The sequence below is a fragment of the Bradyrhizobium icense genome (assembly GCF_001693385.1).
GTDB classification, from domain to species: domain Bacteria; phylum Pseudomonadota; class Alphaproteobacteria; order Rhizobiales; family Xanthobacteraceae; genus Bradyrhizobium; species Bradyrhizobium icense.
Window position 1 is genome coordinate 3,729,645 of record NZ_CP016428.1, and the last position, 224,654, is coordinate 3,954,298.

A 224,654-nucleotide genomic window follows, 5' to 3' on the forward strand; every position below is an offset into this window, starting at 1 on the left:
GGGGCCACATCCCCGGCGGCTGTGGCCCCACCGCTTCTCGCAGTTTCCTCGCGCAGCCACGGCGCATGGATTGATCGAATAGAGCTAACCAAAACTCCTGGAGACCATCATGTTTATCACACCCACCGGCGAGGAAGTTTTCGTTATCGACGGTCACACCCATTTCTGGGACGGCAGTCCGGCGAACCAGCTTAATATCCACGGCAAACAGTTCATTGATTGCTTCTACGCCTACCACACCTCGCTCAGCCCGAAAGACAAGCTCTGGCCCAAGGATCAGTTCGAGAAATACAGTGCCGAGCAGATGTATCAGGACCTCTTCGTCGATGGTCCCGACGACATGGCCGTTGTGCAGTCGACCTATCTGACGGAGTTCTACAAGAATGGCTTCAATACCATCGACCGCAATGCCGAAATGGCGAAGCAGTACAAGGATCGCTTCATTGTCAACGGCGCCTTCGACCCCCGCGATGGAGAACGGGCGCTTGAGTACATTCACTATATGAAGGAGACGTTCGGCATCAAGGGCGTCAAGCTCTATACCGCCGAGTGGAAGGGAGAATCGCGCGGCTGGAAGCTGACTGATCCCAACGCCTATCGTTGCTTCGAGCTCTGCCAAAAGCTCGGTATCACGAACATCCATGTCCACAAGGGGCCGACGATCATCCCGCTGGATAAGGACGCATTCGATGTTCACGATGTCGATCATGCAGCCACCGACTTCCAGGGCCTGAACTTCATCATCGAGCATTGCGGCCTGCCGCGGCTGGACGATTTCTGCTGGATCGCCGTGCAAGAGACCAACGTCTATGGTGGTCTCGCTGTAGCGTTGCCGTTCATCCACGGACGTCCGCGCTATTTCGCCGAAGTGATCAGCGAATTGCTGTTCTGGGTCGGCGAAGACAAGATCCTGTTCGGCAGCGACTACGCCATATGGACGCCCCGCTGGCTGGTCGAGAAGTTTTGGAACTTCGAGCTTCCGGAGGATCTGAAGCAGGAGCACGGCGTCGATCTCACGCCACAGGCAAAGAAGAAGATTTTGGGCCTCAACGCCGCACGTCTGTACGGCGTGGATGTCGAGGCGCAGAAACGGAAACTCGCGGGACAAGTGCGCGCGACCGCGGCGGAGTAACGATCATGGACGCGGTTCTCGTGCATCAGGACCGAAAGACCAGCGAGGTGTGGAAGCGCCTCGCGTTGGTCACGGATCCCGAGCTGGATGAGTCGGTAACCGATCTCGGATTTATCGAGTTTGTCTCCGTCGACAGCGATGACGGAGTCGACATCATCTTCAGGCTGCCGACCTATTGGTGCTCTGCGAATTTTGCGTTCCTTATGGCGGATGGCATGCGTCGTGCGGTGTTGTCCTTGCCCTGGGTCCGTCAGGTGCGTCCGCGGCTTCGGGATCACATGGTCGCCGAAGAGATCAATCGTGGAGTCTCCGAGGGCAAGTCGTTTGGCGACGCGCTCAAGGACTTCGCGTCCGGCGGGTCGCTGGACGAAGTGCGGGAGAAGTTTCGCCGCAAGGCATTCGAGCGACGCCAGGAGGTCATGATACTGGCGTTGCGCGGGGTGGGTTACGAGGATGGAGCGATCTGCCGGATGGACCTGGGCACCTACGATCTGATCGACTTCGGCTCGAAGGAAGTTGCGCGCCAAAAACCGCGATATCGCGAGCTTCTGGTTGAACGACGCCTTGCCGTGCGGCCCGGCGACCGCGCCTTCGTCACTTACGAGGGCCATCCCATCAAGCGCCATGAATTCGCGTCGTATATGCAGCGGTTACGGGGAGTACGCATCAATATGGAGTTCAATAGCTCACTGTGTAGAGGCCTTCTTGCTGCCCGGTATGGCGAACTCGATGGAGGCGTTGCGGAACGGTTGCCTGTTAACGCAGCGCCGTGCGGAGGCTGCGCCAGTGGCTGCGCCGTGCGATCCGGTGGGTCGCCTGCGACCACTGAGAAGCATTCCGCTGCGCTCGCATGAGGTCGCATTGACCGGCTCATTGCCTGCCAGTGCCAACAACCGGAGCGATCAGCAAGTCCGCCCGACCAGACAACCAAGAGACCACCGCGTGGGGAGTGAAACGCAATGCCGAAAGTTCTGTTGCATAACATTGAAGCCCGCCGCGCTCTTGCGCGCGGGGTCCAGAAGCTTGCCGCTGCGGTTGAATCGACGCTCGGCCCCAAGGGCATGAACGCGATGGTCGACAGGCCGATCGGCACGCCCATCGTGTCACGCGATGGCGTCACCATCGCTTCCGAAATCGAATTGCCTGACCGTTTCGAGAACATGGGCGCTCAGGTAGTGCGCGAAGTCTCTATGCAGACCAACGAAGTCGCCGGCGACGGTACAACAACCGCGATGGTGCTCGCAAACGGCCTCATTCAAGGCGGCGTTGCGGCCCTCGAGCGCGGCGCCAAGGCCGTTGATCTCTGCAAGGGCATTGACCGGGCCGTCGAGGTCGTTGTCGAGACTCTGAAGAGTTCGGCAATTGCCGTATCGGACCGCAAGACGCTCCAGGCAGTGGCGACGATTGCGTCGACCGACTCCCATCTTGGCGGTCTGATCGCCGAGGCGGTGGAGCGTGTCGGCAAGGACGGAATCATCAGTTCTGAATACGGGCTGACGACCAGCACGACGCTCGAGGTCGTCGAAGGCATGTCGTTCGACCGCGGTTACATTTCTCACCACATGGTGACGGATGTCGAAAAGATGGAAGTGGTGCTGGATCAGCCCTACATTCTTCTGACCGATCTAAAGATCAGGGCGCCGAGCGAGCTGGCGGCGGTGCGCACGGCGGTCGCGGCCACCGGGCGACCGCTCGTGATTGTCGCTGAAGAGATCGCACCCGAAGTCGTCGTCACGCTGCTTGGCGATGGTAACCGCGGCAAGGTCCTCGTGGTCAATCCGCCCGACTATGGCCACTGGCGCAAGGCGATGATGGACGATCTCGCCATCATCACCGGCGGGCGGGTGATCGCCCGCGAGCTTGGTGGCAAGCTGGAGGAGGTTGGCCTTGCCGATCTCGGCACCGCGCGGCAGGTTCGGGCCAGTGCGCGCGAAACGGTGATCATTCGCGGCGGCGGCGACGACGCGGCGATCGCAGCGCGGCGCCAACAGGTGGCCAAGCAACACGATCTGGCACCGCCGAATATCGAACAGGACAAGCTCAAGGAGCGGTTGGCGAAGCTGTCAGGCGGGACTGCCGTGATCTTTGCGGGCGGCGTCACGCCGGTCGAGCAGAAACGGACGATTCAGCTGATCGACGATGCGCTCAGCGCGGCGCGTGCCGCAGCCGAGGAAGGCATTGTGCCGGGTGGCGGCACGGCATTGGCGCAGTGCGCGCCGGTGGTGGCTCGCGCGCTCGGTAACATCAATGGCGACCTGGGCGAGGGCATCAAGTTAGTGCGCGAAACCCTGTCCCGTCCCGCTGCTTTCATTGCCCGGAATGCGGGTCATGATGCCGAGAAGGTCGTGGCCGACCTGCAGCGCGCGCCGGCGGGAGTCGGATTCGACGCTGCTAATGGTAAGTTCATCGACATGGTTTCGGCCGGCATCATCGACCCAGTTCGGGTGACATATACCGCGCTTCGAAACGCGGCTTCCGTCGCCACGCTGGTGCTGACGACCAACACGCTGGTTGCCGATGTGCCGGAGTACATCGACCCGACACAGGGACCGGCACTGGGCGGCGGGGCAGAGAAGCTTGGGCGCGCGTGAGGCATACGCTGTCCGTGTTCCGCGGCGCCGTCTAAGGATCCGGCGATCGGGATATCGTGGCAAAATAGGCGGATCGGTCGCAAGTCTGACCGCGAAGCAACCGGCGAACGGGACGGTCCGTTATCGAAGTCATCACCAGAGAGGGGACGTCATGCATAAGTATGTTGCGGAATTCATCGGCACGTTCGCGCTTGTGTTCTTTGGCTGCGCGACCGTGATCTTCATGCGGGCCGAAGTCGGGTTATTGGGTGTGGCGTTCGCATTCGGCCTGTCAGTGATCGCGATGGCCTATTCGATCGGAAACATCTCCGGCGCGCATCTCAATCCGGCCGTCAGCCTCGGCATGCTCATCGCCGGTCGGATGTCGCCACGGGATTTTTCCGGCTACATCGTTGCGCAGTTCATCGGCGGAATCGCGGCTGCAGCCGTGCTGTACCTTATCGCGGAAGGCAAGGTCGGAGGTTACGACGTCGCGGCGAACGGTTTTGCCCAGAATGGCTGGGGTCAGTATAACGTGCTCTCCGCATTCGTGTTCGAGGCGGCGGCAACCTTTCTGTTTCTGACGGTAATCCTTGGCGCCACGCAAAACGGCGCTGCCTCCGCCTACGCCGGCTTGGTGATCGGCCTTACGCTGGTAGCCATCCATCTCGCCGGCATTGCCGTGTCGGGAGCATCGGTCAACCCGGCGCGCTCGTTGGGTCCTGCACTGTTCGCAGGTCCTGATGCGCTGTCGCAGGTGTGGCTCTATTTTGTAGCGCCGTGCTTCGGAGCCGCATTGTCCGGTTACGTCTTCAAGGCCGGCGTCACGCGCCAGGTCGCGGCGACGGCTTGATCGGTGGTCGCTGATTGGGCTGTGACAACGACTTAGAACGGGCTACAGTATTAGAACTCCGGTGTGAGCCGAAAGGGGGCGAGCAACAAGCCTCCACGGCCATCCGACCAACCGGAGCAGGAGGGAACGGAACATGGTCTACATCATCTCCAAGCGAGACGGTCCACACCGGGAAGAGGTTGCAGCGAAGGACTTTCTTAAGAAGAACCGCACGAAGATCAACGCGGTCGCCAATCATCTGACGGGTGGACGCTGGCAGGAATTGCGCAATCCCACGCCTCCTCTGCAGCCTCAGCCATCAGGCAAGCTGTGGCTGACGCCGCCAGGTCGTCCCAGAGAGGCGGAGCCCTATGTGCGGATCAGCCTTAACGGCCGTGTCGTGATCGCAGATCTCGCGTCGGGGCGACAGCTCCATTTTGTCGGCGAACTGCGCGGCAAGGGCCAGTCGCGATACTTCGCCCTGGCGACACGCGAGAACGGAATCTTCGAGCCCCTGGATGATGGGATATGCGAAGTCCTCGCCGACCTTGAGAGGATGAGTGTGCCGGACGAAGCGTCGGAAGGGCGTCTGGAACAGATCATCTCAGGCCGCCTCGGGTTAGACGCAATCACCAAAAGCGTCGAATGATCTGCTGAACCCGACCTGCCATCCCCGGTTTGGTCGAGTTCAAGTCGTTCTTGCCGTTCGGGTTGCCGTTTGCCGCGCAAATATGGTGTTCCAATGCTGACGGAAGCGCTCATGGCTAAGCCGCCGTTTTCCCTGGAAGGCTACGAAGTGCCGGACGGCGCTTCGGATACGGATCAGGGACGGCCATACGACGAGCGCGAAACCAACAAGGCTTGGGAAAATTTCCTGACGTTCGGAGACACCAAGCGCGAGAACGCGCTGGTGCGAGGCGTCATCGAGGAATCATGGCAGCGCAGTATCAAATCCGGGGTCAATGCACATTGCAAGGGCAGCAATCTCGTCGCCTCGCCGGATGATCTTTATGAACTGCGCCTGAAGAACGATGACCTGCTTGGCTCGAGCGCGCACACCTTCCGCCGCGTCGCGGAGGTGCTCGGTGACGCGGCCACGATGCTGGTCATCACCGACAGGAACGGTGTCGTGCTGGATGTCGGGGGCGATCAGCGGACGATTGATGCAGGGCACGATATTCGCCTGGAAGTCGGCGCCGCCTGGGGCGAGATGGTGACCGGTACCAACGGCATCGGCACGGCTCTCGTGACGGGAAAACCGGTTCATGTCCACGCGGCCGAACATTTTTCCGAAGGCATCAAGGCATGGACCTGTGTCGGCAGTCCCATTCGCAGCCCAATCGACGGCAGCATCATCGGCATTATCGATTTCTCCGGACCCCAGGCGATCTTCCACCGGCACAATGTGGCGCTGGCGGTAATCGCGGCCAATCACATCGAGCTTGCGCTCTCGGAAAAGATCCGCCTCGAAAGATTGCGGCTACTCGAAGCGAGTATTTCTCGGATGCCGGGGATGAACAGTGCCGACGGCGTCGTAATTCTCGATCGGTACGGCCGAGTGGTGCATCACAACGACATGGCGTCGACTCGTTGGCGGCGGATCTCGCAGTCTCGTGAATTGAGCATCGGGACCCAGCTTCTCCCAAGCCGCGAGGGCTTCTTGGTCAAAGACCTCGTCGGTGGGCTACCCGAGGAACTGCGCGAGCAGCGGATCGAGCCACTAGTGATTGATGGTGCCGTGAAGGGCGCGATGCTTGTCCTTGCATCGAGGCCGCGCACAAATTCTGCCGCATCCCAGATGTCCCCGACGGCCCACGCGGCACTCATGTCGGCCAAGGAAGCATTTGTCGGATGCAGTGACGCATTGTTGCAGACGGTCGATAAGGTTGCCCGGGCGGCGCTCGGTCGGACGGCAATCCTGCTTGAGGGCGAGACGGGTGTCGGCAAGGAGCTGTTTGCCCGTCTCGTTCACGCTGCCAGCCTGAAGACGGGTAAGGAGCCTTTCGTCGCCTTCAATTGCGGTGCGGTCTCGAAGGACCTTCTCGGCGGCGAACTATTCGGGCATGCGCCCGGCGCCTTCACCGGGGCTACGCGCGAGGGGCGGCCTGGACGGTTTGAGTTTGCCAATGGCGGCGTGCTCAGCCTGGACGAAATTGGCGAGATGCCGCTGGATCTGCAGCCTTACCTGCTCCGCGTGCTTGAGGAGCGCGCGGTGTACCGGCTCGGTGAAAGCAAGGCGCGTCCGGTGGATGTCCGACTCGTGGCCTCGACTAACCGGAATCTGAAGCAGGAAGTTGCCGAGGGACGGTTCCGGAAGGACCTGTATTTCCGCATCGGTGTCGTCAAGATCACCATCCCGCCCCTCCGCGAGCGCCTTGGCGATGTCGAGATCCTGATCGATCACTTCAATCGACAATTCGCAACCACCTATAACACCCAACCGCTGCATTTCGAGCCGGCCACGATGGAATTGCTGCTGCGCTATTCATGGCCGGGAAACGTTCGCGAACTGCGCAATCTGATTGAGAACCTCGTGCTGATGACGCTCACCGGCATAGTTACTGCTAGAGACTTGCCGGAGGACTTTCTGGAAGCGACGACGACCCAGCCGGCCCCGACGCCCACGCACACAGGTCAAGTGGCAACGGTGTCTGAGAGCGACGAGATCGCGCGCTTCGACGAAATGGAGCGCCGTGCCATCGAGAGGGCCGTCGCAAACGCTGGCGGCAACATCGCGGCCGCCGCCGACAAGCTCGGCCTTTCGCGTGCCACGCTATATCGCAAATTGCACCAATATCGTTCGCGGACCTGAGGACAGGACCGGCATGGCGACTGTCTGGGACGGACAGAAAGACGGAGAAGAGCCGGTCGCCGCGGCGACGTTGGCTTCGCAGATCCTTGAGCACGCAGACCGCGACGTAACGTTTGTGGTGCACCTGGTCGGCGAAAGCCAAAACCTGCTGGTTCGGCATTTCGTCGTATTCATCGAGATCGAATTAGCAAAGCGCGACATCGGCTATGACGCACATCCGTTTTTGCGCCCCTTCATCGAAACGCACGCTCGCGAGCTGACAGACTTCGTCTTGCAGGGCGTCGGCTTACGGCATCAGTTCGGCCTCCAAGCCCTCGAGACGATGGCCGGAGATCCGGCGCGCTTGCTGAGGGTCGATCTGTGGGACTCTCTGCGATCACACATCAATGATGCACAGCTCCGCTTCGCATCAGGTGTAGGTGGCCTGCAGCGCCTCCTCATTCAGATCAGGGCTGACGCATGAGCATTAGTCACCTCAGCCTTGTCGAGGCGTTGAACCAGCGGTTACAGATTGTTCAGGAAGTATCATCCGCTCAAGCGCGCAGTCTTCTCAACCGTCAGCTTGGCGGCGGCGCGGAGTTCGAGATTCAGCAGATCGAACAGGAGATTGCGGCGTCAGGTCCGTCACATGCGCTTACCAAGGCGCTCGAGGACGCGTACGAGCGACGCCAAAGGGCGCATGTCGAAATGGCCGCGTGCGACGCTCAGTGCGTCGCGCTTGAGCGACGCCTTGAAGAACTGGACGGATGGATTGCCGACGGCAGTTGAGCCGTTCCGAACGAGAGACGATCAATGGACACGATGGAAGAAGAGACCACAACGCTTTATGACCTGCTTGGGCGGCACTGGACGGTGGGCGCGCCTGTTAGGAGCACGGCGTTCGACTCTGCAGGACAGGCGGTTGCGTTCGCACTCGCCGATGGTGCGTTGGCGATTGCTCCCCTGACAGACATCGAGCCGCCGCAGGATCGCTGTCGTGTGGCGCTCGACGACGGCCGGACAACGATTGCACCGCGACGGAAACCGATACCTCCGTTGACGAAAGTCGTAATCAGCGATGCCCCGCTTCATCTCGCCTCGTTCGGAACCTCGGGCTTTATCGCGAGTGATCGCGATCGGCTGCTTCGCGTGTCTGCGTCGGGCGTTACGCGAGTAACCGCGAACCATGGTTCTCCAATCGATCTCCTCGCCCCGGAACACACTGGGGGCGTTCTGGCCGCCTCGGGCGGGTCGACTATTTTTTATGATTGCAATGGCGACGTTAGCTGGCTCCAGGAGCGTGCGGGAGCGAATGCATCGGCAATGGCCGTATCGCGAGATGGTCGGCGCTTTGCGATGGGCGCCGACGGTTGTCTGCTTGTTCGTGCCTTTGGCCCGCGACCCGAGCCGGCGGCTTCATTCGAGCTAGGTTCAATCTCAAGCATGTCATGGAGCCCCGACGGTAGTTGGTTGGCGCTGTCCGTCGTGGAAACGGGCATCGTCTTGGTGCGCCTTGCCGATGCGAAGATCGTCCGGATTCCCAGCTATCCCGCAAACGTTGCGTCTCTCTCGTGGAGTGCGGACTCCTGCGTGCTTGTCACGAGCGGAGCCTATCGGATGATCGCGTGGGATGTTTCCAGCCTCGCTGGCGAAAGCGAGCAGCCGATAAACCTCACCACCGGGCGCTCCAGATTCGTCCTCGTCAAGACGGTGGATATGCACCCAGAGCGTCGGCTGGTCGCAGCGGGTTACGGCGATGGGATGGTCGTTGTGGCCAGGATCGGAGAACCCGACGAACTGGTCGTCAAATCGCCCGGTGGAGGCGCTGTCCAAGCCCTGCAATGGTCACGCGATGGCCAGCATCTTGCACTCGGAACAAGCGACGGGGAGACGGCGCTCGTGACGTTTCCCCCGCACATTTTCAAATAGCTTGCCCCCGCGGCGGGGCGACGAGCCTTGCCGCAATCATCAGGAGAGAACCATGACAGCTACTCGATCGCCAGATGAAGCCGAAAGCAAAGATCATTTCTTCAAGGAGCTGGCGGAACTCTCCGAGCGAATGATTGTCGCGCATGGAAAGGAGTTTTCGATGGGCGCTCTGGTGCTGGCTGCAAGGTTCATCGCCGAAAACAAGCCCTTCGAGCGAAGCGCAGCAACGCAGTGACGTGCCCGCTTTGCTAATGGCGCAATCCGTGGTGAGGAGAATTCAAGGGGGAAATATTTGAAGGGACTTTTTCAGGACGGCGAACTTCTTCACAAAGCTGAGTGGCTCGAGACGCTGTCGCTCCATTGCGGCATCGGACTTTGGGATGCGATCCTCTACGAAGGGGACGCGATGCACCCGAAGGCGCGTTGGACGTGGTCGAGCGAATTCCGCCGCTTGTGCGGGTACAAGACGGAGACCGAATTCCCAAACGTCGTGCAATCCTGGTCCGACCGCCTGCATCCGGACGATGCGGCGGCGACGTTCGCGGCGTTCGGTTCGACCTGTCAGACCGGCGTCGGCTATGACGTGAAGTACCGCCTGAACGTCAAAGACGGGAGCTATCGCTGGTTCCGCGCGACGGGCGGAGTTGTGCTCGACGAGAAAGGCAGGCCGCGGCGCGCCTGTGGATCGCTGGTTGACATTGACGAGCTGATGAGGGCGGAGGGAGAGAAGAAAGCGCTGATTCACAGGCTGGCTACCGATTTTGAGAGCGCGATAGGAGGAGGCGGTCTTTCAAGACCGTCGAACCAGGATGAAAGCGGTCGAGAACAGGTTCCATGAGCTCATCGATGCAATTCAAACGCCAGTGATGCGGATGCGTCTAATCGGGTCGGCGCGCGGCTAGCGCAACAGCTTGGGTTTCAGCAGTTTGCCTGTCTGGAGCTGGCTCAAGGTGGCCCATGATGGATTGGACTGACCGACGCTTCCTCACGTTGATTGCCATTGGACGAAAATTGAAAGACGGCGCGACCCCGACCGCGCTTTTGCGGGGGAACGCCGCGCTGAGCTTCGATGCATTGCCGACTAGGTGGCGGCGACCTTCCGTCCGGCCTGATCAATCCGAACTTGCGGCGAACTTCATGGAAGAACGCCTTCGCGTGTTCGCCCGCTTCTAGGATGGAAAGGGGATGACGGATGTGTGCCGGGAGTTCGGCATATCCGGCAAAACCGGGTACAAGATTTTCGACCGCTACAAGACTGGCCGCTTTGAGCGATCACAACTATACGAGATTGAATTTCTGAGAGTGGCGCCTCTCTCTCGTCCCGTTGCGCACCTGTTTACTGACGGTTTGCTTGTGCAGGTATAGGGCCTTCCTCGTGCGCCATTTGAAATTCAATAGAAACTCAAATAATCGCGGTGCTTCGCCAGCGCCTTTGGACGATAGGGTTGGTCGCCGGTCACGCAACGTGCCTTGGCTAAGCCAAAGCGATTGCGAACAAAGTCTTCATGCAGGATGTCCGGCCCATTGCCGTCTCGTACGCCTTCCCTGGTGCCCTCGGTCCAGGCGCGACCCCATCCGGTCCGCTCGTCGTGCTGGATGCCTTCGTATGACGGCTTCAATTTCAACTTGGTCATATCCACGATGAGCGGATGCTCGACTGCCATTGCCTCGTTGATCATCCACTCCAGCGCCAAATCGGATAGGCCAGTCTCGCGATAGCCACCGCCCACGTCGGAATGCACGCCGGGAAACCAAACCTGCTTGATACGACCACGCGCTTCGGCTTCCGGCGATTCTTCCGACTCGTCCCAAATCTCCGGCGCGAAGATTTCGCGGTTTTCGTCGATCGAGAGCGCTTGGCGTCCGTAGGGAACGTAGGGATTTAGCGAGGCATTGTGGAAGGCGTGACGCCACAAGACCAATCCGCTCGAGCCTGGAATGCCTAGCGCGCGCACGGTGTCCCAGACTCCAATGAAATAGGGAAAGGGAGGGTTGCCGGAATCGATGGAAAGGCACTGGTAGCGGTTGCGATACTCCAGGCCAAGGGCAATGCGCTCTTCTTGCTTCTTATCGCCTCCGTAGTGCTTATAGATCGTCTCAACAGCCTCCTCGACAAGCGCCAATCGACCCTTCTTATTCTGAGGGTCGCGGGGACTGTTTCCCGCGGCGTCGCGTTGTGGAATACCACACAGCGACAGCACGCCGCCGAGACTACGTACGGTAAAGGCGCCACGGCTGAATCCGAACAGAAAAACGCGGTCACCCGGTTCATAGTATTCGATAAGTGCTGTATAGCAGTCCTTGATATTTTGCGAGATTCCGAGGCCGGTCGCCCGGCTGGCGAGATCGTACGCCCAACGCCACCACTCGCGCTTGTGCTCCGCGCCCAGCCCTTCGTCATAGAACGTTACCTGTTGAGCAGGGGCAGCCTTTTCCGTTGCGTCCCATAGCTTCCAGACGTTGGTGCGCACCGCCTTTGGCATGCTTGCACCTTGGCCAGTTCCATCGGAAAGTATCACAACGTTCTTCGCCATATTCTAGCTCCGCTTTCTACTTGAACGGGACGCATCAGTCGGCGCTTTGGGACATGTACGGCCAGCCCTAAGCGAAGTGAAGCCGTCGCGGCTGTATCAGACCAAGCAGCAGAGCTCCTGCTTCTCGGTAGCGATCCTCCCCTAGCCGCAGGCGGCCGCAAGCATCTCTTGCGGCGAAATCCCTGCCCAGCTCATCTATGTGTTCTATTCCATCGAAAGTGGTTGTGCGGTGCCCTCTGTTGTCAAATTCTTAGCGCTGCGCCTTTTTTGCCTTTGGCACCGCTTCGATCAACAGCGCGAGCGCCTTGTCGAAGCCTGAAGCGGCGTAAAATGCGCCCCGATAGTGCCCGAGACGCACGACGACGAGATCGTGCGAGGGAATGATCAACGTGGTCTGCCCGCCAGCGCCGGCCATGTAATAGGCATCGCGCGGGACTGGATATTGCCCGTCGCCGTTGAGCCAGAAAAAAGCTCCATAAATTGGCCGATTGTCCGCTGCCCAAGCGGGCGCAAGCGTGCTGACGAATGTGGTGTAGCCATCTGGGAGAATGCGCTCACCGTTCCAAACGCCCCCCTGAAGATAGAGATTGCCAAGCCGCGCCCAATCGCGCCCGGAGGCCACTTCATAACCTTGCCCTAGAAAATTTCCGAACGGATCAGTTTCGATCACCATCGTATGCATACCGAGCTTGTCGAACAGCGCCCGCTGAGGAAATGAGAGATATTCGTCGCCGCGTTTTTCGACACCGAGCCGGATCAGATAGTTGATCAGGACCGGATCGGTGTTGCGATAGCGTCCGACCGTGTTGGGAGGCCATTGCAATGGCCGTGTCGCCGCGTAGTGAAAAGAATTGATGCCGCCGGTATAAAGATAAACGTGATCCGGGTAAGGCCCGGATGGGTCGTAGTCCGGGTCTTGGGGCGCCCTGATCCGAAGCCCGCTCGACATGTGAAGGAGATCCGCGATGCGTATTTTGGCGCGCGGGTCGCCGGGCGTTTGCCATTCAGGGATCGGTGCCGGCTGGCCCAATTCATAGACGCCGTCTTTGACCAGAATGCCAAAGAGCGCTGCCGTAACACTCTTGCCCATGGACCAGCTTTCGAGCGGCGTCTGCGCCGTAACACCTTCCGCGTAGCGCTCGGCAATGAGACGGCCTTTCCACGTCACAACGAACGCCGCGGTCAATCCTTCGACCGGCTGGAACGCTGCATTCACGGCAGCTTTGAGTTTCTCGGCATCGATCTCTGTCGGCAGCGGCTCCTGCGGCAGCGTGTCGCCCATCGGCCACATTTGGGTCGCGGGATCGGGCAATCGGCTCTCGACGGTGACCGGCTTGAAATTCATGGCGCTCTTGCCGGTCGGGAACGTGACGCACCCCTGGCTCCCGAGATATTTGGCGGTACGGGTCACGCCGTTAGGAAGCGTGACATGGACCGCCTTGTTGGCGCGATCGATGACGGGCTTGCCGAGCTTCGCACGCTGTCCGTAGGGCGCCGTGAAAAACCCAACATTTTCGGCCGCGAAATCGGGCGCCAGGCCGGTCATGAACACAGCGGAGCACATGACCTTGGCATATCCGGCGGCATGATGCGTCAAGGGATCGCCTGGCGGCGGCACATAGGGCGTATCTAGTTCGAATGATTTCGCGCGGGCGATGAGCGCGTCTTTGGTGGGAGCCTGCGCAGCCGCCGTCGCGCCGGTGAGAGCCACAAGAATCGTCACCAGAAGACACTTATTCACGATCGCTCCCGCGAAAACGAACGATATCGTTTGGTTCAACTGTTGCGGCGCAACAATCAATATGCTCTCGTGAGCATCTGAGTGAGAGTATGGACCAGCTCGCGGGCGCAGGACATCAAATCGGCGGCACAACCGCTCGGTAAAAGCGCCAGACCAGTGACTGAGGCGATGCTGGCGCGTATCCGCCGGTCGCGATATTATCTTTGTCGAGGCCTACAACTATCAGATCGCTGGGCCGGGCACATTGGAGGTCACGGCTGGCCGCAATATCTATCTGGCCGACCAGGCTCCATCGGTCCGTTCCTCAGCATCGGCCCGCTGGTCGCAGGGGATCTTCGTCACGGCGCCGACATCGTCGTGCAGGCCGGCGTCGGAGCAATTGGGCCCAACTATGCCGCGTTCGCGGCGCGCTATCTTGATCCGGCCAATCTTGCACAGCCCGGTATTCCCTTGGCAGATCAGGCCGGCAAGGTTGCGAAGGCTTATGACGAGGAATTATTTGCTTGGCTGCAGAACCGCTTTGGGCCGGGTCAGAGACCCTTCGTCCACAACGGTCGCACATTCGTATTCTCGGGCGGCAAAGGCGACGCGCTTGCCTTCTTCCTAACCCTCCCGACCGGGCAGCAAGGCGTGTTTCTGCGTGACGTGTATTACGAGGAATTGCGGCTCTCCGGCCGTGAATATAACGATTCCGCGAGCACGCGCTTCGGCTCTTACTTGCGTGGTCGCGAGGCGATCGAAGCGCTGTTCCGTGAAACAGACGCCAATGGCGCTCCGATCCAACGCAAGGGCGATATCACCATTTTCGGAGGGGCGCACATCCGGACCGACTTTGGCGGCAATATCCAGATGCTGGCGCCGAATGGTCAGATCATCGTCGGGGTCGAAGGCGAAGTCCCGCCGTCAACGGCGGGTATCGTCACGCTACAGTGCGGCTGCGGAACAACATTACGCCTGACAAAGTCGCGGAACGAAAGGGCTGATCAGTCTTTCTAGAAAAAATCGGGAGGTGCCCATGACTTCTCTGGCCATTGAGGGCGCGTGTGCATTCGCTTGGCGAGACTACTTGCTGCGCCACAGCAGTGTCAGCGAGGACGATAACAGGCGTTCCGCGCTCCATCGCTACGTCACCGATCTTCGTGATACCGGCGAATATGATTTCGCTCTCTTGCAAATAGCTGCAGTCGCTTACTTGAGAAACCTGGACAAGTTGCATGACGACCGGGCTGCGAGAGCCGCAGCAGATCAAGCCTTGCGTCAATGCTTGAAATCACGCAGTGCACAACCCGACGCTCAGGTTTCGGCCATAACACCAGTGCGAAGGAGCGAACAGCATGGCAGACAAGACCTCTGACGCAGGCCATTTCGCGCGCGACCCGCGCACCACCGCCGCGACCGAAAACAGCATGAATGCCTTGAAGCCAATCATGCTTTTTCAGGTCTCAATGCTGGGGATGTGGGCTCACAGCATTGAGAGGTTCGCGGACAACTATAAGAAGGCGCTGGATGAAACCCGTTGGGAAACGGTCAGACAGGAAACGCACGGCGTAAATTGAGTACGAGACCGTTTGAGTGCGTGACGTTGTCCCTCCAAGGGACAACTTTCAAAATCGGCATCCCGGTGGGAGCCAAGCCCCCTCGGGCAGCCTCGCGGCGATCGTGGGGACTCCGCTGCCAACACTTTTAGGTGAGCAGTTCGTGGGGCGAATGTGCTGTGGAATGGTGTCGACCGTTATTGTCGTGACTGGCCGCGTGTTCCTCCATAGCAGCTGAGCCCATGTCAAGGATTGCCGCAAGCTCGGCGCCGTGAAGGAGGAGAACGGGCGAATCGTTAAGCTCTTCTAGCTCAAGTGCCGCGGTGGGGGTGGAAGAGGGAGCCTGATTTTCGAAGTGGAATGCCGGTTCGTGGCCGGCGCCGCCGGTCCCCCACGCGGATTCAGCCGGCTGGGTGGTGGCCGCTGACGCGTTCGCAGAGGCGGAGTGCGCCGCGTGCGGCGAGTTGCCATGGCCGCCACCTTTACCCGGTGCGACGCCAGGTTCGACCGGCCCGGCCGCTTCCATAGTGCTTGCGTATGCGGAGTGTGAAGAGTGCGAATTGTTGTGGCCGACGCCGTTGCCGGACGTGACGCCCAGTTCGGTTAGTTCGTCGGCCTCCAATGACTTTGCAGAGGCCGAGTGTGAAGGGTGCTCCGAGTTGCTGTGGCCGGGTATGAAGCCCGGTTCTGTCGCTACGGACGCCGCTGATGCCTTCGCAGCCGCCGAGTTCGAGGCGTGCTGCTCGTTGCCGTGGCCGACACCGTTACCCGGTTCGGCCAGTTTGGCGGCTTCCGGTGCCTTTGCCGAGGCTGACTGCGAAGCGTGCTGCGGATTACCGTGGCTACCGTTATTGGCCGTTACGACGCTGGGTTCGGCGGCCACTGACGCCTTCGCAGCCGTCGAGTTCGAGGCGTGCTGCTCGTGGCCGTGGCCGACACCGTTACCCAGCTCGGCCAGCTCGGTGGTTTCCGATGCCTTTGCGGAGGCTGACTGCGAAGCGTGCTGCGGATTACTGTGGCCACCGATATTGGCCGTTACGACGCTGGGTTCGGCGGCCACTGACGCCTTCGCAACCGTCGAGTTCGAGGCGTGCTGCTCGTTGCCGTGGCCGACACCGTTACCCGGCTCGGCTAGCTCGGCGGCTTCCGATGCCTTTGCTGAGGCTGACTGCGAAGCGTGCTGCGGATTACCGTGGCTACCGCTGTTTCCCGTTACGACGCTGGGTTCGGCGGGCTCGGCGGCTGCGACCGGGGCCACGATTGCGGCGCTTGGCATGCCGAGCTCGAAAAGTTCAGTTCCGGCGGCAATGTGCGCATTGCCATGCCCGGTCGTCACAGCACCGGTGTTCGCGTGGTCCGGCTCCTTCTTGAATGTGCGATTTTCCTCGATCAGAACAGATGTGTGGCTATGAGCAAGCTCGATCGATGATACGTGCGCCGACACAGTAGCCGCACCAGCGTCGCTCTCTTCGGTTGCATAAGCCGAATCGTCGCCGAAAGTGGTGAGCTTGGTCGAAACGATTGAACTGATCCGGTCCCGCCCGAAATGGAACCTCAAGCCGTCGTCGGCTGGCATGGTCCAGATCCCAGCCGTTACCAGCGTGCTCTCGTTCGCCCCCCCATCGCTGGAAGCGTCGGCGCTCCCCGTCGTGAGGACGGTCCCATCACTTGCGGTCGCCACCAGCAGCGTAGGATCGATTCCCTCCAAAGCCGCCCCGACAGTCGCCGCTTCGGGCTCGTAGACGAAATCCGACTCTGCAACGGACACAACTCCCTGCAAATGGATTTCCAGCAGGCCCGGATCGCCGATATCAAGGCTGCGATCCGTTGGATTCACATAGATGATCGTTTCATTGCTTATGGGGTTGTAGATCCAGGCGAGGGTATGCGGCGGCACGGACTTGCTTGCTGACGTCATGTGCAGGAACGCCAGCGCGCCTAAAGCCGCCAGGTTGATCTTGTCCGCCCCCGATGTGAAATCGACGATTGTGTCGAACTGGGTAGAGTTGGAATCGATCGCTGAAAGATAGACAAAGATGTCATCCTTGCTGCCCGTCAGCTGGTCACCGCCATATCCGCCGATGATGGTATCGCTGCCGTTGTTGCCAGTGATGGTGTCGCTGCCGGATCCTCCGCAGATCGTGTCGTCTCCACCGCTAGCTTTGATCGTGTCGTTCCCTGAGCGTCCGTAGATAGCATCCACTAAGCCGGTGCCGTTGAGGGTGTCTTCACCGGCGACGCCATGGATTATGCGGGCCGCGTTACCTTCTCCTGCGACGCCGTCGTGTCCAAACGCGAGCGGCAGGCGGAAGTCGTGGACAACTGGCCCCGAAGCCAGGTTGTCGACATCGCTGGGGTCTACATGGCTGGCGTCATGAATGGTGATCGTCGCCGCTTGTGCGGCGCCATCCAGGGTGGCGACCGTGGATGTGTCGATCAGCGTATCGCCCGGGTCGAGCACCTGCACTGCGGCATGGGAGTTGTCGAGTGTGTAGATGATCCCCACGCCGGCTGCCGTTATGCTGAAGGCGCCATAGCCGCCATGACTCTTTATCGGATTCGAGGCAAACTCCAGCGGCGGGAACTGCCGCTGCGCCGTGGGGCTGCCGGTCTGGTTAATCGCTTGCAGCCGCGGGGAAACGAAAAGAAAGGGCGTGCCGGATCCAATCGGGCCGTAGCCTCTCGGGAAGTTAGAGAGGACGGCCTGCTCAGCCGCGTGCAGCTCTTCCATTCTCGCCGCCGAGTGCGTGACTTGGTCCACCTTAATTGGGGAGCCTCGCTGGGTGAGCGCGACCGTCTCGCCAGAATCGGCAACGATGACGTGCCGAAGGATCGCTTTCTTGCAGAGCTCAAATACGGAGTGCTCAAGATCCTTGTAGGCGGTGCTGTCCTCATCCAGGAAAGTGTTGTTCGCGTCCGACGTCCTGATGTCGCTCAACATTGCGAACGCCAGAGCGGCGAGCGAGAGCGTCCCGAAGCCGGTGGATCGTTGTAACAACGCGATCGTGGCGAGCACGGTCCTATTACTGATTTCAAGCTTCTGAAATATGTTGTAGAGGTGTACTTTGACTGTGCCTGGGGATACGTTCAGCTGGCGCGCAATCTCCTTGTTAGACAAACCTTCGGCCACCAGTAGTACGATTTCGCGCTCGCGGCACGTGAGCACCCTCAGCATTTTTTCGATTTTGGCGCCGTCTACTTCCTTTCCGTTTGGCGAGAGGTCTTGGGACGGTTTCGGTCGCGTACTGGTGCGCTCCGTCATCAGCCTCAGGGAGCGCAGAATGGTGTCGGGGCTTGCGTAAATCGAAATTGCACTGCAAGCGCCGGCCGCGATTGCCGCTGTGAGATCGTCGTCTCCTTCGGGTTCGGCAAAGAACACCAGCCGAGTGGGAAGATGCTCGGCTTTCGCAATGGCGAGGATCTCGGATACCGTCAGGTCAGGCAACGTGTTAGCAACGAGCGCGACTTCGGGTGCCAAATTCCGAATCGCATCGAGGCAGCTTGTTCCGCGGCTGCACGATGCAACAATCTCGAAGTCGTGCTGTGTTGCGAATACCGACCTCAACCCCTGCAGAACGATCGGTTGTCGATCTGCGATCACCAGCCGGATGCAGCGCGTGAATGTTCCTTCGTCCGCGGACACATCTAACATGGGCTCGACCTCGCCTGCCCAGCGCGGTGCCTTAGTCCTCTTGCTACCCCAACGCCAAGTCTAAATTGTCTGACGCCGGCAGCCCGGGTTGCCGGCCGCAATCTCTGAACCGGATAACTCATTCCCCGAGGGGAAGGCGAGAAAGCTGCCATCAGTTTGCGTCTTGGTGCGCTGCGATATGCGTCTAACCCACTTAGAACTCTTAAATATCATGCCTTCAGAATGAACCTTTTTTGTATCCTACTGCAAGCTTTGATTGGACCGGACGCGAAAATGGCTGATTTGCATACCGCAGTTGTACTCGGCTGGTCATAGTGTACTGGTGTTGAACATTTCTCACTTGCCGTATCTTACGTTTATGGATCGCGAGCGAAAAGAATTGGCAATCCATGAAAAGTTGGCACGCTGTAGACAGCTTGCCAAAGAGTACGTTAGTGAACCAACGGCAGCTCACCTTCGTGAATTAGAGGCAGAGTTACTGGCTCAGCTTCGCAGATTAGATGACCAGTAAGGCCGCCCTGTTTCAGCCTCGTCTTCACGGCGCCGGCGCGATGGCGACCATTCGTATAGTAGGCTGCAGCTCATCGCGAAGCCCGCTCACGCTGGCCAGCCAAGCCGCGGCCGCCTGGTGGTGCTCCAACGCAGGGGATGGCAGACCTGCCTCCGGGACTGGGGCGGCTGGCAAGACGGACCGTGAGGCGGCCGTAGTACGCCGGCGCGAGAGTTCGTTCCTAAATTGTCCGCGTAGTTCTACGAAGACCGCAGGTCTCGGCAGATGTTCTCACCGATTGACGTTGGCGAGCCGAGGTTCTGGTCCCTGACAATCCGGCCGCACGTCCGCGCCGTGATGGCCGCAAACCGAGCAGACGAATAGGGCCTCCAGATCGGACACTCGCAGGCTCTCGGGCCAGCAGTCAGCGTCTATCACAACCGAATGCGAGCAACCGTAGTCTCCGCAGAACACATGCAGCCGGCGAGCGCCGGACTGCCGCATTTGCCCAAGGGTGATCGTCTGCTCGACTAGCATGCACGAATTTTTGCCAAGAGCCACAACCAGTCTGAATATGGCATCCGCCATAGATTGACTGAGTGGACGGTCCGGCGGGGGCTTGCATTGCCGAGGCGGTGGCAAGTCGAACATGCCCACATCCGGCTCGTGATGCGAGGATGGGGGAGCGTCGCGACGGCGGGCCGCAATCGCCCAAGTTTCGAGAAGGGCTTGGATCGAGGGGCATGAATCCGACACGAGCGCGCGATCGTGCCGCTTGGACGTGGGAACGAAGAAGGACGGCCCAATGAGCCGCTTCCGTCTGGCGGATCGGTGGCGACGCGCGGGAGGGCTGGCTCGAAAAACACATCGGCGCGAAATGCACTTCGCCATTAATCCATCCACGCAAGTTATTGAAGTTGCTAACATCTTCTGCGTCATCCGAGCGCGCCAGTATTAAAATCAACTTTTCCTTTGGTTTCGGCTCTGCGGTCCACCGGAGAAACTTCGGGCCGAAGAGGCCTCTTTGAACCAGATGTCATCCCCAGCTCTGCGCTACATGATGGCAGCTCTGCCCTGCCGTGCGCGGAATCGTTCTTCTAACGTCCATGGGTGCATTTGGCGCAGCAGGAATAGGAACGAAGGCGTCGCCTGAAGACTTCCGGTGCTTGCACAAGTGCAACGGAGGACAACCATGAAGGTATCAGCGATCGCGTTAGCATTGTTCTTTGCGCTCGGCTCGACGTTGGCTGTCGCACAAGGTGGTGGCGCTGGAGGGGGCGGAGCGGGTGGTGCTGGCGCAGGTGCAGGCGCTGGTGGCACGGGTAGTGGGGGCGCCGCTGCTGGCGGGGGTACCGGCGATGGTTCTGGCGCGGGTGGAGCCTCCGCAGGCGGAACGGGTACAGGCGGAGCGGCAGGCACATCCGGTAGCGCCGCTGGCGGAGGCGGACCAAACGCGCCAGACGACGAAATGAAGCGAAAGATGAGAAGGTAGGCTCTGCCGCCAATAGGCGGGCGTGGTGGCTGCCTCGGACGGGCCAGCTACGTGAGGATCTCACTAGGCGTGCTCCGGGCTTTTGCGGCGTCAGCGATTCGCCCCTGCGCCATTTCTCGCTTTGAGCGGCAACATCAGGTTGGGTTTTTGGCTCGGCGGCCCGCACCCGTCACAGGGTAGCGGAGTCTCCGAGGGGCAAACCCGTCACGGCTTGTCAGGGCTTGGTCGAGGTTTGAGCGGAATTTGGAAGGTCCGATATCGCGCTATCTCAGGAAAGCTATCCGCGGCGCTGGCAGAGACCAATCCGACGACCGCGGCCGAAACTTCTTTGCTGACCAGCCGATTGATCGCCGTGGTTTGACCTTTGCTCAGTTGAACTTCGCGCGCGCCCGCTGCCATCATCGCCGTCCTGACGCGGCCGATCGACGACTCGGAATACCTGTCGTCGATCGCAATTGCCTTACCGGCCAGGTCGGAGACGGACTCGACGTCGGGACTCGCCACAAGGACGGCCACGAGAGCGTCCAGCGACGAATCCAGCGTCGGAACCGACATTCGCTCCGCGGCGGCGGAGGCGTGCGCCACCTGCCGTTCTGTCACGTCGGTCGTTGACTGCGGATCGGTGAAGTTTGCTCGTGTCGTCTGGGAAGCAACGGCATTGCCCGTTGTCTGCTGGTTCGCTCGCGGAGAAGGAACCGGAACGGGAATGGCAGCTTTCGTCGCCACCTTGATTGGCTTGGGGGTTCGACGGACGGCGTGGTCCGCCTGAGATCGGGGTGGCTTGTCGTCGCGCCAGGCGATGGTGGACACCGGTTTCGTGACGGCAGAATCGCTGTCACGCGATTCAGGTTCAATCGGCACATGAACCGCGGTCAGGCAGGCCAACGGGTTCAGGCCAACACACGATGGCTGCGTTGATTGTTGGCTACTACAACCGACCAGGGTGGTAACCAGCACGCAAATAAGAAGCGTCCTCAATCGATCCTCCTGAAGAGGCTGAGTGCGGCCCCGCAATTCTTGCGGCTTGAAAGGGGTGTTGCGCTGGAGCCTCAAGCAATGACGCAAAACTGTTAAATGCGCATTAAGCTTAGGCCACGCGCAGCGTGATGCGCCGGCATGGTTAATGCGTGAGCCGTGCCGCTTCGGATGAACAGAAGCGACCAGGCGCCATCCCACGGCGGTCATACGTCCGCCTTTTCGTTGCTTTCTTCCATGCAGGATTCCGCCACGAATCGGTCGCCATGCTCACGCGCTGGGGTTTTTCATCGAGTGATGGAGAATGACCGATGGCGAGTATCGAACGACTTCACAGAGCTGCGCCGCTGGATTTGGCCAAGCTTGAAGAAGATGTCGTGGGGAGCCTTCCTGCGATAAAGGTGGCCCCATCGGGGCCGATGCCGGACTACGTCGAGCATCAAGAGGGCGTCACGCGCGTCGGTGCGCTCACGGCCGAGGCCGTGGTGCGTGACTATGAGGCCGCCGCGAAGGAAATCGAAGCCATGGGAGCAGAACTGATCAATGCGGCGAAGAAATGCGAGGCAATGACCGCCGAAGTGCACAATGCCATTGCCTTCATGCGCGATACCGCAGCGTCGTATCGTGAGGAAGCCAAAAAGATCTTCAAGCGCATCGAGGAATGCTCGATCTTTACCGAGCACGTTCGCAAGACCTGCGAGACCGTCAAACTCAAGATGATCGAAGGCAAATTGTAGCCGCCGTGAGAAATCGGGAACATCAATCGGGTTTGCCGTCCCGGCGGGAGGCCAGGTTTTTCTAATAGCGTGTGTGAATTGCGGTACACGCTGGTGCCGCGAATCAGCTTATTTTGTAGTTACTCCCTAGACTCGTACCCGTCGCAAATGGCGGGTCCTCTTTGCTATATCCGGCAGTCGGGATCGCGCGACATCGGTGCTGCGGGCCGCACGCCTGATCAGGCAGATCAGTGCTCGCACCCAAGTTGCAGACTTGGCCTGGCACAATCGATCCAGGTGAGGCAGGTGCGTGTCCGCAATGACACGCTGCCGCAATTCCTGCAGGACGAAGCGCGGGTTGATGCCCCTGCCGTCGCACCGTTCGCCTAAACTGAATGAGCTGGCCGGCTGCTGATTCCCGCGGGCTTCGCCGCGGTTCGGCGCTTCCAAAACGTTCGACACTACCAAGACCACCCGGAGCATCTTCATGCTGTTTCTGAGCTACGCCTATCGAGTCCTCTCGAACTTCGTGTTCCTGGCGCTGGTCTATTTTGCTCTGAATTTCCTCGAAAAGTACCAGCATCGCGTGGTCGTCGCGGTTCTCGTGCTGGTCTATGCCGGCATGCACGCGGCATCCGCGCTGCGGTCGTTTCACTTCTTCCAGCGCATCGAACGGCTGGAACTGGAGGCGCGGCGTTTGGTGGCGGCGCTGGGCGAGGGGCCGAATTCGACGTCTACGCGCAAGCAGGTCATCACCGAGGTCAGCGGGCTCCGCCAAGCCGGCGAGATCAAGGCCTATATCGATCTGCTGTTTCTCGCCATCGTCATCCTGCTCTGCATTGCCAAGATCGTGGCCAGTTGAGCCTTCGTCGCGACGGCGGGCGTGCCCATCGTCAGATCAGCGCTTTTTCAAGCCCGCAACGCGAACGGACCGCGCATTCCGTTTGGCTTGTGCCGCCGGCTTCGGCGCGGCTCCGCTGGCGCCCTCCGGCGCCTGAGCGGCCTGCTCGGCAGGTACCGGCGCTTGAGCGGTCGTTGCGCGGTCGTGGCGACGAGATTTCCCGGCGAGCCCTGCCGAGGAGACTTCCGTTGACCGAACTTGCGCAATCGACGTCGTCCGCCGCGCGGACAAGGCCAGCATGGCTACGCGAGTCGATTCCGGGATATTGAAAACACTCGCCGCCGGAATCGGCAGCGCGGCCAGCGTGCCGACCGGCGGCAAACTCGTTTGGCGCGGCCAAGGCGTTGCCGGTGGCAGGGATACACCGCGCCCCCGCCGCGAAACGCGCGCGCCGAGATCGGCCGTGTGCCAGTCGAGATCGGACAACGCAGGGACGGGCAGCACGGCGGGGCCGGCAACAGCGAATTTCGAGACCTTCGGCCAGCGCGAACCCGCCACCATTTCCGACGGCGGACGCAACTGCCATTGCTGCGGCTCGGTCGGCGTCGCCGGACGCTCCGGCGTCGCCGGCATCACATGGACGATGCGATAGCCGCGCGCCTTCAGTTCGCTCAGGATCTTCGGCAGCGCCGTGACCGTGCGCGGCTGAATGTCGTGCAGCAGCAGGATGCCTTTTCCCTTGGCCTCCAGCCGCTTGAGCGCCAGCTCATAAACGCGTGCGGCGGACACATCGCGCCAGTCATCGGCCGGGAAATCGGCGCTCCAGAGCTGAAGTCCCTTGGAAGCGGCGAATTTCTCGATCTCGTCGGTGCGGCGTAGGCCGGGAATGCGCAGAAACGGCGCGGGCGCGGTACCATCGCCGAGCGCCGCGGTCACCGATGCGATGCCTTGTTCGATCTCCTGTTTGGAGCGGTCGAACGGCAGGCGATCCATGCCGGCGGGATGATTCTGGCTGTGGGTGGCGACCGTGTGTCCGGCATCGCGAACCTTGCGCACGCCTTCCGGACTGGCGTTGGCTTGGCTGCCGACCAGGAAGAAGGTCGCCTTCGCGCAGTGGGCGGCGAGAATATCGAGAATCTGGTTGCTGTATTTCGGCAGCGGTCCGTCGTCGAAGGTCAGCACCACCTCATGGTCTTCGAGCGGCAGCGTCTTGCCATACTGCATGGTGCCGATGATGGGATAGGCGCGCGGATCGACGACGATGGTGCGTGACGTGCCGATGGCGTCGGGATGACCGGGGCACTCGGCGGCGGAAGCTGCTTGTACGGTGAGGCAGGCCAGCGCTCCCATGCACAAGGCGGCCCATCGCCGCTCTCGGCGAACTTCGAATACGCTAGCAATCATTGAACACCGGCTTCATTCCAACCCTTGGTCCTGATGACCAGCACCAAGGTTCAATCTTTCTTCGCGCGGACCATGCTTACACGAGACGCGATGAATGGTGCTTTAATCGACTGAACTTCATGCCGATTTTGGCCTTAATGTGCCTTGCCGGACACGGTTTTGGCATCTGCCGGGACGACGTGGACCACGCGATAGCTGTTATCGCGGAGGTAGCGCAGGAAGGCCGGCAGCATCACAGCGGTCTGCGCCTTCGGATCGTGCAGCAGGATGATGCCCTTGCGGGCAATTTGCAGCCGGTCGGTGAGCAGTTCGGTCCGTCGTCGAAGGTCAGCACCACCCTCCCGGTCTTCCAGCGGAAGCGTCCGTGCAAAGCTCTTGAGACCCACGCGCGGGTAGGTAGCGGCGTCCACCCGCGAGGACGCGTGAGGTGCCGAGCGCGTCCTTGCGGGGACATTCGGCGGCCGTCGCCGCCGCAGCCAGGGTCATGAATGTCGCAACCGCCGAGCACAGCGCCGCGCCGAATTTCCGGGTCATTTGCCGCTGGTGATATTTGGCATTGCGCTTAGCGCAGCCGATTGGGTAATGCGTGCAGCGTAGCTCAGACGAGTTCGCTCATTCTGTCAAACCGGCGAGGGCGTGGCATGGCCGAGAATATCGACGTTGCCCAAGCCGCCGAAGCGGGACCGGGTCAGGGATCGGTGCTCGACCATCTCCTGATGCGGGACGAGGAGGGGCAGCTCCGCCGCGAGTTCGTCGAGGAGATTGCGCGCGCGATCCACGCCGCCGACCGGCCGCTGTTGTGCGAGGTGGTGGCGGAACTGCACGAGGCTGATCTCGGCGATTTGATCGCGGCCCTCGAGCCCGAGGACCGTGTCACCCTCGTCGAGATCACGGGCACCGATTTCGACTTCTCGGCGCTCAACGAGGTCGACGACGCCGTCCGCGAGGAGATCCTCGAGGAACTCGAACCGGAGACGGTTGCCGAGGGCGTCCGCGAACTGGAGTCAGATGACGCCGTCCAGTTGCTCCAGGGCCTCGACGAGGAAGACCAGGAAGAGATCCTCGAGAAACTGCCGCCGCCTGAGCGCGTCGCAATCGAGCGCGTGCTGCTCTATCCGGAAAATTCCGCCGGCCGCCGGATGCAGACCGAGTTTATCGCGGTGCCGCCGGATTGGACCGTCGGGCAGGCGATCGACTACATGCGCGACACGCCCGATCTGCCCGACCGCTTCTACGAGATCTACGCGGTCGATTCCGAACAGCACTGGCAGGGCGCGGTTTCGCTCGACACCCTGTTGCGGGCGCGCCGGCCGGTGCCGCTCGTCGACCTGATCGAGGAAGACCGCCGCCGGGTCTCGGTGCTGGACGACCAGGAAGAGGTCGCTCGGATGTTCGGCAAGTATAACCTGGTCGCGGCACCCGTCGTCGATACCACCAACCGGCTGGTCGGCGTCATCACCATCGACGATGTCGTCGACGTCATCGAGGAAGAGGCCGATGAAGACCTGAAGGCGCTCGGCGGCGTCACCAGCGACGAAGAATTGTCCGACAATGTCTGGACCATCGCGCGTGGCCGATTCAACTGGCTCCTGGTCAATCTGGCGACCGCATTTCTGGCGTCCTCCGTGCTCGGCCTGTTCGAGGGCCAGCTCGAGAAGATGGTGGCGCTCGCCGTGCTGGCTCCGATCGTGGCCAGCCAGGGCGGTAATGCTGCGACCCAGACCATGACGGTGGCGGTGCGTGCGCTGGCGACCCGCGAGCTCGGTTCCAACAACGCCTTCCGGGTCGTCATGCGCGAGGCAATGGTCGGCCTGGTCAACGGCCTCGCCTTTGCCGTCATCACCGGCGTTGCCGCGGTGGCATGGTTCAAGATCCCGGGCCTGGGTGTCGTGATCGGGCTGGCCATCATCTGCAACCTGGTTGCCGGTGCGCTCGGCGGCATCTTGATCCCGATGGTGCTGGAACGCGTGCGTGCCGATCCGGCAGTGGCCTCGGGAACCTTCGTCACAACCATCACCGACGTGGTCGGCTTCTTCTCGTTCCTCGGTATTGCCACGCTGTGGTTCGGGCTGAAGTAACATAGCGTTTCAAGCGAAGCATGCCCTCGGACTTGATCCGTGGGTGGATTCCGGTTCGCGTGAAGAAAACGCGTCAAACACGGCCTCATTTATCGTTAATCGGACCTTAAGGCGCTTCGCCGATGATGTTGGCCCACGAGGTCAACATGCAGCGCTTGCGGCTGAAAGCGGACGGACGGATCGTCGAACTGCGAGATGGGCAGGAGTTTCCGCTTGCGCCGACGATGCCTTTAACTGCGACCGTCATGCCTGACGCAACGCCAGGCGAAGCCGCGCTGCCCGCCGTGCGTGACCTTCGTCGTCGTGCCTGCCTGACCCAGATCGAATTCGCGGCGCGGCTAGGCGTGCCCGTCGAAACCATTCGGAATTGGGAGCAGGGCAAGCGCGTACCGCGCGGGCCGGCGCGAGCGCTGCTCGCTGTGATCGCTCATTCGCCGGAAACCGTTTTCGCGGCGCTGGCCACGGAACCGTCGCCCGCCTAGCACTTGGTTTGGCGCGTTTTCTACACGCGAGCCGGAATTCGCTCCGGCCAAGGCGCAATCTGTTGGCACGGCTGTTTCCGCAGCCCATAATGGGGGCGGTCCGCGGATACAACCCATGCTGTTTGTCGAAGCCAATGGCGCAAGAATTCCGGCGATCGGGCTGGGTACCTGGGAATTGCGTGGACGCGCCTGCGCGCGGATCGTCGAGCAGGCATTGCGGCTCGGCTATCGCCACATCGACACCGCACAGGTGTATGACAACGAACGCGAGGTCGGCGAGGGGCTGCGGGCTGCGGGTGTGAAGCGCGATCAGGTTTTTCTCACCACCAAGGTCTGGCCCTCGCATTTCGCGCCCCACGATCTGGAGCGTTCTGCCAAGGAAAGCCTGGTGCGGCTACGCCTGACCGAGGTCGATCTGTTGCTGCTGCACTGGCCGAACCCGCAGGTGCCGCTGGTGGAGACGCTGGGTGCGCTGGCACGGATCAGGCAGCAAGGGCTCGCGCGGCATATCGGCGTGTCCAATTTCACCGTGGCCTTGATCGAGGAGGCGGTGGCGGCATGCCCGGAACCGCTGGTCTGCGACCAGGTCGAGTACCATCCCTATCTCGACCAGACCAAGGTGAAGGAAGCTTGCGCGGGTCATGGCATGGCGCTGGTAGCCTATAGTCCGGTCGTCAGGGGGCGCATCAAAAGCGATCGCGCGATGCAGCGGATCGGCGAACGCTATCGCAAGACGGCGGCGCAAATTTGCCTGCGCTGGCTGGTGCAGCAGGGCGTGGCGGCAATTCCGCGCACCTCGAAGCTCGAGCGGCTCTCGGAGAACATCGAGATCTTCGATTTCGAGCTGTCGGAAGAAGACATGCAGGAGATTTCCGCCATGGGCAGCGCGGGCGGCCGGCTCACGGATTTCGGCTTTGCGCCGAAATGGGATTGAGGAGCCGGGCCGCCGAACGCTATGCTGGCAGGCTACGGAATATCGAACATCGTTGCGAATGCGATGGAGCTGCGGCGGATCATACCATCTGACATCACAGCGTCGGCGATCGCGCATGTGTCGCTGCTGACGCTGGTGCTGCTGTTTTCGGAGGTGCATCCGTTCGGCACGGTGACCGCCGAGCAGGTTCCGGTCGAGATCGTGACGCCACACGAAGTTCCCGAACAGCCAAGGCAAGCTGAACAGCAAGTCGCCGAGAGCAGGCCGGAACCGGCGCAGTCGCCGCAGCCTGATTTCTCGCTGCTGGAAAAGCCCGCTGCCAATCCACCTCCAGCGCCGGAGCAGCAACAGCCGCGATCACAGCAGCAGGCTGCACTTGCCACGCCACGCGCGGCCGAGCCGCAGCCGGTTGCGTCGCTGCCGCCACCAACGACGGCGCCGGCCTACAGGCCGCCCGAGCCGGATGTTTCGATCAAGTATCAGGTGCTGCTTGGCCTGCCGCCCGACCTCTCGCTGCAGCCACAGGCTCCGGCGCAAGCCCGCAACAAGGGCGACGACAATTTCGATGGGCCGGCGACCGAAGCCGCCGACATCTCGAGCGCCGTGATCGCGGAATTCCGGCGACACCTCAAGACCTGCTCGAAACTGCCGGCCGCGCTATCGGGCGCCGACGACGTCAGGGTCAAGCTGCGGGTCTTGATGACGCCGGACGGCCGGCTCGCCGCCGAGCCGATCCTGATCGAGGCCAGCGCCTCCATGAAGGGACCATTGCTGATGCAGGGCGCCATCCGGGCGCTTTCGGCCTGCCAGCCCTATGCCATGCTGCCGGTGGACCGCTACGGCGAATGGAAGGTGCTCGACCTCAGCTTTACGCCGCAGGATTTTTCTGCGTCCTAGCGCGTGAACTCACTTGCCGCTCGATCATTCGATCATGCGGCGCAAAAGAGGAGAGGTAAAGGTCGCTCTCATAAGGCCAAATGGAACTGCGGCCGTCGAAACGGGATGATACGAAATGATATCGCCCGAGAGCATCGGCCGGACGTTGAAAGACAATCGAAGGGGGAAGGCGGGCCTCGACGCTAGCCGGTCTTGCGGGCCATTCACTGGCGGGAGACGAGCATGACACTCATATGGCTTGGTGTGCTTCTTGTTTTCGTCGGGGTGTTGCAGATGGCGTTTCAGCCAATCTGGCGTGACCGGCTAAGCGGCAGAAGGCGACTTCGCTCCAGCGACACCCTGGAACCTGAAAGACCGGCTGGCGGCTTTGGGCTCAAATTGAACTGGCCCGGTCTCGTGCTGGTCGCGCTTGGCGCTGCTTTCTTGCTTGCCGGGGCCACCATCTGAATTTGAAACCGCTCCTGCTCGCCGCCGAGCCGATCCTGATCGAGGCCAGCGCTCCATGAGGGGACCGCTGCTGATGCCGGCGCGGCCTGCCAGCCCTATGCCATGCTGCCCGCGGACCGCTACGGCGAATGGAAGGTGCTCGATCTCAGCTCTACGCCCGCAGGATTTTACAAGCGGCTAATGAGTGAGCGCCGTCCGGTTCGAAACCGCCGACCCGGACGGCATCAACTCGCTTCTTAGTCCGGATGCAACGCGCGCCGGATCGCCATTTCAACCGGCGAATATTCGCCGTCCTCCCGTTCCAGCCGGACAGCTTCGGCCGGGTGCAGGGGCGGCTGCGCCATGAAGCGCGGCCTCGAACCGCGGTGCGGTTGCGCGGCATGGATCAGGAAGGGATGGCATAAATAGACCGTGCCGGGCTCTCCGACGGCCAGCGCTTCCGGATGATCGGCCGCCACGTCGGCGAGCATCAGGTGCGACATGCCGGCCTCGCCCGCAGGTTGGAGCAATCGCGCCATATCGAGGTGCGAGCCCACCCGGATGCGGGTCGGCGCATCCGGTTCGCCAACATCGGAAAACAGGAAGAGCATCAGCAGCGCGCGGCCGCGCGATGTCACGTTGACCCGCCACGAGGAGAAATCATTCCGCTCGTCTCGGTCATCCGACGGGCTGGGGAAGCTGAGATCGACGTGCCAGCCGGTGTCGCCGGGATCGTCGGCGTGCGGGAAGCGCACCGGAAAACTGCCGAGGTCCGCGCGTGGCCGCCAGCGACCGCTTCCAACGAGCTGGTCGAAGGCTGCGTGGAGCACCGGCGTGTTCACCGCTTCCCGAAACGGCTCCTGTCCGTAATAGCCGAGCCGGATCACCGGCCGCGTCCAGGTCTTCTTGTCAACGGGATCGCATCCGGTGTCGCGCCAGAGAATGGCGCGGCCTTCCTCGGCAAGACGCCGAGGGAAAGCGTTGTCCAGCCGGACAAACCCGTCTTGGACAAACTGATCCAGTTGTGCGTCGCTGAGCGCGCGCACGTGTCGAATTGTATTGGAAGGCATGAAAATCCTCATGTCGCTTGGCCAGCCAACATCATCTCGTGCAGCGAGGATGGGTCGGCTCATTCGGTCCTTGAGTCGCGCCGGCGCCGAAAACGGCACGGACACGCTCGTTTCCGCCCGCTGGCGCGGGCAAGCCGTCAGCGGCTGAGGGAGAAGGCCGAAGCGATATTGAAGATGCGGGTCATCATCATGGTGGCCGGGGAAATAACACACACGGGTTGAGGTATCAACAAAGCCACCGGCTCGTCAGTTTCCCATCGCGCGCCAGGCGTTCGAGGCGAACTGCCGCCGCCAGGTCACAATGACGACGAGCGCGGTCGTCAGCAGCAACACCCAGGGGCTGACGAACCAGCCGAGATAACCGAGCGCGAAGAAGAACGCGCGCTGGCCACGGTTGAAATGCCTCCCCGCCGCCTCGAACAGGCGTGTCGTGCGCATCACATGGGCTTCGGCCTCCGCCGTGTCGCGCTGCGAGGAGGGCGGCATCGCGCCGAGCAGGATCGCGACATAGTTGAACAGGCGATACGACCAGGCGAATTTGAAGAAGGCGTAGATGAAGATCAGGATCAGCCCGACGCATTTGATCTCCCACAGCGCGGGCGAGGGGGTGAGATCGACCGGCAACTCGCGAAGCACGGCCAAGGCGTCGTTGGTGGCGCGCAACAGCGCCAGCCCACCGCCAATCGCGATCAGGCTGGTGGAGGCGAAGAAGGCCGTGCCGTTCTGCAGCGAGGCCATGATCTGCATGTCGACCATCCGCGCCTCGCGGTCGAGCATGTTGCGCACCCAGACCTCGCGATAGGCGTTCATGCGCGCCGACAGGCTGCTGCGGCCGTAAGCCGTGTGCTCGAGCGTGAAGCCATAGGCCAGCCATTCGACGATGAAGAACGCGACGGCGGCGATATCGACCCAATAGGCGCCCATGTGGCGGCATCCCCAGTGATGGCTTGTGCGATCGTGATGTACAGGTTGGACGTGTGCGGTGCACTATGGCAATATGCCGGTCGCAACAGGATTTCCCCGCAAATGTTGAAATTGGTCATCGGCAACAAGAACTATTCATCATGGTCGATGCGGCCATGGCTGGCGCTGCGCGCCAATGACATCCCCTTTGAGGAGGTGTTCATCCCGCTCTACACCAACGACAAGGCCGACAAGGACCGGATCGTGAACTTTTCGGATTCGGGCAAAGTGCCGGCGCTGATCGACGGCGACGTGACGGTGTGGGATTCGCTCGCGATCATCGAGTATCTCGCCGAGAAATATCCGCAGGCGAAGCTGTGGCCGGAAGAGCGCGCCCGCCGGGCGCATGCGCGTTCGATTTCGGCGGAAATGCATTCGGGCTTCATGCCGCTGCGCAACGAATGCGGCATGAACCTGCACCGTCCAGTCGGCGCGGTCGATCTGTCGGACGATGCACGCGCCAACGTGGCGCGCATTCAGGAGATCTGGTCCGATTGTCATCGCCGTTACGGCAAGGACGGACCGTTCCTGTTCGGTGCGCTCTGCGGGGCAGACGCGATGTTTGCGCCGGTGGTGCATCGCTTTCGCACCTATGCGATTGAGGTGAGGGGCGAGGCGAAACACTATTTCGATGCAATGATGTCGTTGCCGGCATTCCAGGAATGGACCCGCGCCGGCCTTGCCGAAACGCTCGTGATCGAACGGTTCGAGACGGTGTGACCAGGGACCGGGCCGGCGGCGCTGCGGCTCCCCGGCCTGCGACACTCCATTCAACCTGCCGCCGGACTGTCCGATTTTGGGAAAGACGGCTTCGACGCTGGGCCTGCGGATTCCTGGGAACTCCGAGGATTAACGCTTATCGCCCTGAAAAACATGCGGAATTTGCGCATTTGCCATGCCTCAATGCCGCTGGCCTTTGGGCGATGGCCTGTGCTAGGTTGCCGCAGGGTTCTCAAGTCGGCCGAAAGCTAGCGGGACCGTGAGCGCGGCCGGCGTTCTTGCGTGATGGAGAGGGCGTTGAAGCATAAGTACTCCGTTGGAGAGACTGTCTATTTTACTGCCAGCAATGTTGCCCGTCCGGCCGCCAGCGGCACCTATGAGGTGATCCGGCTGTTGCCGACCGATGGCGACGACTGCCAGTATCGCATCAAAAGCTCGACCGAAGCTTTCGAACGGGTCGCCAAGGAAAGCCAGCTCGCGATTTCCTGAAACAGTTGTGTGCAAGCAGCCGGCTGACGGAGTTCCCTTCGAAGCGCCGTCAAAAGGCCCCGTTCGCAGAACCATTCTGCCGAAATGCGAATGCGACAAAGGCGCATTCGTGTTTCGATCGCGTTTGATGCTGCGTTAAGGGACACCGCGCATGAACTGGGCCTGGGCTGCTTCGCTGGATCAGATCTGGCGCTCGCCGAATCTTCCGTTGTACCTGACACTAGCCACCGCCGGCTTTGTCGGGATGATCGTTCTGATCACGCTGCTGCGCTCGGAGAGATCCGTAGCCAACGGCGTGCTGGCGCTCATCACGCTGCTTGCGATCGGCGTCGCGGGAGCCGTGACCTTCCGTGGCTTCGGCACGGCAAATGCGGTTCAGTCAGCGGATGCTCCTCGCCCGGTTTTGACGGCCACCGCTGCATTGCCGCAGCTTTCCTGTATCGACGAGCTTGCCGGTGATGCCGTGCTGGCCGCATGCGAGAAGGTACTGTTCGGTTCGGCCGAGTCGGTGGCGGCGGCGGTCGCCTACGCCGCCTCGCAGATCACGCTGTTGACTTCGCTCGGCGATGTCGCCACCGCGAACAAGGGCGCCGGTTCCGACCTGCTGGCGCTGCGCCGCGCCGTCGAGCGCGACCGTTACGGGTTGATGGCCTATGTGCTGATGGCGCGCGACCGTTGTACGCCAGCGGCCTGCCCCGCGTTCCGGTCGCTGAGCGAGACGCGCCAGATCGCGGCCAACATGGAAGATCGGGTCTACGAAAGCCTCGTCATGCGCCACTCGTCGTCGTGGAACGCGCCGGCGCAGGCCGCGGCGGGTCTGGTCGCGGCGTTGCCGCCTTCCATGCCCACAGGGAAGCCGACCAACGCCGAATTCCCAACCTCAGCCTCCACTCCGCCCGTCAGTATCATGACGCCCGAGCCGCCGGCGAAGCCGTCGCCACCGGCCATTGCTGCGCCGGCATCGCCAGCCGCGTCTCGCCCGGCCGCGGCGCCGCCGCCGGCACCATCAGCGTCACCCTCACCGGCATTGGCCGCCTCCAAGAAGCCGCCAGCGCCACCGAAACGGCCAGCCACCGCGGCACCAGTCCAGCTTGCGCCGTCGGCTTCGGGGACTGCCGACAACGAGCAGTGATCTCCACGAGGAGCGATCTTTTCAAAGCGCGCCTGGGCCGCTACATCGGCGGGATCATGCCGCTTCACCTCATCAAGCTCGCCGTTGGCTGCGAGTCGGTCAAAGAACTCAAAGGGTGGGTTGCCGAACGCATGGCAACCGCCAAGAAAAAGGGTCTGCCGCTTCGTCACGTCCACATCACGCGGATGACGCCGAAGCGCGACGGCGAAATCCTCGCCGGCGGCTCGCTCTACTGGGTAATCAAGGGTGAAATCGCCGCGCGCGAAAAGATCATCGCGATCGAGCCGTTCCGCGACAAGGACGGTATCGGGCGGTGCCGCCTGGTGATGCAGCCCAAGGTGTTTGCAGTCTCGCCACGGCCGATGCGCCCGTTCCAGGGCTGGCGCTATTTGACCGAGGACGCAGCACCCCCGGACCTCACCAAATCCTCCGCCGCCAGCGTCGCCGCGATGCCGGAACCGATGCGGCGCGAATTGCGCGATCTGGGGCTGCTCTGATTGGGCCTCCGGCTACGTCCTAGACGCCGATGTTGTCGATCAGGCGGGTCGTGCCGAGCTTGGCGGCGACGAGGATCCGCACCGGTCCGTCCTTGATCGATGCGATCGGCGCCAGCGTCGCGGCGTGACGGGCCTCGAAATAGTCCAGCGCGAAGCCGGCGGCCGTGATCAGCCCGCGGCCGGCCTCCATCGCGGCCTCTAACTCCTCGCCGGCCTTCAGCCGCTTGGCGCTTTCCTTCATGGCGCGATAGAGCGTCGGTGCCGTCTGGCGTTCCTCGGCCGAGAGGTAGACGTTGCGCGAGGACATCGCGAGCCCGTCGCGTTCCCGCACGGTGCGCGAGCCGATCACCTTGACGCCGAGGTCGAGATCGGCGGCCATCTGCGTCACCACCCGCAGTTGCTGGAAGTCCTTCTCGCCGAAGATCGCGACGTCCGGCCGGACCTGCGTGAACAGCTTGCCAACCACGGTGGCGACGCCGCCAAAGAAATGCGGGCGGAAACGATCCTCGAGCCCGGCGGTAGCCGGACCTTCGGGCACGATCCTTGTGGCGAAGCCGTCCGGGTACATCGCCTTGACGTCCGGATTCCAGACCAGGTCGACCTTCTCGGCGGTGAGTTTGGCGAGGTCGGCCTTCCAGGTGCGCGGGTATGAGCCGAAATCCTCCGTCGGCGCGAACTGCGTCGGGTTAACGAAGATCGAGACGACGACTTTCTGTGCGCGGCGCCTGGCGAGGCGGACCAGCGACAAGTGTCCGTCATGAAGCGCACCCATGGTCGGTACCAGCGCGACGGCTGCCTTGCGGGCGCGCAAGGCCTCGACGGCGCGGCGCAATGCGGGAACGTTACGGACGACCATGGGACTTCGCGACATCTTGCCTCGATCTCTTGCAGCTTGTGACGGGGTGAGGGGGCCGGTGGCCCCGATACTTTCGGCGGGCGCGCCGACCTTATAAGGCCAGAGCTTTGCCGCCAAGTTCACTCGGGAATGGCAAGCCTGCGGCAGCTCAACGCAAAGCTGGATGTGTGCGCCTCGTTCGTTGAAAAGGCTGCGAGCCGATCGCTGCAACGGAACGAAATCAGCACCATCGGATTCATGATTAAGACACACCGCAAGCGAATTGAATGCGTCGTCACGCATTTCACTTGACCGCAGCCGCGCTGTGATTTGAAGATATCGTGCGGGGGTTGAATCAATGTTGCTTCAGGCGAGTCAGGGTCAATTCGGTTCGGCGCATGTCGTCGTGCTCGGCAACGAGAAGGGCGGTTCCGGAAAATCCACCACCGCCCTGCACATTGCTGTTGCCCTGATGAAGGCCGGGCAGCGCGTCGCCACCATCGACCTTGACTGCCGCCAACAGAGTTTCACCCGCTACATCGCCAACCGAAGCGCGTGGGCACGCCGCACCGGTCTCGATCTCGAAATCCCCGTGCACTATTGCATCAAGCTCGGCGAGACGATGCAGATCGCCGACAATGAAAACTCCGAGTTCCAGCAGTTCGCGGCGGCGGTCGGCACGGTCGAACGCGCCTTCGATTTCATCGTCATCGACACGCCCGGTTCGGACTCCTATCTGATGCGGCTGGCGCATTCGATGGCCGATACGCTGGTGACCCCGATCAACGACAGCTTCCTCGATTTCGACGTCCTCGGCACCGTCGATCCCGCGACTTATTCCGTGACCGGCGAGAGCCACTACGCGGAGATGGTCCGCGATGTCAGGCGCAAGCGCCGCCAGCTCGACGGCGCCACCACCGATTGGATCGTGGTGCGCAACCGCCTGTCGATGATCGGATCGCGAAACAAGCAGCTCGTCGCCGACAGCCTGAAGGACCTTTCGCTGCGGCTCGGCTTCCGTTCCATCGACGGGTTTGCCGAGCGGGTGGTCTACCGCGAATTCTTCCCGCGCGGCCTGACGGCGCTCGACGACATCGACGAAGCCACGCTCGGTACGCGGCCCAGCATGGGCCATGTTACGGCGCGTGAGGAGGTGACCAGCCTGTTGCGCCAGCTCAAGCTGCCGCTCGACGAGCGCGGCCGCCGCCGGGCCGCCAACCGCGCCGAATGGTTCACCCAGGTCGACAAGCCGCTCGAAGTCCACGACATCATTGGCGACATCCTCAGTGCCTGACCGCCAATCGGCCGCTTTGCCGGCCTATCGCGGCTGGATAACCGTCATTTTGAACGGACCGCTGTGAGCGGCGGCATGCGCGACCGCCTCGTTGGCGCGGTCGAGACCGAACGCGGTAATCTCAAAATGATCGAGATTGACCAGGCCGGCGCGGATCAGGCCGGTCATCAGCACGGTCGCATGCGGCGGGTACATCCATTGCCCCTGCACGGTGATGCAGTTTCGCATCATCCAGGGGTAGGGGAGGTCGAGGCCGGCGCCGCCGAGCATGCCGACGCCGCCCATGAGCGCCACCCGCCCGTAAGGCCGCACCGCCATGATGGCGGTTCGCGCCTGCACCGCGTTGGCCGCCGGCGGGAGGATGTCGAGTACGCAGTCGATCGGGCCAGGCGCCGCCTGCAGGATGTTGGCGCGATCCTCGGCCTCGTGGCCGCGCATCGGCACGGTCCGGACGCGGGCACCGAACCGCCCTGTCAGCTCAGCCAGCGCCTGCTCGTTCCGCCCAGTCGCGACCACGCACTGCGCGCCCATCCCCAACGCCACGGCGACGGCGGCGCTGCCGAAGCTGCCGGTGGCGCCGTTGACCAGCGCGATCTCTCCGGCTTGCAGTTGTGCGGCGAGGAAGCCGCCGAAAGGTACGAGCAGGGTGCCGAGCGCACACCAGCGGATTGCATCCTTCTCGTCGATGGCGCCGATCGGAACCGCGTTTTCCGTCGGCACGCGCATCTGCTCGGCCCAGGCGCCGTTGTGGAAATACCGTTGCAGGTGCAGCCCGCCCTCGCTGCCGGCGGTGAGGCCCTGCAGGGCAATGTCGGGCGATAGCGCATTGTCGCGCGAACGCACGGTCGGATCGCAATAGACCCAATCGCCGGGCCGAAGGCGGGTCGCGTCAGGACCGGTGGCACGGACACGGCCGATTGCGCCGGGGCCGGGCACCACGGGGAGTTCCAGCATGTATTTTCGCTGACCGCCGAGGACCTCGTTGGCGTAGGCCAGGACGCGGCTCGCCATGACGTCGACAATAACCTCGCCGGTGCCGAGCAGCGGATCGGGGAGGGTCTCGATCGCAAGCGGCGATCCGAACGCGTTCAGAACGGCAGCCTTCATGGGGCCTCCTCATTTCGAGAAGCCGCATTCTCGCAGGCTTCATTGCCTCAGCAAGACCTGGTATTATCCTAGGATTAGCGGGCCCTTCCCTGCGGACGCGAAGCGCATGGCGGAACCAGGAACGAATTCGAGACAAAGCGAACTCGGCGACTTCCTGCGGTCGCGGCGGCAGAAGCTGACGCCGAAGGCGGTCGGTCTGTCCGGCGGCCGGCGGCGCCGCACGCCCGGCCTGCGGCGGGAGGAAGTGGCCGAGCTCGCCGGTATCGGCGTCGACTGGTACATCCGCCTCGAGCAGGGACGGTCCGTCAGCCCTTCGGCAGCAACGATCGATGCACTGGCGCGCGCGCTGCGGCTAACCAGGGCCGAACACCGGCATCTGAGGGAGCTGACTCAAAATGCCGATCGGCGTGCCTTTGTCCGCGAGGCCGTTCCACCCGCGGTCCGCCGCACAGTCGAGCAGATCAACCTGCCGGCCTATGTTACCGGCCGGCGCTGGGACATCCTCGACTGGAATGCGGCGGCCGACGAAATCTTTGCGTTCAGCCGGCTCGCCGAAGCCGACCGCAACAGCCTGCTCTCGGTATTGACCAATCCCGCAACCAGGCGGCTGTTCGGCGCATCATGGGCAGATGAGGCCCAGCGCATGGTCGCCCAGTTCAGGGCGACGCATGATCTGTGGGCCGGCGATCCGGCCTTTCGCGACCTGCTGACGCGCCTTCGCGAAGGCTGTCCGGAATTCACTGGCTGGTGGGAGGCACACGACGTCAGCGGTGTCGCGGCAGGACGAAAATCCTTGACCCATCCCAAAAAGGGCCGGCTCAAACTGGAGTATGCGAGTTTCCAGGCCAACGACGACCCGGCCTTGAAGCTCGTCATTTACACGACGGCTTAAAACTCTTGTCGCCGGTATTTTTATACTCTCCCGCAAGTTCCCGGGAACCTGTGGTGCAGTATCCCGTTTTCATTAGGGTTTTATCGGATGCTCGAACCGAAGCTTGAAAGGAGGCGTCATAGTAAAAAGGCCGAATTTGTGGGAACCGAGCGGCTGCACAATGGATAAGTGCGTCGCACAATGATCAGGCGGTCAATACACAACATTTGGCCTTTATGTCACGCCATCGTGACATATATCATCGACAAGGGACCGAAAGAGTCTCAGACAGGGATGGCCCCTAGCGGGGCGCGAGGACGAATATGAGACGTGGAATTCTCGTTCTGCTTTCACTCTCCGTGCTGGCCGCAGTCGCGTATTTCACCGCGAGCAAGTGGGCGATCCGGCACGAGACAATCGCGTTTCATGATCCCGACCGTGACAATCGTCTGGTAGCGGTCAGCATTGCCGTTCGCCGCGACAAGGAAACGCAGGCCAATACCGGCTTGAGCACGCTGCCGGTTGCGATCCTCAATCACGGCAACACCGTCAAGAACACTGAGTACTCGTTCCTGTCGAACGTGTTCGCTTGGCGTGGTTATCTCGCGATCAGCCCGCAGCACGATCTGCCGACCGATCCGCCGATGGTGACCAAGATCGGTGAACCCTATGTCGGTCGACTGCCGCAGATTCAGCGCGGCGTCGCCAACATCCAGTTCGCCATCCACGAAATGAAGAAGCTCCAGCCCAACGCTGACTATGACAAGGTGACCATGGTTGGCCATTCGATGGGCGGTGACATCTCGATGTATTTCGCCAAGCAGTATCCCGACGAGATCAAGAAGGTCGTGACGCTGGATAATCTGCGGGTGCCGTTCCTGACCGACGGTAAGTTCAAGATCCTGTCGTTCCGCTCCAAGGACACGCAGTTCAAGCCGGACCCCGGCGTCGTGCCCGACGACGAGCAGTGCGAGCAGGCCGGCATCACCGTCGTAAACACCGGCTTCCAGCATAACGACATGCGCGACACCGGGCCTGATGCAGCCAAATCCTCGATCCAGTCGATGCTCGACAGGTTCCTCGAGGAATCCGACAAGAGCGGCGCGCTCAAGCCCGTGCCGACCAAGGTGCCCGACGTTCTCTCCAGCAGCCCCGGACCGGTGCCGCTTTCGACCCCGTTGGCCAGCAATCCGACGCCGAAGAACAAGCCGGTCACGAACTAGGCGACCGCCCGTCATCGTACATTGCGGCTGCGTCATGTCCGGCGCATTGACCGGTGCCGGATGTCGTCCCACATAGAGCCTGCTGCTTACCAGCGAGCGCTCATGGCCAGCGAACCCATCAAACCGAAATCGGCAGGCGATGTTGCATCGGCAAAGGCCGAGGCGCACAAGCGCGGCCCGTTGCCGGAGACCAGGCCATCGGCGTCGGAAGACATTGCAGCCTTCGTGGCGAAAGCGCGTGCGATGTCGCCGCACAGTCCGGGCGCCAGGGGAAGGCTGGTGTTTGCGCTCGACGCCACGATGAGTCGGCAGCCGACCTGGGACATGGCCTGTTCGTTGCAGGCTGACATGTTTCGCGAGGCGGCCGCTCTCGGCAGCCTCGATATCAGGCTGGTCTACTATCGCGGATTCAACGAATGCCGCGCCACGGGCTGGATCTCCGATTCAGCGCAGCTCGCGCGGCTGATGGGCAAGATCGATTGCCAGGGCGGCAACACCCAGATCGGCAAGGTGCTATCGGAGGCGCGCCGCGAGGCGGTGGCGTCCGGCGTACGCGCTTTGGTCTTCGTCGGCGACGCGATGGAGGAGTCGGTCGACGATCTCTGCGCCAAGGCCGGCGAACTCGGCCTGCTCAAGGTGCCCGTGTTCATGTTCCAGGAAGGCCACGATCCGACCGCCGAGCACGCGTTCCGGGAGATTGCGCGGCTCACCGGCGGCGCATGGTGCAGGTTCGACCCCGGCGCCGCGGCGCAGTTGCGCGAGCTCCTGCGCGCCGCCGCGGCCTACGCCGCCGGCGGGCGCGAAGCGCTGCTGCGACTGTCGAAAACCACAAGCGGCGCGGCCGCACTGATCGGCCAGATGAAATGATTACGACTTTGGTTGCCACTGGGCCGAGCGCCATGCTTTTCGGCGCCAGTGCCGCTATATTAGAGCCATGGCAACCCTGATTGCCGGCGTCGTCGCCGTTGTCGTCCTGTACTTGCTGCTGCAGATGTTTCGTGCAGCCAACCCGGTCGCGCTCGCGCGCGCGATCAAGATCGTGGGCGGCGTGGTGGCGCTGGCGGTCGCAGCTTTCACCGGGCTGCGCGGCGAGCTTGCGGTGGCAATTCCGCTCGGCATCTTCGGCGCCGGCCTGCTCGGCTGGTCGCCGTTCGGGCCGGGCGGCTTCAGCAATATCGGCGGGATCTTCGGCGGCGGCGCGCAGCGTTCGTCGGGGCAGGCCTCGCGCGTCCGCTCGCAATTTCTCGATATGAGTCTCGATCACGACAGCGGAGAATTGTCGGGGCGGATCGTGGACGGGCCGAATGCCGGGCGTTCGCTCGGCGAGTTCGACCTGCCGCAATTGATCGCGATGATACCGGCCTTCGACGCCGAGAGCGTCGCCTTACTTGAAAGCTATCTTGACCGCCGGTTTCCCGCTTGGCGTCAGAACGCGCAAGGCGACGCGGCAGGGGGGCAGCGCCGCACGGCGGCGAGCGGAAAAATGACGGACGAGGAAGCCTATCAGATCCTTGGCTTGCAGCCGGGGGCGGGGCGTGACGACATCAGCCGGGCGCACCGCGCCCTGATGAAGAAACTGCATCCCGACCAGGGGGGCTCGACGTACCTCGCTGCCCGCGTAAACGAGGCCAAGGATACTCTTCTTCGCACGCATCTCTAGCTAACTCCGGCTCACGCCACCGACGCTACAAACCGCGAGTTGCTTGCCTGCCATTCTCTGACTGGCGCCCCATATCGCCCGCCGTTGTCCGGCGTGGTCGATCCTTCGTTCCAGGGAAACCTAGCCGTAAATTCTTGACGAGAAGTTTTCGCTGGCCGCCTTCGGCGTCATCTCGCGCGAGTCGTCGCGACTGTGTTTGGAAAACAACAAAGCCGGCGCTTGCGGCGCCGGCCTTTGCGAACGTCAACGAAACGTCCGGATCAGTTGCGAACGGTCATGCAGGAAATGTCGGCGCGCTTGAGGGTCTTGCATACCGCTTCGGCCTGATCGCGATCGAGACCGGCGAAGCGGGCCCGGTAGAGCGTGCGGTTGTCCTTGGCGACGACCGTCTCGGTGAAGGGATCGGCCTTGTTGAGCAGGGCGCTGGCCTTGGTGCGGGCGAGATCGATCCGCTGCTTGGCTTCGCTTTCGCTTTCGAGCGCGCCGACCTGGACGATCCAGCCGGTGCGAACCACCGCCGGTGCGGCCGGCTTGACGGCGCTGTTCTGCTGCGCGGCCGGCGGCTGGCCGTGGGGCGCCGGATCGGCGTAGGCCAGCGCCTGCGAGTGCGGGGCTTGCGAAGGGGCCTGTGTCAGGCTGGAAGCGGGCAATACGCCGAGCACGCCTTGTCCGGTACCGTGATTGGCCGGCTGCGGCGGCATCGCGACCCTGGCGGCTTCGGCCTTGGTCTCCGCAGCCTTTGCGACGACGGCGCTGGAGGTCTCGGCGACCTCAGGGCGGGCCGGAATAGCGTTGGTGATCGGCGGCGCCGCGGGCTGCGAGGGGCTGGCTGAAGCGAGCTTCATCGGCCCGGCCTTGACCTGAACCGTCTTGACCTTGACTGGCTTCATCGGCTCGGCCGAGCCGGGGATCGCCGAGATCGGCTGGGTCTGGATGACGCCGTTGGTCAATGGTGCAGGTTCGGGCCTGGCTTGCTGCTCGAACTTGTTCTGCTCGACCTTGGCGGGCGGCGGGGGCAGAGCCGCAGCGGCCGCCGCCATCAGCGACGGCTTGGCCGGCGCGATCGAGCGGGTTGCCGGCATGGCGGCGAGTCCCGGTTCGGCGGCGGCGAGGGCGCCGCCGGACTGAGCGGTCTCGGCCGGACGCGAAACGGTCTCGGCTGCGGCGACATCGACGGTGCCGTCGGTCGGATTGCGCTCGGTGATCGCGGCGACGGTACGCCTGGTCGCGCCCTTCTCGAGGTTTTCGGCCAGCAGGTTGCGCATGGTGGCGTCGCGCGAACCGCCGCTGCGGCCGCCCAGCACCACGCCGATCAGGTGGCGGTTGCCGCGGCGCATCGAGCTTACGAGGTTGAAGCCGGAGGCACGGGTGTAACCGGTCTTGATGCCATCGACGCCTTCGACATTGCCGAGCAGGCGATTGTGATTGCGGATCGACTGGCCGCGATAATTGAACACCGAGGTCGCGAAGTAGCGGTAGTAGCGCGGAAAGCGATCCTGGATGGCGCGGCCGAGGGTCGCCTGATCGCGCGCGGTGGTCAGTTGCTCGTCGTTGGGCAGGCCGGAGGCGTTGCGATAGGTGGTTTTGCTCATGCCGAGCGCGCGCGCCTTGCGCGTCATCAGCCTGGCGAATTCGGCTTCATTGCCGGCAATGGCCTCGGCGACCACGACGGCGGCGTCATTGGCGGAACGCGTCACCAGGCCCTTGATGGCGTCCTCGACCTTCAGGGTCTGGCCCGGGCGCAGGCCGAGCTTCGTCGGCGCCTGCTCGGAGGCGTGCTCGGACACGTCCATTTCGGTGTCGAGCTTCATCTTGCCGGATTCCAGGCGCTCGAACAGGAGATAAAGCGTCATGATCTTGGTCAGCGACGCCGGGCGCCGGATACCGTCGGGATTATTGGAACTGAGCACCGCACCGGAATTGCCATCGACGATGATCGAGGAGAATTGCGGGCTGTAGCTTTCGCGTGCGACGTGATGGTGACGACGGTGCTTGTTACGGCGCGCTTCGGCGCTCTCGCTCGAGATCAGTATTGCTGTCGTGAAGGTAATGAGTCCGAGGGCGCACACTCGCAACGCGCGCGAGGAAGCCAAGGTTGTACGAAGCATTTACTTCCCCGTCCCAATTTCTGTCTTGATCACCGGCTCGTGAGGCAAAATTGTGCCCACCAGCCGCTGACATTTCCCCGTTCGAAGTGCCGGTCCGGCCATGATGCGAGGCTGGAATGGCCGATCAGGTCGCTGTTCTAGCTAAGATGCTGGTCACAAACAGCTTTCAGGCTGTCTGTCGGAAGGCGAACAAGTCCAGGAATCAGGTTAGGCGGAGCGAGTTTCCAAAAGATTAATTAACCGTTGCGTAAGACCCCGGGATTCTCCGCTAAATGATCGTATTTGTGCGTCGCACAAAATTTCTTGACTTTTTTGTGCGATGCACATATAGGACCGTTGGTCAGGGGAGCCGGGACTTCCCGGCAATCGGAACGTTCAGTCTGGGAAAGGACTCCATGATGGTCAAAATTGAAGACATTCAGAACTACGGCAAAGAGCATCTCGAATCGGTTGCAGCTTCCGCAACCAACCTGCAGAGCGGCGTTCAGGCGATCGCCACCGCCTACGGCGACTACGCAAAGAAGTCATTCGAAGACACCAAGTCGTTTGTCGAAAAGCTCTCCGGCGTGAAGTCGCTGGACAAGGCGCTCGAAGCCCAGACCGAATTTGCGCGTTCTTCCTACGAGACCTTTGTCGCGGAGTCGCAGAAGATCGCGGGCCTTTACACCGATCTCGCCAAGCAGACCTTCAAGCCGTACGAAGGCCTGGTCGCGAAGTTCACCCCGGCCGCGCACTAATTCGCAACTCCCTATTTCGAAAATAAAAAGCCCGGCCGTAACGGCCGGGCTTTTTCTTTCCGCCTCGATGGAGGCGCTTATTTCGCGACGCGCAGCTTGGCCAGCGACTGGCCGATCGAGTTGAACACCGACACGGTCTGGTCGGCCGACTTGATGTGATAGAACTTGTCCGTACCGCTGGCGCAGTTCTTGAGCACGGTAGACTCGGCATCCCCGCCGGTATTGACCTGGACGGTGTAGATCGTGATGTCGGCCGCCTTGGCGTTTTCGCACAGGATCTTCTGGCGAGCATCGATCTGCGACGCGTTCGAATACCAGCGGTTCTGCGTGTTCAGACCGTCCGACAGCAGGACGATGGCCTCCTTGTAGGTATAGTTCGCGGTATCCTTGGCTGGGGCATTGAACGGCACGCCGTGGCCAAGCGTCAACCAGCCCCAAGCCAGTCCGATGCCCTGGTTGGTATTGCCGGTCGGTTGCAATTTATCGATCTCCGACTTGAGCGTGGCCCAGTCGTAGCTCAGCGGCACGATCTTTCCGACATAGGGCGTGTTGCCCGTCTTGCAATATTGCTCGTTGATGGTCCCGTCCCATTTTTTGTAACATATTCTTCCGCCACAACCATCGTGGGCGTGTTGGTTGAGGTCGGTGTCGTGTTCTTGGTGTCGTAGTCTTGCGTGCGGTCGGTGACGCAGCCGGTCCACTTGGTCTTATCCGGCGTCCAGACTTTACCGGCGCTCTCGCAGGAGCTCTTGCTCGTCTTGCTAGCCTGGCTGCACGTCCCCCAGGTCGGGTTCTGGTCGCTCCAGAAACCCCAGTCGATCCAGGTCTCGTCTTTGTAGCTGGTGCCGAGGTTGACGTCCTTGGCGAAGGGAACCATGGAGATGTAGATGTCGCCCGGGTTCTTTGCCAGCTTGCTCAACTGATCGACCAGACTCTTGGCGGCCGTCTGCATGGCCCCCATCTTGCCGCTCGATGACATCGATCCCGTCACGTCGAGCACCATCGCGACGCGCATGCGCACGTTGCCCCAGGCCGAGGTGGAACTGGTATTGAAGCCGAGCGTCGGGAAACCGGCGACCCGCATGAGAGTGGTATCCACGGCGCCGGAGCCGTTGATCAGGATGGTCGAGCCGTTGCCGGAGGTTTGGGTATAGCTTGCCGTGATCGTGATCGATTTGGCTTCCGGGTTGGTAAAGAGGGCCTTGAAATACGCATCTGCCTTCGCCGAGATTTGCGAGGTTGTGATGGTACCCTCGGTCAGGTCCTTCGCCAGCATCAGCGCAGTGGAATCGAGGGCGGCCTGCATCGAGGAGCGGGCGCTGTTGGCGCGGGTGTAATCAACTGCTGCGCCGACGAAAGAGATGATCGGGAGTACCGCGATCCCGAACAGGATCGCGATGTTGCCCTCATTGGCGCCGACGAACCGGCTGGCAGCCGTGCGAAAGCGACGGAATACGACTGTATCGAGCATGGCCTCACCGCAAATGTGATTTTCTACGGGCATTTCCGCCCGGGCCGCTAAACAGGCGGTAAACCGGTTCCGCTAAAAACGGGTCAAAGCCGGTGTACCGCCAGACCGGTCGGCAAAAGACCCCGGTATGCTCAACGGCGGCTAAACGGCAGTCGCGATCCTTTGTCAAATCCGGCAGAAACGATTAACCTTGCTCCGGATAGCCGAGCCGGGAATCGGGCCGGTCGCGGGACGTGGCAGGGCAACATCAATGCGCTTGCGGCGATCCGGCGGCGGACCCATATTCCAGATGCCGATCCACCTAACGGGTCGGACCGGGAGCGGCGATCTGGAATAAGCGTTACTGGATACCAGGCGGTGGCTGACGTCAGAGTCGATCGCGTGTGGGCCAGGATGCGCTCTCCGGTCATCCCTTTTGGAATTTTCGAACGCCTGAGCCATGTTGCAGCCAACCTTCAAAGCCTGTCCGTCCGTGCCGGCAAAGTCATCTTCTGCTCCCAGAATGAGCAATGACGAGAACCGCAACGCCGGAACCGGCGGACCATCAACGTCGGTCATCACCAAGGTCAAGCCGAAGACCAAGCGTCCGAACCTCTATCGCGTCCTTATCCTGAACGACGACTACACGCCGATGGAGTTCGTCGTTCATGTGCTGGAGAAGTTCTTCCAGAAGGATGCCGAAGCGGCCACCAAGATCATGCTCCATGTCCATCACCACGGGATCGGTGAGTGCGGCGTGTTCACCTACGAGATTGCCGAGACCAAGGTCACGCAGGTGATGGACTTTGCGCGCAAGCACCAGCACCCACTGCAATGTGTGATGGAAAAAAAATAGCCGCGCGTGGCTCCCGATCCGGCCGGAAATAAGGAACGGGTTTGCATTGATCGGTGTTGTCGGACGCCGACCGTATTCCCGGTAGTTTTTCGGGAGGCGGAGGTCGCGTGCCGCAGCCGTGGTGCCGCGAATTTAGAGGAAAACCACGCTTGCGGAACCGGTCTTTCGCCACGATCGTATGTAACTATATGACACTATGTGACAGGGGATGACGAAGGTTGTTGTTGCCTCACCGGGTAATGGCGATCATGATGACCGGGGGCCATAGAGGACGCGAATGCCAACTTTTTCCCAAAGCCTTGAACAATCCCTGCATCGTGCATTGGCGATTGCAAACGAGCGCCATCACCAATATGCGACGCTCGAACATCTTCTGCTGTCGCTGATCGATGACTCGGATGCGGCTGCGGTGATGCGCGCCTGCAGCGTCGATCTCGACAAGCTGCGCACCAGCCTCGTCAATTATCTCGAGACCGAATTCGAGAATCTCGTGACTGATGGCGCCGACGACGCCAAGCCTACCGCCGGCTTCCAGCGCGTGATCCAGCGCGCGGTGATACATGTCCAGTCTTCAGGCCGCGAGGAAGTCACCGGCGCCAACGTGCTGATCGCGATTTTCGCGGAGCGCGAAAGTCACGCCGCCTATTTCCTGCAGGAGCAGGACATGACGCGGTACGACGCGGTCAACTACATCAGCCACGGCATCGCCAAGCGGCCGGGCGTCTCCGAAGCACGCCCCGTGCGCGGCGTCGACGAGGAGACCGAGACCAAGGGCAACGAGGACGCCAAGAAGAAGGGCGAGGCGCTCGAGACCTATTGCGTCAACCTCAACAAGAAGGCGCGGGACGGCAAGATCGATCCGGTGATCGGACGCAATGCCGAGATCAACCGTGCCATCCAGGTGTTGTGCCGCCGGCAGAAGAACAACCCGCTGTTCGTGGGCGAGGCCGGCGTCGGCAAGACCGCGATTGCGGAAGGGCTCGCCAAGCGCATCGTTGATTCCGAAGTGCCGGAAGTGCTGGCCGCCGCCACCGTGTTCTCGCTCGACATGGGCACGCTGCTCGCCGGCACCCGCTACCGCGGCGATTTCGAGGAACGGTTGAAGCAGGTGTTGAAGGAACTGGAGGCGCATCCGAACGCCATCCTGTTCATCGATGAAATCCACACCGTGATCGGTGCCGGCGCCACTTCCGGCGGTGCGATGGACGCGTCCAACCTGCTGAAGCCGGCGCTGGCTTCCGGCACGATCCGCTGCATGGGGTCGACGACCTACAAGGAATACCGTCAGCATTTCGAGAAGGACCGCGCGCTGGTGCGCCGGTTCCAGAAGATCGACGTCAACGAGCCGACGGTGGAAGACGCGATTGCGATCCTGAAGGGGTTGAAGCCCTACTTCGAGGATTACCACCGGCTGAAATACACCAACGAGGCGATCGAGGCGGCCGTGCAATTGTCGTCGCGCTACATCCACGACCGCAAGCTGCCGGACAAGGCGATCGACGTGATCGACGAGTCGGGCGCGGCGCAGATGCTGGTTGCCGAGAACCGGCGCAAGAAGACGATCGGCATCAAGGAAATCGAGACCACCATCGCGACCATGGCGCGGATTCCGCCCAAGAGCGTGTCAAAGAACGATGCCGAGGTGCTGAAGCATCTCGAGCAGACGCTGAAGCGCGTGGTGTTCGGCCAGGACAAGGCGATCGAGTCGCTGTCCGCCTCGATCAAGCTGGCGCGCGCCGGCCTGCGCGAGCCGGAGAAGCCGATCGGTTCATACCTGTTCTCGGGGCCGACCGGCGTCGGCAAGACCGAAGTGGCAAAGCAGCTCGCGGCCTCGCTCGGCGTCGAGCTGCTGCGCTTCGACATGTCCGAATACATGGAGCGGCACACGGTGTCGCGCCTGATCGGCGCGCCTCCCGGCTATGTCGGCTTCGACCAGGGCGGCCTTCTGACCGATGGCGTGGACCAGCATCCGCATTGCGTGGTGCTGCTCGACGAAATCGAGAAGGCGCATCCGGATCTCTACAACGTGCTGCTGCAGATCATGGACCATGGCCGGCTGACCGATCACAACGGCAAGCAGGTTAATTTCCGCAACGTGATCCTGATCATGACCACCAATGCGGGCGCCGCCGACCTCGCGCGGCAGGCCTTCGGCTTCACGCGCAACAAGCGGGAAGGCGACGACCATGAGGCGATCAACCGGCAGTTCGCCCCGGAATTCCGCAACCGGCTGGACGCGATCGTCTCGTTCGCCCATCTCAACGCCGATGTCATCGGCATGGTGGTCGAGAAGTTCGTGCTGCAGCTCGAAGCGCAGCTTGCCGATCGCGACGTCACCATCGAACTGTCCGAGCCCGCCAAGGCCTGGCTGATCGAGCATGGCTATGACGAGCAGATGGGGGCGCGGCCGATGGCCCGCGTAATCCAGGAGCACATCAAGAAGCCGTTGGCGGACGAGGTGTTGTTCGGCCAGCTCAAGGGCGGCGGCCATGTCCGCGTCGTGCTGGTCAAGGACGCCGAGGGCAAGGACAAGATCGGCTTCGAGTTTGTCGAGGGTCCGGTCACGCCGAAGCCGGAGAAGCTGCCTGGCGCGCGCAAGCGCAGGCCGAAATCAGGCGGCCCCAACGGCGGCGGCGGCTCCAAGGGCCCGGCTTCGAAGGGCCCGCTGGTCAAGGTCTGATCGCGGTTCGACCGAGAGACGCGGCGAGAGAATGCAAAAAAGGCCGGCTCGACAGCCGGCCTTTTTCTGTAGCGCATTGCTCTTCAGCGCTCGCCGAGCAACTCGTCGATCCGGCGCTGGAGCTGCCGCTTCTTGATCTCGCTTCTGCGCAGCCGCTCTCCGAGATCGGAAACCGGCTCGGCCGGGCTTTCCGCCCTGAATGCGACGCCGACGAAATTGTCACGCCACCAGATCACCCTGGCGAGGAAGGAGCGGCCCTTGCGCGCGATGCGCAGCGAGAGCTGCTCCTTCGGCAACTGCACGTCGTTGCTGAATTCGATGGTCGCGCCGTGATCGGAAATATTGCGGACGATGCATTCGCGCGTCGCGCCGCGGTCGCCGATCTCGGCGACGCCGCCATACATCACCTTGTCGCGCACGCTCTCGCGCCGGTCCTGCATTGAAAGTCTCCCAAAAAGTGCGGAGACTTTTACCCTGCTTTGTTGCCCATAAAAGTCCGGCCGCCGCAAAATGCGGCGTTAACGTAAATTAACGACGGTTCCGACGGCGGGATTTCGGAGCAATTGCAACGCAAAAAAGGCGGCGCGCAGCGGAGGGGCGGCGGATCCACCGGCAAGCCATGATCGTTTGACTAACGTTTTCACCGCAATGCGCATTCCCGGATTGCAAACTGCCATGCAAAGAGGTCGGTTTCTTCGCGCCCTATGGTGCACGTTGTCGCTCTTGTCCTCATTTGCGCATGCCTTCGCGGAGGACGCGGGTGAGGCTACCCGGTCGAGCGCGACAGCCAGCCCAAAACCGGCCACTGCGCGCGAGAGCGAGGCGCGCGAGGCGATGTGCCTGATGATCGAGTCGGCAGCCAGGGCGTCGGACCTGCCGCTGGAGTTCTTCGCGCGCGTGATCTGGCAGGAGAGCCGATTTCAGCCCGATGCGGTGGGGCCGGTGACGCGGAGCGGTGCGCGGGCACAGGGAATTGCGCAGTTCATGCCGGGTACGGCGAACGAACGTGGCCTGCTTGACCCTTTCAGTCCCGTGCAGGCGCTGCCCAAATCGGCCGAGTTTCTCGACGAGTTGCGCCAGCAATTCGGCAATCTCGGGCTGGCAGCGGCAGCGTACAATGCCGGTCCGCGGCGCGTGCAGGAATGGCTGGCCGGCACCGGCGGGATGCCGCAGGAAACCCGCAACTACGTGATCGCCATCACCGGCTCGACGGTGGAGGAGTGGGCCGCGGCGGGACGAAGCGGCAAGATGCCGGGGCTAGCCCGGACCTCGAACTGCCGCGAATTGATGGCGCTCTTGAAACAGGCGCCCAATCCCTTTGTCGCCGGGCTGGAGCAGCGCGTGAAGCTCGCCGCCGCGAAGGTGTGGGGCGTGCAGCTCGCCGCCGGCTTTTCCCGCGACAAGGCGCTTGCGATGTATGGGCGCGCGGTCTCGCGGCTTTCGAGCGTGATCGGCAATCGCGACCCCAGCATTCTCGCCTCGCGCCTGCGCAGCCGCGGCCCGGCGACGTTCTACCAAGTGCGATTTGGCGCCGACACACGCGGCGAGGCCGACGACCTCTGCAACCGCATCCGCAAGGTGGGCGGGGCGTGCTTTGTGCTAAGGAACAGGGGCGTGCCGGGGTGAGGGGAATTGCGCCGCGAGATCGCTGACACACATTCAGTTGTCGTCACCCGCGAAGGCGGGTGACCCAGTATTCCAGAGGCAACAGTGATTGGACGGATAGGCCGCGGCGTACTGGATCCCCGCCTTCGCGGGGATGACAGCAGTGTGTGTGGTGCTATTTCAGCGTCATTGCGAGCCATCCGGCGGCGCTCCGCGCCGACCGGGTGGCTCGCAATGACGGGTGGCCGTCCTGCATAACTGCTTTGAATCCTGCGTTGCTTGACGGGGCTCTCTTTCACCAGCCCTATGCCTGCGACTTCAATCCTCATCCCAATCACCCGTGCCTCTACCTCCGCTCTCTTCTCCCCAATGGAAAAGCCCCATCCGCGCCTTCGCGTGGGGGATGAGTTCGGTCGCGTCCATTGTGCTGACGCTGGTGCTGTTTGCGACCTATCTGGGCATCGGGGCGCTGGCTCATGACAGCCATTTCAGTCTCGGCTGGGTGCTCGGCTCTACGCTGCTGGTCTGGGCGGGGCCGGCGCAGATCATCCTGATCTCGACGCTCGGCTCCGGCGCGACCGCGGTGCAGGCGGCGATTGCGGTGACGGTGAGCGCGATCCGGCTGTTTCCGATGGTGGTGTCGGTGCTGCCGCTGATGAAGACACCCAAGACCAGGCGCCGCCACCTCGTGTTGGCGACGCATTTCATCGCCGTGACGCTGTGGGTCGAATGCTATCGGCTGTTGCCAAAAGTGCCGCGCGAGCGGCGGATTGCGTTCACGCACGGGCTCGGCTGCGGCCTTGTCACCGTATGCATGATCGCAACTACGCTCGGCTACGAGCTTGCCGCCAAGCTGCCGCCGCTGTTTGCCGCGGCGATCCTGCTGCTGACGCCGCTGGCGTTCCTGCTGTCGACGGCACGCAACTGCAGGCAGATATCGGATGTGCTGGCGCTGGTGCTGGGGCTTTCGTTGTTTCCGCTGGTGTCGATGCTGCATACCGGCGTCGATATCCTGATCAGCGGCATCACCGTCGGCAGCATTGCCTACGGCGTGCACTGGTGGCGGGAGAGGGCGCGCGCATGAGCGAATTTTTCGGCAACCCGCACGCGCTGTTGGTCCTCGTGCTTGCAGGTTTCCTGCCCAACGAGATCTGGCGCATGGCCGGGCTGTGGTTCGGCGCCGGTGTCGACGAGGGCTCGGAAGTCCTGGTGTGGGTGCGGGCGGTGGCGACCGCGATCCTCGCCGGCGTCATCGCGCAAATCCTGGTGCAGCCGCCGGGCGCGCTGGCCGGCGTGCCGGACTGGCTGCGCTATGGCGCGGTCGCTACCGGCTTTGCGGTGTTCATGCTGACGCGACGCTCGATCTTTGCCGGCGTGGTCTCTGGCGAGATCATCCTTCTGGCCGGCAAATGGTGGCTCGGTTGATTGCGTGGCCCATAATCCGGTACTGTCCCGCACGCAAGAAAAGTTGCAGGCGATCGGTGCCCATCTCACTGGATTAGGCAATGGCTCAGGACACCAAACTGCGCGAGGGCGAAGTTACCGTCGATATGCCGCCGGCCCGCGATGCCGGGCTGGTGTTCATCGGCCGCATCCGCACGCCCTGGAAGTCGCGGCTGGAAACGCCGCGGCAGGGCCGCCACGATGGCCCGGTCTGCCGGCTCGAGATTTTCGAGCCCTGGGTGCCCGCGATCAAGGGCGTCGACTTCTATGAAAATCTCGAAGTGATCTATTGGCTGCATCACTCGCGCCGCGATCTCGTGCTGCAGAGCCCGAAGAACAACCGGAAAACCCGCGGCACCTTCTCGCTGCGCTCGCCGGTACGGCCCAATCCGATCGGCACCTCGATCGTGAAATTCGTCGCCGTGGAGGGTAACACGATCCTGGTGCGCGGCCTCGACTGTCTCGACGAGACGCCGCTGCTGGACGTCAAGCCGGACCGCTGCGAGTTCTCGCCGCTGGCACAGCCGAAGGGCGGGGATTTCGAGACGGAGTAGGTTTCGCCCCGTCATTGCGAGGAACGAAAGCGACGAAGCAATCCATTTCTCGGCTTACGGCGCGCTGGATTGCTTCGTGGAGCCTGTCATCGGAGCGGCGCTTCGCGCCGGCCCGTTGGCTCGCAATGACTGTGGATGCTACCCCAGCGCCGCCATCAGCTTGGTCGCGTTGTCCTCCAGCACCTTGACATCTTCCTTGCGGCTTGCGGGCGGCAGTAGCGCCACGCCATCGTGGCGCGGCATCACATGCATGTGCAAATGAAACACGACCTGCCCGCCAGCGGGCTCGTTGAATTGCTGCACGGTGATGCCGTCCGCCTTGAAGGCCTTCATCGCGGCGGCGGCGATTTTGTGGGCGGCGCGCGCGACGTGGGCGTAATCGTCGGGCGTGATATCGAGGATGTTGCGGGCAGGGACCTTGGGGATCACCAGCGTATGGCCGGGCGAACGCGGCATGATGTCGAGGAAGGCCATCACATGGTCGTCCTCATAAACCTTGTGGCAGGGAAACTCGCCGCGCAGGATTTTTGCGAAGGGGTTGTTGGTATCATAGGCGGGCATGGTTTCTTCCCTCAAGTTTGGTCTCAATCTCACGTCGCTGGCACAACCGGTCAAGCCTCGTCCGCGGCCTTGCGGAACGGGCCAGCCTCGGTCAACTCGCGTCCGACCTCCGCCACATAGGCCCGTTCGCGCTTCAGATAGTCGGCGATTGCGCGGCGCAGGTCGGGGTCGGCGATGAAGTGCGCGGAGTAAGTCGTTTGCGGCAGGTAGCCGCGGGCCAGCTTGTGTTCGCCTTGCGCGCCGGCCTCGACGACTTTCAGGCCGCGCTGGATCGCAAAATCAATCGCCTGATAGTAGCAGATCTCGAAATGCAGGAACGGGTGATGCTCGAGCGCGCCCCAATTACGGCCGAACAGCGTGTCCGCTCCGATGAAATTGATGGCACCCGCGATCCAGCGCCCGTTTCGTTTGGCCATCACCAGGAGCACGTCGCCGCTCATGCTCTCGCCGACCAGCGTGAAGAATTTTCGCGTGAGGTAGGGGCGGCCCCATTTGCGCGAGCCCGTCTCCATGTAGAACGAGAAGAACGCATCCCAGGCTTGCTCGGTGATATCGGCTCCGGTCAGGTGGTGGATCGTAATTCCGGCGGCGACCGCCTCGCGCCGCTCGCGCTTGATTGCCTTGCGGTGGCGCGAATTCAGCGAGGTGAGAAAATCCTCGAATGTCCCATAGCCCTCATTGTGCCAGTGAAACTGCTGGTCGTTCCGCTGCAGGAAGCCATGCTGACGCAACAACTTCGCTTCCGCCTCGCGGGCAAAGGTCACATGTACGGAGGAGGCATTGGTCGCGTTGCACAGCGCCATCAGCCCGCGCGCCAGCACCGAGCCGATCTGTTCGCGGTCGACGCCGTCGCGGATCAACAGCCGGGGGCCGGTGGCAGGCGTAAAGGGAACCGAGACCTGCAGTTTCGGATAATAACGTCCGCCGGCGCGCTCATAGGCATCGGCCCAGCCGCGGTCGAAGACATATTCGCCTTGCGAATGTGTCTTCAGATAGCAGGGCACGATGCCGACGATCTCGCCATTGAGCCGTGCCAAAAGGTGTCGCGGACCCCAGCCGGTGCGAGCGCAGGCCGAACCAGAGGCTTCCGCTGCGGCAAAAAAAGCATGAGAAACGAATGGGTTATAGGCCGGCTTTGCAGCGGCGCAGGAGCCATTCCGCGCAGCCAGCGTGTCCAAGTCGAGGCCGTTCGGATCGCCCGCCGGATTGGCGCAGGCGTCCCAGTCCGCAGCCTTGACGTCGCTGACGGAGGGAACGGCTTCGAGGGTGATTTCGGATGACGCCATCTAGAAATTCAAACCGGTCCCATCATGCGATCAGCCATCGCCCATGTGACCAACGCCTTGCAAAGATCGTGCATCAAGCGGGCGAGTTCAAGGTGGGCGGCCGCGCATCAGGTTCCCGGCAGGAACTCCTCGAAGATGATCTGGTCGGCATAGCGCGCCGCCTGCGCACGCTGCTCCGATGTGCGGACGGTCCACGCCAACAACGGCAGGCCGAAGACGTTGCGGGCGATCCAGGGCGCGGCCGCGGGCAGCTCATTCACCCAATAGGCAACGAAATGCGGCCGGGTGCGGAAGGCGTGGCGCAGATGCGTCATGCCGCGGCGCTGTTCCGCTGACGCTTCCGGCCACTCCTCGACGGTATAGTCGCGTTCGGCCACGATGCCGCGGGCGCGGCCCGGGATCAGTTCCCGCAACGCTACCACCTGATCCGGATCGAAGGACATCCCGACCGCAGGGCCGTCATAGGAGGCGAGCACCTCCGCCATCCGTTTCACCAGCCGGCGATCACCGTCGAAATGGCTTTTGACCTCGATCACCAACGGCACGCGGCCTCCGACGAGCGCGCAGAGATCGCCGAGCGTCATCATCCGCTCCGGCGTGTTCATGAAATTGACGGCCTTGAGCTCGGCCGCGGTCATGCCGAGCAACGCGCCCGAACCCTCGGTGAGGCGGCCGAGCGCGTTGTCGTGGTGCACCATTGCCTCGCCATCCGACGAAAGCTGGATGTCGCATTCGATGGCGAAATTGCCGTCCACGGCGGCCTGCGCGGCCGCCGGCATGTTTTCGACGATGCCACGCGAAATATCATGCAGGCCGCGATGGGCCACGGGGCGTGCCGTCAGCCAGTTCGGCGCACGCACGAGAGGACGCTCCGCTCAGGATACCTCGAAGATGGCGTCGACCTCGACGGCAGCGTCCGAGGGGAGAGAAGCGACGCCGACGGTGGTGCGGGCATGCCGGCCCTTGTCGCCGAATGCGGTGACCATCAGGTCCGAGGCGCCGTTGAGCACCTTCGGCCCGTCGAGGAAATCAGGCGCGGAATTGATGAAGCCGCCGAGCCTGACCACGCGAACCACCTTGTCGAGATCGCCGAGCGCGGCCTTGACCTGGGCCAGCAGGTTGACGCCACAGCCCTGCGCCGCGGCATAGCCCTGTTCGATCGTGACGCCGGCCCCGAGCTTGCCCTTGGCGATCAGCTTGCCTTCCGCATTGGCGCAGACCTGGCCGGAGACGAACAGCAGGTTGCCCGAGCGCACGAAGCCGACATAGTTCGCCATCGGGGTGCGGGGCTCGTTCAGCGTGATGCCTTGTGCCGCCAGCTTCTGTTCGACCGTACCCGCCATGTTTTGCATCCCCGCTTGATGTGACCGTTCCTGACCTGCGGTCAGGCGCGCATTGTTTCGCGCATCGCGCTTTGTCTTGCAAGCGACGGTGGGGCTGCGTCGCAACGCTTGCGATCAAGGCGAATCGTGCCCGAAATGCCGAAAAACGGCGTGCATCGACCTCGAATTCTTGCGTTATCGTGGCGCTGCCCTAGTTGCGGCGCAATGGACCCGTCACTAATGTAATCGAATCTCCCTTGAGGAAAAAACAGAACATGGCTAGCCCGTTCCCGATTCCGGTTCGTGCTTTGGTGTTTTCGGCTGCGGCGATTTTGCTCTCAGGCTCGGCAAACGGTCCGGCGCTGGCTGGTGCCAGCGGGCCGTTTCTCTCACATCGGGCCCTCTATGAGCTGAAGCTGGTCAAGTCGCGCGGGTCCAATGCGATATCGGGTGCGCGCGGGCGCATCCTCTACAATTTTTCGGGCAGCGCCTGCGAGGGCTACACCTCTGAATTTCGTCAGGTATCGGAACTCGACAGCGGCGAGGGCAGGTTGACGCTGAGCGATCTTCGCTCGCATTCCTGGGAAGATGCCGCCGGCAAGAGCTATCGTTTCAAGATCGATACCCGCATGAACGATACCGACTCCGCGCCGATCGACGGCGTGGCGGAACGGGTCGGCGACCGCATCACGGTCAAGCTGAAACAGCCGGTTGCGAAGACGTTCGAGCTCGACGGCAAGGTCGTATTCCCGACCGAGCAGATCCAGCACATCATCGCCGCCGCGCGCGCGGGCAAGTCGGTGCTGGAGCTGATGGTCTATGACGGTTCGGATAATGGCGAGAAGGTCTACAATACGCTATCGGTGATTGGGAAGCCGATCCCGGGCACCCAAAGCATCGCTTCGCCCGACCCGTCGACCGCCAACGACCAGATGAAGGCGCTGACCCGCTGGCCCGTGACCGTGAGCTACTACGACCGCGACGCCAAGGCGAAAGACGGCGAGCAGACGCCGGTTTACGCGATGTCGTTCGAGCTCTTTGAGAACGGCGTCTCCCGCGCGCTGGTGCTCGATTACAACGATTTCGTGATTGCGGGTGCCATGGGCCGGTTCGACGTCAGGGATTCCAAACCGTGTAAGTGACGGCACCCTTAAGACGTTCGCGCCCGGAAGACCGATCCGCGAGCCGGGGTCCATTCTACTTTGCATGGGGTTGTTTTCGCGATTTGCGTCTAGGCCCTGCGGTGTACCGCCGAAGAGTATCTGCACTGCGTCCGGGACGCGAGATCGCTAGCTTCGCGCTAATGGCGAATCGATTCGACTCCAACCCATCCCGCTCTAGATAGTAACCGAACGAACCGGCGAGCCGCCTCCTATGGTTCAGTCGTTACGAGGACAACCTTACCGCCCCCTCGAGCCCGCGGTGCAGCAAAGGCCATGCGAGATGGGCGCACCCATCTTGTTTTGTTCCGGCCAAGCACCAATTACGAATTGTGGGATGCAGAATCGCTCTGGGAGCGAGGACGTGGCCAGCAAAAAAATGGCAGACGGAGGACTTCCGGTCATCGCGCGCTTTGAGGTGCGCCACCGCAACTACCTCGCGCCTGACGGCTCGATTAACCGGCCGCTCCCCGCATTCGCCTCCGATACCGATCTTCTCACCGCGCTCTATCGAGCGATGATGCTGCTGCGCAATTTTGACCGAAAGGCTGTTGCATTGCAGCGTACCGGCCGGCTTGGGACCTACGCCGTTTCGCTCGGCCAGGAGGCGGTGTCGGTCGGCGTAGCCAGCGCGATGCGCGAAGAGGACGTCCTGTTGCCCTCCTATCGCGACAACGGTGCGCTGATCTGGCGCGGGGTCAAGCTGGAGGAAATTCTGCTGTTCTGGGGAGGGGACGAGCGGGGCAATCACTTCTCCGGACCGGTTCGGGATTTTCCGTTTTGCGTTCCCGTGGGGTCGCAGGCGCCGCATGCCGCGGGCGTTGCCTATGCCTTCAAGCTTCGCAAGCAGCCGCGTGTCGCCGTATGCATGTTCGGCGATGGCGCCACTTCGAAGGGGGATGTCTACGAGGCGATGAATTTTGCCGGAGTGCACAAGCTGCCGGTCGTTTTCGTCGCCACCAACAATCAATGGGCTATTTCGGTCCCGTTGCGACTACAGACCGGTTGCGAAACGCTGGCGCAGAAAGCCATCGCCGCCGGCTTCATCGGCGAGCAGGTGGACGGCAGCGATGTTGTGGCGATGCGCGCCGCAGCCGAAGACGCCATTGCCGCCGCCCGTGACGGCCGGGGTCCGCGCTTCATCGAGGCAGTCACCTACCGGCTCGGCGATCATACGACCTCCGATGACGCGTTACGCTATCGTTCGGCTGACGAAGTCCAGGCCCGCTGGAAAGAAGAGCCGATTACGCGCCTGAGGAGCTACCTCGTCGGTCAAAAAATGTGGAGCAAGGCGCAGGAGGAACAGCTCGCGGCGGAGTGCCATGAGCGCGTCGAGGCGGCGGTCGAGCGCTACCTGGCAACAGAGCCACGCCGACCCGAGACCATGTTCGATCATCTCTATGCCGAGCTGCCCGAGACGTACGCCGCGCAGCGCCGCGAACTCGCGGGAGAGGGCGATGCCTGAAATGACGTTGGTCGAAGCCGTCAATCTGGCGCTCGCCCGCGCCATGGAGGATGATCCTGATGTCGTCGTGCTTGGCGAAGATGTCGGCATCAACGGCGGCGTGTTCCGCGCGACCGTCGGGCTGCAAACGCGTTTCGGCCCGGAGCGCGTCCTCGATACGCCGCTTGCCGAACTCCTGATCAGCGGACTCTGCGTCGGCATGGCGGCACAGGGGTTGAAGCCTGTTGGCGAGATCCAGTTCATGGGATTTCTGTATCCCTGCATCGATCAACTGGTGAACCACGCCTCCCGAATCCGCAACCGCACCCAGGGACGGCTCACCTGCCCAATGGTGCTGCGTACGCCGCATGGCGCCGGCATTCGCGCGCCGGAGCATCATTCCGAAAGCACCGAGGCGATGCTCGCCCATATCCCAGGCTTGCGCGTTGTCATTCCCTCGTCGCCGGAACGCGCATACGGACTGCTGCTCGCCGCGATCCGCGATCCCGATCCGGTGGTATTTCTGGAGCCGACCCGCATTTACCGCGCGGCGAAAGGCGAAGTGGAAGACGACGGCGAGGCTTTGCCGCTGGATGTCGCTTTTGTCCTGCGGAAAGGCCGCGATGTCACGCTGATAAGCTGGGGTGGGATGCTGAAGGAAACCATGGCGGCGGCCGACGCGCTGGCTGCTGACGGCATCGCCGCCGAGGTCATCGATCTCGCCACGCTCAAGCCCTATGATGAAATCACGGTGCTCGGTTCGGTCGCAAAAACCGGGCGTTGTGTCATCGTGCACGAGGCGACGCGGACCGGCGGATTCGGAGCCGAGATCGCCGCGCTGATCGCCGAACGCGCTTTGACCTCTCTGCTCGCGCCTGTAGCCCGCGTCACCGGCTACGACACCATCATTCCGATGGCGCGGCTCGAGCATCATATGATGCCATCGGTCGATCGTATCGTGACGGCCGCGCGCCAAGCGTGCCAGTTCAGTTGATTGCCAGCGGACTTGCCCCATGCACCAGTTCGTATTGCCGGATCTGGGAGAGGGCCTCGAAGAGGCGGAGATCGTGAACTGGTATGTCAACGAAGGCGATCACGTCGTCACCGATCAGCCGCTGGTTTCTGTCGAGACGGACAAGGCCGTCGTCGAGGTGCCGTCGCCGTCGAGCGGACGCATCCTGCATCTGTTTGGTGCCAAGGGAGATGTAGTGAAGGTAGGCGCCCCGCTTGTCGAGTTTGCCGAAGGCCCCGACCAGGACACCGGCACAATTGTCGGGGAACTTGGCGCCAGCGAGACGCCGCCGGCAGCAGCGGCACCTTCCGGGCCAGCGGCTGGACAGAAAGCTCAGGTTTTTCCGGCGGTGCGTGCACTGGCCCGCAAGCTCGATGTCGACCTCGATCTGGTCGAAGCTACCGGACCCGGCGGCACCATTACGCGCGCGGATGTGGAACGGGCTGCCAAGGGCTTGTCCCAAAGCGGACCTGCCGAACTCCTGCGCGGTTTGCGGCGCGCGATGGCTCAACGCATGGCGGCGGCTCATGCCGAGATCGTCCCCGCCGGCGTCACCGACGAGGCCGATATCGACGATTGGCGAACCGGCGAGGACGTGACGATCCGGCTGGTGCGCGCGATCGCTGTCGCCTGCAAGGCCGAGCCTGCGCTCAATGCCTGGTACAATTCCGGGGCTGGCGAACGGCGCCTGATCGAGCGTATCGATCTCGGCATCGCCGTCGATACCGGCGGCGGCCTTATCGTTCCCGTGTTGCGCAATGTCGCAGAGCGGGACGTATCGGACTTGCGAGCCGGGCTTGACCGGATGCGGGCAGACGCCGTCGCGCGCTCGATACCTCCGGGAGAGCTGCGCGGGGCGACGATTACACTGTCGAATTTCGGAATGATCGGAGGCCGCTTCGCCAGCCTGATCGTGGTACCGCCACAAGTGGCGATCATCGGCGCCGGCCGGATTACCCAAGGGGTGGTTGCGTACCGCGGCCAGCCGGCGGTGAGGCGCGTGTTGCCACTGTCACTCACCTTCGACCATCGCGTCGTGACAGGCGGCGAAGCTGCTCGCTTCCTGGTCGCGCTCAAGGCGGACCTTGAGCAGTTTTCGTGAGACAGCCATGCGCAGGGCCCCATATGGGTACATGGAAACGGCGCTGAGCACTGCGACAACCAGTCTGGTCGAGAGCGCCGGACCCGGATACGCTTCTGCCAAACCATGCACGTCAGGGAGGCGCAAACATGAGCAAGCTCGAAAAACTTCGGCCAAGCGGACTTCACCACAATCCGGCTTATTCCCACGTCGTCGCCGCGTCGGGCGCGCGCACGATCTATATCGCGGGACAGGTCTCCACCGACGAGGAGGGGCGGGTGGTCGGCGAGGGTGACATAGCCGCGCAGACGACGCAGGTGATGCACAACATTGGCCTGGCGCTGAAAGCCGCCGGGGCGAGTTATGCTGATATCGTGAAAATCACGACCTTCGTCGTCGGCTACAAGCCTGAGCTCCGTCCCATCATCGGCAAGGCGCGCTCGGTGTTTTTTGAAGGCATGGAGCCGCCGGCAAGCACGCTCGTGGGTGTAACCGCGCTTGCGGCCCCTGAATGGCTGATCGAGATTGAGGCAGTGGCCGTCGTCGATTGAGGTCTCTGCGTCGCAGGGGGAGAGAGCGGTCTACTCCTCCTCATCCTCTTCCTTCGCTGGCCCGTTGTACGCGATGCCGCGGATCACCGCGGCATTGCCGAACTTCTTCCTTAAGTCATCCATCGCGCGCTCGGCATGGGCCGAGCGGCGGTCGAGCATGTCGCTGTCGTCTCCTCGCGATCCCTCGCGCAACGCGCTGACGCCGGTGCCCATCAGGCGGAAGGCGGTGCCGTCGATCTCCTTCGCCAGCATTTCCCGCGACACCGCAAAGATCTTCGCGGCGAGCTGGGTCGGCGCCTGAATCGATTGCGAGCGGGTGCGCTGCCTGAAATCGGCGGTCTTCAGCTTCAGCGTGATGGTGCAGCCGGCCAGGTTGCCGGTCTTCAGCCGCGACGACACTTTTTCCGACAGCCGCCACAGCAGCCGTTCCAACGTGGCGAAATCGCGGATGTCGTTTTCGAACGTGGTTTCGCTCGAAATCGTCTTGGCGCCGCGGTCGGGCATTACGCTGCGGTCGTCGATGCCGCGCGCCAGCCGCCACAGCCTGCGACCTTCGCCGCCGAACTGCTTCATCAGCTCGACCTCGTCGGCGCGCTGCAGGTCCGCAATGGTGCGAAAGCCGCGCTGCAGCAGCTTTTCCTGGGTCGCGGGGCCGACGCCGTAGATGAAGCCGACCGGCTTGTCGGCGAGCATCTCGCGGGCCTCAATCTGGTCGAGGGCGGCAAAGCCGCGCGGCTTGTCGAGATCGGAGGCGATCTTGGCCAAAAACTTGTTGCAGGACAGGCCGACCGAAACCGTGATGCCGATGTCGCGCTCGACCTCGCGGGCAAAGCGCGCCAGCACTTTAGCGGGGATCATGCCGTGAACACGCTGCGTGCCGGCCAGATCCAGAAACGCCTCGTCGATGGAGAGCGGTTCCACTAGCGGCGTCAGCGTCTGCATGGCCCGCCGCACCTCGCGGCCGACGCGGACATATTTGGCCATGTTTGGCGGGATCACGGCTGCTTGGGGGCAGAGCGCCAGCGCCTTGAACATCGGCATCGCCGAGCGCACGCCATAGGTCCGCGAGACGTAGCAGGCGGCCGACACCACGCCGCGCTTGCCGCCGCCGATGATCACGGGCTTGTCGGCAAGTTCCGGATTGTCGCGCTTTTCCACGGTGGCGTAGAACGCGTCGCAATCGATATGCGCCAGCGTCAGCGAGGGCAGGGCATGGTGGCGGACCAGGCGAGGGGAACCGCATTCGCTGCAACGACTTGCCCTGATATCGAGGTCGCCGAGGCAATCCCGGCAAAATGAGCACGGACCGTCTAACGCTGGCGCCTGTGCGCTCACGGCACGTCGCGCTCCCAATGCGGGTCGCCCAGCACCTGGCGGGCGGCGGCGATATTGGTCGGGTGCAGTTGCGAGGCGCTCGCAAACGCCTTCACCGTTGCGTCGTCGCGCAGCACGAAATCGAGCACCGAGGCCAGAAACTGCGGGTCGGCGGCGGCGGTGCGTAGCGTCTCCGGACCGATGCCGGTTTCAGCCAAGAACAAGCCTAGCCTCTCAGGATCGCCAGCGATGAAACTCAGCGCTTGAACCGCAACGATTTCAGCCACTTCGCGGGGGTTGTGAACAGGCTTTTTCAATAGATCGTTTGCCTTTCCGTTAACTTATGGGCTCTAATTTGGAACCATCATGCCCGAGTCTGCGAAGCGTGTTCAACAATCGAAACCGCTTCGTAAAAGTTGGCGCATCGATTTAACGGCTTAGAGCGAATCTGGCGCTAGTTTGAATTCAGTTTTCGACAGGGGGCGGCGTCGGTGCAAGACGTGCCGAAAGGCCGGACTTGTTTCCTGGGATGAGGGAGGGACGGGATGGCGAAAACCGTCCTGATCGTGGAGGACAACGAGCTCAACATGAAGCTCTTTCGCGATCTGTTGGAAGCGCATGGCTATCAAACCTCTGGTACCAGCAATGGTTTCGAGGCGCTCGATCTCGTCCGCAAGCTGCGCCCTGATCTGATCCTGATGGATATCCAGCTTCCGCAGGTGTCCGGCCTCGAAGTCACGCGTTGGATCAAGGACGATCCGGAGTTGCGCGCCATTCCGGTGGTGGCCGTCACTGCGTTTGCGATGAAGGGCGATGAAGAGCGCATTCGCGAAGGCGGCTGCGAGGCGTATCTGTCCAAACCAATTTCCGTCGGCAAGTTTATTGAAACCGTGCGGCGTTTTATCGGGTAGGAGTGAGTTTCGAATGTCTGCGCGTATTCTTGTCGTCGATGACGTTCCGGCGAACGTCAAACTGCTGGAAGCCCGGCTGTCGGCCGAGTATTTCGACGTGCTGACTGCTTCCAACGGCGCCGAGGCGCTCGACCTCTGCTCGCGCTCCGAATGCGACATCATCCTGCTCGACGTCATGATGCCGGACATGGACGGTTTCGAGGTCTGTCGCCGGCTGAAATCCAACCCCGCCACCCATTTCATTCCCGTCGTGATCGTCACGGCGCTCGACAGCCCGTCCGATCGCGTTCGCGGGCTGGAGGCCGGGGCTGACGATTTTCTCACCAAGCCGGTGTCCGACATCGTTCTGATCGCGCGCGTTCGGTCGCTGACGCGGCTGAAGATGATGACCGATGAGCTGCGCATGCGCGCCATCACCTCGCTCGAGATCGGCATGGAGGCGCCCGAGCGCAGCGCGATCGCCGACAAGGGCGTCGGCGGGCGGATCCTTTTGGTCGACGACCGGCCGTCGTCCTATGAGCGGCTGGCGCCGATCCTTGCGGCCGAGCACACCGTCGACGTCGAGATCAATCCGGCGGAAGCGCTGTTTCATGCCGCCGACGGCAATTATGATTTGCTGATCGTCTCGCTCAGCCTGGAAAATTACGACGGCCTGCGGCTGTGCAGCCAGGCGCGCTCGCTGGAGCGCACCCGCCAGTTGCCCATTCTCGCCATCTCCGACGCCGACAACAATGCGCGGCTGCTGCGCGGGCTCGAAATCGGCGTCAACGACTATCTGCTGCGCCCCGTCGACAAGAACGAGCTGCTGGCGCGGGCGCGCACCCAGATCCGCAAGCGACGCTACACCGACCATCTGCGCGACAATGTGCAGAACTCGATCGAAATGGCGATCACCGACGCGCTGACCGGGCTGCACAATCGCCGCTACATGGAAAGCCATCTCTCGACGCTCGTCGAGCAGGCCTCGAGCCGCGGCAAGCCGCTCGCGCTGATGATCCTCGACATCGACTTCTTCAAATCCATCAACGACACCTACGGCCACGACGCCGGCGACGACGTGTTGCGCGAATTCGCCGTGCGCATCCGCAAGTCGATCCGCGGCATCGATCTCGCCTGCCGCTATGGCGGCGAGGAATTCGTCATCGTGATGCCGGAAACCGACCTGACCGTCGCCGGCATGGTTGCCGAGCGCCTGCGCCGCTCGATCGCCGGCGAAACCTTTGCCGTCAACAAGGGTACCAAGCGGATCGATGTCACGATTTCGATCGGGCTCGCCACGCTGGACCGCAAGGGCGAGCCGGTCGCCGACGTGCTCAAGCGCGCCGACACCGCGCTGTATCGGGCGAAGCACGACGGACGCAACCGGGTGGTATCGGCGGCCGCCTGAACTGTCGTCCCTGCGAGCGCATGGGCCCATAGCCACCGGCAGCCGTTTTGCGAAAGGCGTCTGCCGCCCTGCCATAGCGATAGATCACGCGGTATGGGTCCCTGCGGTTCGCAGGGACGACGGTTGTCGCGTCAAGCAACAACCTTGGCATTCTGCCGCACCGCCTCATACGCCAGCCGTTTGAACTCGAACGAAAACGGATGCACGAACGCCATCTGGCGCTGAGCCATCATCACGCCCGCCATGTTGCGCTTCGGCGAGATCCACCATTGGGTGCCCGCGACGCCGCCCCAATAGAGCTCGCCTGCGGCATCCGGGTGATCGAACGCCGAGGGCGCCTGGATCAATCCGCCAGCCAGGGTAAAGGCCTTGCCGGGCTGCTCTCCCATCATGGCAAAGCGGATCCACTGACCCTCGGGCAATTGGTTGGTCAGCATCAACGCAATCGTCTCGGGCCTGAGCAGGGTCGGGCCACCGGGCAGCAGGCTTCGGATCAATGCCACCATGTCATGCAGCGTCGAAACCAGGCCGCCGCCGCCGCTTAGCCTTGCGATCGGGCGCAGATAAGCGCCGGGGAAGGGCGAGTTGTCGGTTCGGGTCAATCCCGGCTTCATCGGCTCCATCAGGTCCGCGCCAGCGTAATAGGCGACGAGCCGTCCCTGGTCCGTCTCCGGCACGACGAAGCCGGTATCGACCATGCCGAGCGGGTCGAGAATCCGCGCCCGGACGAACTTGTCGAAACTCTGGCCGCTGATGACTTCGACCAGCCGCCCCAGCACGTCGGTGGCCAGCGAGTATTCCCACGACGTGCCCGGCTGATAGATCAGCGGCAGGCCGGCCAGCACGTCCACCATGTCGGCCAGCGTCGCCATGGGATTGTGGACGCCGCGCTCATTGAGCGCCTTGTAGATGGCGGTGCCGGGATCGAAGAAGCCGTAGCTCAGGCCTGAACTGTGGCTGAGCAACTGACGGATGGTGATCGAGCTCTTCGCAGGCTCGGTATCGTCAAGCGAAGTGGCGTCCGGCCGCAGCACTTCGCGATTTCCGAGCTGCGGAATGAATTTTTCGATTGCGTCGTCGAGCTTGAGTTTGCCTTCCTCGAACAGCAAGAGCACGGCGCAGGAGGTGATCAGCTTGGTGTTGGAGAAGACGCGGAAGATGTGATCGGTGCGGAGCGGGGTCTGCGCTTTCTTGTCGGCCCAGCCGACGCAATTGACGTCGACGAGGTCGCGTCCGACCATGACCGCCCAGGAAATGCCTGACAGCAGGTTGTTGTCGATGTAACGCTGCATGGCCGCGCGCGCCGGTTTGAAATCGTACCCGCTGGCGGTCACTTTCAGGTCTTCCATTTTCGCTCCCTTTACATTCGTTAGTTTGGCGCGGCTCTATATTGATGTCGTCCCTGCGAGCGCAGGGACCCTTAACCACCGGCGCTTTTGCAGCAAGAAGGTAACCGCCACATCGCCTTATTGAAAGGCCGCGGCGTATGGGTCCCTGCGAACCGCAGGGACGACGGGTGGGAGGGATTCAAGTTGCCGACCTTGACTGCCGCTTCTTTGCCGCATGCTTCTGTGCAGGAGCAGGCGGGCCAATCTTCACCCCGGCATTCCGCAGCAACACTGTCGCCGCTTCCTTTGCCGCCCGCGCCATCGCAGGATCGTTACGGACGAGATCCTGCGCGATCGAGCCGTCGACGAGCAGAGCGAGCTGCGTCGCCAGCGCGTCTGCTTGGCGGATGCCGAGCTGCTCCAGCAGGTCGCGAAACCAGAGGCGGCGACTTTCCTTGAATTCGACCGCAACCTTGCGGACCGACTGATCCTCACCGAGCTCGGCCACTGCGTTGACGAACGGGCAGCCGCGAAAATCCTTCGACGAAAAACGCCGCTCCAGCGAATCGAAAGTGCCGAGAATCTGCTCCACCGGCGACTTGTCGGAAGGCCGCGGCGCCACGAAACGCCGCGCCAGATAGGCCGAGATCAGCGCGTCCTTGGATGAGAAATGATTGTAGAGCGTTCGCTTGCTGATGCCGATTTCGGCGGCGATGGTGTCGACACCAACCGCGCGAATTCCCTGCAGATAGAACAGCCTATCTGCGGTTTCCAGAATCCGGTCCTTCATGGCTGGTTTGGCGGGCAGGGTAGCCATGCGATTGCGTGGGTCACCGTTTGCTTGACAGCAGCCTCCCTTTGTAGCCCAGTTACACAGGTCTGTGTACCTATTTCAGATGTCAATTGCAGGACGCGGCCTACGAATCGCGCCCGTTAGGGAGAATAAAAACAATGGCGCTGCTGCAAATCCTGCGACCCACTCTCCCCATCCTGATCGGCGCATCCATCATGTTGACGCTGAGCATGGGGCTGCGGCAGTCGCTCGGCATTTTCATGCAGCCACTGACGCAGGATATCAGAATATCGATTTCCGACTTCACGCTGGCAATCGCGGTGCAAAACCTCGCCTGGGGATTTTTGCAGCCGCTCGCCGGGGCGCTGACCGTGCGCTACGGCTTTCGCGCCATCATGGTGGTCGGCGCGCTGCTCTATGTCGCCGGTCTTGCCTTGATGGCAGGGGCGAACGGCGTCCTCGCCGTCATGATCGGCGGCGGCGTGCTGATCGGCACGTCGCTGGCATGCACCGCGGCGGCGATTGCGATGTCGGTTGCGGCGCGCGCGGTGCCAGCGTCGGTGCGCTCCACCGTGCTCGGCCTGGTGTCGGGCGCTGGCTCCCTCGGCGCGCTGTTGTCGGCGCCGATCGGGCAGATGCTCAATGAAAGTTATGGCTGGCGAATGGGGCTCGCAGGCTTCATCGTGCTCTCGCTCATCATGATTCCGGCCGCGTGGTATGCGGGCAGGGTAGACAAGATTCCGCTGCCCAAGCCCGCCGATGACGAAATCGACGACGCGTCAGCCGCCGTCGCAACGAAGATGGCATTCTCCAACGCTTCCTTCGTGGTGATGACCGGCGCCTATTTCGTCTGCGGCATGCAGCTCGTCTTTCTCACCACGCACCTGCCGTCGTATCTGGCGATCTGCGGCATGGACCCGATGCTGAGCGCGCAGACGCTCGGCATGATCGGCGGCTTCAACGTACTCGGCAGCATCTTCTTCGGCTGGGCCGGCCAGCGCTGGAACAAGCTGGCGCTGCTCGGCGGCATCTACATCTTCCGCTCGATCGCGCTCGCCTGGTATTTTACACTGCCGCCGACGCCGGCAACCACGCTGCTGTTCGGCGCCATCATGGGCTTCCTGTGGATGGGCGTCGGCCCACTGGTTGCGGGCGCAGTCGCCGAGATGTTCGGCCTGAAATGGCAGGCGATGATCCAGGGGCTCGCCTTCATGAGCCACCAGGTAGGCAGCTTCCTCGGCGCGTTCGGGGGCGGGGTGCTCTACGACGCGCTCGGCTCCTACACGATGGCGTGGCGGATCGGTGTCGCGCTTGGGTTAGCCGGCGGCATCGTCCAGGTGGCGTTCGCGTTGATCCGGCCGAGCGGACCACCGCAGATGCAGACGGCGTAGCGTAGTCTATCAGTCGTTCCCCGGACGCTGCGCAGCGCGCTGCTGATCCGGGGTCCATCCGCGGCTACCGTGGGTCCCGGCTCTACGGTGCACCGCTACGCGCTGCACCGCGTCCGGACGCGGATAGCCAGGAATCAAAAACGGGGCCGCAAGGCCCCGTTCAAAACCGTCAGCGATTGGCTCGCTTACTTGATCTTCGCTTCGCGAAACTCGACGTGCTTGCGCGCGACCGGATCATACTTCTTCTTGACCAGCTTGTCGGTCATGGTGCGCGAATTCTTCTTGGCGACGTAATAGAAGCCGGTATCCGCCGAGGAAACGAGCTTGACCTTGATGGTGACCGCTTTGGCCATGTTCAGAACCTCAAAAAATGGGGGTGTCAGGCGCCGGCCAAACCGGCCTGCATTTGCCGCGCAACCTAGCTTCTGATCGCCCAAAGTCAAGGTTTTCGGGGCAAAAACCGGCCTGATTCGAGGGGGAATCCGTGTTTTGCGCGTATTCTGATCGCAAAAGCGGTGCCCACTTTTGCGGAATACGCGCGTTAACCCTCAAAGAACCGGTTTTTCGGCCGCGGCAGCCCCAAATTCTCCCGCAGGGTCTTGCCCTCATACGCCTTCCGGAAAATCCCGCGTCGCTGCAGCTCCGGCACCACTTTGTCGACGAAATCGTCCAATCCTGCCGGGAGGAACGGGAACATGATGTTAAAACCGTCACTGCCGCGGCTCGCCAGCCATTCCTCCATCTGGTCGGCGATCGTTTGCGGCGTGCCGACAAAGGACAGCCCGCCATAGCCGCCGACGCGCTGGGCGAGCTGGCGCACGGTGAGCTTGTCGCGTGCGGCGGCATCGAGGAGGCGCTGGCGGCCGCTCTTGCTCGCATTGGTTTCCGGGATCGGCGGCAACGGGCCGTCGGGGTCGAAGCCGGAGGCGTCGGTGCCGAGCTGTACCGAAAGTGAGGCGATGGCGCTGTCGTAATGCACCATGCTGTCGAGCTTGGCGCGCTTCTCCTTGGCCTCCTCGACGCTGTCGCCGACCACGACGAAGGCGCCGGGCAGGATTTTCAGATGCTCGGGGTTGCGGCCGATCTTCTCCATGCGGCCCTTGATGTCGACATAAAGCTTCTGCCCGTCGGCGAGGCTGCCGCCGCCGGTGAACACGGCTTCTGCCGTTTCCGCCGCGAGCTGCTTGCCGTCTTCGGACGCGCCGGCCTGCACGATCAGCGGCCAGCCCTGCACCGGGCGGGCGATGTTCAGCGGCCCCCGCACGGAAAGATATTTGCCCTTGTGATTGAGCACGTGCATTTTTGCGGGGTCGAAATAGAGCCCGCTCTCGACGTCGCGCACGAAGGCGTCATCGGCAAAGGAATCCCAGAGACCAGTGACCACGTCGTAGAACTCGCGCGCCCGCTTGTAGCGCTCGGCGTGCTCCATGTGGTCGTCGAGCCCGAAATTGAGCGCAGCGTCGGGATTGGAGGTGGTGACGATATTCCACCCCGCACGTCCACCTGAGATGTGATCGAGCGAGGCGAAACGCCGGGCCACATGATAGGGCTCGTCGAATGTCGTCGATCCCGTCGCGATCAGGCCGATATGCTCGGTGGCGCCGGCCAGCGCCGACAGAAGCGTGAAAGGTTCGAACGAAGTGACGGTGTGGCTGCGCTTGAGCGCGTTGATCGGCATGTTCAGCACGGCCAGATGGTCGGCCATGAAGAAGGCGTCGAACTTGCCGGCCTCCAGCTTCTGAATCAGTTGCTTTATCCGCGGAAAATTGAAATTGGCATCGGGCCATGCGCCCGGATAGCGCCATGCACCGGTATGGATGGAGACCGGCCGCATGAATGCGCCGAGCTTGAGTTGCCGCTGTGCCATTGCCCCGTTTCCGTGATCGTTGTTGGGGAAGAGATAGGGAGGCGACTAGGGCAGCGCCAATGGGCCGCGCTGAGAAGAATTTTGCAATTTGAGGGACTGAGGGAGGATAAGTCCCCGAAAGCCGATACCGTCATTGCGAGCGAAGCGAAGCAATCCATCCCTCCGTTGCGGAAGCGTGGATTGCTTCGTCGCTGACGCTCCTCGCAATGACGGGAGGGAGCGGGGACACTCTACGCCCCCAGCACGTCCTTCTGCATCTTGCCGCCGTAGAAGTGGAAGAACGGCACCGGCGCGTCGTGGCGCAAGGGCCCGGTCGCAAGGCGGCGGTCGAGTTCGGCGAGCACGTTCTTGGTCATGGCATGCGCGTCGGCCAGCGGCTGCGAGCCGATCTCTACCCAGACCAACTCCACCAGTTCGGCATCCGCGTGGATCACGCCTTCGACGCGGTGGGCGATGGCCGACGCGTCGGCCGTGAAGAACCGCGTATCAAAGCGGCGGACGCGGCCGGGCGGGGTGATCGCGCGCGCGATCAGGAAGAGGCCGGACGGATCGGGCAGCAGGCCTGCTTCCGCAAACGGCTTCCAGGCACCGTCGAGCTTCACCGGCTCGTCGACCTTGCATCCGAGGCAAAGGCCGGTTTCCTCGCAGGCCTCGCGGATCGCGGCAACCGCCAGCGCCCGCGCCCGCGAAGGTGCGATCTTGGGACTGCCTTTCAGCAGGTTGGCCTCGAGCTCCGGAGAAATCGGAGCGGCGACGGGGATGCGGTTGTCCGACTTGTCGACGCGGCCTCCAGGGAAAACATATTTGCCCGGCATGAACACCACCTTGTCGTGGCGCTTGCCGACCAGCACCTTCGGTTTGTCGCCGGAGCGGTCGATCAGGATCAGCGTGGCTGCATCCTTGGGCCGGAAATAAGGATGATGATCGGCTTCTTTTTCTTCTCTTACAGCGGTCGCGGCGTCGTTCATCCCATCCCCATTTTCGTGCTCTTGTTGTCCCGGTTTAGCTAGACCGGCGGGATGTCGCTAGGGGCATTTTCGTCAAAGCCATGCATGCGCAGCGCCCATTGGATGCCGACCACCGCGCCCTTGATCGGCTGCAACAGCACGAGCGAGGAGACGAGCGTCGCCGGCAGATACATCGCCAGTTGCAGCCACACCGCGGGCGAATAGTTGGTCTCGATCCACAGCGCCGCCGGTACCACGATGTGGCCGACGATGACGATGACGAGGTAGGCCGGCAGGTCGTCGGCGCGGTGCGGGGTAAAATCGAGTCCGCACTTCGAGCAATTATCCGCAGTCTTCAGGAAAGCGCGAAACATCTTGCCTTCGCCGCAACGCGGACAACGGCAACGGAAGCCGCGCTTCATCGCGGTCCAGAGGTCGCGCTTCTCGGCCTGCGCGGTTTCCCGGGTCCATGTCGTCGCGGTGCTCACCGTTTCCATGACTTGCCTTTCTTCGATTTGCCGGACTTGGCTTTGCCCGACTTGCCCTTGAGGGGCTTGCGAACCTTGTCGCGAGGGCTGCGGCCCGGATGCGATTTCGACGGCTTTGTCGATGCTTTCGCGCCGTCGCGTTTTCTGCCGCGCGGAATGACCTGACCTTCCGACAACAACTCGAACCGCAACGCGCCGGCTACCGGTGCCGCTTCTACCAGACGCACGTCGACAACGTCACCCAATCGGTGCATGGCACCGCTGCGTGAGCCGACGAGCGCGTGACGCGTCTCGTCGTAATTGTAGTATTCGGTGCCGAGCGTGCGGATCGGGATCAGCCCGTCGGCGCCGGTATCCGATAGCTTCACAAACAGGCCGGCGCGCGTCACGCCCGAGATACGGCCCTGAAACGTTGCGCCGATACGGTCGGCGAGAAAATGCGCGATCAGCCGGTCGGCGGTCTCGCGTTCGGCCTTCATGGCGCGCCGCTCGGTGAGCGAAATCTGCGCCGCGACCTCGCTCAGCGTTTCCAGCGTCTCGCTCTCCGGCAACGCGCCTTCACCGAGACCGAGCGCGCGGATCAGCGCGCGATGCACGATCAGATCGGCATATCGCCTGATCGGTGAAGTGAAGTGCGCGTAGCGGCGCAGGTTGAGGCCGAAATGGCCGTAATTCTCCGCCGAGTATTCCGCCTGGGCCTGCGAGCGCAGCACCACCTCGTTGACCAGCGGCTCGTAGTCCTCGCCGCGGACCTGGCCCAGCACCCGATTGAACAGCGAGGGGCGTAGCGCACCGGTCTTCGCAAACGGCAGGTCGAGCGTTTTCAGGAATTCCTGGAGATTATGAACCTTCTCCAGGGTCGGTTCGTCATGCACACGATAGATAAGCGGCAACGCCTTTTTTTCAAGCGTTTCGGCCGCGGCGACGTTGGCGAGGATCATGAATTCCTCGATCAAACGGTGCGCATCGAGACGCTCCGGCACGATGACGCGATCGACGGTGCCGTCGGGCTTGAGCAGGATTTTTCGCTCGGGCAGATCGAGATCGAGCGGATCGCGCTCGTCGCGCGCGAGTTTTACAAGCGCATAGGCCGCGTAGAGCGGATTCAGGATCGGTCCCAGAAGCGGGCCTGTTGTGTCGTCGGGGCGTCCATCGATCGCGGCCTGCGCCTGCGCGTAGTGCAGCTTTGCAGCCGAGCGCATCAGCACGCGATGAAAGCTGTGCGACCGCTTGCGGCCGTCGGATCCGATGACGAGCCGCACCGCGAGCGCGCCGCGCGCTTCGCCCGGCACCAGCGAACAGAGATCGTTGGAGATGCGCTCGGGCAGCATCGGCACCACGCGGTCCGGAAAATACACCGAATTGCCGCGCGTCACCGCTTCGCGGTCCAGCGCCGAGCCCGGCCGCACATAGAAGGCGACGTCGGCAATCGCGACGTGGACGATGTAGCCGCCCTTGTTGTTCGGATCGGGATCGGGCGCGGCATGCACCGCGTCGTCATGATCCTTCGCGTCCGGCGGATCGATGGTGACGAGCGGCAGCTCGCGCCAGTCCTCGCGTCCCTTCAGCGTCGCAGGCTCGGCGGCCTCGGCCTCGCGCAACGCAGAAGGCGAGAAGGCTTGCGGGATTTCGTGGGCATGGATCGCGATCAGGCTGATCGCCTTTTCGCTCGACAGCGAGCCGAGCCGCTCCTTCACCTTGCCCGAGGCGAGGCCATAGCCGCGCGAGCGCACCAGATCGACGCTAATGAGGTCGCCATCCTCGGCGCCCGCGGTGTCCGATGGCGCGATATTCAATTCGCGCCCGGCCTGCTTCTTGTCGACGGGAACGAGCAGGCCGCCGCCACCAGGCAGTTTGCGGAAGATGCCGAGCACGCGCGTGCGGGCCTGATCGATGATCTTGATGATGCGCCCGCGATAGGGGGCGCCTTCGCCATCATCGGCCTTCTCGATCCGCAACAGGGCTCGGTCGCCGACACCCGCTGCAGTGCCGGGTTGCAGACGGCGCGGGACGTGGATACGGATCTTCGGCGCGGGGCCGCTCTGTTCCGTGTCCCATTCGGTGGGAGTGGCGAGCAGTTCGCCGTCGGTGTCGCGCCCCGTGATGTCGGCGATCACGGTCGGGGGCAGGAGAGCCGTCTCGTGGATTTTCCGGCCGCGTCTGGCGATGGCGCCTTCGTCGGCGAGGTCGCGCAGGATACGTTTCAGCTCGGCGCGGTCAGCATTCTTCAGGCCGAACTCGCGGGCGATTTCCCGCGTGCCGATCTTGCCAGGATGCGCACGAATAAAGGCGACGATGGCGTCCCGGGCCGGAAAGCCATGGTCGTGTTTTCTCTTCACTTATCCCCGCGCCTTGCCCGCGCTCTTCTTCGCGGGCGTCTTGGGTGCAGTGGGCTTCGCCGCCGATGTCTTGGCGGCGGACGCGACCGGCGCACGCGCCTTGCTCACGGCATCCGATTTCGGCTTCGCGGCAGCTTTCTTCGATGCTGCCTTCTTGGCAGGTTTTGGCGCATCAGGATCGGCAGCCTTGGTGGCAGTCTTGCTCGCAGTCTTGGCGGCGGCCTTCTTCGGCGCGGCCTTTTTCGCGGCGCGTTTCGGCTTGCCGCCGCCCTTGGCGGCGCGCTCGTCGATCAATGCGATGGCTTCGGCCAGCGTGATCGTCTCCGGCGTCTTGTCGCTCGGGATCGTGGCGTTGACGCCGCCGGCGGTGACATAGGCGCCATAGCGGCCGTTCTTGACTGCCACGCCGCCAAGGCTCGGATGCTCGCCGAGCGGCTTGCCGGGATCGGCGCCGAAGCGACGGCCGCTCGGACCTTTTGCGATCTTTTCTGCGATCAGCGTCACCGCGCGGTTAAGGCCGATGTCGAACACCTCGTCGCCGGCTTCAAGGCTCGCATAGGTCTTCTCGTGACGCACGAACGGACCGAAGCGGCCGATGCCGGCGGTGATCGGCTGGCCGGTTTCCGGATGTTTTCCAATTTCACGCGGCAGCGATAAGAGCTTCAATGCCAGTTCCAGCTCCATGTCGCCGGGCGACATGTTTTTCGGAATGCCGGCGCGCTTGGGCTTTTCGTCTTCGGGATAGTCCTTCTGCTCGCCGAGCTGGATGTAGGGGCCGAAGCGTCCGGCTTTCACCGTCACGTCAAGATCGGTTTCGGGGTCCTTGCCGAGCACGCGGTCGGCGCTCGCCTCCGAGTCGGCGGCCAGCGGACGGGTGTAGCGGCATTCCGGATAATTCGAGCAGCCGACGAAGGCGCCAAACTTTCCAGCCTTGAGGTTCAGCCGTCCCGTGCCGCAGGTCGGGCACTGTCTGATGTCGCCGCCATCGGCGCGGGCGGGGTAGATGTGCGGCCCCAGCATGTCGTCGAGTGCATCCAGCACCTCGGCGACACGCAGATCCTTGATGTCGTTGACCGCCCCGATGAAGCCGGTCCAGAAATCCTGCAGCACCTGCTGCCAGGAAATCTCGTTGTTGGAGATGCGGTCGAGCTGCTCTTCCAGCGCGGCGGTGAAGTCATACTCCACATAGCGCGAGAAGAAGTTTTCGAGGAACGCGACCACGACGCGGCCCTTGTCCTCGCCATGCAGCCGCTTCTTTTCCAGCTTGACGTAGCCGCGGTCCTTCAGGACCTGCAGGATCGAGGCGTAGGTCGAGGGACGGCCGATGCCGAGCTCTTCCATTCGCTTGACCAGCGAGGCCTCGGAGAAGCGCGGCGGCGGCTCGGTGAAATGCTGGGTGACGGCAAGCGCCTGCCGCTTCAAGGCTTCGCCTTCGCTCATCGCGGGGAGGCGGCGCGAATCCTCGTCTTCCTCGTCGTCGCGACCTTCCTGGTAGAGCGCGAGGAAGCCGTCGAACTTGATGACCTGGCCCGAAGCGCGCAGCTCCAATACGCGAGAGCCGGCCTTGGCCGCGATATCAACGGTGGTGCGTTCGAGTTCGGCCGATTCCATCTGGCTCGCAATGGTGCGGATCCAGATCAGCTCATAGAGTTTCGCCTGATCGGGGTCGAGGCGGCGGCGCATCTCGGCGGGCCGGCGCGACAGATCGGTCGGGCGGATCGCTTCGTGCGCTTCCTGCGCGTTCTTGGCCTTGGTCTGGTACTGGCGCGGCGCGTCGGGCACATAGGCGTTGCCGTAATCCTCGCCGATCACCTTGCGGGCCTGGGTGATCGCCGAGCCGTCGATCTGCACGCCGTCGGTTCGCATATAGGTGATGAGGCCTGTGGTCTCGCCGCCGATATCGATGCCTTCGTAGAGCCGCTGCGCGATCCGCATGGTGTGCGCCGGCGCAAAGCCGAGCTTGCGACTGGCTTCCTGCTGCAATGTCGAGGTCGTGAAGGGCGCCTGCGGATTGCGGCGCGCGGGCTTGGCTTCGACGGTCGAAACCGTGAAGTTCGCCGCTTCAATGGCCTTCTTGAGGTCTTCGGCTTCGGCGCCGGAGCCGATGTCGAGCCGCTGGATCTTCTTGCCGTCGGCGCCGACGAGGCGCGCCTCAAAGCTGTCGCCGCGCGGCGTGGTCAGGGTCGCGACCAGCGACCAGTATTCACGCGGGACGAATTTTTCGATTTCGAGTTCGCGGTCGCAGACCAGCCGCAGCGCGACCGACTGCACGCGGCCGGCCGAGCGCGCGCCCGGCAGCTTGCGCCACAACACGGGTGAGAGCGTGAAGCCGACCAGATAGTCCAGCGCACGGCGCGCCATATAGGCGTCGACCAGCGCGCCATCGATCTGGCGCGGCGCCTTCATCGCATCGGTCACCGCTTGCTTGGTGATGGCGTTGAACACCACGCGCTCGATCTTCTGATCCTTCAGCGCACGTTTCTCCTTCATCACCTCCAGCACGTGCCAGGAGATCGCTTCGCCCTCGCGATCGGGGTCGGTCGCGAGAATCAGTCGGCTGGCGCCCTTCAGCGCCTTGGCGATGTCGTTGAGCCGGCCGGCCGCCTTGGGATCGACCTCCCAGATCATCTGAAAATTGGCGTCCGGGTCGACTGAACCGTTCTTGGCGGGAAGGTCGCGGACATGGCCGAACGAGGCCAGAACCTCGTAGGAGGCGCCCAAATACTTATTGATCGTCTTGGCTTTCGCCGGCGACTCCACGATGACGATATTCATGTCATTCCAATGGCTTACGGGAAAAGATAAAGGCGGGTTCCGCGAGACTCGCGGCCCACCGATTGGACCCGAACATGGGTGGTGAGGCGCCCCCTGTCAAATCGGCAAATGCCGCCAGGGAACCGTTTGATGTCCACTTATATCTGAGGAGTTGCGAAATACGCCCTAGAGTTGCGGTACCAAAGGGGTTATTTCTGGGCAATACTATGTGTCATTGGGATGCAAGTTTTTTGAGCAAAGCTGCGGGCGGCCGGAAGCGGAAGACTTCGGGCAAGAAACCGGAATCGCCAACCGAAGAACCAGAACGAGGTGAGGAGGGCGGCCCCGACGAGGCCGTGGCCTTCATTGCGGAAACCGTTGCCGAATTGGTCAAGCTCGCCGAGCGCCATCGGCTCGAGGTGCTGAGCCATTTGCTGGGCATGGCGCAACTCGAGGCGGAAGAGCGGTTGCGGACCCGCAGCAAACGCAAGCTGTCGTGAGAATTCGAACCGAGGGCAGCCTCCTGCGGAGCATTCTCCCTTTCCCCTCTCGCGGGGAGAGGAGAAGAAGTCGGCTACGCTGTAACCCGCCGGCCTTGCTTTCCCGCCGGCCGTGGCTTCAACGCCGTATCTCCCGCACCCAATAACCGCCCGTCCTGCGAATAGAGTTCGAGCTTGCGAACCGGCTTACCTTTTTCCTTGTCGACCAGGATGGTGGCGATCTCTTCCGGGTGCTCGTCGAATTCCTCGCTCCACTGCCGCAGGGCGACCAGGATGGGGAAGACGCCGCGGCCCTTCGGCGTCAGCAGATATTCCTGATAGGCACTGCCGTCGGAAGCGGGCGCAGTTTTCAGAATGCCCTGATTGATCAGCGCCCGCAGCCGCACCGTGAGGATGTTCTTGGCGAGGCCCAGTCTCTTCTGGAATTCGCTGAAGCGGCTGATGCCAAACAGCGCCTCGCGAATGATCAGCATCGACCACCAGTCGCCGATCGCATCCAGCGAGCGCGCGATCGGGCAATCGTCGTGCTCAAAGCTGGTCCGTTTCACCATGGGTGGCTCCATCGAACAGGACCGATCACGGTCTTGTGTGGTTGCAATATTAAACCAGATGCCGTAGGCAATCTAGTTTAATGATGCAACCATCAGGGACATGTCATGAGGCTCGCGAACAAGACGGCGTTGATCACGGGCGGCAACAGCGGCATCGGTCTCGCGACCGCAAAACTGTTCGTGGCCGAAGGTGCCCGGGTCGTCATCACCGGACGAAATCAGGCGACGCTCGCGGCTGCGGCGAAGGAGTTGGGCCCAAACGCGTTGGCGATCGCGGCTGACGCCACCGACATCGCGGCGACCGAAGCTGCGATCGGGAAGGGGGCCGAAAAGTTCGGCAAGTACGACATCCTGTTCGCCAATGCCGGCATCGCCGGCGGCACGCCGCTTGGCGACTCAACCCTCGAGGCGTTCGAGAAGGTCATCAGCACCAACCTGACCGGCGTGTTCTTCACCGTGCAATCGGCGCTGCCGCATCTCAACGACAACGCCTCGATCATTCTCAGCGGCTCGGTGATCTCGGTGCTCGGCATTCCCGGCTATTCGGCCTATGGCGCGGCCAAGGCCGGCGTGCGCGCGATGGCGCGGATCATGGCGTCGGAATTGTCGCCGCGCGGCATCCGCGTCAACGTGGTGGCGCCCGGTGCGATTCGCACCCCGATATGGGGGGCGGCGATCGCCACGCCGGAAGCCGAAAAGGCGTTTGAAAAGCGCATCGCGCTGTCGACGCCACTCGGCCGGATCGGCGAACCCGAGCATATTTCCAAGACGGTGCTGTTTCTGGCGTCAGACGATTCCGCCCATGTTCAGGGCCAGGAATTGTTCGTCGATGGCGGCGCCACGGCCTCGCCGAGCGGTGCGCCAATCTATCGGGGGTAGGGTAGTTTCCGGCAATGATCCAAGGCGATCGGCGGTCTGATGACGTGATCTCCTTCGCGCCGGCGGTTCTGGCACCTGCGGCGTATTGGCGCTGAGCCAGAACACCCATTGAATACCAACGACAGTTGCTGGACATTTCGGGAGCAGGAGTTTTGCCAACCGAAGAACGGGAGGGCAGTCATGCCGAAAACCGCTGGCGTATCTTCGTCGGCGTCGCAGAATTCGGACACCGCCCAACTTGTTTCCGTCGCGCTGTTTTCCGGTGTCGGCCTACTGGCTTCCCTGATCGTCGTTATCCTCCGTATCAACGGTGTCTTCTGATTGAACGGCTGCCGTCGCGCATGGCGGCGGCAACCGCTCTCGTTCTCACTAGGCCGCGCGCAGGTCGCTTGCCGCCTTCAGCGCGCCGGCCACGGCTTTTTCGCGGTGCTCCTGACCGACCTGAATGCCGTCGGCGGAAATGAATTCCGGATTCTTGATGCCGATGAAGCCGAACACCCAGCGCAAATAGGTTTCGAGATGTTCGCCGAGCGCGGTCGGCGCGCCCGGGCCATAAAACCCGCCGCGTGAAATCGCCACGATGACGCGCTTGTTGCCGGCCAATCCATGGACACCTTGCGCGTCGTACTTGAACGTCTTGCCCGCGACCAGGATGCGGTCGATCCAGGCCTTGAGCTGGCTTGGGATCGTGAAATTGTACATTGGCGCGCCGATCACGACGACGTCGGCCGCCAGAAACTCTTCCAGCACCGCCTGACCGGCGGCGATGTCCTCTCGCAATGCAGCTTCCGGGGCCGCTCCCTGGCTAGCGGCGAGGTGTGAACCGGTGAGATGCGCCAGCGGCGTCAGCGCGAGATCGCGGTAGCTGACGTCGAGGCCGGGGGTGGATTGGCGCAGGCGATCGACGATGGCGGCGGAAACCTGGCGGCTGACGGAGTGGGGGCCGAGAACGCTGGAATCGAGATGCAGAAGCTTCATGAGGGGTCACCCTTGGTATACGTTTGTAACTGGCGCTATATGAGTGACTGTCGTAAGGTCCCGCAAGAACGCACATTTTTTACACCCGAGCACACCCATGAGACCCGAGCACAAAAATGTGCCTGCCCTGCCAGCCGGTCCTCACCTCGACAGTGACTGCCGCGGCGCGGCCTCTGTGTTGGCGCGGGTCGGCGACAAATGGAGCGTGTTCGTGATCATGATGCTTGGCGATGGGCCGAAGCGTTTCAACGAGATCAAGCGCATGATCGGTGGCATCTCGCAGCGCATGCTGACGCTGACGCTGCGCGGGCTCGAACGGGATGGTCTCGTAACGCGAACGGTATTTCCAACCATTCCGCCGCGCGTCGATTACGAATTGACCGATCTGGGGCGTGGTCTATCCGCGCCAGTGAAGGCGCTCGGCACGTGGGCAATCGAGCATCAACCGGAGATCCAGCGCGCGCGGATGAAGTTCGACGCGCGCAATGACAATGCGTGATTAGATCAGCGACACCAGCCCGCCGCCGTGACGCTCCAGCCGTCCGGCCAGTTCGAGTTCGAGCAACACCGTGCGAACGATGGTGGGCGAGAGGCCCGACATCCGGATCAGATCGTCGAGGCTGACCGGGCTCGGCCCCAGCAACGCAACGATGCGCTCGCGTTCGCGTGGATCGGTATCGAAGTCGAGCGGCTCGTCGTCCTCGCGTGCCTCTAGCATGACCGGTCGCTCCAGGATCGGCTGAATGGCGTTGATGACGTCGCTGGCTTCGGTGACCAGCGCCGCGCCCTGCTTGATCAGGTCATTTGTCCCGGCGGCGCGCGGATCGAGCGGCGAGCCCGGTACTGCGAACACTTCACGGCCCTGTTCGGCGGCCATCCGCGCCGTGATCAGCGATCCCGACCGATGCGCGGCCTCGATCACGACGACGCCGAGCGAGGCGCCCGAGATCAGGCGGTTGCGGCGTGGAAAGTCGCGGGCGCGCGGCACATGGCCGAGCGGCATTTCGGAAATCGCACCGCCATGCTCGAGCAGGGCGGCGAGCAAATCCTCATGCTCCGGCGGATAGATCCGGTCGTGGCCACCGGCCAGCACCGCGATCGTGCCGCTTTGGATGGTCGCGCGATGCGCGGCCTGATCGATGCCGCGCGCCAGCCCGGATATGATGACAAAGCCGGCGTCGCCGAGGTCGCGCGCCAGTTGGCCGGCGAATTTCAGTCCGGCGCCGGAAGCGTTGCGCGAGCCGACGATCGCGATCATCGGCCGCATCAGAGCGTCGGGTGCGCCGCGCACGCCGAGCAGCGGCGGCGGATCGTCGAGCGTCGCCAGCCGCGGCGGATAGGCGGCTTCGCCCGGCGCAAGCAGCGAGACGCCGATCCTGTTCGCTCCGGCGATCTCGGCCCGCGCTTCCTCCTCGCTGCAGATGCGCCCCGAACGCGCAGCTCCGCCACGCCGCGCCAGATCGGGCAGCCGCTCCAGCGCCGCGCGCGCATTGCCGAAATGGCCGAGCAGCGAGTTGAAGGTGCGCGGGCCGACATTGTCGCTGCGGATCAGCCGCAGCCGGTCGATCCGCTCGGCGTCGGTGAGGTGAAGGGTTTGTGGCGTCCGGTCATGCATGCGGACACAGCTTTGCCCAACCTGAGATTGCAATCAACCTGTTTTCGGATCGCGGGCTCTCCCGCTTGCTCAGGGCCGGCGCGCTCCGTAACTTGCCTCGCCATTGCAGGAAGCCCCCGATGATCTCTCTCGCCAAACTCCAGCGCCGTATCGATGCCGGTGATCTTTCTGCCGACGACTCCATCGCGCAGTCGCTGGAAGCCATCACCGCACAGGACAAGACCATCGGCGCTTTCGTCTGCCGTGCCGAAAATCTGCGAGCGGCAAGCGACGGACCGCTGCGCGGCATTGCGGTCGGCATCAAGGACATCATTGATACGGCGGATTTTCCGACCGAAATGGGCTCGCCGATCTACCGGGGATATCGGCCGCGCGGCGACGCAGCCGTCGTGATGATGCTGAAGCAGGCAGGCGCTAGCATCATCGGCAAGACCACGACGACGGCATTCGCCTCCGTAGATCCGACGCCGACGTTCAATCCGCACAACAAGGGTCATACACCCGGCGGATCGTCATCTGGCTCGGCCGCCGCGGTGGCGGCCGGCATGGTCCCGCTGGCGCTGGGAACGCAAACCGGCGGTTCGGTGATCCGGCCGGCCTCGTTTTGTGGTGTCGCCGCGATCAAACCGTCCTACCACTTGCTGCCGACCGTCGGCGTCAAATGCTTCTCGTGGACGCTCGATACGGTCGGGCTGTTCGCGGCCGGTGTCGATGATGTCGCGCGCGGGTTGTCCGCAATGACCGGCCGGCCCGAATTGCTTCTTCCGCCGACGATTTCAACACCGCGCATCGGCGTCGTGACCCAGGATTTCGCCGGCGCGCCGGAAGCATCAGGCGAGGCGGCGTTGCGGATTGCGAGGCGGGCGGTGGAGAAAGCCGGTGCCACGGTGCGCGCATTGGCCTTGCCCAAAAATGTTGCCGAGGCGTGGCGTGCGCAACCGGTCGTGCAGGAGTTCGAGGCGCATCGGGCGCTCGCCTGGGAATACCGTGAACATTACGATGCAATGGCGCCGCTCTTGCGGGCCAAGCTGGACGGGAGCAGGGACACAACATCCTTCGCGTATGACGAAGCGATTGCAGTAGCGACCCGCGCCAGACAGGCGCTGGAAAAGGTGTTTGACGGTGTCGAAGTGCTGCTGACCTTGTCGGCGCCTGGCGTGGCGCCCAAGGGACTGGGCTCGACCGGCGACGCCCGTTATAATCGGGTGTGGACCCTGATGGGCGTGCCCTGCGTCAACGTTCCGGCGCTTGTGGCGGAAATCAATTTGCCGGTGGGCGTGCAGGTGATTGCGAGATACGGCGCTGATGCCCAAGCACTCGCGGCGGCGCGATTTGTGGAGCAAGCTCTCGCAGGGCGGATTAGCGCAGCGTAATCCGCCAAATCATCTGGTCCAATCGGCGGATTGCGCTGCGCTAATCCGCCCCAACGGCAATACGCCTACTTTGCCCCGATGCGCCCTTCGGTCCCGGACTGCAAGCGCTTGATGTTCTCGCTGTGCTTCCAGAACAGCAGCAGCGTCAGCCCGACGAACAGCGAGGCCAGCGCGGGGTGGCCGAACCACCACAGGAACAGCGGCGTGACGAACGCTGCGACCAGTGCCGACAGTGACGAATAGCGCGTGGTGACGGCGGTGGCCAACCAGATCAGGCAAAACATCACGGCGGCCGGCCAGAACAGGCCGATCAGCACGCCGATATAGGTGGCGACTCCTTTGCCGCCGTTGAATTTGAGCCAGACCGGGAAGAGGTGGCCGAGGAAGGCGCCGAGCGCGCCCAGCATCGCCGCATCGGCGCCGCCGAAATAGCCTGCGATCATCACCGCAACCGTGCCCTTGAGCATGTCGCCGATCAGCGTCGCAGCGGCCAGGCCCTTGCGCCCGGTGCGCAATACGTTGGTGGCACCGATGTTGCCGGAGCCGATAGAGCGCAGGTCCTGCGTGCCCGCGACTGTGGTCAGCACCACCCCGAAGGGAATCGAGCCCAGCAGATAGCCGAGGATGAACGCCAACGGCAGCCATACTTCAGGTGACATCGCCGTTACTCCGCGCGGGCTGGTTCGGACGAATCAGACGTGTTCATAGACCGTCCGCCCGCCCACGATAGTACGCACGACGCGCCCCGAGAAGCGGGCTTCGTCGAACGGAGTGTTCTTGCACTGCGATTTGAGGTCGGCGGGATCGAGTACCCAGGGCGTATCGGGGTCGATGACGATCACGTCCGCCGGGGAACCCGCCCGCAGCGAGCCGCCGGGCAGGCCGAGAAGCTCCGCAGGGCGGGTCGACATCGCCCGGATCAGCGTCTTGAAGTCCATTTCGCCGTTGTGGATCAGGCGCAGCGCCGCCGGCAGCATGGTCTGCAGCCCGACCGCGCCGGCGGCGGCTTCCGCGAACGGCAGCCGCTTGACCTCGACGTCCTGCGGATTGTGATCGGACATCACGACGTCGACCAGGCCGGAGGCGACCGCCGCGACCAGGGCGAGGCGATCCTCTTCGGTGCGCAGCGGCGGCGACAGCTTCAGGAAGGTACGATAGGGGCCGATGTCGTTTTCGTTCAGCGTGACATGGTTGATCGACACCGAAGCGCTGACGTCGAGACCGGCGTCGCGCGCGCGCTTGAGGATTTCCAGCGACTCCATCGACGATAGCGAGGCCGCATGATAGCGCCCGCCGGTCAGCGCCACGAGACGCATGTCGCGTTCGAGCATCACCGCCTCGGCGGCGTTGGGAATGCCGATGAGCCCAAGACGCGCGGCGAACTCGCCCTCATTCATCACGCCTTCGCCGACCAGATCGGGATCCTCGGTGTGGTGCACGATCAGCGCGTCGAAATCACGCGCATAGGTCAGCGCCCGGCGCATCACCTGCGCGTTGGTGACGCTCTTGTCTCCATCGGTGAAGGCGACCGCGCCGGCGGCCTTCAGGAGGCCGATCTCGGTCATCTCCGCACCGCCCAGCCCCTTGGTCAGCGCTGCCATCGGGTGGATGTTGACAATCGCGGTGTCGCGGGCGCGGCGCAGCACGAAGTCGACGGTTGCCGAATTGTCGATGACGGGCGAGGTGTCCGGCTGGCAGATGATGGTGGTGATGCCGCCGGCGGCCGCCGCCTGGCTCGCGGAGGCAAAGGTTTCGCGATGGCTGGCGCCGGGTTCGCCGACAAAGGCGCGCATGTCGATCAGCCCGGGGGCGACGATCTTGCCGGCGCAATTGACGATGTCGGTGCCCTCGGGCACGCCGGCGGCGCCAATGCCGCGTCTGGAATCACGGATCGTTCCGTCGGCAATCAGGACGTCGCCGGGGCCATCGAAATCCCTCGAGGGATCGACGACGCGGGCATTCGCAAGCAGGATCGGGCGGCGGTCGGTCAGCATGGTTTACGCGTTCGGCAGGTTGCGGGCGAGCGCTTCAAGCACCGCCATCCGCACTGCCACTCCCATTTCTACCTGTTCACGGATCAGCGATTGCGCGCCGTCGGCCACGATCGAATCGATCTCCACGCCGCGGTTCATCGGTCCCGGATGCATCACCAGCGCGTCCGGCTTGGCGTAAGCGAGCTTCTTCTGGTCGAGACCGAAATAGTGGAAGTATTCGCCCGACGACGGCACGAAGGAGCCGTTCATACGCTCGCGCTGCAGCCGCAGCATCATCACGATATCGGCACCGTTGAGGCCTTCGCGCATGTCGCGCGCGACCTCGACGCCCATCCGTTCGATGCCGCGCGGCAGCAGCGTGGAGGGAGCGACGACGCGAACGCGCGCGCCCATGGTGTTGAGCAGGAGGATATTGGAGCGTGCCACGCGGGAATGCATGACGTCGCCGCAGATTGCGATCACGAGGCCTTCCAGCCGGCCTTTATTCCGGCGGATGGTCAGCGCGTCCAGCAGCGCCTGGGTCGGATGCTCGTGCGCGCCGTCGCCGGCATTGATCACGGAACCGTCGACCTTGCGCGCCAGAAGTTCCACCGCGCCGGAGGCGTGGTGCCGCACCACCAGGATATCCGGGTGCATGGCGTTGAGCGTCACAGCGGTGTCCATCAGCGTCTCGCCCTTGCGGATCGAGGACGAGGACACCGACATGTTCATGACGTCGGCGCCCAGCCGTTTTCCCGCCAGTTCGAACGAGGATTGGGTTCGGGTGGACGCCTCGAAAAACAGGTTCACCTGGGTGCGACCGCGCAAGGAGGTGCGCTTTTTGTCCACCTGGCGGTTGAGCTCGACATATTCCTCGGAAAGGTCGAGCAGGCCGGTAATGTCGGCAGCGGAAAGCCCCTCGATTCCCAGCAGATGCCGGTGTCCGAGGACGAAGGTCGATTTCGATGCAGGGGTCATTAAAGCCAGAGCTATAGGCAGAGATGCCAGGCAGGGCAAGTCTCAAATCCGAGGTGCGGACTTATCCACTAGGGCTTCAGCGGCACGGTAAGCGGCCGGATGGTAGGACCCGGCGAGCGATTCAGCTAGGATGGCGCACAGTGCATCAGGCTGGGCAAAACGTGGGGCATTTCGTTCAATTCGTTCGGATCGCGTCGCGGACGCTGCTGATAGCCGTCGCATGCCTGTCGGCCACGGTAGCCATGGCTGAGAAACGCGTCGCGCTCGCCATCGGCAACGATCTCTATCCAAATCTGCCCGCCGACCGGCAACTCAGGAAAGCGGTTAAAGACGCCACCACTATCGCGGGCACGCTGCGATCGCTGGGTTTCGAGGTCATCGTTGGCACCAACCTGGGCCGCCAGGCGATGATCGACAAGCTGGCCGAGTTCACCGCGCGCCTGCAGCCGGGCGACACCGCCGCGTTGTTCTTCGCCGGACATGGCGTGGCAATCGGTGGCGTCAATTATCTGATCCCGAGCGATGTGCCGGCCGTCACCGAGGGCGCGGAAGCTCGCGTGCGCGGCGCTTCGCTCGCCGAGCCCGATCTGATCGCGGAACTGCAGGCGCGATCGGTCCGCGTCGCGCTGCTGGTGATCGATGCCTGCCGCGACAATCCGTTCCCGCGTGCCGCCGGCCGCTCGATCGGCAACACGCGGGGGCTGGCCGATGCCAAGCCGGCGCGCGGCATCTTCACGCTGTATTCCGCCGGCATCGGCCAGACCGCGCTGGATCGCCTCGGCGGCAACGACGCCGCTCACAATTCGGTGTTCACCCGGATCTTCGCCGAGCAATTGAAACGGGCGGACCTCCATCTCGGCGATCTCGCCGTCGAAGTGCGCGAACGCGTCGCCGAGCTGGCGCTGAAAGCAACCGATGAGCGCGGTCAGCCCGCGCCGCACGAGCAGACGCCGGCCTATTACGATCAGACGCTTGGCGGGCGCATCTATCTGGCCGGGCAGCCGGGCAGTGGTCGCATTGAGAGACCTGCCACCAAGCTCGCGAATGTCGCCCCTGAATCCGAGCGCGCGGTGCGCCCGTCGCGGCCGGGAGCGCCCGGCGAAAGCTGCGCGCGCAACGGCTACGAAACCTATTGCGTCAGTTCGGTACTGAAGCCGCAGTTCGACAATGCGTACGGCGCGCAGAATCTGTTCAACGCTTCCGCAGGCGCGGCATGGGTGGAGGGCAGGGACGGCAATGGGATCGGCGAGTGGATCACGATCGAGTTCGACGCCATGCGTCTGGTGAAGTCCATCAAGGTCCGGAACGGCTACCAGAAGAACAACGATATCTTCCGGAAGAACAACCGGGTGCGCCGGTTGCGCGTGGTGTTCTCGCAAGGCGAAACAGAGACGTTTACGCTGCGCGATAGCCTCGGCTCGGAAATGCTGACGCTGCCCAGGCCGGTGAAGGCGTACTGGGTGAAATTCATCATCGACGACGTCTGGGCCGGTAACAAATACACGGACACTGCGATCACGAAACTGGTGGTCAATTCGGAGCGGGCGCCGTGATCCGGGCGGCGCGGTTCACGAAGGCTTTCAGACGGACGGTTCTCGCGGCGGTAACGGTCGCGGGCTGCATCGCAAGCGCCTCCGCGCACGCACAAAAGCTCCCGGCCGGCTTCGTCTATCTGCGCGATATCGATCCGACCATCATCCAGGATATCCGTTACGCCGGCTCGAACAATTTTGTCGGCCGGCCGCTGCGGGGCTATCAGGCCGCCGAATGCGTGGTGAAGCGCGAGGTAGGTGCGCTCTTGAAGAGCGTTCAGGAAGAACTCGCGCTGCAGAGCCTTTCGCTGAAGATGTTCGATTGTTACCGCCCGGTGCGCGCGGTGGCCGACATGGTGACGTGGTCGCGCGATGGCCGCGAAACACCGGCGCAGAAGCGCTACAATCCTTCGTTCAGCAAGGTCGACCTGTTCCGCCTGGGCTATATCGCCGAGCGTTCCGGCCATTCCACCGGTGCCGCGCTCGATCTCACATTGGTTGACCTGAAGGCCGATAATTCAGCCACCTTCGATTCCAGCAAGGACTACGGCGACTGCATTGCCAATGTTAACCTGCGCGCGCCGGAAGGCAGCGTCGACATGGGCACCGGCTACGATTGTTCCGATGTCAGGTCGCACACATCAGCAAAATCCATCACGGCGGATCAGCGCCGCTGGCGGCAGAAGCTGGTCCTGGTGATGGCGCGGCGAGGATTTGTAAACTATTCGAAGGAGTGGTGGCACTTTTCGCTGCCGGGCGCGGGCGGGCAGGCCTATGATTTCCCGATCACGCCGCGGAAGTGATTTAACGGTTCCAGGATCAGCCATGAGCCAGGCAAGTTTTTCGACCCACGAGGTCTTCAACCAGTCGCCGCCGTTCGAGGACGTCGATCTATATGCGCTGGACCGGCCGCTGGTCGATGCGGTCGCCGCCAATGGCGGCGCGGCGGCGCAAGGCGAGTTGTCCGACTTCGGCAAGCATTGGGGTTCCGCGGCGATGGCGGAACGCGGCCGCGTTGCCAACGAGAATACGCCGAAACTGCGTACCTTCGATTCACGCGGCAATCGCCGCGACGAGGTCGAGTTTCACCCCGCGTATCACGAGCTGATGGCGCATAGTGCGCATGCTGGCGTACACAATTCGACCTGGACCGCCGACGGCAAGCCGGCGGGTGGGGCGTCGGAGGTGATACGGGCAGCAAAATTCTACATGGCCGCGCAGGTCGAGACCGGGCATCTCTGCCCGATCACCATGACACGGGCCTCTGTTGCTGCGCTAGCGGAACAGTCCGACCTCTTGGCTAGCGTGATGCCGGTCCTCACGACGCGTTCCTATGACCCGAGCTTTGCGCCGTGGCCGACAAAACGCGGCATGACGCTCGGCATGGGCATGACCGAGAAGCAGGGCGGCACCGACGTCCGCTCCAACATGACCTGGGCGGAGCGCGACGGGGAGGCCTACCGCATCACCGGACACAAATGGTTCATGTCGGCGCCGATGTGCGACGCCTTCCTGGTGCTGGCGCAGGCCGAGCAGGGATTGACGTGCTTCTTCATGCCCCGCTTTACCCCCGACGGCTCGGTCAACGCGATCCGGTTCCAGCGGCTGAAGGACAAGCTCGGCAACCGCTCCAATGCTTCCTCGGAAGTCGAGTTTCACGGCGCCTATGCCGAGCGCATCGGCGAGGAAGGCAAGGGCATCCGCACCATCATCCAGATGGTGCAGTTGACGCGGCAGGATTGTGCGATCGCCTCCGCCGGCCTGATGCGATCGGGCCTGGCGCATGCGCTGCACCATGCACGGCATCGCAGTGTGTTCCAGAAACATCTCGCCGATCAGCCGCTGATGCAGGCGGTATTGTCGGACATGGCGCTGCATGTCGAAGCCACGGTCGCACTGGCGATGCGGCTGTGCCGTTCGTTCGACCGCGCACCTGACGACGCCAAGGAGGCCGCTTATATGCGGCTGCTGACGCCCGCCATCAAATACTGGGTCTGCAAGAGCGCGCCGGGCTTTCTCTACGAGGCGATGGAGTGCCTCGGCGGCAATGGCTACGTGGAGGAGGGCATTCTGGCGCGCCATTACCGGGAGTCGCCGGTCAATGCGATCTGGGAAGGTTCCGGCAATGTGATGTGCCTCGACGTGCTGCGCGCGCTGTCGCGCGAGCCGGAAGCGGCCTCCAGCATCGTGCATGAATTGACCGGCGAGACGCTCGGATTGCCGGGCGCGGGCGAAGCAACCGCGTTCATCGGCAAGGCGTTCCACCGGCCGGACAGCGAGCGTGTGGCGCGGCTGGCGGTCGAAAAACTGGCGCTGCTCGCGGCTGCTGCGGCGCTCAATGCTGTGTCGCCGCACCATGCTGAGTTGTTCGCAACCACGCGCCTTGCCGGCAACCACGCCGGCATGTACGGCGCGGTCGATCTGGATAGTGGCGATGTCCGCGGCCTTCTGGAGCGCGCGCTGCCGTGAACATGTTTCCCACCGTCATGGCCGGGTTCGGCATGACGACATCGAGAAAGTGATTGATGGATTCCCTCACCACCGCAAGTCCCACCGCTATCCCGCCAGCGATGCCAGATCAGCGGCCGCCACGCGCCTGGAAATTCTGGGGCACGACGCTGTGGGGCGTGTTCATCTTTGCCGCGATGTTCCTCGGCCAACTCTCGGTCATCATCTATTTTGTGCTGCGGCAGGGCGGATCGTTCGACATCGCCGAGGCGATCCGTGTCATCGGCGGCGGCCTGACGATCTCGCTCTCGGTAATCCTGGGATTGCCCGCCGTGCTGTTGGCGACGTGGATCGCGATCCGTCCGACGCGCATACCGTTTGCCGATTATCTGGCGCTGCGCTGGCCCTCATGGCGCAATTTCTTCGTCGGCCTCGCTGCGTTAGTCATTCTCGTCGGCGGCTGGGACCTGCTGTCGCGCGCGCTCGGGCGCGAGGTGACGCCGGGCTTCATGGGCGAGGTCCTGAAAACAGCGCAAGCCGACGGCGCGCTGTGGCTATTGGTAATCGCGTTTGCCGTCGCCGCGCCGATGTGGGAGGAGATCTTCGCGCGCGGGTTTCTCTACCGCGGCTGGTCGGAATCGCGGCTCGGCGTCGCCGGGGCCATCTTCCTGTCGTCGCTGGCCTGGACTTCGCTGCATCTGCAGTACGACTGGTTCTTTTTCGGCGAGGTGTTTTCGATCGGGCTGCTGCTGGGCTATCTGCGCTACCGCGCCAATTCTACCTGGCTGACGATCGTGCTGCACGGGATCAACAATCTGGCGGCGACGATACAGACCTTCTGGCTGGCGGGGCAGGGATAGAGGTTTCTCCGTCATTGCAATGACGAGTTAGGCAACCAATGCAATTGCGATCGGCATCGTAGCCGCCGCCAGAATGGTCTGCAGCGTGATGATCTGGGCCAACAGCGGTGCGTCGCCGCCCATTTGGCGCGCCAGCACGTAAGCCGATGAGGATGTCGGCACAGCGGCGCAGGCCGTCACGATGGCGAGGTTCGAACCCGACAGTCCGAACCAGAGCGCCAGCGTGACCGCGATCACGGGCATCAGCACGAGCTTGAGGACCAGCGCGACCGAGGCGGCGAGGCTCGGCCGGAACATGCCTTCGAGGTGCAGGCCGGCGCCCGTCACCAGGAGGCCGATGGCGAGCGAGGAACGTCCGAGTGCATCGGCGACCTCATGCCAGAGCTTTGGAAGCGGGATGTGGGCGACGTTGAGCGCGAGCCCGATGACGCAGGCCCAGATCAGGGGATTGAGCGTCACGGTCGCGACGATGGCGCCAACCGAACGCTTTTCCGGCGAAGCGTAATGGGCAAGCACGGAGACGCTGAACACATTGACCAGCGGGATGATGGCGACCATGGCGACGGACGCCAGCGCCAGCCCGAGGTCGCCGAACAGATTGCCGGAGACGGCGAGCGCCACATAGGTCTGCCAGCGGGTGGCGCCCTGGAAGATCGAGGTGAAGGCGGGGCCATCGACCGACAGTCGGGCGAGCAAAGGCCGTAGCGCAAGGCACAGCAGCGACATCAAGAGCACGGAGAGCAGCAGCGCGCCGCCGACGCCGGCGACCGGCACCTTGCTCAGGTCGGCCTTGACCAGCGTCTGTACCAGCAGCACCGGAAACAGCACGTAATAGGTCAGTCGTTCCAGCCCATGCCATTGCGTCTCGGGGCGGATCAGCGTCCGCTTCAGCACGAAGCCGAGCACGATCAGCAAGAACACCGGCAGCAGCGCCGCGATGACGACCGCCATGCTCAGCGATCCCTGCGCAGTCTTGCGAGCCGGTCCAGCGCACCCTGCAGGATGAAGATCGCGGCGTGCTCGTCGATCACCTCGGCGCGGCGCGCGCGGGAAACGTCCATGCCGATCAGTTCGCGCTCGACGGCTGCGGTCGAAAGCCGCTCGTCCCACAAGGCAATGGCAAGCCCGGTGAGACTGGAAAAATTACGGGCAAAGGCACGGGTCGATTGCGCGCGCGGCCCCTCGCTGCCGTCCATGTTGATGGGCAGGCCGAGCACGAAGCCGACCGCGTTGCGCTCGCCAGATATCGCCAATAGCCGCGTCGCGTCCGCCCTGAAGGCCTTGCGCTGGATGGTCTCGACGCCGGTCGCGAGACGGCGGTCGGGATCGGACACCGCGACGCCGATGGTCTTGGTACCGAGATCGAGGCCGATCAGGGCGCCGCGCTCGGGCCAGTGGGTTACGGCGTCGATCAACGGGAGAATGGGGGCGGGCATAGCTCCGCTTAACACGCGGTGCGTTGCATGCGCAAAGCCGATCGCGACGTGGCATCCATGCAAGAACGCCACGCCGCGTGGTCTTACCGGATCGCTACCGGGTTGATCATGCTCTGCACGGCGCCTTTGAAGCGCGGCTGGCCGAGGACGAACAGGAACTCATAGGCTTTGTCCTTGGCCAATTCCGCGGTGTCCATGTTCTCCAGAATGTAGGTGCCGTTCATCGTCAGCAGGATCTGGTGCACCTCGAACACATTCTTGGTCTCGAACGGGACCGCTTCGACACCCCAAGTGTCGGCACCGACAGCCACCACACCCTTGCCGGTCAGATATTTGGCACCCTCAACGCCGAGACCGGGTTCGCCGGCGCCAAAGCGCTTGTCGTCCTTGCCGATCAGGCTGAGCCAGCCGGTATGGAAGATCACGACGTCGCCCTGGCGGATTTCGACGTTCTGTTTCTTCGCGACTTCCTCGATCTCCTTGACGTTAAAGGCGGTGCCTTCCTTGACCACGTCGGTGTTGTAGTAGGCGGCCATGTCGAGCAGAACGCCACGCGTCACCATCGGCGGGACCTTTTCGACGCCGAGCTTCTTCAGCCCGGTGGGATCGGCAAAATCAGCCAGCTTGTTGCCGTTGTAGTAGACGTGCTCGACGCCGATATGGCCGAGGCCGTCGAGCTGGCTGCCGACGCCGACCCAGCCCTCGATGATGTCGTCATTGTAGGTGGTCTTGGTAGGCCCCAACCCGGGAATGCCAGCCTGGCCGGGCTGCACGATCGTCACCTTGAAGGCCCGCGGCGGGTACGCTGGGGTCTTGGAGTCGACGGGGATGCCAAGCGCGTAGGTCTTGCCGGTCTTGACCAAACCCGCGGCCTTCACGACAAGTTCGGGCTTCATGTAATTGGCGGCGCCGATCTCGTCGTTCGGTCCCCATTTCGATTTTGTCCAGTCTTGAGCGCTTGCCGTTCCGACCGTACCCAACAGGGCAACAGAACAGCACAACACGAATGCGTTGCGCATCGCAGTTCCTCCCAGATGCTGACGTTATGGTTTTTGGTAACTAGCGGCTCATACTAACGTAGCGGTGCGCGGCGGCTAGAATTTTTTCGAGCGATGCGTGTGTTGCGATGGAAAAGCCGCGAGTGCTGCGCCGCAATTCGATTTATGGAGCATTGAGGTCGCGGAATTTTCGCGCAACGGAACGTGGGGCAGTTCAGTGGATGCGCTTAGCCTGTTTGGTTTGTTCGCGGTGACCGCGATGCTGGTGGCCTATGCGCTGGAGGACCGCCGCCACTGGTTCATCCTTGCCTTTGCAGGCGCATGCGCGCTCGGCTCAGTGTACGGATTTCTGCAGGGCGCCTGGCCGTTCGGGCTGGTCGAAGCGATATGGGCCGGCGTCGCGCTGCGGCGCTGGCACGTCAGGCGGCGATGACCTCACCGTTATTTTCCAGGCAGGCGGCAAAACCCTGCAGCGCGCTATATTGATGCGCGCTGCGGCGGGTGATGAAGAGCGTATCGACGCGTGCCTGCGCCGGGTTCAGCGTGTGGACGTTGACGGTGTCATTTCGCCCGACCACGGCGCGCGGCAACAGCGTCACACCCATATCGGCGGCGACGCAGCCGATCATGCCGTCGAGCGTGCCGAGTTCGAACCGCGCGGAAGACGGCCAGCCGAACTCCGAAAACACCTGCTCGAGCCGCTGCCGGTAAGTGCATCCGGTGCGGAAGACCAAGGCGGTCGGACCCGAGCCGGGCGTTCCCGCGCGTAAAGCACTGAGGCTCTGCCAGCGCCGTGCCGTGACCAGCACCAGTTCTTCGCGGAAGGCGAGCGTCGTGTCGAGTTCGGCATGCTCGATAGGACCGGCAACGAATGCGCCGTCAAATGTGCCGTTGAGCACGCCGGCCACGAGGTCAGCCGTTGTCGAGGTCCGCAGGCTCAATTGAACAGCAGGGAAGCGGCGATGGAATTCGGCAAGCAAAGAGGGCAGGCGCACCGCAGCCGTCGTCTCCATCGAGCCAATGGAAAGCGGACCCTTCGGCTCGCCATCGTCGCGCGCGGCGAGCACCGCCTCGCGTGTCAGCGCCGCCATCCGTTCGGCATAGGGAAGCAGGCGGCGGCCGGCACCGGTCAGCGTCATGCCGCGGCTGTGCCGTTCGAACAACGCGGTGCCGATCTCGGCTTCCAGCGCCTTGACCCGTTGGGTGACGTTTGACTGCACGGTGTTGAGTTCGTCGGCGGCGCGGGTGATGCCGCCGAGCCGGGCGACGGTTGAGAAGGTGATGAGATCGCTCAACTCCATCGTGAGCTCCGTTTCATTCTAGAGATGGTAGAGTTCTATAGTATTCATTTTTGGAGAATGATAGTTCGGCCTAGATTGCCTGTCCAGATTGCAGAGGATGGACATGCCGATCTCCACGCCGTTGACCACCCGTCTGGGTATCCAGCATCCGATCCTGTCGGCGCCGATGGATGTGATTGCGGGGGCGCGCCTCACATCTGCGGTCAGTGCGGCCGGAGGGTTCGGCATTCTCGGCGGCGGCTATGGCGACCGCGCCTGGCTGGAGCAGGAGACGGCCAAGCTTGCCAATGTCTCCGATCCCTTCGGCATCGGCTTCATCACCTGGAGCCTTGCGAAGCAGCCTGCGCTACTGGACATTGCGCTCGAAGCCGGTCCGCGCGCGATCATGCTCTCGTTCGGCGATCCCAAACCTTTTGCTGCACGCATCAAGGCGTCGGGTACGCTGTTGATTTGCCAGGTTCAGGATGAGGCCATGGCGCGGCAGGCGCTCGATGCAGGCGCCGACATTCTGATCGCGCAGGGCACGGAAGCTGGCGGCCATGGCGCCTCGCGCAGCACGATCGACATCGTGCCGGCGATTGTCGATCTCGCGGCCGGCCGGGTACCCGTCGCAGCCGCCGGTGGAATCGGCGACGGCCGCGGGCTGGCGGCGATGATGATGCTCGGCGCTTCCGGCGTGCTGCTCGGCACCCGCTTCTATGCCAGCCTGGAATGCGACGGCCCGGACGAAGCCAAGCGGCGCATCTGTGCCGCAACCAGCGGCAACAGCGTCCGCGGCATCATTTTCGATCTCTCGCGCAACAATGTCTGGCCGGCGCCGTTTACCGGCCGCTGCCTGATCAACGATCATGCGCGGCGCTGGATGGGACGCGAGGTCGAACTGATGCAGAATATCAAAGCGGTCGCTGCCGAATACGCCGCGGCGAGAGCGGCTTGCAATTTCGACATTGCCGCGGTCATTGCCGGCGAAGCGGTCGGTCTGATCCACGATATCCCGCCGGCCGGCGAGATCGTTGACAGGATCGTTACCGAGGCCGAGCAGATATTGGGCGGACGACGGAATTCCGTCGCTGCCTGATCACACCCATCTTCAATTCATTCAAGCGAGCACAACCATGTGGCCAGACCGCCGGATCATCGACCTCTTCAAGACCGAATTCCCGATCGTACTGGCGCCGATGGCCGGCGTCGTGGACGCCGAGCTCGTGATCGCGGCGGCGCAGGGCGGGGCGCTGGGGTCGCTGCCCTGCGCGATGATCTCGGCCGAGAAGGCGCGCGAGCAGGTCAACATCATCCGCCAGCGTGTCACGGCGCCGGTCAATATGAACTTCTTCTGCCACAAGCCGGTCGATGCCGATCCCGCGCGCGAGGCCGGCTGGAAGGCGCGGCTGGCGACTTACTACAAGGAATTGGGCATCGATCCCGCAGCGCCGATCAACGCCGCCAACCGTGCGCCGTTCGATGAAGCGATGTGTGCGGTGGTGGAAGAGCTGAAGCCGGAAATCGTCAGCTTCCATTTCGGCCTGCCGGACCCGGCGCTGGTCAAGCGCGTCAAGGCGGCGGGTTGCCTCGTGATGTCGTCGGCGACCATCGTGAAGGAAGCGATCTGGCTGGAGGAGAACGGCGCCGACGTCATCATTGCGCAAGGCGCGGAGGCGGGGGGCCATCGCGGCATGTTCCTGACCGACAATATCGCGCAGCAGCCCGGCACGTTTGCGCTGGTGCCGCAGGTGGTCGATGCGGTGAGGGTGCCGGTGATCGCAGCCGGCGGTATCGCCGATGGGCGCGGCATCGCGGCGGCGTTTGCGCTGGGCGCATCCGGCGTGCAGATCGGCAGCGCCTATCTGCGCTGTCCGGAATCCAAGGTGATGGGACCTGCGCGCACGGCACTGGCCCAGGCGAATGATGATTCCACCGTCATCACCAATGTCATGACCGGACGCCCGGCGCGCGGCGTTGCCAACCGTGTCATGCGCGAGGTCGGACCGATCTCGCCGGATGCGCCGGCGTTCCCGCACGCCGCCACAGCGCTTGGGCCGCTGAAGGTAGCGGCCGAAAAGCTCGGCAAGGTCGATTTCACCAATCTGTGGGCCGGGCAGGCGGTGCGGATGGGCCGCGAGATGCCGGCGGCGGAGCTGACCCGTTCGCTGGCGGGCGCTGCGTTGGCGCGTTTCGGCGCCTTGGGCGGCTAAGTCGTATTTCTCCGCTCAGTGCGCCGGTTCGTCGCGCCTGACGTCGAGATGCTCGGCGGCCAGCGACCGGTAATGCGCGGCCATCTCTTTGTAGTGTTGCCTGGAAATGGGATCGGTCGCACTTTCCGCGCGGCGTTCGAACATTTCCGCCTTTTCCTGCAGGATTTTAGCCTGTTGGGACATGGCTCTCCTTCCCGTCGTCAGGTTAAGCAGGCGAGGTAGACGATCGCGACGCCGAGCGCGGTCCCGATGGACCAAAGGGCAGGATCCCAGCTTTCCGATCCGGCGCTGTCATTTTTGATGGTCGGCGCGCCACGGCCTCCTGATTGCCTCGGCCGCGACCAATCCCCCGACTGTCTCAGAACGACTACATAGGATCTCGAAATGGTTTCGTCAGGGCGCTTTTGCGCAAGAAATGAGCGCGTGCACTCAAAATCCTGTGCGCCAGGGCGGATCGGCTTTGGACCTCAAAAAGGCGGGCATTCGACGTCCGAAGGCTGGCCCCGTCTGTTCCCGCGGTTGCGGTGCAAAAGCGGCCTCTGCTATACGGCGGATGCAAATTCTCCATTCGAGGCCTATATTTATGTCCGTAGATGCCGCCACTGTTCGCCGCATCGCGCACTTAGCGCGGATTGCGGTCGCCGAGGCCGAGGTTCCCCATCTGCAGGGCGAGCTGAACGCCATGCTGGCCTTCGTGGAGCAGCTTTCGGAGGTGAACATCGACGGCGTTGAGCCGATGACCTCGGTGACCCCGATGGAAATGAAGAAGCGGCAGGACGTGGTCAATGACGGCGAGATTCCTGACGACATCGTCAGAAATGCGCCGGAGACGCAAAACCATTTCTTCCTGGTGCCTAAGGTCGTCGAATAGAGCGTAGCGTTTTCGAGCAAGGTGGTTGCCGGTTCGCGTGAAGAAAACGCGTCAAACAAAAGAGTCTTCCGATGTGTCTGCTCTGCGACGATGAAAAGGCCTACCAGGCCTACATGAATTATCTCGACGCGATGGAGCGGCAGGGTAAGGCTGCCGATCCCGACAAGGCGATGGACGCCGTCCTCGATCAACTCGAGGCCGCCGCCAAGGCGCGCGCCCAGGAATCGAATAGCCCCGCCAACGACAAGACGCTTTCTCCGTTCTTCTGCAGCCCGATCAATAAATGACCGACCTGACATCTCTGACGATCGCGGAGGCCCGCGAGGGCCTCGCGAGCAAGTCTTTCACCTCGCTTGAACTGACGGATGCGCATCTCGCCGCCATCGAAGCGGCGCGTTCGCTCAATGCCTTCGTCCTGGAAACGCCGGATCAGGCCCGCGCCATGGCGCGCGCGGTCGACGCCAGGATCGCAAAAGGCGAGGGTGGGCCGCTCGCCGGCATTCCGCTCGGCATCAAGGACCTGTTCGCAACGAAAGACGTGCGCACCACCGCGTGCTCGAAAATCCTTGGCAACTTCGTGCCGCCCTACGAATCCACCGTGACCTCGCAGCTTTGGCGCGACGGCGCGGTGATGCTCGGCAAGCTCAACAACGACGAATTCGCGATGGGCTCGTCGAACGAGACCTCGTGCTTCGGTCCGGTAGTCAACCCGTGGCGGCGCGAGGGTTCCAACACCTCGCTGGTGCCGGGCGGTTCCTCCGGTGGATCTGCCTCCGCCGTGGCGGCCCTGCTCTGCATGGGCGCGACCGCGACCGACACCGGCGGTTCGATCCGTCAGCCCGCGGCGTTCACTGCGACCGTCGGCGTCAAGCCGACCTACGGCCGCTGCTCGCGCTGGGGCATCGTGGCGTTCGCGTCCTCGCTCGACCAGGCGGGGCCCATTGCGCGGACCACCCGCGATGCGGCGATCCTGATGCGCTCGATGGCGGGCCACGATCCCAAGGACACCACGTCGGTCGATCGCGCTGTGCCGGATTACGAGGCCGCGATCGGAAAATCCGTCAAGGGCATGAAGATCGGCATTCCCAGGGAATATCGCCTCGACGGCATGCCGGCGGAAATCGAGAAGCTCTGGAGCGAGGGCGCGGCGTGGCTGAAAGGGGCCGGCGCCGAACTGGTCGAGGTGTCGTTGCCGCACACCAAATACGCGCTGCCGGCCTATTATATCGTGGCGCCCGCGGAAGCCTCGTCCAACCTCGCGCGCTATGACGGCGTGCGCTACGGGTTGCGCGTACCGGGCCGCTCGATCGGCGAACTGTATGAGAGCACCCGCGCTGAAGGTTTTGGCGACGAAGTGCGCCGCCGTGTCATGATCGGCACCTACGTGCTCTCGGCCGGCTATTACGATGCCTATTATCTGCGTGCACAGAAAGTCCGCACGCTGATCAAGAAGGATTTCGAGGACTGTTTTGCCAAGGGCATCAGCGCGATCCTGACACCGGCGACGCCGTCGGCCGCTTTCGGCGTCGGCGAAAAGGGCGGCGCCGATCCGGTCGAGATGTATCTCAACGACATCTTCACGGTGACGGTGAACATGGCGGGGCTGCCGGGCATTGCCGTGCCGGCCGGCAAGGATGCGCAGGGACTGCCGCTCGGCTTGCAACTGATCGGCCGTCCGTTCGATGAGGAGACGCTGTTCTCGCTCGGCGAAGTCGTGGAGCAGGCGGCCGGCCACTTCACGCCGCCGCGCTGGTGGTGACATGGCGGATTTCCGCGCCAGCTTGACGGATGCAGCGCCCGCGCCGGGGCTCGCGCCGCCGCTGGCTGCGCTGTGGTGGGCCGCCAAGGGCGACTGGGACCGGGCGCACAAGATCGTTCAGGACGAGAGCGATGCGAACGCCGCCTGGGTGCATGCCTATCTGCACCGGGTCGAAGGCGATCTCGGTAACGCCGGCTATTGGTATCGGCAGGCCGGCCAGCCGGTCGCCAAGGATTCTCTGGAAGCCGAATGGGAGCGGATCGTGTCCGCGCTGCTCGGGGGTGGAAAAGCATGAACGCGTCAGTCAGACAGGGCAAACTGATCAAGGGTCAGACCGGCGACTGGGAAGTCGTGATCGGCATGGAAGTGCATGCCCAGGTCACTTCGAACTCAAAACTGTTCTCCGGCGCTTCGACCGCGTTCGGCGGCGAGCCCAACAGCCATGTCTCGCTGGTGGATGCCGCGATGCCGGGCATGTTGCCGGTGATCAACGAGGAATGCGTGCGCCAAGCCGTGCGCACCGGGCTTGGCCTCAACGCAAAGATCAACTTGCGCTCAGTGTTCGACCGGAAAAACTATTTCTATCCGGACTCGCCGCAGGGCTACCAGATCAGCCAGTACAAGTCGCCGGTCGTGGGCGAGGGCGAGGTGATTGTCGAGCTCGAGGGCGGCAAGACCGCCACCATCGGCATCGAGCGGCTGCATCTGGAACAGGATGCCGCCAAGTTGCTGCACGATCAGAACCCGACCATGTCCTATGTCGACCTCAACCGCTGCGGCGTGGCGCTGATGGAGATCGTATCAAAACCTGACATCCGCGATGCCGAACAGGCCAAGGCGTATGTGACCAAGCTGCGTTCGATCCTGCGCTACCTCGGCACCTGTGACGGCGACATGGAGAAGGGCTCGTTGCGCGCCGATGTGAACGTTTCTGTGCGCAAGCCGGGCGGGCCGCTCGGCACCCGCTGCGAAATCAAGAACATGAACTCGATCAACTTCATCGGCCAGGCGATCGAGTACGAGGCCCGGCGCCAGATCGAGATCATCGAGGATGGCGGCACAATCGACCAGGAGACGCGCCTGTTCGACCCCAACAAGGGCGAGACGCGATCGATGCGTTCCAAGGAGGAAGCGCATGACTATCGCTATTTCCCCGACCCCGATCTGCTGCCGCTAGAGTTCACGCAAAGCTATGTCGACGAGCTCAAGGCGAAGCTGCCGGAGTTGCCGGACCAGAAGAAGGCGCGTTTCATCGAGAGCCTCGGTCTGTCGCCCTACGATGCCGGCGTGCTGGTGGCCGAGCGTGAGAGCGCGATCTTCTATGAGACCGTGCTCGCCGGTCTTGCCGACAAGGCGCGCGACGGCAAGCTCGCTGCCAACTGGGTGATCAACGAACTGTTCGGGCGTCTTAACAAGGAAGGCCATGGAATCACGGACTCGCCGGTATCTGCGGCGCAGTTGGCCGCGATCGTCGGCCTGATCGGCGAGGGCACGATCTCCGGCAAGATCGCAAAGGACCTGTTCGAGATCGTCTGGACCGAAGGCGGCGACCCGCGCGAGCTGGTCGAAACGCGCGGCATGAAGCAGGTCACTGACTTGGGCGCGATCGAGAAGGTCGTCGACGACATCATCGCCGCCAATCCGGACAAGGTCGCGCAGGCGAAAGCCAAGCCGCAGCTCGCCGGCTGGTTCGTCGGCCAGGTGATGAAGCAGTCCGGCGGCAAGGCCAATCCGCAAGCAGTGAATGACCTATTGAAGGCGAAGCTCGGCATCTGAAGCGTCCCGTAACGGGACGACTCCGTCGTCGATGGCGCCGCGACTGATGCGCGCGAGTATGTTTCGATCGTCCGTCGCGATCTGAAATTCGCCCTCGCGCCCGATAGCGCAGTTGCGAATCGGTCTTCGCGATTCGCAAAAAAGTTTGGTTTTGGCGAGCGGCGATGAGACGCTAACGCTGCGTCCACGAAAATTTTTTTGTTGCCAAAATTTGCGACTCAGAGTCCGTGCACGCGGCTTTTCCGCGACATCGGTGAGTCGCGGTGAACGCGCGCATGCGTTGATCGTCACTCCGGTGAATCAAAGAAAGCGCTGTGGCACAGGCGCTTCCTGCAATATTGACAAACGCCGATATCGGCCGTTGCGGCACTTTTTGCATCAAGCCGCGCATCGATCGTTGTGTTGTCGAACGAAGTGCTTCGCGCGCGCTCACATCGCTGCGTCAACACTTCCTTAAGTGGGAAGCTGTTTTTTTGAATGTGTTGGTGTATTCGGGATGTAGTGCATCTCGATTCCCGAGTGCACGCAGCGACTAAAGCCATCTCACTACATTAGGAGGGCAACATGGCCAAGAAAGCGAAGAAGGCGAAGAAAGCGAAGAGCGCAGTGAAGAAGACTGCGAAGAAGACCCGCAAGGTCGCCAAGAAGAAGAAGTAAGTTCGCTTCTTTGAAAATTGCCGGCGGCTCGATGCCGGCACGTCACCCGAGCCCCAAGACGAAACGCTGAAGGCTCTGGTCGACGAAAGAGGGTGTCGGCGAGACATCAGGTCAAACGGCTGGATCGCATTTCGGAAGAGCTTGCTCTTTCAAACCGGTCCGGCAGAAGAAACAGGTTTTCTTCGTTCGGTGCGGGTATCCTTAACTGCTCGCAATTTCACCGGGGCAAAAGCCCGGCTTGAAATCTGGTCCTGACGTGTTCGCCGACGCCCTCGTTCCTCTCGGGACGTACTCGTCCCCGGAACGCCCGCTTTCGCCGGAGCGCTCCGACAGCCCGCGCATCAGGCGTTCGGCACTGAAGTTTTCCAAGTTCACTTGATCGTTCACGGGTGCCGACGGGCGCGGTTCCGCCTGTCGCGTCGGTCCAGGCGCGTCAGCTCCGGCCGGTTCGGTATCCGGCGTGCCTTCCGGATGGCCGCCGAGCTGCGGGCCGCCGGGTCATCTGCGGAACCGTCAACGCTGCGATCGGGTGACGGGCGATGACGTCGACGTTGGCGCGATGGTTATCGTTCCGCGAAACCGCAGGGTAAACCGACTTTCACGATTGGCCACTTCTCCCTGTGCCGCAGGCACTTCTGCGATTCCGTATTCAACGGCGCCAAGTGCGCGTTTACACCCCGTTCATCGCGAACCTTAAACTGCCCTTCAAATTTGATCGGCCATGATCATCCCAACAACAGACCGGAAAACGGTACGCGCATGATCCGCCAAAGTGTGGGCGGTTTGGCGATCAGATCATGCGCTCTTCCGATAATGGGCGCGCGATCGGACGCAAAACCGGTTTCCACTTTTGCTGATCGCGCGCTGGGGATGTTTCAACAGTGGACAGGGGCCGCGCTCGGGGGAGGGCGGCAACGATAAGAAGGGGTACTATCGATGTTTCAGGGGCAGATCGATCTCGACACGGCAATTCCGGTGGAAGCGACCGCGATTCCGGACGTGCTGTTCGAGCGCGGCCTTTACTGGGCGAGCGGCCGTTCCGGCGTGGTGAATCTCGTCGCGGCCCACAAATGGTTCAATCTCGCCGCGCTGAAGGGACGCGCCGATGCAATCTCGATGCGCCGCGAGGTCGCCGCGATGATGTCGGATGCGGAAATCGCGACCGCACAGCGCGAGGCGCGTGCCTGGATGACGGCGCATTGAAGTCGCCGGCGTCACGCCGGCGGTTCTCCGTTGGCAAGGCAGCATTCTTGGCTTTCTTGCCGCTCCCGCAGGGGCAAGGATCGTTACGTCCGACGTGGCGGCAGGGATTTTTGACCGGCTCGTTCGGATACGCAAATCGGCCCAGGGTGATGTCTCATAGCGCTCTTCGAAAACGTCGTTTTCGGACCCGCGCGCCCAATCCAGCGATACCAGCGCGTCTTCGATGGATCCCAGATTGACCTGGGTGAACCGATCGATGTCATCGGGCGCGCGTTCGGCTGCGGCAAGGTCATCGTCGAACTGAGCGCGATCGGTCCAGTTGTCAGGAATACGGCCTTCGCGCCAGGCGTCGTCGACGAGCGGCACCAGATCGCGCAGGCCGAGCAGGGCGATCGCCTGCTGCCAGCCGGTCCAGGCCTGATCGCCGTCTTCTGTCAGCCGCTCTTCATAGAACCGGACAAGAAATGCACGCAGCCGATCGCGATCGATGCGGCGCTCCCACGCCAGAAACGTCGCCGCGCCAAACAACGCTTCACGGACGAATCCGTCGATCGAGCTGTCGGCGATCAAGGCGAACAGCGCGTCAGTGTCGCCGTCGAATACGCCAGCGAGCAGGAAATCGAGCTCTTCATAGGGACGGCGCAAAAGACGCAGCAGCGGCTGGCAAGCTTCGCGGTCACGAGCTTCGGGAGACACCCTTCGCCCTGTCGGGTCTTCGGGTGGGCTACCACCTGTAGCCCGACAGGGCGAAGGGTGGCGGAGCCGGAGGGATTCGAACCCTCGATAGGGCTTTACAACCCTATAACGGTTTAGCAAACCGCCGCCTTCAGCCACTCGGCCACAGCTCCATGAGCGCGGATATGCCTGACGCGAAGGCCAGCCGCAAGCGGCAGATTCAGATTACGCCAAGGCCATTTAGAGGCGCCGTGGCTTCGTGCACGCTTCCGTGACGCTCTGGCATCCCGAGGAGCTCGTTTAACTGCACGTCTTTCGAGACTATGCTCTAAAGCTCACGGATCGGCACACGCGTTTCGCGCGCCTGTAGCGACTCGGCTGTCGTGGGAAATTTCGGCGCACGCCAGCCCGGATGCCTCGAAATGAAGCACCTTGTCGCGCGAATGTGATTCGACGTCTCCGCTGATCCGATTCGGTTCCCGTCGCGCCGGGTTGCGTAGCGCGATGCGTCAGCGCCAGCTTAGCAGCGATCGGCGACGGCTTTTCGAGCCCGAAAAGGCCGCTTTCGCATTTTTGGACCAATGCTCGGCGGCTGCTGACGGCGAGGAGCGCGCTTGAGCCTTAATAACCGTCGCCAGGCGGGCCTCTCCTTATCGAGCGCCGGATCAGCGAACCATCCCCGGTCGGGCCATCTGATGACTCTATATTATGTGTGTGATGTTGAGTGCGGATTCGTCAGACGTTGCCGGCCCGATTCGATGCCGCAAAGGCGCCTTGCAGGGTGGGCGCCCGTTGCTGCGGTGCGCCGCGCGGCTTTTCAGCCTCAATTGGAAGTATTCCAAAACATACAGCAAGAACAATAACTTGCAGAAAAACTTCGATCACAAACGCGTGTTATTTGTGCAACACCCTTCGGAAAAGGGGCGAAGTCGGGCCGTTCGAAGCGGTTCCTTTGTTGCGTGTGCAGGAGTCCTCGGTAATTGTGATCGGGCGACGGAGGGGGGCATCCCGAGGTCGTCCCGTTTTAGGTGGTTCGCTTAAGTCCCTCGCGTTCATGCGGGAGTGTCCGAAGGCGCGAAGCGACTAAGCGGGTTTCAGGGGACAAGGGAACCAACCTTAGGGTACTTCACCCAGCGGATCCGGAACCTTCCCTACAGAGCAACTTGGAGGTTTAGCATGAAGATGGTTAAGAGCCTTATTCTCGGCTCAGCGGCGGGTCTGATCGCCATGAGCGGGGCGCAGGCGGCCGATCTTCCCGTCAAGGCCAAAGCGGTCGAGTACGTGAGGATCTGCTCCCTGTATGGCGCGGGTTTCTTCTATATCCCGGGCACCGACACCTGCATCAAGCTGGGTGGTTATCTGCGCGTTGATACCACGTTTAACGGCGCCACCTACGGTGCTCCGGCCTGGAACGGCGATCTCGGCCAGGGCAATCGCTACCGCGATTACTTCGTCTCCCGTTCCCGTATGGCGCTGACGGTCGATACCCGCACCGCCACCGAATACGGCGTCGTCCGCACCTTCGGTCAGGGCGACTTCCAGTTCGACAACTTCAACAACGGCTCCCGCAACCCGACGATCCCCTTCAATTCGACGCAGCTTTCCGGCGCTGGCGGCGGCTATGTCGCGGTTGAAATGGTGTTCATCCAGTTCGCTGGTTTCACCTTCGGTAAGTCGGCTTCGGCCTACGCGACGCCTTGGAACGGCTATCCGGGCAACAACAACTCGTTCTTGATGGGCGGTCCGGACTACGTGACCGGCGTCAACAACATCCAGTACCAGGCTCAGTTCGGCAACGGCGTGTCGGCCAGCATCGGCCTCGATGAACCGAACGTGTTCGGCCGCACCTCGTTGCTGAACCTCGGCGTTCCCGGTGGCAGTGGCTTCGCCACCGCCGGCGCCAACGCCTACGGCGGAATCTGGGTTCCCGACATCGTCGGCAACATCCGCGTCGACCAGGCCTGGGGTCTGTTCCAGATTGCAGGTAGGACGCACTATTTGAACGCTTCCTACAATGTTCTCGGCGCCGGCGGCGTTCCGACCAACTTATCGGAGCTCTCCGGTCACCCCGAAAGCAAGTGGGGCGGTTCTGTGACGGCTGCGTTGCAGATCAAGAACCTGCCGACCGGTGCGGGCGACGACTTCAAGATCGACGCCACCTACGCCAAGGGTGCGACCAAGTCGGTGGTCTCCACGAGCGGCGGTTCGCCGAGCTTCGTGATGTTCGGCGACACCAGCCTTGCGGGTGGTTACCAGAGCATCGGTTTCGGCCAGACCGCTGACGGCGTCTACCTGCCCGGCTTCACTGACGGCATCAAGCTGGTGGATGCCTGGGGTATCCGTGGTGCGTTCAACCACAACTGGGATCCCTTCTGGTCGACCAGCCTCTGGGGCAGCTACGGTCAGGTGCGCTACGGCGGCAACGCCTTGGACATCACCTCGGCGAAGGGCGCTTGGTGCGCCGTCTACACTACTGGCAAGCTCGTGTCTGCAGACTATAGCTGCAACCCGGACTTCAACTTTGCCCAGATTGGTCTGACCACCCGCTGGACTCCCGTCAAGAACCTGACGTTCTCGGCTGAAGTCGGTGCGTTCTTCCTCGACCAGAAGATGCAGGGCTCTGCCATCTTGACGCCGTCGGCTCCCAAGCCGACCGCCATCTACGAGTTCCGCGATCAGAGCACTGTGTTCCTGAACGTTCGCGCTCAGCGCAACTTCTGATCCCGAAAGACTTGAAACACTAGGAGAACCCCCGGCAGGCAACTGCCGGGGGTTTTTCATTGCGCGTTGGCGAATAGGGAGTGGCGAATAGGGTTCGAAGGCCGTTATTCGACGCTGGCGCCGCGATGCAGGTCGGCTTCAATTTGAAGCTTGGTCCCGCCGCCGAACCGCGCGCGATAGACCTGCATGTTCTCCATGATCCGCTGCACGTAGTTCCGCGTCTCGGAGAAGGGGATCTGCTCGACCCAATCGACCGCGTCGACCTTGGGATCGCGGGGATCGCCGTAACGCGCGATCCATTTCCTCACACTGCCACGACCGGCGTTGTAGCCGGCGAAGGTCAGAATGTAGGAGCCGCGGTAATCCTCGAGCAGCCCGCCGAGTTCGGCCGCGCCGAGCATGGCGTTGTAGACGGAGTCTGTCTTCATCCGCTGAAGGTCGAAGCTGACGCCGGCCCGCTTGCAGACATAGCGACCGGCGTCCGGCGTCACCTGCATCAGCCCGTAGGCCTGGGCCGGTGAGACCACGGCCGGATTGAAGGCGCTTTCCTGCCGCGCGATCGAATAGATGACGCTGGGCTCGACCTCGGGTCCGATCTGCTTGAACGACGGGATGCCGGTGACGGGATAGGCGTAGACGTCGAACGGCAGGCCGCGATTGAGCGCGGCCTTGCCGAGCAGCAGCATGCCGCGGGCGTCGCGGTAGCGCGAGGTGAGCTCGCCGAGACCCACCAGGGCTTCGGGATCGCCGTTCTCGCCCATGTCGGCGAAAATCGGGATCGCGATTTCGCGCTCGTCGAGGTCATACAGCAACTGCACCGCGCGAACGATCTCGAATCGCTCGACCCCGCGGCCGCGGGCGCTCGGGACACCATTCAACTGAAGCTGCGGCAGGCCGAGTTTGGCGCGCGCGAGCTGACCATAATAGCTGGTCGATTGCTCCGCGGCGCGGCCGTAAGCCGCGCGGGCTTCCTGAGCGCGGCCGGCCGCTTCCGCCGCGCGGCCCTGCCAATAGCCGGCGCGCGCGAGCGCCGTCGGATTCACGCTGCCGACGCCGATGCGCGCGAAGTGCTGGGCTGCGACCGCAGGATCCTTCAGAAACCGCAGCGCAATCCAGCCGGCGGTGAATTCCTGCTCGGTCTTGTAGATGTCACGCGTCGGCAGCGCCGCGTCCCGCGCGATGAGGTACGCGGTGCGATGTTCGCCGACATCGAGCATCTTGCGCGCCAAAAGGCGCCGCTCGATCCACCATTCGTTGAGATTGTGCAGGCGGTTCGGGTCCTTCGGCACGCTCAGCATGAGCTGCGCGGCCTCGTTGAATTTTTCTTCGCGGCGCAGGAGCTGGATTCTGGCGAAGAGGTAACCGGGATCGCCGTGCAATTCGCGGGGCACCGCATCCAAGAGCGCCCTGAGGTTGGAGGACTTCTTGTTGGCCGCGATGCGCGCTTTGGCCAAGGCGACGTGGCCCGAGCCCAGCCGCTTGGCTGCGCGCATGCCGCCGGTTTCCTGCTCGGTGCCGTAGAGCAGCGAATCCATCCGCGCCTTGTGGTCGCCCGCCGTCAGCAGCGCGCCGAACATGTCGAGCACATTGCCCTCGGTATCTTCAGACATGCCATCGTGCCGCCAGGCCTCGCGCACCAGCCGCTCGGCATTGGTGCGATCGCCACGCGCGAGCATCGCCTTGGCCAGCGCGAACTTGCCCTTGGCCGAGATCGGCGATTCGTTTTCGAACCACGACCAGACGGTCGAATCGTCGCGGCGGTCGTCCCACAGCGCAGCCTCGATGCGCCGGCGCAGGAAAGTCTGCGACGGCCAACTCGGATTGGCCGATATAAACGCACGGTAGCGCTCGACCGAGGCGTTGTTGTTGTCGCTGCGCAGGATCAGCCATTCCGCGAGCTTGCGGGCGACCGGATCCGAGATCGCGGCTTGCACCTGGGTTGCGTCGCCAGGCTTGTGCTTGCGCACGAGCGCAATGACGTTTTCCAGCGCATCCTTGTCGGCCTGAGACGTCGAGGAGGTCGCGGCCATTGCGGCTGGGGCGTGTCTGCGCGAAGGCGGCGCGACAGCATGCTGGCGGGTCGCAGGCGCCAGAAGAGGCGGTGGCGGGGCCGGCGCCGCAGGGGCTTGGGCGGTCGGCGCCGCGGTGTGGGAGGCGGCAGGCGCGCTGGCCGTGGACTTGGGAACGACGTTGCGGGCAATCGGTCGCGGCTTCGGCAGCGGAACTTTTGGCTTGGCCCAGGCTTCCAGAGGGAAGGCAGTCAACCCAACCGCCAATGCCAGGCTCGTGGCCAGTGCGGTCGATCGCAATGCGGCGGCGCGGGCGGAAGGGATCACGGCTTTCCTCTGCGGCGGCGAATCATTCAATCGCTCCAGCCCTACGTCTATTTGATTGAATATGTGGACAAAGTGCTAAAAACGTCGCGGCTGACCCGTTTACGCCATCACCGCGGCAAAATCGCGGCCATCGGCTTTCGAGGGAGGCAGATGCCGGCTGGGGCAGGAAAGAGCGTCAAAACAAAGCGCTAGCACCTTATGCACGGCCCTTTCGCCTGATCGCCAGACCCGATATGAATTGAAATCCAGTTCCGGTCGTGCCGTTTCTTAAGCGTTTGGAGGAAGTCCATGGCAGCCAAGACAAGATTCCGGGGGTCGTTCACCGCCTTGGTCACGCCATTCAAGAACGGCTCGGTCGACGAGGCCGCCTTCCGCGGCCTGGTGAACTGGCAGATCGCCGAAGGCACCCACGGGCTGGTCCCGGTCGGCACGACCGGTGAAAGCCCGACGCTGAGCCACGATGAGCACAAGCGCGTGGTCGAATGGTGCATCGACGAGGCCAAGGGCAAGGTGCCGGTGATTGCCGGCGCGGGCTCCAACTCGACCAAGGAAGCGGTCGAGCTTGCCGAGCACGCCGAAAAGGCGGGAGCAGATGCGGTGCTGGTGGTGACGCCGTACTACAACAAGCCCACGCAGGAAGGCATGTACCAGCACTTCAAGGCGATCAACGATGCCATCGGCATTCCGATCATCATCTACAACATTCCCGGCCGTTCTGTGATCGACATGTCGGTCGAGACCATGACGCGCCTGTTCGCGCTGAAGAACATCGCCGGCGTGAAGGATGCGACCGCCAGCATGGTGCGGGTATCGCAGCAGCGCGCGGCGATGGGCGAGGACTTCAACCAATTGTCGGGCGAGGACGCCACCATCCTCGGCTACATGGCGCATGGCGGCCATGGCTGCATCTCGGTCACGTCAAACGTCGCGCCGCGGCTGTGCTCGGAATTCCACGCGGCATGGCAGAAGGGCGATCACGCCACCGCGCTCAAGCTGCACGACAAGCTGATGCCGCTGCACAACAACCTCTTCATCGAAAGCAATCCGGCGCCGGTGAAATACGCGCTCTCGCTGCTCGGCAAGATCGACGAGAAGCTGCGGCTGCCGATGGTGCCGGTGTCCGAGCCGACGCGCCTCGCCGTGCGCAGCGCCATGGTGCATGCCGGCCTGATCAATTAGGTCGGTTCCGCTTCGCCTGGAGAACGAAGAGGGGAATCCAACGTGCTGAAGGAATTCCGCGAATTCGCGATGAAGGGAAATGTCGTCGACCTCGCGGTCGGCGTCATCATCGGTGCGGCCTTCGGCGCCATCGTGAACTCGCTGGTCGGTGACGTGATCATGCCGGTCATCGGCGCGATTACCGGCGGTCTCGATTTCTCCAACTATTTCACGCCGCTGGCGAAGACGGTTACAGCCAACAATCTGGCGGACGCCAAAAAGCAAGGCGCGGTGCTGGCTTGGGGTAGTTTCCTCACGCTGACGCTGAATTTCCTCATCATCGCCTTCGTGCTGTTCATCGTCATTCGCGCCATGAACAAGCTGAAGCGCAGGGACGAAGCTGCGCCTGCGCCGCCGAAGCTGACCCGCCAGGAAGAACTGCTGATCGAGATCCGCGATCTCCTCAAGAAGGGTTAACGTGGCCGACAAGAACGAGCGCCCGATCAAGGTTGTCGCCGAAAACCGCAAGGCCCGGTTCAACTACGCGATCGAGGACACAATCGAGGCTGGTATCGCGCTGACCGGCACCGAAGTGAAGTCGATCCGCAACGGCAAGACGACCATTGCGGAATCCTACGCGGATTCCAAGAACGGCGAGATCTGGCTGATCAACGCCAATATTCCGGAATATCTGCAGGCCAACCGCTTCAACCACGAGCCGAAACGGCCCCGCAAGTTGCTGCTGCACCGAAAGCAGATCAACAGGCTGATGGGCGCGGTCGATCGCGAAGGGATGACGCTGATCCCGCTAAAGCTCTATTTCAACGAGCGCGGCCGCGCCAAGCTGTTGCTGGCGATTGCCAAGGGCAAGAAGCTGCACGACAAGCGCGAGAGCGAAAAGAAGCGCGACTGGGGCCGCGAAAAAGGCCGGCTGATGCGGGCGAGAGGGTAGCGGGCGAATGGCGAGTAGCGAATAGAGGAATGGAATTTACTATTCGCCACTCCCTATTCGCCATTCGCTATTTGCCACCTGGGGTAAAACGACATGGCTCAATCCAACCTCCATGAAGTCGACTGGAGCAAGATCCCCCCGCCGGTCGACGACGGCGCGGCGGCGCATCTCGTCGGCATGACGATCCCGCCGGTCACGCTGCAGGCCACCGACGATAGTTCGGTGACGCTCTCGGTGCTTGCTGGCCGTACCGCGGTGTTCGCCTATCCCCGCACCGGGGAGCCGGGCAAGATCAGCTTGGTCGACGACTGGGAGACATGATTCCCGGCGCGCGGGGCTGCACGCCACAAACCTGCTCGTTCCGCGATTTGTTTGCGGAGTTGAAAGCGGCCGGCGCGCGGCAGGTGTTCGGCCTTTCGACGCAGGATAACGTTTATCAGACCGAGATGGCGTCACGCCTGCATTTGCCGTTTCCGGTTCTGTCGGATGAAAAGCTCGAGCTCACCCGCGCGCTGAACTTGCCGACCATGGAAGTGGCGGGGCTGACGTTGATCAAGCGGCTGGCGCTGATCATCGATGACGGGCGCATAGCCCATGTGTTCTATCCGGTTTTCCCGCCCGATCGGAACGCCGCCGACGTATTGGCATGGCTGAGGGAAAATCCGCGGTAGGCATTTTGTAGGATGGGCAAAGCGAAGCGTGCCCACCATCGTTAGCGGAATGCCCGGGTGGTGGGCACGGCGCAAGAGCGCCTTTGCCCACCCTACAAAATCTACGACCCCAAATCCTTCCGCACTTTCGCAAACACCTCGCGAAACATCTCCGGTGTCAGCACCCGTGTGTTCGTGTTGTAGCGCGAGCAGTGATAGCTGTCGTAGAGCCTGATAGCGCCGGCTTTGTGCACGGCGCCGTGCGCAAAGGGGGCGGCGCCATTGCGCAGGCCGAGGGCCTTCAGGGTCGAGTCATGTGCGATGCGGCCGAGCAGCACGATAGCGCGCAGCTTGGGCATGGTCGCAATTGTCGTTGCCAGAAATTGCCGGCAGGTGCTGATCTCGACCGGCAGCGGCTTGTTCTGCGGCGGCACGCAGCGCACCGCATTGCTGATCCGGCAGTCGACGAGCTTCAGCCCGTCGTCCGGCCGCGCCTGATAGACGCCCTTGGCAAAGCCGTATTCGAGCAGGGTCGCATACAGGAGATCGCCGGCGTAGTCTCCGGTGAACGGCCGTCCGGTCCGGTTGGCGCCCTGCAGGCCCGGCGCCAGCCCGACAATCAACAGTTGCGCCGCGGCACTGCCGAACGAAGCGACCGGCGAGTTGTGCCAACTGGGCTCGCGGGCACGTGCCTGCGCGCGAAATTCGGCGAGCCTCGGGCAGAGCGGGCAGTTGCGGTCGGGTTCGGCAGCCGCAGGGGCGGGGAGATTAGCCATCTATCCAAAGCATTTTCGAGCGAAATTCAGTCACGGACCTGACCCGGGATCGATACCGGCTGGCATCAGATGCGCGCGCAAAAACAAAAAGCCCCGGTTCTGTTTTCAATCAGAACCGAGGCTCTAGCAGTGTACTGGCTCATTCTCAATCGTCGAAATCGTCGTCAGCACCCCGCGGCGCCACGGTGGTGGCGCGCTGCAGGAATTGCGGGGAGTGATGACGCGGCTCGCGCGGGGCAGGGCGCTCGGAGGGATCGCGGCCCAGTTTTGATTGCAGCTCGACAAGGTCGGTGAAGACGTCGGCCTGGCGGCGCAGTTCGTCGGCGATCATCGGCGGCTGGCTCGAAATGGTCGACACGACCGTAACGCGAACGCCGCGGCGCTGCACCGCTTCAACCAGCGAGCGGAAATCGCCGTCACCCGAGAACAGCACGATCTGATCGACATGCTCGGCGAGTTCCATGGCATCGACGGCGAGCTCGATATCCATGTTGCCTTTCACCTTGCGGCGGCCGGATGCGTCGATGAATTCCTTCGTTGCTTTGGTGACGACCGTGTAGCCGTTGTAGTCGAGCCAGTCGATTAGGGGACGGATCGACGAGTATTCCTGATCCTCAATAATCGCCGTGTAGTAGAACGCACGCAACAGCGTCCCTCGGCTCTGAAATTCCTTGAGAAGGCGCTTGTAATCGATGTCGAAGCCGAGCGTCTTGGCCGTTGCGTAGAGGTTGGCGCCATCGATGAAGAGCGCAATCTTGTTGGAAGCTGGTGACATCAAATGGTTCTCACGTTGTTGTTAGCTTTTCTAGCGCAGCGGCTAACGACCGCGCGCACTTTCCGGTTCTGTTGCCTAAAGTTCGGTGAATCGTGCCCCACCACAGTCACCACTGCAATTATGGTGAGGCGAGGGCGAAAAACCTATACTTTGGACAGTGCAATGAAGAGATTTACTTATCCTGTACGGCAACCCTGCCGCGTCTGGACGCTCCGGCCGTTCCTGTCCCCGTTCCGGCCCCAGGGTTGGCGTACCAGAGCCCATTGGGAAGGCAAATCACAATTTAGTCTTGCGCAACAGCCTCAGCCGCTATAACTAGCCTCCATAACCGACATATTTGGCCCCATTTAACGGAGCGACAGTCTATGGCGCGCGTCACCGTGGAAGATTGCATTGACAAGGTCGACAACCGGTTCGACCTGGTGCTGCTGGCGGCACATCGCGCCCGTATGATTTCGTCCGGTTCACAACTGACGGTTGATCGCGACAACGACAAGAACCCGGTCGTTTCGCTGCGGGAAATCGCCGATTCCACTATTTCCCCGGAAGACCTCCGCGAGGAACTTGTCCATTCCCTGCAGAAATTCGTCGAGGTCGACGAGCCTGAGCCCGATACCGTGCCTTTGATCGGTTCGGCCGGCGCCAGCGTCGATGCCGACGACACCGAAGTCGCGGTCGAGCGCATGACCGAGGAAGAGCTCCTCAAGGGGCTGGAAGGCCTAGCGCCGCCGGAAGAGCAGCCCGAAGAGGACGAGTAATCCGGAACCTTCCGGGCCGTCCCGAACTCCCGATCTGCCAAAGGCCCGGACACCAGTCCGGGCCTTTGCTTTTATTGACATTTTTGCGGTTACAATGCGTCCTTGGCCGGCGCGGCCGAAAACGGCTGACTCGTCGGGCCGACAGGTCATCGGGTTGGGCGTTGGATGGCCGCAGGCCCAAGCGAAATTGAACCGTTTCGCGGCCCGCGCGGCGTGCAACGCCGTTCGAAAACACATTAGATACGCATAGGGCGGGACCCGTCCGGGTCTGGTGGAAGAAGGCAGTGACGTGATGGCGTATTGGCGCCGCAGCTCCCGGCAGATGCAGGCCGCGACCGGACAGGTCGCGGTGGCGCCGTCGTCGCCCGCGGCGGAGAAGCCGAAATCGCCGCGCTCGCGCATGATGCGGCAATACGATCTGGTCGAGCGCGTCCGGTCGTACAACCCGGATACCAACGAAGACCTGCTCAATCGCGCCTATGTCTACGCCATGAAGGCGCATGGCACGCAGACGCGCGCGTCCGGCGATCCCTATTTCTCGCATCCGCTCGAGGTCGCCGCGATCCTGACCAACCTCAAGCTGGACGACGCCACCATTGTCGCAGCGCTGCTGCACGATACCATCGAGGATACCGAGGCGACGCGCGCCGAGATCGACAACATCTTCGGCCACGAGATCGGCGCGCTGGTCGAAGGCCTCACCAAGCTGAAGCGGCTGGAGCTGGTTTCGCGCGAGGCCAAGCAGGCCGAGAATTTGCGCAAGCTCTTGCTGGCGATCGCCGACGACGTTCGCGTGCTGCTGATCAAGCTTGCCGATCGCCTGCATAACATGCGCACGCTGGAATTCGTGCCGCACGCCTCGCGCCGCCGCATTGCCGAGGAGACGCTGGATATCTATGCGCCGCTAGCAGGCCGCATGGGTATGCATGAGATGCGCGAGGAACTGGAAGATCTATCCTTCCATGTGCTCGATCCCGAAGCCTATGCGGTGGTGAAGCAACGGCTCGACGCACTTGCCGACCGCAACCGCAATCTGATCAGCGAGATTGAAAGCCAGCTCTCCAAGAACCTGCAGAAGAACGGCATCCCTGCGCGCGTCTATGGCCGCCGCAAGCAGCCGTTCTCGATCTGGACCAAAATGGAGCGCAAGTCGGTCGGCTTCGAGCAATTGTCCGATATCTACGGCTTCCGCATTATCCTAAGCGACGCGGAGGCCTGCTACCGCGCGCTCGGCGTCGTGCACACCACCTGGCCGGTAGTGCCCGGACGCTTCAAGGACTACATCTCGACGCCGAAGCAGAACGACTATCGTTCGCTCCACACCACCGTGATCGGACCCGGCAACCAGCGCGTGGAATTGCAGATCCGCACCGAGGAGATGAACCAGATCGCCGAATTCGGCATTGCCGCGCACGCCTTCTACAAGGAAGGCATGGGCTCGCCGACCGAGCGGCTGGAGCACGAATCCAACGCCTTTGCCTGGCTGCGCCACACCGTCGGCATCCTGTCCGAGAGCGCCAATCCGGAAGAATTTCTGGAGCACACCAAGCTTGAGCTGTTCCACGACCAGGTGTTCTGCTTCACCCCGAAGGGAAAATTGATTGCGCTGCCGCGTCAGGCCAATGTGATCGACTTCGCCTATGCGGTGCATACGGATGTCGGCAACTCGGCGGTCGGCTGCAAGATCAACGGCAAGTTCTCGCCGCTTTCGTCCGAATTGCAGAACGGAGACGAAGTCGAGGTCCTGACCTCGCAGGCCCAGTCGGCGCCGCCCTCGGCATGGGAATCGCTCGCGATCACCGGCAAGGCGCGCGCGGCGATCCGGCGCGCGACCCGCACCGCGGTGCGCGATCAATATGCAGGCCTCGGCCGCCGCATCATCGATCGCCTGTTTGCCCGCGCCAAGATCGAATATGCCGACGACAAGCTGAAGGGTGCACTGCCGCGTCTGGCGCGCGCCTCGATCGAGGACGTGATGGCCTCCGTCGGACGTGGCGAACTGAAGGCATCCGATGTCGCCCGCGCGATGTACCCGGACTACAAGGAAGAGCGGTTGGTGAAGTACGGGGCCAAGAAGAGCCTCGCGGTCAAACTGAAGCTGAAGTCGGAGCCGCATCCGGCGCGCAGCACCTCCGTGATCCCGGTGCGCGGTATCAATTCGGACTTGCCGGTGAAGTTCGCCCCGAACGGCGGCGCGGTTCCGGGCGACCGCATCGTCGGCATCGTCACGCCGGGCGAGGGGATCACGATCTATCCGATCCAGTCGCCGGCGCTGAAGGATTTCGAGGAGGAGCCGGAGCGCTGGCTCGACGTGCGCTGGGATATCGATGAAACCATGCCGCAGCGTTTTCCGGCGCGGATCCTGGTCCACAACGTCAACGAGCCCGGCAGCCTCGCCCAGGTCGCCACCGTGATCGCCGAGCACGACGGCAATATCGATAATATCAGCATGTCGCGCCGCTCGCCGGATTTCACCGAGCTGACCATCGATCTCGAGGTCTATGACCTCAAACATCTCAGTGCAATTATCGCTCAATTGCGTGCCAAGGCCGTCGTTGCCAAGGTCGAGCGCGTCAATGGGTAGCGCTTACGTGCCCAACCCTCATGGTGAGGAGGCGCCAACGGGTCCGCGCATAGCGCGGCCCGGTCACAGGCTCCGCGCCGTCTCGAACCATGAGGCCCGGCCGGTGGCCCTTCGAGACGCGCTTCGCACTCCTCAGGATGAGGAACTCGCATTATAGTCCAGGCTTGTTCAAGATATCTGCGAGTCCCGTCATGCCTCTTCCCCCGCTCCGCCTCGGCGTCAACGTCGACCACGTCGCCACCTTGCGCAACGCGCGGAGCGGCGAGCGGCCGGATCCGGTGCGCGCGGCGCTGTTGGCGATCGAGGCGGGCGCCGATGGCATCACCGCCCATCTGCGTGAAGATCGCCGTCACATCCGCGACAGCGACATGGCCCGCCTGAAGGCGGAAATATCGAAGCCGCTGAATTTCGAGATGGCGGCAACGGAAGACATGCTGCGGATCTCGCTCGCCACCAAGCCGCACGCCGTGTGCCTGGTACCGGAGCGCCGCGAAGAACTCACCACCGAGGGCGGGCTCGACGTGGTCGGCCAGCACAACTTGCTGGCCCCCTTCATCGCTCGGCTCAACGATGCCGGCATCCGGGTGTCGCTGTTCATCTCAGCCGACCCGCCGCAGATCGAGATGGCGGCGAAATTGCGCGCGCCCGTGATCGAGATCCACACCGGCGGCTGGTGCGACGCCGTGGTCGACGGTCACGCTGACAAGGCCGAGGCGGAATGGCAGCGCATTGTCGAGGGTGCCGCATTGGCGCGCGCCGCGGGGCTGGAGGTCCATGCCGGCCACGGCCTCGACTACCAGACCGCGGAGACGATTTCGGCGCTGCCCGAGATCGCCGAACTCAACATCGGCTATTTCATGATGGGGGAGGCACTGTTCGTCGGGCTTGGCGAGACCGTGCGGCAGATGCGCTCCGCAATGGACCGCGGCCGCCGGAAGGTCGCGAGCCGGCCATGATCATCGGCATCGGTTCCGACCTGGTCGACATCACAAGGGTTGCCAAGGTGATCGAGCGCCATGGCGACCGCTTCCTCGACCGCATCTTCACAGACGTCGAGCGCGCCAAGGCGGCGCGCCGCGCCAACAGCGAAAAAATGGTGGTCGCGACCTATGCCAAGCGATTCGCCGCCAAGGAGGCCTGTTCCAAGGCGCTCGGCACCGGCATCCGGCGCGGCGTCTGGTGGCGCGACATGGGGGTGGTGAACATGCCGGGGGGACGGCCGACCATGAAACTCACCGGCGGCGCGCTGGCCCGGCTCGAAGCCCTGACGCCGGAGGGGTTCGAGGCGCGGATCGATCTGTCGATCACCGACGACTGGCCGCTGGCGCAGGCCTTCGTCATAATTTCGGCGGTCGCACCCGGCAAATCATGAGCCGCGCAGGCGTTTGCGCCGGGGAAGCGGCAAAAACTAAAAATCATTGATTTATCAATGGATTATGAAGTTTTGACAAGGCGCTTGATTGCGCGCCCACGAACAACCGTCTAAAACGCGGCGAGCTACGAGTTCGAGCCAGGGCCGATTCCGGTTAGCGCCAGAATTGGCTCTCAACATCAGTTATCTAGACCATTTTCCTGACGCGAACGTATCGGGCGATTCGCGTGCGGAAAACGTTCTGCCACCGTGCGGGCTAGGGCTCGCGGGAATTGGGAAAGCGATGAGCGTGACATCCGGCACAAAATCTGAAAGCGGCTTGGGTGAAACCATCCGCGTCGTCATCCATGCTCTCCTGATCGCGCTCGTGATCCGCACCTTCCTGTTCCAGCCGTTCAACATCCCGTCGGGATCGATGAAGGCGACGCTCTTGGTCGGCGATTACCTGTTCGTCTCGAAATACACGTACGGCTACAGCCACTATTCCATTCCATTGTCGCCGCCACTGTTCTCGGGCCGCATCTTCGGCTCGGAGCCGAACCGCGGCGACATCGTGGTGTTCCGCCTGCCGAAGGACGATTCCACCGATTACATCAAGCGCGTGATTGGCCTGCCGGGCGACCGCATCCAGATGCGGGAAGGGCTGCTCTACATCAACGACAAGCCGGTCAAGCGCGAGCGGCTTTCCGACTTCATCGGCGAGGACCCCTGCGGCTCCGATGCCACCGCGCGCGTCAAGCGCTGGAAGGAAACGCTGCCGAACGGCGTCAGCTATGAGTCGCTCGATTGCGTCGACAACGGTTTCTACGACAACACCAACGTCTATACCGTGCCCCCCGGCCACTTCTTCATGATGGGCGACAACCGCGACAACTCCACCGACAGCCGCGTGCTGTCGGCGGTGGGCTACGTGCCGTTCGAAAACATCGTCGGCCGGGCGCAGATGATCTTCTTCTCCATTGCCGAGGGCGAACACGCCTGGATGTTCTGGCGCTGGCCGACCGCGGTGCGCTGGAATCGCCTATTCACAATCGTGCGATGAACGACGAGACGGCGACCATTCCCGACACATCGGCCCCGAGCGAGCCGGGCCAGCAGACGGATGCGCCCCGCGAAGCTGCGCCGAAGAAAAAGCGTGGCAAGGCCGGCGCGAAGGCTGCGGCTGCCGCGATCGAGGGGCGCATCGGCTACAAATTCTCCGATCCGGCGCTGCTGACGACCGCCTTTACCCATGTCTCGGCCCTGAAGCCCGCGACGCGGCATCGCGCCGACAGTTATCAGCGTCTGGAATTCCTCGGCGACCACGTGCTCGGGCTGATCATCTCCGACATGCTGTATCGCGCCTATCCGCGCGCTGACGAGGGCGAACTGTCCAAACGTCTCGCCGATCTCGTGCGCAAGGAAAGCTGTGCCGACGTCGCCAAGTCGCTGGGGCTGCTCGACGACATCAAGCTCGGCGCGGTGGGCGCGGGGGCGGGCGCGCGCCTGCGCAAATCCGTCCTCGGCGACATCTGCGAGGCCGTAATCGGGGCGATCTATCTCGACGGCGGTTATGCGGCGGCGGCGCAATTCGTCGAGCGCAATTGGCTGGAGCGGATGCGCAAGCCCCGCCGGCCGCTGCGCGACCCCAAGACGGTGTTGCAGGAATGGGCCCAGAGCAAGGGATTGCCGACGCCGGTCTATCGCGAGATCGAGCGCACCGGGCCGCACCACGACCCGCAGTTCCGCGTCGCCGTCGACTTGCCGGGACTGGCGCTGGCCGAAGGCGTCGGCGGCTCCAAGCGCGCAGCCGAGAAGGTCGCCGCCTCCGTGATGATCGAACGCGAAGGCGTCGGCGGCGGCAGCAATGACAGTTGAATCCGCACCCGGCGCGCCCTCCGAGACCCGCTGCGGTTTCGTCGCGCTGATCGGCGCCCCCAACGTCGGCAAGTCCACCCTTGTCAACGCGCTGGTCGGCTCCAAGGTCACCATCGTCTCGCGCAAGGTGCAGACAACGCGCGCCCTGATCCGCGGCATCGTGATCGAGGACAACGCGCAGATCATCCTGGTCGACACGCCCGGCATCTTCTTGCCGAAGCGCCGGCTCGACCGCGCCATGGTCTCCACCGCCTGGAGCGGGGCCCATGATGCCGATCTGGTCTGCGTGCTGCTCGACGCCAAGGCCGGAATCGATGAGGAGGCCGACGCGATCCTGAACAAGCTCGCGACGGTTGCGCATCCGAAAATCCTGGTCTTGAACAAGATCGACCTGATCCCGCGCGAAAAATTGCTGGCGCTGGCGCAGGCCGCCAATGAGCGGATGAAATTCGAGCACACCTTCATGATCTCGGCGCTGTCGGGCGATGGCGTCGCCGATCTGCGCAAGACGCTCGCGAAGAGCGTGCCGCCGGGTCCGTTTCATTATCCCGAGGACCAGATGTCGGATGCGCCGCTGCGGCATCTGGCGGCGGAAATCACCCGGGAAAAGATCTACCGCCAACTCCACCAGGAACTGCCATATCAATCGACCGTTGAGACCGATAGCTGGACCGAGCGCAAGGACAAGTCGGTCCGGATCGAACAAACGATCTTCGTCGAGCGGGAGAGCCAGCGCAAGATCGTGCTCGGCAAGGGCGGTGCGACCATCAAGTCGATCGGCGCGGAGTCGCGGAAGGAAATCGCCGAAATTGTCGGAGTGCCCGTGCACCTGTTCCTGTTCGTCAAGGTGCGCGAGAACTGGGGCGACGACCCCGACCGCTACCGCGAAATGGGGCTGGAATTCCCCAAGGAATAGTGAGGGCTCGTCATTGCGAGCGCAGCGAAGCAATCCATGTAGCCGCGGGAAGAAGGGTGGGTTGCTTCGTCGCATTCGCTCCCTTGCGCAAACGCTTTGCGTTTATCGCAGGCAATGACGGGGCTAGAACATGACCCGCCAATTACCAAGAACAAGCCCGATGACCCTACCGAGAAACGTGCTGTGGTTTGAAGTTTTGTTGTATCTGTCGCTGACGCTGGATGCCGTGTCGGTGGCGTTCCAGGACCGCACGCCGACGGCGAAGATGACGGAACAGATGATCAACACCGGAACGCTGATGGCGGCCGGCCTGATCCTGTTGTTGGTCTATTTCGTCCGGCTCGCCGCCGAGCACCGCAAGAACTGGGCGCGCTGGGTGCTGGCGGCGGTGCTGGTGCTGTCAGTGATTTCGCTCGCGCAGATGATCGGCGAGAAGGGTCTGGCGTTCGACAGCGGCATCGAAGTGATCTCCTGCGCGCTGACCGCGGCAGGGCTGTATTTCTCGTTCACCGGCGACGCGGTCGGCTGGTTCGACGGTTGACACTCGTGTCCCGGACGCGGTGCAGCGCCATAAGCGCGTTCACGCGCGTCTTCGACGCGCTATGGCGGTGCACCGCAGCGCCGGGACCCATGAGGCCGCGGCGCAAAAGCATGGACCCCGGCACAGCGAAGCAGCACTACGTGCTGCACCGCGTCCGGGGAACGCATCCGGACGCTGCGCTCCCCACCCAAATCCTGTAAACTCCCCCCATGGAGTGGACCGACGAAGGCATCGTGCTGGGCGTGCGGCGGCATGGCGAGTCCTCCGCCATCGTCGAACTGCTGACGCGCGAGCATGGCCGTCATCTCGGCCTGGTCCGCGGCGGTGCCTCCTCGCGGATGCGGCCGCTGCTGCAGCCTGGCAACAGCGTCGCCGCGGTGTGGCGGGCACGGCTCGACGAGCACCTCGGCACCTACGCAATCGAAGGCACGCGGCTGCGCGCGGCTACGCTGCTGGCGTCCTCGCATGCGGTCTATGGCGTCACCCATCTGGCTGCGCTGGCGCGGCTGTTGCCGGAGCGCGACCCGCACGAGGACATCTACGAAATGCTCGACCGCACGCTGGACGACTTCGACGACGCCGGCGGTGCGGCGGCGCACCTGATCCGGTTCGAGCTCGCGATGCTCGCCGAGCTCGGCTTCGGCCTCGATCTGGAAAACTGCGCCGCCACCGGCGCAACCTCCGACCTGATCTACGTCTCGCCGAAATCCGGCGGTGCCGTATCCCGCGCGGCCGGCGAGCCTTATCGGGACCGGCTATTGCGGCTGCCGGCCTTCCTGCGCGAAGGCGAGGGCGGGGCCAACAGTTGGTCGGACCAGGACCTGCAGGACGGCTTTCGCCTGACCGGCCTGTTCCTGCTCCGCCACGTGCTGGAGCCGCGCGGGCAGCACCATTCCGACGCGAGAGACGGGTTCATCAACGCAGTGACGCGGCATCAGGCGCGAATCAGTTCGTCGGCCTGACCGCTCGCTCAACCGCCGTCCCTGCGAACCGCAGGGACCCATACGCCGCGGCGGTCGTTTGGTGCTGGGCTGTCAGCCTTTTTTCCAATAAACGCCTGTGGTTATGGGCGCCTACGTTCGCAGGGGCGACGTCAGAAAATTCCATTCGGCATACGTCTTGCCGGATTTATCAGCAGAGTCTAACCCCTCCCCATGGGAAAACGACAGCTACCGCCGGAAGAACCGGCCGAAATCCACGAGGTGATGCTGCGCGATGCGCTGGAAGAGCGCTATCTCGCCTACGCGCTCTCAACCATCATGCACCGCGCCTTGCCGGACGCCCGCGACGGGCTGAAGCCGGTGCACCGGCGTATCCTCTACGGCATGCGCCTGCTCAGGCTCGACCCCGGCACCCCGTTCAAGAAATCGGCAAAAATCGTCGGCGACGTGATGGGCTCGTTCCATCCGCATGGCGACCAGGCGATCTACGACGCCATGGTGCGTCTGGCGCAGGATTTCGCCTCGCGCTACCCGCTGGTCGACGGCCAGGGCAATTTCGGCAATATCGACGGCGATAACCCGGCCGCCTACCGCTACACCGAAGCGCGCATGACCGAGGTCGCGCGGCTGCTGCTCGACGGCATCGACGAGGACGGCGTCGAGTTCCGCGCCAATTACGACGGCCAGAGCAAGGAACCGGTGGTTCTGCCCGGCGGCTTCCCGAACCTGCTAGCCAACGGCGCGCAGGGGATTGCGGTCGGCATGGCCACTTCGATCCCGCCGCACAACGTCGCCGAGCTCTGCGACGCGGCGCTGCATTTGATCGACAAGCCCGAAGCGAAATCGAAGTCGCTCCTGAAATGGGTCAAGGGTCCGGATTTCCCGACCGGCGGCATCGTGATCGATTCCAAGGAAAGCATCGCCGAAGCCTACACGACCGGGCGCGGCTCGTTCCGCACCCGCGCCAAATGGACCCAGGAAGAGGGCGCCCGCGGCACCTGGGTGGTGGTCATCACCGAGATCCCGTGGCTGGTGCAGAAGTCGCGGCTGGTCGAGAAGATCGCCGAGCTGCTCAACGAGAAGAAGCTGCCGCTGGTCGGCGACGTCAGGGATGAATCGGCCGAGGACGTTCGCCTCGTGATCGAGCCGAAATCCCGTGCGGTCGATCCTGCGCTGATGATGGAATCGCTGTTCCGGCTCACCGAGCTCGAGAGCAAGATTTCGCTGAACCTCAATGTGCTGATCAAGGGCAAGATCCCCAAGGTGGTGGGGCTCGCGGAATGCCTGCGCGAATGGCTCGACCATCTGCGCGACGTGCTGGTGCGCCGCTCGAACTACCGCAAGACCCAGATCGAGAACCGGCTCGAAATTCTCGGCGGTTACCTGATCGCCTATCTGAACATCGACAAGGTGATCAAGATCATCCGCACAGAGGACGAGCCGAAGCCGGCGCTGGTCAAGGCGTTCAAGCTGACGGAAGTCCAGGCCGACGCCATCCTCAACATGCGGCTGCGCTCGTTGCGCAAGCTCGAGGAGTTCGAAATCCGAACCGAGGACAAGAACCTCCGCAACGAACTGAAGGGCATCAAGTCGCTGCTCGGCTCGGAAGCCGAGCAATGGTCCAAGGTCGGCGAGCAGGTCCGCAAGGTTCGCGACATCTTTGGGCCGAAGACGCCGCTCGGCAAGCGCCGCACGCAATTCGCCGACGCGCCCGAGCACGATCTCGCCGCGATCGAGGAAGCCTTTGTCGAGCGCGAGCCGGTGACGGTCGTGATCTCGGAAAAGGGCTGGGTGCGGACGCTGAAGGGCCATGTCGAGGATATCTCAGGGCTCGCCTTCAAGACCGACGACAAGCTCGACCACGCGTTCTTTGCGGAAACCACGTCAAAGCTGCTGCTGTTCGCGACCAACGGCAAGTTCTATTCGCTCGACGTCGCAAAGCTTCCCGGCGGGCGCGGCCATGGCGAGCCGATCCGCATGTTCATCGACCTGGAGCAGGACGCCGCCATCGTCTCGCTGTTTGTCAACAAGGGCGAACGCAAGTTCCTGATCGCGAGCAGCGAGGGGCAGGGCTTTGTTGTCAAGGAGGAGGATTGCGTCAGCAATACCCGCAAGGGCAAGCAGGTGCTCAACGTCACCATGCCGAACGAGGCCTGCGCGATCGCAACCGTGCAAGGCGACACCGTTGCTGCGATCGGCACAAACCACAAGATGGTGCTGTTCCCGCTCGAGCAGGTGCCGGAGATGGCGCGCGGCCGCGGCGTGCGTTTGCAGAAGTATTCCAGCGCCAAATTGTCCGATGTCGCTGTGTTCGAGTTCAAGGCCGGGCTGACCTGGAAGGATTCGGCTGGCCGCGAACAGAGCATGAGCGCCAAGGAATTGTCCGACTGGCGCGGCAACCGCGCCGACGCCGGCCGCCTCGCACACGGCCTGCCGAAGTCGAACAAGTTTTTGCGCGGCGTGGAGTAGCCTGAGGTAACTGCTGTCGTCTCTGCGGAAAGCAGGGATCCATAACCACAACCAATCGTGGTTTGCGTTCGCTGGAGCTCCATCTCGCTTCAACGATTGAGGGCGGTGGTTACGGGTCCCGGCTCAAGGCCGCGCGATTCGCATCCTCTCACCGTGATAGTATTCAGATTTTGTCGCGCTATATACCGTGGCATGGCGCACGATCACGCTCACCACAATCACTCCCACGCGCATGATCATTCTCACGGTCACGCCGGCCACAGCCATGCGCCCGACAATTTCGGCGCGGCATTCGCCATCGGCGCCTCGCTCAACACCGCGTTCGTCATTGCCGAGCTGATCTTCGGCTACGCCGCCAATTCGCTGGCGCTGATCTCCGACGCCGTTCACAATCTGTCCGACGTAGTCGCGCTATTGCTGGCGTGGGGTGCCGCGTGGCTTGCGCAGAAGCAGCCGACGCAACGTCACACTTACGGTTATCGCCGCGCCTCGATCCTGGCGGCCCTTTTCAATGCGGGCCTGCTGCTGGTTGCGGTCGGCGGCATCGTTGTCGAGGCGGTCAACCGCTTTTATGCCCCGGCGCCGGTCGCGGGCATGACCGTCATCCTGGTCGCTGCGCTTGGCGTCGTCATCAACGGTGGCACCGCGCTGCTGTTCATGCGCGGCCGCCATCGCGATCTCAACATTCGCGGCGCCTATCTACACATGGCGGCGGATGCCGGCGTCTCGCTCGGGGTGGTAGTCGCCGCCGGCATCATCATGCTGACGGGGTGGCTGTGGCTCGATCCCGCGATCAGCCTTGTCATTGCGGCCGTGGTGTTCTGGAGCGGGTGGGGACTGGCCCGCGACAGCGTCAATCTTGCGCTCGACGGCGTACCGCGCGGCATCGAGCTTTCCGATGTGAAGGAATACCTCGGCGGACTGGAAGGCGTGGTTGAGGTGCACGACCTCCACATCTGGGCGATGAGCACCAACGAAACCGCGTTGACCGCGCATCTGGTACGCCCCGGCGGCAGCGACGATGCCTTCCTGCATCACGTTTGCGAGGAGCTGTCGCGCCGTTTCAACATCCATCATTCCACCTTGCAGATCGAGGTCGATGCCGCCGTCTGCAGGCTGGCGCCGGCGGAACGGGTGTAAGGAGTGTAGGGCGGATTAGTCTTACTGCGTCATGATTTTTCTGCGCGTGCGTGATGCTGCGGCGGCGCCGCAACAAGGGCATTGTATGATCGTTTTGCTGAGGGCCCGGCTCAGCCGCACGCGCATGGTTGCGATCGAGTTCGGGACGTGGCGTTCAGGCCGCAAGGGCAGATCCTCTGGGTCGATAATCGTCGGGTAAGGGAGGTACCTGGACTGGCGCGGCGGAACGAGGTTCTGAGGGGGGAATCGTCGCCTGTTCGGCGATGAGGAAGCCGTAGGCCGCGATGCACAGGGTGGCGTGATGATGGAAGCCACGCCAGCCGCGCCCTTCGTAGTGACCGAGCCCGACCTCCTGCTTGAGCTCCTGATAGTCGCGCTCAATGCGCCAGCGCAGCTTGGCCAGATCGACGAGCTGCGTGAAGCTGACGTTCTCCGGCAGCGTGGCGAGCCAGTATTTGGTTGGCTCTGCTTCGCCCTCCGGCCATTCGATCAACAGCCACTCAGGCGACAGCTTCTCGGGGATCAGTTTGTTGTACCCGACGCGGATACGCACACGCGCGAAGCGCGAGGATAGCTGGTCGGCCGAGCCTTCCCGCCACGTCACCGCGCGCCAGGCCTGCTTCGGTAGACCGAGTGCCACTTTTTTGGCCGAGACCAGTTCGGGCTCATCGCGGCGGCCGGTGTTGTTCATCGGCTTGTCCATTCGCCGTGGGCCGCTGCCTGGGGCCCACATCAAGATGGTCGGCACGATGCCGACCACGTAAGGCACGCCCAATTCCGTCATGCCTGCACGCAGCCGCGCGTCCCTGCCGTAGGCCGCATCCATCAACGCGACGCCGCGTGGCAGACCGCTCTCGCAGGCCCAGCGGATTTGCTCCAGCGCGATCTGCGGCTTGGTCTTGAACTTGATCTGCTTCGGCACGCCTGCCTTCTTCCGCCGGGCACGATCCTTCGTCCAAGCTTCCGGCAGGTACAGCCGATAGGCCACCGGAAGGCTGGCGGCATGATTGGCGACCGACAGCGACACCGCGACCTGGCAATTGGCCTGCTTGCCGAGTTGCCCGCAATATTGGTGGTGCACACCGACCGAATGCTTGCCTTGCTTGGGGAACGAGGTGTCATCGATGATCCACGCCTCGATCGGCCCGCTCTTCTCGATCGCCGGCAACACCATCTCGCGCACCTTGGCCAGCACGTCCTCGTCCGACCAAGCCGCGTTGGCGACAAAATGCAGCAACGACTGGTGCTGTGCCGCCGTGCGCGCTGGAGCCGTCCGCGCCGCCATCGGCTCAACGCTCTTGCGCTCCCCAGGCAGCATCAGGCCCATGCAATAGTCGCGCAGCGGTCTCGTCCGCTCCACGTGACCGATCACGCTTCCAAGACCGGCCACATACTCCGCAAACCGCGTTTCGCTATCTCCACCCTGATCGAGATTCATCTGGCCCTCCGCGCCAAATATTGAATCTCCTCAATTACTTGATTCTCAGCCTCTATGATTGCGACCGTCTGACTCAGTAGTACTAATCCGCCCTACAATATCTCTCAAACCCACCCTACAAGCCGCAACGCCACGCCCGCCACGCACGACCCCGCCAGCACCCAGAGCATGCCGACACTGAGGCGGAAGATCGCGGTCGCCGCCGCCGCCGCCAGCACGAACGCTGCGACATCGAGGCTTGCCCATACCGGCATGTCGAACGACAGCCCGAATGAACGCACCGGAGTGGTCTGCCGGAACAGCGTGTGCAATCCGAACCAGATCGACAGGTTCAGGATCACGCCGACCACGGCGGCGGTGATCGCGGAGAGCGCGCCCGCAAGCCCTTTGTTGCCGCGTAGCGTCTCGATGTAGGGCGCGCCGAGGAAGATCCAGAGAAAGCAGGGGATGAAGGTGACCCAGGTCGCCAGCAAACCGCCGAGCGTCGCCGCGACCATAGGCGACAACATGCCGGGATCGCGGTAGGCGGCCATGAAGCCGACGAACTGCAGCACCATGATCAGCGGGCCCGGCGTGGTCTCGGCCATGCCGAGGCCGTCGAGCATCTCGCGCGGCTGCAGCCAGTGATAATGCTCGACCGCCTGCTGGGCGACATAGGCCAGCACCGCATAGGCGCCGCCGAACGTCACCATCGCCATCTTGGAAAAGAACAGCGCGATCTGGCTGAACACGTTGGCCTGGCCAAACCCGATCAGCAGCGCCGCGACCGGCACCACCCAGAGCAACAACCATATGGAGCTTACGCGCAACGCGCGCGCCACGCTGGGGCGGACATGGTCGGGCAATTCCTCGCCGAGCAGGCTGTCGACCGCCGCCGACTTCTTGCCGCCGCCACCATGTTCGATGGCGGCAAACTCCGGCCGGCCGCTGCGCGCGCCGAAATAGCCGATCAGGCCGGCCGCGATGATGATGACCGGGAAGGGAACGTTGAAAAAGAAGATCGCGACAAAGGCGATCGCCGCGAGCGCGATCATCACGCGGTTGCGTAAGGACCGCTTGCCGACCCGGACCACCGCATGGACCACGATCGCAAGCACCGCGGCCTTCAGCCCGAAGAACAGCGCCTCGATGAAGCCGACATTGCCGTAGGCTGCGTAGATGTAGCTCAAGCCCATGATGGCGATGATGCCGGGCAGGATGAACAGCCCGCCCGCCATGATGCCGCCGGCCGTCCGGTGCAGCAGCCAGCCGATATAGGTCGCAAGCTGCTGCGCCTCCGGGCCCGGCAGCAGCATGCAGTAGTTCAGCGCATGCAGAAACCGGCCTTCGGAGATCCAGTTCTTTTCCTCGACCAGGATGCGGTGCATCACCGCGATCTGCCCGGCCGGGCCGCCAAAACTCAGTATGGCGACCCGCAGCCAGACCCGGAAAGCCTCGCCGAAGCTGATGCCGTGATCGGTTTCCCTGACGGCATCGGCTTCGGCCACCTTGTTCATGGTCGCGTCCATTACGATTTCGCCTTGTTGGTCGGCCAATTGTGAGTCTCGCCAGTCGCGTCCCGGCACCAGCGATAGAACGCGTCGTACAGCGTCATGCCCGCTTCAAGCTGTTCGAGATCGTCGTCGAACATCCGCGACAGGCCGAGCGAGGCGGCGAGCAATCCGGGCGCTTCCGCCGATAGGTCGAGCCGCCCGGTGTCGGCGCCGCGAACCATCGCCGCCAACCGCAGCAGGGGCGGCGTCGCGAGACCGAACTCCTCGATCATAACGTCAAACGTGCAGAGTTCACCGCGGTGGCTCCAGAACACGTTCTCGACGTCGAACGGCGCGGCATTGAAACGCTCACTGACCCCTAGCACTTCAGCCGGCGTGACGAAGAGAAACACCGCGTTCGGGTCGACGAACCGGCGGATCAGCCACGGGCAAGCGATGCGGTCGATCTTCGGCCGCGCGCGCGTGACCCAGACGGTGCGGCCCTGCGCATCGCGCGCGGGGAGCTTTGCCGCCGGCACCAGCGGCAGTTTGGCGGCCTTCCAGCCTTCGAAACCGCCTTCCAGCGCTTCGGCCGAGACGTGGAGATGGCGCAGCCAGGCCGCGGTGCCCACTGAAAGCTTCAGCCCACGCTGACAGATGACGATCGCCGAGCGACCGGAAAACTCTTCGCCCCAGCCGGGGGCTTCTTCATGATTGCGCCTGATAGCGCCGGGAATCAGCCGCGGGTCGGCGGCGAAATCCTCGTCGGTGCGGACGTCGATCAGGGCAGGCGTGTTCGCCGTGCCGATTAGCCGGATAAGTTTGTCTGGAGATATCGTGGTGTAGGATGACATGGCTGCGCCCTCGTCAAAGAAAACGGGACGCGATACTTGGGCATGTCGCCTCGTGGGGAGATCGCAACATCCCCATGGGGGCGAATTAAGCGCCTGCGGCTTCCGCTGTCAACCGGCTCTCGCGGGAACCGTAGGATGGCTATCGCTTTGGGCTCCACCCATCCTACGCAAGGACGCTTGCGAAACCTCATATTCGGTCCTAGCTTTCTCCGTCGGGGACAAAGCAGGCTCCCCGTCAGACGGCCCGCCGTCCAAGCTCTGCGCACACTCGCCTCTCGCGAGGATGGCGCATGGACGCTCGGATGACCGATATCGCGACTGAACTTAAATCCGCTACCGCCAACGCGCTGACCCGGCTGCTCTATGTCGCACGCGGCCTGCGCGGCTTCGGCGATGGCTTTGCCGTCATCATCCTGCCGGCTTACATGACAGCGCTGGGATACGACGCTATCGCCGTCGGCATCGTCGCGACCGCCTCGCTGTTGGGAACGGCGCTGCTGACGTTGATTACAGGCTGGATCGCGCCGCGCCACGACCTGCGACCGCTGATGATCGCGGGCGCGTGTCTGATGGCGGCGACCGGCATCGCCTTTCCCGCCGTCGAGCATTTTGTGCTCATCGCGCTGGTCGCGTTCATCGGTACCATCAACGCTTCCGGCGGCGATCTCGGCGTGCTGGTGCCGCTCGAGCATGCGGTGCTCGCGCACAGCGCGACCGACGAGCGCCGCACGCAGGTGTTCGCGCGCTACAGCCTGATCGGCGCGCTCTGCACCGCAGCAGGTTCGCTTGCGGCCTCGCTGCCTGATCTCCTCGTGGCGGGCGGCAGCACGAAATTCGCTGCGTTCCGCCTGATGTTCTATGCCTATGCCGCGCTCGGCATCGCATGTGCGGCACTCTATCGCCACGTGCCGCACCAGCAAGGCGAGGAGCGGGCGCCGCAGACGCCGCTTGGGCCTTCGCGCCGCACCGTCTACAAGCTCGCGGCGCTGTTCAGCATCGATTCCTTTGCCGGCGGCTTCGTCGCGCAATCCCTGCTGGTACTCTGGCTGTTCGAACGCTTCGATCTGTCATTGTCCGCGGCCGGATTGTTCTTCTTCTGGTCGAGCACGCTCAGCGCCTTTTCGTACCCGGTCGCTGCCTGGATCGCCAAGCGCATCGGTCTCGTCAACACCATGGTGTTTACGCATATTCCCTCCAGCATCTTCCTGATCCTGGCGGCGTTTGCGCCGAATCTCTACATCGCGCTTGGCTTGTTGCTCTTGCGCTCGGCGCTATCGCAAATGGACGTGCCGACGCGCACCTCCTACGTCATGGCCGTGGTGACGCCGGCCGAGCGGCCGGCCGCTGCAAGCGTCACCGCCGTGCCGCGCAGCCTCGCATCTGCCATCAGTCCGGCGATCGCGGGTGCGCTGTTGATGACGTCCTTTGCGGGCTTGCCGCTGGTGGTTTGCGGTACACTCAAGATCGCCTACGACCTGGCGCTCCTGTTTTCGTTCCGCCATATCAAGCCGCCGGAGGAGCAGGGGCAATAGTGCGTTCCTTGCGCGGTGCGGAGACCGGCTCGTCAACGCGGGTTTCGCCGGACTACCAGGGGGATCGCCGTCCGTCGGGGAGGGGGTCCATCACGCGCCGCTCATCCCGAACATGCGACCACTGCGCCAGCTTGACCTCCGGCGTATGGGGGGTGTTGCTCCCTTCCGAGAAGGCGAGTTGCTGGCTTGCCTGCACCTGGTACTTGGCGGCTTGGGCCAGCCAATACCATTTCTTGTCGGGTTCGCTCAGCGCGCGTTGACGGCACTCGGCCTCCAATTCGCGCAAGCGGTTCGCTTCCTTCATAGCCACTTCCACAGCCTGGAGGCTCCAATCTGCCGGAGCCTCGAAACCACCGGAACCCGGGGCTCCGGTCAGCTTCTCATGACAAAAACTTCTTGACGGCGCGCTATGCCGGTTCGATGCAATTGATTGAAATTTAGGAACGGATTGACGCGTAATTTGCAGGTGTGGAGCAGCGCCGATCGGGTGCTACACGATCAACAGGACTCCCGACACGAGGAGAAGCGCCAGCACGATCTTCCGGAACATGACATCGTCGAGCCGCCCGAACAGTTTCAGCCCGGCCCAGGTGCCGGCGAACAAGGCTGGCAGTCCGATCAGGAACAACTTGATCGTGTCCTGCGTGATCGCGCCTTTGGCGCCGATCCATAGTGCGCTCATCAGGAAGATCGCAACCGCCACCGGCTGAAACACTGTGCGCTGCACGTCCTTGGGCCAGCCACGCAGGCCGCACCAGATCGTCACCAGAATTCCGGCAAGCCCAGTGATGCCGCCGAGCACGCCGTTGAGGAAACCGACGGCGGCATCGCCCGCGGCGCCGTCCGCTTTCAACGCGGGGATGGCCGGTCGCAGCAGCGCGTAGAGGCTGTAGAGAACGAGGAACGCGCCGACGCCCGCGCGCACATGGGCAGGGTTCGCCCAGGTCAGGATGCCGACACCGACGGGAACGCCGAGTGCGGCGCCGGCCACGAACGGCCAGAGAATTCGCAAGTTAAGCGCACCGCGCAGCTTCCAGACCGAATAGCCCTGCACGAGAAGCCCGAACGCAATGATCAGCGTCGCCGTTTGCAAGGGGGTTAGGATGTAAAGCCAGATCGCCGATACGATGAGGCCGAAGGCGAAGCCGGAGAGGCCGGCGACGAGCGCGCCGGCAAAAGTTGCGAGAAGAAACAGCAGCAGTTCGAGCGTCGTTCCATCCATGTGCCCGCTCCACACAAAAGCGAGCAGCGCTTGAATGGGATCGCCATTTGACGGGGAGGCTGCGATTTCCCCGCAAGCAGGCTAAGCCCGTCATGGCATCGCGCGCAAGACGAGAGATCGACATCTGCTGCTGACAGTTGCCGCCAATTGCGTTGAGATCGCGCGGCGCAAGACAGAAAGACGTCCGACTGCCGTCGAGACTCGCGCGCGCGATCTCGCGCACCATATGATCCGCGCGATAGAGGCGAACGACAGGGGGCGGCTTTGGGTGAATGGATTGGGGTGGCGATCGCGCTGGTCTCGAGCAGCCTCGGCGGCAGCGCCGCGGCGATCACGCGCTATCTCGCCGGCAACACCGATCCGATCACGCTTGCGAACTTGCGCTGGGGGATCGGGTTCTGCTGCGTGCTGCCGGCGGCGCTGCTATTGAAGGCGCGATGGCCGAAGCGCGCGGACTGGCCCGCCGTGGCCGCCCTCGGCTTCTGTTTCTTCGGCGTGTTTTTCGTTCTCTACAATATTGCGATGACGTTCACGACCGCGGCGCGCGCCTCGCTCGCGCTGGCGACGCTGCCGCTGCACACCATGGTGGTCGGCGCTCTGCTCGGCATCGAGCCGCTCACGAAACGGAAGTCGATCGGAGTCTGCATCGCGGTGCTGGGTGTCGCCGCCGCACTCGCAACGGGATTGTCGGCCGCGCCGGCGGGCGCGTGGCGCGGCGAACTGATCATGACCGGCGCGGTTCTGTGCATGGCGTTCTACAATGTCTGGTCCCGGCCGTTCATCGAGCGATCCAGCGCACTCGGGTTCCTCACCGTGGGCATGGGCACCGGCGCAGCGGCCCTGATCCTGGTCGGATCGTTGACTGGCAGCGTCGCATCGCTCGGCGAGTTCGGAACACCGCAATGGATCGCGGGGCTCTATCTCGGCGTTGCCGGCGGGGCGCTCGCGTTCATCCTGTGGGTGCTGGCGCTGGAGCGGGCGTCGCCGACGCGCGTGGCCAACACCATGACGGTCAACCCGGTTGCCGCCGGCCTGCTTGCAACCGAGCTCGTCGGCGAGCCGATCACGCTCAACCTCATTGTCGGGCTGATCGCGGTGTTTGCGGGCATATGGATCGCGACGTCGGAGACCAGGAAGCTGTAGGCTCGTAAAACCTCACGCTACAGATATCCTCCATCTGCGGCATATACCTGGGCATCCACGTTTTAGCTCACGGCTTCGAGTGCGGCGGCGCCTTGGGCAGCAGAAACAGCGCCAGCAGCGCCGCGATGCTGAGTGCCGACGACACGATCAGCACCTGCGCGCCCATGACCTCGATCAGCAGGCCGAACAGCAGCGGCGCTCCAGCCTGCGCCATCCGCGCCGGTGCGCCGATGATGCCGAGGCGATAGCCGTAATTCTCCGGGCCGAAGATCGCGAGCGGCAGTGTGCCGCGCGCAATGGTCAGGATGCCGTTGCCGGAGCCGTGGAACAGCGCGAATACGCTGGCCGCGCCGCCGCCGGCCAGGCCCAATATGGTGGTGCCGATCGGGTGGGTGATGCAGGCAAGCTTGGTCGAGACCAGCGGATGGTAGCGACTGAGAAAGCCCGCCTCGAAGATCCGCGCGGCCACCTGCGCCGGGCCGATCAGCGCGCCGGCGAACACCGCCTGCGCCGTGGTCGCGCCGGCCGCTTCCATGATGCGCGGCAGGTGCGCTGCCATTGCGCCGGTGACGGTCCAGGCCGCGGCGAACACGAAGGCGAGCACGATCATGGTGCGGTCGATCGGAATATGCGGCTTCACGGCTGCCGCCACAGCCGCCTTCGCGCCTTTCACGGCCGGCAGCATCAGGAGATTGATCGGCAGGCCGATCAGGATATGCGCTGCCGCCCAGGCAAAGCAGGTATTGCGCCAGCCGATGGTCTCCAGCCCCCACGCGGACAGCGGCCATCCGACGGTCGAGGCAAAGCCGGCGAGCAGCGTGATGCCGGTGATGGAGCGTCGCGCAGCGTCGCCGTAGATGCGTCCGAGCGCGGCGAAGGCGGCATCGTAGAGGCCGGCGCCCATGCCGACGCCGAGCAGCAGCCAGGCGATGACCAGCATGGGGATGGATGATGTGAAGCCGAGCAGCGCCAGCCCGGCCGCCAGCACCAGATTGGATAGCGACAGCACCGACCGGCCGCCGACCAGGTCGATCTGCCGTCCGACACGCGGGCCTATCAGGGCCGAAATCACCAGCGAGGCCGAGAAAGCGGCAAATATCCAGGTCGAGGATATGCCGAGATCGCGCGCGATGGGGTCGGCGAGGATCGCCGGCAGATAATAGCTCGAAGCCCAGGCCAAGGTCTGTGTCGTGCCAAGGGCGAGAATGATGGGAAGCTGATTCACGGCTCTAGCGTCTCTTGTCTCGACCATAACAGCGCCAGCGGGCCGAGCAGGATGCCGGCTGCCAGCACCGCGAACGCCGCCATCCAGGCCGATGCGTTTTGCGGTCCGCCCGTCGCATCCAGCGCGACGCCGAGCTGCCCTACGCACATCGCAACGATGACGGATCGGCCTTCCAGCGAAATTCTATTCACTCCTCATGCCGAGGACGCGCAACCACATCCCGATTTGCCTTGTTGCTTTGCTTTTTCATCCGCGACGCAGCAGGCGTCAACATCCGATAATGCAGGGCCGCCGCAGCAATTGCCGGCAGCAGGTGCAGGCGACCGATTGCAGACGCCGGTCTCAGGCAGCACCAGTTCGACCCGCTCGGCGGCCTCGCGGTCGCCGGCGATGTCGGCGGCAATCGAGCGCACCTGCTCGTAGCCGGTGACCATGAGGAAGGTCGGCGCGCGGCCGTAAGCCTTCATGCCGGCGAAATAGAAGCCCGGCTCGTCCTGCGCCAGTTCGCGAGCGCCATGCGGCCGCACGGTGCCGCAACTATGCTCGTTCGGGTCGATCAGCGGCGCCAACGCGACCGGACATTCGATGGCGGGGTCGAGCCGGATGCGCAGTTCGCGCAAGAACTCGAGGTCGGGGCGAAAACCTGTCGCGACGATTAATTGATCAACGACGGCCTGGCGGGCGCTGCAGGCGGAGAGGCCGCCGACGACGAGGCGAGGACCGTCGGCTACGAGATGCGAAACGCGAAATTCGCTTTCGACCTTGATGCTGCCCGCCTTCACCAGCGCGGTAAAGACCGCGCCGAGCTCGCCGCGCGCCACCAGCTTGTCGTTGGCGCCGCCGCCGAAAGCCTTGGCCGGATCGCTGCCGCGCAGCAGCCAGATCGGCTGCGTCCCCGGTGCGTCGCGCGCAAGCTTGGCCAGATCGGTCAGCGTGCCGATCGCGGAATGGCCGGCGCCGAGCACCGCCACGGTCTTGCCGGCATAGCGCGCGCGGTCCTTGCCCAGCACATCGGGCATACCGTAGGCGATGCGGTCGGCGGTATCAGCCTCGCCGATAGCGGAAAGGCCGTTGGCGCCTGCCGGATTCGGCGAATGCCAGGTGCCGGAGGCGTCGATGATCGCATCGGCGTTGACGACTTTCGGACCTTGTCCGTTCTGGTAGCGAATTTCGAACGGCGCCTTTTCGCGGCCCTTGGTCTTCATCTTGTCGAAGCCGGTCCGGCTGATCGCTGTGACGCGGCTCGACGTCCGGATATGAGGCTCGAGCGCCGTGTGGGCCGCAAGCGGTTCGAGATAGCGCTCCACCATCTCCATGCCGGTCGGGTACTGATCCGGTTCGGGAGAATTCCATCCCGTTGTCGCCAGCAGCCGCGTCGCTGCCTTGTCGACATTGTATTCCCAGGGCGAGAACAGTTGGACGTGACCCCACTGCCGCATGGCGTGGCCGACCTTGTCGCCGGCTTCCAGGACGATCGGCTGCAGCCCGCGTTCCAGCACATGGGCGGCGGCGGCGAGACCGACCGGTCCGGCTCCGATGATGGCTACCTTCTTGGCTTCGCTCACGATGTTCTCCCATATAACCAGAAATATCGAAATAGTGGTCGAAAAGAGCGGCGGCTAAGCCGCGGTCTTGGCATCCTTGGTTTCGGCGCTTTCCGTGCAGCATTCGGCGACCAGAAAGCCCACCAGTTCCCGCATCACCTCATAGTTGGCGTGGCAGATCAGCGTCGTGGCATCGCGCACCTGGGTGACCAGGCCGACGACCACCAGGGCCTTGATGTGGTGGGAGAGGGTGGAGGGGGCGATTTTCAGTTTCTCCTGCAGCCGGCCGACGGCAAGTCCGGCGCCGCCGGCGCGGATCAGCGCACGGTAGATCTTGAGCCGGGTCGGATTCCCCAGCGCTTCCAGATGGGCAGCGGCTTCGTCGAGTTTCATGCGGGCATGATGACAGGGATATCCCCAATCGTCAACGGTACTTCCAGAATTATCGAAATATCCGAGAGCCGTAGCAGTAAAGTTGACAGACCGCAATATATCGATAAGTCTGGATATATGGAATCCGAACAAGCCATTCTGGCGCTGGCGGCGCTGGCGCAATCGACCCGGCTCGACGTGTTTCGGCTGTTGGCGAAACACGAGCCGGAGGGATTGCCTGCCGGTGAAATCGCCAAGGCGCTCACCGTACCGCAAAACACCATGTCCTCGCATCTGGCGATCTTGTCGCGTGCGGGGCTGGTGACGGCGCGCCGCTTCAGCCGCTCGATTGTCTACCGCGCCGACCTGAAGGCCTTTCAGTCCGTCGTGCTGTTCATGCTCAGGGATTGTTGCGACGGGCGGCCCGAAATCTGCGGTCCATTGATCGAAGACCTCACGCCTTGCTGCGCCCCGAAGCCGAGGAGGAAAGCGCATGTCTGAACGCATCTACAATGTACTCTTCCTGTGCACCGGAAACACCGCCCGTTCGATTCTGGCGGAATCGATCCTGCGCAAGGACGGCCGCCGCAATTTTCGCGCCTTCTCCGCCGGCAGCCAGCCCAAGGGGACGGTCAATCCGTTTGCGATCAAGGTTCTCAACCGTCTCGATTACCCCGCCGACGAATTGCGTTCGAAGAGTTGGGAAGAGTTCGCGCGGCCCGATGCACCGGTAATGGATTTCGTCTTTACGGTCTGCGACAACGCCGCGGGCGAAGCCTGCCCCATCTGGCCCGGACAGCCGATGACGGCACATTGGGGCATCGAAGATCCCGCGGCTGTCGAAGGCACCGACATGGAGAAGGAAGCAGCGTTCGTCGCCGCATTCCGCTATCTCAAGAATCGAATAGCCGCTTTCGCGAGCCTGCCGCTGGAGAGCATCGATCGCCTTTCGCTCGGAACCAAATTGCGCGACATCGGCCGCAGCGATGGCGCGACGTCCGGCCATGAGAAGGCGAGCTGATGTCTGAATTCGATCTGCCGCGCCGGCTCGCTGCCGAGGCGCTCGGGACCGCATTGTTGGTCGCGACCGTGGTTGGCTCCGGGATCATGGCCGAGACGTTGACCAAGGACGTCGCACTGGCGTTGCTCGGCAATACGTTGCCGACCGGTGCGATCCTGGTCGTCCTCATCACCATTCTCGGCCCCATTTCCGGGGCCCATTTCAATCCAGCGGTGTCGCTGGTCTTTGCGCTCAGGCGCGAGCTGACGCCGCGCGAGGCGCTGTTCTACGTTGCTGCGCAAATCGCCGGCGGGATTGCCGGAACCATGCTTGCGCACGCGATGTTCGCGCTTCCGCTGCTCGACGCCTCGCTGAAGATGCGAACCGGCGGCGCGCAATGGCTCGCCGAAGCCGTCGCCGCGTTCGGCCTGGTTGCCACCATTCTGGCCGGTATCCGGTTCAACCGCGCCGCGGTGCCGTGGCTGGTCGGCCTCTACATCACGGCGGCTTACTGGTTCACGGCGTCGACGTCGTTCGCCAATCCCGCCGTTGCCATTGCGCGCTCGCTGACCAATACGTTTTCGGGCATTCGCCCCACAGATCTTCCGGGTTTCATCGCGGCGGAAACCTGCGGCGCCATCATCGCGTTGATTTTGATGAGTTGGCTGCTTCGCGAAAGCGACAAGGCGCGCGCTGTGTTGAAGGAGGCGCGACCATGAGCGTCACGATCTACCACAATCCCGCCTGCGGCACCTCGCGCAACACGCTGGCGATGATCCGGCAGAGCGGCGAGGAACCCGAGGTGATCGAATACCTGAAGACGCCGCCGAGCCGCGCCCGGCTGGTCGAACTGATTGACGCGCTCGGGATTTCGCCGCGCGAGCTGCTGCGCGAAAAGGGCACGCCCTATGCCGAGCTCGGCCTGGCCGATCCGAAATGGAGCGACGACGAGCTGATCGATCTCATGTTGGCGCATCCGATCCTGATCAACCGGCCGATCGTGGTGACGCCAAAGGGCGTCCGCTTGTGCCGGCCCTCGGAATTGGTGCTCGATTTGCTCGATAACCCGGTCGAATTCTTCGTCAAGGAGGACGGCGAGGCGGTGACGCGGAAGTAAGCGCTTGGGTGTCCCGGACGCGGTGCGGCACGAAGTGCTGCTCCGCTGAGCCGGGACCCGCGTAGAAAGAATGGACCCCGGCTCAGCAACGCATCGGTTCGCGCTGCGCAACATCCGGGGAACGCAGGCTGCCCGCCTTTCACTCGTCACCATTGCACGGCATAATGGGCCGCATGGAGCTTACCCCCCGTCTGCGCCTGATGAACTGGCTGGTCGGCCAGGGCCTCACAGGCCTGCCTCAAAACGATCTGATCCGCGGTTTCTGCGAACGCTGCTGCGCCGAAGGGCTCGGCCTGTCTCGCGGCATGGTCTTCATCGATACGCTGCACCCGATTTTCGAAGGCCGCGGCTTTCGCTGGAACGATGCCGAGACCAACGAAAGCGACGTGTTCGAATACGGCTCCACCAACGAGGGCGAAGCCGCGCAGGCCTGGCGCAGTTCGATCTTCTATTACATGCTCCAAAACGGCCATGAAGAGCTGCCGCTCGACCTCGCCAATCGCACCTCCCACAACTTCAAATTCATGGGCGAACTCGCCGAGAAAGGCCACAAGCATCTGGTCGCCTATGTGCACCAGTTCGGCGAGGCCGGCACCATGGGGCAGATGGACTGCGTCTATTCCTATTGGGTGACACGGAGCGACGAGGGGTTTGGCGCGCAGGGGCTCGCGGCGCTCCGCGAACTCGTGCCGGCGCTGGGGTTGGCGATCAAATCCGCGGCGCAGGCGGACATCACCAAGACGCTGGGCCGGGTCTATCTCGGCCGCGATACCGCCGAGCAGGTGCTGCGCGGCCGGATCGCGCGCGGCGTCACCGAGCGGATCAACACGGTGCTGTGGTTCTCCGACCTGCGCGGCTCGACCGCGATCAGCGAGAGCATCGATCCCGGCGAGATCATCCCGTTCCTCAACGATTATGCGCAGGCCTCGATCGACGCCATTCATGATGCCGGCGGCGAGGTGTTGAAGCTGATCGGCGACGGTGTGCTGGCGATGTTTACGCATGAGAACATGGCGAAGGCAAATCGCGCCGCGCTGCGCGCCGAACATCGCTTCCGCCGCAACATGAGGACGCTGAACGCCCGCCGCACGGCCGAAAGCCGGCCGGTCACATCGGCCCATGTTGGCCTGCATGTCGGCGAAGTCTTTTACGGCAATATCGGCAGCGACGACCGGCTCGACTTCACGGTGGTGGGACCTGCCGTCAACGAGGTCAGCCGCATCGCCTCGATGTGCCGCTCGGTCGACCGTGAATTGCTGATGTCGTCTGCGTTCTGTTCAGGCCTCGATGCCGCGGGGCGAAACTACCTGGTCTCGACCGGCCGCTACGCGCTGCGCGGCATCGGCCGCGCGCAGGATTTGTACACGCTCGATCCGGATATTGCGGCGGATGAGGTGGTCGCCGGGAAGTACGAGCGGTATCTGGCATCCTGAGTCGGCTGGCAAACTAAAGCGTGAACAGCAGATGCCATCCGGGATGGAACGTATTTCTGTGCTTGCGGGTTCCGGATTCGGGTTCTTGAACTGGGCTTCTTTGAGCAATGCCCCACACTCCACAATTTCCGGACAAGACCGTATTGATCTCAGGTGCAGGAATCGCCGGTCCAACGCTTGCGTTCTGGCTCAGGGCAGCCGGCTTCCGGCCGACGCTGGTCGAGCGCGCACCAGAGCTACGCAGCGGTGGCTATGTCATCGACTTCTGGGGGCTTGGCTACGACATTGCCGAGCGCATGGGGCTGATAACGGAGATCAACCGCGCCGGCTACCATGTGCAGGAGCTGCGGATTGTCGACGACCGGGGTCAGCGCGTAACCGGATTTGGAACCAAGGTGTTTTCCGAGTTGACGGGCGATCGTTACGTGACGCTTCGGCGCAGCGACCTCTCGCGACTGCTGTTTGAGAAGATCAGGGGGACTACGGAAGTCATTTTCGACAGCGAGATTGTCAAACTCGAGCAGCAGTCAGACGGCGTGCAGGTGCGATTGAAGCATGCGGGCGAACGACGGTTCGATCTGGTGATCGGCGCCGATGGCCTGCATTCAGGCGTTCGCGGGCTGGCATTCGGGCCGCAGCATCAGTTCGAGAAACATCTCGGCTATGTCGTCGCGGCGTTCGAGGTCCGCGGCTATCGTCCACGCGACGAGGATATATATCTGATGTACGGAACGCCCGGGCGCATGCTGGGCCGCTTCACATTGCACGATGATCGAACGCTGTTCCTTTTCGTCTTCGCCGCGAAAAGCAATTCACTACCGGGCACGCTGGACCTGCAGAAGGCTATGCTGCGCAAGACCTATGGCGAAGCGAAGTGGGAATGTCCGCAGGTTCTGCAGCGGCTGGAGGAAACCGACGAGCTCTATTTCGATCGCGTCAGCCAGATCCGGATGGAGCACTGGTCGCGAGGCCGCGTTGCGCTCGCCGGCGACGCCGCGTTTTGCGTGTCGCTGTTGGCCGGACAGGGTTCGGCGCTTGCCATGATTTCAGCCTACGTACTGGCAGGCGAACTGGCCGGCGCCGACGGACGTCACGAAGAAGCCTTCAGCAACTACGAAGCGCGGTTGCGGAATTACATCCACGGCAAGCAGCAGGGCGCCGAGCGCTTCGCTTCGGCTTTTGCACCAAGAACCGCGGCAGGCCTGTGGTTTCGCAATCAGGTGATAAGGGCGTTTGCCATACCGGGCCTGGCCCGGCTTGTGGCCGGCAGGGATATCGTCGACACCCTGCAACTTCCCGATTACCGGTGGCCGCTGTTGCAGGAGCTTCCGTCGGGCGCGCGGGCGTTGGCGTGAAAGCGCTTCATGGCTTGGTCGCCCGGATCGAGTAAAGCGCCACGGCCACCAGCGAAAACACCATCAGAACTACGCCAAGCGCGAATAGCGCATCGTGGGAAATTGTTGCCGCGAGCCAGACGCCGATCGCAGCCGCCATCATCTGCGAGAAGCCGATGAGCGCTGATGCCGCGCCCGCTTTGTCGCCGAACGGGGACAGCGCCTGCGCCGTACCTAACGGGCTGACGATGCCCATGCCGAGCAGGAACACGCTCATGGCCGCGAGAAACGGCAGGAAGGAGGGGGTGTATAGCGAGACCAGCAGCATCGCGAGGCTGCCGGCGGCGGCGGCGAGCAGTCCGCTCCGGATCGAACGATCGAGCCCATAGCGTGGTGCCAACCGGGTCGCAAGCATACCGGCGGCGAACACGATAAGCACCGTGCCCGCAAAGAACAGGCCGAGTTGAATCGGCGTAAAATGCATCGCCTCGATCAGGACGCGGGGCGCCGCCGAGAAAATCGAGAACAGTGCGCCCAGGATCAGGCTGACGGTTGCCGCCGGTACCACGAAGCGGCGGTCGCGGAGCAGGGTGAGGTAGGTTTTTGCGATGGCCTGCGGATCGAGCGGGGTGCGTGTTGCGAGGTGGGTCTCGCCAAACACCATGCCGTAGGCGAGAGCGCCGAACCCGGCGAAGGCTGCGAGGAATGCGAATTCGGAGCGCCAGCCGAAAATGTGGTCGAGCGCACCGCCCAGCAGCGGCGAGAAGCCCGGCGCTGCTGCCATCGCGATCATGATCAGCGCCATCGCGCGGGCGAGGGCCGCGCCGGAAAACAGGTCGCGGGCAATGGCGCGGGACAGCACCGAGGTGGCGCAGGCGCCGACCGCCTGGATGACACGGCCAATCAGCAGGCTCGGCAAATCACTGGCGAGGCTGCACCAGACGCTGCCGGCGAAGAAGACGGCAAACCCGATCAAGACCGGCCAGCGGCGCCCATAACGGTCCGAGATCGGCCCGACTACAAGCTGGCCCACCGCGAACACTGCGAGGAAGACCGTGATCGCTGCGGTGACCGCCGCGCTCGAAACCTTTAGCGAAATAGCCATCTGCGGCAGCGACGGCAGCAGGACGTTGGTGGCGAGCGTGCCTGTGGCTGCAAGACCCGCGAGCACTGCGATCTGCAAGACGGTGGAGGAAGCTTCCGAACGGGGGCGGGTGTCAATTGCTGCAGTCTGATCGGCCATGAGAGTTCCGCTTCTGTATGAAATGATGTATATCATATAAAGTGGAGCCGGAAAGCGGTAATTGCCCGCGAAGGACATTTTGGAGGAAAGCACCTGTTCGCTCCGTCATTGCGAGCGCAGCGACGCGATCCATCGTGCCGCGAAGGAAAGAATGGATTGCTTCGCTGCGCTCGCAATGACGGCTGCCGGTGTGCCAGCCGGCTAGCAGCCCGCCGGCTCGCCCACCATCTCCGGCTGGCGCGCCAGCGAGACTGCCGGCGACAGCAGGATTACCAGCGCCTGCACTGCGAAGATGGCGGCTGCCAGATAGAGGCAGGCTTCCGCGCCATAGAGCCCGCCGACGATGGCGCCCAGTGCCGAGCCGAGCGGGCGGGCGCCGTAGCTCATGATGTTGATGGCGGAGACGCGGCCGAGCAGCGAGGGCGGCGTCACCGATTGGCGCAGCGTGGTGGTCGATATCACCCAGAGGATCGGGCCAGCGCCGAGCAGGAAGAAGCTCAGCCCCGCGAGCCATGCGGCCGGAATGATGGTCGTGAGCGCCATCACAGCCGCCGCTATGAAACCGGTCACCGGCCCAAGCCCGATCACGGTGCCGAAGGCCAGCCGTTGCATCACCCGCGTGGCCGAGAGTGCGCCAACCACCATGCCGACGCCGTACATCGCCAGCGTCACGCCGACGCCGGTGGCTGATAGCCCGAGATGGCGAACGGCGTAGGGCACGAACACGGCAAGCAGCAGGAACGACGCCGTATTGAAGATAAACTGCGTGATGAATACCGGCCGCAGCAGCGCGTGCTGCAACACGAACGCGGCGCCTTCCCTGATCTCCTGCAAGGGATGGCGGCGCGGGGCAGGGGCGCGTGCCGGTTCATAGATGCCTGACAGCAACACGACGGCCATCACCGACAATGCGGCGGCAAAGCCGAACGCCGGGGCCGCCCCGACCCATCCAACCAGCACGCCGCCGAGCGCCGGACCGCTGGCGAACGCGACCGTGCGTGCCAGTTCGATCCGCGCGTTCGCCGCGGGCAATTGTTCTGAGTTGACCAGCGATGGCACCAAAGCGGGCGCGGCGACGCTGTAGGCCACGGTGCCGCATACGGCGACGAAGCCCAGTAGCGAGAGTAGCGGCAGCGTGATTGCGCCGAGCCAGATCAGCAGCAGCGTCGCCGCAAGCGCAGCCGCTCGCAGCGCCTCGGAGGCCGCCATCACCCAGCGCCGCGAGATGCGGTCGGCGAGGAGACCGGCGGGGATCGCAAACAGGATGAAGGGCAGCGTCAGCGCGGTCTGCAACAGGCCGGTCTGACCTTCGCCAACGCCAAGCAACAGCACCGCGACGATGGGCGCTGCGGCCAGCGCGATCTGCTCGGCCGATTGGGCGGCGAGGTTCGACCAGGCCAGACGGTTGAAGGTCGCGGGCAGGCGAGGGATCGGGTCGGGTGACATGGCAGAGCTTCCTGAGAGATTCGATCTAACCCATTGTCTGTCCCAAGGACGATCCAACCCACCCGTTTCCCGACAAGCCGCTCTCCAAACAAAAAAACCTCCACACGGGAACGTGTGGAGGCGTTTCATCTTCCCATGGCAAGGATCGCGCCGATCCTCAGAAGCTGGCGGATTCGCGTCAAACGTCGAACAGGAAATCGTGCTTTGTCAGTTCATGAGGCCGTACGTCGGTGAGTTCGATCCGGTCGTCACCAACCTGGACCACCGTATTCCCATGGTCGCCCCAGATCCTCACATCGCGAAAGTCCAGACGGCCGGCATTCTTAAACACCAGCATGTCGACGCCCGGATCGAAGTCGGTGATCTCGGCTTTGGTGGATCCGAAATCAAACACGAAGCGGTCCGCGCCGCCATTCCCCGTCATCGTCTGCTTGCCGGTCCCGGCGAATAGATAATCGCCCTGCGGACCGCCGATCAACGTGTCGTTGCCATCGCAGCCGATGACGATCTGACGGGCTTCGGGATCTTCTGATACCACGCCGCCGGCAAGGCCTGTGTGCCGCGCATAGGTGACGAAGACATCGTCCTGGATATGCTTGGTGTCGGTATTGCGCAGAATGATATCGGCCAGCGTCGTGCCTTTGATCTCGGACAACGTCTTGGCATCAAAGCCCTGATTTTCGAACCAGAACCGGTCGCCATCGCGCAACGCCTCGAACTGCATCGTGATGATGGCCTGGAAGGTTTCGCCGACCAGCGCGCCGGGGACGTGATTTTCCGACAAGCCACCGGTCCACAGACCGACATTGTCGACATTGCCGTAAGCAGCCTTCAGTCCGGCCAGCGTCTCCGGGTCGCTCGTGATCTGGCTGAAATCCGTGTAGGGGTCGAGGCCGAGTGCTTCTCGGGTCTGGTTGAGCGTGCCGAGGCCAAGGTCGCGCGCGCGCTGGATATTGATCGCGGCAAGATCGAGAGACGCCGGTGGATCGAAAAGAAAATTGCGCAGGTCGTCGACGATGCGCGCATCGAGTGCCTGCGACGGATCGGCGGCCAAATGGCGGAGCTGCCCGTCTGCGCCGCCATTGTCGATGAAGTTTGCGGCCGGCTGGAAGAATACGTCCTTCAGGTCTTCCTCGGAGCCGGCGATGACTTCGCCGTTCTCCGCAAGGCCTTCGGTTTCGCCCGATACGATCGAATGCCCGAAGCGGAACGCCGCGGCGACGAATTCCAGCGACAGATGGGGATCGACATTGGGGTCATAGCCGTCGTAGGGCGTGAGCGCGTTCTTGCCGACAAGGTTTGGCAGGAACTCCGAATAGGTGATGTTGGCGATTTCCGCCGTCACGATAGCGCGCGCGTGATTGTAGAGCTGGTCGCCGCTCCAGTTCGGGTGCTCGACGTGAAGTCTGTCAACCCAGTAGTTGTGTTCACGCACGAATAGCGTTTGCAGCGCGGTGAGCGCCGGATTTTCTGCGGCACGGACGTCGCCGGCCACGACCATACCGTCGACGATCGGCAGGTTGTTGCCCTGCGACGTCAACATGTGGCCGTCGGCGGTGCGCAGGCTGGCTGCGGTCGCGGCGTCGGACCCATAGACCATCGAGGCGTCGAGCCAGGCGGTATTGGAGTTGACCGCCATGGCCGGGTTGGACGTGCCCGCACCGGTCGTGGGATCGATGACGGCGCGGGTGATCGGGATGATGGTGCCGTCGGGGAGTAAGGGATCGCCCGCGGGAACCACGACGCTGATATCGCTGACGCCGTCCGTCCGGGTCAACGTCATGTCGTGATCGATGAATTGGCCCCATGCGTACATGAAGGCGGACACACCTTCGGGATTCGCCACATCAGGGTCGCCCGCGCCGACCACAAGATTGCTGATGGTGCGGGGATTGTTACCGCCGAGCGGAACGGAAATGCCGTCGGCAAAATGCGCTTCACCGATGCGCGCGAATTCAGTGCCGGCAGCGTTGAGGGTGGAATCGGATTGATTGTTCTGCGAACCGTCGAAGCTGCGGTACTCGATCTTTACGGGCTGTGGACCCGGATGGCACGGCGAGCCGTGAGGGCCATGGTGCTCACCCGGGCCATGCCAGCCGTGCGGTCGGTGCGGCACATGAAAATGGCCGAGAAAATCGCCGAAGTGAAAATCGTCGTTTCTGTCCTGGAGTGCCTCCCAAGTCCGCTTGAACTGACGCATCTGGATGCTTCCCTCAGTTGCAATTGCGAATTAGTTGCAATTGGTGTCACGAATGAGAGGCATTTGCAACAAGGAAGTGCGGGCCGCCCGCAGCCCGCGTGCTTCCCCGACAAGTGAGACATAAGGACTCCAGGAAAAAGGCCCGCCGCGCGAATGGCAGCAGGCCTCGATTTCAACGGCGTTTCGGCTGCTTCTGCTTGACTACGATTTGGGCCCGAGCGCCGCCTTGCCCGTTCCCGAGATGGTCGCGGGCGGTGTTGCTACCTCATCAGCATCATCTTCATCCGTATCATCTTCGATCGCCGGCAGTTCGGCCGGACCGGCCAATTGCTGCGCGGCCAGCGCGTTGGTCAGGCTGGTCAGCGCGTCCGGGCCTGTGGCGAAGCCGCCTTCGGCGAGAATCTTGTCGATGATCGGCTTGAACGCCGAGACCGACAGCAATTGTGCGGCAAGGCCGTCACCAAGACCAAGCCCGTTGCTATGGCCGTTCATCGCGCCATTGCCGCCGCCACGGCCGAGCAGGCCGCCGGTGTCGAAGATCCGGATGTCGGAAATCTTCTCGATCGGCTTGACCGCTTCGGCCAGCGCGTTCGGGATGATGTTGATGCGCGCCAGGGTGAGATCGTAGTCGACCATCGCCTGAGAGAGCTTGTTGCGCGCTTCCGCCTTCAACGCCGCCACCTCGGCCTCGGCTTGGCCGAGCGATTTGACGCCGAGTGCGCGGGTGGTCGCGGCATCGGCATCGGCCTTGGCCAGCATGGTGATGGCTTCCGCCTTGTTGGTCGCGGCCTGGTTCTCGGCTTCCGCCATCACGGTGATCGGCATCGCCTCGGTCTCGGCAGCCTTGCGCGCCGCGATCACGTTGATGATCTTGTCGCGTTCGGCGATTTCGACGGCTTTGGCCGTGGTGACCTTTTCCTCGGCCGCAATTGCCAGCGCACGCGCGGTCTCGGCGACGGTCTGCGCCTCGGATTGTTCCTTGCTCTTGGTCGCGACCGCGATCGCGCTTTCTTGCGCGACGATCTGCAGGTCGCGCTCCATTTCAGTGTTGCGCCGCTTCACCGCGAGATCGGCCTCGATCTTTCTGGTGTCGCGCAATTGGTTGGCTTCGGTCTGCTTGTTGGCGACCGCCAGTTCCTGCTGGATGCGGTACTCGGCTTCGTTCTGCAGCGCGGTCTGCTCGACCTGCGCGGTCTGCGCGCGCATTGCGGCGGTCTTGTTGGCGATGTCGCGCTGCTGGGCCAGTTCGGCCTCGCGCTTGGTGGCCTCGATCGTCAGCGTGGTCTGGCGGGCGACGAGGTCCTGCTGCGCGATATTCACCTCGGTGGTGCGGACGATCTGGTTGCGTTCCTGTTCGCGCTCCCGCGTGATCTTGGTCAGGGTGGTCAGACCGTGGGCGTCGAAGAAATTGCTCGGGTTGAAATGCTTGATGTCGCTCTGGTCGAGACGGGTCAGCGACACCGATTCGAGCTCGAGACCGTTGTTCTGGATGTCGGCGCCGACCGCATCCTGCACTGACTTGACGAAGGTCGCGCGCTGCTCCTGCAACTCTTCGAGGTTCATGGTAGCGGCGACCGAGCGCAGGCCGTCGACGAATTTGGCTTCTATCAGCTCGCGCAGTTCGCCTGCATTCTGGGTGCGGCTGCCGAGCGTTTGCGCGGCAAGCGCGATCGAGGAAGTATCGGGTTTGACGCGCAGATAGAACTCGGCGCCGATATCGACGCGCATGCGGTCCTTGGTGATCATCGAGTCCGGGCCGCCGCGGGTGACCTCCAGCCGCAGCGTCTTCAGATTGACCGCGGCGACGGAGTGGAACACCGGAAGGACGATCGAGCCGCCGTCGAGGACAACTTTTTGGCCGCCGAGTCCGGTGCGGACGTAGGCTTCGTCACGGGTCGAGCGGCGGTACAGTTTGGCCAGCAGTAAACCGATAACAAGAACGGCGATAACGCTAATCGTGACGGGTATTGCAAGTTCCCACATGTTCAAGCCCTGTCTGAACGTTGTTGCGCAATGAGGTCGGCTGGTGCGGAAATAGCGATAAAGCTCTTGGCGTCACGGTCGACCAGCAACACGCTGGCGCCGACCGGGAGGGGTACGGATTCGGGACCAGCGCGGGCCACCAGAGAGTGCCAGTTGCCGAAGACATCCTTGAGTCGGACGCGGCCGGGCAGTCCCTGGTCGAGCGGCCCGATCGAAACCTCGGCGACGTGGCCGATGAAGTCGGCCTCATCCACCGCATAGGTTTCGTCGCGCGGGATGATCCTGGCGATGCCGCGGCTGGTGATGCGGATGGCCGGAATGCTGCAGGCCGCCGCGGCGAGCGCCGCGATCGAGACGGGGACCGAGATCCCCACGCCGTGCGCCAACCCTTGCAGGAAGAATCCCGCGATCGAGAATGTGCCGAGCGCGAGAATGATCAGGATCAAAAGCGGTAGGCGCCCCGCATTGATCCAGAGGAACAGGCCGCCGAGGCCATTGGCATGGTCGGACTCGACGGTGACTTCCTTGCCGAGCAGTTCGCTGATCGAGAAGCCGACCAGCGTCGCCAGCAGTTCGATGCCGCCGAGCGCCAGCATGATTGCGGCGGCTATTGCGAAGGGACGTACGTCGGGCGCCAGCAGGAGGTCGGACACGGCACTCATTGCTGCGATTTGATCCTTTCAAGCCGCGCCGCGATTTCCTTTTCGCGATGCAACCGGTCGAGCTCGTCGAGTTCCTTGTCACCGGGCACCCTTGCAGCGGGCACGCCGGTGACGCGTGCGATCGCTGCCATCGCTCGATCGGGACTCACTGTCTTGGTCGCGCCAGCCGCGCGTCCGGTTTCGTGCGGCGCGTGTTTTTCCAGACTCGCCTCGAGATCGGCGAGGCGGGATTCGGCCTCACGCCGCGCGCCAAGCATCGCCTGCAAGGCCTTGGTCTGCTCGTCGATTTCGAGTTCGATGAAATCCATCGCGCGCTCCAGCGCGGTACCCTGCGATTCCAGATCAATTTGCCGTGCAACGCCAGCGCGCGCGAGGTCTTCGCGGTTTTCCGCAACCGCAAGACGAATCTTGTCGGTCAGCGCGGCAATTTCGGCGTCGAGCTCCTCGCGCCGGCGCTTGAGACGGAACTCCTCAGCGCGCGACTTGCCGAGCGCATGGCGCGCTTCGTCGGCGCCGGCGTCAATCTCGCGGATCGCCTGCTTGACCAGCGCGACCTTGTTGCTGTTCTCGGCATTGTCGACCGTCTCACTGGCAATGGCGGCAAGAAGTCTACCCATACGTGCAAGAATACCCTCGTGAACCATGGTCTGCTCCTCCGGCTGTGGTGATCTCGATTTCACGGCGATGTGGATTTCGTAAGCGCGGCCGTCCGAAACCAAATGAGCCGGGAAAGGACTATCCCAGCCGGCAAGATAGCCGGGGATTTCAAACGGTACCAAGACACGTCCATGGACAGTGCTAATGGTCAGTGAAGTAGGTCCCTTGATCGCAAACAACTTGTCGTCGAGTGGGATTTTGCGCGTTGGCGAGCCTGCGACGTAACTAGCGCGGTCGCGCAGGCCGAGCGTCACGAGGCGAGCGGGCAGTCCTGTCTCGGTGCGGATCCGCTCATAGGCCTGGCCGTGGAGGGCGACGAGGTTGGCGCCGACGGGGGCAACCTCGGCAAGGATCGTCATCATCCGATCATAAGCGGCAAAGGTGGCTTCGATCGCGGTGATGCCAGCCTCGTCGGGTGCGAGAGCGTATCGCAGCGTAGCCGTTGGAGTTTCGACCGGAAGCTTTATCATATCGGCAGCATAAAGTACTTCTTCAGTACTTTACAACGTGGCCGACGGTACCATTTTCGTGATTGCAAGATGCAATTGCACAAGATTGCCAGATGCAGTTGCAAATGAGTTGCAATAAGAACGAAGATCAGCCATCTTGCTCGGATGGATGCGCGAACGCCCGATTTGGGTTCCGAAGCCAAGGGTTTGCCTATGGCCGATACGACCGCCGCCGGGTGGCGCCCTGACGCCGACGGCCGACGGAGCTTGGCCGAGGTCAATTCCACGATCTCGGTGCCCTTTGGCGGGCATTGGTCGCGCCGGCTGCTGGCTTTCCTCGGCCCCGGCTATCTGGTTTCGGTCGGTTACATGGACCCCGGCAACTGGGCCACCGACCTCGCGGGTGGCTCGAAGTTTGGCTACACGCTGCTCGCGGTCATCCTGCTCTCGAACCTGATGGCGATTCTCTTGCAGGCGCTCGCCGCGCGGCTTGGCATCGTCACCGACCGCGATCTGGCGCAGGCTTGCCGCGCCAGCTTTTCCCGTCCCGTCAATTTCCTGCTCTGGGCGGTCTGCGAAGCGGCAATCATCGCCTGCGACCTTGCCGAGGTGATCGGCACCGCAATCGCTCTCAACCTGCTGTTCGGCATTCCCCTGATCTGGGGCGCGCTGATAACTGCGCTCGATGCCTTCCTGCTGCTCCTCCTGATGAACAAGGGTTTTCGCTTCCTCGAAGCCTTCGTCATCTCGCTGCTGATCGTGATCGCGATCTGCTTTTCGATTCAGATCGTAGCTGCTGCGCCGCCGGTAGCTGCCGTTCTGAAGGGGTTTGTGCCGTCGCCCGAGATCGTCACCAATCCGGAGATGCTCTACATCGCCATCGGCATCATCGGCGCGACCGTGATGCCGCATAATCTCTATCTGCACTCCTCGATCGTGCAGACCCGCGCCTACGAGCGCAACGACAAGGGCCGCCGCGAGGCGATCAAATGGGCGACGACGGACTCGACCATCGCACTGATGCTGGCGCTGTTCATCAATGCCGCGATCCTGATCGTCGCCGCCGCCACCTTCCATGCCACCGGTCGCACGGAAGTGGCCGAAATCGGCGAGGCATATGAACTGCTGTCGCCGCTGCTCGGCCTCGGCATTGCCTCGACTCTGTTCGCAGTGGCGCTGCTCGCCTCTGGTCTGAACTCGACCGTCACGGCGACGCTGGCCGGCCAGATCGTGATGGAAGGCTTTCTGCACCTGCGGCTGCCGAATTGGGCGCGGCGGCTCGTCACCCGCGGCATCGCCATCGTTCCGGTCGTGATCGTCACCGCGATCTATGGCGAGCGCGGCACCGGCCAGCTCCTGGTATTCAGCCAGGTCGTCCTGTCGATGCAATTGCCGTTCGCGGTGATCCCGCTGGTCAGGTTCGTTTCCGACAAGCGCAAGATGGGCAAGTTCGTCATCCCGCGCGCAGTAGCTGCCGTGGCGTGGATCGTCGCCGCAATCATCGTCGCGCTGAACGTGAAGCTGTTGTTCGATACTTTCTTCGGGTGAGATGCGAATGGCGAGTAGCGAATAGGGAAACGGATTTCCATTCGCTATTCGCTACTCACTATTCGCTCCCTTCAATCCTGCGGCTCGGACAGCACTTCGCCTGTCGCATCCACTCGCAGCCAGCCTGACGGCGCCAGCCGCTGCTGCGGCAGGAACCGTCCCTTGTAGTCCATCTTCTTGGAGCCCTCGATCCAGTAGCCGAGATAGACGTAAGGCAGCCCCAGCCTGCGGGCGCGGGTGATGTGGTCGAGGATCATGAAGGTGCCGAGCGAGCGGCTGTGCTGCGACGGCTCGAAGAACGAGTACACCATCGACAGCCCGTCGCTGAGCACGTCGGTGAGCGCCACCGCGATCAGCTCCTCGCCGCGCCCGGTGATACCGGTGTCGACGCCGCGCTTGCGGTACTCGATGATGCGGGTCTCGACATGGCTGTCTTCCACCATCATCGCGTAATCGAGCACGGTCATGTCGGCCATACCGCCATGGCGGTGGCGCTTGTCGAGATAGGCGCGGAATACGGAATACTGCTCCGACGTCGGCACCGCGCTGCGCTGCTCGCCGACGATGTCGGCGTTGCGCGCCAGGACTTTCTTGAAGTTGCGCGAGGGGCGGAATTCGTTGGCGATGACGCGCACGGAGACGCAGGCCCGGCATTGGTCGCAGGCCGGGCGGTAGGCGATCGACTGGCTGCGGCGGAAGCCGCCATGGGTCAGGAGGTCGTTGAGGTCGCCGGCCTTGTCGCCGACCAGGTGCGTGAACACCTTGCGCTCGTGCCGGCCTGGCAGATAGGGGCAGGGCGAGGGCGCCGTCAGGTAGAATTGCGGGGTATCACGCGAGTGCTGGGTCACGTCGGGTCGTCACGCCTCCGAAACAAATCAACCATAGCGCTTTCCAACGCAGTACACACCGTTCGCGTTAAGAAAGCGCGTCGGAACAAAAAAGTGCCGGCCCTGCCCCGATTCATTCTGGGCCGGACCGGCTCTAACATCGCGCCCGAAAGGCGGGCGGTCAAATAGTTTGCTGCTGCTCGCTCAATAGTTGCTTCGTGCTGATGGAACTATCTGGGTACGAACCGCGCTGTTGATGACCACGGTTCCCAGGATGATGTCGTGCAGCAGCCGGCGGCGGCTGTTGAACAGGCCGACCAGGAGCACCAGCGGCGTCAGGAACGAGATCGAGACCCAGTACAGCACGGCGTGGCAGGCGCCGAGCACGAAATAGCCCGGCGCGCCGTACCAGGTGCGCAGCTCCAGATCCATCGCGCGCATGCCGAGCGTCGCCGAATGCGGGCCGCCGATCGAGGTACCGTAATAGACGATCGCCCACACGATGGTGGCGGGCCACGCCAGCCAGAACAGCATCCAGCCGAGCCCGAGCGTGATGATGCCGAACACGCCGATGAAGATGTAGCCGAGGATGACGGGCACCGACAGCACGACGAGGTCGATCAGGAACGCAAATACCCGCCGCGTCAGCACGCCGCGAAACAGTTCCGGCTGCGAATAGGGATCGAACGCATGCGGCGGAACCCCGCCGTCGTTCCGCCAGCCGCCGCCGGCATTTGAAGCGCCGCCGCCGGTATTGCCAGAGCCGCTATAAGACATGGTCCGTCCTCCAGGCCGATATTGCCTGACGACACATGGGAACCGGCCGCGCGCTCGCCAAGGGCCTGCGACCATTAACAGCGCGCAATATTCGGGGTGAGCGCAGGATGGACCGCGACGTTTCCGTCGTCCCTGCGAACCGCATGCGGAACGCAGGGACGCAACCACCGCTGCACATTGCAGCAAAGGAAACTGGCCCCATTGCGCTATTGATAAGCTGCGGCGTATGGGTCCCTGCGGTTCGCAGGGACGACGGGGAGGGTTAGCCTTCCGCCTTCAACTTCTCGGCCGCCTTCGGCGCAAAATACGTCAAGATCCCGTCCGCGCCCGCGCGTTTGAAGCCGAGCAGGCTTTCCATCATCGCGCGGTCGCCGTCGATCCAGCCATTGGCTGCGGCACCTGCGATCATCGCGTATTCGCCGGACACCTGGTAGACGAAGGTGGGCATCGCAAAGGTGTCCTTCACGCGCCGCACGACGTCGAGATAGGGCATGCCGGGCTTGACCATCACCATGTCGGCGCCCTCGGCGATATCGAGTTCGACCTCGCGCAGCGCTTCGTCGGAATTGGCGCTGTCCATCTGGTAGGTGCGCTTGTCGCCGGTCAACGTTTTCGCCGAACCGATAGCATCGCGGAACGGGCCGTAGAAGGCGGAGGCGTATTTCGCCGCGTAGGACATGATCTGCACGTCGAGAAAACCGGCCTCGTCCAGCGCCTCGCGGATCGCGCCGACGCGGCCGTCCATCATGTCGGACGGCGCGATGACGTCGCAGCCGGCCTCCGCCTGCACCAGCGCCTGTTTCACCAGGACCGCCACCGTCTCGTCGTTGAGGATTTTGCCGTCCTCGATCAGCCCGTCATGGCCGTGGCTGGTGAAGGGATCGAGCGCGACGTCGCACAGCACGCCGATCTCGGGGAATTCCTTCTTGATAGCGCGCACCGACTGACAGACCAGATTGTTCGGATTCAGCGCCTCGGAACCGTGCTCGTCGCGCAAGGACGGCTCTGTGTAGGGAAACAGCGCGATGCAGGGAATGTTCAGTTTTGCCGCGCGCTCGGCGTCGCGCACCGCCTGATCGACGGTGAGACGGTCGACGCCGGGCATCGAGGCTACCGGCGTGCGCGTGTTGTGGCCGTCGACCACGAACATCGGCCAGATCAGGTCGTCGGTGGTGAGCACGTTTTCGCGCACCAGCCGCCGCGCCCACTCCGCCTTGCGGTTGCGGCGGGGGCGGATGGTCAGGTCCAGCGGGGTGGAGGCGAGGGCGCTCTGCCGCCGCGGCGCGTCGCGCATTTCGATCGGACGCCCGAATTTGATCGCCATGTGAACGGTACTCCTTGAGGCGGCGGGAAGGTTTTGATTTGTTCCAATCTAGCACCTTGCCGCTGCCCCGTCACCGAGCCTTGATCTATCTCATCGGCAATTGATTTTGCCAGCCCCCCGGGCCAAGAGATGAGGCCATGAGGAAATTCCAGCACGCGTTCCGCCCTGATTCCCGAGGTCAACTTTGATGTCTGACGCTTCGGCGCGCGACCAGGGACGGGATAAGGCCATGTCGATGGCAGCGATGTCGTCGGAACGGATCGAGCCCGACGATAATGTGTGGACGCGTCGGCTGGTGCTGTTCCTGCGCGTCATGGCGGTCGTGTCGATCATGAAGGGCCTGTACCACTGGGCGCAGGTCACCGGCTTCATCGGCGGCGAGGAAGAGGCATTCGAGAACCAGTCGATGGCCTGGCAGACCGCCACCGTTTATTTCGCCGTCATCGAACTCGTCGCTGCCGTCGGCCTCTGGCTCGCGACGCCTTGGGGCGCGGTGGTGTGGCTCACCACCGTGGTGTCGATGGCGGTGATCGAATTGATGTTTCCGGGCATCTACGGCGGCAGCCTGACGGTCGTGGCGCTCGAAGCCGTGATGCTGGCCGCGTACCTCGCACTCGCCTGGATGGCCGCGCGCGAGCGACCGCCGTAGGACTCTGGCCAACCTGTCCCCGCAAGAGCGGGACGAGGGAGCAGAGTAGCCTCCTTCAACGTGTCAGTTTTCCGCCATAATCCATCCGCGTGCAGAATCTGCCACGCGATCCCGTACAATTTTCAAGAAATTTGCCCGTAACGATTTGGTCACCGTTAAAGGCCGTAAAGAGTTCCACCACACATCTTACGCGAGCGTTTCGATTTCAGACGCACCTGTTTCCGAATGCGACAGGGAACGCAGACGAAGCGTGAACAGGGCGCTTCCAACGTCAATGAAATGTTGCAAAAAGCCTTGATCCATGGGGCTTAATCCACAATTCACTCTGTTAAATTCATGATCTCTTTATTGTCTTATTTAAGCGGATCTTCAAACCGCCCCCTTAAGTTGAACCTATCAGGCGGGACAGAAGTTTCGTCGAAATAAGTCGAAAAACGACGACAGGGGAAGTGTCATGATCAAAGCCGTTGCAACGGCGGTGGAAACCGCTGAACGCTCTGCCGGTCAAACTCCGGTGCAGCCGCTCTATCTGGAAGCGTTGACTTTGGTCGAGAGGCTGCATCGCCGGCTGCTCGACGTCATCAAGGACGAATTCGATCGCCGCGGCCGCGCCGACATCAACTCGGTGCAGGCTCTGCTGCTCTATAACATCGGCGACAAGGAGCTGACCGCGGGAGAGCTGCGCACGCGCGGTTACTACCTCGGCTCCAACGTCTCCTATAACCTGAAGAAGCTCGTCGAGCTCGGCTTCCTCGATCATCAGCGCTCGCGCGTGGATCGCCGCTCGGTCCGCATTCGCCTCACCGCGCAGGGCCAGGAGATCCGCAAGATCGTCGATGCGCTCTACCAGAAGCACGTCAAGACGGTGGAGCAGGTCGGCGGCATCTCGAACGAGGAGTTCGCGACGCTGAACAAGTCGCTGCACCGCCTCGAGCGGTTCTGGACCGACCAGATCCTGTATCGGCTCTGAGAATTCGCAAGCGTTTTCGCGCCAAGCACGCCTTCGGACTTCAGTCCGGGGTGGAGCCGGTTCTCGCCACGAAAGCGCGTCAGAACGAATGAATCTCGTCTGCCTTGCGGCCAAGCCGGCCATCCAGAAGATCGGCAGCCAACAGCGGACAAATGAACTGGCGAGGCAGTAAGCCCTGCCAAAAAAGCATCGGCGCCGGTCATCCGGTTCCGGTGCATTTTGTTTTTGAAGGGAAATCTCCGCATTTCCGCCAACTGACGCAATTTCCGAAAGAAATCGCGGCTTCTCGCAGTGGAACCATCTTCGCACCTGCGAATTATCGGCCCGGCCACAAAACAGGTGAGGGCATGCTGGTCGAGCGCGGTATTCAGGTCATGAATTTTGAGGTGGTGGGCGATGCCTACTCGATTGCCTCAAACTACCTTCGCAAAAGCGGCGCCATCGCCGACACCCTGGTCACCGACGAACGATTGCTCACAATCATCGTGAAGATGTTCCGGCGCGGCGAATTCAACCGGCTCAGGCTCGCCAACAAGGCGATCGCCACGTTCGAAGCAGGCGCATTGGCCTGACGATCACCCGCATCACGCAACTCAGGAGAAATCCATGGAAGCCGCGATCGAACGGATCATGCAAACCTATGACCTGCTTCTGAACTGCAGCGCCGCTGCCAGTGACGAGGCGCGGGCCAAGGTAACGGCCTATCTCACCACGCTGGTTGAGGCGGGCGAGAAGGATCCGCACCGGCTGACAGTGTGCGGGCTCACCTATCTACGCCAGCTCGACGGCAGCAACGATCCGGTGAAGGCGGGGTATACGGGATTGTAAGGCAGGGGGCATGGTCCGGACTGCGCGTCCCGACGCGCTTGATCGGCACTACAAGCAGCTCGAAGCAGGGCCCTCCACAAGGAGGCCTTGCCTGCCATGTGCACTCCGCCATAGATTTTCTTGGTAGATCCGGCGGAGGGCTTGTCATGGACATGGCGATTCCGGCCAATGAGCCTGAACGGCTTGAGGCACTGGCGAGCTATGCCATCCTCGACACGCTACCGGAAATTGGGTTCGATGAAATCACTGAGCTGGCGGCGCAGATATGCGACTGCCCGGCCGCTCTGATCAGCTTCGTCGACCCGTCGCGGCAGTGGATGAAGGCCAAATACGGTCTTCCGCCGGATCTTTCCGAATGCCCCCGCGAAATTTCGATTTGTCAGGTCACGATCTGCAACAACGATATTCTCTACGTTCCCGATCTCGTCAGCGATCAAAGATTCAACACCAGTCCGCTCGTGACGACCGGCTTGCAGCTCCGCTTCTACTGCGGCGTTCCACTTATCACGCAGGATGGCCATGCCCTGGGTACGCTGTGCGTCATCGACTTCAAGTCGCGCGAGCTCAGCTTCGAGCAGCGCGAAGCTCTACGAAGGCTGTCACGGCAAACGATGGTGCATCTGGAATTGCGTCGCCAGTTGCTTGAGCGCAACGAGATGCTGCGCCAGTTGGAGAAGGCCCGCGACCGCGCTGTTGCCGAGAAATCTGAGTCGGAACGGCTACTCCTCAACATCCTGCCGCCTTCCATCGCAGCCGAGCTCAAGGCCAGCGAGCGCGTCAGGCCGCGCTTCTTCGATTCTGCGACCGTCGTCTTCATTGATTTCACCGGATTTACCCGCATCGTCGAAACGATGGAGCCGGCGAGCGTCATCGATCAACTCGACCAGCACTTCACCAGGTTCGATGATATCATCGCAAGACATCGCCTCGAAAAACTCAAGACGATCGGCGATGCGTACCTCGCCGTTGGCGGCGTGCCGGAGCCCAATCGCTCGCACGCGATGGACGCCGCGCTATGCGCGCTGCAGATACTGGATCACCTGGCCAAGTTGAACCGGCAACGGGAGAAGCTGCGCCTGCCGCCCTGGCTGGCGCGGATCGGAATCAATACCGGGCCGGTGATTGCCGGCGTCGTCGGCAAGCACAAATTCACCTATGATATCTGGGGCAACACGGTGAATGTTGCGGAACGGGTGGAAGCCGCCGGCGTTCCTGGTCGCATCAGTATTTCGGAAGCCACCTGGCAGTACATCAAGGGACGCTTCGAGACAGAGGCCCGCGGCGCCGTCGAGGTTAAGCATAAGGGTCTGGTGAACATGTACTTCCTCGATCGCATCAAGCCCGACTATTCCTCCGACCCGGCGGGGTTGGCGCCCAACGAGCGATTTTGGAAGCAGGAATGAGGGCGCAAGGGGCAGATCGATACTGTTCCTAATAGCAACGGAGGCTCGCCATGACCTCACTCACCCGTCGTTTGTTTCTGTCGCTAGCGGCCAGCCTTGTGCCGGCTTCCGCCGTCGCCCATCACGGCTGGGGCGGCTACGATACGTCAAAATCGTTCACCGTCACCGGCAAGATCCTCAAATCCACCTTCGAGAATCCGCATTGTCAGATCGAGATGGAAATCGGCGGCAAGCACTGGCACTTCGTTCTGGCGCCGCCGTTGCGCATGCAGGCGCGTGGCGCGACGCGTGAGCTGATATCACCCGGCAAGACCTGCACCGTGTTCGGCTATCCTCACAGCAGCAAGCCGGACGAGGCGCGGATCGAATATATCGTGCTCGACGGCAAGCGCATCGAATTGCGGTAAGCCGCACGTGGAACACCAGCCGGCCGCATCGGTCTTCCTGGCTTTGCAGGAAAGCGCGCTGGGTCATGCGATGCGCTCTTCGCCTGCGCTTTATCCCGCGGTCGAGATTCTGCACATCATCGGCTTCGTGATCCTGGTCGGATCCATCCTGGCGCTCGATTTGAGGCTGCTGGGGCTCGGGCGCACGATTGCCATTCAACCGATGGCGCAATTGTTGTTGCCGGTGTCGCGTGCAGGCTTTGTGCTCGCAATCAGCATGGGCTTTTTGCTGTTCAGCGCCGATGCTTCGCATGTCGTGAAAAATCCCGCGTTCCAGGCCAAGCTGCTTTTGATCGGCGCGGCGCTGATCAACATCGTGATTGCGCATGCCGTCCCATGGCGCCATGTTGGGCGCTGGGGTGACAAGGCGTCCGGCGCAGCCAAGGTGACTGCACTGCTGTCGATCCTGCTGTGGCTCGGCGTCATCTGCGCGGGGCGCCTGATTGCGTATTTCTAGCAAGGTCGCTTGCCATGTCCTGCATTCGCTTTGCCATCTTCGCGCTCCTCCTCGGTTTGTTCGGTTCGGCGGAGATCGCCACCGCCGACGAAGCCGCCAATGTCTGGAAGGCGTTGCGCGCTGGGGGGCATGTCGCGCTGATGCGGCATACCGATGCGCCGGGGGGCTTCGGCGATCCGCCCGGTTTCCGCGTCGAAGACTGTGCCACCCAGCGCAACCTGAGCGCCAAGGGCAGGGCCGACGCCGAGAAAATCGGTGCGCGGCTCAAGCGGGAAGGGATTGCGTTTGAAACGATCCTGAGCTCGCCGTGGTGCCGATGCGTCGACACCGCTAAGTTGCTGGACCTCGGCACGATCGAAACCGAGGCGACATTCGGCAATGTCGTGGTGCTGCGCGATCAACGAGAGGCGCTTACTGCGGGCGCCCGCGCGCGCATCGCCAAATGGACGTCGCGCGGAAACCTGCTCATCGTGACGCACGGCGCGAACATTTTTGCGCTGACCGGCGTCTCGCCGGCCAGCGGCGAGATCGTCGTCCTCAAAAGCGGAAGCGATCGCACCGAGCCTGCCGGTCGCCTGCTGCTCGATTGAGCCGGTTTGAATTAACGCGCGTCCGCCCTGGCCTCCTTTGCGCCATAACGATTCCAATTGGCGATCACGCCTTCGTATCGCACCGGTTGAACCACTGCGCTCCAACAAAATTCGAGGAAGCCCCATGCTCACCGTCCATCATCTCAACGACTCGCGCTCGCAGCGAATTCTGTGGCTGTTGGAGGAACTCGGCACGCCCTATGAGATGAAGCGTTATCAGCGCAACGCGCAGACCCGGCTGGCGCCGCCGGAGTTGAAAGAGATTCATCCGCTCGGCAAATCGCCCGTCATCACTGACGGCGACATGACCATCGCCGAATCCGGCGCCATCGTCGATTACATCATCCGCCGCTACGGCCAGGGAAAAGACAAGCCCGCGATGATGCCGGCGCCCGGCAGCGCGGACTACGAGGCCTACAACGAGTGGCTGCATTACTCGGAAGGCTCGGCGATGTTACCGCTGATGCTCAACCTTTATGTCGGCCGGCTGAAGGAGGCGGGAGCGCCGCTGCATCCGCGCATCGACAGCGAACTGGCCAACCACCTTGGCTATATCGACCGCGCGCTGAACGGGCGGGAGTTCTTCGTCGGGGCGTCGCTGACCGGCGCCGACATCCAGATGAGTTTTGTCGGCGAGCTGGCAAAAGTGTTCGACAGGCTCGGGCCGTATCGGAACCTGGCCGCCTGGTTGGAACGCATGCATGCCCGGCCGGCGTTCCAGCGCTCGGTCGCCAAGGGCGGGCCATACCGGTTTGCTTAACAACCCCGGATGTCGTCCCGGCGAACGCCGGACCCATACGCCGCGCCCCAGGGAAGGGGCGCCTTGGCGGACGCCTTGCTAATTCCAAGTACCGGCGGTGGTTATGGGCCCCGGCTCAAGGCCGGGGCGACGACGAATGGGGCTTCACCCCCACCATATCTTGCATAAATATCAGCCTTGTACCGCAAATGCTTGGCCAATTCCGGCCAATGTGGTATCTCGCAGGCGCTTCTTTCGACCGCCACACCAGACCCGCCCGCTTCGCCCCTAAGGGCCTGCGGCGGTGGAGATATTTCGTCCAATGACCTCCTCGCCCTCCAGCGCCAAGACCGGCTCCGCGCCCGACTCGTTCTTCACGGCCACGCTCGCCGAGGCCGACCCGGAAATCGCCGCCGCGATCAAGGGCGAACTCGGCCGTCAGCGGCACGAGATCGAGCTGATCGCCTCGGAAAACATCGTCAGCCGGGCCGTGCTGGAAGCGCAGGGTTCGGTGATGACCAACAAATACGCGGAAGGTTATCCGGGCGCGCGCTACTATGGCGGCTGCGAATGGGTCGACGTCGCCGAGAAGCTGGCGATCGAGCGCGCCAAAAAGCTGTTCGGCGCTGGCTTTGCTAACGTCCAGCCCAATTCAGGCAGCCAGATGAACCAAGCGGCGTTTCTGGCGCTGCTGCAGCCCGGCGACACCTTCATGGGCCTCGACCTCGCCGCCGGCGGTCATCTCACCCACGGCTCGCCCGTCAACATGTCCGGCAAGTGGTTCAAGGCCGCGCATTACACGGTGCGGCGCGACGATCATATCATCGACATGGACGAGGTGGCGAAGCAGGCCGAGCAGGTGAAGCCGAAGCTGATCATCGCCGGCGGATCGGCCTATTCGCGCGCCTGGGACTTCAAACGCTTCCGCGAGATCGCCGATAGCGTCGGCGCCTATCTGCTGGTCGACATGGCGCATTTCGCCGGCCTCGTCGCGGGCGGCGTCCATGCCTCGCCAGTGCCGCACGCCCACGTCACCACCACGACGACGCATAAATCGCTGCGCGGCCCGCGCGGCGGCCTGATCCTCTGCAACGACGAGGCGCTCGCCAAGAAGCTGAATTCGGCGATCTTCCCGGGCTTGCAGGGTGGTCCGCTGATGCACGTGATCGCGGCCAAGGCGGTGGCGTTCGCCGAGGCGCTGCGCCCGGACTTCAAGGTCTACGCCAAGAACGTCGTCGAAAACGCCAAGGCGCTGGCCGAGACGCTGCGCGGCCATGGCCTCGACATCGTATCCGGCGGCACCGACAACCATCTGATGCTGGTCGATCTCCGGCCCAAGGGCCTGAAGGGCAACGTGTCCGAGAAGGCGCTGGTGCGTGCCGCGATCACCTGCAACAAGAATGGCATCCCGTTCGATCCCGAAAAGCCGTTCGTCACCTCGGGCCTGCGTCTCGGCACCCCGGCGGCGACCACGCGCGGCTTCGGCGTCGCCGAGTTCAAGCAGGTCGGCGGTATGATCGCCGAAGTGCTCAACGCCCTGGCGCAGTCGGAGGACGGCAAGGCGCCGCTGGCCGAAGCAGCGATCAAGGAGCGGGTCAAAGCGCTTACCGATCGCTTCCCAATCTATCAGTAGGTCTCGCAAGTCGAAGGTCCCGTTGGATGCGTTGTCCTAGCTGCAACAGTCTCGATACGCAGGTGAAGGATTCGCGTCCGACCGAGGATTCGGCCGTGATCCGGCGTCGGCGGGTATGCATCGCCTGCAACTTCCGCTTCACCACCTTCGAGCGGGTGCAGTTGCGCGAACTGACGGTCATCAAGCGCAACGGGCGCCGGGTACCGTTCGACCGCGACAAGCTGGTCCGGTCGCTGCAGATCTCCTTGCGCAAGCGGCCGGTCGATCCGGAAAGGGTCGAGAAGATGGTCTCAGCCATTGTGCGCGAACTCGAGAGCGGCGGCGAGGCGGAGGTCTCCTCGGAGGCGATCGGCGAGATCGTGATGGAGCATCTGCGCCAGCTCGATGACGTCGCCTATGTGCGCTTCGCCTCCGTCTACCGCAACTTCCGCGAAGCCAAGGATTTTGAGACCGTGCTTGGCGAGCTCTCAGGCGAGGACGAAGCGCGGATCGCCACGTTGCGCAAATGATCTTCCGCATCCTGGAAGACCAGTACGGGCAGAAACTCAAAGAGTCCAAAGCGGCGGACCAGCGGTTCATGCAGCTTGCGCTGTCGCTCGGCCGGCGCGGAATGGGGCGGACCTGGCCGAATCCGGCGGTGGGCGCGGTCGTGGTCAAGGACGGCGTTATCGTCGGCCGGGGCTGGACGCAACCGGGCGGGCGACCGCATGCCGAGCCGGAGGCCTTGAGGCGTGCCGGCGAGGCGGCTCGGGGCGCGACGCTGTATGTGACGCTGGAGCCCTGTTCGCATTTCGGCAAGTCGCCGCCTTGCGTCGATGCCGTGATCGCATGCGGCATTTCGCGCGTGGTGTCGGCGATCGAGGATCCCAATCCGGAGGTGGCCGGGCAGGGGCATGCGAAGCTCCGCGCGGCCGGGATATCGGTCGATGTCGGGCTCGGTGCTCAGGAGGCCGCGCGCGATCACGCCGGCCATTTCCGCCGCGTCCGCGACAAGCGTCCGCATGTGACCCTGAAACTCGCCGTCTCCGCCGACGACAAGATCGCTGCCGCCGGCCACCAGCCCGTTGCGATTACGGGCGAGGCGGCAAGAACGCGGGTGCATCTGTTGCGAGCGCAATGCGACGCCATCCTGGTCGGGATCGGCACCGTGCTGGCGGACGATCCGCTGCTGACCTGCCGCCTGCCGGGGATGGAAGCCCGGTCGCCGGTGCGAGTGGTGCTGGATCGCGCGCTGCGGCTGCCCGGCATCAGCAAGCTGGTTCACTCCGCGCGGCGGACGCCACTCTGGGTGATGACTTCAGATTTTGCCGAGGCGCCGGCGGCCGTGAAACTCGGCGCGGCCGGCGCTCAGGTGATGCGCGTCGCGGCTTCCGCGAACCCGCCGGGGCTCGATCTGGTGGCCGCGCTGGAGGCGCTCTCCGACAAGGGCATTACAAGGCTGATGGTAGAAGGCGGCTCGCGGGTCGCTGCGTCCTTCGTCGCCGCTCGCCTTGTCGATGAAATCTGGCTGCTGCGCGGGACTGAGGCCATCGGCACTGACGGCATTCCCGCGCTGGACGCATTGCCGCTCCCGTCAATCACCGGGTCGCCCGCATTCAAGACACGTGCTAGCGAAACGCTCGGCAAAGACACCCTGACTATTTACGAGCGCGCCTAATGTTTACCGGAATTGTCACCGACATCGGCGAAATCGTCGCCCTGACGCCGACGGCGCAGGGCCAGTTACATCGCATGCGGATCGCCTGCCGCTACGATCAGACGACCATTGCCGACGGGGCCTCGATTGCCTGCAACGGTGTCTGCCTCACGGTGGTTGCTTCAGGCATCGAAGGCAGCAAGACCTGGTTCGACGTCGATGCGGCCGCAGAGACGCTCGGCATGACCACGGCAAGGCTTTGGGCCAAGGGCACGAAACTCAATCTCGAACGGGCGCTGAAGATCGGCGACGAACTCGGCGGTCATATCGTTGCTGGCCATGCCGACGGCATCGCCACCATCGTCAGGCGCGACGATCTGCCCGATATGGCCCGGTTCGAACTGCGCACCACGCGCGAGCTGGCGCGTTTTATCGCCGCCAAAGGTTCGGTGACGCTGGATGGCGTGTCGCTGACCGTGAATACCGTCGCGGACGTCACATTTTCGGTGCTGATCATTCCCCATACGCTGAGCGTCACCACGCTTGGCGGCTGGGCGGCTGGCAGCGAGGTCAATATCGAGGTCGATCTGATGGCCCGCTACGCGGCGCGGCTGTCGGAAATGAAGTGACGGCTCAGCCGTCATCCGGGGCGATGCGTTGGCATCGAACTGGGGTGCGCAGTTGCGCACCCGAGAATCTCGAGATTCCGGATCTGGTCCTTCGGACCATCCCGGAATGACGATGTCGCGAGTTCGTGCTTGGCTTAGCCACCCGCGGCGACTACATAACGCGCCAGTACCAGAGTGAAACGGATTGAACGATGGCAGACGCACGGCGCGCACCGCTGAAAGACCAGACCGACATCACAGGCGCGCGCGCGCTGATTGTCGAGGCGCGGTTCTATGACGACATCCAGGACGCGCTGCTGGAAGGTGCCGTCGCCGAGCTGAAAGCCGCTGGCGTGGCGCACGACGTCATTACTGTGCCCGGCGCCCTGGAAATTCCGGCCGCGATCGCGATCGCGCTCGATGCCGGCGACAGGAACGGCAAGCCGTATGATGCGGCGATCGCGCTCGGCTGTGTGGTGCGCGGCGATACCATCCATTTCGAGATCGTCTCGATGGAATCTTCCCGCGCGCTGATGGATCTTTCGGTCGCGCGAAAAGTTCCGCTCGGCAACGGCATCATCACCGTCAATACCGAGGCGCAGGCCTGGGCAAGGGCGCGCGCCAGCGAACTCAACAAGGGCGGCGATGCCGCGCGCGCGGCACTTGCGATGCTGCGGATCAAGCGCCGGCTGGCAAAGGCTTAGGCGATGGCAGAGAAGAAACCCGCTAAAGCTCCCGACAGGAAAGCCAACCGCCGCGGCGCGGCGCGGCTCGCTGCCGTGCAGGCGCTCTACCAGATGGACATCGCGGGCGCCGGGATCAATGACATTTTCGCCGAGTTCGAAAGCCACTGGCTCGGCAACGAGGTCGAAGGCGAGAAATACCTGCCCGCGGAAGCTGCGTTTTTCCGCGACGTGGTGTCGGGCGTGGTCCGCGACCAGGCGAGACTCGATCCCCTGATCGACGACGCGCTGCAGAAGGGCTGGCCCTTGAAGCGGATCGACGCGATCTTGCGCGCGGTGCTGCGCGCCGGCTCCTATGAGCTGGAGCACCGCAAGGACGTGCCGGGCCGCGTGGTCGTATCCGAATATGTCGACGTCGCGCATGCCTTCGTCGAAAAGGACGAGACCGGCATGGTCAACGCCGTGCTCGATCAGATCGCGCGGCAATTTCGCGCCGACGAGTTCGCGCGTGGCTAGCGGCAAGCCAGCGTCCGGCGAGGACTCGCTGATCGCGCGATACTTCCGGCCGCTTGCGACCGATCCCGGCGCCTTCCGCCTCGACGACGACGCTGCAGCGCTGAAGCCGTCCGGCGATGACGTCGTGGTGACGACGGATGCCATTGTCGAGGGTGTGCATTTCCTGCCCGACGATCCCCCCGAGACTGTCGCACGCAAGGCGTTGCGGGTGAATCTCAGCGACCTCGCCGCGAAGGGCGCGACGCCGGCCGGATTCGTGCTGGCGCTGGCCTTGCGCAGCGCCGATGAGGCCTGGCTAGAACCATTCGCAACGGCGCTCGGTGAGGATGCTGCGCTGTTCGGTTGTCCGCTGGTCGGCGGCGATACCGTGTCGACGCCGGGACCGCTGATGGTTTCGGTCACCGCGTTCGGCCGCGTGCCGCCGGGCAAGATGGTCCATCGCAGCGGCGCCAAACCCGGCGAGCGTGTCATGGTAACGGGCACAATCGGCGACGCCGCGCTGGGGCTCGCCATCCTCAGGGGCGGAAAGGTCCATGCCGCGGCATCCGATACAGCCGCGCGGGAGATGTTGGTCGGGCGCTATCGCGTGCCGCAGCCGCGCGTTGCGATGGCCGAGATCGTTCGCGAATACGCCAGTGCTTCGATGGATGTATCGGATGGGCTGGCAGGCGATCTGACAAAGCTCTGCGGCGTCTCGGGCGTATCTGCCGTGGTCGATCTGGAGCAGGTGCCGTTGTCGGGCGCTGCACAGGGTTTGGTGTCGCGCGGCATTGTCGGGCTGGAGACATTGATCGCCAGTGGCGACGATTACGAGATCCTCTGCACGATTCCGGAAGATCGTGTCCAAGCCTTCGAAGCTGCCGTGCAGCGCGCAGGAGTTGCGCTCAGTTCCATCGGAACGATCGTCGCCGGGAATTCAGTTCCGAAGTTCGTCGACAAAGAGGGCAAGGAAATCGCGCTGGAACGGCTGTCCTACAGTCATTTTTGAAGACATTGCATCCTGCCGTCGGCTTTATTTCCTGCCGGCCATTGCAATCTCGCTGGAAACCTATAGGTTGTAGCGCATTCGATTGCCGCCGTGCCTTTTTGAACGCGCCCCACGGGGCTTCTTTCCAGAGACATCGTCGAGATTGGATTTGAATCCGTGCGATCGCCGCGCGGAATGAAAAGCCTGTGTGCTTTGGAGAAGAGAAAATGGCTACGGGAACAGTGAAGTGGTTCAACGGTCAAAAGGGTTTCGGTTTCATTGAGCCGAGCGATGGCAGCAAGGATGTGTTCGTGCACATCTCCGCCGTCGAGCGCGCCGGCCTTGGCGGGCTGGCCGAAGGTCAGAAGGTTCAGTTCGAACTCAAGACTGACAAGATGCGGGGCAAGGTAAGCGCGGAAAACCTGTCGCTGGTCTAAAGCCTCGGAACGGTCGTTTCACGGATGTACTGGAATGGCTCGTGAGCCCGTCCGATCCCTCTGGGGTCGGGCGGGCTCTTGTATTCGGGCTGGGCCAAATGCCCGATGCTGCCCAGCCGGCAATTGGCTGGATGTATTCCGGGTGATTCCTTTCAAAAATCGACGGTTTCCGCCCTCCGCGACATTGCGCCGGAGGGACGATTTTGGCATGGTCCCGCCCGATTTGAGGCCGCCCTTCTGGGCAGGGAAGGCCTCCTTTTTATGCGTCCGCCGCGACCGCGGCGATGGCGCGCGGGGTGGAACGAACAAAAATCTGAGGCAAATTCAATGACAGCATTATGGGTGATTGTGCTCTGCGGAGCGCTTTCGATTGTCTACGCCATCTGGGCTACGTCTTCCGTTCTGAAATCGGACGCCGGCAATCCGCGCATGCAGGAAATTGCGGCGGCTGTCGCCGAAGGCGCGCAGGCCTATCTGCGCCGTCAGTATATGACGATCGGGATGGTCGGCGTCGTGATCTTCGCGCTGCTGGCCTATTTCCTCGGCATGCTGGTTGCGATCGGCTTCCTGATCGGCGCGGTGCTGTCGGGTGCCGCCGGGTTCATCGGCATGAACGTCTCGGTTCGCGCCAACGTGCGTACCGCGCAGGCGGCGACCACTTCGCTGGCCGGCGGCCTCGAACTGGCCTTCAAGGCGGGCGCGATCACCGGCCTGCTCGTGGCCGGTCTCGCGCTGCTCGGCGTCACCATCTACTTTGCCTATCTCACCCAGTTCATGGGTCTCAAGGCCAACGACCGTGTCGTCGTCGATGCGCTGGTGGCGCTCGGCTTCGGCGCCTCGCTGATCTCGATCTTCGCCCGTCTCGGCGGCGGCATCTTCACCAAGGGCGCCGACGTCGGCGGCGACCTCGTCGGCAAGGTCGAGGCCGGCATCCCCGAGGACGATCCGCGCAACCCGGCGACCATTGCCGACAACGTCGGCGACAACGTCGGCGACTGCGCCGGCATGGCGGCCGACCTGTTCGAGACCTATGCGGTGACCGCGGTCGCCACCATGGTGCTGGCGGCGATCTTCTTCGCGACATCGCCGCTTCTGGTGAGCATGATGACCCTGCCGCTCGCCATCGGCGGCGTCTGCATCATCACCTCGATCATCGGCACTTTCTTCGTCAAGCTCGGCGCCAGCCAGTCGATCATGGGGGCCTTGTACAAGGGCCTGATCGCGACCGGCGCGCTGTCGCTGCTCGGCGTCGCGGCCGTCATCCACTGGCTGATCGGTTTCGGCGAGCTGGCGGGCGTGAAGTACACCGGTATGGCGCTGTTCCAATGCGGCGTCATCGGTCTCGCCGTCACCGGCCTGATCATCTGGATCACCGAATACTACACCGGTACCGACTATCGGCCCGTGAAGTCGATCGCCTCATCCTCGGTCACGGGCCACGGCACGAACGTGATCCAGGGTCTGGCGATTTCGATGGAAGCGACCGCGATGCCCGCCATTGTGATCATCGCCGGCATTCTCGTCACCTACAGCCTTGCCGGCCTGTTCGGCATCGCAATTGCGACCACGACGATGCTGGCGCTGGCCGGCATGATCGTAGCCCTCGACGCCTTCGGTCCGGTTACGGACAACGCCGGCGGCATTGCCGAAATGGCCGGCCTTCCGAAGGAAGTCCGCAAGTCGACCGACGCGCTCGACGCCGTCGGCAACACCACCAAGGCGGTCACCAAGGGTTACGCGATCGGCTCCGCCGGTCTCGGCGCGCTGGTGCTGTTCGCAGCCTACAATGAAGACCTCAAGTTCTTCATCGCCAACGCTCCGAAGCATCCGTACTTCCAGGGTGTGCTGCCCGACTTCTCGCTCAACAACCCCTACGTGGTGGTCGGTCTGCTGTTCGGCGGCCTGCTGCCATATCTGTTCGGCGCGCTCGGCATGACGGCGGTCGGCCGTGCGGCGGGTGCGATCGTCGAGGAAGTGCGGCGCCAGTTCCGCGAGAAGCCCGGCATCATGCAGGGCACCGACAAGCCAGACTACGGCAAGGCGGTCGACCTGCTGACGAAGGCGGCGATCAAGGAAATGATCGTGCCGTCGCTCTTGCCGGTCCTGTCGCCGATCTTCGTCTACTTCGTGATCTACGCGATCGCGGGCGGTGGCGCGGCCGGCAAGTCGGCGGCGTTCTCCGCCGTCGGCGCCATGCTGCTCGGCGTGATCGTGACCGGCCTCTTCGTGGCGATCTCGATGACCTCGGGCGGCGGCGCCTGGGACAACGCCAAGAAGTACATCGAGGACGGTCACTTCGGCGGCAAGGGCTCGGACGCCCACAAGGCAGCCGTGACCGGCGACACCGTCGGCGATCCCTACAAGGATACGGCCGGTCCCGCCGTCAACCCGATGATCAAGATCACCAACATCGTCGCGCTGCTGCTGCTGGCGATCCTGGCGCACTGAGCCGGCGAGAGGCTGATCGAAAAGAAAACCCCGCGGTGCGTGCCGCGGGGTTTTTGATTTGGATGAGACCTCTGGCGCTCAGCCGGCGTCCATCTGCAGGCCTTCGCGCTTGATGATGTCGCCGAACTTCGTCGTCTCCGCCTGGAGGAAGTCGGAATACTGCTGCGGCGTCCCGTAATCGGTGCGTGCGCCGATCTTGGCCATCTGGTCCTTGATGTCATCGCGCTCCAGGAACACCTTGATCTCCTTGTTGAGCGCGTCGAGGACAGGGGCGGGCGCACTCTTCGGCAGGAAAATGCCGAACCAGGATGAGACGTCGAACTTTGCAAGCTCGGGTGCGCTCTCGCGCATGGTGGGAATGGTGGGCGCCAGCGCGTTGCGCTCCGGCGTCGTCACCGCCAGCGCATTGAGCTTGCCGTCCAGAACCTGCGGCAGCGTCGGATAGAGATTGTCGAACAGGATCTGGATATCGCCGGCAAGCGCAGCCTGCAGCGCCGGGCCGGCGCCGCGGAATGGCACGTGGACCATCTTCAGGCCGGTCAGTTGCAGGAACCAGGCGCCGGTAAGGTGGGGGCTCTGCCCAACGCCGGACGAGGCATAGGTGAGTTTGTCCGGATTTGCCTTGATATAGGCAATCAGGTCCGCGATCGACTTGATCGGCACCGACGGATGCGCCGATACGATGTTTGGAATTCGGATCAGGTTGGAAACCGGCTGTAGCTGATCCGCTTTGTAAGGCATGTTGCGGAAAATGCTGTAGGCGATCGCATTGGGGCCGGGATTGCCGACCAGGATGGTGTGTCCGTCACCCTTGCTGCGTACGGCTTCGGCGGTGCCGATGGTGCCGCCACCGCCGGAGCGGTTCTCCACGACCGCGGACTGGCCCCACGCCTTCTGCAGGTGTGCCGCCAGCAAGCGTCCCATCACATCCGTGGTGCCTCCCGGTGCCGCCGGCACAATGAGGCGAACGTTTTCGGTCGGCCGCCAGTCGGCGCCTAGACTTGACCGCGGCAAGATTGCTGCTGCCGAAACCGCTGCGGCACCGGTCAACACGCGGCGGCGAGAAAAAACTCTAATCGTCACAAGTTCACTCCCTGTTGTTAAATCGTTTGTACGCAGCGCCGTAGTAGGCAGCGTACGCGCGCAGGGCAAGTATGTGATTTAGCTCAGTTTTCCGTCTCGCGGAAAGCAGCCGATCGCTAGTTGAAGCTGAGTAGCTTGAACAGCGGCGTCAGGTAGCTGAGCTCCTGGCCGGACGTCGGCGTTGTGCGGCTGATGAAGTCGAAGATCTTGCCGTCCTGCAAGCCGTAGTTGGCGAGTCGCGTCACCTGGCGGTTCTTGTCGAAATAGATCGCGATCACGCGCTGATCGACGACCTGCTGATTCATGAAGGCGACTTTGCGCTCGGAGCGTTGCGAGATGTAATAAAACACCTCGCCGTTCAAGGTCGCGACCGTGGATGGCGTTCCCATCACGATCAGCACCTGATCCTGGCTGGCGCCGATCGGAATCTGCTCCAGCGCGTTGGGCGGCAGGATGTAGCCCTTCTGGAACTGCTCGCCGGTGCACCCGGCGAGCGCGGCGCAGACCAGGGCGACGGCTGCAGCGGCGCGAAAACCGCGCCGACGCGCGATCATGCGGCGCGGCAAGGACACGCGGGCGCTCAGGTGGCTTGTTTCGGTCATCTCAGGAATTCGCCCGTCCTCTTGCATCGCGCGGTGCGTTGACGTACCGGGCAGCACGCTGGATTGCAACATACGCGGCCCAACGATGAAACCTTTGGGGCTCGCTTGCGGAACCCACAATGCTTTGGCCGTTCAATCACTTCAGGAAACCCCGGACGCCGTTGCGCGGCACCATCGAAGCCATCTATGGCATGATCGTGACGCAGGCGCGAGAACCGTTGTTTTATCGGGACTTTGGGGTTCCGGACACAGTTAACGGCCGTTTTGACCTGCTTTTGGTGCATTTGTGGCTGGTCCTGCGGCGGTTGAAATCGGTCGAAGAGGGAGTGGCCCTATCGCAGGGACTGTTCGACTATTTTTGCAACGATATGGACGATAATCTGCGCGAGATGGGGGTCGGAGACCTCACGGTGCCGAAGCGCATGCAGGCCTTCGGCGAAGCCTTCTATGGCCGGACCGCTGCCTATGACCTGGCGCTCACCGAGGGCCGCGAGGCACTGGCGCAGGCGATGTGCAAGAATATTCTGAACGGCGAGAACATTGAAAAGGCCCGACTGCTTGCCGCCTATGCCGAGGCGGCTATGGAAGCCCTGGATGGCCTGGATGAGACGACGCTGGTGAGCGGTTCGGTAAGCTTTCCCTCGCCGGAGAAAGCGGGCGCGCAGCAATGAGCAAGACTGGCACAGAGAAGCCCGACCCGTGGCGTGTTCCCGTTGCGGTGGCGCAGATCCCCGAGACGGGCCTGCATCGCGATATCGAGGCCGATCGGGCCATCCGCAACGCGGTGGCCGAAACCGGCGGCCTGCGCGAGGTGCTTTCGGCGCAGGCTTCCTTCGACGTGACGCCAAAGAGCGGCGGCCGCTTCCACGTGGCCGGCCATTTGCGGGCGCGGATCGGGCAGAACTGCGTGGTGACGCTGGAAGAGATCGAAAACGACATCGACGAGCCGATCGATCTGATATTTGCGCCGCCCGAGCAGATCCCGCAGATGGCTGCGCTGGTCGATGACGCCGAGGAGAGCGGCGAGGAGACGCCCGATCCACCCGAGCCGATCGAGAACGGCATGATCGACCTCGGCCGGCTTGCCACCGATGCCTTGTATCTCGCGGTCGATCCCTATCCGCGCAAGCCCGGCGCCGTATTTGAGCCGATGGTTGAAGCCGCCGATCCCGAGGATCACCCATTCGCGGCGCTGAAGGCATTGAAGGCAGCACCGAAAAAATCCGGCACCAGGAAGCCCAAAGGCAAGTAGCCGGCGGTTAAAGTGGTCTACGAGGCCGCATTCGGGTTGAGGTAGCTGCGATATCTCGCCAAGAGTGCCAAATAAGTCATTGAATTATCGAAGTATATTTCTTATCATTGGCTTCAGGCCACACCGCTTCGCTTTTGCCAAAAGACGGTGGTCAAGAGGTTGTGTCGGGCCGGGGACACGCTATTGTCGCGGCCCGGCGGAGGCGCGGTGTTGCGTTTCGCCTAGCATCGCCTAACGGTGCCATTCCAGTGCGCGGCCGGGCTCTACGAGGGCCGCAAGAGATCAGGTTTCCGGGACGTTCATGCCGAAAAAGGTTCGAATCGCGCTTGACGCCATGGGCGGCGACGTCGGCGCATCGGTTGTCATTCCCGGCGCCGCAATCTCTTTGGAGCGGCATCCCGACAGCGAATTCCTGCTTTACGGCGACAGCAAGCAGATCGACGAACAACTCGCCAAGTACCCGGCCCTGAAAAAGGCGTCGCGCGTGATCCACACCGACGTCACTGTGAGCATGCACGACAAGCCGAGCCAGGCGCTGCGTCGCGGTCGCAGGACGTCGTCGATGTGGCTTGCGATTGATGCGGTGAAGAGACACGAGGCCGACGTCGCGGTCTCCGCAGGTAATACCGGCGCGCTGATGGCGATGGCGCGTTTCCATCTCCACACCATGCAAGGAATCGATCGTCCGGCCATTGCCGGCGTGTGGCCGACGGCACGCGGCGATTCCGTCGTGCTCGATCTCGGCGCCACGATCGGCGGCGACGCGCACCATCTCGTGGCGCTGGCGGTGATGGGCAGCGCAATGGCGAGCGTGCTGTTGAACCGGGAACGGCCGACTGTCGGCCTCCTCAACATCGGGGTCGAGGAGATCAAGGGCCATGAGGAGATCCGGGAGGCCGCCGAGCTGCTGCGTGCGTCGCAGCTCAATTATATCGGCTTCGTGGAGGGCGACGGGATCGGCCAAGGCGCGGCCGATGTGATCGTGTCGGAAGGTTTTAGCGGCAACATCGCGTTGAAGGCCGCGGAGGGGACCGCGCGCCAGATGGCGGACTTCCTGCGCCAGGCCATGGCGAGCAGTTGGCTTTCCCGGATCGGTTACCTGTTCGCCCGCAGTGCGTTCAAGGCGCTGCGGGACAAGCTCGACCCGAACAAATCCAATGGCGGTGTGCTGCTCGGCCTGAAAGGCGTGGTTGTCAAAAGCCATGGCGGAATCAGTGCCGAAGGCTTTGCCTACGCAGTCGATGTTGGCTATGAGATGGTCCGCTGCGATCTCCTCACCAAGATCAATCAGATGATAAATAGCGACGGCAGTGCGCTGGCACCGACCGCGCAGGAGGCTGTCTCGTGACTGCGAAACGTTCGGTCGTACTCGGCTGCGGCTCCTATCTGCCGCAGAAGGTGCTGACCAATGCAGAACTCGCCGCCCGGATCGACACGTCGGACGAGTGGATCGTGCAGCGTACCGGCATTCGGGAGCGCCACATCGCGGCCGAAGGCGAGTTCACCTCAGACCTGGCGCTTCACGCTGCGCGTGCGGCGCTGGACCACGCCGGCCTCGACGCCCAGGCGATCGACCTGATCGTGCTGGCGACCTCGACGCCGGACAACACCTTTCCGGCGACCGCGGTCGCGGTGCAGAACGGGCTTGGCATAAATCATGGCGCCGCCTTCGATCTGCAGGCGGTGTGTTCCGGCTTCGTTTTCGCGCTCGCCACCGCCGACAACTTCCTGCGCGCCGGCGCCTATAAGCGCGCGCTGGTGATCGGCGCCGAGACGTTCTCGCGCATTCTCGACTGGAACGATCGCGGCACCTGCGTGCTGTTCGGCGACGGCGCCGGCGCGGTGGTGCTCGAGGCGCAGGACCAGCCGGGCAAGCCTTCCGACCGCGGCGTGCTCACGACCCATCTACGCTCCGACGGCCGGCACAAGGCAAAGCTGTTCGTCGATGGCGGTCCTTCCACCACCCAGACCGTTGGCCATCTCCGCATGGAAGGCCGCGAAGTGTTCAAGCACGCGGTCGGCATGATTACGGATGTGATCGTGGATGCATTCAATGCGACCGGCACGACGGCCGAGGACATCGACTGGTTCATCCCGCACCAGGCCAACAAGCGAATCATCGATGCTTCGGCGCACAAGCTTCACATTGCGCCGCAGAAGGTGGTCTTGACCGTGGATCAGCACGGCAACACGTCGGCCGCCTCAATCCCGCTGGCGCTTGCCGTCGCGGTCAAGGACGGGCGGGTAAAGAAGGGTGATCTGGTACTGTTCGAAGCCATGGGCGGCGGTTTCACCTGGGGTTCCGCGCTTGTGCGCTGGTAGACGCAGCGTAAGGATACTGTCTAAAATTGTAGTGCGGTTCCATGCTTCTGCATGATGGTCGCTGTTGACCATTGCGTGCTAACCTCATAATTTCAGGGAATAAATTGTTCGCCGAGAGTGCGGGGCAGGCGATGACCGGGACCGGAAAAACAGTCACACGCGTCGATTTGTGCGAGGCGGTCTACCAGAAGGTGGGCCTGTCGCGAACTGAATCCTCTGCGTTCGTCGAACTCGTTCTGAAAGAGATCACTGATTGCCTGGAGAAGGGCGAGACGGTGAAGCTGTCGTCGTTCGGCTCCTTCATGGTGCGTAAGAAGGGTCAGCGTATCGGACGTAACCCGAAGACCGGTACTGAAGTGCCGATCTCGCCGCGTCGCGTGATGGTGTTCAAGCCGTCCGCGATCCTGAAACAGCGGATCAACGGCCACGCGCCCGGTAACGGCGAAAGCAAGCCCGACTAACGAGACCGATTAGCGAGATCGAGTAATACGGCCGCGTAGCAAAGCGAGTACTGCATCTTCACCAACGAGATGAGTTGAGAGGAGCTGGCATTTGGACAAGGCGCCGGATGCGTTCCGCACCATCAGCGAAGTCGCTGAAGAGCTCGACATTCCCCAGCACGTGCTGCGGTTCTGGGAGACGCGGTTCGCCCAGATCAAGCCGATGAAGCGAAGCGGCGGGCGGCGTTACTACCGCCCCGACGACGTCGACCTGCTCAAGGGCATCCGCCGCCTGCTGTACGGCGAGGGCTATACGATCCGCGGCGTGCAGCGAATCCTCAAAGAGCACGGCATCAAATCGGTGCAGGGCCTTGCCGACCAGACCTCGGCCGTCACCTTCGGCGCGGTCGAAGAGGCGATCGGCCTCAGCCTGCAGGAGCCCGACGAGGGCGAGATCCCGACCGTCGAACCCGAAGACGAGGACTACGAGACCGAAGAGAAGGAAATCGACTACCGCTTCGTCGACACCGACGACGACGGCATCCTGCTGCCGTTCGCCAGGGGAAAGCCGGGGCCGTCGGACGCCGACCGCGAGCGCCTGGAGCGGGTGCTGCAGGACCTGATCGCCTGCAAGCAATTGCTGGATAATGCAATGAAGGACGGCTGAGCGGGTGGCCGGAACCGGGCGGGCCTGCCGGCCGCAATGAGGCCACTCTCGTGCCTTGCGCCGGGCGCTGATCGCAGCTAATGGAACGGCATCGGAGCGTGGCGCAGCCCGGTTAGCGCACTAGTCTGGGAGACTAGGGGTCGGAGGTTCAAATCCTCTCGCTCCGACCATTTTTTGAATGATCGATGGCGTCTTTAGGCGCAGCTAGATCCCAAGAATCCAAACGGCAAAGATGGTTCCGAGAACGGCTGCTCCGCTGATCGTCCAGCCCGTCAGGTAAGTTGTACCATCCGTTTCCGGTCTGTCGACCATGGTATCGCGCCAATGGGTCATGACGGCTCCTCCGTATTCGTTTTCGGTAGGTCGCGGCTGGAAGGCTCCAGGTTCAAACTGCGACGCCTGTCATCTGCGGCAGGAGCAATGTCGGCGCACTCAACCGCCGAGTTTCGACGAATTCAAAGTGAGTGAATGATTTTCGTTTGTTCGGGAGGGCGACCGTCGCGTCTCAACGCATGCCGATACCAGATGGGTGTGAGTTCCATTCATCCGTGTTGGAAACAGCAATGCTTTCGAAGCTACCGTATGAATCGCCGGTGCAGCGGGGGAGCGCGGTGTTGCCTGAATAGCGACGCCCCACGAACTGCCAAAACTCAGGCAGGCCGCTCGCGCCGGGTTCATACGGCTGGTAACCAACGACATTCGCGGCGTGCCGTCGCTGTCAGGATGACGCCGGGGAGGGCGTGATCTCGCGTCCGCATTGGCCGTGCGTATACGGCAGGCCAAATCAAGACCTAACGTGCTGCTCGAAGCCGGCCTAGCGATGGGCGTCACCCAACAAAACGGCGCTATTGCATAAACCACCCGTGACTCACGACGATAGACTGGCCGGTCAGGGCATTCGAACCGAAAGAAGCCAGAAACACCGCGGTCTCGGCCACGTCATCGACCGTCGTAAATTCACCATCCACGGTTTCCTTCAGCATAATATTCTTGATGACATCCTGTTCTGAGATGCCGAGTTCTCTGGCTTGCTCGGGTATCTGCTTGTCGACCAGCGGCGTACGGACGAAGCCGGGGCAGATCACATTGGCGCGGACACCGTGCGCAGCGCCTTCCTTGGCGACAACTTTCGCCAAGCCGATTAGACCGTGTTTGGCGGTGACGTATGGAGCTTTGAGTACTGATGCCTCCTTCGCGTGCACCGAACCCATATAGATGATGCTTCCGCTTTTCTGCTTATACATTTGACGGAGCGCAGCGCGCGTGGTCAAGAAGGCGCCATCCAGATGAATGGCCAATAGCCGCTTCCATTTGGCAAATTCAAAATCGACGAGAGGTGCCACGATTTGGATGCCGGCGTTGCTGACGAGGACATCGAGGCTGCCAAACGTCTCGACGACCTTGGCCGTTCCATCGTCGACGAGCTGCTCATTTGTGACGTCCATAGCGACGCCCACAACCCGCTTGCCAGTGGGATCGATCTCGCCCGCAGTGGCGTCGGCCGCCCTCTGATCGAGATCCGCGATGGCGACCTTTGCGCCTTCGCGTGCGAAGATGATGGAAATTTCCTTTCCGATGCCGCTGGCCGCACCGGTGACGATCGCGACTTTGTCTTTTAAGCGCATGCTCATCTCCCGAAAAATAGGTTTCAGGCAAGGTAGTCGTGAACAACCTTTCCAAGGCCGAGGGTGAGATCGGCGACGATGTGAACGCCGGAGACGATTTCCAGGACCGGCAACTCGGCGAGAGGAGCCAGGGGATGAGAAGCTAGAACAAGTTGTGCTGGCCCGGTCCATGCGCCCTTCAGGGCAACATCCTCCAGATGGTATTCGACGAGTTCGCAGATGCGCGCCGTGCCGTCGACATGCGGTATGATCTTGAGCAGGAAATTGGGTGCATCCAGCGCAGCGCTTACTGCCGCGAGGTCGGCCTGCTTGTGCTTGTAGCCCATCGCGCCAACGGCAATCTGCAACGGACCGTAGTGCAGCCTGCCAACCAGCGTGTCGATTTCCGTCTTGAGGGTGGGTTGGGCAAGTTTCTTCGGAAAGCCCCAGAGCTCACGGCCGCCCGCGATGGGAGGATGGTCGTTGAGAAACATACAGTGAGTGTATGCACCCTTGCGGCCCCGGAACGAGACCGGGATGACCTGTCCGCTCTCCGAATAGTCTCCGAAGCCCGTCGAATCAGGCATCCGGATGAATTCGAAGTTCACCACGTCCCCTTCGATCTGGAGCGGTTCCGGCACAAGCTCACGAAGTTTTTTTGGGTCGGTACGGTATGTGATGATCATGTACTCGCGATTGCAAAAGCGATAGGGGCCGATCGGGTAGGCCGGACTGGTCAGCGGCATGGCGTATGCCCTGTGTCGCACTTCACTTTCCTTCATCATGACCTCGTACGCTGTTGGTCGAGACCGAACACTGCAGCCAAACTATTCCTACCTGTAGTGGGCCCAGTCGAAGGTGCGAACGCCTTCCAGCTTGTCGGGACGTTGCATTACCTCGGGGTGGGAAATGGCGCGAACGACATCGTCATAGCCGGCGGCCCAGTGCTCTTCCATGGTTCGGCGAGAGAACTCGTAATCCTTGGCGATGCCTTCGTAGTTCTTGGCGTTGTAGATCAGGTGCACGATATTGCAGACCTTTTCATCGGCCTCCGCGGCGAGCAATTTCACCTCCGGACGATCTCGCAGCTCGGTGGGAAGGTCCTTTAGAAGGCTTGCGAAGGCTATGCGCAGCTTTTGGGCTCGCTTGTACTGATCGGTCGCTGCCCGCGTTCGACTGGAGAAGTGAATTTCCCTTCTGCCGTACATTCGCTTCGACGAGATTACGCGGCAGCTCGCCACGCGCGCTCCAGAGATCGACCTGGAAGGCCAGCGTGTCCAGCCGCGGCCGGCTGTCGAGCACCCATTGCAGCGGCGTGTTGGACACGAGTCCGCCATCCCAATAATACTCGCCATCGATCTCGGTCGCCGGGAAGCCGGGCGGCAGCGAGCCGCTGGCGATGATATGCGCCGGGCCGATGCGATGGGTCGTCGAGTCGAAATAGACAAAGTTCGCGCTTTTGACGTTCACCGCGCCGACGCTGAAGCGCATCGCGCCGGCGTTGAGTCGGTCGAAATCCACCAGGCGTTCGAGCGTCGCCTTTAGCGGTGCGACGTCATAGAAGCTGAGCTGGTCGGCATTTGGCGACGGCCAGAACGCGGGCGAGAGCACACGGGGCGTGAAGAAGTCGGGCGCGCCGAACATCATGATGCCCAGCGCGCGCGTTTGATTGACGAAGCGATGGATCGAATCGTCCTTGATCTCGATCGACTTGAGATATGGGATGCCCAAAGGCGGTGTGCTGACAGCTTCCCAGAACTCCCGCAATTTTTCGACCCGGGTTTCCGGTGGATTGCCGGCGATCAATGCAGCGTTCACGGCACCAATCGAAATGCCGGCAACCCAATCCGGGTGAAGGTTGGCTTCAGCAAGGGCTTGATAGACGCCAGCTTGATAGGAGCCGAGCGCGCCGCCTCCCTGAAGCAATAGAACGGTCTGTTCAAACCGGCTGTGTTCGATCCGAAATTGTTTCGCGTCTACCGGGTGCGAGGCATCCATGATCGAGAATCCCTTATTGTCGTGAGCTTGCCCCTCCGCCTTTCACCAAATCCCCCAGCAAATTCGCAGCCACTGTCCTCCCAAAAGCGAAGGCGCCTAAAGGGCTAACTGGCGATCGTTCCAGCCGGCGCGCATTCGGGCTCGGAACGGCGCTATTTCTTGAAGAAGCCGACAATAATCAGGAGGATCACGGCGCCGATCACGGCGTTGACGATCTCCGCCAGGATGCCTCCGACCAGTACAAACCCGATCACCGGCAACAGCCAGCCGGCAATGATGGCACCGACGATTCCAACCACGATGTTGCCGACCAGACCGAGGCCATAGCCCTTGACGATCTGCCCGGCCAGCCAGCCTGCAATCGCGCCTATGATGAGCCAAACGATGAGAGATACAATCATGGCGATCCTCCCCATTGCCAAGGCGCCGCGATATGCGCAGTCGCTGTCACCGGAGCCGGAACGACTGGTTTTCGGCCCGTGCTGCCGTTCGTCCGTTGACCTGCGCTAAGTAGTATTAGGTTCCGCCTTCGTTGTGTTGTCAACCTGAAGTTGGCCCCGGTCAGCCAGCCAGCCCGCGGCGCTTTTACGTCACTTCGGCATCTCGATCCCGCGTTCGGCCGTCGAAACCACGGCGGCGCACTTGTCGGTGTGGCAGCAGCCCATCATCTACTTCAGCGTTGCGATATAGGCCGCGATATCCGCTGCCTCGACTCAGCACCATGTTCGGCATTTTCGGATGCGGATCGCGCAGGAAGAACTCGATCTTCGCGGGATCAAGATCCGGTCGAGACTACTCCACATGCGATCTCGCATCTCCGAACGGTACCCACGTTGTCACCATCGGCGACGCTGGCGAACATCGCGTCGCGCCAGATCAACCTATGGCATTTGCGATGCCCTGCCGTGTCAATTCCGCAACTGGATCGCGGTTCCTACATTCAGTAGGCTCGCTTCAACCGGCGGGGACCGCCGGAGAAATGGGGATACGCCCGCACACAACGGATGGAAACGCGAGGGCTCGTCATGACAACACTTCCGACCGGCGTGATACCGCCGATGACGACGCCGTTCCGCAAGGACGGCGAGGTCTATTTCAAACTCGTTGCTCCCCAGGTCGACTGGCTGATCGCGGCCGGCAGCCACGGCATGGCGGCCGGTGGGTCGACCGGCGAGGGGCATACGCTCGATTACGAGGAGTATCGTGACCTGGTGGCGGCGACGGTGGAAGCCGGGAAAGGGCGCGCGCCCGTCATCGCCGGCATCATCGTCGATTCCACGCGCGATGCGATCCGGCGCGGCAAGCTGGTGCGCGACATGGATGTTGCTGCACTTCAGGTGACGCCGGTACACTACCTGTTCAAGCCGGACGAGCAGGCGATGGTCGACCATTTCCGGCGCATGGCCGACGAAACCGGCATGCCGATCATCATCTACAACGTGGTGCCGTGGTCCTATCTGTCGCCGGCGCTGCTGACGCGGATCATGAACGAGGTGCCGCTTGTCGTCGGCGTCAAGCAGAGCGCGGGCGATCTGAAACTGTTTGCCGATCTCATGATGATGGTGCCGGACAAATTGATCTACAGTGCCGTCGACGCGCTGATGTATCTGTCCTACGCGCTCGGCGCGCACGGATCGATCGCGGCGATCCTGAGCGCCGCGCCGCATGCTTCCGTCGAACTCTGGAACGCAGTCAAGGCCGGTGACCATGCCCGCGCGCTAGAGCTCCACAAGAAGCTCCTGACGCTGTGGAATGCGATCGTCTCGGACAATCTGCCGGCGTGCACGCGCTATGCGCAGTCGCTGCAGGGCCTGCCGACGACATTTTCCCGCGCGCCGATGCCGGAAGCATCGGCCGCGCAGCAGGCCGCGATCCGGAAGGCGCTGGAGGGACTGGGCGCGCTCGGTGGCTCACGCGAGGCGGCGGAGTAAATTCCGCTGCGCGAAAACGGCTTTAAGACAATCGAGCCACCCGTCTCGCGGGCGCTTTACCGGAGGCTCCCACCTGTTACTGTCCTGCCTCACGGGGCTCCATTGCCACGAGGGCCCCAACTCAAAAATTGAAAACCGAGGTAAGCGTCTCAATGAAGGATTTTGCCGGAAAGTTCGCCGTGATCACCGGGGGCGGCACGGGCATGGGCCGCGAACTCGCGCGCCAACTCGTTGCCGAAGGCTGCAATGTCGCGATGTGCGACGTTTCGCCGGAAGCGATGGCCGAGACCAAGCGGCTGTGCGAGGCAGAAAGGCTGCCGCAGGGCCTGCGCGTCACTACCCACGTCGCCGACGTCTCCATCGAGGCTCATCTGCAGCGCTTCCGTGACGAGCTGATCGAACAGCAGGCGACCGACAGGATCCATCTGTTGTTCAACAATGCCGGCATCGGCGGCGGCGGCAGCCTGTTCACCAACACGCGCGAGCAGTGGGAGCGCACCTTCAACATTTGCTGGGGTGGCGTCTATCTCGGCGTTCGCACCTTCCTGCCGCTGATGATGAAGGCGGACGAGGCCCACATCGTCAACACGTCGAGCGTCAACGGCTTCTGGGCATCCGTCGGCCCGGGCGTGCCGCATACCGCCTACAGCGCCGCGAAGTTCGCGGTAAAGGGCTTTACCGAAGCGTTGATGACCGATCTGCGGCTCAACGCTCCGCACATCAAATGCTCCGTCGTGATGCCTGGGCACATCGGCACCTCGATCGTTTCCAATTCGCGCAAGATTCAGAGCGGCACGGAATCCGATGAACTCAGCCCGAATGAAATTCTGGCGACACGGCAGCGCCTGAACGGCATGGGCATTGACACCGCCCCGATGACGGACGACGACATCCAGAAGATCGCGCTCGACCGCGCCCGCACTTTCCGTGAGGAGGCGCCGACCACGGCGGCGGCCGCGGCAAAAATCATTCTCGACGGCGTCAAGGCCGAGCGCTGGCGGATTCTGGTCGGCGACGATGCCCACAAGCTCGACGAGCGGGTGCGGCAGGCTCCGGAGAAGGCCTACACGCCGGAGTTCTACAAGAGCTTTACGGAAGAGGTCGGCTGGCGGCTCGGCTAGCGGCTATCCGAACGAAGCGCGTTCGTCTTGACGCGTTTTGGACGCATTCGTCCCCGGATCAAATCCGGGGCATGCTTTGCTCGAAAATGCGATTGCCTCATCCCCGCGCAACGCGCTGGCGCGAGCCGGGGCGGTAGGCGAGGCGGGTGTGCCCTGAGCAATAGGGCATGCCTTCCACCGGCGTATTGCCGCAAAAGCAGAAATCCTCTGCGCCTGGCGTGCTGATCGGCCAGCGGCACCGCTCGTTGCTGAGTTCGTACAGCGAGCAGCGGCGTTCGCTTGCGATCGGCTCTTCCTGGAGCGGCTGCGCGTTTTCGTAGACGGCTTGCAGGACTTGATACTGCAGCCTGGGGATGGATTTCCGCGAACGCTCCCTGGCGGCTTTGGTCGGACGTGGTTCAGCGGGGGCGGGGCCTCGCGTCAGTTGGAGGCGCGAGAGTTTGCCGATCACGGCGTTACGGCTGACGCCGATGCTGGCCGCGATCTCGCGGCAGGTGAGGCCCGCCTCAAAATGGCTCTTCAGGAGTTCGATGCGATCGGTGGTCCAGGTCGGTACATTCGTAAGCATTTTCTCGGTTCCACATTCTGTGAAAACCGCCGCGCTGCTCCCGTCAGGACCCCTTGCCGTTGTCGCGGATCGCAAGCAGCCCGTCCTTGATGGCGAGCCGAATGCCTTCCTCGATCAGGGTCCTTGCAACGCCGGGAACGCTGGTACCGTGGGTGCCCTGTCTCACCAATCTTTCCATATAAGCGATGGTCGAGAGCGCCAAGGTCACGGGAACGCGGTCGGTTTCGGCTTTTTCTGTAGCCATAGGGAACGCTAACTTTTAAACGATGTACTGAAAAGTTACTATTTCGACTCTATTTAGTTTTGCACACATGAGTCAAACGACCTGTGGATAGCTCTCTATCCATTTGAAAAATCGTATTAAAAACTGAAGTCGGGTTTGTGGATTGGCCGGGCGTCAGTGACGCGCGGTGTGCAGCGGCCCTAAACGGCGGTTACAGGCGCGGCGAAACGATCCAGCCGTTTGTCAATTTCCTGATTGCTTCGCGCTGCAGGGAATGCCGATGATGTCCGGGGACGGGGGCAAGGGCGCAATGACGGTAACGAACGGCCTCTACACCATTCACATCGAAATGACCGACGGCGGCCATGGCCGCGCGCACGGCGTGATCGTGCTGCACGACGGCAGGATCGCCGGCGGAGATTCGTATTTCTACTACACGGGCTCATACATCGGCGACCGCGGCAAGTGGCGCGGCGAACTGATCACCAACGAGCACACGAAATCAGCAGGCAGCCTGCCGCTGTTTGGGGGGCGCGAAGTCACCTGCGGCTTCAGCGGAGCGTACGTCGCCGATGGGGCGCAAGTGCAGGGGACCGCATTGGTCGGAAAGACCAGCGTGATGTTTCACGCCAGACTGAAGCTGCGCGCTCCTTTTTGACGAGTCCCAGGTCGTCCGCTCAGCCGTGCACGACTGCCTTCGCGATCATGCAGTGAATGCCCTTGGAACCGTTCACCGTTTGCGTCACGCGCAGATCGGCGGCGAGGCTGCAGAGCGTGTAGGCATCCTCGCGCGACAGGTTGCGCTTCTCGCCGAGCAGCACGATCATGTCGCGCAGCGCCCGCACCACGCATTGATCGAGATCGGGGTCCATCGCCATCGTCATGTAATGCGTTGATGTTTCCGCGCGCGGATAGGCGAGCCGCAGGTCCTTGCGCAGCGTCAGGCGGAAGCGGCCCTGCAGCGCGGTCTCGATCGCGGTGACGCAGACTTCGCCATCGCCCTGCACGCCGTGTCCGTCGCCGCAGGAGAACAGCGCGCCCGGCACGAACACCGGCAGATACAGTTTGGCGCCGGCGCCCAGCTCCTTGTTGTCGAGGTTGCCGCCCATTGCGCGCGGAATCAGCGAGGTGATGCGGCCCCAGGCGGGCGGCGGCGCCACGCCCATGACGCCGAAAAACGGCTTAAGCGGCAGATCGAGCCCCCACGGCATCCGTCCCACCATCCGCTCGCGGTCGAGCGGAATGTTCAGGATCCGCGTTTCGTGGAAATCATCGGGCAAGGTGCCCGCCAGCGGACGGATCAGATTGTATCCCCAATCCTGCCGGAGCTGGACGTCAAGAATGTCGACTTCCAGCACGTCGCCGGGCTCGGCCCCTTCCACGGCGACCGGGCCGGTGAGAATATGGCCCGGCAGCATGCGCTCGCTTCGCGCGTGAATGTCGGCAAGCTCGGGAGGTACGTGAAACTGGCTGCTATCGGGCACCACGTCCGGGCCGCCGGTCACGGTGTCGATGGTGACTTCGTCGCCGCTGGCAATGGTCAGGACGGGCTTCAATTTGGCTTCGAAGAAGCCCCAGTGGCAGGTCTCGGGGCTGGAATGCAGATGATGATGGGGCATGCGGAGGGCTTTTGGTTGCTGCAATGGCGTCGTATGACGCTGTACCAGACATTGTCAGAGGCTTCCCTTGTTTTTTGTCCTCTCCAAGACGCTCGGCTTTCTGCTGTTGCCGACGAATCTGCTGATCGGTGTAGGTTTTATCGGCGCCATTCTCATGTTCACCCGCTTTGCATCGCTCGGCCGCAAGCTGGTGATCGCGGCCGTGTTGCTGCTCGTTATCTGCGGACTGTCGCCGCTCGGGAACCTCTTGCTCTATCCGTTGGAGCAGCGCTTTCCGCCATGGGACGGTGCGCGCGGCGCGCCTGACGGCATCATCGTGCTCGGCGCATCGATCGAAGCCGATCTCTCCACGGCGCACGGCACGCCGGTGGTGCGCAGTTCGCCCGATCGCCTGATCGCGGCTGCCGCGCTGGCGCACCGCTATCCGAAGGCGCGTATTGTGTTCTCCGGTGGCAGCGCGAAACTGATTTCGAACGACGCCAGGGAAGCCGATTTCGCCGGCGCCATCTTCGAGAGTCTAGGCATCGACAAGTCGCGGCTGACCATGGAACGGGGTTCCCGCAACACACAGGAGAACGCGGAATTCTCCAAGGCGCTGCTTGCGCCCAAGCAAGGCGAGCGCTGGCTGTTGGTGACCTCGGCCTTCCATATGCCTCGATCGATCGGTCTGTTCCGGAAGGCGGGATTTGCGGTCGAACCTTACCCCGTCGACTGGCGGGTCGGCGGACGCGGCGATGTCTTGAACTTCACTAATATCGCGATCGATGGACTGGGACGGACCGACCTCGCAGTGCGCGAATGGATGGGTCTGATCGCCTACCGCGCCACCGGCAAGATCGACGAGTTGTTGCCGGGACCGGCAAAGTAGCAGCGGGCAGCCAGCCGGGCTACAATCGAAGGACAGGCGCCGGCTAAGCGCGCCGATTTGGGAGTTGACGCCATGCAACAGCAGACCCCGCCGGAAGCGTTCGACTTGGCCGGCATGGTGGCCGATCTGAACGGCCTGCTTCGGCTGAAGACAACCGTGATCGGCATCAAGATGTTTGCCAGCGTCGAGGAGATGACCGCGATCCCAAAAATCCGGCGTCCCTCGGCCGTGCATACCACCGACCAGATCGTCAGCATGGCCTCACGGCTCGGCTGGACCGTCGGCATCACCGGCGACGATCTCGTCGGCGCGCAATGCCGTGCGGTGATCGGCCTTGCGCCACAGGACGAAAAGTGGCTCTCCGGAGAAAGTTACGTCGGCGTCTGGCATGGCACCGCCGAAGACGCACGCAAGCGTCAGGAGGCGCTCGACGTCGTGCCTTTCGGCCAGTATCAGGCAATGGCGGTGAGCCCGCTCACCAGCGGCCGGCTCAACCCACCGGATATCTGCCTGGTCTACGCCACGCCCGGCCAGATGATCATTCTGATCAACGGCCTGCAATATACCGGCTACAGGAAGTTCGAATGGGGCGTGGTCGGCGAGACCGCCTGCGCGGATTCCTGGGGTAGGGCGCTGAAGACCGGCGAGCCCTCGCTTTCGCTGCCGTGCTTTGCCGAGCGCCGTTACGGCGGCGTGCCCGACGAGGAGATGCTGATGGCGCTGAAGCCTGAGCATCTTGCCAAGGCCATCGTGGGCATGAAGCATCTCGCGAAGAACGGCCTCCGCTATCCGATCGCGCCGTATGGCATCCAGGCCGACGTGCGGGCCGGGATGGGCGTGTCGTATCCGAAGAAGTAGCTCCAACGTCATTGCGAGGAGCGAAGCGACGAAGCAATCCACGACCGCCGCAGTGCGATTTCTGGATTGCTTCGCTTCGCTCGCAATGACAAGAAGGCCCCGTCATTACTTCAGGGAACGAGAACATGCCTTCGTCGAAATTCGACATCGTCGTCTATGGCGCCACCGGCTTCACCGGCCAGCTCGTCGCCGAATATCTCGCCGAGCACTACAAAGGTGACGCCAGCCTGAAATGGGCGATGGCCGGCCGCAGCAGGGACAAGCTCGCTTCCGTCCGTGACGCGATCGGCGCGTCCAGGGATACGCCGTTGATCGTGGCCGATGCGGCTGATCCCGCGTCGCTCAAGACGATGGTTGGGCAGGCCAAGTGTGTGATCAGTACGGTTGGCCCCTACCAGCTCTACGGCAATGACCTGATCGCGGCCTGCGTGGCGGCCGGCATCGACTATGTCGATCTCTGCGGCGAACCGATCTGGATGCGGCAGATGATCGACAAGCACGAGGCCGCGGCGAAAGCGAGCGGCGCGCGGATCGTGTTTTCCTGCGGCTTCGACTCCGTACCATTCGAGCTCGGCGCATTCTTCGTGCAGGAGGAGGCCAAGCGCGTGTTCGGCGCGTCGGCATCCCGCGTCAAGGGCCGCGTGCGCAACATGCGCGGCACGCTTTCCGGGGGCACGGCCGCGAGCGCCAAGGCCACCTTCGATGCAGTCGCCAAGGATCTCAGCCTCGTGGCCATCCTCAACGATCCCTTTGCGCTGACGCCGGGATTCAGCGGCCCGAAACAGCCGCGCGGCAACAAGCCTGCCTACGAGGACGATTTGCAATCCTGGGCCGCGCCGTTCATGATGGCGCTGATCAACACGCGCAACGTCCACCGCTCCAACATGCTGATGGGATTCCCGTACGGCCGCGAGTTCATCTATGACGAGATGGTGCTGACTGGCCCCGGCGAGAAGGGCGAGGCCAACGCCAAGCTGGTGATGGCGGCGAACGCCGAAAAGACTGGTCCGAACGCGCCAAAGCCAGGCGAGGGCCCGTCAAAGGAAGAGCGCGAGAACGGGCTTTATGATCTCCTCTATGTCGCGATCGCGCCCGACGGCCGGCAGGTCCGCGCCGCGGTCAAGGGCGATCGCGATCCTGGCTACGGCTCGACGTCGAAGATGATCTCCGAATGCGCAATCTGCCTGTTGCGCGATACGCCTGACGTCCCGCCCGGCTTCTGGACACCGGGCGCAGCGATGCAGCACAAGCTGATCAAGCGTCTGGAAGAGCACGCCGGGTTGGCGTTCACGGTGGAGAAGTAGGCTTCCGCTGCGGCGTTATGAGTGCGGAATTGCTCTTCGCCTTCCAGCGCTCGGCGGCGACAAACATGCCCCACATCGTTCCCAGCATCATCCAGAAATGCCGCCAATGGTCGGTATCGATGATGAAGCTCTCGCCGACGGTGCCAAGGACGGCTGCGAAGATTGCCAGATAGGCCGGCTGCCAGGGCACGCGGACGAAGACATACCGGAAGCCCGTCAGAACCGTGACGAAGACCAGCGCCGGATAGCAGACGCCGGAGAGCCAACCACCCGACATGAACGCGTTCAGATAGGAATTGTGGGTGTCTTCCGGGAAGTAGCGGGTGAACTGTAGCGGACCGATGCCGAATGGCAGGCCCAACGCCATTTCTGCGCCGAGGATGTGCCGGCCGAACCGGCCGAACCGGCCTTCGTCGTAGCTCTGGTCCAGGCTGGCGCGCTCCTTGAATAGCTGGGCAATCGAATCGAACGACAGCAGCACCGCAACCAGCGCGGCCGCCAGTACGGCGGTAACGAGCGCAATGACTATGATGCGCGAGCGCTGCGCTTGCGAGCGGCTGGTCAGCACCATCAAGGCCAGCGTGAAGGCGGATGTAACGATCAGTTGGCCCCACGCGGCGCGCGAGAACGAAAGCAGGATCGCCAGCGATATGATGCCGAACGCGATCGCGCTGCGGAGCGATTTGCCGAATTTGTCGGAGACGACGCTTTGCAGTGTGAACAGCGCGGGCAGGATCAGAAACGCGCCGAGCACGTTCGGATCCTTGAACGTGCCGCGGGCGCGATCATACAGCGTCAGCAGGTCACGGCCGCCGGGAATGAGGTTGAAATAGCCGGCAATCCCGGCGAGCGCCGCAATCATCGCGCCGACGATGAGGCCGCGCCGGAGCATGTCGAGCCGAGCGGTCGTATCCTCCGAGATTATCATGGCGAACAGGATGACGGTTACCGCCATGTACCAGGAGGTCGCGATCCAGTTCGGGACACCGGGGCGGTCGAACACGGCGACCGCGCTAATGGTGTAACCGACATTGACCAGGAACAGGAGCAGAAGCAGCGGCATGAACACCAACCGCATCCGCAGGCCCGTTGCGAAGAACACCACCGTAGCTGCCAGCGTGGCCAGCTCATAGGGCGAGGGCTCGATGAAGACGATCGCAACCGATGCGCCGACCAGCCACACCAGCGCGCGTTGCAAGGCAAGCACGTTGGGCGCGGCCGTTACCGGCGCAAGGGAATTCCCGGCTGTCGCCGCATAGCTCATCGAACACTCACGCACTTACGCAACGCAACGAAACTAGGACACCACTATCCGCGTCATTGAGAGGAGCAACGACGGGTGGAATCCCTTCATCTCAGTACGCGTTCTCGCTCTTCGTCATCAGAGCGATCGGCGTTTTGAGCAGAATGTAGAGGTCGAACAGCACCGACCAGTTTTCGATGTAATAGAGATCGAACTCGACGCGCTTCTGGATCTTCTCGTCGGTGTCGACTTCGCCGCGCCAGCCGTTGATCTGCGCCCAGCCGGTGATGCCGGGCTTGACGCGGTGGCGTGCGAAATAGCCGTCGACGGCCTCGTCGAACAGGCGGCTTTGCAATTTGCCCTGCACGGCGTGGGGACGCGGTCCGACCAGCGATAAATTGCTCTTGAACACGACGTTGAAGAGCTGCGGCAGCTCGTCGAGGCTGGTCTTGCGGATGAAACGCCCGACGCGGGTGACGCGCGGATCGTTCTTGGTCACGACCCTGGAGGCGGTCGGATCGGCCTGATGGTGGTACATCGAACGGAATTTGAAGACGTCGATGCGCTCATTGTTGAAGCCGAACCGCTTCTGGCGGAACAGTATCGGCCCGGGGCTGTCGAGCTTCACCGCAAGCGCGACCAGACCCATCACGGGCAATGCCAGCACCAGGATCACGAAGCCGACGACGTGGTCGAACAGCCATTTCATCACCAGATCCCAATCGGTGATCGGCGCCTCGAACACGTCGAGGGTAGGCACCTCGCCGAGATAGGAATAGGAGCGGGGACGGAAGCGCAGCTTGTTGGTATGGGCCGAAAGACGGATATCGACCGGCAGCACCCACAGCTTCTTCAGCATCTCGAGAATGCGCGTCTCGGCCGAGATCGGCAGCGCGAACAGCACGAGGTCGATACGGGTGCGGCGCGCAAACTCGACGATGTCGTCGACCTTGCCGAGTTTCGGACTACCGGCGCAGGTGTCCATCGCGCGGTCATCGTTGCGATCGTCGAACACTCCGAGCACGTGGATGTCGGAATCGTCCTGAATCTTGAGTGCCTGCACGAGTTCTTCGCCGCTCTGGTCCGCGCCGACGATGATGGTGCGGCGATCGAGCCGGCCCTGGCGGGCCCAGCGGCGCACCAGCGAGCGCAGGAATACGCGCTCCGTGACCAGCGCCGCGAGGCCGCTCACGAAAAACGCCGTAAGCCACAGCCGCGAAATTTCGCTGCCGAGTTTGACGATGAAGGATGCGCCGATGAACAGCAGAAACACGAACGCCCAGGATGAAATCATCCGCGTCATCTGGCGAAGATGGCCACGGAATAGCTGCACCTGGTAGATATCGGCCGCCTGGAAGCAGATCACGGCCGTTGCGGCCACGCCGAAGATCGCCGCGAGAAACTCCCAGGAAAAGCCTCTGAGAGGCACGACATATCCGAAATAGAGTGCGACGCCGATCGCGCTCAACATCGCGAAATCGATCACCCGAACCACGCCTGCGATCACGATCGGCGAGTAGGCGCGGCCGACTTTCTGATTGGTAACGGCGAGCGCTGCCGGAGACAGCCTGCGGCGCCGTTCGACCGGCGGACGATCGGCGCTGGCGGTCGCCGCGGTATCGAGCATCGAGCGTGCGTTAATCGGTTCCACTGTCCTCGTCCGTTCTTGAGCGGGCACGAAGCAACGTGCCTGCCGGTGCGGAATTCCCCACACTTCGGCTTACGGGACAAATCGGAAGAAACAGTTACGTTGGTAAAGAACGGTTAACGATTGGCAAACGCGTCGCGGTAGCCTGCAAAAACGCCTTCGACCATCGCCTTCTGCGAAAAATGCTGGAAGATTCGTTCGCGCAGCGATTTGGCCCGTTTCTTCGCTTTGGCCGGATCCTTCAGCGCAGTTTCGATGGCGTTGGCCATAGCGGCGGCGTTGCTCGGCGCGAACAAGGCATCGCCGTGCGGGCCGAAAATTTCGGGGATGCCGCCGACATTGGCGGCGACTATCGGAACGCCGGCCGCCGCCGCCTCGATCACGACGTAGGGCATTGAGTCTCCGCGGGAGGGAACCACGAGCAGCGAACCCTTGGAGAAGCCGTAACGCGCTTTGACGTGACCGATGAAGCGCACGGCCTCGCCGAGGCCGAGCCGCTCGACCTGGGACTTGAGGCCTTCGCTTTCTTCACCGTCGCCTGCGAGCGTCAGCGTCACCGGATGGCCGTTGGCGCGCAGCCGTGCCACCGCGTCGATCAGGAGATCGGCGCCCTTGATGTGCCGGAACTCGCCGACATAGATCAGGTCGGTGGCGTCCTCCGCCTTGACGACGGGATCGAATTCGCTGGCGGTGACGCCGTTGAACACGCTTCGCACCAGTCCCTTCGGCGTGCCGATGGTGCGCTGATAGGTGTTGCGCGCAAACGCGCTTTCGAACAGGAACAGGTCGGTATCGTTCATCAGCGCGCGCTCGACACGGGCGTAGATGTTGCCCTTCAGCGTCGACAGCGGATAGTGCAGCGAGCCGCCATGCGGGGTGTAGACCCTGATCCTGTCGCGTGAGGCTGTCCTGAGGCGCATGAAGGCGCCGGCTTTGGCGCCGTGACCGTGCAGCACGTCGGGCTTCAGTTGGCGGATCATGCGCCGGAACCAGGCCCACACCAGAACATCGGACGGAAGCGGCTCGCGGCGAATGGCGGTACGGTGAACGCCGAGCTTGAGTCGCGGGGCGATTTCCGCCAGCGCCTGCTCGGCTCGTTCGCCTCCGGTGAGGCTATCGGCGATAATGCCGACGTGATGGCCGCGGTCGGCCTGGCCGTTGGCAAGATCGAGGATATGGCGAAAAATGCCGCCGACCGGCGCGCGCGTTGCGTGCAGGATCCGGAGCGGCTGACCCTCAACGACGGGCATCGAGACCGCCTTCAGATGCGACCGAGACCTGCGCGGAGGCCATGCAGCCCGCAAGCGCGGCAATCAGACATGGAATTGGGGCGAGCGCGCCTCGCATTACGGTATTCCTGAAAAAGTGTGCCGCGATTAAGGGCTTTGATGGTTAACAAAAAATGACTGCGCGCGGAAGCGCCGCTCGGGGTGCGCAGACGAGGCAAATTAACCCAGCGGCAACCATAATGAAGTGTAATCCCCCCGGTCGAGCGGACCGATAATTGCGTCCGCGGGAGTGTGCGATGCGTTTGGCGTTCTGGCGTGCAGGCAAGGACAAGCCGGTGGTGCAGCGGGCAATGGCAAGGCCTGTGGCTTCGGCGCCGAAGCCCGGTGCCGCATCCGATTCCGGCGATCTCGATCTGCATGTGCTAGGTCAGGCGCTGATGCGCAGGCGGAGCTGGATCATCGTTCCGACGGTGCTGGCGCTCGTCCTGTCGCTGGCCGCGGTCAACATGATCACGCCCCGCTACAAGTCGGAAGCGCGCATCCTGGTCGATGGGCGCGAGAGCGTTTTCCTCCGCCCGAACGGCGAGCGCAACGAGGAGCGCAGCGCGCTCGACGCCGAGGCCGTCACCAGCCAGGTGCAATTGGTGCAGTCGCGCGATCTTGCCCGCGAGATCATCAAGAAGAACAAGCTTGCCGAGCGTCCCGAATTCGATCCGGTGCTGCAGGGGGTCTCGCCGCTGAAGTCGCTGCTGGCCATGGTGGGAATCGGGCGCGACCCGTTTTCGTTGACGCCGGAAGAGCGCGTGCTGGAAGCCTATTACGAGCGCTTCACGGCCTATGCGGTCGACAAGTCCCGCGTCATCGTCATTGAATTCCAGTCGCGCGATCCCGAACTCGCCGCGCGCGTCGCCAACTCGATCGCGGAAGGTTATCTGGTGCTGCAGCAGGACGCCCGGCAGCAGCAAGCGAAGTCTGCGAGCCAGTGGCTCTCGGGAGAAATAGAGCACCTGCGCAAGCGCGTTGCCGAGGCCGAATCGCGCGTCGAGGATTTCCGCTCCAAGTCGAGCCTGTTCATCGGCACCAACAACACCACGCTGTCCAACCAGCAGATGGGCGAGATCAACACGCAATTGAACAACGCCCGCGCGCTGAAGTCGGACGCTGAATCCAAGGCGCGGCTGATAAAGGAAATGCTTCAGAGCGGCAAGCCGATCGAGGCGTCGGAGGTACTCAATTCCGAACTGGTGCGCCGGCTGTCCGAACAGCGCGTGACGCTGCGCGCGCAACTCGCCGAGCAATCCTCGACGCTGCTCGGCGGTCATCCCCGCATCAAGGAATTGAAGGCCCAGCTTGCCGATCTCGATCGGCAGTTGCGCGAGGAGGCGGGCAAGGTGTCCCGCTCGCTGGAGAACGATGCCCGCATCGCCGGCGGCCGGGTCGAAGGCCTGACGGCGAGCCTCGATCAGTTGAAAAAGCAGGCTTCTTCGACCAACGGCCAGGACGTGCAGCTCCGCGCGCTCGAACGCGAGGCCAAGGCCCAGCGTGACCTGCTGGAATCCTATCTCGCCAAATACCGCGAGGCGAACACCCGCGAAAGCATCGAGGCGGCACCGGCCGACGGCCGCATCATCTCGCGCGCCAGCGTTTCCAACACGCCGGCCTATCCGAAGAAACTGCCGATCGTCTTGATCGCGACGCTGGCGACCTTGCTGCTCACGTCGGGCGCGATCGCGACCGGCGAACTCTTGCGCATGACCGCGCCGCGGGCCGCCGGTACCGCGGGCGTTATGCGCGAGGTCGAGCCGGAAATCGGACCCGAAATTGCACCCGAAATTGCACCCGAAATTGTCTTGGCTTCGCGGTCGGAACCGGTACTCGCGCCGGCGATCGCGCCTGGGCTTCCGGTCGAGGCCCACCGAACTTTTGAGCCGGCGTTGAGTGAACCCGACGCCGACGCTCCCCCTGTGAACATTGCGGCAGGGGACAGCGAGATCGAGCAACTGGCCGATGCGCTGGTTGGCGCAGGCGCTGCCCGGAAAGTGACCGTGCTCGGCACGGCATCGAGCGAGAGCATCACGCTAACGGCACTCACGCTGGCGCGGCTGATGGCGTTGCAGGCGAAAGTCGTGGCGGTCGATCTCGTGGCTTCCTCTCCGGCGATGACGGCAGCGTCGGTCGACCCGGTAGCACCGGGGCTTGCCGAACTGATGCAGGGCGAAGCCTCGTTTGCGCAGATCATCACCAAGGACCGGCTGTCGCGCGTTCATCTCGTCAGCGCCGGACGCCCCGGCTTCGACCGTGCGCAGCTCCAATCGCCGCGGCTGACGCTTGCGATCGACGCGCTGCTGCGGGTTTACGACCACGTGCTGCTGGATGCCGGCTCGGCCTCCGATCTGCCCGCCGAACTCCTGACGTCGCAGGCTCGGGCGATCGTGGTGCCCGAAGCCTCGATGGCGCAGGATGCGCGCGCGCTGATGTGCGATCAGCTCAAGGCGGTCGGCTTTTCGGAGGTGACGATGCTGAGCGGACCCTGTGAGTCGTCAGACACCGTCGAAGCCGGCCCGCGCGTCGTGGCGGCTTGAACGATCCGGTAGGTGGGCAAAGGCGCTCTTGCGCCGTGCCGCCATCTCTCCGAGATCACAGATAGAAATGGTGGGCACACTTCCGCCTTCGCTCGTCGAGCTACGGCGGACAAGTCGCTTTGCCCACCCGGACCTATATCTACCTAACTGAACGCGCTGCGCAGCTTTTGCGCCATCTCCAGCAGCGCCGGATTGTGCTTCACCAGCCGCTTGGTGCGGTTGAGGCCCGACATGACGCCGGCGGCAAGCTTGCCGCGTTGGCTGAGCGGAATGAAGCTGTCGAAGATCGCCTCATCGCTCTTGCAGAACAGCCGCTTGTAATCGTCCGATCCGATACCGAGGTCGAGGGCGCGATAGCCCTGTCCGGCATAGTGATCGATGATGTCGCGCATCAGGATCAGGCCGGGGCTGTACTTCGAATTCGCCGACATAGTGTAGGTGTTGAACATCATCGAGAACCGATGACCATCGGCTACGCCGGCAAACATCGCGATCACTTCCTCTTCGCATTCCAGCGCGTGGATATCGATGGCGTGCCTGCCGCCGGCGAGCGGCGCGGTGCAGGCGCTGCGGACGAATTCCTCGATGCCGGGATCGGCGAACACATTCGGCAGTTTCTGTTCGGCCATCCGCAGCGGCTTGACGCGGAAGAACCAGTCGAGCAGCCGCGCGATGTCAGCCTCTGACGATGCAATATAACTGCGATAGCCGGGCAGGGACTGCAGCTTGCGTTCCTTGCCCTTGAGGCGGCGCCGGAACGAGTTGCTGATCAGCGCGGCAGGCGCAGCGTCGGGCTCGATTACCAGCAGCGGGCAATCATTGGCCGACGGCTGATGCGGCAGCAACGCGAGTGGATTGGGGAGATCGCGCCAACGAACCGGTTGCTGGTGCAGGGCGAGGACGTCGGCTTCGGACCGCTGCGATATCAGAGATATCAAGCCTTCGAGATCGGCTTGCGTTGCGCTTGCGGCGAAATCGCGGTCGAACAGCGCCATGTTGAAGGTGGAATGCTTGCCGCCCATGAAGCTGGCGCAGCGCGCGCCATAGGCCTGCCTGAGCACGAGCGGAAGCAGCACCAGCGGATGGCGTTCCGCATCGTAGGCGATCACGATGAAGGGAACGAAGCCTTCGCGTGCGCCGACTTGCCGCTGCCAGGAGCTGAGGAAGTCGAACCGCTGATATGGCGTGAAGAAGGTTTGCGCGCCTTCCAGGTCGCGCCACACAGCTTCGGCCGCGGCGAGGTCTTGAACGATGTCGATGCTGGCGATGCGGCTCGCCTTCGACCACACATCTGCATCCGCCGTTCGGCCTTTGATCGCGGCAGCCATGGTCATCGCAGAGCCCGTGTTATATGAATTTGTTTACAATTTCGGCTTTGGCCGACCTTCGCAGGGAAATGTCAACAAAGGGTAATACAATGCGGCCGCGGCGGGGGCAGCGCGACCGCATGTTGAGGGCGGTACGTTGGCGTCGGATATCGGAATTTTGCGGCGGGCCCGGATGGAGCTCGCCTATTTCAGCGGCTATTTCAAGCTGAAGCAGCGGGAGACGGGTGGCGCCGGCGTCATTTTGCGGTTCGAGCGCGTGCGTCCGCGCGATTCCCGGCCGTTTCAGCCCAACCGGTGGCGTGAAATCACGCCGCAATTTCTCGACCGGACGATCGGCGCGCTGAAGCGCTGGAACTTCGACCTGATCACGATGGACGAGGTGTGCCGCCGGGCGGTCACGCTGCCAAGGGCCGATCGATTTGCCTGCCTGACCTTCGACGGCGGCTGCAAGGATGTCATCACCCAGGCCTATCCCGTACTGGCGAAGCACGGCGTGCCTTTCATCATCTATTTGCCGACCGCATTTCCGGACGGGCTCGGCGAAGCCTGGTGGTTGGCGTTGGAAGAGATGATCGCGCGCGAGGATCGCATCAGCCTGGTGATCGACCGCAAGGAGCGGCGTTTCGCAACGGGCAGCAAGTCCGAGAAGTATGACACGTTCGAATTTCTGACGAGCTGGATGCGGACGCTGCCGCCGCCGGATCTTTCGTTCGCGATCCACGACCTCTGCACGCGCTACTCCATCGATCTCGCGGCGCTGTCGCGCACTGCCTCGATGGATTGGGACGATCTGGCGAAGCTCGCCGCCGATCCGCTGGTGACGATCGGCAGCGCAACGGTGAACTATTCCGCACTGTCCAACCTGAAAGGGACGGATGCGCAGCGCGAAATGACGATGGGCAAGGCGGTCGCGGAGACCGCGTTGCGCCGCAGCGTCAGCCATTTCGCCTATCCGTTCGGCGACCGGCAATCCTGGCGCCGGGAGCACGTCGTGATGGCGCAGGAGGCAGGTTTCGCCAGCGCGGTATCGACGATCCCGGGGATCGTCGAGGCGAGGGGATATACCAACCTGCACGCGCTGCCGCGGATTGCCTGGAACGGACGGCAGGGCTCGCTGCGCATGATGCGGGTGTTGCTGTCGGGGATGATGTTCCCGCCGGTCAGACCGACCAGGGATAATTGGGTTTAGGTGGCTGGGTTTAGGCGGCTCGATCCGGCCGCGACATCCAGCTCACGATCGGCATCGCCGGCAGCACCCATCCAAGGCCTGCCACGACATAGAAGATCGCCTGCAGCACGCCTGAACTGGCCAGCCACGGCGTCTGGGCGATGGTCATCCCCAGCAGCGACCACACCACGACCAGCGCCAGCAAAGCGAGGGTTCCGAAGAATTTGCGGGTACGTATCGTCATGGCGGAGATGTCAGGCTCGTGGCGGGTTGCGCGCGGGAAGGGGCGGACTATAAGGGGCGCGCCAATTCAATCAAGCGCGCCTTCGGGGCGAGCCAGGACGGATTTTCAGACGGGTTTTATGACCGCTAGTTCCGCACAACAGGCCCCGCATGCCGCCGCCATCAGGTGGTGGCTGATCGTGGTTGCCGCGCTGATCGCTGTCATGGTGCTGGTCGGCGGGGCCACGCGCCTGACGGAATCCGGATTGTCGATCGTGGAGTGGAAGCCGGTTACTGGCACGCTACCGCCGCTCAACGAGGCGCAGTGGGCGCAGGCGTTCGAGGGCTACAAGGCCATTCCTCAATACCGCGAACTCAACGCCGGCATGAGCCTTGCCGAGTTCAAGACCATCTTCTGGTGGGAATGGAGCCATCGGCTGCTCGGACGCGTGATCGGTGCGGTCTACCTGCTGCCGTTCCTGTATTTCCTGTGGCGTGGCGCGTTCAGCACTGAGCTGAAAAAGCGGTTGTGGCTGATCTTCGCCCTCGGCGCGCTGCAGGGGGCGGTCGGCTGGTGGATGGTCGCTTCTGGTCTCTCGCAGCGGACGGAGGTGTCCCAGTATCGTCTGGCGACGCATCTGGTGCTCGCTCTGATCATTTTTGCGTCGATCGTCTGGACGCTCCGGCGGATGAGCGCACGTCCGCAACCGGTCGTTCCCGCGCGGCTGAAGATCTCCGGGGTCGCCTTGCTCGCTTTGACGTTCGTCCAGCTCTATTTCGGCGCGCTGGTCGCGGGCCTGCGGGCGGGCAGGGTATATAACACCTGGCCCGAGATCGACGGCGCCTTCATTCCGTCCGCGGCGCGGCTGTTCTTCGAGGAGCCGTGGTGGCGAAACTTGTTCGACAACACGCTCACAGTGCAGTTCGAGCACCGCATGACCGCCTATGCGCTGCTGGCGCTGGCTGTTCTTCATGCGGTCGATGCCGTAAGGTCACGGGCCGGTGCTGCCGTTGTCGGCGGCGCTTGGTCTCTGGTGGCGGCGATCGCACTGCAGGCCGGGCTCGGCATTCTGACGCTGTTGCATCAGGTGCCGATCGATCTGGCGCTGGCGCATCAGGCCGTCGCGATCGTGGTCCTGACGCTGGCGGTTTTGCAGACTGAGCGTCTGGTTGCGCGGCGCACCGAGCGTGACAGGCAGAAGCTGGTGATGCCGCTCGGGCAGCCTGGCTGAAATTGAGTAATTCTAATCTCCTGTCATTGCCGGAAGTGCCCGATTTGCAGGGGTTTCTTGCTACGAAAGGGCCTTGAGGCATTTGGGCGGCGTGCGGCCGCTTTACTTGAATCGTTTGGACGATAAAACGAGCCAAAACAAAGGTTCAGTTTCATGTCGTCAGCTTTCATCCAGGCCGCCGTTATCCTGCTACGCGAGGGGCTCGAAGCCATGCTGGTGATCGCAGCACTCGCGGGCTATCTGACCAAGGCCGGTGCCGCCCACCGCATTCAGGCGCTGTACGGCGGCGCGCTCGCCGCAGTTGGCGCCAGCTTCGTCGCCGCCTGGCTGTTTGCGGTGCTGAACTCCGGCGACCACAGCGATATCCTCGAGGGCGTCATCATTCTCGTCGCCGCCGCCCTGATGCTCTATGTAAGCGGCTGGCTGATGGTGAAGCAGGACCCGCGCGGCTGGCAGGATTATCTCGCGCACAAAGCCGACCGCGCGCTGTCGCAGGATACGGTGTGGGCAATCGGCGCGCTGGCCTTTCTCGCGGTGTTCCGGGAGGGCGCCGAGACTGTGCTGTTCATCCATGCGCTGGCGAAGACCGAGGGCGGTTGGAGCGCGGGCCTGTTCGCCGGCCTTGCGGTGGCGACGGTAGGCCTCGCTGTGTTGTTCTATTTCATCAACCTGATTGCGCGGAAGCTTCCGCTGCGGCCGCTGTTCATCGTAACCTCGGCGTTCCTGTTCGCGATGGCGATCAAGTTCATCGGCGAAGCGGTGCAGGAGTTCCAGGAACAGGCGGTCATCACCGTCACCGAGGTGAAGGGCTCGGCGTTCCTGACCGCGATCGGCCTCAATCCTTCCATGGAAGCGCTGTCGATCCAGGGCCTGGTGGTCTTGTTTGTGCTGGCGACCTATTCGGTGGTCCAGCGCAACAACCGTCTGATGCGCGAGGACAAGAGCGCCATGCGCGCGGCCGAGTAGTCCGCCGGAAGCTACGCTGCCTGCCGATTGAGTCCGAGATAGTCGAGCCCGATATCGAGCGCGGCGGAGCTGTGGGTCAGCCAGCCAACCGAAATCAGGTCGACGCCGGCTGCCGCGATCGCCTTGGCCGTCTCGGCCGTGATGCGGCCGGACGCTTCGGTGATCGCCCGACCGCCGGTCATGGTGACCGCCTGCCGCAGCTCCTCGATCGCCATGTTGTCGAGCAGGACCGCATCCACCCCGATCGCAAGGGCTTGCTCGAGTTGCGCCAAGGTATCGACTTCGACCTCGATCTTGACGAGGTGACCGGCATGCGCTTTGGCGCGTTCGATCGCGGTCCTGATATCGCCGGCCAGTGCGATGTGGTTGTCCTTGATCAGAATGGCGTCGTCGAGGCCGAAGCGGTGATTGCTGCCGCCGCCGGCGCGGACCGCGTATTTTTCCAGCGCGCGCAACCCGGGCGTGGTCTTGCGAGTACAGACGATGCGCGCCTTGGTCCCCTGCGTTGCCGATACCAGCGAGGCCGTTGCGGTTGCGACACCGCTGAGGTGACAGAGAAAATTCAGCGCCGTGCGTTCGCCGGTCACCAGTCCGCGCGCCGGCCCCTCGATGGCGGCGATCACGTCTCCCGGCGCTACCACGCTGCCGTCAGGGCGCTCCGCCTCAAGTTGGGCGGCAGGATTGACGAGCTGAAACGCAGAGCGCGCAATGTCGAGCCCGGCTACAACGCCGGGTTGGCGCGCGCGCAGCACCAGTGAGGCGTGCCTGTCGGCCGGAACGATCGCGTCCGCGGTGATGTCGCCGGCGCGTCCGAGATCTTCGAGCAGGGCGGCTCGAACCAGCGGTTCGTACATGAGCGGTAGAAGCGGCGTAAGGATCACGGCTAGGCACTCCCGGCGCACAGGGATTCGGTTTCAATGATGCCGCGGGCAATATCGACTGCGTCCGCAAGCGAGATGAATGAAGGCACGGCCGAAGGCAGGGCGTCAGGGAAGTCGGTTCGGTAATGCCCGCCGCGGCTTTCCTCGCGCCGCCAGGCGGCAACCGCGATCATCAATCCCACCAGCGCGGGATCGGAAGACGCACTTCTGCCGCGGGCGTTAGGATAGAGGCCGCGGATCGCGCGTTCGATGCCTAGCCGGTCGCGGAGCACGCCGAGGCCTTGCGACAGGATCGGCCGCACGGCCGAAGGATCGGACGCGGGCGCAGGCGCAGGCGAGATGGCCACGCGTGCTTTCGGCGGGCTGCAGCTCGCGCCCTTGACGCTCCCTGCAACCCATTGCGCGCAGACGATGGCTTCCATCAGCGAATTGCTGGCGAGCCGGTTGGCACCATGCAGCCCGGTGCGGCTGACCTCGCCGCAGGCCCAGAGGCCGTCCACGCTGCTGCGACCTTCGCCATCAACGGCGATCCCGCCCATGTGGTAGTGCACCGCTGGCCTCACCGGAATCGGATCGGTCGCGGGATCGATCCCGGCCATTTTGCAGAAGGCGGAAACGACGGGATAGCGTTTTGCAAATTCCGCTCCCGGATGTTTGCGTGCGTCGAGAAAGACGCGATGTCCTTCTGCGCGGCGGCGCCAGACCGCGCGGGCGACGATGTCACGGGGCGCGAGTTCGACACCTGGCTGGTCCGCCATGAAGCGTTGTCCGGTGTCGTCGATCAGGATGGCGCCGTCGCCGCGCACGGCCTCGGTGAGCAGCGGCATCGGGCGCGACGGCCCGTCGAAGGCCGTCGGGTGAAACTGCACGAATTCGAGATCGGAGAGTTTTGCGCCCGCGCGGGCGGCCAGCGCCAGCCCCTGGCCGTAGCAACCACTGGGATTGGTGCTCTCGAGAAACAGGCCGCCGATGCCGCCCGTCGCGAGCACAACGCGGGCAGTATCGATCACGAACGGACCCTGCGCGTTCGCGGCAAGCACGCCCCTGATGGAGTTGTCTTCGACGATCAGGCTCCGCGCCTCGACACCCTCCAGCAGCATAATCGACGGGCAGCGGCGCACGGCCGCGATCAGCGCGCGCATGATTTCGCGCCCGGTGCCGTCACCAGTGGCGTGCACGATGCGATTGCGGCTGTGTGCGGCCTCGAGACCAAGCCGCCACCCGCCATCGGGACGCCGGTCGAAGGCGACGCCAAGTTTTGCGAGATGCTCGACGGCCGCAGGCGCCGCATGAACAATGCGGCGAGCGACGGATTCGTCGCACAGGCCAGCGCCCGCGGCGATCGTGTCGGCCAGGTGCAGGGCAGGGTCGTCATCGTCGCCCATCGCCGCGGCCAGTCCACCTTGCGCCCACAGGCTCGAGGCTTCCGCGCCGAGCGGTGCCTTCGACAGCAGCACGACCGGCTCAGGCGCCAATTGAAGCGCCGTCATCAATCCGGCGGCGCCGCCGCCTATGATGACGGGATGGTTGGCGAGTGCTGAAATCTCCGTGTTCATAGCGCCAGCATCCTCTCCACCGCACGACGGGCGGGCGCCGCAATCGCGGGGTCGATCGTCACCTCGTGCCGACCGGCCTCCAGCGCGTCGCGGATGTTCTTCAGCGTGATCCGCTTCATGTGCGGGCAGAGATTGCAGGGCCGGATGAATTCGATGTCGGGATGGAGCACCGCGACATTGTCGCTCATCGAGCATTCCGTCAGCAGCACGACCCGGGGCGGCCGCTGTTTGCCGACGAAGTCCGACATCGCTGCGGTCGATCCGGAGAAATCGGCTTCCGCGACCACCTCAGGCGGACATTCCGGATGCGCCAGGATCGTCACATCTGGATGATTTTCGCGCAGTTGCCGGACGTCGGACGCCGTAAACAGCTCGTGCACCTCGCAATGGCCTTTCCATGCGATGATCTTCACGTTCGTCTGCGAGGCGATGTTCTGCGCGAGATATTCGTCCGGCAGCATGATGACGCGCTCGGCGCCGAGCGACTCCACGACCTTGAGCGCGTTGCCCGAAGTGCAGCAGATGTCTGATGCCGCCTTCACCGCCGCCGATGTGTTGACATAGGTGACGACGGGGACGCCGGGATAGCGCTGCCGCATCAACTGCACGTCCTCCGCGGTGATGGACTCCGCGAGGGAACAGCCGGCTCCGAGATCGGGGATCAGCACGGTCTTTTCCGGGTTCAACAGCTTGGCCGTCTCGGCCATGAAGTGCACGCCGGCCAGCACGATGATATCGGCATCGACCTTGGTGGCTTCGCGCGCCAGCAGCAGGCTGTCGCCGACGATGTCGGCGACGCCGTGGAAGATTTCAGGTGTCTGATAGTTATGCGCCAGGACGACCGCATTGCGTTCGCGCTTGAGCGCCAGAATGGCGTCGACGTCCTCGGCAAATACGGCCCATTCAGGTGGCGGGATTACTCGTCTGACCCGGTCATAAAGCGGTGAAACGCGGGCGAGTGCGGCGGTGCTGAGATCGGCCATTTATACTCTCCTTGAGTATATGTTGGCTTATACTTATCCTGAGCATAATCGAAGTCAAGTGCGCGATAGGGGAAGCTTGGTTCCGACGATCGCCCGCTCCGCCAGCACGCCGTGGCGGAACCTGAACAATTTGGCGGGGCGCCCGACCGTGTCGGCAGCGATTGCGCCAGTCTCCTCAACGAGTTGCTGCTGCTCGATCAAGCGGCGAAAATTCTGCTTGTGCACCAGGCGGCCTGCAAGTGCCTCAACGCTGCGTTGCAGTTGCAGCAGGGTGAATTCTGCCGGCATCAGCTCGAACACCACGGGACGGTATTTGATCTTGGCGCGCAGCCGCGCGATTCCGGTGGCGAGAATGCGGCGATGATCTCCGGTCATCGGCCGGCCGGGAATGACGGTCGTGGCAGCTGCACCGTCGCGCACCGCTTCCGGGATCAAGCCTGCTTCATAGAGCAGTTCGTAGCGCTGCAGCACCAGCTCCTCGTTCCATTCGCGGTCGTCGAGGCCAAACGTGATGGCGACGCGCTGCCATCGCTCGCGCTGCAGGCTGGTGGTATCTGCAGATTTCGCCCACGCCCGCAGCCGCGACGACAATGTCTTCGCGAGCGACGGGGAGAGGCCGGCGCGCTGATCTTCCCATGGAAAATATTCGTACCAGCCGGACCAGTGCGCCTCAAAACCCTGGCCGACCTTGTCCTCGCGGGTCAGGCCCAGATAGCTGATCGAGATCGAATGCGGTGACTTGGCATCGCCGGCCCGCCCGCGATCGGCGAACGTGTAGAGCTGCTCGACATAGCCGAGCGGATGGCCGGTCTGCGCCTCGACCCAGGCGCGCAATCCGGTCTGCAGCGAACGGTGCGAGAATTCGAACGGGCCGCTCGGCAGCGCGCCGTCGTTTGCGATGGTCATGATCTTGGGCTCGCCGTCGGTGACGGCGACGAGGACGGCGACAAGATCCGCCGTGATCGCATTGGATGCGTTCGTTTTGCTGGCTTTCCGCGGTGCCCCTGCCACGTCGCTCGTCCGTCTCCGTTGTTGGCTACTGCGTTTAACAGTATCCGTACACGCCGCAAGCGTATGGCAGGCGATTCCAGTAAGGCTCATAGGGGCCGCCATAATAGGGGCCGTCATAACTGTAGGAATGACTGGTGCCGTAGTAACCGGGCAGCGTCGATGATCCCGGCAAGAGCGGCGTGCCGAAGATGCGCGGCGCATAGGCCTTGATCCCGGTCGGCACGAGCACCTCTTCTTCGACCACCACCAAGGCGCGGCCGCGCCGCACATAAAGGGGGGCTGTTGGCGGGGTAACCGTGGTGCGGTAATTGTAATGCGCGCGCGGCAAGCCCGGCGGCAACTGGCTGGCGGCCCGGACCGCGGCGCGCCTGCCGGCGGCAGCTTTCTCGGGGCGTTTCGTTGCGGTTGGGCTGTTGGCGGGCTTGGCGGTTGCCGGGGTGTCAGCGGGCTTGGTGGCGACAGGAGGGGCGGCCGGCTTCGCTGCTGCTGGGCCATCGGCGGGCTGGGTGGCTCCAGGATCCTCGGCCGCAGCGGTTCCGACCGCGAAAATCGCGACCAGAATTGGCGTCATCCAGCGCAGCATCGTTGGCTCCGAATCATCGAGGGCAGCTCAGCGCCATTTTATGCTGGAATGAGCGTTAACGAGAGGCTTGTGATTTCGCCGGACGGATCGCTGGGCGGATATGCCGTCTATGACTCCTGATCGTCATTCCGGGATGGTGCGCAAGCACCAGACCCGGAATCTCGAGATTCTCAGGGGCGCAAGGGGCGCTCCATAGTTCGATGCTGCGCATCGCCCCGGAATGACTGCCGTTACGCGCTCAGCGCCTGCTCCAGATCCGCGATCAGATCTTCCTTGTCCTCGATGCCAATCGAGAGGCGCACGACATCAGGCCCCGCGCCGCTTCGCACCTTGGCGTCGTCGTCGAGCTGGCTGTGCGTGGTCGATGCCGGGTGAATCACCAGCGAGCGGGTGTCGCCAACATTGGCCAGGTGCGAGAACAGTTTCAGGTTCGAGACCAGGCTGACGCCGGCGTCGTAGCCGCCCCTCAGGCTGAAGGTGAATACGGCACCGGCGCCCTTCGGCGCGTACTTGCGCGCGAGCTTGTTGTACTTGTCACTGGCAAGGCCCGCATAGTTCACCGACGCTACAGCGGAATGGCCGGCAAGAAATTCCGCGACCGCCTTGGCATTCTCGCAATGCCTCTGCATGCGCAGCGGCAGCGTCTCGATGCCGGTCAGTATCATGAAAGCGTTGAACGGCGACAGCGCCGGACCGAGGTCGCGCAAGCCCAGCACGCGGCAGGCGATCGCGAAAGCGAAATTGCCAAACGTCTCCTGGATCCTGATGCCGTGATATTCCGGCCGCGGCTCGCTCAGCATCGGGTACTTGTTGTCCTTCGACCAATCAAACGTGCCGCCATCGACGATGATGCCGCCGAGCGAGTTGCCGTGGCCGCCCAAGAATTTCGTCAGCGAGTGCACGACGATGTCGGCGCCGTGATCGATCGGGCGGATCAAATACGGCGTTGCCAGCGTGTTGTCGACGATCAGCGGCACGCCGGCCTTGCGGGCTACTTCTGCGATCGCCTCGATGTCAGTGATGCTGCCGGCGGGGTTGGCGATCGATTCGATGAAGATCGCCTTGGTGCGCGGCGTCACCGCGCGCTCGAAGCTGCCGATATCGTCGGGGTCGGCCCACGCCACGTTCCAGCCAAAGCTCTTGAACGCATGCGTGAACTGGTTGATCGAGCCGCCGTAGAGTTTTCGCGCGGCGATGAACTCGTCGCCAGGCATCAATAATTGCTGCAGCACGACGACCTGCGCGGCGTGCCCGGAGGCGACCGCCAGCGCCGCGGTGCCGCCTTCCAGCGCCGCCATGCGCTCTTCCAGCACGGCGGTCGTGGGATTGCCGATGCGGGTATAGATGTTGCCGAAAGCCTGCAGCCCGAACAGCGAGGCGGCGTGGTCGGCATCGTTGAATACGAAGGACGTAGTTTGATAGATCGGCGTCACCCGGGCGCCGGTGGTAGGATCGGGCTGCGCGCCGGCATGCACGGCAAGGGTCGAGAATCCCGGGAGACGGTCGGTCATTCTTTGGCGTCCTGTTCTGGCTTGCTTGAAATGCGTTGACGATGCTGATCGCAGCCGCGTCTGCCGTCAAGGCGAGGCGTTCATAGGAGAGGGATTGAAAACGGCTCTGCTTCGTTAGCTCTTGTCTTCGAAATAATCGTTTCGCGTTGCTTCAGGTAGGCTCGCTTTTGTTCTTTGCGGCGCGATCCGATGCCGCCGTGGCTCCGCCACCGACGCTCATCCGGTTTAGCGACAGGCGCATGCCCTGAGTCGGGATCGGCGCGCGCTTCGAGCTGAGTGTGCGCGAATTGACTCCCATCCATGAAATTTCCGACGACAGCCGTCCGTACTCGATCTTCGGACAGCGGTTCATCACCACCTTGAGGCCGGCGGCTTCGGCCTTCGCGGCAGCCACGTCGTCGCGCGCGCCGAGTTGCATCCAGATCACTTTCGGCAACGGCGATAATGTCAGGGCCTCGTCGACAACGGGCATGATGTGGCTGGAATTGCGGAAGATGTCGATCATGTCGACGGGACGGCCGATATCGGACAGCGAGGCGACGAAGGGTTTGCCGAGCAGGCTCTTTCCGACGTGACCGGGATTGACAGGAACCATGTCGTAACCGCGCTGGGCCAGATATTTGAACGCAAAGTAGCTCGGCCGCACATTGACCGGCGAGGCCCCCACCATCGCGATCGACTTCACGGAGTTGAGGATGCCGCGGATGTAATTGTCGTCATATGCGTCGTGGTTCATTTTCAATTCCTGTCATTCCGGGGCTCGCGGCGCGAGAACCCGGAATCTCGAGATTCTCACTTGCGCAATCGCGCACTATAGTTCGATGCTGCGCATCGCCCCGGAATGACGACGCTCTGCATCGTCACTTATCCTGCCATTTCGGTTCACGTTTCTCGATGAAGGCGCCGATGCCTTCCTCGGCGTCGCGCGCCATCATGTTCTCGGTCATCACTTCCGCCGCATAGCGATACGCATCGGCAAGGCTCATTTCGGCCTGGCGATAGAACGCCTCCTTGCCGAGCTTGACGGTATAGGCGGATTTCAGCGCGACCTTCTGCGCCAGTGCGATCGCCGCATCGCGCTCGGTGCCGGCGGCGACCACGCGGTTGACGAGGCCGATATTCTTCGCCACGGCCGCCGAAATCGGCTCGCCGGTCAGCAGCATCTCCATCGCTTGCTTGCGCGGGACGTTGCGCGACAGTGCCACCATGGGCGTCGAGCAGAACAGACCGATATCGACGCCCGGGGTGGCGAAGCCTGCGGCCTCGGAGGCGACCGCGAGATCGCAGCTTGCCACAAGTTGGCAGCCGGCGGCAGTCGCAATGCCCTGCACGGCGGCGACGACGGGCTTCGGCAGGTGCACGACAGCCTGCATCATCGCGCTGCAGGCGTTCATGATCTGCCCGAAATAGGCGCGGCCGCGGTCGGCGTCGCTGCGGCGCGCGGTCAATTCCTTCATGTCGTGGCCGGCGGAGAAGGCTGGACCGTTCGCCGCGATGACGACGGCGCGGACGCTGTTGTCGTCGTGGATTGCCTTCAGCGCGCCGTGCAGCTCGGCGATCAAGGCTTCCGACAGGCTGTTGCGCGCGGCCGGCCGGTTGAGCGTGAGTACACGGATGCTGCCGACATTTTCCTGCAGCAGGATCGGCGGTTGCGGCGTGGGCGCGCGAGCAGTCTGGACGGACATCTCTGAGGTTTCCCCTCCAAGATTTTCATTTTGGCTTTGATGACAACGTAATGTAACAGGCAGCCTTAATCGAGGGGCAGGGGTGACATGGCAGCAGCGAAAATGAGCGTGGCTGAGCTGGAGAAGTTCCTTCGTGAGGAATTTCCCCAGGCCTTCAGCGACGGCGATATCACCATCGAGAGCGCCGATGGCGAGACCTGCCTGCTGCGGCGGCGCTATGACGAGCGAATGCTGCGTCCAGGCGGCACCGTGTCGGGGCCGACGCTGATGGCGATGGCTGATTTCGCGATGTATGTGGTGCTGCTCTCGGCGATCGGCCCAGTGGGGCTGGCGGTAACGACCAATCTCAACATCAATTTCCTGCGCAAGGGCCTGCCGGGGCAGGACGTGCTGGCCGCAGCGCGCCTGCTCAAGCTCGGCAAGCGGCTGGCGGTTGGCGAGGTCAACCTGCTGTCGGGCTCGTCGCCCGATCCCATCGCCCATGTGACGGCGACCTATTCCATTCCAAATACGTAGGGTTTCGAGAGGTAGTATTGCACCATATTTTTAAGCTGTTGTTTTTATTGATGTAAATCGCAAGCATTGATGTTGACTGTCAACATTCGGTCTTCTAGAAAACCGGCAGTTCGGCGCATCTGGCGCCGATTTCCATTTTCACGGATTTCCTCACATGAAAACCTATTCGGCAAAGCCCGCCGAGGTGACGAAGAAGTGGGTCTTGATCGACGCCAAAGGTCTGGTGGTCGGCCGTCTCGCCACCCTCGTCGCGATGCGCCTGCGCGGCAAACATCTGCCCACCTATACGCCGCATGTCGATTGCGGTGACAACGTCATCATTATCAACGCAGCGCATGTGGTGCTGACCGGTCGCAAGCGCGACAACAAGGTCTACTACAAGCACACCGGCTTCATCGGCGGCATCAAGGAACGCACCGCGAAGTCGATCCTCGAGGGCCGTTTCCCCGAGCGCGTGGTCGAGAAGGCCATCGAGCGCATGATTCCGCGCGGTCCGCTCGGCCGCGTGCAGATGGGCAATCTGCGCGTTTACCCCGGCGCCGAACATCCGCATGAAGCCCAGCAGCCCGAGAAGGTTGATATCGCTTCGATGAACCGCAAGAACATGAGGGCCGCATAAGATGTCGGATACCATGCAGTCGCTCGACCAGTTGGCGTCGTTGAAGACGGCCGCTCCGGAAGCGCCGAAATACGTCAAGAAGGTCGACAAATACGGCCGCGCCTATGCCACCGGCAAGCGCAAGGACGCGGTCGCCCGCGTCTGGATCAAGCCGGGCGCCGGCAAGATCACGGTCAACACCCGCGAAGTCGAGATCTACTTCGCCCGTCCGGTGCTACGCATGCTGATCCAGCAGCCGCTGGTCGCGGCCGCGCGTGCCGGCCAGTACGACGTCATCTGCACGGTCGCCGGCGGCGGTCTGTCGGGCCAGGCGGGTGCCGTGCGTCACGGCATCTCGAAGGCGCTGACCAACTTCGAGCCGGATCTGCGCGGCGTGCTGAAGAAGGGCGGCTTCCTGACCCGCGACTCCCGCACCGTGGAGCGCAAGAAGTACGGCCGGGCCAAAGCGCGCAAGTCGTTCCAGTTCTCGAAGCGCTAATTGCTTCGCTAAAATTTGCAGCGGATTGCTGCATTCACCAGACGAAAAGAGGGCGCCGATCGGCGCCCTTTTTGCTTACCATTTAGTGATGGGTTACCACGGATTTTCGTGAAAACTTGCTTACCCGCACTCACGAAATTGGAACACGGCCCTCCTAGTGTCCGCGATGCGATGGCGCGAAATTGCATTTTCAGTGTGCGCCGAACAAGTTGCATCACACGCGTTCGGGTGAGCCCATGTCGTTCGATACTTCAACGCTGTATTTATTTGCCACGATGGTTGCAGGCATGCTCGGGGCCATGCTGCTGCTGTTCGGCAAGCAGGAAAACATTCCCGCCTTGAAGTGGTGGGGGACGGCCTATCTGCTTGGCGCATCGTCGGTGGCGATCTGGACCATCGGCGGCGCCACACTCGGCGAGCCGCTGTTGCTGGCGCTGCATGCGCTTGGTTTCGTGGCCTGCGGCATGGTCTGGAACGCCTCGCGCGTATTCCACGGCCGCAAGCCCAATCTACCGGGACTTTTCCTCGGCGCGACCGCCTGGGTCGGTACGGTGCTGGCTTTGCCGTCCTTGAATCCCGCCATGCGGCTCATTATCGGTGCGGCGATCGTCGCGATCTACGCGGGGCTGACGGCTTCTGAATTGTGGAGCGAACGGCGGCGGACGATGCAGAAGCGCTGGCCGACGCTTGTCGTGCCCGTCATGCATGGTTGCGTGCTAGCGCTGCCGATCCTGCTCGGCAGCCTGCTGCGCCCGCATGACGAGAGCTTCACCAGCAGCATCTGGGTGACGGCATTCTCGATCGAATTGATCCTGTATGCGATCGGCACCGTGTTCGTCATCTTCATGCTGGTGTCGGATCGCGCCGTGACGGTGCACAAGACCGCGGCCTCGGTCGATCCCTTGAGCGGAATGTTGAACCGCCGCGGCTTTTCGGAAGCCTGTAACCGGGTGATCGAACGCGAGGCCGCCGCAGGGCGGCCGGTGACGGTGATGATTTTCGACATCGACCATTTCAAGAGCATCAACGACCGCTTCGGCCATCCCGCGGGCGACGAGATCCTCAAATTGTTCTCGACCGTCGTGATCAGCAATTTGCGCATCAGCGATCTGTCGGGGCGCATCGGTGGCGAGGAGTTCGCGGCATTGTTGGCGTGTCCGCTGGAAGAGGGTGTGATCGTGGCCGAGCGCGTGCGCGAGGCGTTCGAGGCGTCCAACATTGTCTGCGAGGAGGGCCCGGTCGACACCACCGTCAGCATCGGCGTCGCCGGCGGTCCGGCGGGCACGGAACTCGAAGTGTTGCTGGCGGCAGCCGATACCGCGCTCTATCAGGCCAAGCGTACTGGCCGTAACCGGGTCGAGGCGGCGGAAGAGCTGCCGCTGTCGCTCGAGAAGTGGCGGCGCAAGACGGCCGGCCGCGCAGCCTCCGCACGGCAGGCGCCGGCAGCGACTTGAACGTGCTGCTCAAACAAGGCGATATCTCGGGAGACTGATCCAACACTTTGGATCGCTCTCCATGGGATGGAGGCCTGTGGTAACCTCCCGTTTACCATTCCATCCCTATCATCTGCACATGGATTCATCCCGCAGATCAAACCCACAGGCTGCCCTGATATCGCTCGAAGCGGCTGCAGCCTCCGCCCGCGGCGGTTTCGGCTGCATGTTCTCGACCTCGGAAGAATTCGAGATGGCGCTCATCACCGAGCGCCGTGCGCAGGGGCGTTACGTTCAGCGCAGAATGCGCTGGCCTGCCATTCTGTTCATCGGCTGCGCGCTGATGGTCGCCGGCATGGCGCTGCTGTTCGGCTAGCCGCTACTCCTCACTTCGCCAATGGGTCGGGGCGCACCTGAATATGCACGGCGCGAGGCTTTGAGCCCTTGCCGCCCTCCATCAACCAGGGTGTGCGATCGCCGCTCGAACTCCAGAGCCCGCGGCCTTTCCAGCCTGCGTTCGGATCGTCAATACGTCCGTCGAGGCCCTTGGCGAAAAAGCCGAGCGGATAGGGAATGCGCAGCATCACCATCTGCCCGTCCTTGAAGGCGACGAAGCCGTCGTTGAGGTTCGCGGTGGAGATCGGGATGTTCTCGCCGAGGCCGGCCGTATTGTGGTGATCGACCCAGGTGTAGTAGCTCGCCTCGGCGCTTGAGTTCTCGAACCCTTCGAAGCCGGGACCAGGATATTTGAAGTAGGAGAAGCCCTCCGGGCAGTGGTTGCCGGTCGCACCCGGCCCGTTCAGCGGCGCCTTGCACTTGCTGCGATCGAAGCGGATCAGGCTGCCGTTCGAGCCCGAGCCCCAGAGCACGCCGTTCTTGTCGATGTCGCCGCCGCGAACGCCGATGCCTTCCTTCGGTATCGCGTAAAATTCCGAGAGCTTGGTCTTGGGGTCGAAGCGCAGGAAGCCGGGTGGGCCGACGAAGACGTTGACGGTGTACCAGACCGAGCCGTCGGTCGGATGCGGCATCACCGCGTAGGGGCCCGAGCCCGCGATTCGCATGTCCTTGCCGGCCTCTGCCGGCTTGCCCGGATCGGTGTATTCGTCGACCTTGCCGTTGCCATTGGCGTCGAGCACGAACGGCGCCCAGCCCTGCGCTTTGACGGCATCGCCAGTCTCGTCCCAGAGCCGGGTGTTGATCCAGCCGGCGACCGGTCCGGTCCCCGACGTCCAGAGCGTATCATCGGCATCGTAGCCGAATTGCGGGTGGTGAGTGCCGAAGCAGGTATCGATGAAGCTGTATTTTTGGGTCTTGGGATCGAACACCGTCACTTGTCGTCCGGAGCGTTCGAGCGGAAAGGCCTTGGCCGACGGGTGATCGGACCCCTTCTTGCAATACGCCGGATTTTCGATGCCGCGCACGGCTGCCGCCAGCCACACGCGACCCTTCTTGTCGAACATGCTGTTGTGATTATTGGAGCGCTGACTCCAGATCTTCTCGTCGCCCCAATAGGGCGAAGGGCTGACCGGATTGAGGAGTGCCGTGCCATGCAGGGGAGGCCCGAACGATTCCGGCGCATTGGGATCGGCGACCGGCATTTTGGAGAACGTCACCTTATGCGTCCTGGGATCGAGGATCGGCATGTCGTCGGACGAATACTCGTTCGCGCCGTACAGCGGGCCGTAGGCGTTGACCGTCGGATAGCGCCGGTCCGAGGAGATCAGGTCGTGGACGAAATGTTTTTCGGTCGCCCACTCCCACGACGAGATGACGACGTTGCGCTCAATGCCGGTCGGCCGCGGCGGCTTGGCCTTCGGCAGTTCGCCCTTCGTGACCCGGTCGGTCCAGTCGCCGAAATATTTGAAGGGAACGCCGCCCATTTGGCCTGCGAGCCGGTTCACCATCCATTCGCCTGTTTGCCCTGAGGCGACACGGCGCATCCAGGCTTCCTCGCCCGATTTGAATTCGCCGAACGCGCCCGGGATCGTGCGCGTGGATTCCTGGCCGAGCTGATGGCAGCCGATGCAATCGACGTTGTTCATCCTCTGGCGCCAGATGTCCTGCGTGATCTCCTTCGGGATCTCGGTAGAGCCGCCAAAGTCCTTTGCCGGCGGGATCTTCATCATCGTATACCAGTAGATCGCCGAGTAATAATGGGCCGCCGCGGCATCGTTCGGTGCCGGGACTGCCGTGAGATTGACCTGCTGGCCGGGCCTGGCGCGCAGCTTCGGCGAATCCACGAGGCCATAGCCGCGGACCCAGATGGCGTAGTTCACCTTCGGCGGCAGGTCCGGGATCACGTAGCGGCCCTGGTCGTCGGTGACGACGATCTTGGCGAATTTCGTCGGCAGTTCGGTGGTCTCCGCGATGACCCAGACGCCGGCCTCCGGCCCGTTCGGTCCGCGCACCACGCCGCCGATATCGTCATCGTCGATGGTGACCGCCGCTGGCTGCTGCGCCTGCGATTGCGCCGCCATCAAGCTCAGTCCGCTTGCCGCCGCAGCCAGGGTGAAGGAGAACAGGATCCGACCGAGATTCATTGTTTTTCTCCTCGGGACCATGAGCTTGTTGTCGCTCGTTGTTCAGCGCAAGCCTACACCAGACCAGGGTTGCGGCGGGAGCACGTCACGCGCCCGATTTCCTCACGCTTGCGGCATCGAGAGCCACCGTGCATCGCAGCAACGCATCTGCATCGCCTTTTGCTTTTGAGGCGGCTGGGTTAGACACGCCAATTCTCACGAGAGGGCGTAACCCAATGATCACCGAAATCGCACAAATCGACGTCAAGCCGGGCACCGAGAAGGATTTTGAAGCGGCCGTCGCCAAGGCCCGTCCGCTGTTCCTGCGCGCCAAGGGCGGCAAGGGATTTGAACTGCACAAATCGATCGAAAAGCCGCAGCGCTATCGGCTGGTGGCGAAGTGGGAGACGCTGGAAAACCACACGGTGGATTTTCGCGGTTCGGAAGATTTCACCGCCTGGCGCGCGCTGGTCGGGCCCTATTTTGCTTCGCCACCCGAGGTCGAACATACCGAGACGGTGCTGACCACGGCGGACTGAAGCCATCAGCCGGCCGCAATCGCGACCGGCGCCGCTTCCGCCTTGAAATGGTCGATCATCACCTTGGCGATCGCCATCAGGGGCAGCGCAAGTGCCAGCCCCCAGATGCCGAAGACGACGCCGAGCAGGATCTGGAACGCAAACAGCGTGGCAGGCGGAATATCCAGCGCCTGCCGCTGAATGATCGGCGTCAGCACGTAGCTTTCCAGCGCGTGCACGCCGAGGAACAGGATGAAGGCCGAGAGGCCGGCGACCCATCCCGACGCGAGACTGGCCAGCACCACGATCAGCCCGCCGAGGATCGCGCCGACCGTCGGGATGAAGGCGAGCAGCCCGGCCTGGATGCCCAGGATGAACGAACTCTGGATGCCGATGATCGACAGCCCGATCCAGGTCACCAGAAACACCGCGACCATGGTGATGATCTGTGCGATCAGCCAGCGCTCCAGCGTCTCGCCGATCCGGTCGACGATCGCAATCGCGCGCACGCGATGCTTCGCAGGCGCGATGAACAGCAGTCCGTTGCGGTAGACGCTCGGCTGGGTCGCGAACGCAATCCCCAGGAACAGCACGATGAAGAAGTTTCCGACGGCGCTGGCGGTGCCCAGAATCAGTTTCAGGCTCTGGCTGAAGATCGCGCCGCCGCTGGCCGCAATCGTGCCGGCGCTGGGAAGCGTGTGCGGCGTCGGCGTCGCGGCGGGCGCGGGCGTGCCATCATCCGACGTCGACGACAGGGTGCCGAAGTCAAAAAGGCTGGTGTCGATGCCGTTCCGTTCGAGAAAAGCCTTGACGTTGACGAGCTGCGATTTGAGCGTGCTGCTCAACGCCGTCGTCTGCTGGGCGATCGTGCTGCCGCCGAGGAAGACGATGCCCGACAGCATGCCCGCGACCACCAGGCAGACCATCGTCAGCCGCAGCGCATGCGGCAGCCGCACCACGCGTCCGAGCAGGTTGCTCATGGCGTTGAGGGTGACGCCGAGCAGGATGCCGGAAAAGATCAGAAACAGCGTCGCGGCGAAGTGCCAGGTCAAGGCGAGCAGCGCGGCGAACAGCACGACGCCGATGCCCCCGACCGATATCGCCCACGCCATGTCGTTGCGGGCCTGAAGGCGATTGTCAGCCGGACCTGTCACGTTGATTCCTTTTCACTGAATTGCTCGGCAGTCTTTCGCCAAAACGCCGCCGGGATCAAGCGGCCGCGCACGCGCCGGTTTGACGCTGCCGCATCCGATGTGCCAAGCGGTGAATGAATCGGTATGGCGGAGCCGGCGAGGGCGGGATGAGTTTCAAGTGGTTCGGTCCGATTGCGCTGCTGGCGGCGCTGGTGATCGGCGACCAGATCAGAATCAACCGTCCCGCCCACAAATATCGCCTGACGGTCGAGGTCGAGACGCCGGAGGGGCGCAAATCGGCATCCGGCGTAGTGGCCGTTCATCCTGATCGCAGCTATACCCGCCGCGGGCGGACCCGGACCGTCGGCGATGCCGTTTTCGTGGACCTCGGGCAGGGCAAGAACCTTGTCGCGCTGCTCGCGCATGTCGACAACAACCTCGTCCTAGATGACATGAACTACGTGGCTCTGCGCGCCTATACGGCGGCGGCCGATAAGCGGGTCTCGTTTAACGAGATGAGCCGGTTGACGGGCGTTGTGCCGGTAAAGGATGCGCTGATCCCGGTGCTCATTACCTTCACCGATCCGGCCAACCCCGGCACCGCGCGTCAGGTAGCACCCGACGATGCCGAAACAGTGCTCGGCAGGGGCCATCGCCTTCAGGCGATATCTGCCGAAGTGGTGCCGAACGGATATTGGCCGGTCGATTTCGGCGGCGCGCTGGGCGAGCCGGTCACGCGCGGAATTCTGGCGAAACTGCCGTGGCTCGGTGACGCCGGAAATTCGGCTGCCGCGGCGCTTCGGGCGGCCGGTTTGCCCGGGGTCGACGGAATCGACGCCCGGGAAGCTTTCACGCGAAAATAGCAGGGCAGGCCCGCAGGCCGCAGCCGGATATTGATCCGCCGTCGGCTCGCGGGCATTATCGCCGGCAATGGCAGCCCAACCCAGAAGATCCTTGCACGGGACGATGACAGCGGAAAATTGGCGATGAAGCGGCCGGTCGTCGGTGTGATCGGGAACGCCTATCGCGTCGAAAATCGTTTCCAGACCCAGATGGTCGGAGAGCGCAATTTGCGCGCGGTCACCGACGTGGCGGGGGCGCTGCCGCTGATGTTTGCCGGGTCGCCCGAGATTACCGACATCGGTGCGCTGCTCGACGTCGTCGACGGCATCGTGCTTACCGGCGCGCGGGCCAACGTCCATCCGACGCGCTTCAAGACCGAGCCGCACGAGAGGCACGAGCCCTACGACATTCACCGCGACGACGTCGCGCTGGCGCTGACGGAGGCCTGTGTCGCCCGCGGCGTGCCGATCTTCGGCATCTGCCGCGGCCTGCAGGAGATGAACGTCGCGTTCGGCGGCTCGCTGCATCCGGAAATCCGCGAAATCCCCGGCCGCATCAACCACCGCATGCCGCGGCTGGAGAACGGCGAGATCCATCCTGACCCAACAGTCGTGTTCGCCGACCGCCACGACGTCCACCTGACGCCGGGCGGCACCTTTGCAAGCCTGCTCGGCTGCGAAACCATCCGGGTGAATTCGCTGCACGGGCAGGGCATTCTCGAACCGGGCAATCGCGTCGTCATCGAGGGCATCGCCGAGGACGGCACCATCGAGGCGATCCGGATCGCGGACGCGCCGGCCTTCGCACTCGGCGTCCAGTGGCACGCCGAGTACGATCCGCAGCGCAACCCGATCAATCGCAAGCTGTTCGAGGCGTTCGGGGCGGCACTCAAGGCGCACACGCGGGCGGCGTAGGCGCCGTGAACGCGCGAAGGAGTGACGCCTCGCCGTCATTGCGATCGAAAGAGTGGATTGCTTCGCTTCGCTCGCAATGACGTGGAGTAGCGACGTAACACACCATCGTCATCCCCGCGCAGGCGGGGATCCAGTACGCCGCGCCTTCTCGGTTCAATCATTGATGCCTCTGGAATACTGGATCACCCGCTTTCGCGGGTGACGACAACTGAATATGACTTCGCGATCTCGCGACATGTTTTGCCCGAGCTTTGCCATCAATTTCCCGCCCTCTCATCTAGAGGGCGCAGGGAAGACCAGGTGCTTGCTGCACCCGCGGTCTCGTGTGCCATTGCGCAAAACAAAACGCACACGAGCATACAGGTACAGCGGGAGCATCCCGGCCTTCCCTGCGCAATGGCTTTACGGCTTACTTCGTGCTCTTCCCGGAGAACGGCTCTTTTGCCTCCGTCACCACGCGGAAAACTTCCACGCGACTTAACGCCAGCACCGCGGCGCCCGAACCACACGACTTCGCCGTACGCTTCCGGCGCCTACGTCTTGCGCATTCAGCGTCCATCGCATTTCACCGCACGTTCGTGACGTTCGCGAGCGCCCCTCAATGGGTGAGACGGGCGGAGTTATGCCGATGATTTGCCCCTCGTGTTAAGCGGAATATTTTTGATTCCCAGCCTTGACACGATTTCTGAAAATCAGAAGTGATTTGCCCGTCGGCGTTGATTTGCCGCAACCCTAAGACGAGATCGCGCTTGCAAGCGAGGCAAAATCAGCAAGCGGCAAGTAGCCGGCGTGAGCGCAGCAACATGCGGGATTCGGTGAAAGTCCCGGACGTCGCTCCACCCATCCTACTGCACAAAACAAAAGGCGCCCGAATGCAGGCGCCTTTCGCATCTTGCGGCAAATGATCCCGGCGGCAAGCCGCCGACCAGTTCACCTGCGATGATGTCGTCACTGAGTCGTGCGGCGCGCGGGCGCAGCGGCCGGCCGCAGCTCCATTGTGGATACGCCTGCCGCAATATTCACGCCTGTCTGCCCCTGCACGGATGCCGGCTGCATGATGACCCTGCGGTCCGGGCCTCCAACCAAAACGTTGGCGCTGGCTCCGGCGCCGACCGTGCCGCCGGCGGTCGCACCCGTATAGGTTCCCGCCAAGGCCGCCCGGGGCAGTCTGCCCGGCGCAAAAACTGCCCAGGCCATCTGGCCGCCCGTCGTGGCACCGATGTCGAGGCCAAGCGTGCTGACGGCGCCCTCATAAGCCTCGCGCGCCCTGCCTCTCGTCGACGCATAGACACAGCTCAGTTGCCGCTGCCCGCCGATAACGAGGCCGACACCGGGCGCAATGTTGCAGGTGAGCGTGCCGACCCTCGTCCGCCCGGTGTCCTGAGCCGTGGCCGGAGCCGTGGCAAGAGCGAGCGCCAGGGCGACGCATGTGGTTGCGAGACTATTCAAGGTTGTTCTATTCAGGGTTGCTTTGTTCACGGGCGTCCTCCTTCGACGCATTCTGATGGACCCCCTCAACGCGAGCGACATTGCGATGTTCCCGTTCCAAGTCTCATTCCGGGGCTAACGGCATTACTGGCGGTAAGTCATCGATGTGCTGGTCGGCCGCAAGTAGCCCGCATGAACGCAGCAATAGGCGGGGTCGGCGAACGTCCCGAGTGTCGCTCCGCGCACCCGGGCGACGCGTGCAAGCGGCTCCTCGGCGTGCCCACCGGATTGTACAGAGAGGGGGCGGGGCCCGGCCCCCCTCTCGGCGAGCGCCCGCCACGTCGCCCACATGCCGCTCGGTGCCGGTCGAACTCCACCAAACCCTCAATTCGAACCCGCCTGAAGCCGTCGAAGCCGTCGCGCCCCGGCACGCTGCGAGCGCACCGATTGACAATATCATTAGTTTGTACTAATCATAAGTCATGGCTGTTGATAATTCCCAACTGGCTGCGCTTGGCGACCCGACCCGCCGCGCGATATTCGAGCTGATCGCAGAGCACCCGCGCTCAGTCGCGGAGATCACCCGGCAGGTTTTGGTCTCGCAGTCGGCTGTTTCCCAGCACCTCAAAGTGCTGCGCGAATCGCGCCTGGTTCGTGCCGAGCCGAAGGGTGCGAGCAACGTCTACCACATCGATCCACACGGGCTTGGTCAGATGCGTGCTTGGCTCGACCGGTTCTGGAGCAAAACGCTGGCGGCCTACAAGGTCGCCGTCGAGCAACCACCAGAGGAGTCACAATGAACACCTATATATCAGTTGCATCTGTGAAGCAGTTCGTCGTGGTCGAGGCGCCGATCGAGCGCGCATTCAAGGTCTTCACCGAAGACTTCGGCAGTTTCAAACCGCCCGAGCACAACCTGCTCGCTGTCCCGATTGCCGAGACGGTGTTCGAGCCTCGGGTCGGCGGCTACCTCTATGATCGTGGCGTCGACGGCAGCGAGTGCCGCTGGGCGCGCGTGCTGGCCTATGAGCCCCCGGACCGCGTGCTCCTGAGCTGGGACATCAGCCCGCGATGGCAGATCGAGACCGATCCGGACAGGACTAGCGAGTGGGAGGTGCGCTTCACCGCCGAGACGGCTGACCGCACCCGCGTCGAAATCGAGCATCGAAACCTCGAGCGCCACGGCGAAGGCTGGGAAAGCGAACGCGACGGAGTTGCCGGCGATCAGGGTTGGCCGCTGTACCTCAAGCGGTATGCCGACCTGTTGGCCCACAAGGCCTGACGTCCGCATGGCAACCGGCTCGGAGTGGGGACCCTGAATCTGCCCGAAGAAGGGTCTCCTCGGTTGATTGGGGAGGGCGAATGGTCGCCGGACGGAACCGGTCAGCGAGCGCGTAGCGCATAGGGCGGATTAGCGCAGCGTAATCCGCCAACAGTTGTTTCGCGCATCGGCGCGTTCGCATCCCGGCAAGCTAACAAAGTTCTTGATCGCGCAATACACCTCCGATTGCGAAAACGGCGGATTACGCTTCACCAACCTGCCCAATGTAACGAGGCGCACGGCGCAAAACAAAAGGCGCCCCTCGAGAGCGCCTTTCGCATTTCATGGGCCGCGATGCCGGCGGGAAACCCCGCCAGCCATCACTGCGAATAATACATCTCGAACTCGACCGGGTGCGGGGTCATTTCGAAACGCTCGACTTCCGTCATCTTCAGCTCGATGAAGCTGTCGATGAAGTCGTCGTCGAACACGCCGCCGTTCTTGAGGAAGGCGCGGTCCTTGTCGAGGTTTTCGAGCGCCTCGCGAAGCGAGCCGCACACCGTCGGGATCTGCTTCAGCTCTTCCTTCGGCAAGTCGTAGAGGTCCTTGTCCATCGCCGGACCCGGATCGATCTTGTTCTTGATGCCGTCGAGGCCGGCCATCAGCATCGCGGCGAAGCCGAGATAGGGATTGGCCATCGGGTCGGGGAAGCGGACTTCGACGCGCTTGGCCTTCGGGTTCGCCGTATAGGGGATTCGGCAGGAGGCCGAGCGGTTGCGCGCGGAGTAGGCGAGCAGTACGGGGGCCTCATAGCCCGGGACCAGGCGCTTGTAGGAGTTGGTCGACGGGTTGGTGAAGGCGTTGATCGCTTTCGCATGCTTGATGATGCCGCCGATGTAGTGGAGGCAGGTCTCGGAGAGGTCAGCGTATTTGTTGCCGGCGAACACCGGCTTGCCGTCCTTCCAGATCGACTGGTGGCAGTGCATGCCCGAACCGTTGTCGCCATAGACCGGCTTCGGCATGAAGGTGGCGGTCTTGCCGTAGATGTGGGCGACCTGGTGGATACAGTATTTGTAGATCTGCATCTGGTCGGCCATCAGCGTCATGGTATCGAACTTCATGCCGAGCTCGTGCTGGGCGGAAGCGACTTCGTGGTGATGCTTCTCGACCTTGACTCCCATCTTGGCCATGGCGCCGAGCATTTCCGAGCGCATGTCCTGCACCGAGTCCTGCGGCGGCACGGGGAAGTAGCCGGCCTTGGTGCGGATGCGGTGACCGAGATTGCCGCCTTCATACTCGGTGTCCGAATTGATCGGCAGTTCCGAGGAATCGAGCTTGAAGCCGGTGTTGTACGGGGTGGTCTGGTAGCGCACGTCGTCGAACACGAAGAATTCGGCTTCCGGTCCGAAGAACACAGTGTCGCCGACGCCCGACGATTTCACCATCGCCTCGGCCTTCTTGGCGATGCCGCGGGGGTCGCGGTTGTAGGGCTCGCCCGTGGTCGGCTCCAGCACGTCGCAGACGATGACCATGGTGGTCTCGGCGAAGAACGGGTCGATCGTCGCGGTCACCGGGTCGGGCATCAGGCACATGTCGGATTCGTTGATCGCCTTCCAGCCGGCGATCGAGGAGCCGTCGAACATCTGGCCTTCGGCAAAGGTGTCCTCTTCGATCATGCTGACGTCGAAGGTCACGTGCTGCCACTTGCCGCGCGGATCGGTGAAGCGCAGGTCGACGTATTTTACGTCGTTGTCCTTGATCGATTTCAGGACGTCTTTGGCGGTCTTCATGAATACCCCTTTTGGCTTACGGGACGATTTCCAGAATTCTAGCGACGGCGACCTTCGCGGACGATCTATGGAGATATCGCGAACGAAATCAGGCCGCGGAGGCAGCCCTTTGTCTTGTTTTTCAGTCGCAAAATGTCGGATAGCACCCGGCTCAGATAGCGTCCAGCCCGGATTCTCCGGTTCTGATCCGGATCGCTTCCTCGATGTTGGAGACGAAGATCTTGCCGTCGCCGATGCGCCCGGTCTGGGCGGCGCGGCGGATGGCGTCGATCGCCTTCTCGACCAGCTCATCCGAAATCACGATCTCGATTTTCACCTTGGGCAGGAAATCGACGATGTATTCCGCACCGCGATAGAGCTCGGCGTGTCCCTTCTGCCGGCCGAACCCCTTGGCCTCGGTGACCGTGATACCCTGCAGTCCGACTTCCTGAAGCGCCTCTTTCACCTCGTCGAGCTTGAATGGCTTGATGATGGCTTCAATCTTCTTCACTGAGCGCCTCCCGGGCATTTCCAAATTGCAGAGCAGAGATAGTCTCGATGTCGCAGCCCGGTGAACTTACCTGGCGCCGTCTGGTTTGATCCTTGCATCCGGCAAAGCCGAAACTGCTCATTATTGCCGCTGACTGCGACGATCCTGAGCTCGGCTTTGCAGCCGGCTTCCTCAAAAGCAGGGTCTATGCCAAGTTGCTAATGCGGCTGATTTCGGAACGTTATCAGACTTTTAACAGGCAAGTGAAAGAGGTTCGCCGGCGGCCTGCATGATAGCGAAGCTTACAAAATAGGCAAACAGATCGTTTCGTGTGCAGAAGGGACGAGGCGGACCGCGGGCGCAACGGGGGCATGCCTTCAGAAAAGGCGGATGGATCGAGGATTCGGCATGGAGATTTTGACCACGGCTGAGATGGAGCGCGCCGACCGGTTGACGATTGCCGGCGGAACGCCGGGCTTCGCGCTGATGATGAGCGCCGGCCAGGCCGTGGCGGAGGCCGCGATGGATCTGGTCGAGGAAGGGCCGATTGTCGTGGTCGCCGGCCGCGGCAACAATGGCGGCGACGGATTTGTGGCGGCAGCCGAACTCGCCGCGCGCGGGCGCGAGGTTTCCGTCATCCTGTTGTGCGAGCGCGACAGCCTGCAGGGGGACGCCGCGCTCGCCGCACGCGGCTGGAAATATCCGGTGCTGCCGTTCAACCCGCAGGCGATCGGCAAGCCGGCCCTGATCATCGACGCGCTGTTCGGTGCCGGCCTCAACCGTCCGGTCAAGGGCGATCCGCTCGAGATGATCGAGGCGATCAACGCCAATGGCGCGCCGGTGCTGGCCGTCGACCTGCCGAGCGGCATTAACGGCACCACGGGCGCGGTGATGGGCGCTGCGATCGACGCCGCCGAAACCGTGACCTTCTTCCGCCGCAAGCCAGCGCATCTCTTGATGCCCGGACGGAAGCATTGCGGCCGCGTCCGCGTCGCCGAGATCGGCATCGATGCGGGCGTGCTCGAGGAGATCCGGCCGCAGACGTTCGAGAACGTTCCGCAGAGCTGGCAAAAATCCTTCCCCGTGCCTCCGATCGACGGCCACAAATATGCCCGCGGCCACGCCGTGGTGCTGTCGGGGGAACTGGCGTCGACCGGCGCGGCGCGGCTGGCGGCGCGTGGGGCGCTGCGGGCAGGGGCCGGCCTCGTCACGGTGGCCTCGCCGCGCGATGCGCTGGCTGTAAATGCCGCGGCGCTGACGGCGGTGATGGTTCGCCCCGTCGATACCGTGGTCGAATTCGCCGACATGCTTGGTGACAGGCGGCTCAGTTCCGTCGTGATCGGGCCGGGCGCCGGCATCGGCGCGCGCACGCGCGATCTCGTCCACACCGCGCTGTCGACGAAACGCGGCCTCGTGCTCGACGCCGACGCGCTGACGAGCTTTGCCGAAGCGCCGGAGCGGCTGTTTGAGCAGATCAGGGCGAGTGAGGATCCGCAGGTCGTGCTGACGCCGCATGAGGGCGAGTTTCCGCGCCTGTTCAGCGATATCAGCAACAAGCACCCCGGCCGCTCGAAACTGGAGCGGGTGCGTGACGCTGCCCAGCGCTGCGGCGCGGTGGTGCTGCTGAAGGGGCCGGACACGGTGGTTGCCTCGCCCGACGGTCGCGCCAGCATCGCCTCCAACGCGCCGCCCTGGCTCGCGACGGCGGGAGCCGGCGATGTGCTGGCCGGCATGATCGCGGGGCTGCTGGCCCAAGGCGTGCCGGCCTATGAAGCTGCCTGCATCTCCGTCTGGATGCACGGCGAAGCCGCAGGCGAGGCGGGGCCGGGCCTGATAGCGGAAGACCTTTCGGAAGTGCTGCCCGCGGTGTTCCGCCGGGTCTATGACGAGTTCGGCGTCGAGTATTAGTTGCGCGTTCCCCGGATGCAGCGCAGCGCGCCGCTCTTCGCGGCGTGATGCGCTGCTGATCCGGGGTCCACAGGCCGCCGTGCATTGGTGGGTCCCGGCTCTGCGGAGCAGCGCTTCCGGACGATGCTTCGGATCGCCTAGGCTGCACCGCGTCCGGGACACGTGCCTTTACACCTGATACTTCGCGACCGCCGTCTCATTCCATTCCAACCCGAGCCCCGGTCCGCGCGCGGTGACCGTACCGTCGACGATCTCGGCGGGATGGGCGAGGATGACGCTGGCAAAGTCCAAAAATTCGAGCCAGTGCGCGGTCGGCGTCACCGCAAGCATGTGGGCGCTGGCTTCGGCGAAGAGATGGCTCGACATCGGGATGTTGGCGGCTTCGGCTTGGGCGGCGACCTGCAGCCAGCCGGTGACGCCGCCGCACTTCATCAGATCGGGCATGATGAAGTCGCTGGCACCTAGCGCTATCGCTTCGGCAAAGCCGCGCGGGAACCACCAGTTCTCGCCCGCCTGAATCGGTGTTGGTGAGTTCTCGCGGACCTGTGCGTGCCCTGACAAGTTTTCTTGCGGCACCGGCTCCTCGATCCAGCGCAGATCGTAGGGCGCGAGGCGTTCGATGCGGCGCGTCGCTTCTGCGGGATCGAGCGACTGGTTGAAGTCGATCATCAGCGCGATGTCGGGGCCGATGAGGGTGCGCACGCCCTTGACCACGCGCTCGTCATTGGCGGCATCGCCGTCGCCGCCCTTGATCTTGATGCCGCGAAACCCCTGCTCCAGCGAGCGGCGCAGCGCGCGCTCGTCGGCGACGGGATCGACCACGCCATAGCTGTCATAGGCCGGAATCGGTTTTGGCGAACCGCCGAGCAGTTCAACCACCGGCTTGCCGGCCAACTGGCCGAGCGCGTCCCAATAGGCCATGTCGAGGCCGGACACCGCCATGCCGACGAGGCCCTGCCAGCCGAGCAGGCGGAATTTTGCGTCCATCGTCTTCATCAAGTCGAAGGGCGCCACTGGCTTGCCAACCAACTCGCGCCCGATCTCCTCGATCAGGTGAACCAGCGGCTTCAGTGTCAGCTTGCTGTAGGCGAAAATGTAGGAGTGGCCAGTGACGCCCTGATCGGTCTCGACATCGATCAGGACCAGCGGTCCGACATCGATCACGCCAAAGGCGTTCTTCACGGGGCGCGCGAGCGGCACGACGAGCGCTCGCGGTTTGACGCTGCGGATGGCGGGAATCGTTTTGCTCATGATTTGCTCCTCATTCGACTGCGTACCATCGCACCAGCCGCGGTGCGGCCCAGTCGGCCGCGACGGATTCGACCAGCCAGCGGCCGGCATGTTCGGCGGCGAAGGCGATGCGTTGGGTCTGGCCGGGCTCGATCGCCAGCGTATCCAGCCAGAACGGCTTCCAGCCGTCGTCGAGCCGATCGAGCAGGCGGAAGTGATGGCCGTGGAGGTGGAAAACGGTGGCGACCGCGGCGCGGTTGGTGAGCGCCAGCACCACAGTGCGGCCTTTCCTGGCGCGGAAGGCGGGCGGGGC

221 protein-coding genes, 2 tRNA genes and 5 pseudogenes (1 of these 228 only partly in view) are annotated in these 224,654 nt (G+C 63.0%); 137 read left to right on the forward strand and 91 right to left on the reverse strand.

What is annotated here, in order from left to right; translation table 11 throughout:
* Positions 1–109: 109 nt before the first annotated feature.
* The 12 genes and pseudogenes from LMTR13_RS17530 to LMTR13_RS43365 all read left to right on the forward strand — a co-directional run.
* A complete protein-coding gene (locus LMTR13_RS17530; protein WP_065728932.1) occupies positions 110–1,132 on the forward strand; it encodes an amidohydrolase family protein in 1,023 nt (340 codons plus the stop codon).
* 5 nt (positions 1,133–1,137) lie between these two features.
* Entirely contained in the window at positions 1,138–1,986 is an 849-nt protein-coding gene (locus LMTR13_RS17535) for an iron-sulfur cluster assembly protein (protein ID WP_065728933.1), read from the forward strand.
* Between the two features lie 105 nt (positions 1,987–2,091).
* Entirely contained in the window at positions 2,092–3,723 is a 1,632-nt protein-coding gene (groEL, locus tag LMTR13_RS17540) for a molecular chaperone GroEL (RefSeq protein WP_065728934.1), read from the forward strand.
* A 151-nt stretch (positions 3,724–3,874) separates the two neighbouring features.
* Positions 3,875–4,555: an aquaporin gene (locus LMTR13_RS17545; RefSeq protein WP_065728935.1), complete on the forward strand. Its 681-nt coding sequence runs from the start codon at positions 3,875–3,877 to the stop codon at positions 4,553–4,555.
* A gap of 133 nt (positions 4,556–4,688) precedes the next feature.
* Complete coding sequence (locus tag LMTR13_RS17550) at positions 4,689–5,183, forward strand: hypothetical protein (RefSeq protein ID WP_065728936.1); 495 nt, start codon at positions 4,689–4,691, stop codon at positions 5,181–5,183.
* 450 nt (positions 5,184–5,633) lie between these two features.
* On the forward strand, positions 5,634–7,346 hold the full coding sequence (locus LMTR13_RS17555; protein WP_236843418.1) for a sigma-54-dependent Fis family transcriptional regulator: 1,713 nt from the start codon (positions 5,634–5,636) through the stop codon (positions 7,344–7,346).
* A 13-nt stretch (positions 7,347–7,359) separates the two neighbouring features.
* Positions 7,360–7,809, forward strand: coding sequence for a hypothetical protein (locus tag LMTR13_RS17560; RefSeq protein ID WP_065728938.1), 450 nt, complete (start codon positions 7,360–7,362; stop codon positions 7,807–7,809).
* Positions 7,806–8,114: a hypothetical protein gene (locus LMTR13_RS17565; RefSeq protein ID WP_065728939.1), complete on the forward strand. Its 309-nt coding sequence runs from the start codon at positions 7,806–7,808 to the stop codon at positions 8,112–8,114. Before LMTR13_RS17560 ends, LMTR13_RS17565 begins: the two co-directional genes overlap by 4 nt.
* Positions 8,115–8,138: 24 nt before the next feature.
* Positions 8,139–9,254 (forward strand): WD40 repeat domain-containing protein, encoded by a 1,116-nt coding sequence (locus tag LMTR13_RS17570; protein ID WP_065728940.1) that lies wholly within the window; start codon positions 8,139–8,141, stop codon positions 9,252–9,254.
* Positions 9,255–9,306: 52 nt separating this feature from the next.
* Complete coding sequence (locus LMTR13_RS17575; RefSeq protein ID WP_065728941.1) at positions 9,307–9,489, forward strand: hypothetical protein; 183 nt, start codon at positions 9,307–9,309, stop codon at positions 9,487–9,489.
* Positions 9,490–9,660: 171 nt separating this feature from the next.
* The gene (locus LMTR13_RS17580; RefSeq protein ID WP_236843420.1) at positions 9,661–10,092 is read left to right on the forward strand and encodes a PAS domain-containing protein; all 432 of its coding nucleotides are present in this window, start codon (positions 9,661–9,663) and stop codon (positions 10,090–10,092) included.
* Between the two features lie 299 nt (positions 10,093–10,391).
* Positions 10,392–10,523, forward strand: a pseudogene (locus LMTR13_RS43365) (helix-turn-helix domain-containing protein); the annotation flags it as partial.
* A gap of 122 nt (positions 10,524–10,645) precedes the next feature.
* Here the strand turns inward: LMTR13_RS43365 and LMTR13_RS17595 are convergent.
* Both LMTR13_RS17595 and LMTR13_RS17600 read right to left on the reverse strand, forming a co-directional pair.
* Positions 10,646–11,788 (reverse strand): DUF2235 domain-containing protein, encoded by a 1,143-nt coding sequence (locus LMTR13_RS17595; protein WP_083219081.1) that lies wholly within the window; start codon positions 11,786–11,788, stop codon positions 10,646–10,648.
* A gap of 250 nt (positions 11,789–12,038) precedes the next feature.
* A complete protein-coding gene (locus tag LMTR13_RS17600; RefSeq protein WP_197521121.1) occupies positions 12,039–13,100 on the reverse strand; it encodes a serine hydrolase domain-containing protein in 1,062 nt (353 codons plus the stop codon).
* Between the two features lie 117 nt (positions 13,101–13,217).
* Between LMTR13_RS17600 and LMTR13_RS41735 the strand changes: the two genes are divergently transcribed.
* The 3 genes from LMTR13_RS41735 to LMTR13_RS17610 all read left to right on the forward strand — a co-directional run bounded on the left by LMTR13_RS41735 (position 13,218) and on the right by LMTR13_RS17610 (position 15,085).
* Positions 13,218–13,421 carry a hypothetical protein gene (locus LMTR13_RS41735; protein ID WP_197521122.1) on the forward strand — a complete coding sequence of 68 codons (204 nt, stop codon included), beginning with the start codon at positions 13,218–13,220 and terminating at the stop codon, positions 13,419–13,421.
* A 276-nt stretch (positions 13,422–13,697) separates the two neighbouring features.
* Positions 13,698–14,525 (forward strand): hypothetical protein, encoded by an 828-nt coding sequence (locus LMTR13_RS17605; RefSeq protein ID WP_156795663.1) that lies wholly within the window; start codon positions 13,698–13,700, stop codon positions 14,523–14,525.
* A 338-nt stretch (positions 14,526–14,863) separates the two neighbouring features.
* Positions 14,864–15,085: a hypothetical protein gene (locus LMTR13_RS17610; RefSeq protein WP_065728946.1), complete on the forward strand. Its 222-nt coding sequence runs from the start codon at positions 14,864–14,866 to the stop codon at positions 15,083–15,085.
* Positions 15,086–15,212: 127 nt separating this feature from the next.
* On the opposite strand, the gene LMTR13_RS17615 is transcribed toward LMTR13_RS17610, so the two are convergent.
* Entirely contained in the window at positions 15,213–18,716 is a 3,504-nt protein-coding gene (locus LMTR13_RS17615) for a LuxR C-terminal-related transcriptional regulator (protein WP_065728947.1), read from the reverse strand.
* A 1,716-nt stretch (positions 18,717–20,432) separates the two neighbouring features.
* On the opposite strand from LMTR13_RS17615, the gene LMTR13_RS17620 reads away from it, so the two are divergent.
* Positions 20,433–20,678: a hypothetical protein gene (locus LMTR13_RS17620; RefSeq protein WP_156795664.1), complete on the forward strand. Its 246-nt coding sequence runs from the start codon at positions 20,433–20,435 to the stop codon at positions 20,676–20,678.
* A 224-nt stretch (positions 20,679–20,902) separates the two neighbouring features.
* On the opposite strand, the gene LMTR13_RS42570 is transcribed toward LMTR13_RS17620, so the two are convergent.
* Complete coding sequence (locus LMTR13_RS42570; RefSeq protein ID WP_236843421.1) at positions 20,903–21,676, reverse strand: hypothetical protein; 774 nt, start codon at positions 21,674–21,676, stop codon at positions 20,903–20,905.
* Positions 21,677–21,984: 308 nt separating this feature from the next.
* Here LMTR13_RS42570 and LMTR13_RS17630 point away from each other — a divergent pair, with 308 nt between their 5' ends.
* Both LMTR13_RS17630 and LMTR13_RS17640 read left to right on the forward strand, forming a co-directional pair.
* Positions 21,985–22,410, forward strand: a complete 426-nt coding sequence (locus tag LMTR13_RS17630) for a hypothetical protein (RefSeq protein WP_197521123.1) — start codon at positions 21,985–21,987, stop codon at positions 22,408–22,410.
* A gap of 466 nt (positions 22,411–22,876) precedes the next feature.
* Positions 22,877–23,251: a hypothetical protein gene (locus LMTR13_RS17640; protein ID WP_065728951.1), complete on the forward strand. Its 375-nt coding sequence runs from the start codon at positions 22,877–22,879 to the stop codon at positions 23,249–23,251.
* Between the two features lie 36 nt (positions 23,252–23,287).
* Here the strand turns inward: LMTR13_RS17640 and LMTR13_RS17645 are convergent, their stop codons facing one another.
* Positions 23,288–24,634: a polysaccharide deacetylase family protein gene (locus LMTR13_RS17645; protein WP_065728952.1), complete on the reverse strand. Its 1,347-nt coding sequence runs from the start codon at positions 24,632–24,634 to the stop codon at positions 23,288–23,290.
* A gap of 134 nt (positions 24,635–24,768) precedes the next feature.
* Positions 24,769–25,044 carry a hypothetical protein gene (locus LMTR13_RS17650; protein WP_065728953.1) on the reverse strand — a complete coding sequence of 92 codons (276 nt, stop codon included), beginning with the start codon at positions 25,042–25,044 and terminating at the stop codon, positions 24,769–24,771.
* Positions 25,045–25,275: 231 nt separating this feature from the next.
* Between LMTR13_RS17650 and mgtE the strand changes: the two genes are divergently transcribed.
* From mgtE to LMTR13_RS43690, 6 genes and pseudogenes are all read left to right on the forward strand, one after another.
* Positions 25,276–26,712 carry a magnesium transporter gene (gene mgtE, locus LMTR13_RS17655; protein ID WP_065728954.1) on the forward strand — a complete coding sequence of 479 codons (1,437 nt, stop codon included), beginning with the start codon at positions 25,276–25,278 and terminating at the stop codon, positions 26,710–26,712.
* A 146-nt stretch (positions 26,713–26,858) separates the two neighbouring features.
* Positions 26,859–27,194, forward strand: a complete 336-nt coding sequence (locus tag LMTR13_RS17660) for a helix-turn-helix domain-containing protein (protein WP_065732770.1) — start codon at positions 26,859–26,861, stop codon at positions 27,192–27,194.
* A gap of 115 nt (positions 27,195–27,309) precedes the next feature.
* On the forward strand, positions 27,310–28,128 hold the full coding sequence (locus LMTR13_RS17665; RefSeq protein ID WP_065728955.1) for an aldo/keto reductase: 819 nt from the start codon (positions 27,310–27,312) through the stop codon (positions 28,126–28,128).
* 21 nt (positions 28,129–28,149) lie between these two features.
* Positions 28,150–29,025: a hypothetical protein gene (locus tag LMTR13_RS17670; protein WP_236843424.1), complete on the forward strand. Its 876-nt coding sequence runs from the start codon at positions 28,150–28,152 to the stop codon at positions 29,023–29,025.
* Between the two features lie 222 nt (positions 29,026–29,247).
* Positions 29,248–29,472: a hypothetical protein gene (locus LMTR13_RS17675; RefSeq protein ID WP_065728956.1), complete on the forward strand. Its 225-nt coding sequence runs from the start codon at positions 29,248–29,250 to the stop codon at positions 29,470–29,472.
* A gap of 17 nt (positions 29,473–29,489) precedes the next feature.
* Positions 29,490–29,640: pseudogene (locus LMTR13_RS43690) on the forward strand (cell envelope biogenesis protein TolA); the annotation flags it as partial.
* Positions 29,641–29,708: 68 nt separating this feature from the next.
* Here the strand turns inward: LMTR13_RS43690 and LMTR13_RS17680 are convergent.
* Both LMTR13_RS17680 and LMTR13_RS17685 read right to left on the reverse strand, forming a co-directional pair.
* On the reverse strand, positions 29,709–30,521 hold the full coding sequence (locus LMTR13_RS17680) for a phytanoyl-CoA dioxygenase family protein (protein WP_065728957.1): 813 nt from the start codon (positions 30,519–30,521) through the stop codon (positions 29,709–29,711).
* A 246-nt stretch (positions 30,522–30,767) separates the two neighbouring features.
* Complete coding sequence (locus LMTR13_RS17685; RefSeq protein ID WP_065728958.1) at positions 30,768–31,445, reverse strand: DUF599 domain-containing protein; 678 nt, start codon at positions 31,443–31,445, stop codon at positions 30,768–30,770.
* A 102-nt stretch (positions 31,446–31,547) separates the two neighbouring features.
* Here LMTR13_RS17685 and LMTR13_RS17690 point away from each other — a divergent pair, with 102 nt between their 5' ends.
* The 4 genes from LMTR13_RS17690 (at position 31,548) to LMTR13_RS17705 (ending at position 34,322) form a co-directional block, all read left to right on the forward strand.
* Entirely contained in the window at positions 31,548–32,204 is a 657-nt protein-coding gene (locus LMTR13_RS17690; RefSeq protein WP_065728959.1) for a glutathione S-transferase family protein, read from the forward strand.
* Between the two features lie 285 nt (positions 32,205–32,489).
* Positions 32,490–32,693 carry a hypothetical protein gene (locus LMTR13_RS17695; protein WP_108517906.1) on the forward strand — a complete coding sequence of 68 codons (204 nt, stop codon included), beginning with the start codon at positions 32,490–32,492 and terminating at the stop codon, positions 32,691–32,693.
* 151 nt (positions 32,694–32,844) lie between these two features.
* Positions 32,845–33,825 (forward strand): hypothetical protein, encoded by a 981-nt coding sequence (locus tag LMTR13_RS17700; RefSeq protein ID WP_065728960.1) that lies wholly within the window; start codon positions 32,845–32,847, stop codon positions 33,823–33,825.
* 56 nt (positions 33,826–33,881) lie between these two features.
* The gene (locus tag LMTR13_RS17705; RefSeq protein WP_057848543.1) at positions 33,882–34,322 is read left to right on the forward strand and encodes a DUF1489 family protein; all 441 of its coding nucleotides are present in this window, start codon (positions 33,882–33,884) and stop codon (positions 34,320–34,322) included.
* Positions 34,323–34,341: 19 nt separating this feature from the next.
* Here the strand turns inward: LMTR13_RS17705 and panC are convergent, their stop codons facing one another.
* Positions 34,342–35,193, reverse strand: coding sequence for a pantoate--beta-alanine ligase (gene panC / locus LMTR13_RS17710; protein WP_065728961.1), 852 nt, complete (start codon positions 35,191–35,193; stop codon positions 34,342–34,344).
* Positions 35,194–35,515: 322 nt separating this feature from the next.
* Here panC and LMTR13_RS17715 point away from each other — a divergent pair, with 322 nt between their 5' ends.
* Entirely contained in the window at positions 35,516–36,451 is a 936-nt protein-coding gene (locus LMTR13_RS17715; protein ID WP_065728962.1) for a division plane positioning ATPase MipZ, read from the forward strand.
* 24 nt (positions 36,452–36,475) lie between these two features.
* Here the strand turns inward: LMTR13_RS17715 and LMTR13_RS17720 are convergent, their stop codons facing one another.
* On the reverse strand, positions 36,476–37,558 hold the full coding sequence (locus LMTR13_RS17720; protein WP_065728963.1) for an alcohol dehydrogenase catalytic domain-containing protein: 1,083 nt from the start codon (positions 37,556–37,558) through the stop codon (positions 36,476–36,478).
* Between the two features lie 106 nt (positions 37,559–37,664).
* On the opposite strand from LMTR13_RS17720, the gene LMTR13_RS17725 reads away from it, so the two are divergent.
* The 4 genes from LMTR13_RS17725 (at position 37,665) to LMTR13_RS17740 (ending at position 41,312) form a co-directional block, all read left to right on the forward strand.
* On the forward strand, positions 37,665–38,450 hold the full coding sequence (locus LMTR13_RS17725) for a helix-turn-helix transcriptional regulator (protein ID WP_065728964.1): 786 nt from the start codon (positions 37,665–37,667) through the stop codon (positions 38,448–38,450).
* 302 nt (positions 38,451–38,752) lie between these two features.
* Entirely contained in the window at positions 38,753–39,652 is a 900-nt protein-coding gene (locus LMTR13_RS17730; protein WP_065728965.1) for an alpha/beta fold hydrolase, read from the forward strand.
* Positions 39,653–39,754: 102 nt separating this feature from the next.
* A complete protein-coding gene (locus LMTR13_RS17735) occupies positions 39,755–40,519 on the forward strand; it encodes a vWA domain-containing protein (RefSeq protein ID WP_065728966.1) in 765 nt (254 codons plus the stop codon).
* A gap of 67 nt (positions 40,520–40,586) precedes the next feature.
* Positions 40,587–41,312, forward strand: coding sequence for a DnaJ domain-containing protein (locus LMTR13_RS17740; RefSeq protein WP_065728967.1), 726 nt, complete (start codon positions 40,587–40,589; stop codon positions 41,310–41,312).
* A gap of 260 nt (positions 41,313–41,572) precedes the next feature.
* On the opposite strand, the gene LMTR13_RS17745 is transcribed toward LMTR13_RS17740, so the two are convergent.
* On the reverse strand, positions 41,573–43,420 hold the full coding sequence (locus LMTR13_RS17745) for a D-alanyl-D-alanine carboxypeptidase (protein WP_065728968.1): 1,848 nt from the start codon (positions 43,418–43,420) through the stop codon (positions 41,573–41,575).
* Positions 43,421–43,818: 398 nt separating this feature from the next.
* On the opposite strand from LMTR13_RS17745, the gene LMTR13_RS17750 reads away from it, so the two are divergent.
* Positions 43,819–44,157 (forward strand): phasin family protein, encoded by a 339-nt coding sequence (locus LMTR13_RS17750; protein ID WP_065732772.1) that lies wholly within the window; start codon positions 43,819–43,821, stop codon positions 44,155–44,157.
* A gap of 77 nt (positions 44,158–44,234) precedes the next feature.
* On the opposite strand, the gene LMTR13_RS42575 is transcribed toward LMTR13_RS17750, so the two are convergent.
* Positions 44,235–44,684 (reverse strand): vWA domain-containing protein, encoded by a 450-nt coding sequence (locus LMTR13_RS42575; protein ID WP_236843425.1) that lies wholly within the window; start codon positions 44,682–44,684, stop codon positions 44,235–44,237.
* Positions 44,675–45,628 carry a TadE/TadG family type IV pilus assembly protein gene (locus LMTR13_RS17755; protein ID WP_236843426.1) on the reverse strand — a complete coding sequence of 318 codons (954 nt, stop codon included), beginning with the start codon at positions 45,626–45,628 and terminating at the stop codon, positions 44,675–44,677. The genes LMTR13_RS42575 and LMTR13_RS17755 overlap by 10 nt, the downstream gene beginning before the upstream one ends.
* A gap of 502 nt (positions 45,629–46,130) precedes the next feature.
* Here LMTR13_RS17755 and clpS point away from each other — a divergent pair.
* Together clpS and clpA are read left to right on the forward strand one after the other, a co-directional pair.
* Positions 46,131–46,463 (forward strand): ATP-dependent Clp protease adapter ClpS, encoded by a 333-nt coding sequence (gene clpS, locus LMTR13_RS17760; protein WP_028345585.1) that lies wholly within the window; start codon positions 46,131–46,133, stop codon positions 46,461–46,463.
* Between the two features lie 277 nt (positions 46,464–46,740).
* Positions 46,741–49,143, forward strand: coding sequence for an ATP-dependent Clp protease ATP-binding subunit ClpA (clpA, locus tag LMTR13_RS17765; RefSeq protein WP_065728969.1), 2,403 nt, complete (start codon positions 46,741–46,743; stop codon positions 49,141–49,143).
* A gap of 83 nt (positions 49,144–49,226) precedes the next feature.
* On the opposite strand, the gene LMTR13_RS17770 is transcribed toward clpA, so the two are convergent.
* The gene (locus LMTR13_RS17770) at positions 49,227–49,583 is read right to left on the reverse strand and encodes a PilZ domain-containing protein (RefSeq protein ID WP_065728970.1); all 357 of its coding nucleotides are present in this window, start codon (positions 49,581–49,583) and stop codon (positions 49,227–49,229) included.
* A 235-nt stretch (positions 49,584–49,818) separates the two neighbouring features.
* On the opposite strand from LMTR13_RS17770, the gene LMTR13_RS17775 reads away from it, so the two are divergent.
* From LMTR13_RS17775 to tsaA, 4 genes are all read left to right on the forward strand, one after another.
* Positions 49,819–50,769: a transglycosylase SLT domain-containing protein gene (locus LMTR13_RS17775; RefSeq protein ID WP_156795665.1), complete on the forward strand. Its 951-nt coding sequence runs from the start codon at positions 49,819–49,821 to the stop codon at positions 50,767–50,769.
* A gap of 319 nt (positions 50,770–51,088) precedes the next feature.
* Positions 51,089–51,832 (forward strand): AzlC family ABC transporter permease, encoded by a 744-nt coding sequence (locus LMTR13_RS17780; protein WP_065728972.1) that lies wholly within the window; start codon positions 51,089–51,091, stop codon positions 51,830–51,832.
* Positions 51,829–52,173 (forward strand): AzlD domain-containing protein, encoded by a 345-nt coding sequence (locus LMTR13_RS17785; RefSeq protein ID WP_065732773.1) that lies wholly within the window; start codon positions 51,829–51,831, stop codon positions 52,171–52,173. Before LMTR13_RS17780 ends, LMTR13_RS17785 begins: the two co-directional genes overlap by 4 nt.
* A gap of 80 nt (positions 52,174–52,253) precedes the next feature.
* Positions 52,254–52,745, forward strand: coding sequence for a tRNA (N6-threonylcarbamoyladenosine(37)-N6)-methyltransferase TrmO (gene tsaA / locus LMTR13_RS17790; RefSeq protein WP_065728973.1), 492 nt, complete (start codon positions 52,254–52,256; stop codon positions 52,743–52,745).
* Between the two features lie 138 nt (positions 52,746–52,883).
* Here the strand turns inward: tsaA and LMTR13_RS17795 are convergent, their stop codons facing one another.
* The 4 genes from LMTR13_RS17795 to LMTR13_RS17810 all read right to left on the reverse strand — a co-directional run bounded on the left by LMTR13_RS17795 (position 52,884) and on the right by LMTR13_RS17810 (position 55,935).
* Entirely contained in the window at positions 52,884–53,306 is a 423-nt protein-coding gene (locus LMTR13_RS17795) for an HIT domain-containing protein (protein ID WP_065728974.1), read from the reverse strand.
* Between the two features lie 50 nt (positions 53,307–53,356).
* A complete protein-coding gene (locus LMTR13_RS17800; RefSeq protein ID WP_065728975.1) occupies positions 53,357–54,592 on the reverse strand; it encodes a GNAT family N-acetyltransferase in 1,236 nt (411 codons plus the stop codon).
* 107 nt (positions 54,593–54,699) lie between these two features.
* The gene (locus LMTR13_RS17805) at positions 54,700–55,452 is read right to left on the reverse strand and encodes a glycerophosphodiester phosphodiesterase family protein (RefSeq protein WP_065728976.1); all 753 of its coding nucleotides are present in this window, start codon (positions 55,450–55,452) and stop codon (positions 54,700–54,702) included.
* Positions 55,453–55,467: 15 nt separating this feature from the next.
* Positions 55,468–55,935 carry a RidA family protein gene (locus tag LMTR13_RS17810; protein ID WP_065732774.1) on the reverse strand — a complete coding sequence of 156 codons (468 nt, stop codon included), beginning with the start codon at positions 55,933–55,935 and terminating at the stop codon, positions 55,468–55,470.
* A 254-nt stretch (positions 55,936–56,189) separates the two neighbouring features.
* On the opposite strand from LMTR13_RS17810, the gene LMTR13_RS17815 reads away from it, so the two are divergent.
* The 5 genes from LMTR13_RS17815 (at position 56,190) to LMTR13_RS17835 (ending at position 61,162) form a co-directional block, all read left to right on the forward strand.
* A complete protein-coding gene (locus LMTR13_RS17815; protein ID WP_065728977.1) occupies positions 56,190–57,056 on the forward strand; it encodes a cell envelope integrity EipB family protein in 867 nt (288 codons plus the stop codon).
* A 397-nt stretch (positions 57,057–57,453) separates the two neighbouring features.
* Entirely contained in the window at positions 57,454–58,539 is a 1,086-nt protein-coding gene (pdhA, locus tag LMTR13_RS17820) for a pyruvate dehydrogenase (acetyl-transferring) E1 component subunit alpha (protein WP_065732775.1), read from the forward strand.
* Positions 58,532–59,512: an alpha-ketoacid dehydrogenase subunit beta gene (locus LMTR13_RS17825; RefSeq protein ID WP_065728978.1), complete on the forward strand. Its 981-nt coding sequence runs from the start codon at positions 58,532–58,534 to the stop codon at positions 59,510–59,512. Before pdhA ends, LMTR13_RS17825 begins: the two co-directional genes overlap by 8 nt.
* Positions 59,513–59,531: 19 nt before the next feature.
* Positions 59,532–60,632 (forward strand): dihydrolipoamide acetyltransferase family protein, encoded by a 1,101-nt coding sequence (locus tag LMTR13_RS17830; RefSeq protein WP_065728979.1) that lies wholly within the window; start codon positions 59,532–59,534, stop codon positions 60,630–60,632.
* Positions 60,633–60,760: 128 nt separating this feature from the next.
* Positions 60,761–61,162: a RidA family protein gene (locus tag LMTR13_RS17835; protein ID WP_065728980.1), complete on the forward strand. Its 402-nt coding sequence runs from the start codon at positions 60,761–60,763 to the stop codon at positions 61,160–61,162.
* A 30-nt stretch (positions 61,163–61,192) separates the two neighbouring features.
* Here the strand turns inward: LMTR13_RS17835 and LMTR13_RS17840 are convergent, their stop codons facing one another.
* Both LMTR13_RS17840 and LMTR13_RS17845 read right to left on the reverse strand, forming a co-directional pair.
* Positions 61,193–62,497: a DNA polymerase IV gene (locus LMTR13_RS17840; protein ID WP_065728981.1), complete on the reverse strand. Its 1,305-nt coding sequence runs from the start codon at positions 62,495–62,497 to the stop codon at positions 61,193–61,195.
* A complete protein-coding gene (locus tag LMTR13_RS17845) occupies positions 62,494–62,793 on the reverse strand; it encodes a DUF3572 domain-containing protein (protein WP_065728982.1) in 300 nt (99 codons plus the stop codon). The genes LMTR13_RS17840 and LMTR13_RS17845 overlap by 4 nt, the downstream gene beginning before the upstream one ends.
* Before the next feature lie 228 nt (positions 62,794–63,021).
* Here LMTR13_RS17845 and LMTR13_RS17850 point away from each other — a divergent pair, with 228 nt between their 5' ends.
* Positions 63,022–63,387, forward strand: coding sequence for a response regulator (locus tag LMTR13_RS17850; protein ID WP_027538546.1), 366 nt, complete (start codon positions 63,022–63,024; stop codon positions 63,385–63,387).
* A 13-nt stretch (positions 63,388–63,400) separates the two neighbouring features.
* The gene (locus LMTR13_RS17855; RefSeq protein WP_065728983.1) at positions 63,401–64,774 is read left to right on the forward strand and encodes a PleD family two-component system response regulator; all 1,374 of its coding nucleotides are present in this window, start codon (positions 63,401–63,403) and stop codon (positions 64,772–64,774) included.
* A gap of 131 nt (positions 64,775–64,905) precedes the next feature.
* Here LMTR13_RS17855 and LMTR13_RS17860 read toward each other — a convergent pair whose 3' ends face one another.
* Complete coding sequence (locus LMTR13_RS17860) at positions 64,906–66,123, reverse strand: serine hydrolase domain-containing protein (protein ID WP_236843428.1); 1,218 nt, start codon at positions 66,121–66,123, stop codon at positions 64,906–64,908.
* 178 nt (positions 66,124–66,301) lie between these two features.
* The gene (locus tag LMTR13_RS17865; RefSeq protein ID WP_065728984.1) at positions 66,302–66,919 is read right to left on the reverse strand and encodes a TetR/AcrR family transcriptional regulator; all 618 of its coding nucleotides are present in this window, start codon (positions 66,917–66,919) and stop codon (positions 66,302–66,304) included.
* 134 nt (positions 66,920–67,053) lie between these two features.
* Here LMTR13_RS17865 and LMTR13_RS17870 point away from each other — a divergent pair, with 134 nt between their 5' ends.
* Positions 67,054–68,286: an MFS transporter gene (locus LMTR13_RS17870; RefSeq protein WP_065728985.1), complete on the forward strand. Its 1,233-nt coding sequence runs from the start codon at positions 67,054–67,056 to the stop codon at positions 68,284–68,286.
* 185 nt (positions 68,287–68,471) lie between these two features.
* On the opposite strand, the gene rpmG is transcribed toward LMTR13_RS17870, so the two are convergent.
* The 6 genes from rpmG to topA form a co-directional block, all read right to left on the reverse strand.
* Complete coding sequence (gene rpmG, locus LMTR13_RS17875) at positions 68,472–68,639, reverse strand: 50S ribosomal protein L33 (protein WP_007603295.1); 168 nt, start codon at positions 68,637–68,639, stop codon at positions 68,472–68,474.
* 188 nt (positions 68,640–68,827) lie between these two features.
* Positions 68,828–70,153, reverse strand: a complete 1,326-nt coding sequence (locus LMTR13_RS17880; RefSeq protein WP_065728986.1) for an LLM class flavin-dependent oxidoreductase — start codon at positions 70,151–70,153, stop codon at positions 68,828–68,830.
* Positions 70,154–70,383: 230 nt separating this feature from the next.
* Positions 70,384–71,121 carry an NUDIX hydrolase gene (locus LMTR13_RS17885; protein WP_065728987.1) on the reverse strand — a complete coding sequence of 246 codons (738 nt, stop codon included), beginning with the start codon at positions 71,119–71,121 and terminating at the stop codon, positions 70,384–70,386.
* Between the two features lie 38 nt (positions 71,122–71,159).
* Positions 71,160–71,597, reverse strand: a complete 438-nt coding sequence (locus LMTR13_RS17890; RefSeq protein WP_065728988.1) for a DUF983 domain-containing protein — start codon at positions 71,595–71,597, stop codon at positions 71,160–71,162.
* Entirely contained in the window at positions 71,585–73,927 is a 2,343-nt protein-coding gene (gene rnr, locus LMTR13_RS17895; protein ID WP_065728989.1) for a ribonuclease R, read from the reverse strand. The genes LMTR13_RS17890 and rnr overlap by 13 nt, the downstream gene beginning before the upstream one ends.
* Positions 73,928–76,702, reverse strand: coding sequence for a type I DNA topoisomerase (gene topA / locus LMTR13_RS17900; protein WP_065728990.1), 2,775 nt, complete (start codon positions 76,700–76,702; stop codon positions 73,928–73,930).
* Between the two features lie 230 nt (positions 76,703–76,932).
* Here topA and LMTR13_RS17905 point away from each other — a divergent pair, with 230 nt between their 5' ends.
* Entirely contained in the window at positions 76,933–77,181 is a 249-nt protein-coding gene (locus LMTR13_RS17905; RefSeq protein ID WP_065728991.1) for a hypothetical protein, read from the forward strand.
* A gap of 74 nt (positions 77,182–77,255) precedes the next feature.
* Here the strand turns inward: LMTR13_RS17905 and LMTR13_RS17910 are convergent, their stop codons facing one another.
* On the reverse strand, positions 77,256–77,732 hold the full coding sequence (locus LMTR13_RS17910; protein WP_065728992.1) for a winged helix-turn-helix transcriptional regulator: 477 nt from the start codon (positions 77,730–77,732) through the stop codon (positions 77,256–77,258).
* Positions 77,733–77,837: 105 nt separating this feature from the next.
* Between LMTR13_RS17910 and LMTR13_RS17915 the strand changes: the two genes are divergently transcribed.
* Positions 77,838–78,611, forward strand: a complete 774-nt coding sequence (locus LMTR13_RS17915; protein WP_065728993.1) for a glucose 1-dehydrogenase — start codon at positions 77,838–77,840, stop codon at positions 78,609–78,611.
* A gap of 180 nt (positions 78,612–78,791) precedes the next feature.
* Entirely contained in the window at positions 78,792–78,932 is a 141-nt protein-coding gene (locus LMTR13_RS41740; protein WP_197521124.1) for a hypothetical protein, read from the forward strand.
* Positions 78,933–78,980: 48 nt separating this feature from the next.
* On the opposite strand, the gene LMTR13_RS17920 is transcribed toward LMTR13_RS41740, so the two are convergent.
* Positions 78,981–79,589, reverse strand: coding sequence for an FMN-dependent NADH-azoreductase (locus LMTR13_RS17920; protein ID WP_065728994.1), 609 nt, complete (start codon positions 79,587–79,589; stop codon positions 78,981–78,983).
* Positions 79,590–79,686: 97 nt separating this feature from the next.
* Between LMTR13_RS17920 and LMTR13_RS17925 the strand changes: the two genes are divergently transcribed.
* Positions 79,687–80,088: a winged helix-turn-helix transcriptional regulator gene (locus LMTR13_RS17925; protein WP_065728995.1), complete on the forward strand. Its 402-nt coding sequence runs from the start codon at positions 79,687–79,689 to the stop codon at positions 80,086–80,088.
* On the opposite strand, the gene dprA is transcribed toward LMTR13_RS17925, so the two are convergent.
* Entirely contained in the window at positions 80,089–81,204 is a 1,116-nt protein-coding gene (dprA, locus tag LMTR13_RS17930; RefSeq protein ID WP_065728996.1) for a DNA-processing protein DprA, read from the reverse strand.
* Between the two features lie 119 nt (positions 81,205–81,323).
* On the opposite strand from dprA, the gene LMTR13_RS17935 reads away from it, so the two are divergent.
* A complete protein-coding gene (locus tag LMTR13_RS17935; RefSeq protein ID WP_065728997.1) occupies positions 81,324–82,577 on the forward strand; it encodes an amidase in 1,254 nt (417 codons plus the stop codon).
* Positions 82,578–82,642: 65 nt separating this feature from the next.
* Here LMTR13_RS17935 and plsY read toward each other — a convergent pair whose 3' ends face one another.
* The 3 genes from plsY to LMTR13_RS17950 are packed head-to-tail and all read right to left on the reverse strand — an operon-like array spanning position 82,643 to position 85,528.
* The gene (gene plsY / locus LMTR13_RS17940) at positions 82,643–83,236 is read right to left on the reverse strand and encodes a glycerol-3-phosphate 1-O-acyltransferase PlsY (RefSeq protein ID WP_065728998.1); all 594 of its coding nucleotides are present in this window, start codon (positions 83,234–83,236) and stop codon (positions 82,643–82,645) included.
* Positions 83,237–83,269: 33 nt separating this feature from the next.
* A complete protein-coding gene (locus LMTR13_RS17945) occupies positions 83,270–84,571 on the reverse strand; it encodes a dihydroorotase (RefSeq protein ID WP_065728999.1) in 1,302 nt (433 codons plus the stop codon).
* Between the two features lie 3 nt (positions 84,572–84,574).
* Positions 84,575–85,528, reverse strand: a complete 954-nt coding sequence (locus LMTR13_RS17950; RefSeq protein ID WP_028345624.1) for an aspartate carbamoyltransferase catalytic subunit — start codon at positions 85,526–85,528, stop codon at positions 84,575–84,577.
* Between the two features lie 242 nt (positions 85,529–85,770).
* Here LMTR13_RS17950 and LMTR13_RS17955 point away from each other — a divergent pair, with 242 nt between their 5' ends.
* From LMTR13_RS17955 to LMTR13_RS17970, 4 genes are all read left to right on the forward strand, one after another.
* On the forward strand, positions 85,771–87,081 hold the full coding sequence (locus tag LMTR13_RS17955; protein ID WP_197521125.1) for an NADase-type glycan-binding domain-containing protein: 1,311 nt from the start codon (positions 85,771–85,773) through the stop codon (positions 87,079–87,081).
* Positions 87,082–87,149: 68 nt separating this feature from the next.
* The gene (locus LMTR13_RS17960) at positions 87,150–87,863 is read left to right on the forward strand and encodes a M15 family metallopeptidase (RefSeq protein WP_065732777.1); all 714 of its coding nucleotides are present in this window, start codon (positions 87,150–87,152) and stop codon (positions 87,861–87,863) included.
* Positions 87,864–87,885: 22 nt separating this feature from the next.
* The gene (locus LMTR13_RS17965) at positions 87,886–89,529 is read left to right on the forward strand and encodes an acyl-CoA dehydrogenase family protein (protein ID WP_065729001.1); all 1,644 of its coding nucleotides are present in this window, start codon (positions 87,886–87,888) and stop codon (positions 89,527–89,529) included.
* Positions 89,530–89,585: 56 nt separating this feature from the next.
* Entirely contained in the window at positions 89,586–90,368 is a 783-nt protein-coding gene (locus tag LMTR13_RS17970) for a CPBP family intramembrane glutamic endopeptidase (RefSeq protein ID WP_065729002.1), read from the forward strand.
* Positions 90,369–90,395: 27 nt separating this feature from the next.
* Here LMTR13_RS17970 and LMTR13_RS17975 read toward each other — a convergent pair whose 3' ends face one another.
* From LMTR13_RS17975 to LMTR13_RS17985, 3 genes are all read right to left on the reverse strand, one after another.
* Entirely contained in the window at positions 90,396–91,319 is a 924-nt protein-coding gene (locus LMTR13_RS17975) for an AEC family transporter (protein ID WP_065729003.1), read from the reverse strand.
* A 2-nt stretch (positions 91,320–91,321) separates the two neighbouring features.
* Positions 91,322–91,804, reverse strand: coding sequence for a Holliday junction resolvase RuvX (gene ruvX, locus LMTR13_RS17980; protein ID WP_065729004.1), 483 nt, complete (start codon positions 91,802–91,804; stop codon positions 91,322–91,324).
* Between the two features lie 83 nt (positions 91,805–91,887).
* Positions 91,888–92,823 (reverse strand): cyclase family protein, encoded by a 936-nt coding sequence (locus LMTR13_RS17985; protein ID WP_065729005.1) that lies wholly within the window; start codon positions 92,821–92,823, stop codon positions 91,888–91,890.
* A gap of 196 nt (positions 92,824–93,019) precedes the next feature.
* On the opposite strand from LMTR13_RS17985, the gene LMTR13_RS17990 reads away from it, so the two are divergent.
* Complete coding sequence (locus LMTR13_RS17990; RefSeq protein ID WP_065732778.1) at positions 93,020–93,235, forward strand: hypothetical protein; 216 nt, start codon at positions 93,020–93,022, stop codon at positions 93,233–93,235.
* On the opposite strand, the gene LMTR13_RS17995 is transcribed toward LMTR13_RS17990, so the two are convergent.
* Complete coding sequence (locus LMTR13_RS17995) at positions 93,222–94,103, reverse strand: LysR family transcriptional regulator (RefSeq protein ID WP_065729006.1); 882 nt, start codon at positions 94,101–94,103, stop codon at positions 93,222–93,224. The genes LMTR13_RS17990 and LMTR13_RS17995 overlap by 14 nt on opposite strands.
* A gap of 103 nt (positions 94,104–94,206) precedes the next feature.
* Between LMTR13_RS17995 and LMTR13_RS18000 the strand changes: the two genes are divergently transcribed.
* Positions 94,207–95,181 (forward strand): NAD(P)H-dependent flavin oxidoreductase, encoded by a 975-nt coding sequence (locus tag LMTR13_RS18000; protein ID WP_065732779.1) that lies wholly within the window; start codon positions 94,207–94,209, stop codon positions 95,179–95,181.
* A gap of 37 nt (positions 95,182–95,218) precedes the next feature.
* A complete protein-coding gene (locus tag LMTR13_RS18005) occupies positions 95,219–96,295 on the forward strand; it encodes an NAD(P)H-dependent flavin oxidoreductase (protein ID WP_065729007.1) in 1,077 nt (358 codons plus the stop codon).
* Between the two features lie 15 nt (positions 96,296–96,310).
* Here LMTR13_RS18005 and LMTR13_RS40830 read toward each other — a convergent pair whose 3' ends face one another.
* Complete coding sequence (locus tag LMTR13_RS40830) at positions 96,311–96,478, reverse strand: hypothetical protein (RefSeq protein WP_156795667.1); 168 nt, start codon at positions 96,476–96,478, stop codon at positions 96,311–96,313.
* 400 nt (positions 96,479–96,878) lie between these two features.
* On the opposite strand from LMTR13_RS40830, the gene gatC reads away from it, so the two are divergent.
* The 6 genes from gatC to LMTR13_RS42580 all read left to right on the forward strand — a co-directional run bounded on the left by gatC (position 96,879) and on the right by LMTR13_RS42580 (position 102,561).
* Positions 96,879–97,166, forward strand: a complete 288-nt coding sequence (gene gatC, locus LMTR13_RS18010) for an Asp-tRNA(Asn)/Glu-tRNA(Gln) amidotransferase subunit GatC (RefSeq protein WP_065729008.1) — start codon at positions 96,879–96,881, stop codon at positions 97,164–97,166.
* A 71-nt stretch (positions 97,167–97,237) separates the two neighbouring features.
* The gene (locus tag LMTR13_RS18015) at positions 97,238–97,453 is read left to right on the forward strand and encodes a hypothetical protein (protein WP_065729009.1); all 216 of its coding nucleotides are present in this window, start codon (positions 97,238–97,240) and stop codon (positions 97,451–97,453) included.
* A complete protein-coding gene (gene gatA / locus LMTR13_RS18020) occupies positions 97,450–98,925 on the forward strand; it encodes an Asp-tRNA(Asn)/Glu-tRNA(Gln) amidotransferase subunit GatA (protein WP_065729010.1) in 1,476 nt (491 codons plus the stop codon). Before LMTR13_RS18015 ends, gatA begins: the two co-directional genes overlap by 4 nt.
* A 1-nt stretch (position 98,926) precedes the next feature.
* The gene (locus LMTR13_RS18025) at positions 98,927–99,220 is read left to right on the forward strand and encodes a hypothetical protein (RefSeq protein ID WP_065729011.1); all 294 of its coding nucleotides are present in this window, start codon (positions 98,927–98,929) and stop codon (positions 99,218–99,220) included.
* Entirely contained in the window at positions 99,217–100,701 is a 1,485-nt protein-coding gene (gatB, locus tag LMTR13_RS18030) for an Asp-tRNA(Asn)/Glu-tRNA(Gln) amidotransferase subunit GatB (protein WP_065729012.1), read from the forward strand. The genes LMTR13_RS18025 and gatB overlap by 4 nt, the downstream gene beginning before the upstream one ends.
* Positions 100,702–102,294: 1,593 nt before the next feature.
* Positions 102,295–102,561, forward strand: a complete 267-nt coding sequence (locus tag LMTR13_RS42580) for a hypothetical protein (RefSeq protein WP_065747015.1) — start codon at positions 102,295–102,297, stop codon at positions 102,559–102,561.
* A gap of 342 nt (positions 102,562–102,903) precedes the next feature.
* Here the strand turns inward: LMTR13_RS42580 and LMTR13_RS42585 are convergent.
* Both LMTR13_RS42585 and LMTR13_RS18040 read right to left on the reverse strand, forming a co-directional pair.
* Positions 102,904–103,257 (reverse strand): annotated as a pseudogene (locus LMTR13_RS42585) (DUF1186 domain-containing protein); the annotation flags it as partial.
* Between the two features lie 58 nt (positions 103,258–103,315).
* Positions 103,316–103,409: transfer RNA gene (locus LMTR13_RS18040), tRNA-Ser, on the reverse strand.
* Between the two features lie 1,003 nt (positions 103,410–104,412).
* Here LMTR13_RS18040 and LMTR13_RS18045 point away from each other — a divergent pair.
* Entirely contained in the window at positions 104,413–105,957 is a 1,545-nt protein-coding gene (locus tag LMTR13_RS18045) for a porin (RefSeq protein ID WP_065729014.1), read from the forward strand.
* 104 nt (positions 105,958–106,061) lie between these two features.
* Here the strand turns inward: LMTR13_RS18045 and LMTR13_RS18050 are convergent, their stop codons facing one another.
* Complete coding sequence (locus LMTR13_RS18050; RefSeq protein ID WP_065732780.1) at positions 106,062–108,290, reverse strand: lytic transglycosylase domain-containing protein; 2,229 nt, start codon at positions 108,288–108,290, stop codon at positions 106,062–106,064.
* Between the two features lie 291 nt (positions 108,291–108,581).
* Here LMTR13_RS18050 and dapA point away from each other — a divergent pair, with 291 nt between their 5' ends.
* The 4 genes and pseudogenes from dapA to LMTR13_RS18070 all read left to right on the forward strand — a co-directional run bounded on the left by dapA (position 108,582) and on the right by LMTR13_RS18070 (position 111,074).
* Entirely contained in the window at positions 108,582–109,472 is an 891-nt protein-coding gene (dapA, locus tag LMTR13_RS18055) for a 4-hydroxy-tetrahydrodipicolinate synthase (protein ID WP_065729015.1), read from the forward strand.
* A 42-nt stretch (positions 109,473–109,514) separates the two neighbouring features.
* The gene (gene mscL / locus LMTR13_RS18060; RefSeq protein WP_065729016.1) at positions 109,515–109,928 is read left to right on the forward strand and encodes a large conductance mechanosensitive channel protein MscL; all 414 of its coding nucleotides are present in this window, start codon (positions 109,515–109,517) and stop codon (positions 109,926–109,928) included.
* A 1-nt stretch (position 109,929) separates the two neighbouring features.
* Positions 109,930–110,403 (forward strand): SsrA-binding protein SmpB, encoded by a 474-nt coding sequence (gene smpB / locus LMTR13_RS18065; RefSeq protein ID WP_065729017.1) that lies wholly within the window; start codon positions 109,930–109,932, stop codon positions 110,401–110,403.
* A gap of 93 nt (positions 110,404–110,496) precedes the next feature.
* Positions 110,497–111,074, forward strand: a pseudogene (locus LMTR13_RS18070) (peroxiredoxin).
* A 101-nt stretch (positions 111,075–111,175) separates the two neighbouring features.
* Here the strand turns inward: LMTR13_RS18070 and LMTR13_RS18075 are convergent.
* Complete coding sequence (locus LMTR13_RS18075) at positions 111,176–111,829, reverse strand: uracil-DNA glycosylase (protein ID WP_065729018.1); 654 nt, start codon at positions 111,827–111,829, stop codon at positions 111,176–111,178.
* A 145-nt stretch (positions 111,830–111,974) separates the two neighbouring features.
* Positions 111,975–112,604, reverse strand: coding sequence for a LabA-like NYN domain-containing protein (locus LMTR13_RS18080; RefSeq protein WP_065729019.1), 630 nt, complete (start codon positions 112,602–112,604; stop codon positions 111,975–111,977).
* A gap of 365 nt (positions 112,605–112,969) precedes the next feature.
* Between LMTR13_RS18080 and rpoZ the strand changes: the two genes are divergently transcribed.
* The 11 genes from rpoZ to LMTR13_RS18135 all read left to right on the forward strand — a co-directional run bounded on the left by rpoZ (position 112,970) and on the right by LMTR13_RS18135 (position 125,182).
* Positions 112,970–113,362, forward strand: coding sequence for a DNA-directed RNA polymerase subunit omega (gene rpoZ, locus LMTR13_RS18085; RefSeq protein ID WP_024512695.1), 393 nt, complete (start codon positions 112,970–112,972; stop codon positions 113,360–113,362).
* A gap of 292 nt (positions 113,363–113,654) precedes the next feature.
* Complete coding sequence (locus tag LMTR13_RS18090) at positions 113,655–115,946, forward strand: RelA/SpoT family protein (RefSeq protein ID WP_065732781.1); 2,292 nt, start codon at positions 113,655–113,657, stop codon at positions 115,944–115,946.
* A 191-nt stretch (positions 115,947–116,137) separates the two neighbouring features.
* Positions 116,138–116,902 (forward strand): pyridoxine 5'-phosphate synthase, encoded by a 765-nt coding sequence (locus LMTR13_RS18095; protein WP_065729020.1) that lies wholly within the window; start codon positions 116,138–116,140, stop codon positions 116,900–116,902.
* Positions 116,899–117,318: a holo-ACP synthase gene (gene acpS / locus LMTR13_RS18100; RefSeq protein ID WP_065729021.1), complete on the forward strand. Its 420-nt coding sequence runs from the start codon at positions 116,899–116,901 to the stop codon at positions 117,316–117,318. Before LMTR13_RS18095 ends, acpS begins: the two co-directional genes overlap by 4 nt.
* Positions 117,319–117,601: 283 nt before the next feature.
* Complete coding sequence (lepB, locus tag LMTR13_RS18105) at positions 117,602–118,360, forward strand: signal peptidase I (protein ID WP_065729022.1); 759 nt, start codon at positions 117,602–117,604, stop codon at positions 118,358–118,360.
* Positions 118,357–119,175, forward strand: a complete 819-nt coding sequence (rnc, locus tag LMTR13_RS18110; protein WP_065729023.1) for a ribonuclease III — start codon at positions 118,357–118,359, stop codon at positions 119,173–119,175. Before lepB ends, rnc begins: the two co-directional genes overlap by 4 nt.
* On the forward strand, positions 119,165–120,091 hold the full coding sequence (era, locus tag LMTR13_RS18115; protein WP_065729024.1) for a GTPase Era: 927 nt from the start codon (positions 119,165–119,167) through the stop codon (positions 120,089–120,091). The genes rnc and era overlap by 11 nt, the downstream gene beginning before the upstream one ends.
* 160 nt (positions 120,092–120,251) lie before the next feature.
* Positions 120,252–120,632 carry a hypothetical protein gene (locus LMTR13_RS18120; RefSeq protein ID WP_065729025.1) on the forward strand — a complete coding sequence of 127 codons (381 nt, stop codon included), beginning with the start codon at positions 120,252–120,254 and terminating at the stop codon, positions 120,630–120,632.
* Positions 120,633–120,841: 209 nt separating this feature from the next.
* Positions 120,842–121,594: a DNA repair protein RecO gene (gene recO, locus LMTR13_RS18125; protein ID WP_065729026.1), complete on the forward strand. Its 753-nt coding sequence runs from the start codon at positions 120,842–120,844 to the stop codon at positions 121,592–121,594.
* A 192-nt stretch (positions 121,595–121,786) separates the two neighbouring features.
* A complete protein-coding gene (gene parC / locus LMTR13_RS18130) occupies positions 121,787–124,042 on the forward strand; it encodes a DNA topoisomerase IV subunit A (RefSeq protein WP_065729027.1) in 2,256 nt (751 codons plus the stop codon).
* A 192-nt stretch (positions 124,043–124,234) separates the two neighbouring features.
* Positions 124,235–125,182, forward strand: coding sequence for a cation diffusion facilitator family transporter (locus tag LMTR13_RS18135; protein ID WP_065729028.1), 948 nt, complete (start codon positions 124,235–124,237; stop codon positions 125,180–125,182).
* A 154-nt stretch (positions 125,183–125,336) separates the two neighbouring features.
* Here the strand turns inward: LMTR13_RS18135 and LMTR13_RS18140 are convergent, their stop codons facing one another.
* The 3 genes from LMTR13_RS18140 to LMTR13_RS18150 all read right to left on the reverse strand — a co-directional run bounded on the left by LMTR13_RS18140 (position 125,337) and on the right by LMTR13_RS18150 (position 128,946).
* A complete protein-coding gene (locus LMTR13_RS18140; RefSeq protein ID WP_065729029.1) occupies positions 125,337–126,620 on the reverse strand; it encodes an IS701 family transposase in 1,284 nt (427 codons plus the stop codon).
* A gap of 104 nt (positions 126,621–126,724) precedes the next feature.
* Positions 126,725–128,128: a chromate efflux transporter gene (chrA, locus tag LMTR13_RS18145; RefSeq protein WP_083219084.1), complete on the reverse strand. Its 1,404-nt coding sequence runs from the start codon at positions 128,126–128,128 to the stop codon at positions 126,725–126,727.
* Positions 128,128–128,946: a chromate resistance protein ChrB domain-containing protein gene (locus LMTR13_RS18150; RefSeq protein WP_065729030.1), complete on the reverse strand. Its 819-nt coding sequence runs from the start codon at positions 128,944–128,946 to the stop codon at positions 128,128–128,130. The genes chrA and LMTR13_RS18150 overlap by 1 nt, the downstream gene beginning before the upstream one ends.
* Positions 128,947–129,248: 302 nt before the next feature.
* Here LMTR13_RS18150 and LMTR13_RS18155 point away from each other — a divergent pair, with 302 nt between their 5' ends.
* Positions 129,249–130,478: an MFS transporter gene (locus LMTR13_RS18155; protein ID WP_065729031.1), complete on the forward strand. Its 1,230-nt coding sequence runs from the start codon at positions 129,249–129,251 to the stop codon at positions 130,476–130,478.
* A gap of 52 nt (positions 130,479–130,530) precedes the next feature.
* Here LMTR13_RS18155 and LMTR13_RS18160 read toward each other — a convergent pair whose 3' ends face one another.
* Complete coding sequence (locus tag LMTR13_RS18160) at positions 130,531–130,782, reverse strand: hypothetical protein (protein ID WP_065729032.1); 252 nt, start codon at positions 130,780–130,782, stop codon at positions 130,531–130,533.
* Positions 130,783–130,968: 186 nt separating this feature from the next.
* Positions 130,969–131,700 (reverse strand): sulfite exporter TauE/SafE family protein, encoded by a 732-nt coding sequence (locus tag LMTR13_RS18165; protein ID WP_065729033.1) that lies wholly within the window; start codon positions 131,698–131,700, stop codon positions 130,969–130,971.
* A gap of 264 nt (positions 131,701–131,964) precedes the next feature.
* Here LMTR13_RS18165 and LMTR13_RS18170 point away from each other — a divergent pair, with 264 nt between their 5' ends.
* Entirely contained in the window at positions 131,965–132,843 is an 879-nt protein-coding gene (locus tag LMTR13_RS18170; RefSeq protein ID WP_065729034.1) for a DMT family transporter, read from the forward strand.
* A gap of 67 nt (positions 132,844–132,910) precedes the next feature.
* Here LMTR13_RS18170 and LMTR13_RS18175 read toward each other — a convergent pair whose 3' ends face one another.
* From LMTR13_RS18175 to LMTR13_RS18185, 4 genes are read right to left on the reverse strand one after another with little or no spacing between them, the layout of a single operon-like run.
* A complete protein-coding gene (locus LMTR13_RS18175) occupies positions 132,911–134,068 on the reverse strand; it encodes an MFS transporter (protein ID WP_418219778.1) in 1,158 nt (385 codons plus the stop codon).
* A complete protein-coding gene (locus tag LMTR13_RS40845) occupies positions 134,065–134,259 on the reverse strand; it encodes a hypothetical protein (RefSeq protein ID WP_335622093.1) in 195 nt (64 codons plus the stop codon). Before LMTR13_RS40845 ends, LMTR13_RS18175 begins: the two co-directional genes overlap by 4 nt.
* Positions 134,260–134,262: 3 nt before the next feature.
* Positions 134,263–135,633: an FAD-dependent oxidoreductase gene (locus LMTR13_RS18180; RefSeq protein ID WP_065729036.1), complete on the reverse strand. Its 1,371-nt coding sequence runs from the start codon at positions 135,631–135,633 to the stop codon at positions 134,263–134,265.
* Positions 135,634–135,687: 54 nt separating this feature from the next.
* Positions 135,688–136,005 (reverse strand): ArsR/SmtB family transcription factor, encoded by a 318-nt coding sequence (locus tag LMTR13_RS18185; protein ID WP_065729037.1) that lies wholly within the window; start codon positions 136,003–136,005, stop codon positions 135,688–135,690.
* 117 nt (positions 136,006–136,122) lie between these two features.
* On the opposite strand from LMTR13_RS18185, the gene LMTR13_RS18190 reads away from it, so the two are divergent.
* From LMTR13_RS18190 to LMTR13_RS18215, 6 genes are all read left to right on the forward strand, one after another.
* Complete coding sequence (locus LMTR13_RS18190) at positions 136,123–136,485, forward strand: ArsR/SmtB family transcription factor (RefSeq protein WP_065729038.1); 363 nt, start codon at positions 136,123–136,125, stop codon at positions 136,483–136,485.
* A complete protein-coding gene (locus tag LMTR13_RS18195) occupies positions 136,478–137,005 on the forward strand; it encodes an arsenate reductase ArsC (RefSeq protein ID WP_065729039.1) in 528 nt (175 codons plus the stop codon). Before LMTR13_RS18190 ends, LMTR13_RS18195 begins: the two co-directional genes overlap by 8 nt.
* Positions 137,005–137,703, forward strand: a complete 699-nt coding sequence (locus tag LMTR13_RS18200) for an aquaporin (RefSeq protein ID WP_065729040.1) — start codon at positions 137,005–137,007, stop codon at positions 137,701–137,703. Before LMTR13_RS18195 ends, LMTR13_RS18200 begins: the two co-directional genes overlap by 1 nt.
* On the forward strand, positions 137,700–138,101 hold the full coding sequence (arsC, locus tag LMTR13_RS18205; RefSeq protein WP_065729041.1) for an arsenate reductase (glutaredoxin): 402 nt from the start codon (positions 137,700–137,702) through the stop codon (positions 138,099–138,101). Before LMTR13_RS18200 ends, arsC begins: the two co-directional genes overlap by 4 nt.
* A gap of 173 nt (positions 138,102–138,274) precedes the next feature.
* Positions 138,275–139,534 (forward strand): adenylate/guanylate cyclase domain-containing protein, encoded by a 1,260-nt coding sequence (locus LMTR13_RS18210; protein ID WP_065732783.1) that lies wholly within the window; start codon positions 138,275–138,277, stop codon positions 139,532–139,534.
* Positions 139,535–139,641: 107 nt separating this feature from the next.
* On the forward strand, positions 139,642–140,889 hold the full coding sequence (locus LMTR13_RS18215; protein ID WP_065729042.1) for an FAD-binding domain: 1,248 nt from the start codon (positions 139,642–139,644) through the stop codon (positions 140,887–140,889).
* A gap of 7 nt (positions 140,890–140,896) precedes the next feature.
* Here LMTR13_RS18215 and LMTR13_RS18220 read toward each other — a convergent pair whose 3' ends face one another.
* From LMTR13_RS18220 to LMTR13_RS18245, 6 genes are all read right to left on the reverse strand, one after another.
* Positions 140,897–142,111 carry a multidrug effflux MFS transporter gene (locus LMTR13_RS18220; RefSeq protein ID WP_065729043.1) on the reverse strand — a complete coding sequence of 405 codons (1,215 nt, stop codon included), beginning with the start codon at positions 142,109–142,111 and terminating at the stop codon, positions 140,897–140,899.
* Between the two features lie 201 nt (positions 142,112–142,312).
* Positions 142,313–143,557, reverse strand: coding sequence for an MFS transporter (locus LMTR13_RS18225; RefSeq protein WP_065729044.1), 1,245 nt, complete (start codon positions 143,555–143,557; stop codon positions 142,313–142,315).
* Positions 143,558–143,735: 178 nt separating this feature from the next.
* Entirely contained in the window at positions 143,736–145,757 is a 2,022-nt protein-coding gene (locus LMTR13_RS18230) for a peroxidase family protein (protein ID WP_065729045.1), read from the reverse strand.
* Between the two features lie 201 nt (positions 145,758–145,958).
* Entirely contained in the window at positions 145,959–147,740 is a 1,782-nt protein-coding gene (locus LMTR13_RS18235; protein ID WP_083219085.1) for a flotillin family protein, read from the reverse strand.
* Positions 147,741–147,742: 2 nt separating this feature from the next.
* A complete protein-coding gene (locus LMTR13_RS18240) occupies positions 147,743–148,402 on the reverse strand; it encodes an OB-fold-containig protein (RefSeq protein ID WP_065729046.1) in 660 nt (219 codons plus the stop codon).
* On the reverse strand, positions 148,399–149,529 hold the full coding sequence (locus LMTR13_RS18245; protein WP_065729047.1) for a PspA/IM30 family protein: 1,131 nt from the start codon (positions 149,527–149,529) through the stop codon (positions 148,399–148,401). Before LMTR13_RS18245 ends, LMTR13_RS18240 begins: the two co-directional genes overlap by 4 nt.
* A 144-nt stretch (positions 149,530–149,673) precedes the next feature.
* Between LMTR13_RS18245 and LMTR13_RS18250 the strand changes: the two genes are divergently transcribed.
* Positions 149,674–151,056, forward strand: a complete 1,383-nt coding sequence (locus LMTR13_RS18250) for an Nramp family divalent metal transporter (protein ID WP_065729048.1) — start codon at positions 149,674–149,676, stop codon at positions 151,054–151,056.
* 71 nt (positions 151,057–151,127) lie between these two features.
* On the opposite strand, the gene LMTR13_RS18255 is transcribed toward LMTR13_RS18250, so the two are convergent.
* From LMTR13_RS18255 to hemB, 3 genes are all read right to left on the reverse strand, one after another.
* Positions 151,128–151,904, reverse strand: a complete 777-nt coding sequence (locus LMTR13_RS18255) for an arginyltransferase (protein WP_065729049.1) — start codon at positions 151,902–151,904, stop codon at positions 151,128–151,130.
* A gap of 183 nt (positions 151,905–152,087) precedes the next feature.
* Complete coding sequence (locus tag LMTR13_RS18260; protein ID WP_065729050.1) at positions 152,088–152,660, reverse strand: RDD family protein; 573 nt, start codon at positions 152,658–152,660, stop codon at positions 152,088–152,090.
* A gap of 262 nt (positions 152,661–152,922) precedes the next feature.
* A complete protein-coding gene (gene hemB, locus LMTR13_RS18265) occupies positions 152,923–153,984 on the reverse strand; it encodes a porphobilinogen synthase (RefSeq protein ID WP_065729051.1) in 1,062 nt (353 codons plus the stop codon).
* 187 nt (positions 153,985–154,171) lie between these two features.
* Here hemB and LMTR13_RS18270 point away from each other — a divergent pair, with 187 nt between their 5' ends.
* From LMTR13_RS18270 to LMTR13_RS18355, 18 genes are all read left to right on the forward strand, one after another.
* A complete protein-coding gene (locus tag LMTR13_RS18270) occupies positions 154,172–154,633 on the forward strand; it encodes a DUF6163 family protein (protein ID WP_065729052.1) in 462 nt (153 codons plus the stop codon).
* 454 nt (positions 154,634–155,087) lie between these two features.
* Positions 155,088–155,603, forward strand: coding sequence for a transcriptional regulator LdtR (gene ldtR / locus LMTR13_RS18275; RefSeq protein ID WP_028345688.1), 516 nt, complete (start codon positions 155,088–155,090; stop codon positions 155,601–155,603).
* A 347-nt stretch (positions 155,604–155,950) separates the two neighbouring features.
* The gene (locus LMTR13_RS18280) at positions 155,951–156,175 is read left to right on the forward strand and encodes a hypothetical protein (RefSeq protein WP_065732784.1); all 225 of its coding nucleotides are present in this window, start codon (positions 155,951–155,953) and stop codon (positions 156,173–156,175) included.
* A 34-nt stretch (positions 156,176–156,209) separates the two neighbouring features.
* Positions 156,210–156,431 (forward strand): hypothetical protein, encoded by a 222-nt coding sequence (locus LMTR13_RS18285; RefSeq protein ID WP_065729053.1) that lies wholly within the window; start codon positions 156,210–156,212, stop codon positions 156,429–156,431.
* Positions 156,432–156,577: 146 nt separating this feature from the next.
* Complete coding sequence (locus LMTR13_RS18290) at positions 156,578–157,834, forward strand: adenylate/guanylate cyclase domain-containing protein (protein ID WP_065729054.1); 1,257 nt, start codon at positions 156,578–156,580, stop codon at positions 157,832–157,834.
* Positions 157,835–157,884: 50 nt separating this feature from the next.
* The gene (locus tag LMTR13_RS18295; protein WP_065729055.1) at positions 157,885–158,241 is read left to right on the forward strand and encodes a DUF6152 family protein; all 357 of its coding nucleotides are present in this window, start codon (positions 157,885–157,887) and stop codon (positions 158,239–158,241) included.
* Between the two features lie 7 nt (positions 158,242–158,248).
* Positions 158,249–158,737: a DUF6644 family protein gene (locus LMTR13_RS18300; protein ID WP_197521126.1), complete on the forward strand. Its 489-nt coding sequence runs from the start codon at positions 158,249–158,251 to the stop codon at positions 158,735–158,737.
* A 14-nt stretch (positions 158,738–158,751) separates the two neighbouring features.
* Positions 158,752–159,327 (forward strand): histidine phosphatase family protein, encoded by a 576-nt coding sequence (locus tag LMTR13_RS18305; RefSeq protein WP_065729056.1) that lies wholly within the window; start codon positions 158,752–158,754, stop codon positions 159,325–159,327.
* A gap of 124 nt (positions 159,328–159,451) precedes the next feature.
* Positions 159,452–160,087 (forward strand): glutathione S-transferase family protein, encoded by a 636-nt coding sequence (locus LMTR13_RS18310; RefSeq protein WP_065729057.1) that lies wholly within the window; start codon positions 159,452–159,454, stop codon positions 160,085–160,087.
* 301 nt (positions 160,088–160,388) lie between these two features.
* Complete coding sequence (glyA, locus tag LMTR13_RS18315; RefSeq protein WP_065729058.1) at positions 160,389–161,699, forward strand: serine hydroxymethyltransferase; 1,311 nt, start codon at positions 160,389–160,391, stop codon at positions 161,697–161,699.
* 26 nt (positions 161,700–161,725) lie between these two features.
* A complete protein-coding gene (gene nrdR, locus LMTR13_RS18320) occupies positions 161,726–162,208 on the forward strand; it encodes a transcriptional regulator NrdR (RefSeq protein ID WP_028345697.1) in 483 nt (160 codons plus the stop codon).
* Positions 162,205–163,356, forward strand: coding sequence for a bifunctional diaminohydroxyphosphoribosylaminopyrimidine deaminase/5-amino-6-(5-phosphoribosylamino)uracil reductase RibD (gene ribD, locus LMTR13_RS18325; RefSeq protein ID WP_065729059.1), 1,152 nt, complete (start codon positions 162,205–162,207; stop codon positions 163,354–163,356). Before nrdR ends, ribD begins: the two co-directional genes overlap by 4 nt.
* A complete protein-coding gene (locus LMTR13_RS18330; protein ID WP_065729060.1) occupies positions 163,356–163,964 on the forward strand; it encodes a riboflavin synthase in 609 nt (202 codons plus the stop codon). Before ribD ends, LMTR13_RS18330 begins: the two co-directional genes overlap by 1 nt.
* A 191-nt stretch (positions 163,965–164,155) precedes the next feature.
* The gene (gene ribH / locus LMTR13_RS18335) at positions 164,156–164,647 is read left to right on the forward strand and encodes a 6,7-dimethyl-8-ribityllumazine synthase (RefSeq protein WP_065729061.1); all 492 of its coding nucleotides are present in this window, start codon (positions 164,156–164,158) and stop codon (positions 164,645–164,647) included.
* A 3-nt stretch (positions 164,648–164,650) separates the two neighbouring features.
* The gene (nusB, locus tag LMTR13_RS18340) at positions 164,651–165,142 is read left to right on the forward strand and encodes a transcription antitermination factor NusB (RefSeq protein ID WP_065729062.1); all 492 of its coding nucleotides are present in this window, start codon (positions 164,651–164,653) and stop codon (positions 165,140–165,142) included.
* A complete protein-coding gene (gene thiL / locus LMTR13_RS18345; protein WP_065729063.1) occupies positions 165,135–166,130 on the forward strand; it encodes a thiamine-phosphate kinase in 996 nt (331 codons plus the stop codon). Before nusB ends, thiL begins: the two co-directional genes overlap by 8 nt.
* A 206-nt stretch (positions 166,131–166,336) precedes the next feature.
* A complete protein-coding gene (locus tag LMTR13_RS18350) occupies positions 166,337–166,546 on the forward strand; it encodes a cold-shock protein (RefSeq protein WP_028345703.1) in 210 nt (69 codons plus the stop codon).
* A gap of 327 nt (positions 166,547–166,873) precedes the next feature.
* The gene (locus LMTR13_RS18355) at positions 166,874–168,994 is read left to right on the forward strand and encodes a sodium-translocating pyrophosphatase (RefSeq protein ID WP_065729064.1); all 2,121 of its coding nucleotides are present in this window, start codon (positions 166,874–166,876) and stop codon (positions 168,992–168,994) included.
* A gap of 78 nt (positions 168,995–169,072) precedes the next feature.
* Here LMTR13_RS18355 and LMTR13_RS18360 read toward each other — a convergent pair whose 3' ends face one another.
* Positions 169,073–169,918, reverse strand: coding sequence for a Bug family tripartite tricarboxylate transporter substrate binding protein (locus LMTR13_RS18360; RefSeq protein WP_418219779.1), 846 nt, complete (start codon positions 169,916–169,918; stop codon positions 169,073–169,075).
* A 275-nt stretch (positions 169,919–170,193) separates the two neighbouring features.
* Complete coding sequence (locus LMTR13_RS18365) at positions 170,194–170,679, reverse strand: outer membrane protein assembly factor BamE (protein ID WP_065732787.1); 486 nt, start codon at positions 170,677–170,679, stop codon at positions 170,194–170,196.
* A gap of 119 nt (positions 170,680–170,798) precedes the next feature.
* Here LMTR13_RS18365 and LMTR13_RS18370 point away from each other — a divergent pair, with 119 nt between their 5' ends.
* The 7 genes from LMTR13_RS18370 to LMTR13_RS18400 all read left to right on the forward strand — a co-directional run bounded on the left by LMTR13_RS18370 (position 170,799) and on the right by LMTR13_RS18400 (position 175,530).
* Complete coding sequence (locus LMTR13_RS18370; protein ID WP_065729065.1) at positions 170,799–171,350, forward strand: ubiquinol-cytochrome C chaperone family protein; 552 nt, start codon at positions 170,799–170,801, stop codon at positions 171,348–171,350.
* Positions 171,347–171,931, forward strand: a complete 585-nt coding sequence (locus tag LMTR13_RS18375; protein ID WP_065729066.1) for a YceD family protein — start codon at positions 171,347–171,349, stop codon at positions 171,929–171,931. The genes LMTR13_RS18370 and LMTR13_RS18375 overlap by 4 nt, the downstream gene beginning before the upstream one ends.
* Before the next feature lie 301 nt (positions 171,932–172,232).
* The gene (gene plsX, locus LMTR13_RS18380) at positions 172,233–173,279 is read left to right on the forward strand and encodes a phosphate acyltransferase PlsX (protein WP_065729067.1); all 1,047 of its coding nucleotides are present in this window, start codon (positions 172,233–172,235) and stop codon (positions 173,277–173,279) included.
* Complete coding sequence (locus LMTR13_RS18385; RefSeq protein WP_065729068.1) at positions 173,276–174,253, forward strand: beta-ketoacyl-ACP synthase III; 978 nt, start codon at positions 173,276–173,278, stop codon at positions 174,251–174,253. Before plsX ends, LMTR13_RS18385 begins: the two co-directional genes overlap by 4 nt.
* A gap of 131 nt (positions 174,254–174,384) precedes the next feature.
* Positions 174,385–174,714, forward strand: a complete 330-nt coding sequence (locus LMTR13_RS18390; RefSeq protein ID WP_065732788.1) for an integration host factor subunit alpha — start codon at positions 174,385–174,387, stop codon at positions 174,712–174,714.
* A gap of 91 nt (positions 174,715–174,805) precedes the next feature.
* Positions 174,806–175,360, forward strand: coding sequence for a MerR family transcriptional regulator (locus tag LMTR13_RS18395; RefSeq protein ID WP_065729069.1), 555 nt, complete (start codon positions 174,806–174,808; stop codon positions 175,358–175,360).
* 92 nt (positions 175,361–175,452) lie between these two features.
* Positions 175,453–175,530: transfer RNA gene (locus LMTR13_RS18400), tRNA-Pro, on the forward strand.
* Positions 175,531–176,205: 675 nt separating this feature from the next.
* Here LMTR13_RS18400 and LMTR13_RS18405 read toward each other — a convergent pair.
* The 4 genes and pseudogenes from LMTR13_RS18405 to LMTR13_RS18420 all read right to left on the reverse strand — a co-directional run bounded on the left by LMTR13_RS18405 (position 176,206) and on the right by LMTR13_RS18420 (position 179,363).
* Complete coding sequence (locus tag LMTR13_RS18405; protein ID WP_065732789.1) at positions 176,206–176,985, reverse strand: 3-hydroxybutyrate dehydrogenase; 780 nt, start codon at positions 176,983–176,985, stop codon at positions 176,206–176,208.
* A gap of 23 nt (positions 176,986–177,008) precedes the next feature.
* Positions 177,009–177,746 (reverse strand): acetoacetate decarboxylase, encoded by a 738-nt coding sequence (locus tag LMTR13_RS18410; RefSeq protein WP_065732790.1) that lies wholly within the window; start codon positions 177,744–177,746, stop codon positions 177,009–177,011.
* A gap of 51 nt (positions 177,747–177,797) precedes the next feature.
* Positions 177,798–178,962, reverse strand: a pseudogene (locus LMTR13_RS18415) (patatin-like phospholipase family protein).
* Between the two features lie 152 nt (positions 178,963–179,114).
* Positions 179,115–179,363, reverse strand: a complete 249-nt coding sequence (locus LMTR13_RS18420; RefSeq protein WP_418219780.1) for a GlsB/YeaQ/YmgE family stress response membrane protein — start codon at positions 179,361–179,363, stop codon at positions 179,115–179,117.
* A gap of 624 nt (positions 179,364–179,987) precedes the next feature.
* Between LMTR13_RS18420 and LMTR13_RS18425 the strand changes: the two genes are divergently transcribed.
* Together LMTR13_RS18425 and LMTR13_RS18430 are read left to right on the forward strand one after the other, a co-directional pair.
* A complete protein-coding gene (locus LMTR13_RS18425) occupies positions 179,988–180,893 on the forward strand; it encodes a dihydrodipicolinate synthase family protein (RefSeq protein ID WP_065732791.1) in 906 nt (301 codons plus the stop codon).
* A 152-nt stretch (positions 180,894–181,045) separates the two neighbouring features.
* Positions 181,046–182,014 carry an SDR family oxidoreductase gene (locus LMTR13_RS18430; protein ID WP_065729071.1) on the forward strand — a complete coding sequence of 323 codons (969 nt, stop codon included), beginning with the start codon at positions 181,046–181,048 and terminating at the stop codon, positions 182,012–182,014.
* Positions 182,015–182,111: 97 nt separating this feature from the next.
* Here LMTR13_RS18430 and LMTR13_RS18435 read toward each other — a convergent pair whose 3' ends face one another.
* Together LMTR13_RS18435 and LMTR13_RS18440 are read right to left on the reverse strand one after the other, a co-directional pair.
* Complete coding sequence (locus tag LMTR13_RS18435) at positions 182,112–182,582, reverse strand: GcrA family cell cycle regulator (protein ID WP_065729072.1); 471 nt, start codon at positions 182,580–182,582, stop codon at positions 182,112–182,114.
* Positions 182,583–182,625: 43 nt separating this feature from the next.
* Positions 182,626–182,826, reverse strand: coding sequence for a hypothetical protein (locus LMTR13_RS18440; RefSeq protein WP_065729073.1), 201 nt, complete (start codon positions 182,824–182,826; stop codon positions 182,626–182,628).
* Between the two features lie 262 nt (positions 182,827–183,088).
* On the opposite strand from LMTR13_RS18440, the gene LMTR13_RS18445 reads away from it, so the two are divergent.
* A complete protein-coding gene (locus LMTR13_RS18445) occupies positions 183,089–183,463 on the forward strand; it encodes a GrlR family regulatory protein (RefSeq protein WP_236843429.1) in 375 nt (124 codons plus the stop codon).
* A gap of 19 nt (positions 183,464–183,482) precedes the next feature.
* Here the strand turns inward: LMTR13_RS18445 and LMTR13_RS18450 are convergent, their stop codons facing one another.
* A complete protein-coding gene (locus LMTR13_RS18450; RefSeq protein WP_065729074.1) occupies positions 183,483–184,424 on the reverse strand; it encodes an acetamidase/formamidase family protein in 942 nt (313 codons plus the stop codon).
* A 67-nt stretch (positions 184,425–184,491) separates the two neighbouring features.
* On the opposite strand from LMTR13_RS18450, the gene LMTR13_RS18455 reads away from it, so the two are divergent.
* The 3 genes from LMTR13_RS18455 to LMTR13_RS18465 all read left to right on the forward strand — a co-directional run bounded on the left by LMTR13_RS18455 (position 184,492) and on the right by LMTR13_RS18465 (position 187,454).
* Positions 184,492–185,292, forward strand: a complete 801-nt coding sequence (locus LMTR13_RS18455) for a YdcF family protein (RefSeq protein WP_083219088.1) — start codon at positions 184,492–184,494, stop codon at positions 185,290–185,292.
* A 72-nt stretch (positions 185,293–185,364) separates the two neighbouring features.
* The gene (locus tag LMTR13_RS18460; protein WP_065729075.1) at positions 185,365–186,150 is read left to right on the forward strand and encodes a DUF169 domain-containing protein; all 786 of its coding nucleotides are present in this window, start codon (positions 185,365–185,367) and stop codon (positions 186,148–186,150) included.
* A gap of 125 nt (positions 186,151–186,275) precedes the next feature.
* Positions 186,276–187,454 (forward strand): saccharopine dehydrogenase family protein, encoded by a 1,179-nt coding sequence (locus LMTR13_RS18465; protein WP_065729076.1) that lies wholly within the window; start codon positions 186,276–186,278, stop codon positions 187,452–187,454.
* On the opposite strand, the gene LMTR13_RS18470 is transcribed toward LMTR13_RS18465, so the two are convergent.
* The 3 genes from LMTR13_RS18470 to LMTR13_RS18480 form a co-directional block, all read right to left on the reverse strand.
* A complete protein-coding gene (locus LMTR13_RS18470) occupies positions 187,438–188,718 on the reverse strand; it encodes an O-antigen ligase family protein (RefSeq protein ID WP_065729077.1) in 1,281 nt (426 codons plus the stop codon). The two genes, LMTR13_RS18465 and LMTR13_RS18470, sit on opposite strands and share 17 nt — an antisense overlap.
* 91 nt (positions 188,719–188,809) lie before the next feature.
* Positions 188,810–190,348 (reverse strand): undecaprenyl-phosphate glucose phosphotransferase, encoded by a 1,539-nt coding sequence (locus LMTR13_RS18475; RefSeq protein WP_065729078.1) that lies wholly within the window; start codon positions 190,346–190,348, stop codon positions 188,810–188,812.
* A gap of 113 nt (positions 190,349–190,461) precedes the next feature.
* Positions 190,462–191,595 carry a glycosyltransferase family 4 protein gene (locus LMTR13_RS18480; protein WP_065729079.1) on the reverse strand — a complete coding sequence of 378 codons (1,134 nt, stop codon included), beginning with the start codon at positions 191,593–191,595 and terminating at the stop codon, positions 190,462–190,464.
* Positions 191,596–191,870: 275 nt separating this feature from the next.
* On the opposite strand from LMTR13_RS18480, the gene LMTR13_RS18485 reads away from it, so the two are divergent.
* Positions 191,871–194,156 carry a GumC family protein gene (locus LMTR13_RS18485; RefSeq protein WP_065729080.1) on the forward strand — a complete coding sequence of 762 codons (2,286 nt, stop codon included), beginning with the start codon at positions 191,871–191,873 and terminating at the stop codon, positions 194,154–194,156.
* Between the two features lie 143 nt (positions 194,157–194,299).
* On the opposite strand, the gene LMTR13_RS18490 is transcribed toward LMTR13_RS18485, so the two are convergent.
* Complete coding sequence (locus LMTR13_RS18490) at positions 194,300–195,490, reverse strand: GNAT family N-acetyltransferase (RefSeq protein WP_065729081.1); 1,191 nt, start codon at positions 195,488–195,490, stop codon at positions 194,300–194,302.
* A 130-nt stretch (positions 195,491–195,620) separates the two neighbouring features.
* Here LMTR13_RS18490 and LMTR13_RS18495 point away from each other — a divergent pair, with 130 nt between their 5' ends.
* Positions 195,621–196,673, forward strand: coding sequence for a polysaccharide deacetylase family protein (locus LMTR13_RS18495; RefSeq protein WP_197521127.1), 1,053 nt, complete (start codon positions 195,621–195,623; stop codon positions 196,671–196,673).
* Positions 196,674–196,683: 10 nt separating this feature from the next.
* Here LMTR13_RS18495 and LMTR13_RS18500 read toward each other — a convergent pair whose 3' ends face one another.
* The gene (locus tag LMTR13_RS18500) at positions 196,684–196,896 is read right to left on the reverse strand and encodes a DUF2842 domain-containing protein (protein WP_065729083.1); all 213 of its coding nucleotides are present in this window, start codon (positions 196,894–196,896) and stop codon (positions 196,684–196,686) included.
* A 118-nt stretch (positions 196,897–197,014) separates the two neighbouring features.
* On the opposite strand from LMTR13_RS18500, the gene LMTR13_RS18505 reads away from it, so the two are divergent.
* Both LMTR13_RS18505 and LMTR13_RS18510 read left to right on the forward strand, forming a co-directional pair.
* Positions 197,015–198,106: a COX15/CtaA family protein gene (locus LMTR13_RS18505; protein ID WP_065729084.1), complete on the forward strand. Its 1,092-nt coding sequence runs from the start codon at positions 197,015–197,017 to the stop codon at positions 198,104–198,106.
* A 153-nt stretch (positions 198,107–198,259) separates the two neighbouring features.
* On the forward strand, positions 198,260–199,072 hold the full coding sequence (locus LMTR13_RS18510; RefSeq protein ID WP_065729085.1) for an FTR1 family iron permease: 813 nt from the start codon (positions 198,260–198,262) through the stop codon (positions 199,070–199,072).
* Between the two features lie 11 nt (positions 199,073–199,083).
* Here the strand turns inward: LMTR13_RS18510 and nadC are convergent, their stop codons facing one another.
* The 8 genes from nadC to LMTR13_RS18550 form a co-directional block, all read right to left on the reverse strand.
* Positions 199,084–199,926 (reverse strand): carboxylating nicotinate-nucleotide diphosphorylase, encoded by an 843-nt coding sequence (gene nadC, locus LMTR13_RS18515; RefSeq protein ID WP_418219801.1) that lies wholly within the window; start codon positions 199,924–199,926, stop codon positions 199,084–199,086.
* A 29-nt stretch (positions 199,927–199,955) separates the two neighbouring features.
* A complete protein-coding gene (locus LMTR13_RS18520) occupies positions 199,956–201,509 on the reverse strand; it encodes an L-aspartate oxidase (RefSeq protein ID WP_065729087.1) in 1,554 nt (517 codons plus the stop codon).
* Positions 201,506–202,492, reverse strand: coding sequence for a quinolinate synthase NadA (gene nadA, locus LMTR13_RS18525; RefSeq protein ID WP_065729088.1), 987 nt, complete (start codon positions 202,490–202,492; stop codon positions 201,506–201,508). Before nadA ends, LMTR13_RS18520 begins: the two co-directional genes overlap by 4 nt.
* Before the next feature lie 54 nt (positions 202,493–202,546).
* Positions 202,547–203,503: an NUDIX hydrolase gene (locus tag LMTR13_RS18530; RefSeq protein WP_065729089.1), complete on the reverse strand. Its 957-nt coding sequence runs from the start codon at positions 203,501–203,503 to the stop codon at positions 202,547–202,549.
* Between the two features lie 34 nt (positions 203,504–203,537).
* Positions 203,538–204,086, reverse strand: coding sequence for a hypothetical protein (locus tag LMTR13_RS18535; protein WP_065729090.1), 549 nt, complete (start codon positions 204,084–204,086; stop codon positions 203,538–203,540).
* A gap of 230 nt (positions 204,087–204,316) precedes the next feature.
* Complete coding sequence (locus tag LMTR13_RS18540) at positions 204,317–205,597, reverse strand: O-acetylhomoserine aminocarboxypropyltransferase (protein WP_065729091.1); 1,281 nt, start codon at positions 205,595–205,597, stop codon at positions 204,317–204,319.
* Positions 205,598–205,748: 151 nt separating this feature from the next.
* A complete protein-coding gene (locus LMTR13_RS18545) occupies positions 205,749–206,333 on the reverse strand; it encodes a CoA-binding protein (RefSeq protein ID WP_065729092.1) in 585 nt (194 codons plus the stop codon).
* A gap of 124 nt (positions 206,334–206,457) precedes the next feature.
* Positions 206,458–207,282, reverse strand: coding sequence for an enoyl-CoA hydratase (locus LMTR13_RS18550; RefSeq protein ID WP_065729093.1), 825 nt, complete (start codon positions 207,280–207,282; stop codon positions 206,458–206,460).
* Between the two features lie 87 nt (positions 207,283–207,369).
* Here LMTR13_RS18550 and LMTR13_RS18555 point away from each other — a divergent pair, with 87 nt between their 5' ends.
* The 5 genes from LMTR13_RS18555 to LMTR13_RS18575 all read left to right on the forward strand — a co-directional run bounded on the left by LMTR13_RS18555 (position 207,370) and on the right by LMTR13_RS18575 (position 210,704).
* Positions 207,370–207,798 carry a PaaI family thioesterase gene (locus tag LMTR13_RS18555; RefSeq protein WP_057849436.1) on the forward strand — a complete coding sequence of 143 codons (429 nt, stop codon included), beginning with the start codon at positions 207,370–207,372 and terminating at the stop codon, positions 207,796–207,798.
* Between the two features lie 154 nt (positions 207,799–207,952).
* Positions 207,953–208,417, forward strand: coding sequence for a 50S ribosomal protein L13 (gene rplM, locus LMTR13_RS18560; protein ID WP_057839142.1), 465 nt, complete (start codon positions 207,953–207,955; stop codon positions 208,415–208,417).
* A 1-nt stretch (position 208,418) separates the two neighbouring features.
* The gene (gene rpsI / locus LMTR13_RS18565; RefSeq protein ID WP_028345743.1) at positions 208,419–208,895 is read left to right on the forward strand and encodes a 30S ribosomal protein S9; all 477 of its coding nucleotides are present in this window, start codon (positions 208,419–208,421) and stop codon (positions 208,893–208,895) included.
* Between the two features lie 236 nt (positions 208,896–209,131).
* On the forward strand, positions 209,132–210,349 hold the full coding sequence (locus LMTR13_RS18570) for a GGDEF domain-containing protein (protein ID WP_065729094.1): 1,218 nt from the start codon (positions 209,132–209,134) through the stop codon (positions 210,347–210,349).
* Between the two features lie 118 nt (positions 210,350–210,467).
* Positions 210,468–210,704 carry a hypothetical protein gene (locus tag LMTR13_RS18575; protein WP_065729095.1) on the forward strand — a complete coding sequence of 79 codons (237 nt, stop codon included), beginning with the start codon at positions 210,468–210,470 and terminating at the stop codon, positions 210,702–210,704.
* A gap of 10 nt (positions 210,705–210,714) precedes the next feature.
* Here LMTR13_RS18575 and LMTR13_RS18580 read toward each other — a convergent pair whose 3' ends face one another.
* Positions 210,715–212,868 carry a carboxypeptidase-like regulatory domain-containing protein gene (locus LMTR13_RS18580; protein WP_065729096.1) on the reverse strand — a complete coding sequence of 718 codons (2,154 nt, stop codon included), beginning with the start codon at positions 212,866–212,868 and terminating at the stop codon, positions 210,715–210,717.
* 215 nt (positions 212,869–213,083) lie between these two features.
* Between LMTR13_RS18580 and LMTR13_RS18585 the strand changes: the two genes are divergently transcribed.
* Positions 213,084–213,386, forward strand: a complete 303-nt coding sequence (locus LMTR13_RS18585; RefSeq protein WP_057839131.1) for an antibiotic biosynthesis monooxygenase family protein — start codon at positions 213,084–213,086, stop codon at positions 213,384–213,386.
* A 5-nt stretch (positions 213,387–213,391) separates the two neighbouring features.
* Here LMTR13_RS18585 and LMTR13_RS18590 read toward each other — a convergent pair whose 3' ends face one another.
* Positions 213,392–214,519: an AI-2E family transporter gene (locus LMTR13_RS18590; protein ID WP_065729097.1), complete on the reverse strand. Its 1,128-nt coding sequence runs from the start codon at positions 214,517–214,519 to the stop codon at positions 213,392–213,394.
* Positions 214,520–214,665: 146 nt separating this feature from the next.
* Between LMTR13_RS18590 and LMTR13_RS18595 the strand changes: the two genes are divergently transcribed.
* Entirely contained in the window at positions 214,666–215,361 is a 696-nt protein-coding gene (locus LMTR13_RS18595) for a hypothetical protein (RefSeq protein ID WP_065732794.1), read from the forward strand.
* Positions 215,362–215,484: 123 nt separating this feature from the next.
* Positions 215,485–216,255, forward strand: coding sequence for a gamma-glutamyl-gamma-aminobutyrate hydrolase family protein (locus LMTR13_RS18600; RefSeq protein ID WP_065732795.1), 771 nt, complete (start codon positions 215,485–215,487; stop codon positions 216,253–216,255).
* 948 nt (positions 216,256–217,203) lie between these two features.
* Here the strand turns inward: LMTR13_RS18600 and LMTR13_RS18605 are convergent.
* A complete protein-coding gene (locus LMTR13_RS18605; protein WP_236843430.1) occupies positions 217,204–217,734 on the reverse strand; it encodes a DUF992 domain-containing protein in 531 nt (176 codons plus the stop codon).
* 431 nt (positions 217,735–218,165) lie between these two features.
* Here LMTR13_RS18605 and LMTR13_RS18610 point away from each other — a divergent pair, with 431 nt between their 5' ends.
* Positions 218,166–218,483: an ArsR/SmtB family transcription factor gene (locus tag LMTR13_RS18610; RefSeq protein WP_065729098.1), complete on the forward strand. Its 318-nt coding sequence runs from the start codon at positions 218,166–218,168 to the stop codon at positions 218,481–218,483.
* Positions 218,480–218,965: an SRPBCC family protein gene (locus LMTR13_RS18615; protein WP_065729099.1), complete on the forward strand. Its 486-nt coding sequence runs from the start codon at positions 218,480–218,482 to the stop codon at positions 218,963–218,965. The genes LMTR13_RS18610 and LMTR13_RS18615 overlap by 4 nt, the downstream gene beginning before the upstream one ends.
* A gap of 359 nt (positions 218,966–219,324) precedes the next feature.
* Here the strand turns inward: LMTR13_RS18615 and glnA are convergent, their stop codons facing one another.
* Both glnA and LMTR13_RS18625 read right to left on the reverse strand, forming a co-directional pair.
* Positions 219,325–220,734, reverse strand: a complete 1,410-nt coding sequence (gene glnA, locus LMTR13_RS18620; protein ID WP_028345760.1) for a type I glutamate--ammonia ligase — start codon at positions 220,732–220,734, stop codon at positions 219,325–219,327.
* A gap of 151 nt (positions 220,735–220,885) precedes the next feature.
* Positions 220,886–221,224, reverse strand: a complete 339-nt coding sequence (locus LMTR13_RS18625; protein ID WP_027537227.1) for a P-II family nitrogen regulator — start codon at positions 221,222–221,224, stop codon at positions 220,886–220,888.
* Positions 221,225–221,611: 387 nt separating this feature from the next.
* On the opposite strand from LMTR13_RS18625, the gene LMTR13_RS18635 reads away from it, so the two are divergent.
* Positions 221,612–223,111, forward strand: coding sequence for a bifunctional ADP-dependent NAD(P)H-hydrate dehydratase/NAD(P)H-hydrate epimerase (locus tag LMTR13_RS18635; protein WP_065729101.1), 1,500 nt, complete (start codon positions 221,612–221,614; stop codon positions 223,109–223,111).
* A 168-nt stretch (positions 223,112–223,279) separates the two neighbouring features.
* On the opposite strand, the gene LMTR13_RS18640 is transcribed toward LMTR13_RS18635, so the two are convergent.
* Both LMTR13_RS18640 and LMTR13_RS18645 read right to left on the reverse strand, forming a co-directional pair.
* Positions 223,280–224,362, reverse strand: coding sequence for an enolase C-terminal domain-like protein (locus tag LMTR13_RS18640; RefSeq protein WP_065729102.1), 1,083 nt, complete (start codon positions 224,360–224,362; stop codon positions 223,280–223,282).
* 10 nt (positions 224,363–224,372) lie between these two features.
* Positions 224,373–224,654, reverse strand: the 3' portion of a protein-coding gene (locus tag LMTR13_RS18645) for a multicopper oxidase family protein (RefSeq protein WP_236843431.1). The gene runs 1,062 nt beyond the window's last position; the window shows 282 of its 1,344 coding nt (coding positions 1,063–1,344); its start codon lies beyond the right edge, outside the window; the stop codon is at positions 224,373–224,375.

Excerpts from the sequence above, each read along its gene's own strand:
- LMTR13_RS17530 (WP_065728932.1), top strand. The coding sequence starts at position 110 with ATGTTTATCACACCCACCGGCGAGGAAGTTTTCGTTATCGACGGTCAC.
- LMTR13_RS17535 (WP_065728933.1), top strand. The coding sequence starts at position 1,138 with ATGGACGCGGTTCTCGTGCATCAGGACCGAAAGACCAGCGAGGTGTGG.
- groEL (WP_065728934.1), top strand. The coding sequence starts at position 2,092 with ATGCCGAAAGTTCTGTTGCATAACATTGAAGCCCGCCGCGCTCTTGCG.
- LMTR13_RS17545 (WP_065728935.1), top strand. The coding sequence starts at position 3,875 with ATGCATAAGTATGTTGCGGAATTCATCGGCACGTTCGCGCTTGTGTTC.
- LMTR13_RS17550 (WP_065728936.1), top strand. The coding sequence starts at position 4,689 with ATGGTCTACATCATCTCCAAGCGAGACGGTCCACACCGGGAAGAGGTT.
- LMTR13_RS17555 (WP_236843418.1), top strand. The coding sequence starts at position 5,634 with ATGCTGGTCATCACCGACAGGAACGGTGTCGTGCTGGATGTCGGGGGC.
- LMTR13_RS17560 (WP_065728938.1), top strand. The coding sequence starts at position 7,360 with ATGGCGACTGTCTGGGACGGACAGAAAGACGGAGAAGAGCCGGTCGCC.
- LMTR13_RS17565 (WP_065728939.1), top strand. The coding sequence starts at position 7,806 with ATGAGCATTAGTCACCTCAGCCTTGTCGAGGCGTTGAACCAGCGGTTA.
- LMTR13_RS17570 (WP_065728940.1), top strand. The coding sequence starts at position 8,139 with ATGGACACGATGGAAGAAGAGACCACAACGCTTTATGACCTGCTTGGG.
- LMTR13_RS17575 (WP_065728941.1), top strand. The coding sequence starts at position 9,307 with ATGACAGCTACTCGATCGCCAGATGAAGCCGAAAGCAAAGATCATTTC.
- LMTR13_RS17580 (WP_236843420.1), top strand. The coding sequence starts at position 9,661 with ATGCACCCGAAGGCGCGTTGGACGTGGTCGAGCGAATTCCGCCGCTTG.
- LMTR13_RS17595 (WP_083219081.1), bottom strand. The coding sequence starts at position 11,788 with ATGGCGAAGAACGTTGTGATACTTTCCGATGGAACTGGCCAAGGTGCA.
- LMTR13_RS41735 (WP_197521122.1), top strand. The coding sequence starts at position 13,218 with ATGGACCGCCTTGTTGGCGCGATCGATGACGGGCTTGCCGAGCTTCGC.
- LMTR13_RS17605 (WP_156795663.1), top strand. The coding sequence starts at position 13,698 with ATGCTGGCGCGTATCCGCCGGTCGCGATATTATCTTTGTCGAGGCCTA.
- LMTR13_RS17610 (WP_065728946.1), top strand. The coding sequence starts at position 14,864 with ATGGCAGACAAGACCTCTGACGCAGGCCATTTCGCGCGCGACCCGCGC.
- LMTR13_RS17615 (WP_065728947.1), bottom strand. The coding sequence starts at position 18,716 with ATGTTAGATGTGTCCGCGGACGAAGGAACATTCACGCGCTGCATCCGG.
- LMTR13_RS17630 (WP_197521123.1), top strand. The coding sequence starts at position 21,985 with ATGGCGAGTATCGAACGACTTCACAGAGCTGCGCCGCTGGATTTGGCC.
- LMTR13_RS17640 (WP_065728951.1), top strand. The coding sequence starts at position 22,877 with ATGCTGTTTCTGAGCTACGCCTATCGAGTCCTCTCGAACTTCGTGTTC.
- LMTR13_RS17645 (WP_065728952.1), bottom strand. The coding sequence starts at position 24,634 with ATGATTGCTAGCGTATTCGAAGTTCGCCGAGAGCGGCGATGGGCCGCC.
- mgtE (WP_065728954.1), top strand. The coding sequence starts at position 25,276 with ATGGCCGAGAATATCGACGTTGCCCAAGCCGCCGAAGCGGGACCGGGT.
- LMTR13_RS17660 (WP_065732770.1), top strand. The coding sequence starts at position 26,859 with ATGCAGCGCTTGCGGCTGAAAGCGGACGGACGGATCGTCGAACTGCGA.
- LMTR13_RS17665 (WP_065728955.1), top strand. The coding sequence starts at position 27,310 with ATGCTGTTTGTCGAAGCCAATGGCGCAAGAATTCCGGCGATCGGGCTG.
- LMTR13_RS17670 (WP_236843424.1), top strand. The coding sequence starts at position 28,150 with ATGCTGGCAGGCTACGGAATATCGAACATCGTTGCGAATGCGATGGAG.
- LMTR13_RS17675 (WP_065728956.1), top strand. The coding sequence starts at position 29,248 with ATGACACTCATATGGCTTGGTGTGCTTCTTGTTTTCGTCGGGGTGTTG.
- LMTR13_RS17680 (WP_065728957.1), bottom strand. The coding sequence starts at position 30,521 with ATGCCTTCCAATACAATTCGACACGTGCGCGCGCTCAGCGACGCACAA.
- LMTR13_RS17685 (WP_065728958.1), bottom strand. The coding sequence starts at position 31,445 with ATGGGCGCCTATTGGGTCGATATCGCCGCCGTCGCGTTCTTCATCGTC.
- LMTR13_RS17690 (WP_065728959.1), top strand. The coding sequence starts at position 31,548 with ATGTTGAAATTGGTCATCGGCAACAAGAACTATTCATCATGGTCGATG.
- LMTR13_RS17695 (WP_108517906.1), top strand. The coding sequence starts at position 32,490 with ATGGAGAGGGCGTTGAAGCATAAGTACTCCGTTGGAGAGACTGTCTAT.
- LMTR13_RS17700 (WP_065728960.1), top strand. The coding sequence starts at position 32,845 with ATGAACTGGGCCTGGGCTGCTTCGCTGGATCAGATCTGGCGCTCGCCG.
- LMTR13_RS17705 (WP_057848543.1), top strand. The coding sequence starts at position 33,882 with ATGCCGCTTCACCTCATCAAGCTCGCCGTTGGCTGCGAGTCGGTCAAA.
- panC (WP_065728961.1), bottom strand. The coding sequence starts at position 35,193 with ATGTCGCGAAGTCCCATGGTCGTCCGTAACGTTCCCGCATTGCGCCGC.
- LMTR13_RS17715 (WP_065728962.1), top strand. The coding sequence starts at position 35,516 with ATGTTGCTTCAGGCGAGTCAGGGTCAATTCGGTTCGGCGCATGTCGTC.
- LMTR13_RS17720 (WP_065728963.1), bottom strand. The coding sequence starts at position 37,558 with ATGAAGGCTGCCGTTCTGAACGCGTTCGGATCGCCGCTTGCGATCGAG.
- LMTR13_RS17725 (WP_065728964.1), top strand. The coding sequence starts at position 37,665 with ATGGCGGAACCAGGAACGAATTCGAGACAAAGCGAACTCGGCGACTTC.
- LMTR13_RS17730 (WP_065728965.1), top strand. The coding sequence starts at position 38,753 with ATGAGACGTGGAATTCTCGTTCTGCTTTCACTCTCCGTGCTGGCCGCA.
- LMTR13_RS17735 (WP_065728966.1), top strand. The coding sequence starts at position 39,755 with ATGGCCAGCGAACCCATCAAACCGAAATCGGCAGGCGATGTTGCATCG.
- LMTR13_RS17740 (WP_065728967.1), top strand. The coding sequence starts at position 40,587 with ATGGCAACCCTGATTGCCGGCGTCGTCGCCGTTGTCGTCCTGTACTTG.
- LMTR13_RS17745 (WP_065728968.1), bottom strand. The coding sequence starts at position 43,420 with ATGCTTCGTACAACCTTGGCTTCCTCGCGCGCGTTGCGAGTGTGCGCC.
- LMTR13_RS17750 (WP_065732772.1), top strand. The coding sequence starts at position 43,819 with ATGGTCAAAATTGAAGACATTCAGAACTACGGCAAAGAGCATCTCGAA.
- LMTR13_RS17755 (WP_236843426.1), bottom strand. The coding sequence starts at position 45,628 with ATGCTCGATACAGTCGTATTCCGTCGCTTTCGCACGGCTGCCAGCCGG.
- clpS (WP_028345585.1), top strand. The coding sequence starts at position 46,131 with ATGAGCAATGACGAGAACCGCAACGCCGGAACCGGCGGACCATCAACG.
- clpA (WP_065728969.1), top strand. The coding sequence starts at position 46,741 with ATGCCAACTTTTTCCCAAAGCCTTGAACAATCCCTGCATCGTGCATTG.
- LMTR13_RS17770 (WP_065728970.1), bottom strand. The coding sequence starts at position 49,583 with ATGCAGGACCGGCGCGAGAGCGTGCGCGACAAGGTGATGTATGGCGGC.
- LMTR13_RS17775 (WP_156795665.1), top strand. The coding sequence starts at position 49,819 with ATGCAAAGAGGTCGGTTTCTTCGCGCCCTATGGTGCACGTTGTCGCTC.
- LMTR13_RS17785 (WP_065732773.1), top strand. The coding sequence starts at position 51,829 with ATGAGCGAATTTTTCGGCAACCCGCACGCGCTGTTGGTCCTCGTGCTT.
- tsaA (WP_065728973.1), top strand. The coding sequence starts at position 52,254 with ATGGCTCAGGACACCAAACTGCGCGAGGGCGAAGTTACCGTCGATATG.
- LMTR13_RS17795 (WP_065728974.1), bottom strand. The coding sequence starts at position 53,306 with ATGCCCGCCTATGATACCAACAACCCCTTCGCAAAAATCCTGCGCGGC.
- LMTR13_RS17800 (WP_065728975.1), bottom strand. The coding sequence starts at position 54,592 with ATGGCGTCATCCGAAATCACCCTCGAAGCCGTTCCCTCCGTCAGCGAC.
- LMTR13_RS17810 (WP_065732774.1), bottom strand. The coding sequence starts at position 55,935 with ATGGCGGGTACGGTCGAACAGAAGCTGGCGGCACAAGGCATCACGCTG.
- LMTR13_RS17815 (WP_065728977.1), top strand. The coding sequence starts at position 56,190 with ATGGCTAGCCCGTTCCCGATTCCGGTTCGTGCTTTGGTGTTTTCGGCT.
- pdhA (WP_065732775.1), top strand. The coding sequence starts at position 57,454 with ATGGCAGACGGAGGACTTCCGGTCATCGCGCGCTTTGAGGTGCGCCAC.
- LMTR13_RS17825 (WP_065728978.1), top strand. The coding sequence starts at position 58,532 with ATGCCTGAAATGACGTTGGTCGAAGCCGTCAATCTGGCGCTCGCCCGC.
- LMTR13_RS17830 (WP_065728979.1), top strand. The coding sequence starts at position 59,532 with ATGCACCAGTTCGTATTGCCGGATCTGGGAGAGGGCCTCGAAGAGGCG.
- LMTR13_RS17835 (WP_065728980.1), top strand. The coding sequence starts at position 60,761 with ATGAGCAAGCTCGAAAAACTTCGGCCAAGCGGACTTCACCACAATCCG.
- LMTR13_RS17850 (WP_027538546.1), top strand. The coding sequence starts at position 63,022 with ATGGCGAAAACCGTCCTGATCGTGGAGGACAACGAGCTCAACATGAAG.
- LMTR13_RS17855 (WP_065728983.1), top strand. The coding sequence starts at position 63,401 with ATGTCTGCGCGTATTCTTGTCGTCGATGACGTTCCGGCGAACGTCAAA.
- LMTR13_RS17860 (WP_236843428.1), bottom strand. The coding sequence starts at position 66,123 with ATGGAAGACCTGAAAGTGACCGCCAGCGGGTACGATTTCAAACCGGCG.
- LMTR13_RS17865 (WP_065728984.1), bottom strand. The coding sequence starts at position 66,919 with ATGGCTACCCTGCCCGCCAAACCAGCCATGAAGGACCGGATTCTGGAA.
- LMTR13_RS17870 (WP_065728985.1), top strand. The coding sequence starts at position 67,054 with ATGGCGCTGCTGCAAATCCTGCGACCCACTCTCCCCATCCTGATCGGC.
- rpmG (WP_007603295.1), bottom strand. The coding sequence starts at position 68,639 with ATGGCCAAAGCGGTCACCATCAAGGTCAAGCTCGTTTCCTCGGCGGAT.
- LMTR13_RS17880 (WP_065728986.1), bottom strand. The coding sequence starts at position 70,153 with ATGGCACAGCGGCAACTCAAGCTCGGCGCATTCATGCGGCCGGTCTCC.
- LMTR13_RS17885 (WP_065728987.1), bottom strand. The coding sequence starts at position 71,121 with ATGAACGACGCCGCGACCGCTGTAAGAGAAGAAAAAGAAGCCGATCAT.
- LMTR13_RS17890 (WP_065728988.1), bottom strand. The coding sequence starts at position 71,597 with ATGGAAACGGTGAGCACCGCGACGACATGGACCCGGGAAACCGCGCAG.
- topA (WP_065728990.1), bottom strand. The coding sequence starts at position 76,702 with ATGAATATCGTCATCGTGGAGTCGCCGGCGAAAGCCAAGACGATCAAT.
- LMTR13_RS17910 (WP_065728992.1), bottom strand. The coding sequence starts at position 77,732 with ATGGTGAAACGGACCAGCTTTGAGCACGACGATTGCCCGATCGCGCGC.
- LMTR13_RS17915 (WP_065728993.1), top strand. The coding sequence starts at position 77,838 with ATGAGGCTCGCGAACAAGACGGCGTTGATCACGGGCGGCAACAGCGGC.
- LMTR13_RS41740 (WP_197521124.1), top strand. The coding sequence starts at position 78,792 with ATGCCGAAAACCGCTGGCGTATCTTCGTCGGCGTCGCAGAATTCGGAC.
- LMTR13_RS17920 (WP_065728994.1), bottom strand. The coding sequence starts at position 79,589 with ATGAAGCTTCTGCATCTCGATTCCAGCGTTCTCGGCCCCCACTCCGTC.
- LMTR13_RS17925 (WP_065728995.1), top strand. The coding sequence starts at position 79,687 with ATGAGACCCGAGCACAAAAATGTGCCTGCCCTGCCAGCCGGTCCTCAC.
- dprA (WP_065728996.1), bottom strand. The coding sequence starts at position 81,204 with ATGCATGACCGGACGCCACAAACCCTTCACCTCACCGACGCCGAGCGG.
- LMTR13_RS17935 (WP_065728997.1), top strand. The coding sequence starts at position 81,324 with ATGATCTCTCTCGCCAAACTCCAGCGCCGTATCGATGCCGGTGATCTT.
- plsY (WP_065728998.1), bottom strand. The coding sequence starts at position 83,236 with ATGTCACCTGAAGTATGGCTGCCGTTGGCGTTCATCCTCGGCTATCTG.
- LMTR13_RS17945 (WP_065728999.1), bottom strand. The coding sequence starts at position 84,571 with ATGCTGACCGACCGCCGCCCGATCCTGCTTGCGAATGCCCGCGTCGTC.
- LMTR13_RS17950 (WP_028345624.1), bottom strand. The coding sequence starts at position 85,528 with ATGACCCCTGCATCGAAATCGACCTTCGTCCTCGGACACCGGCATCTG.
- LMTR13_RS17955 (WP_197521125.1), top strand. The coding sequence starts at position 85,771 with ATGGCTGAGAAACGCGTCGCGCTCGCCATCGGCAACGATCTCTATCCA.
- LMTR13_RS17965 (WP_065729001.1), top strand. The coding sequence starts at position 87,886 with ATGAGCCAGGCAAGTTTTTCGACCCACGAGGTCTTCAACCAGTCGCCG.
- LMTR13_RS17970 (WP_065729002.1), top strand. The coding sequence starts at position 89,586 with ATGGATTCCCTCACCACCGCAAGTCCCACCGCTATCCCGCCAGCGATG.
- LMTR13_RS17975 (WP_065729003.1), bottom strand. The coding sequence starts at position 91,319 with ATGGCGGTCGTCATCGCGGCGCTGCTGCCGGTGTTCTTGCTGATCGTG.
- ruvX (WP_065729004.1), bottom strand. The coding sequence starts at position 91,804 with ATGCCCGCCCCCATTCTCCCGTTGATCGACGCCGTAACCCACTGGCCC.
- LMTR13_RS17985 (WP_065729005.1), bottom strand. The coding sequence starts at position 92,823 with ATGCGCAACGCATTCGTGTTGTGCTGTTCTGTTGCCCTGTTGGGTACG.
- LMTR13_RS17995 (WP_065729006.1), bottom strand. The coding sequence starts at position 94,103 with ATGGAGTTGAGCGATCTCATCACCTTCTCAACCGTCGCCCGGCTCGGC.
- LMTR13_RS18000 (WP_065732779.1), top strand. The coding sequence starts at position 94,207 with ATGCCGATCTCCACGCCGTTGACCACCCGTCTGGGTATCCAGCATCCG.
- LMTR13_RS18005 (WP_065729007.1), top strand. The coding sequence starts at position 95,219 with ATGTGGCCAGACCGCCGGATCATCGACCTCTTCAAGACCGAATTCCCG.
- LMTR13_RS40830 (WP_156795667.1), bottom strand. The coding sequence starts at position 96,478 with ATGTCCCAACAGGCTAAAATCCTGCAGGAAAAGGCGGAAATGTTCGAA.
- gatC (WP_065729008.1), top strand. The coding sequence starts at position 96,879 with ATGTCCGTAGATGCCGCCACTGTTCGCCGCATCGCGCACTTAGCGCGG.
- LMTR13_RS18015 (WP_065729009.1), top strand. The coding sequence starts at position 97,238 with ATGTGTCTGCTCTGCGACGATGAAAAGGCCTACCAGGCCTACATGAAT.
- gatA (WP_065729010.1), top strand. The coding sequence starts at position 97,450 with ATGACCGACCTGACATCTCTGACGATCGCGGAGGCCCGCGAGGGCCTC.
- LMTR13_RS18025 (WP_065729011.1), top strand. The coding sequence starts at position 98,927 with ATGGCGGATTTCCGCGCCAGCTTGACGGATGCAGCGCCCGCGCCGGGG.
- gatB (WP_065729012.1), top strand. The coding sequence starts at position 99,217 with ATGAACGCGTCAGTCAGACAGGGCAAACTGATCAAGGGTCAGACCGGC.
- LMTR13_RS42580 (WP_065747015.1), top strand. The coding sequence starts at position 102,295 with ATGTTTCAGGGGCAGATCGATCTCGACACGGCAATTCCGGTGGAAGCG.
- LMTR13_RS18045 (WP_065729014.1), top strand. The coding sequence starts at position 104,413 with ATGAAGATGGTTAAGAGCCTTATTCTCGGCTCAGCGGCGGGTCTGATC.
- dapA (WP_065729015.1), top strand. The coding sequence starts at position 108,582 with ATGGCAGCCAAGACAAGATTCCGGGGGTCGTTCACCGCCTTGGTCACG.
- LMTR13_RS18075 (WP_065729018.1), bottom strand. The coding sequence starts at position 111,829 with ATGGCTAATCTCCCCGCCCCTGCGGCTGCCGAACCCGACCGCAACTGC.
- LMTR13_RS18080 (WP_065729019.1), bottom strand. The coding sequence starts at position 112,604 with ATGTCACCAGCTTCCAACAAGATTGCGCTCTTCATCGATGGCGCCAAC.
- rpoZ (WP_024512695.1), top strand. The coding sequence starts at position 112,970 with ATGGCGCGCGTCACCGTGGAAGATTGCATTGACAAGGTCGACAACCGG.
- LMTR13_RS18090 (WP_065732781.1), top strand. The coding sequence starts at position 113,655 with ATGGCGTATTGGCGCCGCAGCTCCCGGCAGATGCAGGCCGCGACCGGA.
- LMTR13_RS18095 (WP_065729020.1), top strand. The coding sequence starts at position 116,138 with ATGCCTCTTCCCCCGCTCCGCCTCGGCGTCAACGTCGACCACGTCGCC.
- acpS (WP_065729021.1), top strand. The coding sequence starts at position 116,899 with ATGATCATCGGCATCGGTTCCGACCTGGTCGACATCACAAGGGTTGCC.
- lepB (WP_065729022.1), top strand. The coding sequence starts at position 117,602 with ATGAGCGTGACATCCGGCACAAAATCTGAAAGCGGCTTGGGTGAAACC.
- rnc (WP_065729023.1), top strand. The coding sequence starts at position 118,357 with ATGAACGACGAGACGGCGACCATTCCCGACACATCGGCCCCGAGCGAG.
- era (WP_065729024.1), top strand. The coding sequence starts at position 119,165 with ATGACAGTTGAATCCGCACCCGGCGCGCCCTCCGAGACCCGCTGCGGT.
- LMTR13_RS18120 (WP_065729025.1), top strand. The coding sequence starts at position 120,252 with ATGACCCTACCGAGAAACGTGCTGTGGTTTGAAGTTTTGTTGTATCTG.
- recO (WP_065729026.1), top strand. The coding sequence starts at position 120,842 with ATGGAGTGGACCGACGAAGGCATCGTGCTGGGCGTGCGGCGGCATGGC.
- parC (WP_065729027.1), top strand. The coding sequence starts at position 121,787 with ATGGGAAAACGACAGCTACCGCCGGAAGAACCGGCCGAAATCCACGAG.
- LMTR13_RS18135 (WP_065729028.1), top strand. The coding sequence starts at position 124,235 with ATGGCGCACGATCACGCTCACCACAATCACTCCCACGCGCATGATCAT.
- LMTR13_RS18140 (WP_065729029.1), bottom strand. The coding sequence starts at position 126,620 with ATGAATCTCGATCAGGGTGGAGATAGCGAAACGCGGTTTGCGGAGTAT.
- chrA (WP_083219084.1), bottom strand. The coding sequence starts at position 128,128 with ATGGACGCGACCATGAACAAGGTGGCCGAAGCCGATGCCGTCAGGGAA.
- LMTR13_RS18150 (WP_065729030.1), bottom strand. The coding sequence starts at position 128,946 with ATGTCATCCTACACCACGATATCTCCAGACAAACTTATCCGGCTAATC.
- LMTR13_RS18155 (WP_065729031.1), top strand. The coding sequence starts at position 129,249 with ATGACCGATATCGCGACTGAACTTAAATCCGCTACCGCCAACGCGCTG.
- LMTR13_RS18160 (WP_065729032.1), bottom strand. The coding sequence starts at position 130,782 with ATGAAGGAAGCGAACCGCTTGCGCGAATTGGAGGCCGAGTGCCGTCAA.
- LMTR13_RS18165 (WP_065729033.1), bottom strand. The coding sequence starts at position 131,700 with ATGGATGGAACGACGCTCGAACTGCTGCTGTTTCTTCTCGCAACTTTT.
- LMTR13_RS18185 (WP_065729037.1), bottom strand. The coding sequence starts at position 136,005 with ATGAAACTCGACGAAGCCGCTGCCCATCTGGAAGCGCTGGGGAATCCG.
- LMTR13_RS18190 (WP_065729038.1), top strand. The coding sequence starts at position 136,123 with ATGGAATCCGAACAAGCCATTCTGGCGCTGGCGGCGCTGGCGCAATCG.
- LMTR13_RS18195 (WP_065729039.1), top strand. The coding sequence starts at position 136,478 with ATGTCTGAACGCATCTACAATGTACTCTTCCTGTGCACCGGAAACACC.
- LMTR13_RS18200 (WP_065729040.1), top strand. The coding sequence starts at position 137,005 with ATGTCTGAATTCGATCTGCCGCGCCGGCTCGCTGCCGAGGCGCTCGGG.
- arsC (WP_065729041.1), top strand. The coding sequence starts at position 137,700 with ATGAGCGTCACGATCTACCACAATCCCGCCTGCGGCACCTCGCGCAAC.
- LMTR13_RS18210 (WP_065732783.1), top strand. The coding sequence starts at position 138,275 with ATGGAGCTTACCCCCCGTCTGCGCCTGATGAACTGGCTGGTCGGCCAG.
- LMTR13_RS18215 (WP_065729042.1), top strand. The coding sequence starts at position 139,642 with ATGCCCCACACTCCACAATTTCCGGACAAGACCGTATTGATCTCAGGT.
- LMTR13_RS18220 (WP_065729043.1), bottom strand. The coding sequence starts at position 142,111 with ATGGCCGATCAGACTGCAGCAATTGACACCCGCCCCCGTTCGGAAGCT.
- LMTR13_RS18225 (WP_065729044.1), bottom strand. The coding sequence starts at position 143,557 with ATGTCACCCGACCCGATCCCTCGCCTGCCCGCGACCTTCAACCGTCTG.
- LMTR13_RS18230 (WP_065729045.1), bottom strand. The coding sequence starts at position 145,757 with ATGCGTCAGTTCAAGCGGACTTGGGAGGCACTCCAGGACAGAAACGAC.
- LMTR13_RS18235 (WP_083219085.1), bottom strand. The coding sequence starts at position 147,740 with ATGTGGGAACTTGCAATACCCGTCACGATTAGCGTTATCGCCGTTCTT.
- LMTR13_RS18240 (WP_065729046.1), bottom strand. The coding sequence starts at position 148,402 with ATGAGTGCCGTGTCCGACCTCCTGCTGGCGCCCGACGTACGTCCCTTC.
- LMTR13_RS18245 (WP_065729047.1), bottom strand. The coding sequence starts at position 149,529 with ATGATAAAGCTTCCGGTCGAAACTCCAACGGCTACGCTGCGATACGCT.
- LMTR13_RS18250 (WP_065729048.1), top strand. The coding sequence starts at position 149,674 with ATGGATGCGCGAACGCCCGATTTGGGTTCCGAAGCCAAGGGTTTGCCT.
- LMTR13_RS18260 (WP_065729050.1), bottom strand. The coding sequence starts at position 152,660 with ATGTCTTATAGCGGCTCTGGCAATACCGGCGGCGGCGCTTCAAATGCC.
- hemB (WP_065729051.1), bottom strand. The coding sequence starts at position 153,984 with ATGGCGATCAAATTCGGGCGTCCGATCGAAATGCGCGACGCGCCGCGG.
- LMTR13_RS18270 (WP_065729052.1), top strand. The coding sequence starts at position 154,172 with ATGTCTGACGCTTCGGCGCGCGACCAGGGACGGGATAAGGCCATGTCG.
- ldtR (WP_028345688.1), top strand. The coding sequence starts at position 155,088 with ATGATCAAAGCCGTTGCAACGGCGGTGGAAACCGCTGAACGCTCTGCC.
- LMTR13_RS18280 (WP_065732784.1), top strand. The coding sequence starts at position 155,951 with ATGCTGGTCGAGCGCGGTATTCAGGTCATGAATTTTGAGGTGGTGGGC.
- LMTR13_RS18285 (WP_065729053.1), top strand. The coding sequence starts at position 156,210 with ATGGAAGCCGCGATCGAACGGATCATGCAAACCTATGACCTGCTTCTG.
- LMTR13_RS18290 (WP_065729054.1), top strand. The coding sequence starts at position 156,578 with ATGGACATGGCGATTCCGGCCAATGAGCCTGAACGGCTTGAGGCACTG.
- LMTR13_RS18295 (WP_065729055.1), top strand. The coding sequence starts at position 157,885 with ATGACCTCACTCACCCGTCGTTTGTTTCTGTCGCTAGCGGCCAGCCTT.
- LMTR13_RS18305 (WP_065729056.1), top strand. The coding sequence starts at position 158,752 with ATGTCCTGCATTCGCTTTGCCATCTTCGCGCTCCTCCTCGGTTTGTTC.
- LMTR13_RS18310 (WP_065729057.1), top strand. The coding sequence starts at position 159,452 with ATGCTCACCGTCCATCATCTCAACGACTCGCGCTCGCAGCGAATTCTG.
- glyA (WP_065729058.1), top strand. The coding sequence starts at position 160,389 with ATGACCTCCTCGCCCTCCAGCGCCAAGACCGGCTCCGCGCCCGACTCG.
- nrdR (WP_028345697.1), top strand. The coding sequence starts at position 161,726 with ATGCGTTGTCCTAGCTGCAACAGTCTCGATACGCAGGTGAAGGATTCG.
- ribD (WP_065729059.1), top strand. The coding sequence starts at position 162,205 with ATGATCTTCCGCATCCTGGAAGACCAGTACGGGCAGAAACTCAAAGAG.
- LMTR13_RS18330 (WP_065729060.1), top strand. The coding sequence starts at position 163,356 with ATGTTTACCGGAATTGTCACCGACATCGGCGAAATCGTCGCCCTGACG.
- ribH (WP_065729061.1), top strand. The coding sequence starts at position 164,156 with ATGGCAGACGCACGGCGCGCACCGCTGAAAGACCAGACCGACATCACA.
- nusB (WP_065729062.1), top strand. The coding sequence starts at position 164,651 with ATGGCAGAGAAGAAACCCGCTAAAGCTCCCGACAGGAAAGCCAACCGC.
- LMTR13_RS18350 (WP_028345703.1), top strand. The coding sequence starts at position 166,337 with ATGGCTACGGGAACAGTGAAGTGGTTCAACGGTCAAAAGGGTTTCGGT.
- LMTR13_RS18355 (WP_065729064.1), top strand. The coding sequence starts at position 166,874 with ATGACAGCATTATGGGTGATTGTGCTCTGCGGAGCGCTTTCGATTGTC.
- LMTR13_RS18360 (WP_418219779.1), bottom strand. The coding sequence starts at position 169,918 with ATGGGACGCTTGCTGGCGGCACACCTGCAGAAGGCGTGGGGCCAGTCC.
- LMTR13_RS18365 (WP_065732787.1), bottom strand. The coding sequence starts at position 170,679 with ATGACCGAAACAAGCCACCTGAGCGCCCGCGTGTCCTTGCCGCGCCGC.
- LMTR13_RS18370 (WP_065729065.1), top strand. The coding sequence starts at position 170,799 with ATGCTTTGGCCGTTCAATCACTTCAGGAAACCCCGGACGCCGTTGCGC.
- LMTR13_RS18375 (WP_065729066.1), top strand. The coding sequence starts at position 171,347 with ATGAGCAAGACTGGCACAGAGAAGCCCGACCCGTGGCGTGTTCCCGTT.
- plsX (WP_065729067.1), top strand. The coding sequence starts at position 172,233 with ATGCCGAAAAAGGTTCGAATCGCGCTTGACGCCATGGGCGGCGACGTC.
- LMTR13_RS18390 (WP_065732788.1), top strand. The coding sequence starts at position 174,385 with ATGACCGGGACCGGAAAAACAGTCACACGCGTCGATTTGTGCGAGGCG.
- LMTR13_RS18405 (WP_065732789.1), bottom strand. The coding sequence starts at position 176,985 with ATGCGCTTAAAAGACAAAGTCGCGATCGTCACCGGTGCGGCCAGCGGC.
- LMTR13_RS18410 (WP_065732790.1), bottom strand. The coding sequence starts at position 177,746 with ATGAAGGAAAGTGAAGTGCGACACAGGGCATACGCCATGCCGCTGACC.
- LMTR13_RS18420 (WP_418219780.1), bottom strand. The coding sequence starts at position 179,363 with ATGATTGTATCTCTCATCGTTTGGCTCATCATAGGCGCGATTGCAGGC.
- LMTR13_RS18425 (WP_065732791.1), top strand. The coding sequence starts at position 179,988 with ATGACAACACTTCCGACCGGCGTGATACCGCCGATGACGACGCCGTTC.
- LMTR13_RS18430 (WP_065729071.1), top strand. The coding sequence starts at position 181,046 with ATGAAGGATTTTGCCGGAAAGTTCGCCGTGATCACCGGGGGCGGCACG.
- LMTR13_RS18435 (WP_065729072.1), bottom strand. The coding sequence starts at position 182,582 with ATGCTTACGAATGTACCGACCTGGACCACCGATCGCATCGAACTCCTG.
- LMTR13_RS18440 (WP_065729073.1), bottom strand. The coding sequence starts at position 182,826 with ATGGCTACAGAAAAAGCCGAAACCGACCGCGTTCCCGTGACCTTGGCG.
- LMTR13_RS18445 (WP_236843429.1), top strand. The coding sequence starts at position 183,089 with ATGTCCGGGGACGGGGGCAAGGGCGCAATGACGGTAACGAACGGCCTC.
- LMTR13_RS18450 (WP_065729074.1), bottom strand. The coding sequence starts at position 184,424 with ATGCCCCATCATCATCTGCATTCCAGCCCCGAGACCTGCCACTGGGGC.
- LMTR13_RS18460 (WP_065729075.1), top strand. The coding sequence starts at position 185,365 with ATGCAACAGCAGACCCCGCCGGAAGCGTTCGACTTGGCCGGCATGGTG.
- LMTR13_RS18465 (WP_065729076.1), top strand. The coding sequence starts at position 186,276 with ATGCCTTCGTCGAAATTCGACATCGTCGTCTATGGCGCCACCGGCTTC.
- LMTR13_RS18470 (WP_065729077.1), bottom strand. The coding sequence starts at position 188,718 with ATGAGCTATGCGGCGACAGCCGGGAATTCCCTTGCGCCGGTAACGGCC.
- LMTR13_RS18480 (WP_065729079.1), bottom strand. The coding sequence starts at position 191,595 with ATGCCCGTCGTTGAGGGTCAGCCGCTCCGGATCCTGCACGCAACGCGC.
- LMTR13_RS18485 (WP_065729080.1), top strand. The coding sequence starts at position 191,871 with ATGCGTTTGGCGTTCTGGCGTGCAGGCAAGGACAAGCCGGTGGTGCAG.
- LMTR13_RS18490 (WP_065729081.1), bottom strand. The coding sequence starts at position 195,490 with ATGACCATGGCTGCCGCGATCAAAGGCCGAACGGCGGATGCAGATGTG.
- LMTR13_RS18500 (WP_065729083.1), bottom strand. The coding sequence starts at position 196,896 with ATGACGATACGTACCCGCAAATTCTTCGGAACCCTCGCTTTGCTGGCG.
- LMTR13_RS18505 (WP_065729084.1), top strand. The coding sequence starts at position 197,015 with ATGACCGCTAGTTCCGCACAACAGGCCCCGCATGCCGCCGCCATCAGG.
- LMTR13_RS18510 (WP_065729085.1), top strand. The coding sequence starts at position 198,260 with ATGTCGTCAGCTTTCATCCAGGCCGCCGTTATCCTGCTACGCGAGGGG.
- nadC (WP_418219801.1), bottom strand. The coding sequence starts at position 199,926 with ATGTACGAACCGCTGGTTCGAGCCGCCCTGCTCGAAGATCTCGGACGC.
- LMTR13_RS18520 (WP_065729087.1), bottom strand. The coding sequence starts at position 201,509 with ATGAACACGGAGATTTCAGCACTCGCCAACCATCCCGTCATCATAGGC.
- nadA (WP_065729088.1), bottom strand. The coding sequence starts at position 202,492 with ATGGCCGATCTCAGCACCGCCGCACTCGCCCGCGTTTCACCGCTTTAT.
- LMTR13_RS18535 (WP_065729090.1), bottom strand. The coding sequence starts at position 204,086 with ATGCTGCGCTGGATGACGCCAATTCTGGTCGCGATTTTCGCGGTCGGA.
- LMTR13_RS18540 (WP_065729091.1), bottom strand. The coding sequence starts at position 205,597 with ATGACCGACCGTCTCCCGGGATTCTCGACCCTTGCCGTGCATGCCGGC.
- LMTR13_RS18545 (WP_065729092.1), bottom strand. The coding sequence starts at position 206,333 with ATGAACCACGACGCATATGACGACAATTACATCCGCGGCATCCTCAAC.
- LMTR13_RS18550 (WP_065729093.1), bottom strand. The coding sequence starts at position 207,282 with ATGTCCGTCCAGACTGCTCGCGCGCCCACGCCGCAACCGCCGATCCTG.
- LMTR13_RS18555 (WP_057849436.1), top strand. The coding sequence starts at position 207,370 with ATGGCAGCAGCGAAAATGAGCGTGGCTGAGCTGGAGAAGTTCCTTCGT.
- rplM (WP_057839142.1), top strand. The coding sequence starts at position 207,953 with ATGAAAACCTATTCGGCAAAGCCCGCCGAGGTGACGAAGAAGTGGGTC.
- rpsI (WP_028345743.1), top strand. The coding sequence starts at position 208,419 with ATGTCGGATACCATGCAGTCGCTCGACCAGTTGGCGTCGTTGAAGACG.
- LMTR13_RS18570 (WP_065729094.1), top strand. The coding sequence starts at position 209,132 with ATGTCGTTCGATACTTCAACGCTGTATTTATTTGCCACGATGGTTGCA.
- LMTR13_RS18575 (WP_065729095.1), top strand. The coding sequence starts at position 210,468 with ATGGATTCATCCCGCAGATCAAACCCACAGGCTGCCCTGATATCGCTC.
- LMTR13_RS18580 (WP_065729096.1), bottom strand. The coding sequence starts at position 212,868 with ATGAATCTCGGTCGGATCCTGTTCTCCTTCACCCTGGCTGCGGCGGCA.
- LMTR13_RS18585 (WP_057839131.1), top strand. The coding sequence starts at position 213,084 with ATGATCACCGAAATCGCACAAATCGACGTCAAGCCGGGCACCGAGAAG.
- LMTR13_RS18595 (WP_065732794.1), top strand. The coding sequence starts at position 214,666 with ATGAGTTTCAAGTGGTTCGGTCCGATTGCGCTGCTGGCGGCGCTGGTG.
- LMTR13_RS18600 (WP_065732795.1), top strand. The coding sequence starts at position 215,485 with ATGAAGCGGCCGGTCGTCGGTGTGATCGGGAACGCCTATCGCGTCGAA.
- LMTR13_RS18610 (WP_065729098.1), top strand. The coding sequence starts at position 218,166 with ATGGCTGTTGATAATTCCCAACTGGCTGCGCTTGGCGACCCGACCCGC.
- LMTR13_RS18615 (WP_065729099.1), top strand. The coding sequence starts at position 218,480 with ATGAACACCTATATATCAGTTGCATCTGTGAAGCAGTTCGTCGTGGTC.
- glnA (WP_028345760.1), bottom strand. The coding sequence starts at position 220,734 with ATGAAGACCGCCAAAGACGTCCTGAAATCGATCAAGGACAACGACGTA.
- LMTR13_RS18635 (WP_065729101.1), top strand. The coding sequence starts at position 221,612 with ATGGAGATTTTGACCACGGCTGAGATGGAGCGCGCCGACCGGTTGACG.
- LMTR13_RS18640 (WP_065729102.1), bottom strand. The coding sequence starts at position 224,362 with ATGAGCAAAACGATTCCCGCCATCCGCAGCGTCAAACCGCGAGCGCTC.